The following is a 211,761-nucleotide window of genomic DNA, read 5'->3' on the forward strand; positions in this document are numbered from 1 at the left end:
GGAAGCACGGTAACGTGTGGAGGTGACCGGTACTAATAGGCCGAGGGCTTGTCCATAGAGGCTCGCGTCCACTGTGTTAGTTCTGAGGCAACGACCGTTTTTTCCGGTCTTGTTTCATAGTGTTTCGGTGGTCATAGCGTGAGGGAAACGCCCGGTTACATTCCGAACCCGGAAGCTAAGCCTTACAGCGCCGATGGTACTGCAGGGGGGACCCTGTGGGAGAGTAGGACACCGCCGAACAATTCTTGAGGAAGCCCCCGGCCGGGGATACCGGCACGGGGGCTTTCTGCATTTACCCCAGTAATAGTGTTCGGGGCTCCGAGGGGCGATTCCCCCAGAGCTCCTTCGGAAAAGCCCCTCGGCTTACAGGCGGCCTGCTGTCTTAAGGGCCAGATACGCGTCTGCCAATGCCGGAGCGAGTTCTTCCGGCGTTGCGTCGACGACCGTAACGCCGTGACGGCGGAGTTGTTCGGCTGTGCGATGCCGTTCGCTCTGGGCCTGGGCGGCGGCTGCTGCCTCGTACACGGACTCTGCATTGCCGCGTGCTGTTGCCATGCGTGTGACCTGAGGATCCGCCACCGATGCCAGCAGGACTGTGTGCCGCTGGGTGAGCTGGGGCAGGACGGGGAGCAGCCCCTCCTCGATCGGGGCGGTGTCGAGGGTCGTCAGCAGCACGATCAGGCTGTGGCGGGGGGCCGTACGGAGAGCCGTGGCCGTGAGGCTTCGGGCATCCGTTTCGATCAGCTCGGGTTCGAGTGTGGCCATCGCGTTGACCAGGGAGGGAAGGACGTCGCCTGCTGTGCGGCCCTGGACGAGGGCGCGTACTCGGCGGTCGTAGGCGAGGAGGTCCACGCGGTCGCCGGCTCGGGACGCGAGGGCGGCCAGGAGCAGTGCCGCGTCCATGGAGGCGTCGAGGCGTGGAGCGTCGCCGACGCGTCCTGCCGAGGTGCGTCCGGTGTCCAGGACTAGGAGGATGTGGCGATCACGTTCGGGGCGCCAAGTGCGTACGGCGACTGCGGACTGTCGGGCCGTAGCACGCCAGTCGATGGAGCGGGTGTCGTCGCCGGGGACGTACTCGCGCAGGCTGTCGAATTCTGTGCCCTCGCCGCGCGTGAGAACGCTGGTGCGGCCGTCGAGTTCGCGCAGCCGGGCCAGCTTGGCGGGCAGGTGCTTGCGGCTGGTGAAGGGTGGGAGGACGCGTACCGTCCAGGGGACCTTGTGGGTGCCCTGGCGGGAGACGAGGCCCAGGGGGCCGTACGAGCGGATCGTGACGCGGTCGGCCTGGCGGTCGCCTCGGCGGGTGGGGCGTAGACGGGTGGTGACGCGGCGGCGTTCGCCGGCGGGGACTGTCACGCGGTGGCGGGAGGCCGTCATCTCTGTGCCGGGCTGCCAGGTAGTGGGTGGCCAGGCGTCGCGGAGGTGGGCGCGGAGTGGGCGGCGGGACGGGTTGGTGATGGTCAGGGTGACATCGGCCGTTTCGCCCAGGCGTACCGAGGTGTCGCCGGAGCGGGTCAGGCCGAGGCGTCGTACGGGTGCTGCCAGGGCGAAGTCGCAGGCGCAGGCCGCGGCCAGAGGCGCGTTGACCGCGAGGATGCCCGTCCAGCTGGGATCCCAGATTCCTACGGGGAGGGAGCCTAGGGCCGCGAGGAGTGCGGCGCGTCCGGTGAGTGCCATCAGCGGGGGACGGGGACGTGGGCGAGGATCGCGTTGATGACGGAGTCGGCGGTGACGCCTTCCATCTCGGCCTCCGGGCGGAGCTGTACGCGGTGGCGGAGGGTGGGGAGGGCCAGTGCCTTGACGTCGTCGGGGATGACGTAGTCACGGCCGGTCAGCCAGGCCCAGGCGCGGGCGGTGGCGAGGAGGGCTGTGGCGCCACGCGGGGAGACGCCCAGCGTCAGTGAGGGCGATTCTCGCGTGGCTCGGCAGATGTCGACCACGTAGGCCGTGATCTCGGGGGAGATCGTGGTCTTGGCTACGGCCGTGCGTGCCGCTTCCAGGTCTGCCGGGCCCGCTACGGGGCGCACGCCCGCGGCGCGCAGGTCGCGCGGGTTGAAGCCCTCGGCGTGGCGGGTGAGGACGTCGATCTCGTCCTGGCGGGAGGGGAGGGGGATGGTGAGCTTGAGGAGGAAACGGTCCAGCTGGGCTTCGGGGAGGGGGTAGGTGCCCTCGTATTCCACCGGGTTTTGCGTCGCCGCGACCAGGAACGGGTCGGGGAGCGGGCGGGGGGTGCCGTCGACCGTGACCTGGCGTTCCTCCATGGCTTCCAGGAGGGACGACTGGGTCTTGGGCGGGGTGCGGTTGATCTCGTCGGCCAGGAGCAGGTTGGTGAAGACCGGGCCGGGCTGGAAGGAGAACTCGGCGGTGCGGGTGTCGTAGACGAGGGAGCCCGTCACGTCGCTGGGCATGAGGTCAGGGGTGAACTGGACGCGCTTGGTGTCGAGTTCCAGGGCGGACGCGAGGGCGCGGACGAGGAGTGTCTTGGCGACGCCGGGGACGCCTTCGAGGAGGACGTGTCCTCGGCAGAGGAGGGCGACGACGAGGCCGGTCACTGCGGGGTCCTGGCCGACCACGGCTTTGGCGATCTCGGCGCGCAGGGCTTCCAGGGAGGCGCGGGCGGTGCCCGGGTCCCCGGTGTTCCCGGCGTTGTCAGTGGTCGGGTCCATCATGGACGGCGTACCTCTCTTTCGAGGGCGTCGAGTTGGTCGGCGAGGGAGATGAGTGCTGCGTCGTCGCTGGGCGGCGGGCCGAAGAGAAGCGTGGGCAGGGTCTGTCCGTCTCCGTGGTTGTGGAGGTGGGCGGACAAGGCGGGGAGCAGGGCCTCGGGCGCGTGCGCCTGGGCGGCGGGGACACCTACGAGAGAGGCGAGGCGCGTGCGGGTGGTGGAGCGAAGAGCGGCGGCCGCGCGGTCGCGGGCGTTCGCCTTGCGGTAGAGGCGGGCGCGGCCTTCGACGGTTTCGGAGGCGCGGATCGCCACGGGGAGTTTTTCGGGCACCAGGGGGCCGAGTCGGCGTGCCCGCCATAGGGCGGCCAGGGCTGCTGCGATGAAGAGCTGCAGCGTGCCCCAGAGCCAGCCTGAGGGGAGCAGGTCGAAGAAGCTGCGTTCGTCGTCCGCGTCGGTGGCGGATGTGTCGGAGAGCGAGGGGAGGTACCAGACCAGATGGGGGCGGGAGCCGAGGAGCTGGAGGGCGAGCGAGGCGTTGCCCTGCTCGTCGAGGCGGTCGTTGTAGAGGATGTCGGGCGCGCCGAGGACGACGGTGTCGCCGTCCCCGTCGGCCTCCGGGACGCGCAGCAGGGTGGCCAGGCGCTCGCTGGGGTAGCACTCGTCGGCGTCGAGGTGGGTGGTGGTGTAGCGGATGCCGCCCAGGTCGGCGGTGCCGGCTCGTTGGGCGGCGGGCAGGGAGCAGCCGGGGGCGAGTTCCGAGTCGAGGCTGGTGGCGGGGTCCGCGGTGACGCCGGGGACGAGCCTTTCGACGGACCTGCTGCCGGGTGCGACGAGGACGGTACGGCCGTCGGTGCCGGTGGTCGCCGAGTGCAACCGGCTCTGCTGACGGTGCGTGAGCAGGTCGGGGTCCGTGACCAGGAGGGTGGTGTCCGCGGTGGCCGCGGCGCGTGCCTCGTCCAGGGTGGTGACGACGCGTGTGTCCACGCCGCGGTCGGCGAGGAGTTCGGCGATCGCCCGGCTGCCGTTGGGGTCGGCGGAGCGTGGGTCGAGGGTGCCGTGCCGGGCGTCGGAGCGGATCGTGGCGATCACGACGGCTGCCACCAGCAGGAGCACGACGGCGAGGGCGACGCCTCGCGCACGGGTCCAGACCTGGCGTGCGGTGGGCGAGGCCGAGGTGGAGGGGAGCGTGGCCTCGGTGGTCATCGGGCGGCTCCCTGGCGGGCGTTGGGGGCCGTGCTGGGTGCGGTGCTCGCGAGCTGCGGCTTGGTGCTCTCCAGGTCGCGGTCGAGTTCGGCGATGCGCTGGTACGCCTGCTGGGTCGCCGTCCGTCCGCCGTACGTCACGTCGTCGAAGTCCCGGGCGGCGGCGCGCAGTCGGTCCGTGTGGGAGGGCAGCGAGCGGCCCGCTTCGGCGGCGGCCTCGTCCGCGGTCCGGCCGGGGCGGACGTCCAGGAGCGCGCGTTCCTCGAGGGAGCGGACGATGGCGCGCATGCGTTCCTGGAGGGCCTGGTTCCAGTGGCCCTGGGCGGCGTGTGCTTCGGCCGTGGCTCGGTGTTCGGCGGCGCTGCGGGGGCGGTCGTCGAACAGGGCGGCGGAGGAGGTGGGTTGGCGGCGAGGGGTGCCGAGGCGCCACCACAGGGCGCCGAGGACCGCGAGGACGACCAGGATGACGACGACCAGGCCGAGCGGTCCTCCGGGCGTGACGGTCGAGGCGCTGCTGAACAGTTCCTCGACCCAGTTCCAGAAGGCGTCCAAGGCGCGCTGGAACCAGCTGGGTTCGTGCTCGTGGTACATGTTCTTGGACAGTTCGCGCCGTGCCGCTTCCCGCGCGGGATCACGCGGGATCGTCAGTGGTGGCTCGTCGTCCGAGCGCGCCGTCAACGACAGTACGGACGTGTCGCCGACGCGCGGCAGCGCGCGTACGGCCGCGTCCGGCAGCGCTGACGCCGCCGTGCGAACTCCCCCCGCCAGGAACACCGGTTCAGCTCCCCCGGGTGTCGACGCCGTAGCCCTGGACGCCGGCTGCGCGGGCCAGTTCGAGGTCGAGGGCCTCACGGCGGATGCGCTGGTCGATGTAGAGCAGGACGGTGACCCCGGCCGAGATCGGGAAGGTGATCATGGAGCCGATCACCGAGCCGACGCCGCTGATGATGAGGAACGTCCAGCCGAAGTCGGTGGTGCCGTCGAGGAAGCTGGTGGCGCCTTCGCCGCTGACGGCGCCGCCGAGGAAGGTGAAGGGGATGACGACGATCGCCGCGACGATGTTCGCGATGATCATGGCGAGCAACTGGATGCCGAACACCCGCCACCAGGAGCCGCGGACCAGCTTCGCGGAGCGGCTCAGCGACTTCATGATTCCCTGCTTCTCCAGCATCAGCGCGGGCGAGGCGAGGGAGAAGCGGAACCACAGCCACAGCGCGACGATGCCGGCGCCGAGGGTGCCCAGGACGGCGAGCGCCGCGCCTCCGTCGCCGGAGCCCGAAGCGGCCACGAGGATGCCGGGCAGGGCGCCCAGGAGCACCAGGCCGAAGGTCATGAGCAGCAACAGGAAGAGCAGGCCGAAAAGCCGCAGCACCTGAGGCCGGGCGTCGCGCCAGGCCTCGCCGGTCGTCACCGACTTGCCCAGCACCGCGCGGCTGGTGACCGTCGTCAGCAGGGCGGTCGCGGCGATGGCGCCGATCACCGAGATCAGGAAGATCGCGCTGGAGCCGAGCAAGGCGTCGCGGGTGGCCCGGGCCAGTTCGCTGACGGTGGCGCTCGGGTCGTTGAGGGCCTCGGTGCTGGTGCGGTCGTTGAGGACGAAGCCTTGGAGGAGGATGACGAGGATCTCCGTCACGACGGCGACGGTCAGGGAGATGCCCAGGACCGTGCGCCAGTAGGTGCGCATGGTGGAGACCGCGCCGTCGAGGATCTCGCCGACGCCGAGCGGGCGCAGCGGGATCACGCCCGGCTTGGCGGCGGGCGGAGGGCCGCCCCAGCCGCTTCCCCAGGCGCCGTGCCCGCCCGGGGGGCCGTAGCCCTGGTGGCCGCCGCCGTAGCCGCCGTATCCGCCAGGGCTCGCGGGAGGCGGAGCGCCCCAGCCCGGGCCGGGCGGTGGGGGCGGCGGTGCCTGGCCGGGGGCCTGCGGGCCCGTCGGAGCGGACCACTGGGCGGGTGGCGGCTGCTCCTTGGACCACTTCGTGCCGGGGTCCTGTGGGTCCGGTCCCGGCTGCTGTGCGGCATCGGGACGGTCTGCGGGCTCGGCAGGGCCGGACGGGCCGGGCTCCGGCCCGTCGGACGGGGCGGATCCGGGCGAGGCCCAGCCCGGAGTGTCTTTCATCGTCGCTCCTTCACGGTGCCCGTCCGCGGTCGCGGCGGCAGGTTGGCAGCCATCGTGCCATGGGGCGGTCGGCGAGGTACCTGCCGCGGTATGGGCTGCACACCTTCAATTGTCCGCCGGACACGGGGCAGACTGACCGCATGGCTGATCAGTACGCGCAATCCGGCGAGGACAGCAAGCCCACAGAGACTCCGGCGATCCGATGGGACGAGCCACCCGAGGGGCCCGTCGTGGTGCTTCTCGACCAGACGAGGTTGCCGGCCGAGGAGGTTGAGCTGGTCTGTACGGACGCGTCCGCGCTGGTGGAGGCGATCCGTTCGCTCGCCGTGCGCGGGGCGCCGCTGCTCGGGATCACCGGGGCGTACGGTGTCGCGCTCGCCGCCGCGCGCGGCTTCGACGTGGACGCGGCGGCCGAGTCGCTGGCGGGCGCCCGGCCCACGGCCGTGAATCTCGAGGTCGGTGTGCGCAGGGCGCAGTCCGCGTACCGGGCCGAGCTCGTACGGAGTGGGGACGTCGAGCAGGCCGCGGCGGCGGCGCTGGGTGCGGCGCGGGCGTTGCACGAGGAGGACGCCGAGGCGAGCGCCCGGATGGCCGAGCGTGGGCTGGCGTTGCTGGACGAGCTGCTCCCGGGCGGTGGGCACCGCATCCTCACGCACTGCAACACCGGGGCACTGGTGTCGGGTGGGGAGGGCACGGCGTTCGCGGTGGCGCTCGCGGCGCACCGGGCCGGGCGGTTGCGGCGGCTGTGGGTGGACGAGACGCGGCCGTTGCTGCAAGGGGCTCGTCTGACGGCGTACGAGGCGGCGCGCAGCGGCATGGCGTACACCTTGCTCACGGACAACGCGGCGGGCTCTCTGTTCGCGGCCGGAGAGGTGGACGCGGTCCTGATCGGGGCGGACCGCATCGCGGCCGACGGTTCGGTGGCGAACAAGGTGGGGAGTTATCCGCTCGCGGTGCTGGCGCGCTATCACCATGTGCCGTTCATCGTGGTGGCGCCGCTGACGACGGTGGATCCGCAGACGCCGGACGGGGCGTCCATCGAGGTCGAGCAGCGCCCGGGATTCGAGGTGACCGAGATCGTGGCGCCGCAGGTGCCGGTGGCGGGGACGGAAGCCGGAGGTGGGATTCCGGTGGCGCCACTGGGAACGCAGGCGTACAACCCGGCGTTCGATGTGACGCCGCCCGAGTTGGTGACGGCGATCGTCACCGAGGAGGGAACCGCGTCGCCTGTGACCGCTGAGGCGCTGGCGGAGTTGTGTGCCCGGTCGCGGCAGGTGTCGCGGAGCTTGTGAGGTAGGGGCGGACCGGTCGGGGCAAGGTGGGCGAACCCGTCCAAACGTCACGCACTGTGGCGCGGACGCGGGCAGACAGTGCCGACCGCGTACGACTAAGGTCACTGGCCGGTGACCTACCTCACCTGAGCCTTCGCCACTGTTATGAGAATGGGATGATGTCGTTTATGAAGGGACGAGTCCTTGTCGTCGACGACGACACCGCACTGGCCGAGATGCTCGGCATTGTGCTGCGTGGTGAAGGTTTTGAGCCGTCTTTCGTAGCCGACGGCGACAAGGCGTTGGCCGCATTCAGGGAGACCAAGCCTGATCTGGTGCTGCTCGACTTGATGCTGCCTGGGCGGGACGGTATCGAGGTGTGCCGTCTGATCAGGGCCGAGTCCGGGGTGCCGATCGTGATGCTCACGGCCAAGAGCGACACCGTCGATGTCGTCGTGGGCCTGGAGTCCGGCGCCGACGACTACATCGTGAAGCCGTTCAAGCCGAAGGAGCTCGTCGCCCGTATCCGGGCGCGGCTGCGCAGGTCGGAGGAGCCGGCGCCCGAGCAGCTCGCCATCGGTGACCTGGTCATCGATGTGGCCGGGCACTCGGTGAAGCGGGACGGGCAGTCGATCGCGCTGACGCCGCTGGAGTTCGACCTGCTGGTCGCGCTGGCCCGTAAGCCCTGGCAGGTGTTCACCCGTGAGGTGCTCCTAGAGCAGGTGTGGGGCTACCGGCACGCGGCCGACACCCGTCTGGTCAACGTGCATGTGCAGCGGCTGCGTTCCAAGGTCGAGAAGGACCCGGAGCGGCCGGAGATCGTGGTGACCGTCCGTGGTGTGGGCTACAAGGCAGGGCCGAGCTGACGTGTCCGGGGACAGCGCCGCTGCGGCCCCCGGTCGGACCGGGGCCCGTCCGGAGCGGCCTGTCGGCCGGAACGCGGCGGGCTCCCGCTGGGGACGGTTCCTCGAGGGCGGGCTGCTGCAAGGAGGAGTCCAGGGCAGCCCGGTCCTTCGTCTCGTGCTGCGGTGGGTGCGCCGGCCGCTGCTGCCCGTCATGCGGCTGTGGCGGCGCAACATCCAGCTCAAGGTCGTCGTCACGACCCTGCTGATGTCGCTCGGCGTCGTTCTGCTGCTGGGCTTCGTCGTCATCGGACAGGTGCGCAACGGCCTGCTGGACGCCAAGGTGAAGGCTTCGCAGAGCCAGGCCACCGGCGGGTTCGCGGTGGCCAAGCAGAGGTCCGACGAGGCGAAGGCCGGGACCGCCGACGACGGCGCGACGGCGGACGAGCGTGCGGACCAGAACGTCATCCAGTGGATGAGTGACCTCGTCTCCTCTCTTTCCAGCGGCGGTCAGGGTGCCTTCGACGTGGTGACGCTCCCGGCCTCCGCGGGCGCTGACACCGGCGGGCGCGGGCCGCGCGCTTCCGGCGGGGTGAACCCGACGAGCAGTGTGCCCGAGAGCCTGCGCGAACGGATCGACAGCAATACGAACGCGTTCCAGAGCTACACCCGCATCGTCTACTACCCGAACGTCGACAAGGAGTCCCAGCCGGCCCTGGTCATCGGCAAGCAGGTCAACGACCCCAACGGCGACCCGTACCAGCTCTACTACCTCTTCCCGCTCACCCAGGAGGAGAAGTCGCTGAGCCTGGTCAAGGGGACGCTCGCCACCGCCGGGCTGTTCGTCGTCGTCCTCCTCGGGGCCATCGCCTGGCTCGTGGTGCGTCAGGTCGTCACGCCGGTGCGGATGGCCGCCGGGATCGCCGAGCGGCTGTCCGCCGGGCGCCTGCAGGAGCGGATGAAGGTCACCGGCGAGGACGACATCGCGCGGCTCGGCGAGGCCTTCAACAAGATGGCGCAGAACCTTCAGCTGAAGATCCAGCAGCTGGAGGACCTGTCGCGGATGCAGCGGCGGTTCGTGTCGGACGTGTCGCACGAGTTGCGGACGCCGCTGACGACCGTGCGGATGGCCGCGGACGTCATCCACGAGGCACGGGAGGACTTCGACCCGGTGACCGCGCGGTCGGCGGAGCTGCTGGCCGACCAGCTGGACCGGTTCGAGTCGTTGCTCGCCGACCTGCTGGAGATCAGCCGCTTCGACGCGGGCGCGGCCGCCCTGGAGGCCGAGCCGATCGACCTCAGGGAGGTCGTACGGCGCGTCGTCAGCGGAGCCGAGCCGCTCGCCGAGCGCAAGGGGACACGGATACGTGTCGTCGGCGACCAGCAGCCCATCGTCGCCGAGGCCGACGCCCGGCGCGTCGAGCGCGTGCTGCGCAACCTCGTCGTCAACGCCGTCGAGCACGGCGAGGGCAGGGACGTCGTCGTCAAGCTCGCCGCGGCGGGCGGGGCCGTCGCGATCGCGGTGCGCGACTACGGCGTCGGGCTCAAGCCCGGCGAGGCCACCCGTGTCTTCAGCCGCTTCTGGCGGGCCGATCCGGCACGCGCGCGTACCACGGGCGGTACGGGACTGGGACTGTCCATCGCGTTGGAGGACGCGCGGCTGCACGGCGGCTGGCTGCAGGCGTGGGGCGAGCCGGGCGGCGGTTCGCAGTTCCGGCTGACGCTGCCGCGGACCGCGGACGAGCCGCTGCGGGGCTCGCCGATACCGCTGGAGCCCAAGGACTCGCGCCGCAATCGTGGACTTGATGACGCCGGTCTGCCGTCCGGCGGCGGTGAGAAGGCCGTGACGGTGCCGACGCAGCCCACGGGTGACCAGGTGTCCCCGATGCCGTCGAGGGACCCGATCGCGTCGCGTTTGGGCGCCGCCGCGACCCCCAAGGCCGATCCCACGGCGCTGCCCGGCAACGGCGCGCGCGTGGTCCCCCGGCCCGCGACGGGTGCGCGGCGGGAGGAGGACACGCCCGGGGCGGACGGTCCGCCGAGCGAGGAAACCGGGCCGGCCGAGAAGCCGAGCAAGCATGGGGAGGCATTTCGTGGGCGCTGACCGTGAGGGGGGCGCCCGGCGCCGACCGGGACGCGCGGTGGCGTATGCCGCCTGTGGCGCCGTACTGCTGACGGGGTGCGCCTCGATGCCGGACAGCGGTGACCTGCGTGGCGTCGAGTCCACGCCGCGGCAGGACACCCAGGTGCGGGTCTTCGCCATGCCGCCCCGCGAGGACGCTTCGTCCTCGGAGATCGTGTCGGGCTTCCTGGAGGCACTGACCAGCGACGATCCGGACTACGAGACGGCCAGCAAGTACCTGACCGAGGAAGCCTCCCGCAGGTGGCAGCCCAAACTGTCCACGACGGTTCTCGCCAACGGGCCGGGTGCCGAGGCCGAGCATGTGGGAGGCCGGGAGGAGTCCGACAGCCTCACGTACACGCTGACCGGCACCAGGGTCGCCACGGTCGACGCGCAGCAGTCGTACGCGCCCGCCAGTGGCGACTACAGCGAGTCGATGCACCTCGTCCGGGACAAACGGTCCAGGCAATGGCGCATCGACGTGCCGCCGCGCGGAGTCGTCATGGGCGAGTCGGACTTCCAGCGCAACTACATGTCGGTCGACAAGTACTACTTCGCCTCGAACATCACGCTCGGGACCTCTCCGCACACGGCGGCCGTCGCCGATCCCGTCTATGTGCGCAGGAACGTGGACCCCATGACGCAGATGGTGCGCTCTCTGCTCAAGGGGCCCACCAGGTGGCTCAACCCGGTGGTCCGGTCGAGCTTCCCGACCGGTACGGCACTGGACAAGACCGTCGACTCGCTGACGCCGGACGACCGGAACATACTGACCGTGCCGTTGAACGACAAGGCGGCCCGGGTCGGGCCGGCCAAGTGCGACGAGATGGCGGCGCAGCTCCTGTTCACCCTGCAGAACCTCACCCCCACGGTGGACGAGATCGTGCTGGAGGCGGGCGGCAGGCAACTGTGCGCGCTCGACGAGTTCCAGGCGAAGGCCGTCGCCGTGCGCGGGTCGGTGGAGCGAGCCGGGTACCTGTACTTCCTCGACGACGAGCACCGGCTCGTACGGCTGGCGGCCGCCGCCAACGACGCCGAGCCCGATCCGGTGCCGGGGGCCCTCGGCGAGGGCGAGAGGGAACTGCGGTCGGTGGCGGTGTCGCGCGACGAGGACATGGCGGCCGGGATCGGCCTCGACGGCAAGAACCTGTACGTCGGTGCGCTGGTGTCGGGTGGCCCGCTCGGTGAGCCCGAGTTGACCAGCGGCGGCAAGACAGCGGAGGAGAGGCTGTCGGCGCCCAGCTGGGACGCCCAGGGCGATCTGTGGGTGGCCGACCGCGATCCTCGCGATCCCCGGCTGCTGCTGCTCAAGGAGGGCGTCGGTGACCCGCTGGTGGTGAAGACGCCGCCGGGGCTGGAGGGGCGTATCGAGTCCGTGAAGGTGGCCGCGGACGGCGTGCGGATCGCGCTCGTGGTGAAGAAGGGCGACAAATCGTCGCTGCTCATCGGGCGTATCGAACGCAGCGAGGACCAGAAGGCGGGAGAGCGCTCGGCCGTCTCGGTGCACGAACTGCGGTCCGCGACGCCGGAGTGGGAGGAGGTCACCGCGATGTCGTGGGCCGGTGACAGCCGGCTCGTGGTGGTCGGGCGTGAGAAGGGCGGGGTCCAGACGATGCGGTACGTCCAGGTCGACGGCTCCACACCGGAAGGGTCGGCGCCCGCCGCCCTCAGCGGGGTGAAGGAGATCACCGCGTCCGAGGACGCGCGGCTGCCGCTGGTCGGGTACTCGGAGGACGGCATCGTCCGGCTGCCGTCGGGGACGCAGTGGCAGAAGGTGGTGACGGACGGGACGGCGCCGGTCTATCCGGGGTGAGGTTCCGCCCGGGCCGAGCCGCTGAGGTTCGGGGACGGTGAGTGCGGCGGCTGCTTCCGGCGGGGTGGGACCCCGGCTGGAGGCGGCCGCTTCTTTCTGGGCTGGGCGTCTCTTTTCCACAGGGGGTTATCCACAGGGGTGGTCGCTCGGTGCGGGCATTGGCACAGTGGTGGACATGCGGGGGTGGTGGCAGGACCTCACCGACCTGGTGCTGCCGGCCGAGTGCGGAGGCTGTGGAAGGCCTCGCACGGTGCTCTGCCCGGAGTGCCGTGCCGTCCTGAGCGGGACCGCACCGAGCCGGGTGCGACCGGTGCCGGAACCCACCGGGCTGCCGGTCGTCCACGCGGCGGCCCGGTACACGGACGAGGTGCGGGCGGCGCTGCTGGCCCACAAGGAACGCGGTGCGCTGGCGCTCGCGGCGCCCCTCGGGACGGCTCTGGCGGGAGCCGTGCGGGCGGGGCTGCGGGAGGTGTGCGCGGACGGGAACGGGCGGGCCGGGCGGCATGGGAGCGCCGGCGGGCCTGTGCTGCTCGTACCGGTTCCGTCCGCGCGTGGGGCGGTACGGGCGCGGGGGCACGACCCCGCGCGGCGGATCGCGCTCGCGGCCGCTGGTGAGCTGCGGCGGGCCGGGACGCCGGCGCGTGTGCTCGCCGTGCTGCGGCAGCGGCGGGCGGTGGCCGATCAGTCGGGGCTCAACTCCCGGCAACGGCTGGACAATCTCGCGGGCGCGCTGACGGTGGCTCCGGGCGGAGTCCGGCTGCTCCCCGAAGGTCCGGTCGTGCTCGTCGACGACCTGATGACGACGGGCGCGTCCCTGGCGGAAGCGGCACGTGCCGTGCGGGCGGCCTTGGCGGAAAGGGCGGGCTCCTGCGGCCGGGGGCGGGTGGACTCGCGCGGCCGAACGGCGGAGGCGGCCCACGGCAGGGCGACGCCGTCGGTGGCGTACGGCAGGACGGCGGGGTCCGCAGCGGAGGGGCCCGTGGCGGAGCAGACGAACGTATACGGCGGAACAGCCGAGGAGGTGGACGCGTATGGACGGGTGACCGCGGAGTCCGGTGGGTGGGTCGGCGGGACAAACGCTGTGTACCTGGCGGGAACTCGGGAAAGCACAGGGGAACAGAAGGCTGGATCGACGGAGGGCGCGGTGCGGCGGACGCGTGAGATGCCGGGAATCATGGGTGACGGGCAGGCCGGTGACTTGATCTGCGCGGCAGTGGTCGCTGCGTCGCCGGATTCCTTCGAAATAAACCGGAACTGACTGCGAACCTGCATCGTTGCAGGTTACGAGAGTGCCAATTCACCTGAACGGAGGTACGCCGCAGTAGAGGGTGACGACATCCGTCCGGGCGAGATATGTTCGGTTGTGAGGGAAAGGCGCAGGCCATCCCCGTCATATCCGAATGCCGTGCCGTGGTTTTGTGCAAACACTCGCGGCGATGGGGTGGAGATCTTGCCCATGGGGGAGGAGGAGGTGGAAGTCACCGAGTCCGAGGTTCCGGGGTTCGCCGGAGCCTGGTGCAAAAGGGAGATGCTCCGCCGATGGAGCGGAGCGATCCGGGAACGGAGTTCTGCGTGGACATCGTCGTCAAGGGCCGCAAGACCGAGGTGCCCGAGCGGTTCCGCAAGCACGTGGCCGAGAAGCTGAAGCTGGAGAAGATCCAGAGGCTCGATGCCAAGGTGATCAGCCTCGACGTCGAGGTGTCCAAGGAGCCCAACCCCCGACAGGCCGACCGCAGTGATCGAGTGGAGATCACGCTCCGCTCCCGCGGTCCGGTGATCCGGGCGGAGGCAGCGGCCAGCGATCCGTACGCGGCGCTCGACCTCGCGGCGGAGAAGCTGGATGCCCGGCTGCGCAAGCAGCACGACAAGCGTTTCTCGCGCCGAGGTGCACGCCGGATCACGGCGGCCGAGGTCCCCGACCACGTTCCGGGCGCGGCGACGCTCAACGGCAACGGCCACACCGTGCGGGAGGAAGAGCCGGAGGGGATTCCCACCAAGAAGATCGGCTCGCTGGAAGTCAAGGGTGAAGGCCCCCTCGTCGTACGCGAGAAGACGCACGTCGCCTCCCCGATGACCCTCGACCAGGCCCTCTACGAGATGGAGCTGGTCGGGCACGACTTCTACCTGTTCGTCGACTCCGAGACCAAGGAACCCAGTGTCGTCTACCGGCGGCACGCCTACGACTACGGGGTCATCCACCTCAGCACGGACCCGATGGTCACCCAGGCGCAGGCCTCCGCGGCAGGGGGCACGTTGGGCGGCTGACCCACCCGGCTGACAGCTGAGCCGGTGCCCCTGGAGCGCGTGTGCGCCCCCAGGGGCACCGGTGTGCGACCACTTCGCGCCCCGCTGGTCACCGTAGTGTCGGCCGGGCATGAAATCATGGCCGCACCGGCCCAACCGTTGGGCCGTTGCCTTGGGTTGGCGATGGCACAGGACCAGCCACAGCCTTCAGGGGGAGGAACGATGGCGGACAGCTTCGGACCGATGCGGGACGAGGATGCCGATGGAGATGTCGTCGGCATGGGCCCGGACGCGGGCTCTCCACGCAACGAACCGATCAGAGTCCTCGTCGTGGACGATCACGCCCTCTTCCGTCGTGGACTGGAGATCGTGCTGGCGGCCGAGGAGGACATCCAGGTGGTGGGGGAGGCGGGCGACGGCGCGGAAGCCGTGGACAAGGCCGCTGACCTGCTGCCGGACATCGTCCTGATGGACGTCCGCATGCCGAAGCGGGGCGGGATCGAGGCCTGCACCTCCATCAAGGAGGTGGCCCCCAGCGCGAAGATCATCATGTTGACGATCAGCGACGAGGAGGCCGATCTCTACGACGCGATCAAGGCGGGCGCGACCGGCTATCTCCTCAAGGAGATCTCCACGGACGAGGTGGCCACGGCCATTCGGGCGGTGGCCGACGGGCAGTCGCAGATCAGTCCGTCCATGGCGTCGAAGCTGCTCACCGAGTTCAAGTCGATGATCCAGCGGACGGACGAACGTCGGCTCGTGCCGGCGCCGCGGCTGACGGACCGTGAGCTGGAGGTTCTCAAGCTCGTCGCCACGGGGATGAACAACCGCGATATCGCCAAGGAGTTGTTCATCTCCGAGAACACCGTGAAGAACCATGTCCGCAACATCCTGGAGAAGCTGCAGCTGCACTCCAGGATGGAGGCCGTGGTGTATGCGATGCGGGAGAAGATCCTCGAGATCCGCTGAGGGCCCTGACGGCCTTCAGGGTCGGGCCTTCAGAGGCGGGCCACTATGCGGGTGAGTTCCTTGACGAGCGGTTCGCGCAGGTCGGATGCGTCGACTCGTTCCACGCGTACGTCCGTGCAGTCCACCCAGCTCGCCGCTTCGACCAGGGCCTGGGCCACCGCTGGGACCGCCTTCGGGCCGTCCAGCGTGACCTGTTTGGCCACCAGCGCGCTGCCCTCGCGGGCCGGGTCCACGCGGCCGACGAGGCGGCCGCCGGCCAGGACCGGCATCGCGAAATAGCCGTATACCCGCTTCTGCTTGGGGACGTATGCCTCCAGGCGGTGAGTGAAGCCGAAGATCCGCTCCGTGCGTGCCCGTTCCCAGATCAGTGAGTCGAACGGGGACAGGAGTGTGGTGCGGTGGCGGCCGCGCGGGGGCGTCCGAAGGGCCGCGGGGTCGGCCCAGGCGGGCTTGCCCCAGCCCTCCACCGTGACCGGGACCAGGCCGGAGTCGGCGATCACCGCGTCCACCTGTTCGGCCTTGAGGCGGTGGTAGTCGGCGATGTCCGCGCGGGTGCCGACGCCGAGGGACTGGCCGGCCAGGCGGACCAGGCGGCGCAGGCACTCGGTGTCGTCCAGCTCGTCATGCAGCAGCGCTTGCGGGATGGCGCGTTCGGCGAGGTCGTAGACGCGCTTCCAGCCGCGGCGTTCGACGCAGACCACCTCGCCGTACATCAGGGCGCGTTCGACGGCGACCTTCGAGCCCGACCAGTCCCACCACTCGCTGGTCCTCTTCGCGCCGCCCAGTTCGGTTGCGGTGAGGGGGCCTTCGGCGCGGAGCTGCTTGATGACCTGGTCGTAGGCGCCGTCAGGGAGTTCGTGGTTCCAGTGCGGGCGGTCGCGGTAGGCGCGGCGGCGGAAGGCGAAATGGGGCCACTCCTCCACGGGGAGGATGCAGGCGGCGTGGGACCAGTACTCGAAGGCATGCGGCCCCGCCGACGGCGTGCCCGTGGACGAGGGTGTCCAGTAGGCGTTCTCGACCGTCCTGCGGCCTACCGCGCCCAGGCGGGCGTACGGGATGAGCTCGTGGGAGCGGGCGAGGACCGAGATGGTGTCGAGCTGGACCGCGCCGAGGTGACGGAGTATGCCGCGGACGCCGGCCTTGCGGTCGGGAGTGCCGAGGAGGCCTTGGGCCCGTAGGGCGATGCGGCGGGCTTCGTCTGCTGAGAGGTCGGTCGCGGGGCGCGGGGTCGTCATGGTTCGGACGATAGGGGGTGGCACTGACAACGGGGGATGGGTCTGCGGGTTCGCCTGAGACAGCCGGCCCGGCGTGAGGGTGGGCTCAACCTTCGGCGCCGGGCGGGGTGGACGGTGTCCGGGCGGGCAGGTAGGGCGCCGTGGACGAGAGGCCCAGGTCCGACGGGAGCAAGGAACCCACCCAGCAGTCACGGCGTACGCCCTGGTTGACGATGCCGGAGCGGAGGGTGCCCTCAAGGGTGAAGCCCGCGCGGGTGGCCACCGCGCGGGAGGGGACGTTGCCGACCTCCGCGCGCCATTCCACGCGGTCGATCGCGAGGTGGACGAAGGCCCAGCGGGACGCGGTGAGGACGGCCTCGGTGACGTAGCCGTTGCCGCGGTGCTCCTTCGTGCCCCAGAAGCCGATCTCCGCGCCGCTCATGGAACGCATCGTGAGGCCGAGCATCCCCGCCAAGTCCTCCCCTTCGCGGAGGAAGAGACCCCAGGTGAACATCGAACCGTCGCCCCAGCCCTCGGGGACCAGCTGGTGGGTGAAGCTGTGGGCGTGCTCGTACAGGTAGGGCGAGGGGATCGTGGTCCAGCGCTGGATGTCGGGGTCCTGGACGGCCTCGTACACGGCGTCGGTGTCCTGCGGGCCGACCGTGCGCATCAGGAGGCGGTCGGTGGTGAACGAGACGGGTTCCATCGGCCGATTCTGCTGGGGTCCGCACGGCGAGCGCCATCCTTTATGCGGGGGGAGAGCTGTGCGGTGGGTGATCACCTGATCGCGGTTCGCACAATTCGCCCGCCTGACGCGGCACCATCCGCGACCCCCGGCCGTTGTCCCCTTTGACGGAGATTTGAAGCAGCGGACGGTCGGCGTCCCCGGCAGGCTCCCGGCGTGGCAGGGTCCTCGCATACGATGGCCGTTGCTCAGTCAAGTCAAATGGAAACCGACCGTCCCAGGCCCGACCGGCAAGGAGACCAACCCCCGTGTCCGTCCTCTCGAAGATCATGCGTGCAGGCGAAGGCAAGATCCTGCGCAAGCTGCACCGCATCGCGGACCAGGTCAACTCCATCGAAGAGGACTTCGTCGACCTCTCCGACGCCGAGCTGCGAGCCCTGACCGATGAGTACAAGCAGCGCTACGCCGACGGCGAGAGTCTGGACGACCTGCTTCCCGAGGCCTTCGCCACCGTCCGTGAGGCCGCCAAGCGCGTTCTGGGACAGCGGCACTACGACGTCCAGATGATGGGCGGCGCCGCCCTCCACCTCGGTTACGTCGCCGAGATGAAGACCGGTGAGGGCAAGACCCTGGTCGGCACGCTGCCCGCTTATCTGAACGCCCTCTCCGGCGACGGCGTCCACCTCATCACGGTCAACGACTACCTGGCCGAACGCGACTCCGAGATGATGGGCCGCGTCCACAAGTTCCTGGGCCTGTCCGTCGGCTGCATCCTGGCCAACATGACGCCGGCACAGCGCCGTGAGCAGTACAACTGCGACATCACCTACGGCACGAACAACGAGTTCGGCTTCGACTACCTCCGCGACAACATGGCGTGGTCCAAGGACGAGCTCGTCCAGCGCGGCCACAACTTCGCCATCGTCGACGAGGTGGACTCCATCCTCGTCGACGAGGCCCGTACGCCGCTGATCATCTCCGGCCCGGCCGACCAGGCCACCAAGTGGTACGGCGACTTCGCCAAGCTGGTCACGCGCCTCAAGCGCGGCGAGGCCGGCAACCCCCTCAAGGGCGTCGAGGAGACCGGCGACTACGACGTCGACGAGAAGAAGCGCACGGTCGCCATCCACGAGTCCGGCGTCAGCAAGGTCGAGGACTGGCTGGGCATCGACAACCTCTACGAGTCGGTGAACACGCCGCTGGTCGGCTACCTGAACAACGCCATCAAGGCCAAGGAACTGTTCAAGAAGGACAAGGACTACGTCGTCATCGACGGCGAGGTCATGATCGTCGACGAGCACACCGGCCGTATCCTCGCCGGCCGCCGCTACAACGAGGGCATGCACCAGGCGATCGAGGCGAAGGAAGGGGTGGACATCAAGGACGAGAACCAGACGCTCGCCACGATCACCCTGCAGAACTTCTTCCGCCTCTACGACAAGCTCTCCGGCATGACCGGTACGGCGATGACCGAGGCCGCCGAGTTCCACCAGATCTACAAGCTCGGCGTCGTCCCGATCCCGACCAACAAGCCGATGATCCGCAAGGACCAGTCGGACCTGATCTACCGCACCGAGGTCGCCAAGTTCGACGCGGTCGTCGACGACATCGCCGAGAAGCACGAGAAGGGCCAGCCGATCCTCGTCGGCACCACGTCGGTCGAGAAGTCCGAGTACCTGTCGCAGCAGCTCAGCAAGCGCGGCATCCAGCACGAGGTGCTGAACGCCAAGCAGCACGACCGGGAGGCGACCATCGTCGCCCAGGCCGGGCGCAAGGGCGCCGTGACCGTGGCCACCAACATGGCCGGCCGTGGTACGGACATCAAGCTCGGCGGCAACCCCGAGGACCTCGCCGAGGCCGAGCTGCGCCAGCGCGGTCTCGACCCCGAGGAGCACATCGAGGAGTGGGCCGCGGCGCTGCCGGCCGCCCTGGAGCGGGCCGAGGCGGCCGTCAAGGCCGAGAAGGAAGAGGTCGAGTCCCTCGGCGGCCTGTACGTCCTCGGTACCGAGCGGCACGAGTCGCGGCGTATCGACAACCAGCTGCGCGGTCGTTCCGGCCGTCAGGGCGACCCCGGCGAGTCCCGCTTCTACCTCTCCCTCGGCGACGACCTGATGCGTCTGTTCAAGGCCCAGATGGTCGAGCGCGTGATGTCGATGGCGAACGTCCCGGACGACGTGCCGATCGAGAACAAGATGGTCACGCGCGCGATCGCGTCCGCCCAGTCGCAGGTCGAGCAGCAGAACTTCGAGACCCGTAAGAACGTTCTGAAGTACGACGAGGTCCTCAACCGCCAGCGTGAGGTCATCTACGGCGAGCGCCGCCGCGTCCTGGAGGGCGAGGACCTGCACGAGCAGGTGCAGCACTTCATGGACGACACGATCGACGCGTACGTCGGCGCGGAGACCGCCGAGGGCTTCGCCGAGGAGTGGGACCTGGACCGGCTGTGGGGCGCCTTCAAGCAGCTCTACCCGGTGAAGGTCACTGTCGAGGAGCTGGAGGAGGCGGCCGGTGACCGGGCCGGGCTGACCGCCGAGTTCATCGCCGAGTCCATCAAGGACGACATCCGCGAGCAGTACGGGCAGCGCGAGGCGCAGCTCGGCTCCGAGATCATGCGTGAGCTGGAGCGCCGGGTCGTCCTGTCGGTCCTGGACCGCAAGTGGCGCGAGCACCTCTACGAGATGGACTACCTCCAGGAGGGCATCGGCCTGCGCGCGATGGCGCAGAAGGACCCGCTGGTCGAGTACCAGCGCGAGGGCTTCGACATGTTCACCGCGATGATGGAGGGCATCAAGGAGGAGTCCGTCGGCTACCTGTTCAACCTGGAGGTCCAGGTCGAGCAGCAGGTCGAGGAGGTCCCGGTCGAGGACGCCAAGCCGGTGGCCGACCTCGAGAAGAAGGACGCGGTGCCGGCGCAGACGGGCGGGCGTCCCGAGATCCGCGCCAAGGGGCTCGAGGCTCCGCGCCGCCCGGACCGGCTGCACTTCACCGCCCCCAAGGTGGACGGCGAGGGCGACATCGTCGAGGGTGACTTCACCAACGGCGACGAGCCGGTGCGCTCCGAGGCCGACGGCCTCACGCGGGCGGAGCGGCGCAAGCAGTCGCGTGGCGGGCGGCGCCGCAAGAAGTAACGCCGGGCGCGAACGCCGCGCGGTGTAGCGCCGTCGAAGCGGACTGCGCCGGTACCGGGGGTGCCGTACTGGCTGGAAGGGCCGGGTCTCCACTGGGGAGCCCGGCCCTTCGGCCTGCGGCGGTGTCAGGCGTCGTTCGTGGACGGGCTGCGCCGGCCGCCCAGTTCCACCGCCGTGCAGCGCCAGCGCAGGTCCAGGCCCTGTTCCAGGCGGAATGCCATGGCGCGCAGCTGGTTCCCGGCGCCGATGCGGGCGAAGGCCTCGATGGCGCCCGGGCGGGGCTCGAAGTAGCCGATGTCCCGGACGACGGGGCGGGTGCCACGGGTGCGCAGGGGGCCGCGCTCCGCGAGCCAGGTGAGTTCGTCGTAGGCGCGGCCGGCGGTGTGGCGGAGCATCGAGTGGACGGGGCGCTGGCCGCTCAGGACCAGGAGCAGGCGGTCGGCGAAGACATCGGTGGGGCGGGGTGGGGGAAGGGGCCTGAGCGTCGTCCTGGCGGGCAGGACGTGGGCTTCGCGTGCGGGATGCGGCGGTACGGCTGCTCGCGGGCCGGCGGGCCGTGCCGCACGGGATGCCTTGCCGCTCGGCGTGCGGGGTGGGGTGCCGCCGGGGCGGCGGGTGTCGCGGCGGCTCGGCGGGCGGGTGCCGGGGCGGTGCTGGGCAGACCTGGTCATGACCTTGTTCATGGAGTCCCCGTTCGTGAACCCGGTTGATACCGGGCAGTAACTTCGTGGTCGGTGATCTTGTACGGGGTTCTGCGGGCCGGCGGCAAGGAAGCCGGGAGCCGGGCCGGGCGGCCGGAAACTTCACTTATCTGGGTGATCCAGGGGCTCGGAAGGCCGTGACGGCAGGGGTGCACCGGGTGAGTTCGTGGACCGCGGTGGACGCCGGAAGCGGTGGCGGTAGGGACTCGAAAGGGGACACCCGCACGTATCCTGAAGGCTCTCCGGGAGGTGCGTGAGCGCCCTCTCCGGGTCCTTGCGGAGCCTTACGATCACGAAAGCGGTCAGCCATGCGCGTCTACGTCCCCCTGACCCTCCCCGGCCTCGCCGAGGCGTACAAGACGGGCGAGTTGGGGACCGGACCGCTCGTCGCGTACGCCGTCACGCCCGGGTTGCGCGAGTGGTATCTCTCCGACGACATCGAGGAGTTGGAGTACGCGGCACTGAGCCGGGCCGCGCTGGCCTCGCTGCGGCTGTTGGCGGCGGACGCGGGGGCGGTGCGACGCCGGGTCGTGGTCGCGGTCGACGTGCCCGACGGGGCGGCGGTCGCCGATCCGGACCGGGGGCTGGATCCGTCCGCGTTGGGCGAGGTACGGATCCCCGGGGGCGTGGCGCTGGCCAAGGTGGCCTCCGTGCACGTCGACTCGGGCGACGCGCAGGCGGATGTGGCGGCGGCCGCCGAGGCGCTGCGGGCGGCGGACGATGGGGACGACGACGCGCAGTTCGTCGTGGACGGGGCCGAGGACCACGAGCTGCTGTGGTACGCGACCCAGGAGATCCCGAACCTGGTGGGGCTGGGGGGCTGAGACGGCCTCGGAGCGACGCCGTTCCCGGGATGTCGGTGTGTCGGCCCGATGCCGCGTCGACCTGCCGTTCTCTTGATTGTCAGTGGGGGCGGGTACGGTTTTTGGCATGGGGAAGCAGGTAGGGGCGCACATCGTCTGGGACTGGAACGGCACGCTGTTCCACGACAATGACGCGATCATCGGGGCGACGAACGCGGCGTTCGCCGAGTTGGGGCTCGAGCCGATCACGATGGATCAGTACCGGGCGATGTACTGCGTGCCGGTGCCGAAGTTCTACGAGCGGTTGCTGGGGCGGCTGCCGACCGACGCCGAGTGGGAGGTCATGGACGAGACCTTCCACCGGTACTACACCGAACACCGGGTGAGGTGCGGGCTCACCGAGGGCGTCGCGGAGCTGCTCGTGGCGTGGCGGTCGGCGGGGCGCAGCCAGTCGATCCTCAGCATGTACGGGCATGACGAACTCGTTCCGCTGGTACGGGGGTTCGGGATCGAGGAGCACTTCATACGGGTCGACGGGCGGACCGGGCCGTCCGGGGGCAGCAAGGCCGAGCACATGGTGCGGCACATCGAGGCGCTCGTGAGCGTGGATCCCGCGCGCACGGTCGTGATCGGCGACGCCGCCGACGATGCGGTGGCGGCGCTGCACGTGGGTGCGCGGGCCGTGCTCTACACCGGGGGGTCGCACAGCCGGGCGAGCCTGGAGGGGGTGGGCGTGCCGGTGGTGGACACGTTGGGGGAGGCGGTCGCGGAGGCGGAGCGGCTGGCGGCGTAGCGGGCGGTCACGTCACCGGTGCCTTCGCTCGCAGCACCGTGAGGAACTCGCGCATCCAGCGGGAGTGGTCCGGCCAGGCGCGGGAGGAGACCAGGGTGCCGTCGACCACGGCCTCGGCGTCCTGGAAGGTGGCGCCTGCCGCCTGCATGTCCAGTTCCAGCGCGGGGTACGCCGTGACGCGGCGGCCGCGGAGGCCGTCGATCGCGGCGGTGAGCAGGGGGCCGTGGCAGATCTGGGCGACAGGCTTGTCGGCGTCGAAGAAGGACTTGAGGATCTTGCGGAGCTCGGGGTCGTTGCGGAGGTACTCGGGGGCGCGGCCGCCGGGGATGACGACGGCGGCGTAGTCGCCGGGGTCGACCTCGGAGAAGGCGAGGTCGGCGGGCCAGGTGTAGCCGGGTTTCTCGGTGTAGGTGTCGAAGCCCGGTTCGAAGTCGTGGACGACGAACTGGAGCGTCTTGCGGGTGGGGGCCGCGATGTGGACGTCGTAGCCCTCTTCGCGGAGGCGCTGGTAGGGGTAGAGGACCTCCAGTGACTCTGCGGCGTCGCCGGTGACGATGAGGATTTTTTTCGCTGTCATGTTGGTGCGCTCCTCATTTCGGCCGTGGTCTGCGCCCCACCGGGCCTCTCACGTCAGTTTTCGGACACGACGCGGCTCCCGATGGCGCCGCTTTCGCATCCGTCCCGTGCCCGGAGCATGGCTACGGGCCCAGACTCAGGCTCCCTCTCGCCGCCCGGACCCGCCAGTTACGCCCTCCACGCACCCTTTGCCCCTGTGCAGAACGTCAAAGTTCCGCCCCTGGTTTTGTACACATACGGCTCATGACGGGCCCCCTGTAAGGAGCGATAGCCTTAGTGGCGTGATCAGCGCGATAGCTCGCGGGGGCACCGGTGCCCCCGCCCTGCGCCCGGAGAGCACGGACCACATCCGTGACCGGGCGGCGGTCGCTGGTCTTCGCGGGCGGGAGGGGAGCGAAAGGGCTCCCGGGACGTCATGCGCACCTTGGGCCCGAGCGCCGCAGAGAGCGGCGTCACACCCCGTGGGCAGCTCAAGATTGGCTCATATATCCCCGCTCGTCTCACCTCGCGGCATAGCGTCGAAGCAGACCGGACACCCCGCGTCACGACGTTACGTCGGAGGGGAAGAGACCGTACTTCCTTCAACGTCACGCAACGGCGCGCGACAGGAGCCAGAGGACAATGCAGACCAAGCTGGACGAAGCCAAGGCCGAGCTGCTCGAGAGGGCCGCCCGGGTAGCTGAGAACAGCCCGGTCGGGGGGTACCTACCGACTGGGACGACGGACGAGAGCACACCCGGCACCCCGGACCACGACACCGTGCTCGCGTTCCTCCAGCGCTACTACCTGCACACCGCACCGGAGGACCTCACCGACCGGGACCCGGTCGACATCTTCGGAGCCGCTTTCTCGCACTACCGTCTGGCCGAGAACCGCCCCCAGGGCACGGCCAACGTGCGGGTGCACACGCCCACCGTGGAAGAGAACGGGTGGACCTGCAGCCACTCGGTCGTCGAAGTCGTCACCGACGACATGCCGTTCCTCGTCGACTCCGTCACCAACGAGCTGACGCGACAGGGGCGGGGGATCCACGTCGTCATCCACCCGCAGGTCTCCGTCCGCCGCGACCTCACCGGCAAGCTGATCGAGGTGCTCCCCGCATCGCCCGCCGGCGAGCTGCCGCACGACTCGTACACCGAGTCCTGGATCCACGTCGAGATCGACCGTGAGACCGACCGCGCCGACCTGAAGCAGATCACCGCCGACCTGCTGCGCGTCCTGTCCGATGTCCGTGAGGCCGTCGAGGACTGGGCCAAGATGCGGGACGCGGCCCTGCGCATGGCCGACGAACTGCCCAAGGAGCCCACGTCCGACCTGCGCGAGCAGGAGATCGAGGAGGCCCGCGAGCTGCTGCGCTGGCTGGCCGACGACCACTTCACCTTCCTCGGCTACCGCGAGTACCAGCTCCGAGAGGACGACTCGCTGGCCGCCGTGCCCGGCACCGGGCTCGGCATCCTGCGTTCCGACCCGCACCACGCCGAGGACGAGGACCACCCCGTCAGCCCGTCCTTCGAGCGGCTGCCCGCCGACGCCCGCGCCAAGGCCCGCGAGCACAAGCTCCTCATCCTCACCAAGGCGAACAGCCGGGCGACCGTGCACCGGCCGTCGTACCTCGACTACGTCGGCGTGAAGAAGTTCGACGAGAACGGCGAGGTCATCGGCGAGCGGCGCTTCCTGGGTCTGTTCTCCTCGGCCGCCTACACCGAGTCCGTCCGCCGCGTCCCGGTCATCCGGCGCAAGGTGGACGAGGTGCTCCAGGTCGCCGGGTTCTCGCCCAACAGCCACGACGGGCGCGACCTGCTCCAGATCCTGGAGACGTACCCGCGCGACGAGCTATTCCAGACCCCGGTTCCCGAGCTCCAGCGCATCGCCACCTCCGTCCTCTACCTCCAGGAACGCCGCCGCCTGCGGCTCTACCTGCGGCAGGACGAGTACGGCCGCTACTACTCCGCCCTCGTCTACCTCCCCCGCGACCGCTACACCACCGGCGTACGGCTGCGCATCATCGACATCCTGAAGGAGGAGCTCGGCGGCACCAGCGTCGACTTCACCGCCTGGAACACCGAGTCGATCCTCTCCCGGCTGCACTTCGTCGTCCGCGTCCCGCAGGGCACCGAGCTGCCGCAGCTGTCCGACTCCGACACGGAGCGCATCGAGGCCCGCCTGGTCGAGGCAGCGCGCTCCTGGGCCGACGGCTTCGCCGACGCGCTGAACGCCGAACTCGGCGAGGAGCGCGCCGCCGAGCTGCTGCGCCGCTACTCGGGCGCCTTCCCCGAGGGCTACAAGGCCGACCACGGGCCGCGCTCCGCCGTCTCCGACCTGGTCCACCTCGAACAGCTCACCGAGGACAACGACTTCTCGCTCAGCCTGTACGAGCCGGTGGGCGCCGCCCCCGAGGAACGCCGCTTCAAGATCTACCGCAAGGGCGCGGCGGTCTCCCTGTCCGCCGTCCTGCCGGTGCTCAGCCGGCTCGGCGTCGAGGTCGTCGACGAGCGGCCGTACGAACTGCGCCGCTCCGACCGCAGCGTCGCCTGGATCTACGACTTCGGCCTGCGCATGCCCAAGTCGGCGGGCGGCACCGGTGACTACCTCGGCGACGACGCGCGCGAGCGGTTCTCGGAGGCCTTCGCCGCCACCTGGACCGGCAAGGCGGAGAACGACGGCTTCAACGCCCTCGTGCTCAGCGCCGGGCTGACCTGGCGGCAGGCGATGGTGCTGCGGGCGTACGCGAAGTACCTGCGCCAGGCCGGTTCCACCTTCAGCCAGGACTACATGGAGGACACCCTCCGCAACAACGTCCACACCACCCGCCTGCTCGTCTCCCTGTTCGAGGCGCGGATGTCTCCGGACCGCCAGCGCGCGGGCCGCGAGATCGTGGACGCGCTCCTCGAAGAGGTCGACGCGGCGCTCGACCAGGTGGCGAGCCTCGACGAGGACCGGATCCTCAGGTCCTTCCTCACCGTCATCAAGGCGACCCTGCGGACGAACTTCTTCCAGGAGGGTGCGGGCGGCCGCCCGCACGACTACGTCTCCATGAAGTTCGACCCGCAGGCCATCCCCGACCTGCCCGCGCCGCGACCGGCGTACGAGATCTGGGTGTACTCGCCGCGTGTCGAGGGCGTGCACCTGCGCTTCGGCAAGGTCGCGCGCGGTGGCCTGCGCTGGTCCGACCGGCGTGAGGACTTCCGCACCGAGATCCTCGGCCTGGTCAAGGCGCAGATGGTGAAGAACACCGTCATCGTGCCGGTCGGCGCCAAGGGCGGCTTCGTCGCCAAGCAGCTGCCGGACCCGAGCGTGGACCGGGACGCCTGGATGGCGGAGGGCGTCGCCAGCTACAAGACGTTCATCTCGGCGCTGCTCGACATCACCGACAACATGGTCGCGGGCGAGGTCGTCCCGCCGCCGGACGTCGTCCGGCACGACGAGGACGACACCTACCTCGTCGTCGCCGCCGACAAGGGCACCGCGACCTTCTCCGACATCGCCAACGGGGTCGCGGAGCAGTACAACTTCTGGCTCGGCGACGCCTTCGCCTCCGGCGGCTCGGCCGGCTACGACCACAAGGGCATGGGCATCACCGCCCGCGGCGCCTGGGAGTCCGTCAAGCGGCACTTCCGCGAGCTGGGTGTGGACACGCAGACCGAGGACTTCACGGTCGTCGGCATCGGCGACATGTCCGGTGACGTGTTCGGCAACGGCATGCTGCTCAGCGAGCACATCCGCCTGGTCGCCGCCTTCGACCACCGGCACATCTTCATCGACCCGAAGCCGGACGCGGCCACCTCCTACGCCGAGCGCCGCCGCCTGTTCGAGCTGCCGCGCTCCAGCTGGGAGGACTACGACACCGGGCTGCTGTCGGCCGGCGGCGGCATCTTCCCGCGCAGCGCCAAGGCGATCCCGGTCAACGCGCACATCCGCGAGGCCCTGGGCATCCAGGGCAAGGTCTCCAAGATGACGCCGGCCGAGCTGATGAAGGCCATCCTCCAGGCGCCGGTGGACCTGCTGTGGAACGGCGGCATCGGTACGTACGTCAAGGCCTCCACGGAGTCCAACGCGGACGTCGGCGACAAGGCCAACGACCCGATCCGCGTCGACGGCGCCGACCTGCGCGTCAAGGTCGTCGGCGAGGGCGGCAACCTGGGCCTGACCCAGCTCGGCCGGATCGAGTTCGCGCTGCACGGCGGCCGGATCAACACCGACGCCATCGACAACAGCGCGGGCGTGGACACCTCCGACCACGAGGTGAACATCAAGATCCTGCTCAACGGCCTGGTCGCCGACGGCGACATGACCGTCAAGCAGCGCAACAAGCTGCTCGCCGAGATGACCGACGAGGTCGGCCGGCTGGTCCTGCGCAACAACTACGCGCAGAACACGGCGATCGCCAACGCCCTCGCGCAGTCCGGCGCCATGCTCCACGCCCAGCAGCGCTTCATGAAGCACCTGGTCAGGGAGGGGCACCTGGACCGGGCGCTGGAGTTCCTGCCCGCCGACCGCCAGATCCGCGAACGCCTCGCCGCCGGCCACGGCCTCACCGGCCCGGAGACGGCCGTCCTGCTGGCGTACACGAAGATCACGGTCGCCGAGGAACTGCTGCACACCTCGCTGCCCGACGACCCGTACCTGAGCACCCTGCTGCGCGCGTACTTCCCGACCCCGCTGCGCGAGCGGTTCCCGGAGCACCTCGTCAACCACCCGCTGCGCCGTGAGATCACCACGACCGTGCTGGTCAACGACACGGTCAACACGGGCGGTACGACCTATCTGCACCGGCTGCGCGAGGAGACCGGCGCGTCGCTGGAGGAGATCGTCCGGGCGCAGACCGTGGCCCGCGCGATCTTCCGCTCGGCGGCCGTGTGGGACGGCGTCGAGACGCTCGACAACAAGGTCGAGGCCGCCGTCCAGACCCGGATCCGGCTGCACTCGCGCCGCCTCGTCGAGCGCGGCACGCGCTGGCTGCTCAACAACCGGCCGCAGCCGCTGGAGCTCGCCGAGACCGTCGACTTCTTCGCCGACCGCGTCGAGCAGGTCTGGTCGCAGCTGCCGAAGCTGCTCAAGGGCGCGGACCTGGAGTGGTACCAGCAGATCTACGACGAGCTGACCGGCGCCGGCGTCACCACCGAGCTGGCCACCCGGGTGGCCGGTTTCTCCTCGGCCTTCCCGACGCTGGACATCGTCTCGGTGGCCGACCGCATGGGCAAGGACGCGATGGACGTCGCCGAGGTCTACTACGACCTCGCCGACCGGCTGCGCATCACGCAGCTCATGGACCGCATCAGCGAACTGCCCCGCGCGGACCGCTGGCAGTCCATGGCCCGCGCCTCCATCCGCGAGGACCTCTACGCCGCCCACTCGGCGCTGACCTCCGACGTCCTGGCGGCCGGCAACGGCAGCGCGACGCCCGAGCAGCGCTTCAAGGCGTGGGAGCAGAAGAACGCGGCGATCCTGGGGCGGGCGCGCACGACTCTGGAGGAGATCCAGGGCTCCGAGGCGTTCGACCTGGCCAATCTGTCGGTCGCGATGCGGACGATGCGGACGTTGCTGCGGCAGCACTCGTAGGCCGTACGCGCATCAGGGCGCCCCGGGCTGGTGACAGTCCGGGGCGCTCGCGCGTTCGGGACAAAACGGGAATTACAGTGCTCGGGTGAGCACGACGCGGGCCGCGCTGCGGACAGCGACGGGCGCTGCGCAGATCGCCGCCGCGCTGGTCGTCCTGCTGCTGCTCCTGGTGATCGTCCGGCTGCCGTGGGCCGGTGACCTCGGTATGCACGCGGCGACCGTCGAGCGTCTGCGGCACGACCTGGTCGACCCCGGCAATCCACTGGTCGACGCGGACACGCCGAGTCCGTACTACTCGCCGTGGATGCTGGTGCTCGGGTGCGTCGCCCGGGTGACGGGGGCGTCGGTCTTCGTCGTACTGCGCGTGGGTGCGGTGGTCGGGCTCGCGCTGCTCGTCAGCGGTGTGTGGCGGTACGTGCGGACGCTGAGCGCGCATCGGGCCGCGCCCGCGGTCGCCGTGCTGTGCCTGGTGTTTCTGTGGGGGACCTCGCTGTTCGAGTGGAGCGGGTTTCTCGGGCTGAAGTCGCTGGCGCTCACGGTGTCGTACCCGAGTGTGTTCGCGTTGGGGCTGGCGTTCCACTTCTGGGCTTGGCTGGCGACGGCGGTGCGTTCGCGGTCTTGGGGCGGGTGGGGCCGGTGGGGCCGGTGGGGCGTGTGGGTCGGGCTGGGTGCGCTGTGGGCGGCGATTCTGCTCTGCCATCAGTTCTCGGGGGTCGTGGCCTCACTGGGAGCCATGGCCACGGTGGTCGCCGGGCGGCCCGGGCGAGCGGTATGGGTCCGGCTGGGGGGTGGGCTGGCGGTCGGGCTGGCGGTGCTGTGGGTGTGGCCGTACTACGACTTCTTCGCGTTGTTCGGGGCGGGGGCCGATCTGGAGTCGGTGCACAGGGGGCTGTACCGGGACCTGGTGGGGAGGTACTGGCTGGTGCTGCTGGGGGTGGCGGCACTGGGGCTGCGGTGGTGGCGGGACCGGCTGGATCCGCTGGTGCTGTTCTTCGCGCTGGGGGTGGTGGTCGTGGTGGCGGGTGGGGTGAGCGGGCACCACTCGTGGGGGAGGGCGCTGCCGGCGGTGGTGATTCCGGCGCAGGTCGCTGCGGCCTTGGCGGTGGTCGAGGGGCGGCGTGCCTGGCGTGGCGTGGGGGCGGGGGTGCTTGCCGGGGCGCTGGTGGTGGGGGCGTGGACGCAGGTCGGGACGGTTGGGTACGTCGTGCCGCGCGGGGCGTTGCCGGAGGCGGTCGCGGAGAAGTACCGGGCGCCGTGGGTGGGGTACCACTGGGTGACGCCCTGGGTGAAGTACGGGGACGTGGTCATGGCGCGGACGTTTCCGGCGCGGCAGCTTCCGGCGTACGGGGCGTACACCGTGGCGCCGGGGTATCCCGACTTCTTCCTGCCGGACGAGGGGGCGCGGGAGGCCGCGGTGCGGCGGTACTTCGCGGTGGGGACGTCGGGGGGTGTGCGGCGGGGGATCGTGGCGGCGTATCGGGTGCGGTGGGTGGTGGACCGGGGTGGGGCGGGGGATCGCGGGGTGCGGGACTCGGGGTTGCGGGTGGTGGCTCGCGGGCCGGGTGGCCAGGTGCTGTACGAGGTGGTGCGGTGAGGGGAGACGCCCTCGCCGCCGCAACAGGCCCTAGCGCAGTGCGCTTCTCAGCAGGCGGGCCGCTTTCTTGACGGTGGGGCGGGACAGGCGGCGTACCGCCGGGCGAACCAGGCTCGCCGTCACGCCCAGCGGCTGCCAGCGGATCTGGAGGCGGCCTGGGCCGCGGCCCTCCGGTTCGACCGTGACACGGTGGGGGGCCGTGCCGGCGTGGTAGGTGATGCGGGCGGTCAGGGGCGGGAAGGACAGGGGGGCCAGAAGGACGGCCGTGTGGCGCAGGCCCTGGTGTTCGAGGCGGAGCAGGGGGTGGCGTACGCCGGCGAAGCCGTGGAGGGGAACCGGGGCCGACGTCAGGTCGAGATGGACCTGGCCCTCGAAGATGCCGGGGCGGACGGGGGACAGGCGGAAGGGGGCCGTCAGGCGGCGTCGGCCGGGGGCGAGGAGGAGGCTCGCGCGGTGGGGGCCGACCGGGAGACGCAGGCCGGGGTCGTAGGTGCGGATGGTGAGGTCGATCGAGGCGCCGGGGCCGCGGCTGAGTTCCGTGATCTCGTGGCGGAACTGGGCGCTGCGGAACGGACGGGTGTCCAACTCCAGGTCGGACAGTTCCAGTTCGCGACGGGCCCAGTCCGTGGCCGGGATGCCGTCGCCCCAGTAGGTGTGGCCGTCCGTGTCCGGCGTGACCTGTCGCGGCGCCACCGCGCGGCCGAGACCCCGTGCCGCCACCCGGGCCTCGGGGAAGCGGCGTTCGCGGACCAGTTGCAGGACCACCCGTTCCGTACGGGGCAGTCGGGCGTAGGCGGCGGGGGAGAGGGTCTCCAGGTAGGGGATCATGATGTCCGCGAAGGACGCCAGCCAGTCGTCCTCCCGGTACGGCAGGTCCCCGGCGTACATCCGGAAGTCGTGCTTGAGGAACTTGTAGTCCTTGTCCTCGCGCAGCGCTCCGTGACCGCTCTCCACGAGGAAGTCGTCGATGAGGCGCTGGACGTGGACGCGGTCGCGGACGTTGTCCAGTTTGTGGCGCTGGTTGGAGATCGATGCCGCTTCCGTGTCCGCGTAGGGCGCGATGTGCCAGCGGTACACCGGCTCCGGGATGATCGTGAACTCCTTGGCCAGACAGTACGCCTGCGCCGTGAACAGCTGGTCCTCGTAGTGGATGCCCTCCGGGAACCGCAGGTCGTGGCGGTCCAGGAAGGCGCGGGCGTACATCTTGCTCGTCGACAGGTGCTCGAACAGCAGCCGTGGCTCGGACTCGATGCCCAGCACCGTGCGGCGCTCGGCGACCAGGTGCGGCATCCACTTCGTACGGCGGCCGCTGTCCTCCCGGACCCGCACCACCGCGCCCATCGCGAAGTCGATCTCCCGCTCCCGGTGGGCCGCCAGGAGCAGTTCCACGGCGTCCTTGGTGAGCTCGTCGTCGCTGTCCAGGAACATGACGTACGGCGCCCTGGCGATCTCCAGGGCACGGTTGCGCGGGGCGCTGCAACCGCCGCTGTTCTCGGGCAGCCGGAGGTGCTGGACGCGGGGGTCCTGGGACGCCAACTCGCTTGCCACACGCGGCGTTTCGTCCGTCGAGTGGTCGTCGCTGATGATGATCTCGATGTTGGCGTGGGTCTGCCGGCGCACCGACTCCACGGCGCGGGGGAGGCGTTCGGCGTCGTTGTAGACGATGACCGTCACCGTGACGTCCGCAGTCATACGGCCTCCCTCGGGCTCGGCGCGGGTGTGCGTAGCTCCAGCGGGATCACCGGCGGCAGGGCATCCTCGCTCTCGCCCAGGAACACGCGGCGTACGACCCGCTCGGCGGCGTGTCCGTCGTCGTACTCGCAGAAGCGGCGACGGAAGGCCGCCCGGGCCTTCGCGGCGCCCTCGTCGTGCCATGCCTCGGTGGTGAGGATCTCGGTCAGTTCCCGCTGGGTGCGGGCCACCTGGCCCGGTGGCTCGGCCAGCAGGTCGAAGTAGACGCCGCGGGTGGAGCGGTAGGTCTCCCAGTCGTCGGCGTAGACGACGATCGGGCGGTCGAGGTTGGCGTAGTCGAACATGATGGACGAGTAGTCCGTGACCAGCGCGTCCGCGGCCAGGGACAGGTCCTCGACCGGGTCGTAGGCCGAGACGTCGATGATCCGGCCGGTGCGGCGCAGGGCGGTCAGGGGGGACGGCGTGCCGTCGTAGAAGTAGTGGCCGCGGATCAGCAGGACCGTGTCCTCGCCGAGCTGGTCGGCGAGGGTGGCGAGGTCGAGGCGGGGGGTCCAGCCGGCCTCGTAGTCGCGGTGGGTGGGGGCGTAGAGGATCGCGCGGTGGGTCGGGGGGATGCCGAGGCGGTCGCGGACGGCGCGGATGTCGGCGGCGGTGGCCGAGTAGAAGACGTCGTTGCGCGGGTAGCCGTAGTCGAGGGACGTGAACCGGGAGGGGTACGCGCGCTCCCACATGCGGGTGGAGTGGCTGTTCGCGGAGACGCTGTAGTCCCACTTGTCGATCCGGGCGAGCAGGGCCTGGAAGTCGAGACCCTTGGCGGCGGCCGGGAACTCCCTCTGGTCCACGCCCATGCGTTTGAGCGGGGTGCCGTGGTGGGTCTGGAGGTGGACCGCGTCCGGGCGTTTCACGACCGCGTTGGGGTAGTTGACGTTGTTGACCAGGTACTTCGCCGTGGCCAGCACCTCGCGGTAGCGGCGGGTGCCGGGGAGGACGTGGTCCGTGTGGGGCGGCAGGAGGGGCGCGTTCTCCGGCGTCACCACCCACACCGGGTGGATCTGCGGGGCGAGTTCGGTGAGCTTGGCTGCGATCGCCGCCGGGTTGCAGGCGACTCCGCGGTTCCAGTACGCCGCGAAGACGGCCAGGCCGGGGTCGACCGGGCGGGACAGGGCCTTGCGGTAGTGGCGGTCGCCGACGGCGGCGGCGACCTGGCGTCCCCGGCCGCGTACGGCCGACTTCGCGGCGCGGCGGGCGCGGTTGGCGGCCTGGAAGGCGCGGTACCTGGTGTACGCGTTCTCCTCCAGGAGGGCACGGCGGATGCCCTCGGGGCCGGCGGGGCGGCGGTACTCGGGCGGGCGGTGCCGTACGGCCGCTTCGGCGGCGCGGCGGAAGAACTCCCTGGCCGCGGCGTCCGGCATGTGCGTGCGGGCGAAGGTGCGCAGGCAGTCGCGGACCATGACGTCGTACAGGACGGTGTGGGGGGCCGGGCCGGTGGTGGGGGTGGCGGGGGTGCGGTTCCGGGCGCGGGTGAGGAGCGTTTCGTAGCGGTCGACCAGGGCGAAGTGCTCCTCTGGGGTGACCGGGGGGAGGCTCTCGGGGCGCAGTTCGTGGCTGTCGTATGCCACTTGGTTCAGGGCGGCGATGTGGTCGGCGAGGAGCAGCGAGGCGTAGGCCGCGAACGGCTCGTCCGGGGTGGTGAGTTCGGCTTCGTGCGCCCGCCAGAAGGTGGTGCGCAGCGCGCGGTTGCCGAGGAGCGGGGTGACGCGGAGCGCGGCGCGGGCGAGGGCGTCCAGGGGGTGGGCGGCGCGGCCCGCGCGGGCCAGGAGAGGACCGTCGTCGGAGGGGAGGCCCGAGGTCTCCCAGGTGGAGCGGACGTGGTCGAAGAGGAGGACGTCCACCTCCGCGGGCAGGTCCGCGGCGCGTTCGGCGACCATGCGCGGGGCGCCGACGGGCAGGCCGTCCTTGGCGTGCACGAAGTGCAGCCAGCGGCCGGCGGCCCGGGCCGCCCCCGCCGACCGCGCCGCGGCGTTGTCCGTCCCGTCCGGCAGGGGCAGCACCAGCATCTCGGGCGCGTACGCCCGGGCCGTCTCCTGGGCCCAGGCGCCGACCGCCGCCACGATCACCTCGACGCCGGGGTGCGGGTGCGCGGCCAGGGAGGCGAGGAGTCCGGTCAGGCGGTCCTGGGTGTTGGGCCCGTGGACGATGACGCTGAGCTCGGGCATCGCGGGGACGGGCATGGCAGGGACTCCTTCACCTTCTCATCGTGCCGGGCGCACCCTGTCCGGCCTGGAACCCGACCTAGAACATAGTGACACCAATGGGATGAAAGGGTGACCCGCAGTTGCGCCTCACGAGGGAACCGGGGCCGCGGCGGGAGCGGGCTTCGGCTTGGGTTTCGGGGCCGGCTTGGCCGGCTTGGCCGCCTTGTCGCCCGTGAACGCCTCGTACTCCTTCAGCACCTCGTCCGTCGGTCCGTCCATGCGCAGCTCGCCGCGCTCCAGCCACAGGACGCGGTCACAGGTGTCGCGGATGGACTTGTTGTTGTGGCTGACCAGGAACACCGTGCCCGCATGCTTGCGCAGCTCGCGGATCCGGGCCTCGGAGCGCTTCTGGAAGGAACGGTCCCCCGTCGCCAGCGCCTCGTCGATCAGCAGGACGTCGTGGTCCTTGGCGGCGGCTATGGAGAAACGCAGGCGGGCCGCCATGCCGGACGAGTACGTGCGCATGGGCAGGGTGATGAAGTCGCCCTTCTCGTTGATCCCGGAGAAGTCGACGATCTCCTGGTAGCGCTCCCTGATCTGCTCACGGGACATGCCCATGGCGAGGCCGCCGAGATGGACGTTGCGCTCGCCGGTGAGGTCGTTCATGAGGGCCGCGTTCACGCCGAGGAGCGAGGGCTGGCCGTCCGTGTGGATGCGGCCGTTCTCGACCGGGAGGAGTCCGGCGACGGCCTTGAGCAGGGTCGACTTGCCGGAGCCGTTGGTGCCGATGAGGCCGATGGCCTCGCCCCGGTACGCGACGAAGGAGACGTTCTTGACGGCGTGCACCCTGCGCACGCCGGCCGCCTTCTCGGTCTGCCTGCGGCGCAGGATGCGGTTCAGGGCGGCGGTGGCGGAGCCGCGGCCGGCGCCCGTGCCGTTGACGCGGTAGACGATGTCGACACCGTCGGCGATGACGGTGGGGATCTTCTCGCTGGTGTGGTCAGCCACGGCCGTACGTCTCCTCAGCCTTCCAGAAGTAGATGAAGCCGCCGACGCCGGCGAGCAGGGCCCAGCCCGTCGCGATCAGCCAGACGTGCGTCGGCAGCTGGCCCGAGTGGAAGCTGTCGATGAGTGCGAAGCGCATCAGGTCGATGTAGACGGCCGCGGGGTTGGCCATGAGGGCCGACGTCACCCAGGACGGCCAGTCCGTGTGCTTGCTCATCATGTGGCTGATGCTGAACATCACGCCCGACGTGTACATCCAGGTGCGCAGCACGAACGGCATCAGCTGGGCGATGTCCGGCGTCTTCGCGCCCAGCCGGGCCATGATCATCGCGACGCCGGCGTTGAAGGTGAACTGCAGCACGAGCGCCGGGACCGCCAGCACCCAGGAGGCGGCGACCGGGATGCCGAAGCAGAGCAGGATCACGACCAGGGCCGCCATCGAGAACAGCAGCTGCTGGAGCTGCTGGAGCGCGAAGGAGATCGGCAACGCGGCCCGCGGGAAGTGCAGGGCCCGTACGAGGCCCAGGTTCCCGGAGATCGCGCGGGTGCCCGCCATGATCGAGCTCTGCGTGAACGTCCAGACGAACACCCCCGTCACCAGGAACGGGATGTAGTCCGGCACGCCGCGGCTGGTGCCCATCAGTTCGCCGAAGATGAAGTAGTACACGGCCGCGTTCAGCAACGGCGTCAGCACCTGCCAGACCTGGCCGAGCTTCGCCTGGCTGTACTGGGCCGTGAGCTTCGCCGTGGAGAACGCGCCGATGAAGTGGCGGCGCGCCCACAGTTGGCGGACGTACTCCGGCAGCGAGGGGCGGGCGCCGCTGACCGAGAGGCCGTGCCGGGCGGCGAGGGCCGCGAGGTCGGTCTCGGGTGGGGTGGGAGCCGTCGGAGCCGTCGGGCCCGTCGGGGCCGTGGTGGTCGGCGGGGGCGGTGTGGGGAGGGCTTGGGTCACATCCGCTGCTTTCGTTCGGGGGGCGGCGTGCCGCGACGTTTCTCTTACGCGACTCTTCATGTTCTCTTACGTCGGGACGGGACCGTATCGTCGCAACGCGAGCGTAGGCGGTGTGCGCGTCGGAACGCAACCGTTTCGTCGCTACGCCCCTATGCTGGTTCGCATGACGACCAACGCCGACCAGCCCCAGACGCGTCCGCGCCGCCGGCCCCCCGCCGGGGCGGCCGTACTCCGGGAGGACGTGACGGAGGCCATCCGGGCGGCCGTCTTCGAGGAACTGGCGGCGGTCGGCTACGCCCGGATGTCGATCGAGGGCATCGCGCGTCGCGCGGGCGTCGGCAAGACCGCGGTGTACCGGCGCTGGCGTTCCAAGCTGCACCTGGTGCTCGACGTGGTGTCGGCGGTCGCGGTCATGGGGCTGCCCACCCCGAACACCGGCTCCCTGGAGGGTGACCTGCGGATGCTGTACGAGGTGACCTCGCGCGCCCTGCGGCACCCCTTGGCCTCGCAGATCCTCCCTGACCTCCAGGCCGAGGCGGCCCGCAGCCCTGAGATCGCCGAGGCTCTGCAGAAGGCGTTGCGGGAGGGGCAGGCGAGTGTTGCCAGCGGGATCGTGACGGCTGCGGAGAAGCGCGGCGAGGTACGTCCGGGCATCGACGAGGAGTTGGCCCTCGACCTCGTTTCGGGCCCTCTGTACTGGCGCTCCGTGGTGATCCGCGCCCCCAAGCCGCCCAAGGGCTATCTGGACGCCCTGGCCCGTGCCACGGCGCATGCCCTCAAGGCGCTGTGAGAGACGCTGCGAGTGGCCCGGTGGCCCATGCCGCGCGCCGGAGAGCCTGAGGAGAGCCGCCGTGCTCGACGTACGGGTGCCGCCGAACTCCTCGCCGGCGGCGCGAGCGGCCTCGGCTACCTGCTCAAGGGTCGCGTCGGCCGGGTGGACGAGGTCCTCGACGCGCTGGAGCGGGTGGCGGCCGTCGGCACCGCCCTGGACCCGAGGTCGTCACCGAACTCCGCACCCGACGCCCGACTCTCCGCCCGACTCGCTCACAAGCTGAACAGGGACGGTATGGGAGCTGGGTGTGGCGTCAGGGCGATCGTCGTGTCGCCACCGGACTGGCACCGAAAGGCAATCTCATGCCTGTGCTACAGCCAAGGTCTTGAGGAAAGGCAACTGCTCGGTGGCACACTCTGTTTTGGAGAGCGTGCCGAGCCATGGATATCGAAATCCAAGCGACATAGCCTTTCTGACGGTGCGTCGGAACAGTCGCAGGAAGAGTATCCGGCCCTTCCCGGATGGGAGACAGGGAACCGGTAGTCCGTAGGGGTGGGGTCGGTTGATGCTGTTCTCCCTGCGGAAGATAGGATCGCGCTGCGCGTTGACCTGCGCGGCCATATGACGGGGGAAGCAAGGTAGGAATGGCAGACGAATCCATAGCCATCGGACTGGTTGTCGCCGCCACGCCACTTCGGCGAAGGCTCACGAGACTGTTTTCCCGTAAAGGGTGGAATTCGGTCGCAATTGAGGGAAGTCGCGTCGATCCACCCTGCGACGTGCTGGTTGTGGACATCGACCGGATAGCAGAGGTGCCTGACGCGGCCCCCATCGCAGCGGTGAGCTACGGCTCCGAGGTGCGCCACTTCGGTGACCTGCGGGCGGACGTCCGTGCCATCGTGGACCGGGACGATCTGGACGAGGCATTCCTGGAGGCGGTCCACGAAGTTGCCGCCGGTCACGGGTGGATCTCGCCCACCCTCGTACGGCCACTGCTGCACGTGCAGTTGCCCGCTCATCGGCCAGTACAGTCAGCGGTTCAGCTGCCTGCGCTGACCGCACGCGAACACGAGGTCGCGGCTCTGGTGACACAGGGCATGAACAACAGCGAGATCGCGGATGCTCTCTACATAGCGGAGAGCACCGTGAAGTTCCATATGTCGAACATCTTGCACAAGACCGGTTCCCGAGACCGGAGTCAGCTTGCAGCCCGCATGCCGGCCTCCCGTATGCCCGCCGTTCGATAACCGACAACGAAGGAGACCGTGATGAGGAAGAAGAAGGATGTCCTCCGCTGGACCCCGGTGGCGATTCTGCTGGTTCTCGCGCTGATCGCGCCGCTGTTCGGGGACAATCCCACCGCCGTGGTGGTTCCGCTGCTGCTTGCTGTGATTTTCGCGAGCGTCAATGTCACGATGCAGAAGAAGGAACGTGCCCGCAGCACCGGTTGATGCGGTGACCGCTGCATGCGCGGGGGCGATGGCCTGGTGCCGTCGCCCCCGCGCGCGTCATGACGCCTCGTAGCGGGCGAAGCGCAGACCGCCGAGAGCGCCGATCACCACCGCGTACAGGGCCAGGACCAGGAAGCCGAACGTCTGGGTCCCGCCATCGGCTCCTGCTGCCGCCGTCATGATCGTGCCGCCGCCGGCGAGGTCCCCCGCACCGCCTGGGAGCAGGTTGCCCAGTTCGGGGGCGTCCAAGGAGGACGAGAGAATCCGCAGGGTCGGCTCCACGAACTGAGTGAGCAGCAGAATGCCGACGATCGCGACCACCTGGTTGCGGACGAGCGCGCCCACCCCGACTCCGATCGCGCCCCACAGTGTCATCACCATGACACTGCCGAAGAGGGCGCCGAGCACGTGGCCGTCGCCAAGGAACGCGCGCTCCCCGTGCCCGGCCAGTAGCGCGGCCGCCACCAGTGCGCTCGCCGCGACCGACATGGCTCCGTACGCGAACGCCGTGCACAGCCCGACCAGGATCTTCGCGCCGTACACACGCATTCTGCGGGGCTCGGACAACAGGGTGGCGGTGATCGTGCGGGCGTGGAACTCCCGGGTCACCAGCACGACTCCGACGGCCAGCGGGAAGACGTAGGCGAGCGCGACCGACAGGTTGTACGCGGGGACGACCTCGTCGGCTGTACCAAAACTCAGCGGGCTCTTGGGGGCGTTGAGGCCGCCGAAGACGACGAGGGCGGTAAGTCCCGCGCTGCACAGCACCATGGCGAGCAACAGGATCCACCACAGCTTGGTGGTGGTGAGCTTGCGCAGTTCCGACCGCACTTGGACCGCCGTCCTCGTGACCGCGACAGTGCCCGTACTCATACTCGTGCTCCGTTCTCAGCCTGTGTCAGGCGCATGAAGGCAGATTCCAGGCTCTCGCCCGTTTCCAGCAGACTCCCGAGGGGTTCGGCACACAACAGCCGTCCGTGATGCATGAGGAGGACGTCGTCTACGGTCTGCTCCATCTCGCCGAGCAGGTGGCTGGAGACCAGGACCGTCCTGCCCGAAGCGGCGAACGCTCGCAGGAACTGCCGTAGCCACAACATCCCCTCGGGATCGAGACCGTTGCTCGGCTCGTCCAGAATCAGCAGTTCCGGATCCCCCAGGAGCGCTGTGGCCAGCGACAGCCGCTGCTTCATCCCAGTCGAGTAGCCGAAGACCGGCCGGTCCCCAGCTCCTTCGAGCCCCGCCTCCGCGAGCAGTCGCTCGACGCGCTCGGGGCCGCACCCGGCGGCCGGCGCGTAGCAGAGGAGATGTCCGCGGCCGGTCCGGCCACCGACAAACGCCTCGCCGTCCAGGCCGACTCCGACCCTGCGGGTCGGTTCGGGCAGTTCGGCGTAGGCGTGGCCCCACAGCCGCGCGGTCCCCGCAGTGGGCCGGATCAGCCCGAGCAGCATGCGCAGGGTTGTCGTCTTCCCAGCGCCGTTGGGGCCCAGGAATCCGGTGATCCTGCCGGCGGCCACATCGAACGAGACCCTGTCGACGGCTTTCGTCCCCCGAAACTCCTTGCGGAGATCGCGGACAGAGATCACGTTCTTCCCATCTTGCTGCATCTGCTCCCTCACTCTCCTCGCTGCTGTTGTCAGACGCTCTTGAGGTCCGCCTGCGAGCGGATCAGTTCCCGGTACGGGCCGGGCTCCGCGATCAGGTCGTCGTGACGGCCGGTCTGGACGACCCGGCCGTGTTCGAGGACCACCACGAGGTCGGCGTCGACGATCGTCGACAGTCGGTGGGCGATGATGATTCGCGTGCACTCCAGCCGGTCGAGAGCGGCCGCGATCCTGGCCTCGGTGATGGTGTCCAGGGCGCTCGTCGCCTCGTCGAGGACGAGGATGCGGGGCTGCCGGGCGAGTGCCCGGGCCAGGGCGATCCGCTGGCGCTGGCCGCCGGACAGGCTGCCGCCCATCTCCCGCACTGGCGTGTGATAGCCCAGCGGCATCGCCGCGATGTCCTCGTGGATCTGTGCCTGGTGCGCAGCGGCGACCACCGCGTCCATGGTGGCGTCGGGGACGCCGAAGCGGATGTTGTCCGCGATGCTGCGGTTGCTGAGCACGACGTCCTGCGGGACGTACGCGGCACCCTGGTAGAAGGCATCCGCGCTGATCTCCCTGATCGAGACGCCGTCGTAGGAGATATCCCCGGACTGGAGCGGATACAGGCCCATGAGGAGCTTGCCCAGGGTGGACTTGCCCGAGCCCGAGCCGCCCACGATGGCGACCCTCTCCCCGGGCCTGATGTCGAACGACACGTCGGCAAGGGCCGGTGTCTTCGCGCCCGGGTAGAAGAAGGCCACCTCACGCAGCCGGACCGCACCCTGCACGACGGACGGTCGGTCACCGAAGGCCCCCCGGAACTCGGGCTGGTGGAGGATGTCGCCGACCCGGGCCACCTGAGCGTTCGCGGTGATCAGCTGGGTGAAGGCGCCCGAGAGGGACATCACCGTACCCAGACTGGTCGCGGTCAGCGTCTGTGCCGCCACGGCTGAACCGAGGTCCAGCGAGCCCTTCAGCACCAGCCATAGGCCCACGGCGAGGACGAGCAGCGGACCGAACACCTGGAACACGGAGTAGCCGCTGGTTGCCACGCCTTGGAGGACGATCCTCCGCCGGGTCTGCTCCAAGCCCGCCGCGTATACCTTCTGCCAGTCCTGGAAGAAGGCGCCCGTCATCCCGGAGACCTTCAGGGTCTCGATCGACGACAGGGCCTCCATCTGGAGGGAGGAGGACTTCGCGGTCTCACTGATCTCGCGCTCGGTGATGCGCCGGATCGGCCGGTAGGTGGCCACCGCGACGGCGATCATGGTCAGGAAGACCCCGAAGGCCGTCATTCCCAGCGTGAACGAGCGGTAGAACATGTAGCCGAAGATGGCGATGATGCTGCCGAGGTCGAGCAGCACGACCGATATCTGGCTGGAGATCATGTCCCGTACGGACGTGATGCTGGACAACCGGTAGAACAACTCGCCCTGCGAGCGGTTGGCGAAGTACTTGTACGGCAGGTCGAGCAGTTTCCTGAACGTCTTGCCCATCATCGCCTCGCCCAGGCTCCGGATCACGGTGGCCAGGCACACCGAACGCAGCACGGAGAGCAGGAAGAAGACCGCCATCGGGACCGTGAAGGCCACGAGCACCAGCGCGATCGGCGTCGTCTCCAGATACCTGGCGTAGTCGTTGACCGCGTACTGGGTGGCGATCGGCATGAAGATGGTGAGGGAGTACAGCACCAGCGACATGACGAATGCCTGGAGCAGGGGTCTGCAGGCGCCTGTCAGGGATCGCAGGTACTCCCGCCACACGCTCGGCTCACGGTGGCGCACCGGCTGATGACCGGCGGCCGGCACGGCCTCCAGGGCGAGGCCCGAGTAGTGCGCCTCGAACTCCTCGACCGGGTACTTGCGCCGCCCGCTGCCGGGGTCGACGACGGTGACGTGGTGTTCGTCGATCTTCTCTACGATCACGACATGGCTGTCGTCCCAGTAGGCGATGAGCGGAAGGGCCAGCTGGCCGAGGCGGTTCGCACCTGCCCGGAACGCCCGGACCTGGAAGCCGCGGCCGCGCAGGATGTCGGCGATCTCCTTGATCGTTAGGCCGTCGCGCCCGACCTCGTGCTCGCGGCGCAGCGTGGTGACGGAGTCGTGGGAGCCGTACGCGGACAGCACCATCGCGATGCAGCACAGACCGCACTCGGCCTGGGCGAACTGCTGGACCTCCCGGACCCGTCGGACCCTGCGGAAACGTCCTGCCATCAGTGGCCTCCCAGGCAGCGAGGAAGGCCGGTTCCGGGGTGGTCCAGCATCGACTGAGCCTGGTACCAGCCGGAGAGGCCGAGGAAGAAGGACGGGAGGTGCGGCTCGGTGCCGATGCCGCACGTCCAGCCGCCGTCCGCGTACCGGTCGAGGAAAGTGGTGCGCAAGGCTGCGGCCTGGGTGCGCAGTTGGGGCCAGTCGAGCCGGTCCGCCAGCTGGCACAGGACCGCGATGCGGCCGGCCACGCCATGGCAGAAGCTGATGTCGGGACCGAGGTCGCCGGTCACGAGCCGCTCGATCTCCGGGGCGATCTCCGCCCGGACGCGCCCGGCCGACTCACCGAGGGCGAGGAGGAGCCCGGCGGTCGCGGAGGCGATGCCTGCGTACCCCTTGCACCAGCCGCTACCGCTCGTCCGGTCGCGGAGGCTTTCGTCCTGCCAGCGCTCGCGCGCGTAGCCGTAGGCAAAGCGCTCCAGGTGTTCACGGGCGCCGCTATCTCCGTCCAGGTCGGCCGCGACCATGGCGCTCATGGCGGCGATACGGCCGAACCTGCCGTGCGCCAGGCCGAGTTCGACTCCGACAAGGTGTGTCCGCGGGTCGCCGTCCACGGCGACGAGACGCCGCAGCAACTGCTCCGGGGGTATCCCGGTCGGCTCAGGGGCGCCGTGTTCCAGGTAGGAGGCGAGGTAGACGAGGTAGCCGCCGTAGCCGTTGAGGTGGTCGAAGTCGGCGACGGTCAGGGTGTCGATGTCGAGGGGCACTGCTGCTGGAAGGGCAGCGAAACGGGCGTCGGGTCGGCGGAGCCGACGGATCTCCCAGTCGGTGACGAGGTCTGACAGCGCTCCCGTGAACGGTGACATCGACAGGGGAGAGCCGTCCACCGCAGTCTGAGGGGACAATGCGGACGCGCATACCCGCTCGATGTCCGCGCCGACCGGGGAGACGCCGGTGCGCGTTGCGGTCTGAGCAAGGTGCAACAAGAGGCCGCCGCCGTCGTACAGGGTGGCGTTGACGGGGCCGAGCCGCAGCCCGTCGCCCTGCAGCCGGGTCATCAGCCATGTCGGCGCGTCATCTGCTCCGACCACCAGGTCACGGATGGTGGTGTGCCAGGCCCGAGGGTCGGACAGATCCGGGAACTCTGTGCGGCGGGAGGCGTCGCGCACTTCCCAGACGTCGTCGACCGAGCCGGCGAGCGCGTAGCGGAGGTAGGTGAGGTCCCGGGCGGGCGGGCGGATGAAGAAGGAGCGCACGGCGGCGAGGGCGGACTCCCGTGGTGTGGCCCCCGCGGCACTGCGGATCTCCTCGCCGAGGCCGCCGCGCAGCAGGTCGGAGTCGCAGTCGACGGTGAAGAAGGGCACGTCGAGATCGAGGAGCGCGGCCACCTCCTCGCGATGCAGCACTTCGGCGGACTCTGGGGCGACACCCCGGTAGTGGCGCGGCAGCTTGCCGAGGAGTTCGGCCCGCTCCTCGGTGCTGCCCAGGTATGCGGGATGGGTGGACGCCTCAAGGAACCGGGCGTACACGTAGGTGGGGCGGACAACCTGGCGTACCGCCCAGTCGCGGGAGTCCTGTACGGCCGCTTCGATCGCGTCCTCGTGGGCGCTGAGCAGCGCGCGGGCCTCGCGGTAGCCGGCGGCGATGTCGTCGGACCAGTCTCGCGGGTCCAGCGGTTGGCCCGCCACTGTGGCCATGTTGGCACCGTGGGTGACGACGACCTGGCTGCGCTCGAAACGGATGTCGTTCGTGCCCGCGTCCACGACCACGTACGCCTGAAGGTGCTCGGAGGCACCGGGCCGCACGCAGCCGATCCCCGATATGTCGACGTCCAGCTTGGCGCCCGTGTACCGAGTCGGGAGGAGAACCGTGTTGAGCAGTGAGCGCTCGACGTCCAGGTTCAGTGAGGCCACAGCCGAACGGGGGCCGTTGGGTGGGCAGTTGGGGAGGGAGACGAGTGTCTCAGTGTCGATGACGACGGGACCCTCGGGGACGGCGATGATGTTCTCATGGTGCAGATCGGTGGCGCCGATCATGCTGAGGAGGGCAGTTACCCGGCCGAAGCGCCGGAAGTACCGGGCGCCGTGCGCCTCGGTCTCCTCGATGTCGTCGACGCTCACGATGTCCGCGTGCTCGACGAACTCCTGCCATACGTGAGTCGGGCGGACGACGGACCGGGGGATCAGGGGGCCGAAGAACGTGCTGTCCGCGTCGAGCAGGGTGCGCAGAGTGGAGAGCAGTTGCCGGCAGTTGTCCTGTTGCGGCTTGAACACGGCCCGGGTGCCGTCGTCCCAGCCCACCAGACAGACGGTTCGACCGCCCCGGTGAGCGTCGCCGAGCCCCGGGACCACTGTGGTGATCCGTCGGTGTGAGCAGGCCGCGCCGAGCAGGCCGTCCAGTGCGGCGCGGTCCTCTACGGCAGCGCTCAGGACGTCCCGCACGGTCCGTGTGGTTCGGGCGGTGACCAAGCGCAGCAGTCGGTCGAGTTCGGGGAAGCGGCGGAGGATCGCGTCACGGCCTTCTGCGTCGGCGACCCGGGCGTGGAACGCGTCATATGTTCCGCTCTCCGCGCGGAAGGAGGCGATGAGGGTCCGTACCCCGGTGTCGACGCAGACACCCATCAGCGAGCGGAGCGCGGACTCGGCGACGGTGCTGAGATCGGCGGTGTCGGCGGTCATGCCGACGGACGAGGCGGGGAGTGCGGCGAGGTCGCGCGCGCAGTCTCGCAGGAACGGGCTGTAGAAGGCGCCGAAGACATCTGCCCTCTCCTCGGTGAGACGCTTCACCAGATCTTCGAGGAACGCGTCGCTCAGTTGCACTTTCTTGCCTTCGTCAGGGGTGGGAGGGTGGAGCCGGGCGCCCTGGAAGCAAGGTTCGGGGGCGCCCGGCCGCCGCGGGGTCAGCCGCTCGGCGGTTCAGCAGCGCGTGGTGCAGCCGCTGGTCGGGCAACCGCCCTGCATCGCGGCGCTGGCGCCGACGACGACGCTGGTGGCAAGGGCGGGAGTCCAACCCGCGGCGAGGGACTCCGGCGCGTCGGCGAGCTCGACGAGCTCGTCGGCGGAGACGTAGCCAGTGATGTCGTTCATGGCAATGTTCTCCATGATCGTTCCTTTCTCTCGGTGGTGCTTTCCGTGCCAGGGCCCGCGGGTATCGGATGCGGGCCCGGGTTCGTGGGGCGCCGGCGCCGTCAGGCGAGGCGCAGCAGGGAGGGATGGCTCTCCGGGTCCAGGTGGTGCAGGACGGACCAGGCGAGCCCGGCCTCACCGACCATGAGGCTGTTGGTGTACGCGTACTTGGTGTCCCATCGCTGCCCGTACCGTTCGACGACCTCGTCGAAGAGCCGCGGATACAGGTCTTCGACACCGGCGCCGAACAGCCCGGGAAACCGCGCCTCGCCGAGCGCCACGATCTCGGCGCTGGCCAGGTCGCCGTGGCAGTACGTCGGGTTGTTGCCGAAGCCTCGGCTGATGGTGAGCGCGGCGAGCCGAGAGAGTGCCTGCGGGGTGACGGCACCCGGCGCGTGCTCCACCGCGGTCAGCGCGCCGAGCAGCAGCCCGGGCGCCCCGTGGCACCAACCGTACGAGCGCTCCGGCTCGCCCCACACGCGCGGCCAGTCGCCGTCGCTCTCGTCGAAGGCGCCGAGCGCCGCGTCGACGATCCGCAGACCGAGGTCCCGTACCGCGGGTTCGGAGAACTCGGTCCCGTAGCGCAGCAGGACGGGCCCGATGCCCATCGCGCCATGCGCGTAGCCCGTGTACGAGGTGACCCTGGTGTTCTGGAGGCCGAGACCGCCCAGGGCCTGCACCTCCTCGTTGGCGATGGTGCGCACTGCCCGCGCGACGGTTTCCTTCCCCGCCGGGCCGGTCGCACGTTCGTGCAGAGCCAGGGAGACGGCCAGGGCGCCGCCCATCCCGCTCAGGAAGTCAGTGCCGGCCTCTGGCGCGGAGCAGCGGGCGAGCTCCCCGGCCAGATCGCCCATGCGCCCGGGGTCCGGCTCGTCCAGGAGGTCCCGGGCGACGGCGATCGCATAGGCGGTCCCGGCCATGCCGGTCATCCCGCCGACGGACACGCCTTGTTCGGCTAGGAGGCCGCTGCGCAGCTGCTCCTCGGCCGGGTCAAGGACGCGGCGCGCGGCGTCGGCGAAGTCGCGGCGTCCGGTCTCCCGGGCCAGGGCGGCGAGGACGAGGGCAGGGCCGGGGCTGCCGCCGTACAGGTCGTAGCCGAGGGTGCCCGGGCTCCACTGGCTCTGTGAGTCCGTGGTGACTTGCGGGGCGATCCAGGTCGCCGGATGGCGGGGGTCGGTGGACCTCACCATGGTCGCGAGCAGCCGGTCTCCGATGCGCTCCGCTTCCCGTACGAGCCTGCCGCGGTCCACCACAGTCGCGGACCGGTCGGCGGAGCGAACGGGAATGAATCCGGTCCTTTCCGGCTCTGTCGGCAGCTTATTGACGAACGAGAAGTCGATGAGGCGGAGCTCACGGGCGATGACGTCCTCGTTGAGGCCGTTGATCCGGTCGCGGACGGTCTCCAGCGCGGGCTCGGCCAGGGCGTCGGTCCGTACGACACCGTCCCGGGAACTGAGTGCGCAGGTCCGGGCCGTGTACGAGAAGTACGGGACATCTCCTTCGGCCATCTGCCGGACCTCGGCGTCCGCGATCTCCGGGTTGTCGCCGGTGCGCAGCACGACGCGGTTCAGGACGGCGGCACGGATCACCGGGTCGGCCATCGCGTGCGGGTGGGTTGCCATGCGTAGCAGCTGGGCGTAGAAGATCGTGGCCTGGTTGACGTGCCGGAACTGCGCCTCGCCCAGGAAGCTCTCGACGGCGCCCACGACATCGCTCGGGTGGGCAGCCGCGTACTCCAGAACCCGGCGGAACTCGGCCTTGACGATGTCTCGTTGGTCGGACACCGGTAGCTCGGTCGCGCGCTGCACCGCGAGGTTCGCGTTGGCGGCGGTCGTCTCGGTGGCCACCATCCTGACGAACATGTCGTCACGGCCGGCGTTCTGGATGCCGAGGGACTTGTACGGGGTGCGCTGACCGCTGTCGTATCCGATGGCGCCGATGTCCATGCCGTGCTCGTCGTCCCCAGCCTTGACGACGAGCGGCAACAAGCCCGACCCGATGATGGACTCCTGCAGGATGAGCGCCGCGATCTTGGAGGCCGCACCGTCGTTGTACGCATCGGGGGCGCGCAGCCGTGGTGAGAGCAGGGTCTCGGTGTCGACGACCACCGGCCCGGAGGCGCACGACACAACGTTCTCGAAGTGGATGTCGGTGGCCTTGAGTAGGAAAAGGATGCCCGCGAGGGTGCCGATACGGGCGAAGTACTCCTTCTGCTCGCCTGCGTACTCCTGGGTAGGGATGAACTCGACGAACCCGCCCTGCTCGGTGGGCAGGACGGCCACCGTCGGCAGGTCCGTGCCGAGGCGGTCGTTGATCCATGCGACGAAGGAGTTGTAGCCCGCCTCCGCGGCGATCGGATGCGGCTTGTAGAGGACCCGGCCGCCGTCGGCGAAGACGACTTGTGTGACGGATCGCCCGCCGTTGTGGGTGTCACCCTCTCCGAGGACCAGTCGTTCGACCTCGGGAGTCGCGCTGCCTTCGGGGAGGAGCATCCCCCACTGGTTCCTGCCGGCCTCGATCTCCTGGAGCAGCTCCACGACATACCGTGCGGACGCCTCGACGCGACAGTCCACTTGGTGGAAGAGGTGTGGGTAGGTGGCGAGCAGGTGGCCGTATCCGGCCGCGCTGTTGGTCCAGTGACGGAATGCTGCGTACCGCTCCTCCGGAGTGTCGCCGTGGAGGAGGCCCTGCGTGCGGTGCCGATGGAGCTCCTCGACCAAGGTCCGGATCATCAGCCGGGAGACAAGGCCCGTCTGGTTGACGATGAAGTCGTCGATGATGGCGTTCGAGGCGGCCACTACGGAGGAGGCACGTACCGCGTCGCGGACGAGTTCCGCCCAGGGCAGTACGAAGTGCTGGAAGAAGTCGTGGAAGACGCCGTCGGCGTCGAGGGACGGGTCGTAGGCCGCGGGCGGTCCCGGCCGGCGCCGCTCCTCCTCCTCGCCGTCCGTGGCCGCTACTGCCCGAAGTCGCTCCTCGACGTGCTCGATGAGCTCGGGGTGGGTCAGCTCCGGCAGATACGTCCGCAGGACGTCGGCCAGGTCGATGGACTCGTCGTGACTCTTCATGAAACCGGATCCAGGGCGGAGAGGTGGGTGACGCCGGGAAAGGGCGGTTCCCGGCGTCATTGGGTTACTTGCAGTTCTTCTGGCACTCGGCGGTGGCGGTGCAGAAGTTCCCGTTGTTGCCCAGGACGTAGCTGGCGCCGTAGCAGGTCAGGGAGGACAGGATGGTGCCCGTGCCCTGGCCGGCGGCGCTGACGGCGTCGAGCTTCTGGTCACTGATCTCTTCGAGAATTCCGACGTTCGGGTTCGCCATGAGGCTCACACCTTTCACGAGAGGGAACAGCACGCCCGAGGGCCGGTGCCGGTCCGTTCCTTAGCGATCTTGACCATCGGAACGTTAGGGAACAACCGCGTGCATTTCCCCCGTCCAGGGGCGGGGCCGAGTCGGGGCTTCAGACTGGGGAGGGAGGGGCTGCTTCGCCGGCGTCGGCGCCCCGATCAGGTGCGGGATCGTGTTACGGCCGGACGCCAGGCCCAGCGCGACATCGACCAGTGTGGGCACCGGCCGGCGATCACTCAGCGCTAGCCGCTCAACGTCCGGGCGAGCTCGGTCAACTCCCCCACCCGCAAGGTTCGTCCACTGAACCCTGGCAGTGGCACGTGCAGTGCCATCGTCCATCGCTCCGGCACGGCGGCGATGCCGTACACCGCCCCGGCCAGCCCGCCCGTCACCGCGGCCACCGTGTCCGTGTCGCCGCCGAGGTCGACGGCTGCGCGGACGGCGTCCTCGTACGACGACGTGGTGCGCAGGGCCCAGACCGCGGAGCCGAGGCAGGGCCATACCGCGCCGTTGAACTCCGTGGCGTCGTCGGGATGCCAGTCGGGGGCCAGGACGACGGCGTAGCGCTCCCGGTGGTCGGGGTGGACCGCGGCGAGGGTGTCGGGGAGGGCGGCCAGCGGGTCGCCGCCCGCCAGCGCGATCCGCACCACCGCATGGAAGACGGCGGTGCCCTCCCAGGCCGCCCGGTCCCCGTGGGTGAGGGCCGCGAGTCGCCGGGCGGCGTCCATGGTGGCGTCGCGGCCGTGGCTCGCGAAGTGGACGGCGGAGGTGGCGGCCCGCATCAACGCCCCGTTGCCGGCCGCCCGTTGGTTGGTCTGGAAGTGCAGCGCGGCGGCCATGTCCCAGGGATCGCCACTGCTCAGCACGGCTTCTGTCTGCAGCCCGATGTCCTTGGGGCCGGCGGCCGCCCAGCGCTGGAACCGCCGGAAGACGTCCGGGAGTTCGAGCCCGCCGCACTCCGACAGAGACTCGCCGACGAGTACGGCCATCTGCGTGTCGTCGGTCGCCTCGCCCGGCTCCCAGCCGCCGCCCCCGCACATCTCGCCGCCCTGCCCCGGCTCCGGAAAGCGGTCCGAGAAGGCGCCCTCGGGACCGAACTCGAAGGGCGCGCCCAGAGCGTCACCGACAGCGGAGCCGATGACGGCGCCGAGGGCGCGCTCGATGCGGAGGGACTCGGTCATTCCGCGAGGTTACGTCAGTCGCGCGCCGCCCCCGGATGCAGCCGCACCCACCCCTCCCAGGCCGACGCGATCATGTCCTGCACGTCGTGCTTGGCCTTCCAGCCCAGTTCGGTGGCGATGCGGTCGGCGGAGGCGACTACGCGGGCCGGGTCGCCGGGGCGGCGCGGGGTGACGGTCGGGGGGCGGTCGTACCCGGTGACGGCGTTGATGAGGTCGATCATCTCGCGGACCGAAACGCCCTCGCCGCGGCCGATGTTGAGGGTGAGGTCCAGGCCGGGGGAGGACTGGAGGGCGCGGGCCGCGGCCACATGGGCCTCCGCCAGGTCGACCACGTGGATGTAGTCGCGGATGCACGTGCCGTCGGGGGTCGGGTAGTCGTCGCCGAAGATGCGCGGGGGCGCGTTCTCGGTCAGTTTCTCGAAGACCATGGGGATGAGGTTGAAGACGCCGACGTCCGCGAGCTCGGGAACGGCAGCGCCCGCCACGTTGAAGTAGCGCAGCGACGCCGTGGACAGGCCCGTCGCGCGGCCCGTCGCCCTGACCAGCCACTCGCCGGCCAGCTTCGTCTCGCCGTACGGCGACATCGGCACGCACGGCGTCTCCTCCGTCACCAGGTCCACGTCCGGCATGCCGTACACCGCCGCCGAGGAGGAGAAGACGAAGGACAGCACGTCCGCCGCCGTCAGGGCTTCCAGGAGGACGCGCAGGCCCTCGACGTTCTCCCGGTAGTAGTGCAGGGGGAGGTCGACCGACTCGCCGACCTGCTTCTTCGCCGCGAGGTGCACGACACCGGTGACGTGGTGGTCGGCGAGGGCGCGGGCGACGCGCTCGCCGTCCAGGGTCGAGCCGACGACCAGCGGCACGCCGTCGGGCACGCGGTCGGCGATGCCGGTGGACAGGTCGTCGTACACCACGGCTTGCTCGCCCGCCTCGGTCATCGCGCGTACGACGTGCGCTCCGATGTAACCGGCGCCGCCGGTGATGAGCCAGGTCATGTGCGGCTGTCCCCTCGTCAGTGGCCCGGTGGCCCGGTGGCCCGGTGGCCCTGTGGTCGTCCGTGGTCGGTATCAGTGACAGTGAAGCAGGCGGCGGAGTCTGGCGCGGGCGACAGACGTCACTCCCCGTAGGCCCGGGGCCACGCGTAGGGCCAGGGCTCCGGAGTGGGTGGCATACGGCTGGACGAGTACCACGGCGTGACGGGCGCTGACCACGGCGCGACGGCGCAGCAGACCGGCGCCCGTGAGGGCGTGCGCCGTGACCTCACGGTGCGCGCCGCCTCGGAAGACCACCCGCAGGCGCAGATCCCATGTGCTCGTCCCGGAGGGCCTGGATGTGCCGGACATCGCGAGCATCCGGGATGTCCTGGACATCCTGAACATCCCGAACATCCCGGTCCCGAACGCCCCTGGCTCCCCGAACACGGCCCACTGAACCGTCGTCTCCGCCGACCACACCCCGTCCCCCGAGCTCGTGAGCCCCACCGTCGTACGCGGACCCGCCGTCCGCCCCGTCTCCCGGCACCGCCACTCGATCTCCAGCGCCTCCGGGCCCGCCTGCGCCACCCGCCCGTACAGCTCGTGCAGACGCAGCCGGAGGAGGGCGGCACGCGCGCGTGGGCGCAGTTCCGCGTCGACGGCGAGGGGGAGGAGACGGAGCGGGCGGGTCAGCAGCGGCTCCAGGGTGACCTGGGGGAGCCCGGCCGACCAGACGGGCGTGCCGTCGGCGGCCCGGGCATAGGGAGGGAGGAGGCGGGCGGGGCGGGCGGCGAGGTCCCTCAGGCGGGGCAGGTCGCGGGGCTCGGGGGAGGCCAGGACGACGCGGCCGATGAGGCGGCCGGGCGCGGTGGGGTTGTGCGCCCAGTCGGACGCGTCGTACTCGGCGAGGTACGCCCGCGTGTGCGCCCACCACGCGCGCTGGTAGTGCGAGGTGTGCAGCTCCAGCTCGCGCGCGTACATACGCAGTTCGTGGTCGAGGAACTTGGCGCGTGCCGCCCGCGCCAGCTCCTTGAGCCCGGCGCCCAGCAGGGTCTCGTACGCCTGCCGGCCGGCCTCCGTGCGCGCCCGCCAGTTGGAGACGTCGGCGCGGTCCAGGGAGATCGACAGCCGGTCGGCGGAGCGGCGTACGTGCCAGACGTACACCCGGTCCGGCACGAGGGCGATGCGTGGACCGGCGGCGAGGACGCGCGCGGTGAAGACGAAGTCCTCGTAGGGGAAACGGCCTTCGGGGAAGCGGATGCCGTGGTCGCGCAGGAAGTCCGTGCGGTAGAGCTTGTTGACGCAGAGCGTGTCGTGGACCAGGCGCGGGCACTGCGCAGGGCGCTCGAACACGGCGTGCGCGGCGTAAAGAGACCCCTGCCACGGGACCTCGCGGCCCTCGGGCAACTCCCGCCGCACGCACAGTCCGCTCGCCACCTCCGCGCCCGCCCGGGTCGCCGCCGCGAGCAGCGCGTCCACCGCGCCCGGCGGGAGGACGTCATCGCTGTCCAGGAACATCACGTACGGCGTCGTCACCCGGTCGAGCCCGGTGTTGCGCGGGGTGCCGCAGCCGCCGCTGTTGACCCGGCGCCTGACCACCTGCACGCGCGGTTCGGTCGCGGCGAGCCGGGCGAGCAGCTCCGCGCTGCCGTCCGTCGAGCAGTCGTCGACGGCGATCACCTCCCGCACGGCGGGGCCCTGCGCCAGCGCCGAGCGCACGGCGGTCGTCACATGCGCGGCATCGTCGTAGCCGATGACGACGACGCCGACCTGCGGGGTGTGCGCGGAGCGGGGGTGGTTCATCACAGCCGATCGTAAGCCGGATGAAAGCCGTGTTCGGGATGATACGCCGACGCTGACCGATAAAAATCTACTAATACGAGTAAATCGGGCTACGCCTCACGCCCGGGCACTTCCTCCAGTGCCACGTCCTCCAGTGCCCCTTCCTCCAGTGCAGCCTCCTCCAGAGCCGCCGCGTCCAGCGCCGCCGTGAGCTGGTCCAGCCGTGCCCGCAGCTCGCGGATCTCGTCCACGTCGAAGCCCGTAGCCGCGGCGATCCGGCGCGGCACCTGAAGCGCCCGCTCCCGCAAGGCGGCGCCCTCCTCCGTCAGCCGCACCTCCACGGAGCGCTCGTCGCGGACGCTGCGCTCCCGGCGCACCAGCCCCGCCGCCTCCAGCCGCTTGAGCAGCGGCGACAGCGTGCCGGAGTCGAGGCGCAGGTGTTCGCCGAGCTTCTTCACGGGGAGGTCGCCGTGCTCCCACAGCACCAGCATCGCCAGGTACTGCGGATAGGTGAGCCCGAGGTCCTTCAGCACCACGCGGTAGACGCCGCCGAAGGCGCGCGAGGCGGCGTTCAGGGAGAAGCAGATCTGCTGGTCGAGGCGGAGCCAGTCGGCCGCGGGCGTGGTCGTCATGCCTCCAGGGTAGCTCGCGCCCACCATTTAGTTGTGCCCAATTTAATTGTGTGCTCTACTTGTGGTCGTGCGGCGGCCGGCAGAGCCGCCGGAACGTGACACGAGAGGGATGGTTTTCCATGGACGCGCTCTACACCGCTGTCGCCACCGCCACCCACGGCCGCGAGGGCCGCGCCGTCTCCGACGACGGCAAGATCGACCTTGCCCTGGGCATGCCGGTCGAGCTGGGCGGCAACGGGCAGGGCACCAACCCGGAGCAGCTGTTCGCCGCCGGGTACGCCGCCTGCTTCGGCAGCGCCCTCGGTCTCGTCGGCCGCCAGGCCAAGGTCGACGTCTCCGACGCCGCCGTGACCGCCGAGGTCGGCATAGGCAAGCAGGGCGAGGGCTTCGGCCTCGCCGTCACCCTCCGCGTCGAGCTCCCCGACACCCTGGACGAGGCGACCGGCCGCAAGCTGGTCGAGCAGGCCCACCAGGTCTGCCCCTACTCCAACGCCACCCGCGGCAACATCCCGGTCGACCTCGTCATCGAGTAACCCCACCGCCAACCCCCTCCGCGCGGACGTCACCCGATCCGCGCGGACGTCACCCGATCCGCGCCAGCACCTCCCCCGTCTCCCGGCTCCACGCCACCACCACCGCCTCCTCCGGCACCCGCTTCCACCGCGTCAGCAGCAGCCAGCGCGCGTGGTACCGCCGGGCGATGGCGGTGCGCTCGGCGCGGGTCGACGTCGGGGCGAGGTAGGCGCGGACATCGGCCAGCCGCCGTGCCCGTTCCCGGTCGTCGAGGGCGGGGTCGGGCCAGGTCGGCGCGGCGAGGTTCGGCCCGTACCCGGGGATGGAACGGGGCGCGAAATGCCCGTCGGAGATCACCACCTCGCCCTTCCCGACATGCCGCGCCACCCACGCGTACGACGGCCAGATCGACGGCTGTTCGAGCCCCACCGGATCCAGCGCGTGCGGCACCACCGCCCCGCCCTGCACGGTGAGGAACCCCACGCAGGCCCCGGCGGCCGCCGCCCCACCCAGCACCTGGTGCGCCCTGCCCCACGGCCGGGGCGCCGCCAGCTCCACCGCGAGCGCGAACTGCAGCGGCACCAGGGTGAGCCCGAGGATCCTGCCGTAGGTGTAGTGGCCGCTGACCCAGCCGTACGCCACGAGCAGGCAGTCGAGGGCGAACAGCAGCACCAGCGGATCCCGCCAGGTGCACCGGCGCCACCGCGCCCACAGAGCCGGCAGCCCCAGCAGTGCGAGCCAGAACTGACCGAAGAGGTGCTCGTACAACCGCCGGTGAATGCCGTCCACGCTGCTGTCCCCGGCCAGCGCGAACACGTCGAAGTACGGCCAGCACCCGGCGAGCAGCGCCGCCGTGCCCGCCGCCACCGCCCACCGCACGGCCACGGCGCCCCGCCATCCGCGCTGCCACCCGGCGACGAACGCCACCGCCCCCAGCACCGCCGCCACCGCGGTGATCGGATGGATCAGCAGGATCAGCCCGTACAGCGCCCCGAGCCCCGCGTAGCCGGCGAGACCGGGCAGCCCGCTCGGCCCGACGTAGCGGACCGGCCCCCGACCCCGTGCGCGCGCCCCCGTCAGCGCCCAGGCCCAGAAGGTGAGCCCGATGGCGAACGCCGAGGGATAGCCGAGGTTGCCGGTCATCGACATCAGGCTCAGGTACCCGCTCCACCAGGCCCGCTCGGTCCCCCACAGCAGCGTCATCGCCCCCAGCGCCAGCACCGGCGCCCACGGCCTCGGCGTGAGCACCCGCACGAGGCGGCCGATGCCGGTCAGCAGCACGAGCAGGTTCAGCGGGCCCGCCAGCCGCACCACCTCCCAGCCGCCCAGCCCCGTCAGCCGGGCGAACGCGCCCTGCGCGACCGCGTACGGCGAGTAGTAGGGACTGCCCGCGCCCGGCAGGTCCGCCATCGGGTGCCGGGGGTGGAGCAGGGACGCCTTCAGGCGCTCGACCACCGCCGCGTGCTGGCCCGCGTCGCAGCACAGCGGCACGGCCCAGTACGCCAGCAGCATCACCAGGAAGAACAGCAGGCCGAAGACCTGGTACGGCGTCGGACGCCGACCGCGGCCGCCGCGCAGCGCACTCGCTCCGCGCACGGTCCTCCGGACGAGGACACCGACAGCGGCGCCCGCGGCTCTGGTCGTGGAGGTTGTGTGGGTTTGAGGCATTTGCCGTATGTTCCCGGTCGGGTCAACGGCCCTACCTCACGTCACCTCATCGAGTGAGTCCGCGCGGTCGCCGGAGCCGGCACCCGCCGCGCCCCGACCGGATGCTCCGGCATCCGCTCACCCAGCATCAGCGTCCGCACGACCCGCTCCGCGGCCAGCCCGTCGTCGAACTCGCAGAACCGCTCCCGGAACCCGGCCCGCAACCGCTCCGACTCCCCGTCCCGCCAGGTCCCGGACGCGAACAGCCACGCCAACTCCCGGTAGGAGCGCGACACATGACCCGGCGCGTCGGCCGTGATGTCGAAGTAGGCGCCCCGGCTGGCCGCGTACGCCCCCCAGTCGTCGGCGTGGATCACGATCGGCCGGTCCAGGTTGGCGTAGTCGAACATCAGGGCGGAGTAGTCGGTGACCAGGACGTCCGCGGCGAGCATCACGTCCTCGACGTGCGGCTCGTCCGTCGCGTCGATCAGCACGCCCCGCCGGTGCAGATCGGCCAGGCCCGCCCCGCGTGCCGTGCCCTGCGCCAGAGACGGATGCAGGCGTACGACGAGGGTGTGCCCCTCGCCCAGGTCCGCGGCGAACCGGGCCAGGTCGATCCGGTCGACATGACCGCCCCGGCGGTAGTCACGACGGGTCGGCGCGTACAGCACGACGGTGTGCCCGGCGGGGACGCCGAGCCGGGCGCGGGCGGCTTCAGCGGCCTCCGGACCGGCGCCGACCAGCACGTCGTTGCGCGGGCTCCCCGTCCGCAGCGACGTGAAGTGGCACGGGTACGCCCGCTCCCACACCAGCTCCGAGTGCCGGTTGGCCACCAGGCTGTAGTCCCAGCGGTCCGCGCGCCACAGCATCTTCGGCACGTCGAAGCCGTGCCGGGCGCCGGGCTTGGTCAGCAGGTCGGCCGCCATGTACTTCAGCGGGGTGCCCTGGTGGGTCTGGAGGTGGACGCTGCCGGGGCGCTTGGCCAGCGTGCCCGGCCAGTTGACGTTGTTCACCCAGTACGTGGCCCGCGCCATGACCTCGTGGTAGCGCCGTGAGCCCGGCGTGACGAAGTCGGTGCCGGGCGGCAGCTCGTCCACCGCGTCCTCGCGGACCACCCACACACCCTTGATGTGCGGGGCGATCTCGCGGGCCTTGGCGTGGATCGCCGCCGGATCACCCAGCACACCCCGGTGCGAGAACGCCGAGTAGACGGCCAGGTGCGGATCGAGCGGCAGCTTCGACCGGGCCGCGTACCAGGCGCGTCGGGCCCGCTGCGACGCCGCTCGCGTGACCCGCCGCTTGCCGCTCCCGGCCACCCTGCGCAGATCACGCAGGCCGCGCGCCACGGCGTACGAGGCGTAGGGAGCCGTCGCCAGCAGCCGCATCTCCTTGCCGCGCCAGCCGTCCGGCGGGGTGAAGCCGCCCTCGGGCAGGTGGCGGGCGTGGAAGGAGCGGATCTCGCGGTAGAAGTCCGGGCGGTCCGCGGGCCGCACCCGGTCCTCGCGGGCGAGCACGAACAGCATGTGGTCCAGGGCCCGTTCGAACAGCAGCGGACGCGCCCACGCCAGGTCCGGGCGCTCCTCGAGAAAGGCGAACAGGCCCTCGTACTGGGGAAAGATGTCGAAGTGCCGCCGCCCCGGCGTCTTGGTGATCGCGCCCTGCCGACGCTGCCGGTACTCGACGCCGATCCGCTCCATGCACGCGATGCGGTCGGCGAGGACCATCGAGCGGTAGGTGACCGGCGCGTCCTCGTACAGGCCGGGGGCGTAGCGCAGCTCGTGCTTGAGGAAGAAGTCGCGGCGGTACGCCTTGTTCCAGGCGACCAGGAACAGATGCAGGTACTCGGGGTTGTCGCGGACGTTGAACGTGTCCGTGCCGGCGGCGGCCAGCAGGTCCGCCGCCGTGCTGCGGCCGCCGCGGCCCCACCAGTGCGTGCGGACGTGGTCGAAGACCAGGATGTCCGGATCGTCGTTCCCCTCCAGACGTGCCGCCACGGCGGCCAGCAGGCCCGGTGTGTAGGAGTCGTCGCTGTCGAGGAACAGGACGTAGTCGCCGCCGGCCTGCTCCAGACCGGCGTTGCGGGCCCGGCCCAGGCCCACGTTCTCCGGCAGGTGCAGCACGCGCACGCGCGGGTCGCGGTCGGCGTAGTCGTCCAGGATGGCGGGGCAGCCGTCGGGGGAGCGGTCGTCGACGGCGATCACCTCGAAGTCGGCGTACGACTGCCCGAGCACCGAGTCGAGACACTCCCGCAGGAAGCCCTGCACCTTGAAGACGGGGACGATGATGCTGAAGCGGGGCACGTCAGTTCCTCACGAGGGTCGTCGCGGCGGGGGCGGGGATGCGCTCGGCGAGGGGGATCACCGCCGGAACCGCCTCCGGCGGCTCACCCAGCAGCACCCGGCGTACGACGCGCTCGGCGGCACGACCGTCGTCGAACTGGCAGAAACGCTCCCGGAACGCGGCGCGCAGGGCCCTGGCCTCCGCGTCCGCCCACGAACCGTCGCGGAACACGGCCGCCAGCTCCCCGGGCGTGCGCGCCACCCGGCCCGGCGGGGCCTTCATCAGGTCGAAGTAGACGCCCCGCAGCTCCCGGTAGACATCCCAGTCGTCCGCGTACACGACGATCGGCCGGTCCAGGTTGGCGTAGTCGAACATGATGGACGAGTAGTCGGTGATCAGCGCGTCGGCGGCCAGGCACACGTCCTCGGAGGAGAGATGGCCGGTGACGTCGATGATCCGGCCGGTGCCGCGTGCGGCGCCCCGGTCGTAGAAGTAGTGGGCGCGCAGCAGCACGACGTACTCGTCCCCGATCTCCTCGCACAGCGCCTGAAGATCGAGGCCGGTCTCGAAGCCGGTGGCGTAGTCGCGGTGCGTGGGCGCGTAGAGCAGGGCCTTCTTGCCCTCGGGGACGCCCAGTTCGCGGCGGACGCGGGCGACGTCGGCGGCGGTCGCCGTGTAGTAGACGTCGTTGCGCGGATAGCCGTACTCCAGGGGCTCGTGCGCCGACGGGTACGCGCTCTCCCACATCTCGGTGGAGTGCCGGTTGGAGGTGAGGTTGTAGTCCCAGCGGTCCACGCGGGCCAGCAGCTTGGCGAAGCTGCCGGTCGCCGCGGCCACCACGGGATACGTCGACTGGTCGGCGCCCATCTTCTTCAGCGGGGTGCCGTGCTGGGTCGACAGATGCACGCTGCCCGCGCGCTTGACGACGGCGTCCGCGAAGTTGGCGTTGTTGATCAGGTACTTGGCACGGGCCAGCACGTCCCAGTACGCACGGCTGCCGATGACCGCGTACTCCACGTCCTTCGGCACGCGGTCCACCGCGTCCGGCTCGACCAGGAACACCGAGCGGATGTGCGGGGCGAGCTCGCGCGCCTTGGCGTGGATCGCGGCCGGGTTGCAGAGATAGCCGCGGCCCCAGTACGCGCAGTACACGGCGAGGTTCTGGTCCAGCGGGCGCCGCAGCTGCCACCGGTACCGCAGCCGGGTACGCAGCCCGCGCGGGCGCGGCACCCCCGCCACCGCCCGTGCCGCGGCCCGGTTCGCCCCGCGCAGCGCCCGGAACGCCGTGTACGCGCCCCGCGCCAGCAGCCGGTGCTGCACGCCGAGACTGCCGCCCGGCCACCGGAACCCGGCCGGGCGGTGCCGCCGGTGCAGCCTGCTCGCCCGGCGGAAGAAGGCCCGCCGTTCGCGCGGCAGCCGCCGCGGATGGGCCGCCGTCTTCAGTACGGCGGCGAAAAGCTGCTCGAACAGCGGCCCCGACCGCTCCCCGGGCAGCCCTTGCTCGGCGGCGCGCGTGAGGAGCGCCTCGACCTGGTCGAGCAGCTCGACGTGGTGCTCTCCGGGAAGGTTGAGGCGGCTGCCCTGCCGCCGCAGCAGATGCCGTACGACGACCTGGCGCAGCGTCGCCATGCGTTCGGCGCTCAGCACGACCAGGCCGCCGAACCCGATGTCGGTGAAGTGGCCGTCGGGGAAGGCGAGTTGCCGTTCGGTGAGGAAGGCCCGCCGGTAGGCCGCGCTCCACGCCGGGATCTCGACGCCCGTCAGCTCGGGGGCCTCCTCGGGCGGGAAGACCCCGCGTGGCACGCGCGCCAGCACGAGGGCCGCCGGGTTGGTCGGCTCGCCCACCCACCACGGGGTCCGCTCGTGCTCGAAGTACAGGACGTCCACGTCACCGGTCTCGCCCAGCCGGGCGTCCAGCGCCGCCAGCGCGCCCGGTACCAGCTCGTCGTCGCCGTCCAGGAACAGCAGCCAGTCGCCGATCGCCGCCCGCAATCCGGCATTGCGCGCCCCGGCCAGCCCGTCCGTCGGTGGCGAGTTGACCGGCGCCACCCGGCAGTCCCGCTCGGCGTACCCGGCGGCGACGCCCGCCGCCGGGGAGTCGGCGGCGTCACAGACCGGGATCAGCTCGAAGTCGCCGAATGACTGGGCGAGGACCGAGTCCAGCGCCTGGGACAGCCGGCCCGCGACCCCATGGGACGGAACGATGATGCTGAAGCGGGGCATACTGCTCTTTCTGTCGTGGTCGTTCAGGGGCCGGAGCCGACCTCAGCCGGCGCGAGGGCGACCGGGCCGCCCGGTCGGACGCCAGGTGGGCGGCCGGGTCGGTGTCGGCCGTGACGGGCTGGACGGCATAGGGACTCCTCTTCCGTGAGAACGGCGCTCAGAGGCTCTCGGTGACGGTCAGGGCACCCGTCGGTTGCGGCACGGTCGCGAGCGGGGACTGCGGGAGCGACGCCGCCGGCGACGGCACCGGGTGACGCTTGTCCAGCGGCACGACGGACGGGACACCCCGCTCGCCCAGCACCACATGGCGTACGACCCGCTCGGCGGCGCGTCCGTCGTCGTGCGGGCAGAAGCGCTCGCGGAACGCCGACCGCAGCTCGGCGGAGCGTGAGCCGCGCCAGTGGCCGGTGGCGAAGATGTCGATCAGCTCGTCCTCGCTGCGCGCCACCGCGCCCGGCGGGAAGGAACGCAGGTCGAAGTAGGTGCCGCGGGCCGCCTCGTACGCCTCCCGGTCCTCGGCGTGCAGCACGATCGGCCGGTCCAGGTTGGCGTAGTCGAACATGAGGGACGAGTAGTCGGTGACCAGGGCGTCCGAGGCCAGGCACAGCGACTCGACGCTCGGGTGGTCGGTGACGTCGACGACCTGGCCGGCGGTGGGCGCGAGAGGGCCGCCCTGCCGGTGGTGGGCGCGGGCCAGGATCACGAAGCGGGGGCCCAGGCGGCGCAGGACGCGATGCAGGTCGAGGGTGGTGCGCTGGGTGCGGCGGTAGTCGCGGTGGGTGGGGGCGTACAGGATCACGACCGAGCCGTGGGGGATGCCGAGCGACTCGCGGATGCGGGTCACGTCCGCCGACGTCGCCTGCTGGAAGACGTCGTTGCGCGGCGAGCCGTACTCCAGGGTCGTGTACCGGCCGGGGTACACGCGCTCCCAGGTCAGGGTGGAGTGGCGGTTGCCCGACAGGACGTAGTCCCACTTGTCGACGTCGTCGAGGAGGTCGTCGAAGTCCACGTCCGCCGCCGCTGCCGGGCGTTCACGCAGATCGAGGCCCATGTGCTTGAGCGGGGAGCCCTGCCGGGTCTGCACCAGGACCTGGCCGCGGCGCTTGACCAGGCGGCGGTCGAACGCCGCGTTGTGCACGAGGTACTTGGAGCGGGCGAGGGCCGTCCAGTACGCGGCCGTCTCCGGGCGCAGACGGCGGGTGCCGGTGGGGACGGGGCCCTGCTGCCCGTCGTCGGCGATCCAGGCCGTGCGGATGCGCGGGGCGTGCGTGCGGAACGCCTGCTCCAGGGCGCCCGGGTTGCAGCCGTGGCCGCGCACGCCGTGGGCGGCGAAGACGGCGCGGTCGGCGCGCACCGGGAGGCAGCGCTGGATGCGGTAGTGCAGGCGCAGGGCGGTGGAACGGACGCCCTTCAGCAGGCGGTTGGTGACCTTGGCGGTGCGGCGGATCAGGGCCGTCGTCAGCCGCAGGGCGCGGTACGTGCGGTGCAGGCCCAGGCGGACCAGGGTGTGGTGGAGCCGGCAGCGCAGCGCGACGGGGACACCGGGGGCGCGGTGCCGGCGGTAGCGCGTGCGGGCCATGCGCAGGAAATCGGCGCGGCTGCGGCGCGGGAGGCGGTCCGGTCGGGCGAACACCACCACGAAGTGATCGACCATCCGCCGGAACAGCAGCGGGCGCCACCGGTCGAGTTCGGGGTTCTGGTCGACGTACGCGAAGACCCGGTCGTACTGCTCGAAGATGTCGAAGTGCCGCGGGCTGACCGTGCCGAGGATGCTGCCCTGGCGCCGCTGGCGGTAGTGCACGCACACCCGGTCCAGGGTCGCGATGGACTCCGCCGACATCAGGACCGGGTACGTCCAGGGCGTGTCCTCGTAGTAGCCGGACGGGAAGGTGAAGCCCTCCTCCTCGACGAAGTCCCGCCGGTACGCCTTGTTCCAGGCGACCATCAGCAGGCGCAGCAGACCCGGGCGGTCCGCCAGCCGGAAAGGTGCCGGGCCCTTTTCGGTGAGCTGGGGGGCGGCCTGGTTGCGGATCGTCTCGCCGGTCCAGAAGGTGCGCGCGTAGTCGTAGACCAGGACCTCGGGATCACCGGTCTCCTTCAGCCGGTCCGCGATCGCGCGCAGGGCGTCGGGGGTGAGCGTGTCGTCGCTGTCGAGGAAGATCAGGTAGTCGCCGGTGGCCTGGGCCATACCCGCGTTGCGGGCGGGCCCCAGGCCCTGGTTCTCCGTGAGGTGCAGGGGGCGGACGCGCGCGTCACGGGCCGCGAACTCGTCGATGATCGCGCCGCACGCGTCCGGCGAACAGTCGTCGACGGCGATCAGTTCGAGATCGGCGTACGACTGTGAGAGCACCGATTCCAGGCACTCGTGCAGGTACGCCTGAACCTTGTACGCGGGGACAATGACACTGAACCTGGGCAAGGGGACATCCACTGGGTCGACCTGGGCGGTGGGGGCTGTCGCCCTGCCGGGAACGGCCAATGGAGTGACTTGGTTACGGTCGCGTACGGCATACGGGGGACGGTGCGGGAACGGCAGAAGGGGCGGCACCGGCGCACCGGTCCGCCCCCTCAAACCCCTTGTCCGCCCCGTTACTTGACCGCGCCCGCCATCACGCCGGACACGAACTGCCGCTGGAACGCGAAGAACACGACCAGCGGGATCACCATGGAGATGAACGCGCCGGGCGCCAGGACGTCGATGTTGTTGCCGAACTGCCGTACCTGGGTCTGCAGGGCGACCGTGATCGGCTGACTTCCCGAGTCCGTGAAGATCAGCGCGACCAGCATGTCGTTCCACACCCACAGGAACTGGAAGATGCCGAGCGCCGCGATCGCCGGACCGCCGAGCGGCATCACGACGCGGAGGAACAGGCGCAGTTCACCGGCACCGTCCAGGCGGGCCGCCTCCAGCAGCTCCCTCGGGATCTCCGCGAAGAAGTTCCGCAGCAGGAACACCGCGAACGGCAGCCCGAAGCCGACGTGGAAGAGGATCACGCCGATCAGGGACCCGAAGATGCCGATGTTGCCGAACAGTTCGGCGATCGGGATCAGCGCCACCTGCACCGGCACGACCAACAGGCCGACCACGCCCAGGAACCACCAGTCGCGGCCCGGGAACTCCATCCACGCGAACGCGTATCCCGCGAGCGAGCCGATGACGACGACGAGGACCGTCGCCGGGACCGTGATCAGCACCGTGTTGAGGATCGAGTCGGTGATGTCGGGGTTGCTCAGGAGCTTGTCGTAGCTCTCGAAGGTGAGTTGGGAGGGCTTGCTGAAGACCTCCCACCAGCCGCTCGCGGTCATCTCCTCCGGCGGGCGGAGGGAGGACAGCAGCAGACCGATCGTCGGGACCAGCCAGAACAGGCCGACCACGATCAGGAACACCCGCAGCAGTCCGCCGCTCACCCCGGAGGCGAGCCTCGCGCCGAGGGACTCCTTGGGCCTGACGGCCGTCAGCGGCTCGGGCGCCGCCTTGCCGATACCGGCGTCCGCGCTCATCGCCTGACCTCCCGCCTGAGCCGACGGATGTTGAACCACATCACCGGGATCACCAGCAGCAGCAGGAACACCGCGATGGCGCTCGCGATGCCCGGCTGGTCCTCGGAGAAGCCCTTGCGGTACAGCTCCAACGCGAGGACGTTCGCGTCGTCCTGGGAGGAGCCCGGGGCGATGATGAAGACCAGGTCGAAGATCTTCAGGACGTTGATCATCAGGGTGACGGTGACGACCGCGAGGACGGGTGCCAGCAGGGGCACCGTGACCCGGCGGAACACCTGCCACTCGTTCGCGCCGTCGACCCGGGCCGCCTCCAGCAGGTCGCGCGGGATGCCCGCGAGCCCGGCCGCGATCAGCACCATCGCGAAACCGGCCCACATCCAGATGTACGACCCGATGATGGCCGGCGTGACGAGGGACGGGCCGAGCCAGTCCAGGCCGTTGTACGCTTCCTTGAAGTTGTCCGGTGGCAGCCGCAGCAGCGCCCCGTCGGCGGCGGCCGGCAGCGTGAACGTGCCGTCGTCGGCGGCCCTCGTGGAGGCGACCACCTTGCCGTCCTTGACCGCCTCGATCTTCATCCCGGCATAGCCCAGCTCGGACGCGTCGACCCCGCCGAGCGTGCCGACGCCCTTGCCGCGCGTGAAGTCCTGCCAGGTGGTGCCGGTGACCTCGTTCGGCTCCGCCTTCGCCGGTACGGCCCGCTCGGCGTCGTCCGGCATCTGGTCGGGGGCGACGCCGACCAGGGGCAGGACGACCGGGTCGCCGGCGCTGACGGTGGCCTTGGTGATGAAGCCGCCGCCGGGTGCCGCTTCGAGCGGCGACTCACGGCCCGGGTGGGCCTTCGGGAACGCCGACGCCTGCACGAAGGTGTCGTGGACGCCCACCCACACGGCGTTGGCGACGCCCTTGTCCGGGTCCTGGTCGTACACGAGGCGGAAGATGATGCCCGCCGCCAGCATCGAGATCGCCATCGGCATGAAGACGACCAGCTTGAACGCCGTACCCCAGCGCACCCGCTCGGTGAGCACCGCGAAGATCAGACCGAGCGCGGTGGCGACCGTGGGAGCGAACACCACCCAGATGATGTTGTTCTTCAGGGCGGTGCGGATGCCGTCGTCGGTGAAGAGGGCCTCGTAGTTGGCGAATCCGGCGAAGCCGTCGCCGGACTGGTCGTAGAAGCTGCGGATGACCGAGTACCCGATCGGGTAGACCACGAGCGCGCCGAGCAGCACGAGGGCGGGCAGCAGGAAGAGTGCCGCCATCGTCTTGCGCGTGCCGGTCACACTCTTGCGCGACTTGGGTGCGGCAGGGGTCGGAGAGACCCCTGCCGCTTCCGTCGACGCCATGGCGTCAGTTTCCGTACGCCGCGGCCGCGTCGGCTTCGAGCTTCGCCTGTGTGCCCGCGATGTTCGACGGGTTCTTCAGGAAGTCCTGGAGGGCCTTCCACTCGCCCTTGCCGGGCGTGCCGCCGAACGCCTGCGGCGCCTGGTCGGACATGTCGAAGCGGAAGTCGTCACCGGAGTCGATGAGCGCCTTGGCGATCTTGCGCTGCACCTCGTTCGGATACGCCGAGTTGTCCACGTTCTTGTTCGGCGAGAGGTAACCGCCGAGCTTCGCCTGGATCGTCGCCGCGTCCGGGGAGGCGAGGAAGGTGGCCAGCGCCTGCGCGGCCTTGGAGTCCTGGAGGATGACGGCCGCGTCGCCGCCGGAGACGACGGGCGCGGTGTCACCGACGGACGGGAACGGGAACACCTTCGCGCTCGTGCCGACCTCCGCCTTGGCCTGGGTGATGTTGACCTGCGCGAAGTCACCCTCGTAGACCATCGCGGCCTTCGGCTGGTCGCCGCCCGTGAAGACCTGTGTGACCGACGCCGGGAAGTCCGTCTGGAGCGCGCCGTCCGCGCCGCCCGCCACGTAGTCCTTCTTGCCCCACACCTGGGCGAGCGTGGTGAGCGCGTCCTTCACGGACGGGTCGGTCCACTTGATCTCGTGCTTCGCCAGTTGGTCGTACTTCTCGGGACCGGCCTGGGAGAGGTAGATGTTCTCGAACCAGTCCGTGAGGGTCCAGCCGTCCGCGCCGCCGACCGAGAACGGGGTGACGCCGGAGTCGTACACCGTCTGGGCGGTGGTGAGCAGCTCGTCCCACGTCTTGGGCTCGGTGGCCCCGGCGTTCTCGAAGACCTGGTTGTTGTACCAGATCAGGGACTTGTTGGCGGCCTTGTAGTAGACGCCGTACTGCTTGTCGTCGACCTTGCCGATGTCCTGCCAGCCCTGGGAGTAGTTCTCCTGGAGCTCCTTGATCGCGTCGGCGCCGAGAGGTTTGGCCCACTTCTTGTCGACGGCCTGCTTGATGGCGCCGGGCTGCGGAAGCATCGCGATGTCCGGCGGCTGACCGCCCGCGACCTTCGAGCCGAGGAAGTTGATGATCGGGTCCTGTGCGGGCACGAAGGTCACCTTGGCGCCCGTACGCTTCTCGAACTCCGCGAGGACCTTCTTGAAATTCGCCTGCTCGGCGCCGGTCCATACGGCGGCGACCTCAAGGGATTCGCCGTTCAGCTTGGGAAGGGTGACGGTGTTGCCGGTCTCCTGGCCGGTACCGCCCTGTTCGTTGCCGCTGTCGTTGTCATCGCCTCCGCATGCGGTGAGCGAGAGTGCGAGGGCGCCCGCGGCCACGGCTGCCGCGGTCCTGGCGGCCCTGCTTGTCCGGTTCCTGCTCGTGCTGCGCATCACTGCCCCGTTCTTCGTGCCTCGTCGAACGTTCGAGCGCTGTCCCGTGCGGTCTGGTCTACGCCTTGGTTCTGGGGGCGGCAAGACCGCGTCATGTGTCAACCCGGGGATCGTGACCCCCTCGTGACCAGGCACCCCGCAGGGACGACGCCGTCGGTGGGGGACGCGGTCCCCTGATGCGTGCTATCGGCCGGAACGGCGTGGTCCTCAAGTGCTCCGGAGCCCTCTCGCGGGATCGAGGCGGTGGGAGGGCCGGCCCTCGGCGACGTCCCAGCGACGTCGTTGCTGTGACATCACGGCAGCGACATCACGGCAGCGACGTCACAGCAACGACGGAACCCCCGTGGCGGAGACCTCCCGCGCCGCCCTCTCCAGCGCGCTGGCCAGCAACGCCAGGTCCGTCGGCCCGTTGCCCAGCTCGCGGACCTGGCGCTTGGCCGGCGGGTCGCCCATGCGGTGCCACTCCAGCGGTACGACCGTGGGCCGCAGCGTCGCCGTCCGTGGGATACGCCCCGTGACCCGCCCGCCCTGGAACGGCACCGTTCTCCCGTCCGCCCAGGTCAGCCGCCCGCGTCCCGGCGCCGGTTCGTCCGGCCCCGCGCTCACCGCGTCCAGGGTCACCCGCAGCGTCGCCCGTCGCGCCGGTTCGGACTCCGCCGTACGGCCCCCGATCCCCGCGGCGGCCACCAGGTGCACGCCGAGCCGCTCGCCCTCGCGTGCCACGGCCTCCAGCGCGCGTATCACCGAGCCCGCCGCGGGCCGGCCCAGCGACCCCAGCGCCGGGGAGACCAGCGCGTCCAGGTCGTCCACCACCACCACGAGCCGGGGCAGCGGCGGCACGGCCTCGGCCTCCGCCTGCCGACGGGCCGCACCCGGCCGCAGACGGATCGTGGAGCTCGGCGGCGAGTCGAGATCCCCCGTCGGGTCACCGGTGCCGCCCCCGGCCCCGGCCCCGACCCCGGCGCCACCGCCCGCACCCGCTCCTGCCGCACGCTGCGCGACCATCCGGCCCGACAGCTCACGACCCGTGTGCCACTCGGTGAAGTCGGACCGCCCGAGCAGCTCCGCGCGCCGCTTCAGCTCGGCGCTGAGCGACTGGGCGAACTCCCGCATGCGGACAGGGTCGTTGGCGGCGAGGTGAGTGGTGACATGCGGGACGTCCGTGCAGACCCGCAGCCCCTCGCCGTGACCGCCGCCCGAGCCCGTGCTGTCCCGGCCGTCGATCAGGACGACGCCCAGCCGGTCCGGCCGCTCGGCCGCGGCGAGCGAGGCGACGATCGCCCGCAGCAGTTCCGTACGGCCGCTGCCGGGCGGCCCCTCGATCAGCAGATGCGGGCCGTCGGCGCCGAGGTCCGCGCTGACCGGCCCGCGCGGCCCGGCGCCGAGCACGGCACACGCCCGGCCGCCGAGGGCCCGCGTGTCATCGGCCGCGTCGGCCCACCGCGCCATCAGCGACGCCGGGGTGGCCCGGGCCAGCCCCAACTCGTCCAGCAGCCGCGCCGCCTGGGGCAACGGCACGGACACGCGCGCGTGCCGCTCTCCGACGGCACTCTCCGTCCGCAACGGCGCCAGGGCCCGCGCGAACCGCTCCGCCCAGGCGAGCGAGACGGCATCCACGGCGGCGACGGTGCCGTGGCCCACGGGGCCGTGGCTGGGGGCGGCGCCGTTTCCGACCGTGCCTCGGCCACCGGTGCCGACTGGGCCGTCGTGGGTGACGGTGCCGTGGACGGCGGAGCTTTGCCCGGGAGCGCTGTGTCCGGTCATGCCGTGTCCGGAAGTGCCGTGTCCGGAAGTGCCATGTCCGGAGGCGCCGTGTCCGCCTGGGCGGTGCCCCATGGTGCTGTGTCCAGGAGTGTCGTTTCCGACCGCGCTGTGGGCGACGCTGCCGTGTCCGGCCGGCCCGTGGTCGACGGGCGCGCGCCCTGCGAGGCCGGGCTCGCCGACGGCGTACCCGGCCGGGCTGTCCCCGCCGTGATCCGCGAAGTCGCGGCCGCCGCCAGCCTGATCGACGGCACCGGGCCGAACTGCTCCAGCCCGACCCGGGGCTGCCCCTGCCCGACCCGGGGCTGCGCTCAGGCCACCCTGGGATGTGTCCGCCCCACCCGGGGCTGCCCCTGCCCGACCAGGGGCTGCGCTCAGGCCACCCTGGGATGTGTCCGCCCCACCCGGGGCTGCCCCCGCCCGACCCGGGGCTGCGCCTGCCCGACCCTGGGCTGCGCCGAGGCCACCCTGGGACGTGTCCGCGTTACCCGGGGCTGCCCCCGCCCGACCCGGGGCTGCCCCCGCCCGACCCGGGGCTGCGCCCAGGCCACGCCGGGATGTGTCCGCCCCGCCCGCGGAGGTGTCCACGCCACGCCGGGATCTGTCCGCCCCGCCCAGGCCCGCATCCCCGCCACGCCAGGCCGCGTCCGCCCCGCCCGCGGAGGTGTCCGCGGGGTGCGGGAAGCTCTCCGCAAGGGCACCGGCGCCGCCGCCCTCGCCTCCGCCGCGCTCCCGCGCAGCGCCCCCCGAACCGGCCGACGCAGCCGCCCCCACTGCCGCGGTCGTCCCGGCACCGCCCCGCGTGACCGTCCCGGCTCGCGCGACCCGCATCAGCCGCAGGGCCGTCGCCACATCGCCGCTCAGCAGGGCGACCGCCCCGCACTCCCGGAACGTCGGCGCCTTCGCGCACGCCGCCTCGTAGGTCTCCGTCACCGGCGACGCGGGCGACGCCGACGCCGTCTCGGCGAGGCACACGACATGGATCCCGGCCGCCGGCCCCTCCCACGCGAGCCGAGCCACCGCCTCGCGCACGTCGGCGCCCCCGGGATCGCCGTCCACGACGACCACGGTGCAGGGCCCGGCGAAGCCACCCGCCGAGTCGGCCGGGTCGTCGTCCCGCGCCCAGGAGGGCCGCCGAACGGCACCCTGGGCCGGCACCCGCCCGCCCACGCCACGCGTGGGGTCGCTCGCCGCGCCGGCGGACCCGCCGCGTGTCTCGGCCGCCATGTCCTCCAGGCGCCGCAACAGCTCCTCGGCGCGGGCCGTCGCCTGTTCACGGTCGTAGGCCAGCAGGAGCCGGCAGTCCTGGCCGTGTCCGGGGCGCACATGCGGGAGCCAGCCCAGCCAGGCCCACTCGGCGGTGCGCTCCTCCACGGTGCGGGAGCGGTCCGCGCTGATCAGGACCAGCTCCAGGACGTCCGGCGAGTGCAGCGCGGCGAGCTGGGCGATCACCGCGCGGGCCAGCCCGGCGAGCCGCTCACGCGGGCCGGCCAGCCCCAGCGCCCCGACCTCCCGCAGATCGGCGGTCACCGGCACCGCGGGCAGCAGGCCCGAGCCGTCGGGCGCAGCCCGGTCGGCCGTGCCGAGCCGTACCGTGAGCGCCTCGGGGTGACCCGGTGCGCGCTCCCACAGCCGGGGCCCGGGGCCCAGGGCCGTCAGCAGCAGGGACGCGAGGTCCGGCCACCGCTCCGGCAGCCGAGGGCCGTGCGTCGCCGAGGGCAGGACGGTCGCCTCGGCGGGCCCGTCATCGTCGTACGTCCCATGCCGCTCCGCCGCCTGCTCGCCGCGTCCGCCGGTCAGCCGCCGCGCCCACGCGGTGAGCCCACCGCGCCTGCGCACGCCGGGCGGTACGTCCGTACCCCGGAGCGGGGTTCCCTTACGGCCGGTGTCCCCGGCGCCCTGGTCGCCGTGCAGCCCGTCGGACCTGGCCGCCCCGAGGCCCGCGCCGTGCGTGTCACCGTCGCGCGGTCCCGGCAGCGGGCTGTCCGGCTCGCCGTGCCGTTCGATCCGGGGTGCCCCGCCCTGCACCGGAACGATGGGCGGCTCCACGGGAGCGTGCTCCTGAGCGGACGGCCGCCCACCCGAGGACGCGGACGCGTCGCCGCCGTCCGCCACGCGCGCGTGAGACACCGCCGAGCCTCCCGGGGCGGGCGCCACCGGACCGTCGCCGCGCGGGTCGGCGGCGGCATCCCCGCCCCGCTCGCCCGCGGCCGGCACGCGGATGTGCCCCTCCCCGTCCGGCTCGGTGCGCACCCGCGCCCCCGGCCCTCCGGCCGGAGCCAGCCGCAGCGCCGACTCGCCGATCCGCAGCAGCGCCCCCGGCGCGAACCGCACCGGGCGCGTGGTCACACCGGAGCCGTCCAGTGTCGTGCCGTTCGTGGAGCCGAGGTCGGCGACCGAGACCCGGCCGTCGGCGGCGACGGTGACCGCGCAGTGGAGGCGGGAGACGTCCGGGTCGTCGAGCGGGACGTCGGCGTCGGCGGAGCGGCCGATGCGGATCTCGCCGCCGTGCAGCAGATGGACGCCGCCCGCGTCCGGGCCGGCCACGACATGGAGCTGGGTCGGGGCGTCGTCCAGCTCGGGGTGGGGCTCGGGCGCCGGCGGGGCGCCCAGGGACAGCACCGCGCCGTCGGTCAGCGGGGGCTCGCCGAGCGTGCTGCGGCGGTCGTCCAGCCGCTCCGCCCCGGCGTACAGCACGACCGGGCCGTCGCCCCCGGACACCGCCGAGGCGAGCGCCGACGCCACCGCGGCCAGGGCCGTGCCCGCGGGCGCCGTGACCAGCACGTCGCAGCTCGCGGCGCGGCCCCGCGCCGGGGCAGGTGGGGCCAGCGGGTCTACGACGGTCAGCCGGATCTGCATCGGCGTCAGCGATCCCTTCTGCGCGGGCGCGGCGGACTTCCCCCCACCCCACACGAGCACATCGGCCAGTACTCCACGTACTTCACGCATCCTCGCACCTGCCACTGACAGCGCGCCCCCCGCCCGAAGGCAAGTGATCTTGATTGGTCGGCTCTGCCCGCAAAAGTGCCTGACAAGTGGCCCACCGGCGACCGCTTGAGATCGGTCACGTCCGCTCGCGGCAACCACGGGACGGAGCCGAGCGTCTTTCCTTCGAACATGTACGGGAAGCCGTACGTAAGACGCACAGAACGACGACAGCCGGTGCCTCGGGGGACGGCACTACAGTGGGTCGGAACGTAGGCAAGCAGCAGGGAGCGCGACGTGCGGCCGGTAGGCAGCAAGTACTTCCTCGAGGAGCCGCTCGGTCGCGGCGCCACGGGGACCGTCTGGCGAGCCCGCCAGCGGGAGACCGCGGGCGCCGAGGCGGCCGTGCCGGGCCAGCCCGGCGAGACCGTCGCGATCAAGGTCCTCAAAGAAGAGCTGGCCGGCGATCCCGACATCGTCATGCGGTTCCTGCGGGAGCGGTCCGTCCTGCTGCGCCTGACCCACCCGAACATCGTCCGGGTCCGTGACCTGGTCGTCGAGGGCGATCTGCTCGCCCTGGTCATGGACCTCGTCGAGGGCCCCGACCTGCACCGCTACCTGCGCGAGAACGGCTCCTTCAGCCCGGTCGCCGCCGCCCTGCTCACCGCGCAGATCGCCGACGCCCTCGCCGCCAGCCACGCCGACGGCGTCGTCCACCGCGACCTGAAGCCGGCCAACGTCCTGCTGAAGCAGAACGACGGCCAGATGCACCCGATGCTGACCGACTTCGGCATCGCCCGCCTCGCCGACTCCCCGGGTCTGACCCGCACCCACGAGTTCGTCGGCACGCCCGCGTACGTCGCGCCGGAGTCCGCCGAGGGCCGCCCGCAGACGTCGGCCGTCGACATCTACGGCGCCGGCATCCTCCTGTACGAGCTGGTCACCGGCCGCCCGCCGTTCGGCGGCGGCTCCGCCCTGGAGGTCCTGCACCAGCACCTGAGCGCCGAGCCGCGCCGCCCGTCCACGGTCCCCGACCCGCTCTGGACGGTCATAGAACGCTGTCTGCGCAAGAACCCCGACGAACGGCCCAGCGCCGAGAACCTCGCCCGCGCCCTGCGCGTCGTCGCCGAGGGCGTCGGCGTGCACGCCAACTCCGCGCAGATCGCCGCGGCCGAGGGCGTCGCCGCCCTGCTCGCCCCCGACCCCTCGCCGACGACCGTGCCCGGCTCGGCCGACCCCACGCAGGTACTCCCGCACGGCGCGGGCGGCGCGTTCGACCCGAACGCCGCGACCAGCGTCCTGCCGCACACCGGCGCCCCCGGCCCGGCGGGCGCCGCGGACCCCACGGCCGTCCTGCCGAACACGGGAGGCCCCGGCGCCGCCGATCCGACGGCCGTCATGCCCCCGATGCCGCCGGGCCGGCCCGGTCAGCAGCCGGGGCAGCCCGGCCCCGAGGACCCGCACCCCTGGCAGAACCAGCTGCGTGCCGCCCGGGACCGCAACGAGCAGACGCAGGTCCAGTACCTCGACCCGGGCCAGGACCCTCTGCGCCGCCGCCCCCAGCGGCAGGTCGCCCGCCCGCAGCAGCAGCCGCACCCCCAGCAGCCGCACCCCCAGCAGCAGCGGCCGCCGCAGGGCCGGCAGCAGGGGTACGGCCAGCCGCAGCAGCACCAGCCGCAGCCGTACGCCCCACCGCGGCAACCCCAGCAGCAGCCGCAGCGCTACGCCCCGCCGCCCGCGCCGGAGCCGCAGCGGCCGCAGCGCGAGCCCCGTCCGCCGCGGCAGCGCAGCGCCAACCCGATGCGGATCCCCGGGCTCGGCTGTCTGAAGGGGTGCCTGTTCACCATCCTCATCCTGTTTGTCGCGGGCTGGCTGATCTGGGAGCTGAGCCCGTTGCAGGAGTGGATCGGCACGGGCAAGGGCTACTGGGAGCAGCTCACCGACTGGTTCAGCACGGTGACGGGGTGGATCGGTGAACTGGGCGGGAGCTCGGGCGGAGGATCCGGCGGGGGCTCGGGCACCAACTGACCGGAGGCCGTACCGACTCCTGTCCGGAGGCGGGTCACGGCCTCCGTTTGTTTGGGGATTTGTCGACACCGGGCGGGTGATTTCCGCCTCCGCGGTGAAGGTTGGCTCTGTGGACGCGTAGTTTTGACGACAACACGCGTCGGTAGGAGCAGTCTTGGCACGGAAGATCGGTAGCCGGTACACCGCCAACCAGATTCTGGGGCGGGGCAGCGCCGGCACGGTGTGGCTGGGCGAGGGGCCCGAGGGGCCCGTCGCCATCAAGCTGCTGCGTGAGGATCTCGCGTCCGACCAGGAGCTCGTCGGGCGCTTCGTGCAGGAGCGGACGGCGCTGCTCGGCCTGGAGCACCCGAACGTCGTCTCCGTCCGCGACCTGGTGGTCGACGGCAACGACCTGGCACTGGTCATGGACCTCGTCCGCGGCACGGACCTGCGCACCCGCCTCGACCGCGACCGGCGGCTCGCGCCCGAGGCGGCGGTCGCGATCGTGGCGGACGTGGCGGACGGGCTGGCGGCGGCGCACGCGGCCGGGGTCGTGCACCGGGACGTGAAGCCGGAGAACGTGCTGCTGGACATGCAGGGCCCGCTGGGGCCCGGAGGCTCTCACCCGGCCCTGCTGACGGATTTCGGCGTGGCGAAGCTCATCGACTCACCGCGCCGCACCCGCGCCACGAAGATCATCGGGACGCCGGACTACCTGGCGCCGGAGATCGTCGAGGGCCTGCCGCCACGGGCGGCGGTCGACATCTACGCCCTCGCCACGGTGCTGTACGAGCTGCTGGCGGGCTTCACGCCGTTCGGCGGCGGCCACCCCGGCGCGGTCCTGCGCCGCCATGTCACGGAGACGGTGGCGCCGCTGCCCGGCATCCCCGACGAGCTGTGGCAGCTGGTCGTGCAGTGCCTGGCGAAGGCGCCGGCCTCGCGGCTGCGGGCGTCGGAGCTGGGGGCACGGCTGCGGGAGCTGCTGCCGTTGGTGGCCGGGATGCCACCGCTGGACGTGGACGAGCCGGACGCGGAGCAGGCGGAGGAAGAGGCTCCGGCCGCGGAGGAGGCGGCGGCGCCGGGCGATGGCGCGGAGCGGGTCCGGCGGCGGGGCGCGGTGCCGCTGGTGCCGGGTGCCAAGCCGGCCGACTCCAACCGTGACACGCATACGTCGATGAGGGTGCCGGCGCCCGACGAACTGGCCGGAGGCGCGCGGGGTACGGCGCGGGTGCCGAGGCCGGCGGGGGCGCCCCGGCCGGGTTCGGCACGTCACCGGGCGGTGGCTCGGCGGCGGCGGGTGGCGTTGGGGGCGGCGGCGGTGGTGCTGGTGGCGGCGGCGGGCGTGGGCACCTGGCTGGCGACCTCGGGTGACGACGCCGACGCGACGCCCCAGGACACGAACAACTCGGCCCCGGCGACCCCGTAGCGTTCCGCGGCCCCCAGCCCTGCCCGTGCCCGTCCCGAGCCCCCGGGGCCGGGGCCGAGGCGGCCCGGGCCTCGCCGCTTGGCGGAGCCGTTACGCTGGAGGCGTGGCAGTCGTCGATGTATCCGAAGAGCTCAAGTCCCTCTCCTCGACCATGGAGTCGATCGAGGCCGTTCTGGACCTCGACAGGCTGAGGGCAGACATCGCCGTGCTCGAGGAGCAGGCGGCCGCGCCGTCCCTGTGGGACAACCCGGACGAGGCGCAGAAGATCACCAGCAAGCTGTCCCACCTCCAGGCGGAGGTGAGGAAGGCCGAGGCCCTCCGCGGTCGTATCGACGACCTCGGTGTTCTCTTCGAGATGGCCGAGGAGGAGGACGACCCGGACACCCGTGCCGAGGCCGAGTCCGAGCTCGCCGCCGTCCGCAAGGCGCTGGACGAGATGGAGGTGCGCACGCTCCTCAGCGGGGAGTACGACGCCCGTGAGGCACTCGTCAACATCCGCGCCGAGGCCGGCGGCGTCGACGCCGCCGACTTCGCCGAGCGGCTCCAGCGCATGTACCTGCGCTGGGCCGAGCAGCGCGGCTACAAGACCGAGGTCTACGAGACGTCGTACGCCGAAGAGGCCGGCATCAAGTCGACCACCTTCGCCGTGCAGGCGCCGTACGCCTACGGGACCCTGTCCGTCGAGCAGGGCACCCACCGGCTCGTCCGTATCTCGCCCTTCGACAACCAGGGCCGGCGCCAGACCTCCTTCGCGGGGGTGGAAGTCCTCCCCGTCGTCGAGCAGTCCGACCACGTCGAGATCGACGAGAGCGACCTGCGGATCGACGTCTACCGGTCCTCCGGGCCCGGTGGCCAGGGCGTCAACACCACCGACTCCGCCGTCCGGATCACCCACCTCCCGACCGGCATCGTCGTCTCCTGCCAGAACGAGCGGTCGCAGATCCAGAACAAGGCCACCGCGATGAACGTCCTCCAGGCCAAGCTGCTCGAGCGGCGCCGGCAGGAGGAGCAGGCCAAGATGGACGCACTCAAGGGCGACGGCGGCAACTCCTGGGGCAACCAGATGCGGTCCTACGTGCTGCACCCGTACCAGATGGTCAAGGACCTGCGCACCGAGTTCGAAGTCGGCAACCCCGAGGCCGTGTTCAACGGTGAGATCGACGGGTTCCTCGAAGCCGGAATTCGCTGGCGCAAGCAGCAAGAGAAGTAACTTTGTCGACATGACAACTGCCGCCCTCGTGGCGGCAGTTGTCTTTTCTGTGCCCGCATGTCTGGGTTTTACATCACACTCACAGCCTTCAATCACCGGCATTGCTCTCGTATGGGACATGGCGGCCTCAAACGGCCTTGACGTGTCTTTGAAAAATGGGAAGGGTAAAGCGTGGCATGCGTATCTCTGGGGCGCATGTGAACCGGGGGGCTCACGTTCAGCTACCTCTGTCGATCACGGCCCCGAGCGCCGCCTCACTGACGATTCAGCTACTGGGGGTAGCAACCACATGACGAAGAAGACGCGGATCCGTATCGCGCGCCTCGCGGCCGGCGCCGTGATCGCGGCCGGTGCCTCGCTGACCGCTGCGGGTGCCGCATCTGCCGCCGAGGCGGACGACGACTGCCTGCTCGGCATCCTGTGCGCGCCCGAGGACCCGACCGAGCCGCCGACCGACCCGGTTCCGACGGACCCGGGCATCCCGACGGACATCCCGACGGACCCGGGCATCCCGACCGAGGAGCCCACGATCCCGACGGACCCGACGCTGGAGCCGACCGAGCCGGAGCAGCCCACCGAGGACCCGACCATCGACCCGACCGACCCGGGTGACGGGAACGGCAACGGGAACGGGAACGGGAACGGGAACGGCAACGGGAACGGGAACGGCAACAACGGCGGGGGCAACGACAACACCAACCCCGACGGTGGCACCTCCCCCCAGCAGGAGGGTTCCTCCGGCCTCGCCGACACCGGTGCGGACGACACCACGGGCACTGCCACGGGCACCAACACCTCCGCCCAGGGCAACGGCGACGAGCTCGCCGAGACGGGTGCCGCTCAGACCACGTTCCTGCTGGTCGGCGCCGCGACGATGATCGCCGGTGGCATCGGCTTCCGCATCCTGCCGCGCCTTGTGGGCGGCCGTGGCGGTGCGGCCGCCTGACGGTGGCCCATGCTTGACGCGGTGTGATCGACACCGTACGGCCGAGGGGCCCGGAGCGTGCTTCGCTCCGGGCCCCTCGTCATGTCCGTGTACGGTGCGGGCGGCGCCCTATGCGGTCTGGTGCGCCAGCAGTGCCACCGCGGCGATCAGCACCGCCAGCAGGGCGATCAGCGTCATCGGGTTCAGGCCCGCGAGCGGGTTCTCCTGTTGCAGCCGCTCGCGGTTGGCCCGGCAGACGGGGCAGCGACCCTCACTCACGGGCGCGGCACAGTTCGCGCACACCAGCCGGTCGTACGTCATGCGCCACCCTCCTAGCCACTGGTTCCACCTGGACAACGCTCGCGGGCAACCGAACGTTCCCCCTCCACTGTGCCAGGTTCCCGCGGAAGCTGCGCCGGGTCGCTTCCACAGGGGTGGTCGCAGGGTCCGGGGTGTGACACCCGTCCGGCACAAAAGGGCACAACCCTTACACAACCCCTACCGGTGCCTGCGCTCGACTCCCCGGTTCGCGTATGGTCACGCTCATCTACCCCCGGCGACCCGTGGTGCATCCGTGATCCGATTCGACAACGTCTCCAAGGTCTACCCCAAGCAGACCCGCCCCGCACTCAGGGATGTGTCCCTCGAAGTGGAGAAGGGCGAGTTCGTCTTCCTCGTGGGGTCCTCCGGCTCCGGAAAGTCCACCTTCCTGCGGCTGGTCCTCCGCGAGGAGCGGTGCAGTCACGGTCAGGTGCACGTCCTGGGCAAGGACCTCGCACGCCTCTCCAACTGGAAGGTGCCGCAGATGCGGCGCCAGCTCGGGACGGTGTTCCAGGACTTCCGGTTGCTGCCGAACAAGACCGTCGCGGAGAACGTGGCCTTCGCCCAGGAGGTCATCGGCAAGTCGCGCGGCGAGATCCGCAAGTCCGTACCGCAGGTGCTCGACCTCGTCGGGCTCGGCGGCAAGGAGGACCGGATGCCCGGCGAACTCTCCGGTGGTGAGCAGCAGCGCGTGGCGATCGCGCGGGCCTTCGTCAACCGGCCCAAGCTGCTGATCGCCGACGAGCCCACCGGCAACCTCGACCCGCAGACCTCCGTCGGCATCATGAAGCTGCTCGACCGGATCAACCGGACCGGTACGACCGTCGTGATGGCCACGCACGACCAGAACATCGTGGACCAGATGCGCAAGCGCGTCATCGAGCTGGAGAAGGGCCGCCTCGTCCGCGACCAGGCCCGCGGCGTCTACGGCTACCAGCACTGACCGCCCCGTCCACGGAAAGGCCCAACCCGTCGCCATGCGCGCCCAGTTCGTACTGTCCGAGATCGGTGTCGGTCTCCGCCGCAATCTGACGATGACGTTCGCCGTCGTCGTCTCCGTCGCCCTGTCGCTCGCCCTGTTCGGCGGGTCGCTCCTGATGAGCGACCAGGTCAACACCATGAAGGGCTACTGGTACGACAAGGTCAACGTCTCGGTCTTCCTCTGCAACAAGAGCGACGCCGAATCCGACCCCAACTGCGCCAAGGGCGCCGTCACCGAGGACCAGAAGAAGGAGATCCTCGCCGACCTCGACAAGATGTCGATCGTCGAGAAGGTGACGTACGAGTCCCAGGACCAGGCGTACAAGCACTACAAGGAGCAGTTCGGGGACTCCCCGCTGGCCGCCTCGCTCACGCCGGACCAGATGCAGGAGTCGTACCGGATCAAGCTGAAGGATCCGGAGAAGTACCAGGTCATCGCGACCGCCTTCAACGGGCGGGACGGTGTGCAGTCGGTGCAGGACCAGAAGGGCATCCTGGACAACCTCTTCAAGCTGCTCAACGGCATGAACTGGGCCGCCCGCGCGGTCATGGCGCTCATGCTCGTCGTCGCGCTGATGCTGATCGTCAACACCGTGCGTGTCTCGGCGTTCAGCCGTCGGCGGGAGACCGGCATCATGCGTCTGGTCGGCGCGTCGGGCTTCTACATCCAGGCGCCGTTCATCATGGAGGCAGCGGTCGCCGGACTGATCGGCGGCACCCTCGCCTGCGCCTTCCTGCTGATCGCGCGGTACTTCCTCATCGACCACGGACTGGCCCTGGCCGACCAGCTCACCCTGGTCAACTTCATCGGCTGGGACGCGGTGTTGACCAAGCTCCCGCTCATCCTCGCGACGAGCCTGCTGATGCCGGCGTTGGCGGCTTTCTTCGCGTTGCGCAAGTATCTGAAGGTGTGACCAACGCCAAGGGGGCCGTACGGGCAACGGACCGTACGGCCCCTTCGCGTTGTCCTAGACTCACCGGCATGTCAGGTCGTGACCTGTTCTGTCAGCCCCGCCGCTTCGGCCGCGGGGCCGCCCTGACATTGGTCTTCGCGAGCGTGCTCGTCGCCGGTGCCGCGACCGGCTCCCTGCCCGGCCCCGACCGGAAATCCCCGGCCGGCGCGGCCCGTTCGACCGCCCCCACGGACCGGCACGAGGAAGTGGCGCGGGCGGCCGCCGAGGCCATGGCCACGGGCGAGTCCCCCACGGAGGCCGCCGAGCGCGCGGTCAGCCGCAGCGGGGACCGCTGGGGCGCCGTCTACTCCCAGGGCGAGTACGAGGAGTTCGAGGAGGCCCTCGACGGCGAGTACACCGGCGTCGGCCTGTGGGCGCGGCGCGAGCGGGACGGCCAGGTCGAGGTGACCAAGGTGCGGGCGGGGTCGCCGGCGGCGGACGCCGGGATCCGCGCGGGCGACCGGCTGCGCAGCGTCGACGGTGAGAAGGTCGACGGCCGCCCGGTGACCGAGGTGGTCTCCTTACTGAGGGGGGACGCGAAGGACGCGACCGCCGGTACGGCGGTGACGGTGGGCCTGGAGCGCGGCACACGCGCGTGGGACCTCACGTTGCGCCGGGCCCGTCTGTCCACCGACTCGGTCACTGTTCGCAAGCTCGCCGGCGGCATCACCGTCATCCGGATCTCCTCCTTCACCAAGGGATCCGGCGACGAGGTCCGCACCGCGGCACAGCAGGCCCCCGCCGGCGCCGGCGTCGTCCTGGACCTGCGCGGCAACTCCGGCGGCCTGGTCACCGAGGCCGTCACCGCCGCCTCCGCCTTCCTGGACGGCGGCCTGGTCGCCACGTACGACGTCGACGGCGAACAGCGCGCGCTGCACGCCGAGCCGGGCGGTGAAACCACCAGGCCCCTGGTCGCGCTCGTCGACGGGGGCACGATGAGCGCGGCCGAGCTGCTCACCGGAGCCCTGCAGGACCGCGGCCGCGCGGTCGTCGTCGGCACCCGCACCTTCGGCAAGGGCTCGGTCCAGATGCCGAGCCGCCTTCCGGACGGCTCCGTCGCCGAGCTGACCGTCGGCCACTACCGCACCCCCTCGGGACGGGCCGTGGACGGCAGGGGCATCACGCCCGACCTGGAGGCCGACCAGGAGGTCCTGGAGCGGGCCGAGACGGTCCTCAGCGGCCTGGGCGAGTCGTAAAACGGCTTTCCGGGCACCCCGTCCGTAGTGCGAAAATGGACGGCACTATGAGCAAGGGAATGTACGTACCGAAGGAGTCCCAGCCCAAGCAGGGCGGGGCCGCCGCCAAGGCGAGGGACGGCGAGAAGGGCGGCAAGCGCAAGATCGTCGCCCAGAACAAGAAGGCCCGGCACGACTACGCGATCATCGACACCTACGAGGCCGGCCTGGTGCTCATGGGCACCGAGGTCAAGTCGCTGCGCGAGGGTCGGACATCGCTGGCCGACGGCTTCGTCCAGATCGACAGGGGCGAGGCGTGGCTGCACAACGCCCACATCCCCGAGTATCACCAGGGCAGCTGGACCAACCACTCCGCGCGCCGCAAGCGCAAGCTGCTCCTGCACCGCGAGGAGATCGACAAGCTGGAGGCGAAGTCCCAGGAGACGGGTCACACGATCGTGCCCCTCGCCATCTACTTCAAGGACGGTCGCGCGAAGGCCGAGATCGCCCTGGCGCGAGGCAAGAAGGAGTACGACAAGCGCCAGACGCTCCGCGAGAAGCAGGACCGGCGGGAGTCGGACCGGGCGATCGCGGCGGCACGCCGCAGGCAGCGGGGCGGGTGAGCGGCTGCCGGGAATACGCTGGCATCGTCGTGCGTTGGTCACGTACGATGGCACCGCACCTCACAGAGGGTGCGCGCCTCCTCCGGTCTCCGGAGGGCATTGAAAAAACAACATGGGGATGATCGGTTTCGACAGCGGCTGTTGAAGCAGGGGAAGCGTGTCGAGGAAGCGGCAATGATCTCGTAAACCATATGTCGCAAAAAATAATCGCCAACACCAAGCGCGATTCCTTCGCCCTCGCTGCCTAAGTAGCGACTTGCGAAGTGTCAGCCCGGGGCTGTTCCCGACCCGGATCCTGGCATCAGCTAGGGAACTAAACCTCGATCCCGGTCACGGGGTGAAGAGGGAAACCAAACAGTGACTGGGCCCGTCGGCGACTTGTTCGCGTGATCGCCGGGGCCGAGAAAATCACAGCGGACTGCACACGGAGAAGCCCTGATTCTGCACCGTTGGACGCGGGTTCGATTCCCGCCATCTCCACGATCGGGAGGTTCTCGCGAATCTCCTCTCCCATGTGGGCAAAGGCCCCGCTGCTTCCGGGCAGCGGGGCCTTTGCCATGCCGTATCCATGATCTGTGACACCCCTGTGACCGGACGTGTGGGTTCCGCCACAGCCCGTGCGGCCGCCGCCCTGGTGGGGTGGGCGGATGACCGCCACCCCCCGCACCGTCCCCGCCGTCCTGGCCGGCGTCCTGCTGCTCGCCGCGTGTGGTTCAGAGCGCCCCTCGCAGGAGGGCGACGCGGGGCAGACGCGCGGCGTCGACGCTCCGGTCAAGGCCGAGGCGCTGTGTCCGTCGGGGTTCCTGCAGTACGGCAGCCCACCGCCGACCGGTGAGCCGGCGGCCGGCGGCAGACCCTCCGGCACGCCGACGCCGCTTCCCGTGCCCTCGCTCGACGGTCCGGGCGAGAACGGCGCGAAAGTCACCGGCCTGTACTCGTGGGGGCCGGACAGCGGCTGCTCGGCCGAGTACTCCGCCGACTTGGAGGTCACCAACCGGCACAAGGAGGCGGCCACGTACACCGTCACCATCGGCTTCCTCACAGGCAGCGGAGGTGCGGTCGACAACGTCGAGGCGATCGTCGAGTCGGTCGCGCCGGGGCGGACGGTCAAGAGGTCCGTCGCCATGAGCCAGTTGCCCGCGCAGGCGCCCGATGTGTCGGGCGCCGAGGTGCTCAAGGTACGCAGCGTTCCCACCGACGAGGCGTCGTCCGCCTCGGGGCCGTGCCCGGCGTCCGGGGTCCACGTCTACGCCGACCAGGGGGACGCCGCCCTGGGCCTGCGGGTCCTCGGGCTGCACCTCGTCAACTGCGGCACCCAGCCGTACCGGCTCAACGGCTACCCGGAGCTCGAACTCCTCGACGAGGACCATGACTCCGTCGACAGTGTGCGGATCCTCCAGGGAACCGATCGGATCGGCATGGCCACCGGCGGCGAGGGCAGCCCGCGGCCCGTCGTCCTGCAGCCGGGCGAGGCCGCGCGGGCGGGGCTGGCGTGGCGGAACACCACCGGCGCCGGCGATGCCGTGAACGCGCCGTACGCGCGCGTGCGGGCGAAGCCGGGCGCCCGCCCCGTGATGGTGGTGCCGGAGTTCGACCTGGGGACGACGGGGCGGCTCGGCGTCGGGCCGTGGAAGAAGGACGAGACGAACCCGGGCGCCGGCACCGGCACCGCGCGCCCGCAGCCGTTGTCCCCGTCCGCCGTCCCTCCGACCCTGCCGTCTCCGTGAACCGCGGCCCTCGGTGACCGGTCTCCTCGGCGTCCTCGCGTGCGCTGTGGCGCTGTATGTGCTCGCGCACCCGCGGATCGCGCCCGGTGTCAAGGTCCTCGTGCTCACCGCGCCTCCGGTGGCCGGGGTGGTCTTGCTTCTGGACGTGGTGGGGGGAGAGACTTCCGCCGCTGTCGTCGTCGGCGCGGTGTACGTCGTCGTACTGATCGCGCTGAACGGGCTCCTCGGCCATCCCCGCCTGCCGGCGTGGACGAAGACGACCGTGTTCGTCACGGTTCCGGCGGCGGCGCTTGCCTGGCTGCTGGTCGTCACGGCCGACGACACGATCAAGGATCCCGGCGAGGACCCGTGCTCCATGTACTACGGCGGCGTCGGCGTCTCCAAGGCGTTCCCTCCACAGGCGTACTGCCTCTACGAGTCCGGCGGCACCCACGACCTCGCGGCGGGCGCCCAGTCCGTGTTCTGGGTGTGCTTCGTCAGCAGCCTGCTGCTGCTCGCCGTCGGTCTGTGGGAGGTCGTGCGGCACCCGAAGACGCTCGTGCGGCAGTTCCGTACGGACAGGTCGCTCACTCGGTGAACCTGCGCGCCACCCGACCCGGGCCACACCGTCAAGCCCGTCGACATGACCGACCTGATGCGCCAGTGGATCACCTCAACGGCGTGGCGCAACAAGGGCAGCAGGTGGCCCACGCCCACTCACGCCGGCGTCCGCCGTGCCGTGCTGGCCCGTTCCGTCATGCTGGGTGGCAGCAGCGTCGACTCCGGTACGGGCTTCCCCTCCAGCTTCCTCATCAGCGACTCGACCGCCCGCGCCCCCACTTCGGTGGACGGCAGCGCGATCGAGGTGACCGGTACGGGCAGGGACTCGGCGACCTCGTCGGGGCAGATGGCGGTGACCGAGAGGTCGGCCGGCACGCGCAGGCCGAGCTGTGCGAAGGCGTCGATCAGGGGCTCCAGGATCGCCTCGTTGTGGACGACCACGCCCGTCAACGCCGGTTGTTCGCGCAGCAGTTGCTCGGCGACCGCACGAGCCGCCGCCGGTGATGCCTCGCACGGGTGCACCGCGGACGACAGCCGGCCGCGGGCCGCGGCCGCCGTGAAGCCCCGCACCACCCGATGGGCGAACGCCGTCTGCCGTACGTACACCTCCGGCGGCGACCCCACCAGCGCCACCGCCCGGTGCCCGAGCCGCGCCAGATGCTCCACGCAGGCTTCGCCCGCCGCCGTGAAGTCCAGGTCGATGCAGGTCAGCCCGGCGGAATCGGCCGGGAAGCCGATCAGCACGGACGGGCGGTCCAGGTCCCGCAGCAACGGCACCCGCGGATCGTCCAACTGCACGTCCATCACGATCAGCGCGTCCACCAGGGCCGTGTCCACGACCCGGCGCAGCCCCTCCTCGCCCTCCTCCTGCGTCAGCAGCAGCACGTCATGGTCGTGGCGGCGTGCCGTCGTCACCACCGACGCCACGAACCGCATCACCACCGGCACGTCGATGCCCGCCCGCAACGGCATCACCAGCGCCAGCACGTTCGACTTGCTGCCGGCCAGCGCGCGGGCGCCGGCGTGCGGGCGGTAACCGAGCAGGCGGATGGACTCCTCGACGCGGCGCCGGGTCTCCTCGGAGATCGGGCGCTTGCCGCTGAGCGCGTACGAGACGGTGCTGGGGGAGACGCCCGCGTGCCGCGCCACGTCAGTGATCTTCACCATCAGCCCAGCTCCACAGAGAGAAACCCGGTCCCCGCCTGCGCCCGCACCTCGCGCTCGCCCGCCGCCAGCCCCCAGGGCGCGGACGGGTCACCGCACGAGGCCCGCACGGTGTCGCCCTCCCGTACGACCGTGAAGGTCACCTCCCCGACCCGCACCGTCCGCCGGTCGCCCCGCTCCATCCCGTACGCCCGCAGCGTGACCCCGTCGGCATGGTCGTAGTCGGGACGGTCGTCCACCGCGCCCACCGGGATCACCGCGCCCGGCCGCACCAGCAGCGGCACGCTCGAAAAGCCGTGCTTCTCGCGCACCCAGCGTGGACCGGTCACGGTCCGCCCGCTGAGCAGGTGGGTCCAGGTGCCCTCGGGGACGTAGTACGAGACGTCCCCCTCGTCGCTGAAGACGGGCGCCACCAGCAGGTCCGGGCCGAGCATGTACTGCCGCTCCAGATGCGCGCACCCGGGGTCGTCCGGGAACTCCAGCACCATCGCCCGCATCATCGGCACGCCCTCGGCGTGGGCGGTGCGGGCGGCCTCGTACAGGTACGGCATGAGGCTCAGCTTCAGCCGGATGAACTGCCGGGCCACGTCCACGGCTTCCTCGTCGAAGTGCCACGGGACCCGGTACGACGACGATCCGTGCAGCCGGCTGTGCGAGGACAGCAGCCCGAACGCCAGCCACCGCTTGAACAGCGCGGGCGACGGGGTGCCCTCGAAGCCGCCGATGTCATGGCTCCAGTACCCGAAGCCGGACAGACCGAGCGAGAGACCGCCGCGCAGCGACTCCGCCATCGACTCGTACGTGGCCTCGCAGTCGCCGCCCCAGTGCACCGGGAACTGCTGGCTCCCCGCCGTCGCCGACCGGGCGAAGACGACCGCCTCCTCCTCGCCCCGGTGCTTGCGCAGCACGTCGAAGACCGTGCGGTTGTACAGGTACGTGTAGTAGTTGTGCATCCGCTCCGGGTCGGCGCCGTCGGACCACGCCACGTCGAGCGGCACGCGCTCGCCGAAGTCGGTCTTGAAGCAGTCGACGCCCTGCGCGAGCAGTGCCTCCAGCTTGGCGGCGTACCAGTCGCGGGCGGCCGGTGAGGTGAAGTCGACCAGGGCCATGCCGGGTTGCCACAGGTCCCACTGCCAGACGCTGCCGTCCGGCCGCTTCAGCAGGTGCCCGAGCGCCTTGCCCTCCGCGAACAGGGGCGAGCGCTGGGCGATGTACGGGTTGATCCAGACGCAGACCCGCAGCCCCTTCGCCTTCAGCCGGGAGAGCATCCCCTCCGGGTCCGGGAAGACCCGCGGATCCCACTGGAAGTCGCACCAGTTGAACTCGCGCATCCAGAAGCAGTCGAAGTGGAAGACGGAGAGAGGCAGTTCGCGCTCTCTCATGCCGTCCACGAAGGACGTCACCGTCTCCTCGTCGTACGACGTCGTGAAGGACGTCGACAGCCACAGGCCGAAGGACCACGGGGGCGGGAGCGCCGGGCGGCCGGTGAGGGCCGTGTACTTGCGGAGGATGTCCTTCGGAGTCGGGCCGTAGACGACGTAGTACGTCAGCTCCTGTGTCTCCGCGCTGAACTGCACACGGGAGACGACCTCCGAGGCCACCTCGAAGGAGACCTTGCCGGGGTGGTCGACGAACACGCCGTAGCCCGCGTCCGTCAGATAGAACGGGACGTTCTTGTACGCCTGCTCGCTGCACGTGCCGCCGTCGGCCTGCCAGATGTCGACGACCTGGCCGTTCTTCACCAGCGGGCCGAAGCGCTCGCCGAGGCCGTAGACGGACGTGCCGACACCGAGGTTGAGCTGCTCGCGCAGGTAGTGCGCCCCGGTCGCGTCCCGCATGATGCCCATGCTCTTGGGGCCGCTGGAGGTGAGGGTGCGGCCGCCGGCCAGGAACTCGACGTGCCAGGAGCCGGTGCGGGAGACCCGGACCGACAGCGCGCCGGAGGTGAGGGTCGCGTGTTCGTCGTCGTACGAGATCTGCGGGGCGGTCTCGTCCGACTCGCTGATCTCGAACTCGGGCCCACGAGGCTGCTCGCCCGCGAAGTGGGTGAGGGTGAGCCCGATGACGTCGGGCATCGGGGTGTGGGCGTTGATGGTCATGACCGGTCCCGTCATCAGGTCGCCGCGTGAGCGGATGGGCCGGGTCGGCGCGTGGATCTCCAGGGCGCCGTCCGACTCCGTGACGTCGAGGACTTCGGCCGGGTGGGCGGCGGTGACGCCCTCGCGCAGCAGCCAGTAACCGTCGGTGAACTTCATGTGGGGGGTCCTTGTGTCACGGCACCCAGCGGGCGCGGTGGGCCGGAACGCTCAACACCGGACGACGGCCATGGCCGCACCAGGCCCTCGTCGTCGAATCCGTTCGTCGAATCGTTTCGATGCCTTTCGTCGAAGCGCTTCGACAGCCCGAAGGTATGTGCGGGCTTTGCCTCAGTCAATGCATCGGGCGGAATTACCCGGGTGAGGGGCGAGGGGTGAGGGGTGAGGGGGCGGCAAGCGGCAGCCGACTTGCGGCGGCCGGCGCGGACAAGGGTCACGCCGCGTCGCGGACGGGGCGTGCCACGAGGCAGATCAGCAGCGCCAGGGCCGCCGCCGTGACCGGTGGTGCTCCGTACCCCGCCGTCGGGGACAGGTGCTCCACCAGCCAGCCGCCGATCGCGCTGCCGCACGCGATGCCGCCGAGCAGCGCGGTCACCGCGAGCGTCATGCCCTCGTTCAGGCGTCCGTCCGGAGTGCGCCGCTGGACCAGGAACATGTTGGTGATCATGGTCGGCGCCGTGGCCATGCCGGAGACCAGCAGGGCGGCGGACAGCAGCGGGAGCGAGCCGGTGAGGGACGCGGCGAGCGGCGGCAGGGTCAGCAGCGCCGTCATCGCCGCTATGCACCACGGGTAGCGGTGCTCGGCGGGACCGGTGAGCCGGAGCCGGCCGTACCACAGGCCCGCCGCGCAGGACCCGGCCGCCTGGAGGGCGAGCATCGCACCCGCCGCCGTACGGTGGCCCCGCGCATCCGCGAACGCGAGGGTGACGACCTCCGTCGAGCCGAACACCGCCCCCATGGCGAGGCAGACCGCCAGCAGCGCGGGCATGCCGGGGGCGCGCACCGGCGATGGGGTGCCCGTGCCGGGGGTACGGCCCCGAGGCGGCGGCTCGGTCGACCGCTGCGCGGCGAAGACCAGCACGCCGGTCACGAGGAGCACCGCCCCCACCAGCGTCCCCGCCTCCGGGAAGAACGTCCCGCACAGGAAGGCCGCGAGCACCGGCCCCAGCATGAAGCACAGCTCGTCGGCGGCCTGTTCGAAGGAGTTCGCGGTGTGCAGCGACTCGGCGTCGCCCTGCAGCAGATGGGCCCAGCGGGCGCGGGACATGCCGCCGGTGTTGGGGGTGGTCGCGGTGGCGGCGTACGCGGCGAACAGCGTCCACGCGGGGGCGTCGTGGCGCACGCACAGCAGCAGCGCGAGGCTGCCCAGCGCCGCGAGGAGCGTGGCGGGTACGGCGACCCGGGCCTGGCCGTACCGGTCGACGAGCCGCGCGGTCCAGGGGGCGACCACGGCCGTCGCCGCGAGGCCGGTCGCGGTGACCGCGCCGGCGAGGGCGTACGAACCCCGCGAACCGGCGATCATGACGACCGCGCTCACGCTGAACATGCCCATCGGCAGGCGGGCGATCAGGTTCCCGACAGTGAAGGCGCGGGTGCCGGGGCGGCTGAGGAGCCGGCGGTACGGGCCGGGCGGGCGGTTCCTCGTGCGGGGACGGAAGTCGACGGCGACGAGGGTGTCGGCGGTGACGGTGACCAGCGGGGAGCTGCTGGCTTCCGGCGTGTTCCTGGCGGGCGGTCGCGGCATGGATCCACCGTCGCCCGGAGTGGATCAAGGGGTCCAACACCTGCTCGGAGGGGATTCACGCACCTGTGTTGTCAGACGCGCCGGGGGCTGTAGGTTCCCCGCATGCCCGCACCCGCTCACCTCGACCCCCGCCTCCTGCGCGCCTTCCTCGCCGTCGCGCAGGAACTGCACTTCACGCGCGCCGCCGCCCGCCTGTACGTCGCCCAGCAGGCGCTCAGCCGGGACGTACGGCGGCTGGAGCGGGAGTTGGGCGCCGAGCTGTTCGTGCGCACGACCCGGCAGGTGACGCTGACGGCCGACGGCGAGCGGCTGGTGCCGTACGCCCGCCGTGCCCTCCAGGCCCAGGACGATCTGCTCGCCGCCTTCGGGCAGGCCCGCCCCCTGCTGGTGGACCTGAACTCGCCGGGGCTGGACACCGGGCGCAGGGTTCTGCACCGGGCTCGCGAACTCGCCCCCGAGCACGAGTTCATGGCCCGCTACGAGAGCGGTCTGACGGGTGCGGCCGGAGAGCTGGCCGCCGGGCGGCTCGACGCGTCCTTCGGGCGGTTCGCGGGGCTGGACCCGGCCCTGCGCGCGGGCCTCGACCACCAGCCGGTCCGCTACGCGCCGATGGCCGTCCTGCTGCCCGAGGACCATCCGCTGGCCGAGCGGGAGCGGGTGCCGCTGGCCGCGTTGGCCGGCGAGACCGTGTACGCCGGTGCCGGAAACCCCCGTACACCGGAGTGGACCGACCTCGCCCGCCGGCTGTTCGACGGACGGGGCATAACGGTCGCCCCGCCCGCGCCGCTCGCCGTCGGTGACGAGGAGTTCCAGCGGGTCATGGCCAAGACGCGGACCCCCGTTCTCGCCGTCATCGACTTTCCGGCCATGCCCGGGGCGGTGCTGCGTCCCTTGACCGATCCCGTGCCCCTGTCACCCGTCTCACTGGTGTGGCGAAAGGGGCTGATCCATCCCGGGTTGGACGCCCTTCGACGGGCGGCGGCCCGGGTGGCGACCGAGGAGGGCTGGCTGCGGGAGCCCGCCGACGGGTGGATTCCGGCCATCGATTCGATCGTTATGGGCACGCACAATTGACACACGACAGCCATCAATAGGGCTGAATGGGCGGGTGGAACAATTCACCGACCGAGCTTCGCGCCGCCCTTGATTGCAGCCTATGCACCGTTATGCGCGTATTTGATATGTGGAGGGATTGTGAAGGGCGCTGGTAATTTGTAGGTGCGCCGCCGTGGGGTGACGGGCGCGCATGCGAAGGGGGTGCCGTGGCTCTGATGGGGCGCGAGGAGGGGGCTCAGGAGCCCGACGCCACTATGCGGTTGAAAGTGGCCAACGCGTTCAAGGCGGACGAGACCATGCAGTTGCGGGTGCCGCTGCCGGACATATCCAACACCGGAGAATACGCGGTATCCGAAATATCCGGTCATTCGGGTGAGACGTCATCCGGTCGAATACGCGCCGACAACGCGGCCGGCCGACCGCGGCGCCGGCCGCGACCGGCCGGCCGCGGAGACCGGAACCGTCGCAAAGCCCCTCGCCCCCGCCTCGCCGCTGTCCCCCGTCTGGCGCTCCTGCTGAGCGCCGGCGGCGCACTCGCCGCCCGCCTCGCGCCCTACGCCCGCCGCATGCGGCCGCGGTACCCCCGGCCCGGACGCACCGGTCTGCGCCGATGGCTGCCCTCCTGGCGGCAATGGCTCGGCGGCTCACTCGCCGGCGTGGGGCTCAGCGGCCTCTTCCTCGCCGTCGCCTACGCGGCCACCGACATTCCGGACAATCTCAACTCGTACGCCCTCCAGCAGGACAACGTGTACTTCTGGGCCGACGGGACGCCCATGGCCCGTACCGGCTGGGTGCAGCGGCAGGCGATGCCGCTGAAGGACATCCCCGCGGACGTCCGGTGGGCGGTCCTCGCCGCGGAGAACGAGAGCTTTTACAGCGACCCCGGAGTCTCCTTCACGGGCATCACCCGCGCCCTGCTGCGCACACTCGGCCAGGGAGACACCCAGGGCGGCTCGACCATCACCCAGCAGTACGTCAAGAACGTCTACCTGAACCAGGACCAAACGGTCCGCCGCAAGTTCACCGAGGCGATGATCGCCCTCAAGCTCGACAACCGGATGAGCAAGGACGAGATCCTCGAGAGCTACCTCAACACCAGCTGGTTCGGCCGCGGCACCTACGGCATCCAGCGCGCCGCCCAGGCCTACTACGGCAAGGACGTCGGCGAACTGAACGCGAGCGAGGCCGCGTTCCTGGCCGCCCTGCTCAAGGGCGCCGGCCTGTACGACCCGACCCTGAGCGGCGCCAACAGAGCGCGGGCGGTGGAGCGTTGGTCCTGGACCCTCGACCGGATGGTAGAGATCGGCAAACTCCCGAAGGCCGAGCGGGCCACGTACAGGGAGTTCCCCGAGCCGCTGGAGCGCAACCCGCTGTACGACACCGGCGAGCAGAGCGACTACCTGGTGGAACTCGCCTCCCAGTACGCCAAGAAGGCCGCGAGGATCTCCGACAAGGAATTCGACCTCGGCGGCTACCAGATCTACACGACCTTCGACAAGAAGAGGGAAACCCAGCTCACCGGCGTCGTCACCAAGGCGCGCAAGAAGGCCCTGGAGGACCAGCCGAAGACCGCGAGGACCGCGCGCTACGGGGCGGCCTCGGTGGCCGCCGACGGCCGGATCCTCGCCGTCTACGGCGGCCCCGACCACCGTGAGCAGGGCTACAACGAGTCGAACGCCACCACCGTCCCGGCCGGTTCGGCGTTCACGCCGTTCGTGTACGCGGCCGCTCTGGAGCACGGCGTCCGCAAGACCCGCGGCGGGGCGGCGACCCCGGTCACCGGGGACTCTCTCTACGACGGTGACGACGACGTGCCGGTGACCACACCGGAGGGGCCGTACTGGGACCGCAGCGGCCGCAAGGTGGCCGTCAGCAACGACGGGGACAGGTCCTACGGGCGGATCTCCCTGCACCGGGCGATGGCGTTGTCGGTGAACACGCCGTTCATGCAGCTCGGCATGGACACCGGCCTGGACAGGGTGCGGGCCACCGCCGAGGCCGCGGGTCTGCTGCGCTCCAGCATCGGTGCCCACGTGCCCGCGCTGTCGATGGGCAGCTCCACGCCCAGCGCCATCCGCATGGCCAGCGGTTACTCCACGTTCGCCGCGGCCGGCAGGCACACCGAGCCGTACTCGGTGCGCCGGATCACCCACAACGGCGCCCAGGTCCCCCTCGACCTGCCCCGCCCGCGGCGGGCGGTCGGCGCCGACGTGGCCGGTGAGGTCACCTCGGCACTCACGGAAGCCTTCCGCACCGCCCACCCCGACGACGCGCCCGCCACCACGAAGGTGGCCGGGAAGGCCGGGACCACGCAGAACGACACAGCCGCCTGGTACGTCGGCACGCACAAGTCCGTCTCCACGGCGGTCGTCGTCTATCGCATCGACCTCGCCAAGAGCCTGGAACCACTGCCGTTGAAGGGCATCGCCGGCACCGCCGACGACAGCGTCCCCTACGACATCTGGTCCGGTGCCGTGAGCCCGCTCGGCTGACCACCGACCAGGCACCACAGTCCTCCACCGTCTCGAGAATGAGCCGCACATGAAGCCACCGTCGGGGCGCCGTCGCAGGGCCCGGGCTCCGCGCCGCACCACCGCTCTCCGCCCGGGCTTCCTGGCCCTGGCGGCGCTCCTCGTCGTCGCCTCGCTGACGGCGGGGTATCTGGTCCTGAACCACACGGACGACACCCGGCCGACCGCGTCCTCGGGGGCACGGCGGACGGCGCCGGAGAGGGCCGCCGAGGAGCCGGAGTGGGACGGCAGGACAAAGGTCCTGGGGGACGGCTCCACCTCCTACACCGGCCCGCAGAAGGGCCAGTTGAAGCCGGAGCGGCTCAAGCCCGGGCAGAAGCCGCCCCAGTTCGTCGTCTTCTCCTGGGACGGCGCACTGGAGGGCGACGACCGGCTGTTCTCGCACTACCGGGAACTGGCCAAGAAATACGACGCCCACATGACGTTCTTCCTCACGGGGATCTACCTCCTGCCCAAGGACAAGAAAACGCTCTACGACCCGCCCCAGCACGACAAGGGAGCGGCGGCGATCAGCTACCCCACCGACGAGCACATCCGCACCACGCTGGAGCAGCTCGGCAAGGCATGGAAGGAGGGGAACGAGATCGGCACCCATTTCAACGGGCACTTCTGCGGGGAGAAGGGCGGCGGCGACTGGAGCGTCGCGGAGTGGAAGAGCGAGATCGACCAGTTCAACTCCTTCGTGGCGAAGTGGAAGACCCACACCGGCTACACCGATCTGCCCCCGCTGCCCTTCGACGTCACCAAGGAGGTCACCGGCGGCCGAGCCCCCTGCCTGGAGGGTCAGAAGAACCTGCTGACGGCTGTCAAGGACTACGGCTACCGCTACGACGCCAGCTCCGCCGGCGACTTCCAGATATGGCCGGTCAAGAAGAACGGCATCTGGGACTTCCCGTTGCAGATGCTGCCGTACGAGGGGGGCAAGTACCAGGGCCTCTCCATGGACTTCAACTTCCTCTACAACCAGTCCGAGGGCGAGACGGACGGTGATCCGGCCGAGTACCCCCGGTGGGAGGAGGAGACCGTCGAGACCTACATGGCCGGGTTCAACCGCGTGTACTACGGCAGCCGGGCGCCCCTGTTCGTCGGCAACCACTTCGAGGACTGGAACGGCGGCATCTACATGAGAGCCGTGGACCGGATCATCGAGAACGTGTGCACCAAGAAGGACGTCAAGTGCGTGTCCTTCAAGGAGCTCGCCGACTGGATGGACGTGCAGCGCCCCGAGACCCTGGAGCGGCTGCGCACCCTCGACCCGGCCCAGTCCCCCGACTGGTCGACCGTCGTGCAATGACGTGTCTGTAACATCCTTGACTCGCATGGTCATCTGTCTTCACAAGAACCACACATCTCATGCGAAGATGCGCTTCCCCCGGCATCCGTCCGCCGTGGGCAAGAGGGGAATCATCAGTGAAGTCAAGGAAATTGAGCCGCACGCGGCGCCGCGCCACCATAGTCGGGGCGGCCGCCGCCTCGGTCGTCGCCGGAGCGGCGCTGCTGCCCAACTGGAGCGCGGGCGCGGCGGCGGTCGACGATCCCACCGTGGACGCCAGGACCCGGGCCACCTTCCAGCGACTGGCGGACGCGGTCTTCACCGATCGTACGAACGCTCTGGTCGACGGCAGGCGGGCTGACCGGGAGAAGCCGCTGACCGACGGCTTCTCCGGGGACGTCCGACTGTCCTTCGGCCTGGCCCGCAGCGAGGACGCCGCGAAGTCCGCACTGAATCACCGCAGGGACGAACTCGCGGAACTGGGCGAGAGGTACAGCAAGGCAAGCACCACCGTCACTGTGGACGCCACGAGCGTGACGGGCCGCAAGGCCAGGGTCGCGGTCACCGAGACCACGACCCTCACCTACAAGAAGGTCCGCGGCGACGCGCCGCCGAGCACCTCGTTCCAGGCGCACCACGAGCTGACGTTCAGCGCCGACCGGCACGGGGACTGGCAGCTGACCACCATCCGCGCGACCGACGAGGGCGACCTCGCGGTGAACCAGACGGCCAGGCCGGCCGTCGAGCCGATGGCCGCGAGGAGCGCCGGCACCACGCCCTCGGCGCCCAGGGCGTCGACCTCGTACCCGGGCCCGGCCCACGCGAAGGACTTCACCGCCAGTGGGCTGGACTACAAGGCGATGGCCGTCTACGCGAAGCAGTACTGGTCCCGGTACAACCCGGCCTACCCGGACTTCAACGGCCAGGGCGCGGGCGGCGACTGCACCAACTTCGTCAGCCAGGCCCTGAAGGCGGGCGGCTGGAAGCACGTCCCCGGCTATGTGTACGACTACACCAGGTGGTTCGGCAACGCCGACATCCAGTCGCACTCGTTCGTCGGCGTCAACGAGTGGTCCTGGTTCGCCCAGAACTCGAAGCGGACGACCAGCCTGGCCAACGTCTACCAGATGGACGTCGGCGATGTGCTCCAGATCGACTTCGACAAGGACGGTTCGAAGGACCACACCATGATCGTCACCTCCCGCAGCCGGGGCGTGCCGTATCTGACGTACCACTCCACCAACACCTACAGCAGGTCGGTGGCGAGCATCATCGCGTCGTACCCGAACGCCCTGTACTACGCCTACCGCACCTGATCCGACCGTCCCCGACGCTCCGGCCCCCGGCATTCCCTTCCGTTCTGGTGGTCGTCGCAACACCCCAGCTCAGGGGATGCGTTGGACTTCGAGATTCGTCAGGACCGGACACCGCGGGGGCCCCGTAAGTTGGCCGCCGAGCGGGCCGCATACTTCCAGCTCATGGAGCAGGGTTACAGCACCCGGGAAGCGGCCCGCATCGTCGGCATCAACCTGCGGACCGGCAAGAAGTGGCGCAACGGCCACCACTCGCCGGGCAAGGGGCTGAAGCCGGTTCCCCCGGTCTGCCCGGTCCCCGGGCAGCAGCCAGAACGGCCGGGTGGCCAGGATAAAGCCGCTCCTCACCCGTCGAGGTATCTCCGCGAGGAAGATCGCATCCACATCGCCGACCGGCTGCGGGAGAGGGCGTCCGTCCGGCAGATCGCCGCCGAGCTGGGTCGCAGTCCGTCGACCGTCAGCCGGGAGATACGCCGCAACCGCCGGCCGATGCCCAAGGGCGGCTTCTCCTACCGGCCCTTCCACGCCGACAACCGGGCGCGACACAGACGAGCCCGCCCCAAGGTCGGCAAAATCGGCCAGTGCCCCGAGCTGCGGGACTTCATCCAGGAACACCTGACGATGCGGTGGAGCCCGGAACAGATCTGCCAGGCTCTGCGGACCCGCTTCCCCGACCGGCCGGAGATGCACGTGGTCCACGAGACGATCTACCAGGCCCTCTACGTCCAAGGCCGCGGTGAACTCCGCCGCGAACTGACCCGCTCGCTGCGGACCGGCAGGGCCGTGCGGCGGCCGCACCGCCTTGCCACCAAGCGCGTCAACCGGCCGATCAAGAACATGGTCATGATCAGCGAGCGCCCCGCCGAAGCGGCTGACCGAGCCGTCCCCGGCCACTGGGAAGGCGACCTGATCATCGGCAAGAACGGCCGGTCCGCCATCGGCACACTCGTCGAACGCTCCACCCGCTACCTGATGCTCGTCCACCTGCCGACCGGCCACAGCGGCCTGGCCACCCGCGACGCTCTCGCCACGACCGTCCAGACCCTCCCGCGTCACCTCTGGCGGTCCCTGACCTGGGACCAGGGCTCGGAGCTGTCCGCCCACCGGTCCTTCACCACCGCCACCGGCATCCAGGTCTACTTCTGCGACCCGGCCAGCCCCTGGCAGCGAGGCTCGAACGAGAACACCAACGGCCTGCTCCGGCAGTACTTCCCCAAGGGCACCGACCTTGCCGCCCACACCCCCGAGGACCTGACGGCCGTCGCCACCGAACTCAACAGCCGCCCACGCAAAACGCTCGGCTGGCAAACCCCAGCCGAGCGCCTCGCTAAGCTCCTGGCGACAGCCAGTTGATCACTGTGTTGCAACGACCCCTGGAATTCGCCTCCCGCCGGGGGCCGGAGTCGCCCAGAACGCCAGCCGCCGCACCCCCGGCAGAACCCCCACTGGCAGCCCCCGCGGCGCTGACCACCGAGCCGACCTCTCATCCGTCCTCCCCGCCGGGTGAGAGCAAAGTTCCCTTCCGGTCACTCGGTGCCACAGTCCGGAAACGAGCCCTCCCTACCTTCGGGACAAGCCACTCGTAGGACCCGAGCCCGAAGACCGTGGAGGCGTCATGACAGCCCCTAGCACAGCCCCCGCTGCGAGCAGGGGAGGCCGCTGGATCGATCACTGGGACCCCGAGGACGAGACCTTCTGGAACGAGACCGGGGAGAAGATCGCCAAGCGGAACCTGTTCTTCTCGGTCCTGTCCGAGCACATCGGGTTCTCGATCTGGACCCTGTGGTCGGTGATGGTGCTCTTCATGGGGCCGGAGTACGGGCTCACCCCGGCCGACAAGTTCACCATCGTCTCGATGGCCACGCTGGTCGGCGCCGTCGTCCGCGTGCCGTACACCTTCGCCGTCGCCGTCTTCGGCGGCCGCGCCTGGACGGTGATCTCGGCGAGCCTGCTGCTCCTGCCGACGGTCGCCGCGTTCACCGTGATGCAGCCGGGAACGTCGTTCACCACGTTCCTGCTCTGCGCGATGCTGGCCGGCGTCGGCGGCGGGAACTTCGCCTCCAGCATGACCAACATCAACGCCTTCTTCCCCCTGCGCAAGAAGGGATGGGCGCTCGGGCTCAACGCCGGCGGCGGCAACATCGGCGTGCCCGTCGTGCAGCTGATCGGTCTCGCGGTCATCGGCGCCAGCGGCGGCCCGCGCCTGCTGCTCGGGATCTACATCCCGCTCATCGTGGTCGCCGCCGTCCTCGCGTGGCTGAAGATGGACAGCATCTCGTCCGTGAAGAACGACACCGGCGCCGCCAAGGACGCCGCGAAGGACGCCCACACCTGGATCATGTCCTTCCTCTACATCGGTACCTTCGGCTCCTTCATCGGTTACAGCTTCGCCTTCGGTCTCGTGCTCCAGACCCAGTTCGGCCGTACGCCGCTCCAGGCCGCCTACGTCACCTTCATCGGCCCGCTGCTCGGCTCCCTGATCCGTCCCGTGGGCGGCTCGCTCGCCGACCGGTTCGGCGGCGCGAAGATCACGCTGTGGAACTACGTCGCCATGGCCGCCGCCACCTCGGTCATCATCGTGGCCTCGATGCAGAAGTCGCTGCCGCTGTTCACCACCGCGTTCATCGCCCTGTTCGTGCTGTCCGGCCTCGGCAACGGCTCGACGTTCAAGATGATCCCCGGCATCTTCCACAACAAGGCCCTCGCCAAGGGACTCACCGGTGAGGAGGCCGCGTCCTACGGCCGCCGGCTCTCCGGCGCCTCCATGGGCCTCATCGGCGCGGTGGGCGCGGTCGGCGGGCTCGGCATCAACCTCGCCTTCCGCCAGTCCTTCCTCACCGTGGGCTCCGGCACCGGCGCCTTCGTCGCCTTCCTCGCCTTCTACGGCGTCTGCTTCGTGGTCACCTGGGCCGTATACCTTCGCCGCCCGGCCGCCCCGGAGACCCACACCACACCGGCCGCCGACGCGAAACCGCAGCTCAGCTACGCCGAAGTGTGACGTAACACCGCCGACATCAAGCCGAACCGAGCCTGTCACGCACCGTTGACAGGCTCGATCGGCATGCAGGTGTAACCACCAAGGGTGCGATCAGGGACCCCTTCGGTGCGGCAACCTGGGGCAGGCACCACGACTCGAGTGCGGGACGAGTGTTATGTACGACGAACAGCAGCAAGCCGAACACGGGCCGCTCGCGGGGTTCACCGTGGGCGTGACCGCCGCGCGCCGGGCCGACGAGCTGGGGGCGCTGCTCCAGCGGCGCGGCGCGGCCGTCCTGCACGCCCCCGCCCTGCGCATCGTGCCGCTCGCCGACGACAGCGAACTGCTCGCCGCCACCAAGGAGATCATCCAGCGGACCCCGGACGTCGTGGTCGCCACCACCGCGATCGGCTTCCGGGGCTGGATCGAGGCCGCCGACGGGTGGGGACTGGGCGAGGACCTGCTGGCACGGCTGCGCGAGGTCGAGCTGCTCGCGCGCGGGCCCAAGGTCAAGGGCGCGGTACGGGCCGCCGGGCTGACCGAGCAGTGGTCGCCGTCCAGCGAGTCCATGGCCGAGGTGCTGGACCGGCTCCTGGAGGAAGGCGTCGACGGGCGCCGTGTGGCCGTACAGCTGCACGGTGAGCCGCTGCCCGGGTTCGTGGAGGCGCTGCGGGCCGGGGGAGCGGAGGTGCTCGGGGTGCCGGTGTACCGGTGGCTGCCGCCGGAGGACATCGGCCCGGTCGACCGCCTGCTGGACGCCACCGTCTCCCGTGGCCTGGACGCCCTCACCTTCACCAGCGCCCCGGCCGCGGCGTCCCTCCTGGACCGGGCCGAGGAGCGCGGGCTGCTGCCCGAACTGCTCGCCGCCCTCAGCCATGACGTCCTGTCGGCCTGCGTAGGGCCGGTCACCGCGCTGCCCCTCCAGGCGCGCGGCATCGACACGGTCCAGCCCGCGCGCTTCCGGCTCGGCCCACTGGTGCAGCTCCTGTGCCAGGAGCTTCCGGGCCGGGCGCGGTCGCTGCCGATCGCCGGCCACCGGGTGGAGATCCGCGGGCACGCGGTCCTGGTGGACGGGGAGCTGCGGCCCGTGCCGCCGGCGGGCATGTCCCTGCTGCGGGCGCTGTCCCGGCGGCCGGGGTGGGTGGTCTCCCGGGCGGAGCTGCTGCGGGCCCTGCCGGGCACGGGGCGGGACGAGCACGCGGTGGAGACGGCGATGGCTCGGCTGCGGACGGCTCTCGGGGCGCCGAAGTTGATCCAGACGGTGGTGAAGCGGGGGTACCGGCTGGCGCTGGACCCGGCGGCCGACGCGAAGTACGCGGACGCCTGAGGCGGCACCCGACGCCGTCGCGGCGCCGTTGCCGCCGTTACGGGGGGTCTTGCAGCCCCGGCCCCCGCTTCCGCCCTGAACCGGCCTCGTCCCCGATCCCCGACGGGCTGACCCCAGCCGACCGGCGCGCAAAGCCCGCCCCCGCCACGGCGGCTGCGCGCCCAGTTCTGCTCCGGTGACCTTGTTGCCCTGTGCCATGCCCTCCAGCCCACGCCCATGCGGCGGTGCCCGGGACGCGGGCGGTCACTCGGCTCGACCACCCGCGGCCGTCCGCGGCCGTCCGCCCGGCCGCGCGCGCTGTCGTCCGGTGCCGCCTCCGGTGCGAGGGGTTCCGGCCCCGCCGTCGGACGGGCACTGTTAGAGGGAACGGTTCCCCCAGCTCTCCTCACGGCATCTCACCGACCCCTCCTGACCGGGGTGACCCCTAGGCGGTGACAGGCACATGGCACTGGGTACGGCCACGGGCGCGTACGAGCCCCGGTTCGACGCGGGGCGGATCTGTCTGGACCTCCTCGCGACCACGCACCCCGACGAACGGTTCGACTCGGTGGAGGTGCTGCGCACCTGGATCGCGCGGTCCGGACTCGTCCCACCCGGCACCCCGCTCGTCCACGCCGACGCCTCCTGGCTCGTCGCGTTCCGTGAACTGCGCGGACGTATCGGACAGTTGGTGCGCGGAGGGCCCGCCCTCGAGCCCTGGCCGTCGTACGACATCGCGCTCGCCCATGTGAACGACATCGCCCGCGCGGCACCCCCGGCACCCCGTGCCAGGCGGGGTGAAGACGGCGCGCTCGTCCGGGAGTTGGACCACCCGCCCGAGTGCGCCGCGCTGCTCGGCGCCATCGCGCGGGACGCCGTGGACCTGCTCACCGATCCGGTCGCGCGGGCCGGCCTGAGGGAGTGCGAGGGCGACAACTGCCCGATCGTCTATCTGGACACGTCCCGTGGACGCAGAAGGCGTTGGTGCTCCAGCGAGGTCTGCGGAAACCGTGAAAGAGTCGCCCGGCACCGCCGCCGCGCGGCCCTCACTCGCGCCTGACAGCCCGTTATGCGGCTTCTGCGAAACGGCTGTCGAAGTGATTTCGATTACATGCCGTTTACCTACGCACCCGTAGGGAAAAGTCGAGTCGATCTTGCCGATGTGGTGGAAATGTAAAGATCGCACGGTGGGAATGTGCTGCCATGTCCTGCCTCGTCACGTCACTCCGCAGAAAACTGTCGCCCCACGTTGAACACTCAACGCGCCCGTTCCGTACGGGTAGTCGAGCGACCGACTGGGGGAACCCCCGGACATCGGAGGTGGGCGTGCGCAAGGATTCCGTCGTGGCCAATGAACGTGGATCGAGGGCCCGACATCGCATGTCCCAGCCCTCGGAACCTGATGAGGAGCTGATGCGTGCGCTGTACAGAGAGCACGCCGGACCCCTCCTCGCCTATGTCCTTCGGCTGGTCGCCGGTGATCGGCAACGAGCAGAGGACGTCGTGCAGGAGACGCTCATCCGTGCCTGGAAGAACGCCGGACAGCTCAATCGAGCGACCGGATCGGTACGCCCCTGGCTGGTGACGGTCGCCCGGCGCATCGTCATCGACGGCCACCGCAGCCGGCAGGCCCGGCCGCAGGAGGTCGACCCGTCGCCGCTGGAGGTCATCCCCGCGGAGGACGAGATCGACAAGGCGCTGTGGCTGATGACGCTGTCGGACGCGCTCGACGACCTGACCCCGGCTCACCGGGAGGTTCTGGTCGAGACGTACTTCAAGGGGCGTACCGTCAACGAGGCGGCCGAGACCCTGGGCATACCCAGCGGCACCGTCCGCTCCAGGGTGTTCTACGCCCTGCGGTCGATGAAGCTGGCTCTGGAGGAGCGGGGGGTGACGGCGTGATGAGTGTTTACGGGGGTAACCAGGGATTCGGGATGGGCGGTTCGGGTATGTCTGGACCCATGCAGGGACATCCGGTTCCGAGCGAGCACGAGACCGTCGGCGCCTACGCCCTCGGAATTCTCGACGACGCCGAGGCAACCGCTTTTGAAGCCCACCTCGCGACCTGCGAATGGTGCGCCCAGCAACTCGACGAGCTCGCCGGGATGGAACCGATGCTGGCCGCGCTCGCGGACCTGCCCGGTGCCGGCACCCCCGCCATCGGCGACTCCCTGTCGGCGAAGCCCAGCCCGCGCCTGGTGAACAAGCTCGTCGACGAGGTGGCCGAGCGGCGTGCCCAGCGGCGCCGGCGCAGCTTCTACATGGTCGCCGCGGCGGCCGCGCTCATCGTCGGCGGTCCGTTCGTGGCCGTGGCGACGAACGGCGGCGACGGCGGCGGTGGCAGTGAGGGGAACCGGACCGTGCAGGCGGCCAACCCCGCCAAGGACCTGTTCACCGGCATCGAGCACAAGGTCTCGGGGACCGACCCGTCGACCGGCGTCTCCGCGACCGTCGCCATGGAGGGCAAGCTCTGGGGTACCGAGACGGGCCTCGAACTCAAGGGGGTCAAGGGGCCGCTCAAGTGTTCCCTGATCTTCGTCAGCAAGGACGGCGAGCGCGAGACGGCCGCCTCCTGGTCCGTCCCGAAGTGGGGCTACGGCATCCCGGACGCCAAGACCGAGCAGGCCAGGAACCCGCTCTACGTCAGCGGCGGCGTGTCCATGTCCCCGGACGACGTCGATCACATCGAGATCATGGACTTCGACGGGAAGAAGCTCGTCGAGGTCGACGTGTAGTCGTGCCGTAGCTTTTCCGGGCCCCCTTCGCGTACGGTTGACGGCTGCCCAGCACGTCAGAAGGGGGCCCGGTGGCCGCTCAGGCGCAACAGGAAGCCGCGCTCGAAGACTCTCTGAGAGATCGAGAGATCGGCGTCGAACAAGAACACCTGGACCGGGTGTACCGGCGCCTTGAGGAGAAGATCCACGAAGCCGAGTTCCTGATGAACGACGCGGCCAAACGCGGCCAGGTAGGCACGCCCGGCGCGCTCGCCGAACGGGACGCGCAGGTGTTCAGGGCCGGCGTCCACCTCAACCGGCTGAACAACGAGTTCGAGGACTTCCTCTTCGGCCGTATCGACCTGCTCCTCGGCAAGGACGGCAAGAAGGGGCCGGACGGCGCCTACACCGCCGTCGAGCCCGCCGAGGGCGCGGTCCGCGAGGACAACACCGCCGACATCGCCGAGACCCTGCACATCGGCCGTATCGGGGTGCTCGACCAGGACTACGCCCCGCTGGTCATCGACTGGCGGGCCCCGGCCGCGGCCCCCTTCTACCGCTCCACGCCGGTCGATCCGGGACGGGTCGTACGGCGCCGGGTCATCCGCTCCAAGGGGCGCCGCGTGCTGGGCGTCGAGGACGACCTCATGCGCCCCGAGCTCAAGGCGTTCCTGCACGGCGACGAGCTGCCCGTCATCGGCGACGGCGCCCTCATGGCCGCCCTCGGCCAGGCGCGCGGCCACACCATGCGGGACATCGTCGCGTCCATCCAGGCCGAGCAGGACCTGGTCATCCGCGCCCCCGCCGCCTCGGTGACGTACGTCGAGGGCGGCCCGGGCACCGGCAAGACGGCCGTGGCGCTGCACCGCGCCGCCTACCTGCTCTACCAGGACCGGCGCCGCTACGCGGGCGGCATCCTGATCGTCTCGCCGACCCCGCTGCTGGTGGCGTACACCGAGGGCGTGCTCCCGTCGCTGGGCGAGGAGGGACAGGTCGCCATCCGGGCGATCGGCTCGCTCGCCGTGGACGCCGTCGGTGCCGAGGCCACCCTGTACGACTCCCCGGCGGTGGCCCGTGCCAAGGGCTCGTACCGCATGCTCAAGGTGTTGCGGAAGGCCGCCCGGGGAGCCCTGGAGCTGAACGATTCGCCGACCCGGCTCAGGGTCGTCGCCTTCGGCCGCCGGCTTGAACTGGAGGCCGCGGAGCTGGAGCGCATCCGCCGCAACGCCCTGGGCGGTACGGCACCCGTGAACCTGCTGCGCCCGCGCGCCCGCAAGCTGCTGCTCGACGCCCTGTGGGCGCGCTCCGGCGCGGCCGGCCGCCACACCGACCCCGAGCTGGCCGCCGAACTGCGTTCCTCCTTCGACGAGGACGTCAGCTCGGAGGACAGCTTCCTCGACTTCCTCGATGCCTGGTGGCCCGAGCTCACCCCGAAGGCCGTGCTGGCGGCGATGGCCGACGACCGGCGCCTCGGCCGCTTCTCGCGCCGGATCCTCAACCCCGGCGAGGTGCGCAAGGTGGCCCGCTCCCTCAAGCGGGACGGCTTCTCCGTGCACGACATCGCCATGCTCGACGAGCTCCAGGCGATCATCGGCACTCCGGCCCGCCCGAAGAAGAAGCGCGAACTGGACCCGCTCGACCAGCTCACCGGCCTGGAGGAGTTGATGCCGGTGCGCGAGGAGTCGCAGCGCGAGCGCGCCGAGCGGCTGGCGGCCGAGCGCACCGAGTACGCCCACGTCATCGTCGACGAGGCCCAGGACCTCACGCCGATGCAGTGGCGCATGGTGGGCCGCCGCGGCCGGCACGCCACCTGGACGATCGTCGGCGACCCGGCCCAGTCCTCCTGGTCCGACGTCGACGAGGCGGCCGAGGCCCGCGACGAGGCCCTCGGCAGCCGCCCGCGCCGCCGCTTCCAGCTCACCGTGAACTACCGCAACCCGGCCGAGATCGCCGAGCTGGCCTCGAAGGTGCTGGCCCTGGCCATGCCGGGCTCCACGGCCCCGTCGGCCGTCCGCTCCACCGGCGTCCAGCCCCGCTTCACCGTCGTCCGGGACTCCGTCGCGCAGACGGTCCGGGACGAGGCCGCCCGGCTGCTGGACCAGGTCGACGGGACGGTCGGCGTGGTGGTCGCCATGCAGCGGCGCGAGGAGGCGGCCAAGTGGATCGCCGGGCTCGGCGACCGGGTCGTGGCGCTCGGCAGCCTGGAGGCGAAGGGCCTGGAGTACGACGCCACGATCGTCGTCTCCCCGGCGGAGATCGCGGACGAGTCGCCGGCCGGGTTGCGCGTGCTGTACGTCGCGCTGACCCGGGCCACCCAGCGGCTGACGGTGGTGTCGGGGGAGCGCGACGAGCCGGACGCGTCCGGAGTGCCGGACCTGCTGCGGGACTGACGGGGACCGACGGGAAACGCCGGGCACCGACGACCTGACCGGGGCCGAACGGGGGCACTCTCGGCGGCCCGGAAAGCAACTCGCGGTACGGGAATGGCCTTACGGGATCTGTTTGTTAGCCTGGGTGTGGCACCGGCTCGATCCAAGCCCCCGGGCCCAACCTTCGTCGCTACGAGCGACCACTTGCCGCGAGGCGAGCATGGCGGGTCGGTGTCATGAACGTTGAGGAGACCCACGTCACCAAGTGACGTGGGTCTCTTTTCATGCGAAGGCGTGGCGAACAATACGTTCGCAATCCACGACCGGCTAACTGCTACTCGGCGGTAGGTGCGACGATCGGACGGCACAACTCAGCTAAACGGTGAAAGCAGAGGAAGTCGGCCATGGCAACGGCGCCCAGCGTCTCCTACTCGATGACGGTCCGGCTGGAGGTGCCCGCGAGCGGAACCGCGGTCTCCCAGCTCACCACGGCCGTCGAGTCCCACGGAGGCTCGGTGACCGGCCTCGACGTGACCGCGTCCGGTCACGAGAAGCTCCGGATCGACGTCACCATCGCCGCCACCTCCACCGCGCACGCCGAGGAGATCGTCGAGCAGCTGCGCGGCATCGAGGGCGTCACGCTGGGCAAGGTCTCCGACCGTACGTTCCTCATGCACCTCGGCGGCAAGATCGAGATGGCGTCGAAGCACCCCATCCGCAACCGTGACGACCTGTCCATGGTCTACACGCCGGGTGTGGCCCGGGTCTGCATGGCGATCGCCGAGAACCCCGAGGACGCCCGCCGCCTGACCATCAAGCGCAACTCCGTTGCGGTTGTGACGGACGGTTCGGCGGTGCTGGGCCTCGGCAACATCGGCCCGAAGGCCGCGCTGCCCGTCATGGAGGGCAAGGCGGCCCTCTTCAAGCGGTTCGCCGGCATCGACGCCTGGCCGATCTGCCTCGACACCCAGGACACCGACGCCATCGTCGAGATCGTCAAGGCGATCGCCCCCGGGTTCGCCGGCATCAACCTGGAGGACATCTCCGCCCCGCGCTGCTTCGAGATCGAGGCGCGGCTGCGCGAGGCCCTCGACATCCCCGTCTTCCACGACGACCAGCACGGCACCGCGATCGTCGTCCTGGCCGCCCTCACCAACGCACTTCGCGTGACGGGCAAGGCCATTGAAAACATCCGCGTCGTGATGTCCGGCGCCGGCGCGGCCGGTACGGCCATCCTCAAGCTGCTGCTCGCGGCGGGCGTGAAGAACGCCGTCGTCGCCGACATCCACGGCGTCGTGCACGCCGGTCGCGAGGACCTGCGGGAGGCGCCCGTCGACTCGCCGCTGCGCTGGATCGCCGACAACACCAACCCCGAGGGCCTGACCGGCACGCTGAAGGAGGCCGTGCGCGGCGCGGACGTCTTCATCGGCGTCTCGGCCCCGAACGTGCTCGACGGTGACGACGTGGCCGCCATGGCCGAGGGTGCCATCGTATTCGCGCTCGCGAACCCGGACCCGGAGGTGGAGCCCGCAATCGCCCGTCAGACGGCGGCAGTTGTGGCCACGGGTCGCTCCGACTTCCCGAACCAGATCAACAACGTGCTGGTCTTCCCGGGTGTCTTCCGCGGTCTGCTGGACGCCCAGTCCCGCACGGTCAACACGGAGATGATGCTCGCGGCCGCGAAGGCGCTGGCCGACGTGGTGACCGAGGACGAGCTGAACCCGAACTACATCATCCCGAGCGTGTTCAACGACAAGGTCGCCGGCGCCGTCGCCGGTGCCGTACGGGAAGCCGCCAAGGCGGCGGGGGCGGCGACGGCCGGCCCGACCGGAGTCTGAGGACAAGGCCCGTTCAGGGCTTCGGCCGCGGCCCGGGAGCGACAGCCGCCCCCGGGCGCCGGCTGTGAGGATCACCACGGCAAGCCCTTGTGACGGCGCGTCGTGGAACCAAGGGCCTGGGGCGGCCGTTTATGGTGACGGCCAAGCTCGGGCCCTCTCTTCGTGTGACTCCCAAGGGTGTTCTCACGACTCCTCCGGGTGCCGGATTGGCTTTCCCGCCGCAGGTAGGGGCAGGATGCGTCTCTGGGCGCGAGGGTCTGACGACGGACCCGGGTCCGGGGACTGTCCGAGGACCCTGGCAGCATCGACTTCGCTGTGCCCGATATGCGGCTCCGCCGCGTGGCACGCCTCAAAGGCAAAAAGAACACGGGAGTAACAACATGAACCGCAGTGAGCTGGTGGCCGCGCTGGCCGACCGCGCCGAGGTGACCCGCAAGGACGCCGACGCCGTGCTGGCCGCGTTCGCCGAGACCGTCGGCGAGGTCGTCGCCAAGGGCGACGAGAAGGTCACCATCCCTGGCTTCCTGACCTTCGAGCGCACCCACCGTGCCGCTCGCACCGCGCGCAACCCGCAGACCGGCGACCCGATCCAGATCCCGGCCGGCTACAGCGTGAAGGTCTCCGCGGGCTCCAAGCTCAAGGAAGCCGCGAAGGGCAAGTGACCTTGCCGTCTGTACGCCACGAGACGGCGTACGGCTCGTAGAGAACGCCGATGGGGCGGCACCCGGACTTCGGGTGCCGCCCCATCGTGGTTGCGCTCACACGTGGCTTCCAGCGGCGGCGGGGCTGATCTCCCCGGCGCCGAGAGCCGCGGTCAGCCCAGTGCCTTGCCCGGCAGCTCCACCTTCGCGCCCAGTTCCACGAGCTTCTCCATGAAGTTCTCGTAGCCGCGGTTGATGAGGTCGATGCCGTGGACCCGGGACGTGCCCTGGGCCGCCAGGGCCGCGATGAGGTAGGAGAAGCCGCCGCGCAGGTCGGGGATGACCAGGTCGGCGCCCTGGAGTTTGGTGGGGCCGGAGACGACCGCGGAGTGCAGGAAGTTGCGCTGGCCGAAGCGGCAGTCGGAGCCGCCGAGGCACTCGCGGTAGAGCTGGATGTGCGCGCCCATCTGGTTCAGCGCGGAGGTGAAGCCGAGGCGGGACTCGTAGACCGTCTCGTGGATGATGGACAGCCCCGTGGCCTGGGTGAGGGCCACGACCAACGGCTGCTGCCAGTCCGTCTGGAAGCCGGGGTGCACGTCCGTCTCCAGGGCGATGGACTTCAACTGGCCACCGGGGTGCCAGAAACGGATGCCCTCGTCGTCGATCTCGAAGGCACCGCCCACCTTCCGGTAGGTGTTGAGGAACGTCATCATCGAGCGCTGCTGGGCGCCACGGACGTAGATGTTGCCCTCGGTCGCGAGCGCCGCGGACGCCCAGGAGGCGGCCTCCAGACGGTCCGGAAGGGCACGGTGGGCGTAACCGCCGAGCTTGTCCACACCGGTGATGCGGATCGTCCGGTCGGTGTCCATCGCGATGATGGCGCCCATCTTCTGCAGGACGCAGATGAGGTCCTCGATCTCGGGCTCCACGGCCGCGTTGGAGAGTTCCGTGACACCCTCCGCCAGCACCGCCGTCAGCAGCACCTGCTCGGTCGCGCCCACGGACGGGTACGGCAGCCGGATCTTCGTGCCGCGCAGCCGCTGCGGAGCCTCCAGGTACTGCCCGTCCGCCCGCTTCTCGATCCGCGCGCCGAACTGCCGCAGCACCTCGAAGTGGAAGTCGATGGGCCGGCCGCCGATGTCGCAGCCGCCGAGGCCGGGGATGAACGCGTGCCCGAGGCGGTGCAGAAGCGGGCCGCAGAACAGGATCGGGATCCGGCTCGAACCCGCGTGGGCATCGATGTCAGCGACGTTCGCGCTCTCCACGTGGGACGGGTCCATCACCAACTCGCCCGGTTCCTCACCCGGGCGGACCGTCACCCCGTGCAGTTGCAGCAGACCACGTACGACACGAACGTCACGGATGTCCGGTACGTTGCGCAGTCGACTTGGCGCGCTGCCCAGCAGGGCGGCGACCATGGCCTTCGGTACGAGGTTCTTCGCACCGCGGACACGGATCTCGCCCTCCAGCGGGGTTCCGCCGTGGACAAGCAGGACATCGTCGTTGACGGTCATGTATCTCGCGTTCCGATGAGTTGGGCAGGGGCCGGAGAGAAAGGGTAATCGCCGCCGACCCCCCTTAAGTAAGCCCGAGTACGGCTCAGGAACGTCATAGCTGTGTCACAACACGAACCGTTCGCTGTCGGGCACGAGCGGTCACCATTGCGTTCGTGCGCCGGGCGGCGCTCCTTTCCGCCCTGAGCTGCATTCACTCCCGAACCGGGATTGCCTCCCCACGCGAAGGGAAGATGCGGGATCATGTCTGGCATGACCGAGGTGTCCTCGCTCACAGGGCGGCTGCTCGTGGCAACGCCCGCCCTGGCGGACCCGAACTTCGACCGCGCGGTGGTGCTCCTTCTCGACCACGACGAGGAGGGCTCCCTCGGTGTCGTCCTCAACCGTCCGACCCCCGTGGACGTGGGCGACATCCTGGAGGGCTGGGCGGATCTCGCCGGCGAACCCGGCGTCGTGTTCCAGGGCGGCCCGGTGTCCCTCGACTCGGCGCTCGGCGTCGCCGTCATCCCCGGTGACGCGACCCGCGAGAGCGCCCCGCTGGGCTGGCGCCGGGTGCACGGCGCGATCGGGCTCGTGGACCTGGAGGCACCGCCCGAGCTGCTCGCCTCGGCCGTCGGCAGCCTGCGGATCTTCGCCGGGTACGCCGGCTGGGGACCGGGCCAGCTCGAGGACGAACTGGTGGAGGGCGCCTGGTACGTCGTCGAGTCCGAGCCGGGAGACGTCTCCTCGCCGTCGCCGGAGAGACTCTGGCGTGAGGTGCTGCGCCGCCAGCGCAACGAGCTCGCGATGGTGGCGACGTACCCGGACGACCCTTCGCTCAACTGATACACGTCAGCTTCAGCGGGGTCCTTGCGAGCAACTCCGGGCGTTCACGCCCGGGAGGAATCGTCCATGAGGGACGGTGCGGAGCACCGCAGCAGCGTCGAGTGCGGAAGACGTCCGTGCAGGCGGCGGCACTTGAGGTGACCCTGCGCGCGTGCGACGAGGCGGCCACGTGGGCCAGCGGCGTGGCCTTCGAAAAGGATGTGAAGAAGAACTTCGCGCTGCGCGAGCGCACCTACGGCGAGATCAAGGCCCGGTGGCGGCTGGGTGCCCAGGCCGCCCAGCACGTGATCAAGAAGATGTGCGACGCGTACGCGACGCTGAAGGCCAACCTGAAGGCCGGAAACCTGGGAAAGCCCGGCTCGACGCGGTACCGGAAAGCCATCGGGAAGCCGATCACCTTCCGCCCGGAGGGTGCGCAGCCCTCGCCACCACCAGTGACGGCGAGATCATGGCCGGGCGGGAGATCAACCGCGTCCGGGCACGCGAGCGCGGGCTGCGGGCCAAGCTGCAGAAGAAGAACACTCCGTCCGCCAAGCGCCGGCTGAAGAAGCGGCGGGGCAAGGAGGCGCGGCGGGCGAAGGACATCAACCACAAGATCGCGAAACATGTGGTGGCCGAGGCGGAACGCACCGGTCGCGGGATCGCCCTGGAGGATTTGACGGGCATCCGTGAGCGGGTACGGCTTCGAAAGCCCCAACGGGCCACTCACTCCAGCTGGTCGTTCGCACAGCTGCGCCGAGTGCGGGCACATTGACAAGGCGAACCGGGTCAGTCAGGCCTGGTTCGCGTGCCGGTCCTGCGGATTCGTTGATCACGCGGACCGGAACGGCTCCCGCACCATCCGCGCGCGTGCGTGGGAGTTGTGGCGACGCGGGGCCCAGTCAACGGCCCCTGCCCCACCACCGCGTCAGCGGGGTGTGACTGGACGCAAACGCAGCATCACCGCCAGTGGTGCCCGTTGTGCGAGCCCGTCGCTTCAGCGACGGGCGGTTGACTACTCTTGGCGTCATGAGCACTCTTGAGCCCGAGCGCGGGACTGGTACCGGGACCCTCGTAGAGCCGACGCCACAGGTGTCCCACGGCGACGGTGACCACGAGCGCTTCGCCCACTACGTCCAGAAGGACAAGATCATGGCGAGCGCCCTCGACGGCACCCCCGTCGTGGCGCTCTGCGGCAAGGTTTGGGTGCCTGGTCGCGACCCGAAGAAGTACCCCGTGTGTCCCATGTGCAAGGAGATCTACGAGTCCATGGGCGCGGGCGGCGACGACAAGGGCGACGGCAAGAAGTGACCCGCTCACAGCCGGACCTCTGAAGGCATCCGGGGCGCTTTTGGCGTGCCCGACAGGGCAGCGCGAAGACCTCTGCCGAAATTCTCGGTGGAGGTCTTCTGGCGCTCAGAAACCCGTAGGGGTTGCGAGGTCTGGCAGGCGGGGCAGTGCTCCAGCAGGCGCCGGTACGCGGCCCCCTCGGGATTGTCGTTGTCGACGACGAGGGCCTTTTGCATGTGGCCGTAGCCGCTGCCCTCGTCTCTCCGCTGCCGCTCGATACGGGATGCCATGCTCAGCCCCCGCACAGGTTCGCGTAGTGGCCGCACAGGGCGTTGGTGGAACGGGCGAGCCGTCCGGAGCCCTCAGCTGTACTCCCGCTTGGCTTCCAGGAACGGTTTGTACTCGTGCAGCGTCGGCTGGTGTCGGGGCTGGGCGGGGCGGTAAAGGACTGACGTGACCGAACTGATTCCGACGCCCCGGTACGCCCACACCTATGGCGGCCACTTCGAACTGGGACCCGACACCCGCCTGGTGGCGGGCGAGGGCGGCGGGGCGAGCGAGCGCTGGCTGCGCGGTGTGCTCGGGGCGGCCACCGGCCTTCCACTGGCCCCGGGAGACTCCCCCGAGAACGGCATCCAGCTGTACCTCCACCCCGCGGTGACCAAGGACCTCGGTGAGGAGGGCTACCGCCTGATGGTCCTGCGCGACACCGTGCATGTGGCCGGTGGCGGTCCGGCAGGACTCTTCTGGGGCGCCCAGACGCTACGGCAGTTGCTCGGCCCGGACGCCTACCGTCGCGCCCCCCTGCCGGGACGGCGGTGGCGGCTGCCGGCGACACACCTCAAGGACGCGCCCCGATTCCGGTGGCGTGGCCTCATGCTCGACGTCGCCCGGCACTTCATGCCCAAGGAAGGCGTCCTTCGCCACCTCGACCTGATGGCGGTCCACAAACTCAACGTCTTCCACTTCCATCTGACGGACGACCAGGGCTGGCGCATCGAGATCAGGAAGTACCCCAGGCTCACGGAGGTCGGCTCCTGGCGGGCGCGCACCAAATTCGGCCATCGGGCCTCCCCGCTGTGGGAGGAGAAGCCGCACGGTGGCTTCTACACCCAGGACGACATCCGCGAGATCGTCGCCTACGCCGCCGAGCGGCATATCACCGTCGTCCCCGAAATCGACGTACCGGGCCACTCGCAGGCCGCGATCGCCGCGTACCCGGAACTCGGCAACACCGACGTCATCGACACCACCACCCTCTCCGTCTGGGACAACTGGGGGATCTCTCCGAACGTACTCGCCCCCACTGACAACACCCTGCGCTTCTACGAGGGAGTCTTCGAGGAGGTCCTGGACCTGTTCCCGTCGCCGTTCGTTCACGTCGGCGGTGACGAATGCCTCAAGGAGCAGTGGAAGCGGTCGCCGGCCGCGCAGGCCCGTATCAGGGAACTCGGGCTCACCGGCGAGGACGAGCTCCAGGCATGGTTCATCGGCCACTTCGACAAGTGGCTCGCCGCGCGCGGGCGCAGGCTCATCGGCTGGGACGAGATCCTGGAGGGCGGGCTCGCGAAAGGGGCGGCGGTGTCGTCCTGGCGCGGATACGCGGGCGGGATCGCCGCCGCGCGGGCCGGGCACGACGTCGTCATGTGCCCCGAGCAGCAGGTGTACCTGGACCACCGTCAGGACGCGGGCTCCGACGAGCCGGTGCCGATCGGATACGTGCGCACGCTGGAGGACGTCTATCGGTTCGAGCCCGTCCCCGCGGAGTTGACGCCGGACGAGGCCCGGCACGTGCTCGGCGCGCAGGCCAACGTGTGGACCGAGGTGATGGAGGACCAGGCGCGCGTGGACTACCAGACGTTCCCGCGCCTCGCGGCCTTCGCCGAGGTCGCCTGGAGCAGCCTGCCCGCCCCGGCGCAGCGGGACTTCGCCGGCTTCGAGCGGCGGATGACCGCCCATTACGGGCGACTTGACGCCCTGGGAGTGGCGTACCGCCCGCCGACGGGACCGCGGCCGTGGCAGCGGCGCCCCGGTGTGCCCGGCCGCCCGATCGACGGGCCGCCCCCGAACAGGTAATGGAAAAAACCCGGCAAGGGGTCACCGAAGAGTGTCAATCGGTACGCATCGGCGATGCCGTGCGAAAACGGACCATCTCCCCGGTGAGGTGGGCGAATGCCTCCTAGCGGACCCGTGTCCTCGGCTCCTGCGAAGATGTGCCAGAGTTGCCACGTCCGCCCTGTCAGCACGTACGGTACGGCAACACAGGTGGGACAAGGTGGGGCAGCGGGAAGGGGCAGTCGGTTTGACCACGAGCGCACCGCAGGCGGCGCAGGCCGTGACGCTGCCCACGACGCTGGACGAGGCCGTGGCGGCACTCGGCGCCATGCCCGCCGCCGTTCCCGTCGCGGGCGGCACCGACCTCATGGCCGCCGTCAACTCCGGGCAGCTCCGGCCCGCCGCCCTGGTGGGCCTCGGCCGGATCAGCGAGATCCGTGGCTGGCAGTACCAGGACGGTCACGCCCTGCTCGGCGCCGGCCTGACGCACGCCCGCATGGGCCGCCCCGACTTCGCCGCCCTGATCCCGGCGCTCGCGGCCGCCGCGCGCGCCGCGGGCCCGCCGCAGATCCGCAACGCCGGCACGCTCGGCGGCAACATCGCCTCGGCGTCCCCGACCGGTGACGCGCTGCCGGTCCTCGCCGCCCTCGAAGCGACCCTGATCGTCGCGGGCCCGGGCGGAGCCCGCCGGGAGGTCCCGGTGTCGCACCTGCTGGCCGGCATGGAGATGCTTCGCGCGGGCGAACTCATCGGCTACGTGCGCGTGCCGCTGCTGCACGCCCCGCAGGTCTTCCTCAAGGCCACCGGCCGCACCGGCCCGGGCCGCGCGATGGCGTCCGTCGCGGTCGTCCTCGACCCCGCCCGGCGCGGAGTCAGGTGCGCCGTGGGCGCCATAGCGCCGATGCCGCTCAGGCCCCTGGAGGCCGAGCACTGGGTCGCCCAGTTGATCGACTGGGACAACAACCGCGCGATCGTCCCCGAGGCGCTGCACGCCTTCGGGGAGTACGTCGCCGCGGCCTGCATCCCCGACCCGGCCCCGGCCGAGGACGGCTCCGTGACTCAGCATCCGCCCGCCGTACTGCACCTGCGGCGCACCGTCGCCGCGCTGGCCCGACGAGCACTGGGGAGGGCGCTGTCGTGACCGACGACCAGCACGGAGAGGACACGCCCCAGGGCGGGAGTCGCTGGGACCCGCTGCCCCAGGGTGACTACGACGACGGCGCCACCGCCTTCGTCAAGCTCCCCGAAGGGGGCGTCGACGCCCTCCTGGCCTCCTCCGACAGTCCGCTCGCCGCGCCCGGTCACGGGTATGTGCCGCCGCGGATAACGGTCGCGCCGGGATCGGCCGAGGGCACCGACCCCGCGGCCCCCGGTGGCTGGCCGGTCGCGGGCGCGCCCGCCGAGGGCGCCCGGTGGCCCGACCCGAACGCCGCCGGACAGGACACGGGCGGCGACCGGTTCGCGTACAACCCCGGGGCCACCCAGCAGTGGAACTTCTCGGAGACCGGGACGGGTCAGGAGGCCGCCGCGGCGCCCGGTCACGACGTCACCGGACAGTGGTCGATCCCCGTCGCCGACGGCGACCTTCCGGACGAATCGGGCGAGTTCACCACCTCGTCACTCGTCGAGCAGTGGGGCGGAACCCCTCCCGCCACGCTCCCGGGCGGCGCGCCCGCGCCGTGGGCGACGCAGGCGACCGGGGAGCCGTGGGGGCAGCAGGCGCAGGCCGCGCCGGCCCAGGAGCGGTCCGTGGCGCACGGCGGCGACCAGCCCGCCGTACGGCCCGACGCGCAGGCCCCGACGCACCCGCGGCACGCGCACGACCAGCACCTCCACGAGCAGCCCGCGGCGGCCGCGCAGGCGCCGGGGCACCCGGACCCGCAGGAGCACACGCCCGCCGCACCGGGCTCGGACCCGCACGCGCGCGTGACGGCCGCCGAACTCGCCCCGGACGCGCACCCGCACGAGCGGCCCGCCGAGACCGCCGGGCAGGTGTCCGTGGAAGCCTTCACGCGGCCGCGCGACGAACCCGGCGCCGAGCCCCCACAGCCCGCTCCTGAGGCCCCTCAGGCCGCGGACGACACCCAGGGCGCCCCGGGCGCCCCGGACCCCGCAGAGGCCGCTGACGCCCCCGCCGAGCCTCCCGCGGACACCGCTCCGGACAGCGCGGCGGACGCGGAGCCCGAGGCGGAAACCGCCGGGGAGCCCGCGCAGACGGCCCCCTCCGACGACGTACCGCCGCCTCCCGGCGAGGAACACCCCCTCGCCTCCTACGTCCTGCGCGTCAACGGCGTCGACCGGCCCGTCTCGGACGCCTGGATCGGTGAGTCGCTGCTCTACGTGCTGCGCGAGCGGCTCGGCCTCGCGGGCGCCAAGGACGGCTGCTCGCAGGGCGAGTGCGGGGCGTGCAACGTGCAGGTCGACGGACGGCTCGTCGCGTCCTGCCTGGTGCCCGCCGTGACCGCCGCCGGCAGCGAGGTCCGCACGGTCGAGGGCCTGGCCGCCGACGGACACCCCTCCGACGTGCAGCGGGCACTCGCGCGGTGCGGCGCGGTGCAGTGCGGCTTCTGCGTGCCCGGCATGGCGATGACCGTGCACGACCTGCTGGAGGGCAATCCGGCGCCGACCGAGCTGGAGACCCGCCAGGCGCTGTGCGGCAACCTGTGCCGCTGCTCCGGCTACCGGGGCGTGGTGGAGGCAGTCAAGGAAGTCGTCGCCGAGCGCGAGGCACAGACGGCGTCCGAGGGCGAACGGGACGGGGACGAGCCGCGTATCCCCCACCAGGCGGGTCCGGGCGCCGGTGGCGTCAACCCGTCGGCGTTCGAGGCACCCGGGGCCATGAACCCGCGGCCCACGGGACCGCATGACCAGGCGTACGGACAGGACGGAGGCCAGGCGTGAGCAACGAAGCCGCCACCGCGACCACAGCCGCGGAGGCAGCACCCGCCCCCGAGTCGATCCCGCACGGCATCGGCGCCTCCCTGCCGGCCGCCGACGCCGGCGCCAAGACCGAGGGCACCTTCCCGTACGCGGCCGACCTGTGGGCCGAGGGCCTGCTGTGGGCGGCCGTACTGCGCTCACCGCACCCGCACGCGCGCATCACGTCCATCGACACGTCCCACGCGCGCGAGATGCCCGGCGTCCGGGCCGTCGTCACGCACGAGGACGTCCCCGGCAACCCGGTGTACGGCCGCGGCCAGGCCGACCGCCCGGTCTTCGCCTCCGAGGTGGTACGCCACCACGGCGAGCCCATCGCCGCCGTCGCCGCCGACCACCCCGACACCGCACGCCTGGCCGCCGCGGCCGTCATCGTCGAGTACGAGGTACTCGACCCGGTGACCGACCCCGAGCAGGCCTTCGAGGCCGAGCCGCTGCACCCCGACGGCAACCTGATCCGCCACATCCCGCTGCGCCACGGCGACCCCGACGCGGCCGGCGAGATCGTCGTCGAGGGCCTGTACCGCATCGGCCGCCAGGACCCGGCCCCCATCGGCGCCGAGGCGGGCCTCGCCGTACCGCGCCCCGACGGCGGCGTGGAGCTCTACCTGGCCTCGACCGACCCGCACACCGACCGCGACCGGGCCGCCGCCTGCTACGGCCTGGAGCCCGAGCGCGTCAAGGTCGTCGTCACCGGCGTCCCCGGCGCCACCGCCGACCGCGAGGACCAGGGCTTCCAGCTCCCGCTCGGCCTGCTGGCGCTCAGGACCGGCTGCCCGGTGAAGCTGACGGCCACGCGCGAAGAGTCCTTCCTGGGCCACACGCACCGGCACCCCACCCTCCTCCGGTACCGCCACCACGCGGACGCCGAGGGCAGGCTGGTGAAGGTCGAGGCGCAGATCCTGCTGGACGCGGGCGCGTACGCCGACACGTCCTCCGACGCCCTGGCCGCCGCGGTCGCCTTCGCCTGCGGCCCGTACGTCGTCCCGAACGCCTTCATCGAGGGCTGGGCCGTCCGCACCAACAACCCGCCCTCCGGCCATGTGCGCGGCGAGGGCGCCATGCAGGTGTGCGCCGCGTACGAGGCGCAGATGGACAAGCTGGCCAAGAAGCTCGGCGTGGACCCGGCGGAGCTGCGCCTGCGCAACGTCATGGCGACGGGCGACGTGCTGCCGACGGGCCAGACGGTGACCTGCCCGGCCCCCGTGGCCGAACTGCTCCAGGCCGTACGGGACTACCCCCTCCCGCCGCTGCCCAAGGACACGCCGGAGGACGAGTGGCTGCTGCCCGGCGGCCCCGAGGGCGCGGGGGAACCGGGTGCCGTGCGGCGGGGCGTCGGCTACGGCCTGGGCATGGTGCACATGCTCGGCGCCGAGGGCGCGGACGAGGTCTCCACGGCGACGGTCAAGGTCCACGACGGCGTGGCGACGGTGCTGTGCGCCGCCGTCGAGACCGGCCAGGGCTTCACGACGCTGGCCCGGCAGATCGTCCAGGAGACCCTGGGCATCGACGAGGTGCACGTGGCACCCGTCGACACCGACCAGCCCCCGGCGGGAGCGGGCTGCCGCGGCCGCCACACCTGGGTGTCGGGCGGCGCGGTGGAGCGGGCGGCCAAGATGGTCCGTACGCAGCTGCTCCAGCCGCTGGCGCACAAGTTCGGCATGTCCACCGAACTGCTCCAGATCACCGACGGCAAGATCACCTCGTACGACGGCGTGCTGTCGACCACCGTCACCGAGGCGCTGGACGGCAAGGAACTGTGGGCGACGGCCCAGTGCCGCCCCCACCCCACCGAACCGCTGAACGAGACGGGCCAGGGCGACGCCTTCGTGGGCATGTCCTTCTGCGCGATCCGCGCGGTGGTGGACGTCGACATCGAACTGGGCTCGGTACGGGTGGTCGAGCTGGCGCTCGCCCAGGACGTCGGCCGCGTGCTGAACCCGGCCCAGCTGGAGGCCCGCCTGGAGGCGGGCGTGACGCAGGGCGTGGGCATAGCGCTCACGGAGAACCTGCGCTCGGCACGCGGCCTGATCCGCCACCCGGACCTGACGGGCTACGCACTGCCGACGGCCCTGGACGCCCCGGACATCCGGATCGTGAAGCTGGTGGAGGAACGGGACGTGGTGGCGCCGTTCGGCGCGAAGGCGGTGAGCGCGGTGCCGGTCGTGACCTCGCCGGCGGCCATCGCCTCCGCGGTACGGGCCGCGACCGGCCGCCCGGTGAACCGGCTGCCGATCCGGCCGCAGGCCGCGGTGGTGACGGGGCAGTGACCGAGCCGGATCCGCCGCGCTACGAACCCGCCCCCGGTGTGGGCAGGCTGGCGCTGTGGATCCTGCTGTTCCTGCTCGCCGCGATCGTCGTCGTCCTGGGCGGCGTGTACCTCACGTGATGCGCGCGGTGGTGCTCGTGACCGGGGACGGGGTACCTCCCGCGCCCTTTGGGCCGCGGGGGAGCCGGCCGGGAAGTCCGCGGTCGGGGACGTCTTCCGGCGCATGATCGTCTCCGGACGCGGGGAGTACGAACCGGGCACGGCGGACGCGAACGCGGAGGCAGGGCGGGCGAAGACGGGCTACGGGGACCGGACCGTCGAGCGGTTGGACGGGGAGCTGCGGGCGCGGACGCCGCGCGTCGGGCTGTGGGTGGACTCCTCGGAGCCGACCGTGGGGGAGACGGGCGACGCGATTCTGGCGGGGCGGGAACGGGCGGGGGTGCGCCGACGTCTTGTGGGGTGGACCGGCGGCGCGGTGTTCGGGCGTGGCCGGATCCGCGCTCGTCCGGCGCGTTGTCAGTGGTGGCGCGTAGTGTTCTGGGCAGTGGGACGGCCGCCGAGCCCGGTGGGCTGGTCGATCGGCTGTGTCCCGCCCGGGGCTGTGAGCGAGCACATGCGGGGGAGTCCATGAGCACGACCATTACGACCTGCGCCGGTGACACGGCGGTCATCCTGACCGAGACCGAGCTGGATCCGTACGTCACGCACGCGTCGACGCGGCGATGGCTGACGGGCCCCGGATTGCCGTGCGACAGCGGTGTGTTGAGCTTCGCCGAGCTGTGCCGTGAGGGTCTGCGGACGGTGGCGGACTCGACGGGCGACGCGGAGGACCGACTGGCCGCCCGGCTGCGGGACCAGTTGGTGATAGGCGGGCTGCTGGGCCCCGGCGCCCTGGAGACGGAGTCGGTCCTGCTGGACGGTGCGACGGGCGAGATCTCGACGACGTACGTCCTGCACGACCGCCCCGACCTGATGGACCGCCGCCCCCTGGCATCGTCCCTGCGGACGCTGGTCCGCTTCGCGGAGGCGACGGACGAACTGGCGGGCCTGCGCGGACAGTTCGCCTCCTACGTCGGCCGTTACGGCCCGCAGGCGGTCGCGGAGGCGTCGCGGCAGCTGCTCACCGTGTTCGAGGAGGGCGCGCAGGGCGAGCCGGCGCCGTTCTGGAAGATGGCGGCCCTGATCCGCCCGCTGGCGCTCGTGGCGGGCCGGGCCGGGCAGTCCGGTCTGGCCCTGGACCTGCCATCGCGTCTCCTGGACCAGGAGTTCGGCCGGCGCGAGGTGGTGCGCTTCGAGGAGGTCGACTTCCCCGCCACGCTCACGCACGAGCCGACCCGCCGCTTCCTGCGCGAGGTGGGGCTGCCGGAGGACGGCTTCCTGTTCTGCCTCGACACGGACGTACCCCTGGCGACGCTGGCCGAGCACTACGCCGACGCCGACGCCTCGGCCGAACTCCCCGCCTGGGCCGACCACTTGATACGCCTCGGTCACCTTGTCGAGGACCACAGCCTGGTCGTCGACGGCGAGACGGGCGCGGTCCTGAACTGGAGCGAGCCCGAGGCGAGGCTGTTCCCCCTGAACACGGACGTCTCGACTCTCGCCTTCACGCTCTGGCTGCTGCACCGCGAGCAGGCGATCGACGAGGAGTCGGGCCACGAGCTGACGACCGACACCTACGACCAACTGGCCATGACGATGCTCCAGGTCCTGTCGACGGTCGACCCGACCGGCACCGAGGCAGGGAGAAACGGCCGGCACTACTGGACGGAGGTGTTCCAGGACGAGGCGAGTGGGGTGCTGGAAGCGGTGGGCGCGGGGCGGTGAGGTGACCGGCGGGCGAGGCGTGGCGTGGTCCGATTCAGGTGCCGGGCGCCCCTGATGGGGCGATGCACGGGCGGCCTGTGAGGGGGAGATCGACAGTGCCCGCATGGACACCCTCACCGGTCCGCCCGGCCGAACCGGGCGAGTTGGCCGTCGTCGCCGGACTGCGCCGGCAGTGGATCCTGGAGACCGACGGCGCGGCGCCGGCGGCCGTCGACGAAGAGGAATTCCTGCGGCACTTCCTCCCCTGGGCGGGCCGCAACGCCTCCTCGCACCGCTGCATGGCGCTGGTCCGCGGCACGAGATCATCGGCATGGCCTGGCCGGCGGTCGTCCCCCGCGTGCCGACCCCGCACGCGCTGCACCGGGCGTCCGGTGACCTCCCGTGCGCGTACGTGGTCCGGAGACGCGCGACGCGGGGCTGGGCGGCCGTCTGATCACCGAGACCCTGGCCAGGGCGGGGGAACTCGGTCTGGAGCGGGTCACCGTCCACTCCTCACCCCGGGCGATCCCCGCGTACGCCCGCCTGGGCTTCGAGAACTCGCCGCGCCTCCTTCAGCCGCATGTCCCGCGGGGGACGCCGTACTCCTGAGGCCGGGTGTGCGTGGCTGCCGGCCTCAGGGACGGGTGGCGGTGCCGTCAGGAGGACTTGGCGGCCGCGCGGCGGCGTACGGCCAGGACCAGGGCACCGCCGAGGGCGGCCGCGGCGGCTGCGGCTCCGGCGAGGAGCGGGGTGCCGTCGGAGCCGGTGCTCGCGAGGTTGCCGTCGACGGATCCGGTGCCGCCGGTCGAGGCGCCCGCCGAGGTGCCGGCCGACGTGGAGCCCGTGCCGCCTGAACCGCCGGTGCCGCCCGTGCCGCCGGTGGACTGGCCCTCGGGGTCGTTGCCGTCGCCGCCCGTGGTGGAGCCGCCGCCCGAAGAACCGCCGGTGGAGGAGCCGCCGGAGGTGGCGGGGCCGGGCTCGTTGTCGGTGGGGACGTCGATGCGGAGCCAGTCCTTGTCGTTGGCGGGGTTCTTGTCGAACGCCGGGCGGATGTCGTACACGGAGGTCGCCTTCACCTCACCCTTGATGGTGCCCTTCACATCGGCGCCGATCTTCAGCATGAAGGTGTGGGCGAGCGACTCGCCGACCTCGATGGTGTGGTCGTCGGGCCAGCAGACGTAGGTGGACTTGCCCGGCGTCCCTGCGGGCCCGGAGGGACCGTCGATGCCGAACGGAGCGCAGTCCTCGGGCACTTCCACGGCGGAGGCGCCCGGCGGGATCCGCACCATGAGCGCCGTCTGGTCGTCGCTCTCCTGGTTCTGGATCCAGCCGGGGCCGTCGTTGCGGAGCTTCACCGTGACCGACTGCCGGTCGCCGGCGAGCGCCTCGGTCCACTCGCCGACCGCGACGAGGTCGGCCGAACTGTCCGCGGTGAGGGTCAGGCGCCGGTGACTGTCGTCGAACCCCTCGCCCGGGGCCTCACCGGTGGGCCCGGTGCCGTACTCGACGGCTTCCATCAGCGCCTTCGGCAGCGCCTTGAACCGCACGGGCGTCTCGATGGAGGCGCCGGGTGCGATGACGGTGTCGAGCTCGCAGAGCGCCTGCCTGACCTGGTCCCCGATGGTCGAGTAGGCGCAGCCCGCCACGGGCTCGGGGAAGTCGAGCCCCCGGGTCAGCCGGATCCGGAAGGTGACGCCGTCGGCGGCCGCGGCGCCCTTGTTGGTGATGACGACGGACTCGTCGTACACGTCGCCCGGCTTGGGAGACGTACGCGGCAGGTTCGAGACCACCAGGGAGGGCTCGGCCTCCTCGGCGGACGCCACGGGAGCGGTGGCCACGGGGACGGCCGCGACGATCGCGGCAGCGGCCACGAGGGCTGCCGAGGGGCGGATGTGCGGGCGCGTGTGGTGGCGCACGGTTGGTCTCCTCGTCGGGACAGGAAGCACGGCGACCGGAGCTTTGCCGTCCAGTCATGTCCTGGACATCTGGAGGGGGGCCAGGGTTGTGCTGCCGTACGTGGAGACGGTGGGGAGGGGGATCGAACCACTGCAACTCCCCGGCGCGCGGAGCTCGTTGATGGGGGAACCCCGGTGGTCGTACGGCCAAGGTCGCATGGAGGGACCGTCTCTCGACAGGGGTCAATGTCGGTTGTGGCCCTTACGCTGGCGTCCATGACCGCCCTCGAGCCGCGCGACGCCCGTGTCGCGAAGACGTCCGACGACCCGTCACCGCGCGCGACCGAGGAGACCGTGTTGAGCCGGTCCTATCGGGCGCTCAGTGTCGGGATCGTCTCCGTCGTGCTGCTCATCGCCTTCGAGGCGACCGCCGTGGGGACGGCCATGCCCGTGGCCGCGCGGGAGCTGGACGGGGTCCCGCTGTACGCGTTCGCGTTCTCGGGGTACTTCACCACCAGCCTGTTCGGGATGGTGCTCGCGGGGCAGTGGTCGGACCGGCGCGGGCCGTTGGGCCCGCTGACCACGGGCATCGCCTCCTTCGGGGCCGGGCTGCTGCTGTCCGGGACCGCCGGCGCCATGTGGGTGTTCATCCTCGGCCGGGCCGTGCAGGGGCTCGGCGGAGGGCTCGTGATCGTCGCGTTGTACGTCGTCGTCGGCCGGGTCTATCCCGAGCGGCTGCGGCCGGCGATCATGGCGGCGTTCTCGGCGAGCTGGGTCGTGCCGTCGATCGTGGGGCCGCTGGCCTCCGGGGCGGTGACCGAGCATCTGGGCTGGCGCTGGGTGTTCGTCGGGATCCCGGTGCTCGTCGTGTTCCCGCTCGCCCTCGCGCTGCCGCAGATACGCCGCCGGGCGGGCGGACCGCTCGACGACTCCGCCCGCGCCGCCTCCTTCGACCGGCGCCGCATCCGGCTCGCCCTCGGCATCTCCCTCGGCGCCGGCCTGCTGCAGTACGCCGCCCAGGACCTGCGGTGGCTCTCGCTCGTCCCCGGCGTCGTCGGCGCCGCGCTCCTCGTCCCGGCGGTGCTCGGTCTGCTCCCGCGCGGCACCTACCGGGCGGCGCGCGGGCTGCCGTCCGTGGTGCTGTTGCGCGGGGTCGCCGCGGGGTCCTTCATCGCCGCCGAGTCCTTCGTGCCGCTGATGCTGGTCACCCAGCGGGGACTGTCGCCGACGCTCGCCGGGTTCTCGCTCGCGGCGGGTGGGGCGACGTGGGCGCTGGCGTCGTGGGTGCAGTCGCGGCCGCGGGTGGAGCCGTACCGGGAGCGGTTGATGACGGTCGGGATGCTGCTGGTCGCCGCCGCGATCGCCGCCGCGCCGAGCGTGCTGATCGACTCCGTGCCCGCCTGGACCGTCGCCGTCGCCTGGGCGTTCGGCTGCTTCGGGATGGGGCTGGTGATCTCCTCCACCAGCGTGCTCCTGCTCCACCTCTCCGCCCCCGAGGAGGCCGGCACCAACTCCGCCGCCCTCCAGATCTCCGACGGACTGTCCAACGTCGTCCTCCTCTCGGCGGGCGGCGCCGCGTTCGCCGCGCTGGGCGGGGGTGCGGTGGGTCATACGGCGGTGGGGGCGGCCGGGGCCGGGGCGCATCCGGTGGCGTTCGCGGCGGTGTTCCTGCCGATGGCGGGGGTGGCGTTGGTGGGGGCTTGGGTGACTACGCGGTTGCGGGGCGAATCTCGGTGACACCAAGTGGTACCACGCAGTACCATCGAGCCATGGCTGGACTGAACCTGCGGTTTACGGACGAGGAGCTCGACGCGCTGCGCGAGCGTGCGGCTGCAGAGGGACGCAGCATGCAGGCCTTCGCGCACGACGCCGTGATCGCGGCCATAAACGAACACTCGCGGCTGTTCAACGAGGCGGCCGAACACGTGCTCAAGGCCAGCGCCGAGCTGAACCGGAGGCTCGCCTGATGCACTACCTCACTCTGCCCGAGCTGCTGAACCTCGCGAAGCGGCTCGGGGCGGACGAGGTGCGCGACTACGGGCTCCTGGACTCCGCCCTGGCACGTCCGCAGTCGAGCGTGTTCGGGCAGGACGCCTACCCGGACGTGTGGCAGAAGGCCGCGGCGCTGATGGAGTCCCTCGCCCGCAACCGCGCCCTCGTAGACGGAAACAAGCGCATCGCCTGGTACGCGACCTGGGTCTTCCTGCACATGAATGGGCATCCCCTCGACGCGGACTTTGACGTGGACGAGGCCGAGCGGTTCGTGCTGGACGTCTGCCAGGGCGCCCTGAACGTGCCCAAGATCGCGGCTCAGTTGCCCCGCTTCGCGCGCTGACTGTGACCTCGGTCCCACCGGCGCGTGACCCGGCCCCGTCCGCGCGTTGACGCGACCGGGCCGCCGGTAGGGTGGCCCGGTTGTCATACGTGGCCGAGTGCCCTACGTAGCCCAGCCGCCCGACCCCGACGGAGACCGTGACTACCACCGCCGCCTCCTCCCATCACCTTTCCCCCGCCTTCCCCGGCCGCGCCCCCTGGGGCACCGCCAGCAAGCTGCGTGCCTGGCAGCAGGGGGCGATGGAGAAGTACATCCAGGAGCAGCCGCGTGACTTCCTCGCGGTCGCCACGCCCGGCGCCGGAAAGACGACCTTCGCCCTCACCCTCGCCTCCTGGCTGCTGCACCACCACGTCGTGCAGCAGGTGACCGTGGTCGCGCCGACCGAGCACCTGAAGAAGCAGTGGGCGGAGGCGGCCGCGCGCATAGGCATCAAGCTCGACCCCGAGTACAGCGCCGGACCGCTCGGCAAGGAGTACCACGGCGTCGCCGTGACGTACGCGGGCGTCGGCGTGCGGCCCATGCTGCACCGCAACCGCGTCGAGCAGCGCAAGACCCTCGTCATCCTCGACGAGATCCACCACGCCGGTGACTCCAAGTCCTGGGGCGAGGCATGCCTGGAAGCCTTCGAGCCCGCCACGCGGCGACTCGCGCTCACCGGTACGCCGTTCCGCTCGGACACCAACCCCATCCCCTTCGTGACGTACGAGGAGGACAACGCCGGCATCCGGCGGTCGGCCGCCGACTACACCTACGGCTACGGCTCCGCGCTCTCCGACGGCGTCGTGCGGCCCGTCATCTTCCTCTCCTACAGCGGCAACATGCGCTGGCGGACCAAGGCGGGCGACGAGATCGCCGCCCGGCTCGGCGAGCCGATGACCAAGGACGCCGTCAGCCAGGCCTGGCGCACCGCCCTCGACCCGCGCGGCGAGTGGATGCCCAGCGTGCTGCGCGCCGCCGACCAGCGGCTCACCGAGGTCAGGAAGGCCATCCCGGACGCCGGCGCCCTCGTCATCGCCTCCGACCAGGACTCCGCGCGCGCCTACGCCAAGCTCATCCGCGAGATCACCGGCACCAGGGCGACCCTCGTCCTGTCCGACGACGCCGGGGCCTCCGGCCGCATCGACGAGTTCAGCAACAACGACGACCGCTGGATGGTCGCCGTGCGAATGGTGTCCGAGGGCGTCGACGTGCCCCGGCTCGCGGTCGGGGTGTACGCCACCACCATCTCCACCCCCCTCTTCTTCGCCCAGGCCGTCGGCCGCTTCGTACGGTCCCGGCGGCGCGGCGAGACCGCGTCCGTCTTCCTGCCGACCATCCCCGACCTGCTCACCTTCGCCAACGAGATGGAGGTCGAGCGCGACCACGCCCTCGACAAGCCGAAGAAGGAGGGCGAGGAGGACCCGTACGCCGAGTCCGAGAAGGAGATGGAGGAGGCGAACAAGGAGCAGGACGAGGACACCGGCGAGCAGGAGCAGTTCTCCTTCGAGGCGCTGGAGTCCGAGGCCGTCTTCGACCGGGTCCTCTACGACGGTGCCGAGTTCGGCATGCAGGCCCACCCCGGCAGCGAGGAGGAACAGGACTACCTCGGGATTCCGGGACTCCTCGAACCCGACCAGGTGCAGCTGCTGCTGCAGAAGCGGCAGGCCCGGCAGATCGCCCACAGCCGCAAGAAGCCGGCCGAGGAGGCCGACCTGCTGGAGCTGCCCGCGGAGCGGCGGCCCGTCGTCTCGCACAAGGAGATGATGGAGCTCCGCAAGAAGCTCAACACCATGGTCAGCGCGTACGTGCACCAGAGCGGCAAGCCGCACGGGGTCATCCACACCGAGCTGCGGCGCGTGTGCGGCGGACCGCCCAGCGCCGAGGCCACGGCCGGGCAACTCAAGCAGCGCATCGCCAAGGTGCAGGAGTGGGCCACGCGCATGCGCTGACGCCGGGCGCCGGGCCTTCGCGATACGGCCCCGCGCGCCTGGGTCGTCTCACGCGCCGTACGTATGTCCCGCGGCCAAGTGGGAGCTGGGCCGCTTCGGCAAGCTCCACGTGCGCCATGGCAGGGGCGCCCGCGGCTCGGGCCCGCGTGACCGGATGGTGCCGCTGATCAACGGCGGGCCGCACCGCGGTGGTGCGTCGAGGACGTCTTGGGCCAGTTCGACGACGGCCACACTCATCCCGGTGTCCCGCTGCCCCCCTCCGAGCGCAAGAACTCATACGGCTCCTCGCACCGTGTCGGCGACGACGCCTTGCGCAACGGTCTGGCCGTCGCGGCGAAGGCCCATCTGCCTGCCTGGGCCGACATGCTCACGCCGCACGTCCTGCGGGACCCTTCCCCGGGCAGGCGAATGCCGCGTGAGTAGACCAGCCCTGCCCGGCCCGAGACCGCGGCAGCTGCCCCGCACGGTCGAACCGCTCCACCGCGAGACCTCCGGCTCCTACCTGGGACGCCTCGCCGCCGCGAACCGCCTCTCCCATCAGGGGCTGTCCGCCCACATCCAGGACCCCGACCGCATCCATCCGGGCAAGCTCACCACCCTGCACGCGATCCACTGCCTGTCCGGGCACCCCGTCGACCGGCTCCTGCGGGCCTTGCCCGACCTGCGGACCGCGGAGTTGACCGCCCGCTTCACCGCGCAGCCCCTCAAGCCGTTGCCTGCAAAGGCCGGACGACCCAGCCGGTCTGCACCCGCTGCCCGGCCGGCCTGGGCATCACCGCCCACGCCTCACACCACGTCCCGGTCAGCACCAACATCTGCCCGCGGCACGGCCGCTGGATCGGCCGATACGGGCAGCAGCTCGAACTGCGCACCGTCCCGGAGGCGATCCGTGCACAGCGAAGATCGCCCAGACCTTCAAGATCGGGTGTTCCACCATCTATGGCTACATCACGCCAAACGGTCGTGGTCGCCGACGCGCGTCGTCGACGTCAGCGTCTATCGGCCTCTGACCAGGCAGAACGGATGCCCAGCCGGATCGGCGAGGACCCGCCATCTGTCCTCATTCGGCTGATGGTCAGGCTTGCTCGCCCCCAGCTCAAGCAGCCGGGTCTCGGCTTCGTCCAGGTCATCGACCGCGAAGTCGAGGTGGGACTGCTGAGGAACAGTTTGGTCAGGCCAGCGGGGAGCCCGGTAGTCGTCGACCCGTTGGAAGCCGATGAAGAGTCCGTCCTCACAGGTGAGACCGGCGAAGTCGACGTCGGATTCCGGGTGAGGTTGGAGGCCGGTGGCCTGACGATAGAACGCCGCCAGAGCCAGCGGATCAGAGCAGTCGAGTGTTATCGCGCACAGCTTCATGTGCAGGGGCACGGCACCTCCGGGTCGGTCGGTGGACGTTCGCGATGCACACCATAGAGGCGGTCACCCACTGCCTTCGCGATCACAGCGATCAGGGCTCCGAGGATGCTTGCTTTCCTCGCCTACCGGCCGGTTGGCCCTCCTGGCTCTGTCCACACCGCCTACCGTGCGGCAGCCGGGACTTCAGAGCGCGGGTCGATCGGTGTCAGCACGCCGAGTCGGTCCTCGACCTCCTGTGCGGCGGCCAGACACAGGTCCTCCCGGAACGCGCGCCCGATGATCTGCGCGCCAGACGGCAGCCCATCGGTCACTCCGGTCGGCACGGCGACTCCGGGCACGCCCACGAAGCTGGTCACCGTGCACAGGCGCATGCCCGCGCCGACCCGTTCCCGTCCCGCTCTGTCGCGTGACTCCACCCCCGGCTCGACAGGCGGCTCGGTGAACACCGGCCCGAGCAGCAGTGGGTACTCGTCGAGGAACTCCGCCCAGGAACGGCGAATGCCCAGCCAGGCTCCCATCAGCTTCATGAACTCCGCGGCGGTCGCGGGCGGAGTCTTCTCCATTGCCATCTCGATGTAGCGGTCTCCGCCCTCGCCGAGCAGTGTGCGCACCACCGGCCACGTCTCAGCGAACTCGGTCACGGTGATCCGGCCGTACGCCTCGAGTGCCTCGTCCAGCCGCGGAACGTCCGCCACCTCCCGCACGTCGTACCCGGCGTCCCGCAGCGCATCGGCCGCGGCTGCGACAGCCCTGCGGACCGTGGGGTGGACGCCGTGGCCGCCGGGGTCAGTAACGACCGCGACCTTCATCGGCACCTGCAGCGGCTCGCCGTGGACGGGCACCGGTACGGCCCGCGGATCCCGTGGGTCCGTCCCGGCCAGCGCCTCGTATGCCAGTCGCAGGTCGGTGACCCTGCGGGCCAGGGGCCCGTCGGTGACCAGCATCTGCGAGGCCGGTCCGGGGTCGTCCGGGCCGAAGACGCGGTGATCGGCCGGGAACCGCCCGGCCGTCGGCTTCAGCCCCGTCACGCCGCAGAACGAGGCCGGGATCCGTACTGACCCACCGGAGTCGTTGCCGAGTCCGAGCGCGGCCATGCCGGTGGCGACGGCCACCGCGTCGCCACCGCTGCTGCCCCCCGGTGTCCGGCTTGGCTCCCACGGGTTGACGGTGTCACCGAACAGCTCGCTGCGTGAGTGCATCCCCGCCAGGATCAGGGTGGGCATATTGCTGTGCCCGATCGGTATGGCTCCGGCCGCACGTAGGCGAGCCACCGGGAGCGCGTCTGCAGGCGCGACCAGATCGCGGAAGCGTGCCGTTCCGAAGGTGGTCGGCACGCCTTCGATGGCGGTGGACTCCTTCACCGTGAACGGCACACCGGCCAGCGGCCCGAGCTCTCCGCCCGAGGCCCGCCGCCGGTCCGTCTGCGCGGCGGCCTCACGGGCACGCTCGGCCAACAGTTGCGTGACCGCGTTGACCTGCGGATTCACCTCAGCGATGCGTTCCAGGTGACTGTCGACCAGTTCGACCGCCGATATCTCTCCGTCTCGGACCGCCGCGGCCTGGGCGGCGGCCGGAAGTTTCCACAGAGCGTCTTGCATGATCCTTGGGCTCCCCGTCCCCATGTCGACGTGCTTGTGGCGGAACCCTACCCCGGAACCGATACGATCGTATTGAAATAAAGGGAGGTCCGAGCATGCCCAAGCAGGTGGACTACGAAGGCCGCCGCCGTCAGATCGCCGAGGCCGTCTGCCTCCTCGCCGACGAACACGGACCGGAGGGAGTGACCATGCGCGACGTCGCCGCCCGTGCGCAGGTCTCCCTGGGTGCCGTTCAGCGCTGCTTCCGCAGCAAGGAGGAGATGCTCCTGTTTGCCGTCGACTACGTCGGCGAACGCATCACTGAACGCGCGCGGGCCCGACTGACCCGGAGCCCGGCCCAGTCGGCCGGCACCGCCCTGGGGCACACGGCCACCGAGATCGCCCTGCTTCGCAGGGAACACCGCGCCGAAGCACGGATCTGGCTCGCATTCGTCGCCAAGGCCGCCGTCAGCGAGTCGCTCGCCGGCCCGCTGAGAACGAGCTACGCGGCCCTCCAGCGCCTCCTCGCCCGCCTCATCACGGAGGCGACCGAGAGCGGCCCGACCGACGAAGGCACTGTGCCGCCCGACCCGCAGCGCGAGGCTCGTACCCTGCTCGCCCTCGCCGACGGCCTCACCAGCCACGTGCTCATAGGCCACCTGACCGCGGAGGAGGCCGAGGACGTCCTGCATGCGCATCTGGTCGACCTCGGGGAACGCCTCCACACCACCCGCCCCGGAAAGGCCGTCTGACACTCATGGTGCTGATCGCGTGGTCCTTGTCCGGGCCCATCCTCGTTCGTGTCTCGGAGGTCCGAGGGAGCAGGGAGTCCAAGCCGACCGCCCGGGTCGCGTTTGAGGGATGCCAGCAGGCCAGCACCGCCGTCATCGTCCTCGGCGACGGGCCTCACCAGCCGGGCCCGGCCCGCATCGCCCAGGCGTTCGGCGGTCGGGTGCAGAACGACTTCTCCGCCCGGGTCTGGGCTGCGGTCACGAAGCGGTCGATCCGGCCGGGCGGCTCGACGCGGTCCGCACGGCACCGCACGGCCTCCGTCAGTCGGCCTTCGACACCACAAGGGCCCGGTCACCGTCCGCCGGCGTCCAAGGAGTCCGGGCCGTATCAGGGCAAACAGGGAGCCGTCCGTATCGGCCATTGCCCGGATTCTGGACGGAGCCTTCCGCTCAGCGAACCGGCTTCGCTAATGTCCCGCTACGCACACGCCCCGTGGCAGCGCCGCCGCGGAGCGCAGCCGTGAAGCGACGCGGTCCGGACAACGCCGGGCCGCCGGCCGATCGGCGGCCTCTGACGCGCGTCACTGACGGGACTCGGTGACGCACCCGCCACGACGGGGGCCCGCCGACCTCACCACTTAAGGAGTGGGCGTCGTGACCGCGGAGACCTCTCAGACGCTCGACCGGGGACTGCGCGTCCTCAAGCTGCTGGCCGACACGGACCACGGGCTGACCGTCACCGAGCTTTCCAACAAACTGGGCGTGAACCGGACCGTCGTGTACCGGCTGCTCGCCACGCTCGAACAGCACGCACTCGTACGCCGTGACCTCGGCGGCCGCGCCCGGGTCGGGCTCGGTGTGCTGCGCCTGGGCCGGCAGGTGCACCCGCTGGTACGGGAGGCCGCGTTGCCCGCGTTGCGCTCGCTCGCCGAGGACATCGGGGCGACCGCCCATCTGACGCTGGTGGACGGCACGGAGGCGCTGGCCGTCGCCGTGGTCGAGCCGACCTGGACGGATTATCACGTGGCCTATCGGGCCGGTTTCCGGCACCCGTTGGACCGCGGCGCGGCGGGCCGGGCGATCCTCGCCGCCCGGCGGCAGCCGCTGGAGGAGCCCGGTTACACCCTGACCCACGGGGAGTTGGAGGCCGGCGCGAGCGGGGCCGCCGCGCCGTTGCTCGGGGTCACCGGGGTCGAGGGCAGCGTGGGAGTGGTGATGCTGGCCGACGCGGTGCCGGAGCGGGTGGGGCCGCGGGTCGTGGACGCGGCACGGGAGGTGGCGGAGGCGCTGCGCTGAGGGGCGTGTCCGGTCGTAGGTGGCGTGTGCGCGTGCGCCCTAGGCAGGGTCGTCGCCGCCTGGCGACACTCGACTCATGACCTCACTCAGCATCCGCACCATCCATGACGTCGCCGGGTTCGCGGCCGTCGCCGACTACTTCAGCGACGTATGGAACACGCCGCGGAGCGCGCCGCCGTTACTGCCCGAGACACTGAACAGCCTCGCCCACGCGGGCGGGGCGGTGCATGCGGCGTACGACGGGACACGGCTGGTGGGGGCGTCGGTCGCGGTGTTCGGGCCGCCCGAGTCGAGACAGACGTACTCGCTGCTCACCGCTGCCGAGCGGGGGCTCGGATACCAGGTGAAGCAGGCCCAGCGGGCGTGGGCGCTGGAGCACGGGGCCCGGACCATGCGCTGGACCTTCGATCCGCTGGTGGGCCGCAACGCCCGCTTCAACCTGGTCAAGCTGGGTGCCGAGGGCACGGACTACCTCGTCGACTTCTACGGACCCATGGCCGACGGCGTGAACGACGGCGACGAGAGCGACCGGCTGGCGGTGACCTGGGACCTCACGGCGTCGTCCTCACGGCCGTACGGACAACCGGGTGAACCGGATGAAAAGGATGCACCGGATGCACCGGACGCACTGGACGCACTGGATGCACTGGATGCACCGGATGCACCGGATGCACCGGGCGGCGCGGCCGACCGCCACGCCGCCCCCACCACGCACACCGCCCCCGACGGTGCCCCGCTCGCCCGCCGTGACCTCGGCGACCGGGCCCTGTGGTGCCGTGTACCGGACGACGTCGTGGCGCTGCGGGCGGCCGACCCCGAGCTGGCGCTGCGCTGGCGGCGGGCCGTGCGCGAGGTGTTCACCAAGGCCTTCGCCGACGGATTCACCGCGACCGGGATGTCCCGGGACGGCTGGTACACGCTCACCCGCCCGGAGGCCACCCCGTGAGACTCAAGCGCGTCGAGATCGTCCACGTGGCGATCCCGCTGGTCACCCCCTTCCGCACCTCCTTCGGCACGATGACCGCCAAGGACACCTTCCTGCTGCACGTCGTCACGGACACGGCCGAGGGCTGGTCGGAGTTCGCGGCCGACCCCGAGCCGCTGTACTGCTCGGAGTTCGTGGCCGGCGCCGAGATCGTGCTGCGCGACTTCCTGCTGCCGCGCGCGGCCGCCCTCCCCGCCCTCGACACCGCCCACCTGGCGCCTGCGACGGCGAGGATCAAGGGGCACGAACTGGCGAAGGCGGCGCTGGAGACGGCCGTCCTCGACGCGGAGCTGCGGTCGTACGGGATGCCGCTGGCGACGTATCTCGGGGCGGTGCGGGAGCGGGTGCCGGCCGGGGTGTCGGTCGGGATCAAGGAGAGCGTCGGTGACCTGCTGGACGCCGTCGAGGGGTATCTCGCCGAGGGCTACGTCCGCGTCAAGCTGAAGATCGAGCCCGGCTGGGACCTGGAACCCGTACGGGCCGTGCGCGAGCGCTTCGGGGCGGACCTGCCGCTCCAGGTCGACGCCAACACGGCCTACACGCTCGCGGACGCCGGGCATCTGCGGCGGCTGGACGAGTTCGGGCTGCTGCTGATCGAGGAGCCGCTGGCGGAGAACGACCTGTACGCCCACGCCCGCCTCCAGCAGCGCCTGGCGACCCCGGTCTGCCTGGACGAGTCCCTGCACAACGCCCGTGACACGGCGTCCGCGATCGCGATGGACGCGTGCCGGGCCGTGAACGTGAAGCCCGCGCGGGTCGGGGGATACCTGGAGGCGCGGCGGGTCCATGACGTGGCGCACGCGCACGGGGTGCCGGTGTGGTGCGGCGGCATGCTGGAGACGGGCATCGGACGCGCACCGAACCTGGCGCTGGCGGCGCTGCCCGGTTGCACGCTCCCCGGGGACACCTCGGCGTCCAGCCGGTACTTCGCCGAGGACATCACGGAGCCGTTCGTGCTGGTCGACGGGCACCTTCCGGTCCCACGGTCACCGGGTATCGGGGTGGAGCCGCTACCTCAGGCACTGCGGCGCTTCACCAAGGAGCGGCGGGACCTGTACGTGTCGTGACGGGATCCGCGGGTGATCTGACGAGACCTGGACGTGACCTGCGTGGGGCACCCTTGGCAGCTCCGACCTGGACCCGGGCGGAATTCGCCGTCACGTTAGATTGATCCCGTGCTCTCTCGCCTCACGCGCCCACGGGCCGCCGCCGTCTGTGCCCTGCCGGTCGTGGCCCTGCTCGCCACGGCCGCGTTCGCGCCGCTGCCGTTCTCACTGACGCAGCCCGGCCAGACGACGAACGTGCTCGGCGAGGACAGGGGCGACCCGGTGATCACGATCTCCGGTGCGCCGACCCGTGACACCAGCGGCCAGCTACGCATGACGACCATCACGGCCACGTCGCCCGACACGGACGTCACGCTCGGCGACGTGATCGACGCCTGGTTCCGTACGGACCGGGCGGTCATGCCGCGCGACGCGGTGTACCCGAGCGGCCGCAGCACCCGGGAGATCGAGCAGTACAACACCGAGCAGATGAAGGAGTCCCAGGACGCCGCGACCGAGGCCGCGCTGAACCACCTGGGCCTGAACGGCAAGGACATCAAGGTCACCCTGAAGCTCGCGGACGTGGGCGGCCCCAGCGCCGGCCTGCTGTTCTCCCTGGGCATCATCGACAAGCTGAAGGGCGACGGCGCCGGCGGCGACCTCACCGGCGGCCGCACGATCGCCGGTACGGGCACGATCGACGCCACCGGCAAGGTCGGGGCGGTCGGGGGCGTGTCCCTGAAGACCCAGGCGGCCAGGCGGGACGGGGCGACGGTCTTCCTGGTACCGAAGGCGGAGTGCTCCGACGCGGAGGCGGAACTGCCGAAGGGCCTGCGGCTGATCCCGGTGACGACGCTGAAGGGGGCGGTGAGCGCGTTGCGGGCGCTGGAGTCGGGGAAGGGCGCGGTGCCCGGCTGCTAGTGCGCCGCCCCGAGTCGCCCGCTCCGGCGTGGGACGGGTTCCTTGGAGCGGGTTCCTTGGAGCGGGTCCTCGTGGCCCGCTATCGCACGAACCCCTCCTCCTTCATCCACTCCAACGCCACCTGATGCGGATCCTCCCCCTCCACGTCCACCTTCGCGTTCAGGTCCCGCGCCACCGAGTTGTTCAGCTTCTTGCTGATCGGGTCGAGGATGTCCGCGATCGCCGGCCACTTCTCCAGCGTCCTGGTGTTGATCATCGGGGCCGCGTTGTAGTTGGGGAAGAACTTCCTGTCGTCGTCCATCACCACCAGGTTCATCGACTTGATGCGCCCGTCCGTCGTGAAGACCTCCCCGTAGGCGCAACTCCCCTTCGCGGCCTGCGTGTAGATGATCCCGGTGTCCATCTGCGTGATGTTCCCCGTCGGCACGCTCATCCCGTACTCCCGCTGCATCCCCCGCAGCCCGTCCGCCCGGTTGGCGAACTCGACCTCCACGCACAGCGTCACGGCGCCCGTATCCGACTTCGACAGCGCGGCCACGTCGGACAGCGTGTTCGTGCCGTACTTCTTGTGGTTCGCCTGGTTCATCGCCAGGGCATAGGTGTTGTTCAGCGTGGAGGGCGCCAGCCAGGTCACCCCGTTCACCGCGTCGGCCTTGCGCACCGCCTCCCACTGCGCGTGCGGGTCGGGGATGGGCTCGCTGTGGCCCAGGTACGTGATCCAGGCCGTGCCCGTGTACTCGTACCCGGCGTCCGCGTCGCCCTTGACCACCGCCTCGCGGCTGCCGATGGAGCCCTGGATGCCGGTGCGGTCGAGCACCTCCGCGCCCGCCGCCTGGAAGGCGATGCCCATGATCGCGCCGAGGACGAGCTGCTCGGTGAACGACTTCGACGTCACCGTCAGGTTCGCACCCGCCAGCGGCTCACCGCGTCCGATCACGCCGGGTCGCACATCGTCGGCCATGGGGGAGCCGCTGGTCAGACCACAACCCGGGGCCGACGCCAGCAACCCCACCGCGAGCAGACCCGTAAGCCGCCGCCTCACGTCAACCCCCGTGGCCGCAGCAGCAGTTCGGCCAGGGACGCCAGCCAGTCCACCAGTAGGGCGAGGGCGACGGTGAGGATCGAGCCGAGTACCAGCACCGGCATGCGCTGGTTGGTGATGCCGGCCGTGATCAGTACGCCCAGGCCGCCGCCCCCGCCGAACACCGCCAGGGTCGCCGTGCCGACGTTGAGGACCAGCGCCGTTCGCACGCCCGCCAGGATCAGTGGTACGGCCAGCGGCAGCTCCACCCGCGTCAGCACCCCCGCCGGTGACATGCCGATGCCGCGCGCCGCCTCCAGCAGGGTCGGGTCGTTCGCCTTGAGCCCGGCGATCGTGTTGGACAGCACGGGCAGCACGGCGTAGCCGATCATGCCGATGAGGGCGGCCCGGCGGCCGATGCCCAGCCAGATCACCAGCAGGGCGAGCAGCCCGATCGCGGGCGTCGCCTGGCCCATGTTGGCGACGGCCATGGCCACCGGGGTCGCTTTGCGGAACGTCCGCCGGGTGAGCAGGATGCCCAGCGGGATCGCGATGACCAGCACGAAGAAGGTGGAGATCGCCGTCAGTTCGATGTGCTCCCACAGGGCCTGGGAGACCTGGCCGTCGGACAGCGCGTTCTCGGAGACCGGGTCGAGGTCGGCCTGCTGGAACCACAGCCAGGTCGCGAGCAGCAGAGCGACGAGGAAGGCCGGCAGGAAGGTCAGCTTCTGCCGGCTCAGCCTGCCGGCGGGGGCTTGCGCCGCAGCGGGGGTTCCGGCGGTCTCCTCCGTCTCCTCCAGGTCGGGGGCCTCAGGAGCGCTCACGCCTTCTTCTCCCCTCCGTCGCCCTCCTGCTCGGCATGGGTGCGGTCGCTGCGGGCGACCTCCAGCTCGTGCTGGGCCTCCAGCGCCTCCAGCCGGTCGGCCTCCAGCAGCTCGTGCACGGAGTTGATCAGCGTCTCCATGTCGACGACGCCCGTGTACTCACCGCGCCGCCCGGTCACGGCCACCCGGCCCGCGCTGTCGGTCAGCACGGCCTCCAGGGCGTCGCGCAGGGTCGCGTCCCGGGTCACCGTGTCGTGCACGAGCGTGCCCGCCCGCGCCAGCGAACCCTTGGCCCGCATCATGTCGCCGCGCCGGAGCCACTTGTAGGGCCGTCCGCGCCTGTCGAGCAGCAGGACCTCGTTGGTGCCGCTCGCCCGCAGGCTGGTGAAGATCTGCTGGAGCGGCTCGTCGACGGTCGCCGTCGGATAGTCGGTGATCTCCACGTCCCGTACCCGGGTCAGATTCAGCCGCTTCAGCGCCGCGCCGGCCCCGACGAACCCCGACACGAAGTCGTCCGCCGGGTTGGTGAGGATCGCCTCCGGGGTGTCGAACTGAGCGATGTGCGACCGTTCGCGCAGCACGGCGATACGGTCACCGAGCTTGATCGCCTCGTCGAAGTCGTGCGTGACGAAGACGATCGTCTTGTGCAGCTCGTGCTGGAGCCTGATCAACTCGTCCTGGAGGTGATCACGGGTGATCGGGTCGACCGCCCCGAACGGCTCGTCCATCAGCAGCACCGGGGGATCGGCCGCCAACGCCCGCGCCACGCCCACGCGTTGCTGCTGGCCGCCGGAGAGCTGACGCGGGTAGCGGCCGTGGAACTCGCCGGGGTCGAGCCCGACGAGGTCGAGCAGCTCCTCGATCCGCGCGCTGATCCGTGCCTTCGGCCAGCCGATCATCTTCGGCACGAGGGCGATGTTCTGCGCGACCGTCATGTGCGGGAAGAGGCCGGCGGACTGGATGGCGTAGCCGACCTTCCGGCGCAGCTTCACCGGGTCGATGTCGGTGACGTCCTCGCCGCCGATGCGGATACGGCCGGCGGTCGGTTCGATCAGCCGGTTGATCATCTTGAGCGTGGTGGACTTCCCGCAGCCCGAGGGGCCGACGAAGACGACGACCTCGCCCGCCTTGATCTCCATGCTCACGTTGTCCACGGCCGGCTGCGGATTGCCCGGGTACCGCTTGGTCAGGTTCTCCAGCTCGATGGAGGCGCCGTGATGACCGTCCTGACGGTCGTCATCACGGCCGTCCTGACGGCCGTCGTGACGGGTGCCCTGAGCGGTGGTCTCAGACACGGATCCCCCTCGGTATCGTCAGCCGCCCGATCAGCACGTACGCGGCGTCGAACAGCAGCGCCAGGACGATGATGGCGAGGGTGCCCGCGAGGACCTGGTTGAGCGCGTTCGCGCTGCCCAGCGAGGCGAGACCGCGGAAGATCACATTGCCGAGGCCGGGTCCGGAGGCGTACGCCGCGATCGCCGCGATGCCCATCAGCATCTGCGTCGCGACCCGGATCCCGGTCAGGATCGGCGGCCAGGCCAGCGGCAGCTCGACCCGCAGCAGCCGGGCTGGGCGCGACATGCCGATGCCGCGGGCCGCGTCCACCAGCGACGGATCGACCCCGCGCAGGCCGACGATCGCGTTGCGCACGATCGGCAGCAGCCCGTACAGCGTCAACGTGATCACCGTGGGCGCCACCCCCAGCCCCACGATCGGGACGAGCAGACCGATCATCGCGAGCGACGGAACGGTCAGAACGGTCGAGGTGGACAACGCGGCGAGGTTGCCGGCCCAGGCGCTCTCATACGTGGCGACGCCGATCAGCACCCCGAGCACGGCCGCCACGACCATGCACTGGAAGACGGCACTGGCGTGCTGGTAGGCGTCGGTGAGCAGCTGCTGGTGACGGTTGTCCAGGTACTCCCAGAAGGTCACATCCGCTCACCCCGCTCACCACGTCGGCTAGCTCGTCCTCTCCCGGTCCTCGGCCGCCTGCTCCACCAACGGGATGATCCGCAGCGGCACGGGGTTCTCCATCACGATCGCGGTGGAGGCCCGGACGATCCCATCGAAACCGACGACCCGGTCGATCACACGCTGGAGATCGGCGTTGGAACGCGCCACGAGCCGGCACAGCATGTCCCCGGTCCCGGTGGTCGTGAGCAGCTCCAGCACCTCCGGCACGGTCGCCAAGTGGGCCCGTACGTCGGCTCCTTGCCCCTGCCTGATCTGGAGCGTGGCGAAGGCGGTGACCGGGTAGCCGAGCGCGGCCGGATCCACCTCGGGACCGAATCCGCGGATGACTCCGTTCGACTGAAGCCGGTCCAGCCGCGCCTGCACGGTCCCGCGGGCCACGCCCAGCCGCCGGGACATCTCCAGCACCCCGATCCGCGGCTCCCGCGCCAGCAGCACGATGATCCGCCCGTCCAGATGATCGATCGCCACGACAGCCCGCCCTCTCTCCCGCTTCCCGGTGGTCATCCTGCACAGAAAGCCCGCGCGCACCGGCCCGACACTGAACAGATTGCCCAGTGATCACGCAAACTATTGCGCACCTTGCCGCACCGGAGTGAGGCTGCGCCTATGACGCAGACCACACACCACACTCCCGACACCGCCCGGCAGGCCGACCCCTTCCCGGTCAAGGGAATGGACGCGGTCGTCTTCGCCGTGGGCAACGCCAAGCAGGCGGCGCACTACTACTCGACCGCCTTCGGCATGCGCCTCGTGGCCTACTCCGGACCGGAGAACGGCAGCCGCGAGACCGCGAGCTATGTGCTGGAGAACGGCTCCGCCCGTTTCGTCCTCACCTCCGTCATCAAGCCCGCCACCACCTGGGGCCACTTCCTCGCCCGGCACGTGGCCGAGCACGGCGACGGCGTCATCGACCTCGCCATCGAGGTGCCGGACGCGCGCGCCGCGTACGCCTACGCCCTCGAACACGGCGCCCGCTCGGTGGCCGAGCCGTACGAGCTGAAGGACGAGCACGGCACCGTCGTGCTGGCCGCCATCGCGACGTACGGCGAGACCCGCCACACCCTCGTCGAGCGCACCGGCTACGACGGCCCGTACCTGCCGGGCTACGTCGCCGCCGCGCCGATGGTCCAGCCGCCCGCCCAGCGCACCTTCCAGGCCATCGACCACTGCGTCGGCAATGTCGAGCTCGGCCGCATGAACGAATGGGTCGGCTTCTACAACAAGGTCATGGGCTTCACGAACATGAAGGAGTTCGTGGGCGACGACATCGCGACCGAGTACAGCGCGTTGATGTCGAAGGTCGTGGCCGACGGCACGCTCAAGGTCAAGTTCCCGATCAACGAGCCCGCCCTCGCCAAGAAGAAGTCCCAGATCGACGAGTACCTGGAGTTCTACGGCGGTGCCGGCGTCCAGCACATCGCGCTGAACACCAACGACATCGTGCAGACGGTCCGCACCATGCGCGCGGCCGGCGTGCAGTTCCTCGACACCCCCGACTCGTACTACGACACCCTCGGCGAGTGGGTCGGCGACACCCGCGTCCCCGTGGAGACCCTGCGCGAGCTGAAGATCCTCGCCGACCGCGACGAGGACGGCTATCTGCTGCAGATCTTCACCAAGCCGGTCCAGGACCGTCCGACCGTCTTCTTCGAACTCATCGAGCGGCACGGCTCGATGGGCTTCGGCAAGGGCAACTTCAAGGCGCTGTTCGAGGCGATCGAGCGGGAGCAGGCCAAGCGCGGCAACCTCTGAATCCGTAGAAAGCGCAACCATCGCGGGCCGGTCGGGTATCTCCGCTCGTGCGGGCGCCACGGGGGCGTCCGCACGAGCGGAGGAGGCAGGAGTGACCGACCGCTTCGACCTGACCACACCGGCCGAGCGGTGGCTGTGGAAGAAGGACACGCTCAAGGAGCCCACGCTCCTTCAGTCGTTCGCCTTCGACGAGGTCCACCAGCACCTGTACGTCCTCCAGCTCCGCCGGGGCGGCGGCGCGGCCGGCGACCTGTGCCTCAACCGGCTCGACTACCGGGGCAAGCGGCTGGGCCACATGTGGCTGCGGGGCTTCGGACACGGGGTCAGCATGGGCGTGCAGCACGCGTCCGACGGCACGGTGTGGATCTGGACCGAGGCCGACGCCAGGGACGGCTACGGCAGGGGCGTCACCCGCTTCCGCTTCTTCGACGGCGCCGTCCGCACCCGCGAGCACGTCAAGGTCCGCCACCCGATCCCGGGCTCCACCTCCAACCAGCCGTCGGTGTGCATGGCCTCGCACCGCATCGCCGTGCGCCACCGCGTCGACGGCGCGCCCCGCTACCGGGTCTGGGACCTCGACGCGTTCGTCGCCCGTGACTACTCCACTCCGATCGCCGACTTCCCGCAGACCGGCGCGCATCCCGACCCGAGGATCCCGTTCCAGGGGTACGCCCTGTACGGCGACCACGTCTACCAGCTGGCCGGGACCGCGTACGACGCCAAGACCAACCCGCCTGCCCGGCGCGGCAACGCCCACCTCTCCTGCCTCGACATCCGCACCGGCGAGCTGATCGACCGGCAGCGCACCGTGGCCGGCTACTCCCTCGACCACCGCGAACCGGAGGGCCTCGCCGTGCGCCACCGCTCCGGGGCACGGCTGTGTCTGGGGCTCGGCTCGGGGAGGGTGGGGGAGCGCAGGTTCTCGATCTACTTCAAGCCGCGCGCGTCCTGAGCGGTGGGCCATACGCTGACCCCATGGCCAGGATCAACGACGTCGGCGGCGTCGAGGGCTTCGGTCCCGTCGACACCACCGACGACACCGAGCCCTTCCGCGCGGACTGGGAGGCGCGGGTCGTCGGTCTCTCCAACGCCCTGCGCGCGCAGGGCGTCTTCAACACGAACGAGTTCCGGGACGCGATCGAGTCGATGCCGCCCGCGGAGTATCTGGCGGCGTCGTACTACGAGCGCTGGTTCACCGCCATCTGCGCGCTGCTGGAGCGCAAGGGCGTGCTGGCGCCGGGGGAGCTCGACGAGCCGGGTGAGCCGGATGACTGACCGCTTCCCGCCCGGCACCCGCGTGCGCACCTTCCGCCACGACCCGCCGCACCACACTCGGCTGCCCCGGTACGCGCGCGGCAAGCGGGGCGTGGTCGTCGAGCCGGAGGGGCCGGCCGAACTGGCCGACGTCAGCGCGCGGGGGCGAGCGGACGCGCCGGTGGAGCAGATCTACGCGGTCCGCTTCGAGGCCGGTGACCTGTGGGGCGTGGGTGACCATCACGTCGTACTGGACCTGTGGGAAAGCTATCTGGAAGAGGACCGTGACGATGAGCGGTGACCACCACACCGATGCGGCGATCGCCCGGCGAGTACGGCGGCTGGAGACCCTGCTGGAGGAGAAGGGCCTGATCTCGGGCGACAAGGTGGACGAGGCGATCGACGCGTTCCTCGCGGAGTCGTCCCCGGCGAACGGGGCGCGCGTGGTGGCACGGGCCTGGACCGACGGGGCGTTCAAGGACCGTCTGCTGCGGGACGCAACGGCGGCGGTCCGGGAACTCGGGTACATGGAGGGCTCGTATCAGCGCCTGCGCGTGGTCGAGAACACGGCCACCCTGCACAACGTCATCGTCTGCACCCTCTGCTCCTGCTACCCCCTGCGCCTCCTCGGCCCGTCCCCGAGCTGGTACAAGTCCGAGGCCTACCGCTCCCGGGTGGTCCGCGAACCCCGGGCGGTGCTGGCGGAGTTCGGCCTGGAGCTGCCGGCCGACGTGCGGATCACGGTGTGGGACTCCAGCGCCGAGACCCGCTACATGGTGCTGCCGTGCCGCCCGGAGGGCACGGAGGGGATGAGCGAGGAGCGACTGGCGAGCCTGGTACCGCGCAACGCACTGATCGGCACGGCGGTGGTGTGAGGGCGGGGCGCGCGGCCACCCCGGCAGGCCCGGCGGACCCGGCGGGGCCGCGCTCACCTCTTCCGCGGCTTCGCGTCCTTCGCGTGCATGTCCGGTACGTCCTCCACGGACGGCTCGCCCAGTTCCTCCAGCGCCGCCTCCGCCACCGGCGTCCGCGTCGGTGAGAAGTGCGGGTTGATCCGCAGCGCCTCCCGCAGATGCCGTCGCGCGGGCCCCGCCAGCTCCAGTTCCCGCTCGATCATCCCCCGGTGATACACGTACAGCGCGCTGCGCACCGCACCCCCACGCGCCCTGTCGGTCGCCACCCTGGCGAACTTCAGCGCCTCCTTGTGCTCCCCGGCCCGGTGCAGCGCCCAGCCCAGCGCGTCGGCCACCGCGATTCCCGGCTGGCGCCGCCACTCGGCCCGCAGCCGGCGTACGGCGGACCGCGCGTCCCCGTGGTCCGCCTCGAAGCGGCCCAGCACCAGCTCCTCGTCCACCCCGCCGGCCGCGGCCCGCGCCGCCCGCTCCCGCAGCAGGTCGTACTGCACCCGCGCCGCCTGCCCCAGCCCCAGCGACTCGTACAACTCGCCCAGTTCCAGGGCGTACTCGGGACACGGCTGCTTGGCGAGAGCCACCCGGTAGGCGTTCAGCGCCTCCGTCGTGCGGCCCATCGCCGCCAGCGTCCGCCCCTGCCCGGCGAGCGCGGCCCGCTGGTCGGGGTCGAGGCGCACCGCCTCCTGGAAGTGGCGCAGGGCCACGTCCAGGTCGCCGCGCTCCCAGGCGAGTTGCCCGGCCCGTTCGAGATACGCCGCCCGTTCCGCCGGGGCCTCGGCCGCCGCCGCCGCGTCGGACAGCGCCGCCGCCGCGTCCTCACGCCGGCCCCGGTCCCGGTAGACGGCCGCCGCCCGCGCCCGCACCGCCGGCCCGGAACGCAGCTCCAGCAGCCGGTCCAGGGTCCGCTCGGCCGCCTTGTACTTCCCCAGCCCCAGGTAGGCGTCGATCAGCTGCGGATACGTAGTCCACCGCCCGCGGTCCGCCCTGAGCGCCGCCTCGGCCCAGGTCCGCGCCGCCCGGAAGTCCCGCCGTGCGTTCGCCAGCGCCGCCATGCCGTCCAGCGCCTCGGCGTTCCCCGCCCGCACCTTCAGCGACGTACGCAGCGCCTTCTCGGCCTTCGGGTAGTACACCGGCTCCGCGGTCCGCCGCCCCTGCTCCACATACGCCGCCCCCAGCACCGCCCACGACGCCGCGTCCTTGGGATGCGTCCGCAGCCGGGCCTCCCGCTCGTCGATCAGCACCGCCAGATCGGGCAGCGCGGCCGGAACCCCCGTGGTGACCGCGGCGAGCGCCTGCGCGCCCGGCGCCGGCGCCACCTCCCGCGTCCCGGTCGACTCCCACGGCAGCAGCACCAGTACCCCGCCGAGCACGGCACACCCCGCCACGGAGGCGATCAGCACCCGCCGCCGGACGCGCGGGCGGCCGTCCGGTGTGCGCTGTCCGTCCTGCAAGGCGTCTTCCTCCATGGCGCTCACTGTGCGTCAAGCCAGGCGTCCCATACGACAACCACACCCGCCTTACGGCGGCTGCCGTACACGGGGTTCACACCGATGGCCCCGGATGTCACGCTGTGATCATGAGCCGTATCGAAGCCGCACCCCACCAGGCCCAGGGTGACCTCACCGAGCGGCTGCTCGCGGGCCTGCCCGACGAGGCCGTCCTCACCGACCCCGACGTCATGGCCTCCTACGCCAACGACATGGCGAGCTTCTGCCCGGCCGGCGCCCCCGCCGCCGTCGTGCTGCCGCGCACCGTCGAACAGGTCCAGCACGTCATGCGCACCGCCACCGAACTGCACGTCCCGGTCGTCCCGCAGGGCGCCCGCACGGGCCTGTCGGGCGCGGCCAACGCCTCCGACGGCTGCATCGTGCTGTCCCTGACCAAGATGGACCGCATCCTGGAGATCAACCCCGTCGACCGGATCGCGGTCGTCGAGCCCGGCGTCGTCAACGCCGCCCTCTCCCGCGCCGTCGGCGAACACGGCCTGTACTACCCGCCGGACCCCTCCAGCTGGGAGATGTGCACCATCGGCGGCAACATCGGCACCGCCTCCGGCGGCCTGTGCTGCGTGAAGTACGGGGTGACGGCCGAGTACGTCCTCGGCCTGGACGTCGTCCTCGCCGACGGACGCCTGATGTCCACCGGCCGCCGTACCGCCAAGGGCGTCGCGGGCTACGACCTGACCCGTCTCTTCGTCGGCTCCGAGGGCTCGCTCGGCATCGTCGTCCGGGCCGTCCTGGCCCTGAGGCCGCAGCCGCCCCAGCAGCTCGTCCTCGCCGCGGAGTTCGCCTCCGCGGCCGCCGCCTGCGACGCCGTGTGCCGGATCATGGCGGGCGGCCACGTGCCGTCGCTGCTCGAAATCATGGACCGTACGACGGTCAAGGCCGTCAACGACATCGCCGACATGGGACTGCCGGAGACGACCGAGGCCCTCCTGCTGGCCGCCTTCGACACCCCGGACCCCGCCCCCGACCTCGCCGCCGTCGGCGCGCTGTGCGAGGCGGCCGGCGCCACCCAGGTGGTCCCGGCGGACGACGCGGCCGAGTCCGAACTCCTCCTCCAGGCACGCCGGTTGTCCCTCACCGCGCTCGAAGCGGTGCGGGGCGTGACGATGATCGACGACGTGTGCGTGCCCCGGTCCAGGCTCGGCGACCTGATCGAGGGCGTCGAGCGGATCGCCGAGAAGCACCAGCTCACCATCGGGGTCGTCGCGCACGCGGGCGACGGCAACACCCACCCGACCGTCTGCTTCGACGCGGCCGACGCCGACGAGTCCCGGCGCGCGCGCGAGTCCTTCGACGAGATCATGGCCCTCGGCCTGGAACTCGGCGGCACGATCACCGGCGAGCACGGCGTGGGCGTCCTGAAGAAGGAGTGGCTGGCGCGCGAGATCGGCCCCGTCGGGATCGAGATGCAGCGGGCCGTCAAGCAGGTCTTCGACCCGCTGGGCATCCTCAACCCGGGCAAGCTGTTCTGACCCGCGTCCCGGCCCCGACTCCCACGGGTCACCGGGCGAGCAGATGGTCGAGCGCGTCGTCGATCCCCAGCTGCTCGCCCTCCGACCCCGGGGGCACCATCCGCAACGTCCGCTCCAGCCAGGCCGACACCTGGGCCGCCGGCGCCTCCAGCAGGGCGTCCCCGTCCGGCGAACTCAGCGCCATCAGCACGACGCCGCGGCCCTCGGCCCTCGTCGGCCACACCCGGACGTCCCCGTGCCCGCACGGCCGGAACACCCCCTCGATGAGCAGATCGCGGGAGAAGGTCCAGTGCACCGGCTGGTCGGAGTTGATGTGGAAGGTGACGTGGACGGCGTACGGATCGTCCCTGCGGTAGCTCAGCCGGGCCGGGACGGCGATGCTGCGTTCCGGCGACAGGATGAGCTTCAGCTCCAGTTCGCGCTCGATGACGGTGTGATGCATGGCGTGTGTGTCCTCTCCCGTGACGCGTGCGGGTCCTTCGGGCGGGCCCGTACGAGTGGAGAGGAAGAGGCGGGTGGATCATTACGCGGGTTCGCCGAAAAATTTTCCGGGCCTGTTCTCCGGGCTGTTCTCCGGCCTGTTCTCCGGGCGCTTCCACTGTTGTGAAGTACGTGTACGAGGTTGCCCGGAAAGGGGTGGGTCCGGCGGGACTGGCGGTGCGCGGTGCGTCGGTCTGATAGATGTGGAGGCCCCCAATCGACCCTCGAGCAGATACCGGACGACGGACATGAGCGCCCCAACCCCGGCCCCCGGTGACGACAGGCCCCGCGAAGGGTATTACCCGGACCCGTCCATTCCTGGATATGTCCGGTACTGGAACGGTGCCTCCTGGGTGCCGGGCACCAGCCGTCCGGCACCGACCGACGGCGAAACGCTCAGCCCACCGCCGGGCGCGGCCGCTCCGGCCGCCTCGGTCGAGGAGACGGGCCCGCACTTCTTCGACGAGGAACCGGCCGGGGAGCCCGCCGCGGACGCAGCGCACGGCAGCCGCCCCGAGCCGGCGTCCGCCTGGGGCGCCGACCCCTCCCGGCAGTCCGGTTTCGGCGGTGACCAGGACCACCGCGTCTCCTGGGGCGCCCAGGGCGGCGACCCAGGGGACCCGCGCGCGGCGGCCGGCCAGGCCCGGCCGGACGGCGCCTCGCCCGGCCGGCCGGACACGGACGCCGGCGACCTCGACTCCGGCAACACGTTCATGATCCGCCGGCCCACCGCGACGCCCGGGGAAGCGTCCGCGGCCGGCACCCCGGGCCAGGCCACACCGCACATCCCGAGCCCCGGCGGCCCCGCGCCCGCCGACGGCACCATGGCCATCCGCGCGCTGTCCCCGCGCACGGAGCGGCAGGGCGGGGCGGCCGGGTCGCAGGCCGGGAGCACGGGCGCGTCCGCCGGTTCGGGCGCCGCACGTCCGGACGCGAACCGCCCCTCGGCGGCCGGCGCCCCGCAGGGCCCCGGCTTCGGTGCCGGGAAGGCCGCCGCCGAGCGCGCCGCGGCGGCCCAGGGACAGGCTCAGGCGGGCGCCCAGGCCGCGGCCGCCGGCCAGGCCGCCACCGCCGCTCCCACGGCCCCCTCCGGCCCGCAGCAGGCTCCCCCGAGCGTCCCCCAGCAGGCCGGCCCGCAGTCCGCGGCCGCCGGGTCCGCCGCGCCCGTGACCTCCGGGGCCGGTGGCGGTCAGTCCTCCTGGGCGCAGCAGGTCCACCGGCTCGCGGGCCCGTCCGGCGACGACCAGCCGGTCGCGCCGTGGAAGCCCCCGCGGGAGGACCCTTTCGCGGCTGCCGTCCTGCGCCAGGCGTCGGCCCGCCCGGCCGGCCTCGGCAAGCGGCTGGCCGCGCGGCTGGTGGACACCGTGGTGCTGGCCGCCGTGACCGCGGTGGCCGCGGTGCCGCTCGGCACCAAGGCGATCGACCACGTCAACGACAAGATCGACGCGGCCAGGCTCTCCGGCGAGACGGTCACCGTCTGGCTGCTGGACGGCACGACGTCGGTGTACCTGGGCATCATCCTGGCCGTCCTGCTCGTGTTCGGCGTCGTCTACGAGGCGCTGCCCACCGCCAAGTGGGGCCGCACGCTGGGCAAGAAGCTGTTCGGCCTGGAGGTGCGGGACATCGAGGCCCACGAGCCCCCGGAGTTCGGGGCGGCCCTGCGCCGCTGGCTCGTCTACAGCATCCCCGGCCTGCTCGTGATCGGGGTCGTCGGTGTGCTGTGGTGCCTGTTCGACCGGCCGTGGCACCAGTGCCTGCACGACAAGGCGGCGCGTACGTTCGTCGCGGGCTGAGCGCCTACGGCGAACGGCCCGGATGATCCGGTACCCCGGACGGCCCCGCGCCGGATGCGAAGCCGCGGGGTTCGCGGTCGACTCGGGCCATGAGCAGCGAACCGCCTCCCGGCTCCGGTCAGCAGCCCCCGGAAGACGACCCGTTCAGGAAGCACCCCCCGCCGACGGGGGGTTCGGGTTCGCCGTACGGTGATCAGCCGCCGTACGGCAGCCAGCCCCCGCCGCCACCCGGTGGCGGTGGCCCGTACGGTGGCGGCCCGTACGGCGGCGGTGGTCCCTACGGGGGCGGTGGCCCGTACGGGGCCGGCCCCACCGACCCGCTCGCCGGGATGCCGCCCCTCGCCGACAGCGGCAAGCGCACGCTGGCGCGCATCATCGACATGATCCTCGTACTCGCCGTCGTCTGGCTGCTCACATGGGGCCTCGGCGTCTCCGAGTACGACGTCGACACCAACGAGGTGGAGTACGGCAAGTCCGTCGGGCAGTCGCTGATCGCCGCCGTGCTCTTCATCGGCTACGACACCGTCATGACCGTCCGGTCGGGGCAGACGTTCGGCAAGAGGCTGCTCAACATGCGGGTGGCCAACCTGGAGAACGGCGCCACGCCCTCCGTGCAGACCGCGCTGATCCGTGCGGCGGTGCTGTGGATCCCGTTCGCGTTCTGCTGCGCCTGCATCTGGACCGTCATCTCCGGCGGCTGGAGCTACTTCGACCGGCCCTACAAGCAGGGCCTGCACGACAAGGCGGCGAAGACGGTGGTGGTCAGCACCGGGAGCTGACGGATGGCGGTCAGGACTGCGTCAGCACGGGTTCCTCGGCCTGTTCCCGGTCCGCGGTGGCGGGCTTGCGCATCGCCACCACGCGGGACCTGGCCGGCATGGGCACCGTCATGGCGACGAGCAGCCCGAGCAGGAGCGCCGCGACGGCGATGACCGCGATCCCCGCGCCCGAACTGGTCTGGGACAGCAGCAGCATGGCGAGCGTCGAGAAGATCACGGTGCACGAGCCGTAGGCGAGCTGTGCGGCAGTCGGACGAGGCATGATCATCGTGTCCTCGGAATCAGGGGTGCACGGGGGTCTCGGCCTGGCTTTCCGCCGACGTCCGGGCGTTCCGCCATCCGACTCTAACCGCGTGCATGCCCGAGGGGAACAAACCGTAAGCGTGACCTGACCAACAGTGCCGGTGCACGGGGGGCGCACGGAGTCATGCCGTCCACCAAGTGGACGGTGCCACGCGCCCGTTGGCAAAAGATCGTTGTTCGTTAAATGAACATCGACTCCGCATAGTGCAATTGACCTGTTCAAGTCAAGGTCTGTTTTTTCTGGTTAACCTCTAGTCAAATGTCGTCACTTGACTACACGCGTTGATCGGCGCGCGCGGACCCTCCGAGACCTGGATCCCTCATTCCGCGCGCCCGCACGCGGGGGAGGAAGCAAGTGACCAGCAGACCCTGGACGTTCAGAGCGGCGGCTACCACCGTCGCGCTCGCGACGGCCGCGGCGACTTTCTCGACCTACGCGGTGGCGCAGGCCGACGAGGGGACGTCGAAGGCTTCCGTGGAGCGGCACGACCCGGCGGAGCACACTCACGTCGACCACGACCTGGAAGGGCCCCTGAGCAAGACTCAGGAGGCGCAGCGCGAAGAAGCCCTGAACCAGGTCATATCCGGCAAGGCCAAGGTGACGAAGCGCGACGGCTCGCAGGTCGTCCAGCTCAAGAGCAAGAAGGGCGACAGCAAGTACGTCGAGCTGGGCCGTGAGAAGACCGACAAGATCTTCACGATCCTGGTCGAGTTCGGCGACAAGATCAGCGAGTTCGGCGGCACCCCCGGCCCCCTGCACAACCAGATAGCCAAGCCGGACCGCACGAAGGACAACTCCACGGCCTGGAAGGCCGACTACAACCAGAAGCACTTCGAGGACCTGTACTTCGGCACCGGCAAGAAGACCGAGTCGGTCAAGAAGTACTACGAGAAGCAGTCCTCCGGCCGCTACTCGGTCGAGGGCGAGGTCTCCGACTGGGTCAAGGTCCCCTACAACGAGGCCCGTTACGGCAACAACGCCTGCGGCCAGACCAACTGCTCCAGCGTCTGGAACGTCGTCAGCGACGGCCTGGACGCGTGGGTCTCCCAGCAGAAGGCAGCTGGGAAGACCGACGCCGAGATCAAGGCGGACGTCAAGCAGTTCGACCAGTGGGACCGCTACGACTTCGACGGCGACGGCGACTTCAACGAGTCCGACGGCTACATCGACCACTTCCAGATCGTGCACGCCGGTGAGGACGAGTCCGCGGGCGGCGGCGCCCAGGGCGAGGACGCGATCTGGGCCCACCGCTGGTACGCGTTCGGCACCGACGCCGGCGCCACGGGCCCGGAGAACAACAAGCTGGGCGGCGCGAAGATCGGCGACACCGGCATCTGGGTCGGCGACTACACCATCCAGCCGGAGAACGGCGGACTCGGCGTCTACGCCCACGAGTACGGCCACGACCTCGGTCTGCCGGACCACTACGACACCGCGGGCGGCGAGAACTCCACCGGGTTCTGGACCCTGATGTCCTCGGGCTCCTGGCTCGGCACCGGCAAGAACGAGATCGGTGACCTGCCCGGCGACATGACCGCCTGGGACAAGCTCCAGCTCGGCTGGCTGAAGTACGACACGGCCAAGGCCGGCACGAACTCGTGGCACAAGCTGGGCGTCGCCGAGTACAACACGAAGCACAAGCAGGCCCTCGTGGTCGAGCTGCCCAAGAAGAAGGTCACCACTCAGATCGTGGAGCCGGCCCAGGGCGCCAACCAGTGGTGGAGCGGCAGCGGCGACAACCTCTCCCACACGCTGACCCGGTCCGTGGACCTCACGGGCAAGTCCGCGGCCTCGCTGACGCTCGACGGCTGGTGGGACATCGAGGCGGGCTACGACTACCTCTACACCGAGGTGTCCACCGACGGCGGCGCCAACTGGACGGCCGTCGACGGCACCGCCGACGGCGCGGCCCTCGGCCGGGACGCCAGCGGCAAGCCGGCGCTGGACGGCTCCTCCCAGACGTACAAGAAGCTGGTCTTCCCGCTCGACGCCTACGCCGGCAAGAAGATCGACCTGCGCTTCCGCTACCAGACGGACGGCGGCGTGGCCCAGAAGGGCTTCGCGGCCGACGAGATCACGGTGACCGCCGACGGCACGGCCGTGTTCTCCGACAACGCCGAGACCGCGGACGCCGCTTGGACGAAGAAGGGCTTCTCCCGTATCGGCGCGTCCATCACGGACGACTACGCGCAGTACTACATCGCCGAGAACCGTCAGTACGTGTCGTACGACAAGACCCTGAAGACGGGCCCGTACAACTTCGGCTTCTCGCAGTCCCTTCCGGACTGGGTGGAGCACTACGCGTACCAGAACGGCCTGTTGATCTGGAAGTGGGACACCTCCCAGCAGGACAACAACACCAGCCAGCACCAGGGTGTCGGCCTGATCCTCCCGATCGACTCCCACCCGGCCCCGCTGAAGTGGTCCGACGGCACGCTGATGCGCAACCGCATCCAGTCCTACGACTCGCCGTTCAGCCGCTACCGCACGGACGGCATGTGGCTGCACAACGCGGACGTCGCGACCAGGATCCCGTCGAGCGCCGGGGTGCCGGTCTTCAACGACCACACCAGCACGTACTACGACGCGTCGAACCCGACCGCGGGCGTCAAGGTCACTGACACCAACACCAAGATCAAGATCGTCAAGGAGGCCAAGGACGGCTCCACGATCGAGCTCGAGGTCGGCCCTGCGGTGAAGTAGTCAGCATTTTCGCAGGTCAGAGCATGATCGGCGGTGACCCCCTGGCGGGTTGCCGCCGATCGTGTTTAGGTGCACCGTGTGCTTCCCTTATTGACACCGGCCCTGGCGCCGGCCCTGACCCTGACCTCGACACCGACTCGCACGGGGGTGTGACCGCATGGCCGCAGGAGGTTTCTGCAAGCTGCCGACCGGCAGCGTGGTGGTGGCGCTGAACCTGCCCAGACCCACCGCCGACGGCACGGGATGTGTCCGTGTCCTCGTCCACGCCCAGAACCGCGCCCGAGCCCTGACCAGGCTCCGCAACCTGGGCATGCGCGCCGTCTACCTGCGGGGCAACGCCGCCCCGCCGACCCCGGACGAGATCACCGCGGTCCTGCACCACCCCGACGGCCTGATATGGCGCACGGCACCTGACAACGGTGTCGCCGTGAGCCCGGAACTCACCCAGGAGCTCTGGCGCCCGATCAGGGCGTTGCTGAGGAGGCCGGCGGCGCCCGCGTGAGTGAGGCGGCCCTGACGTCTGCGGCCGCGGTTCGGCGGCATCCTCAGGGGCGCGGGGAACTGCGCGACCAACCACCATGCGCCCGCGGCCGCCCGACGACCCATCGTGGCACCCCGCTACGCGACCACCGGCTTCCCGGTCAGCTCGACGCCGGCCTCCCGCATCTCTTCCAGCGCCCGCTCGGTGGTCTCCGCGGCCACCCCGGCGGTCAGATCCAGCAGCACCTGTGTACGGAAGCCCTCGCGCACCGCGTCCAGCGCGGTGGCGCGCACGCAGTGGTCCGTGGCGATGCCCACCACGTCCACCTCCCTGACCTCCCTGGCCCGCAGCCAGTCGGCCAGCTTCACGCCGTTCTCGTCGGCCCCCTCGAACCCGCTGTACGCCGCCGCGTACGCCCCCTTGTCGAACACGGCGTCGATCGCGCCGGAGGCGACGGCGGGGGCGAAGTTCGGGTGGAAGCCGACGCCCTCCGTGCCCGCGACGCAGTGGGCCGGCCAGGAGTGGGCGAAGTCGGGGTTGGTGGAGAAGTGCCCGCCGGGCGCGATGTGGTGGTCGCGGGTGGCGACGACGTGCTGGTAGCCGGACCCGGCGGCCTGCCCGATCAGCTCGGTGACGGCGGCGGCCACATCGGTGCCGCCGGCCACCGCGAGGCTGCCCCCCTCGCAGAAGTCGTTCTGCACGTCTACGACGATCAAGGCGCGGCGCATGGTCGGTGTCCTTCGGTTATGGACGCGGTGGTCGGGACGGTGAAACGGTGCGGGCCCGGCCGTGAACTTCCGAGCCTAGAGACTTCCCGTTCGGTGCGGGAGGGGGCACGGGGTGAGCACGCCGGGCGCGCTCACTTCACGCCCCCGTCTGGCTACCCGAGCGCCCGTTGACATACTCCGTCGGAATGACGGGTTCCCCTCGCGAGAGCTGGGTCGCGGACAGCGGCAGGTTCGCGCGGGCGGCCGTGTGCCGGTCCCGTACGACGTCGAGCGGCTCGCGGGCCACCACGTCACCGCCCTTGATCAGCTCGACCAGGAGCTGCCGTTCGGCGAGCTCCGGCGGAACCGGTCCCGTGCCGATGACCTCGGCCTCCGCGACGCCGTACGCGTCCAGGCGCCGCGCTGCCCACTTGCGGCCGCCGATGGAGGTCTTGCCGCCGCTGGACTTCTTCGCCACCGCCACCAGCGGCGCCCCGGGGTCGGCGGACTCGGCGCGGGCGACCAGCTTGTAGACCATCGAGCTGGTCGGGTGCCCGGACCCGGTCACCAGCTGGGTGCCGACGCCGTACGCGTCCACCGGCGCCGCCGCCAGCGAGGCGATGGCGTACTCGTCCAGGTCGGAGGTCACGATGATCTTCGTGTGCGCCGCGCCCAGCTCGTCGAGCTGCTGCCGCACCCGGTGGGCGACCAGCAGCAGGTCGCCCGAGTCGATGCGGACGGCGCCCAGCTCGGGCCCGGCGACCTCCACGGCCGTACGGACCGCCTCGGCGACGTCGTAGGTGTCCACGAGCAGGGTGGTGCCGCGGCCCAGGGAGTCCACCTGGGCCTGGAAGGCGTCCCGCTCGCGGTCGTGCAGGAGGGTGAAGGCGTGGGCGCTGGTGCCGACGGTGGGGATGCCGTAGCGGAAGCCGGCGGCAAGGTCGGAGGTGGAGGTGAAGCCGCCGAGGTACGCGGCGCGCGACGCGGCGACCGCGGCCAGCTCGTGGGTGCGCCGGGCGCCCATCTCGATGATCGGGCGCTCCCCGGCGGCCGACGCCATGCGGGAGGCGGCCGCGGCTATCGCGGAGTCGTGGTTGAGGATGGACAGGATCACCGTCTCCAGCAGTACGCACTCGGCGAAGGTGCCCTCGACGCGCATGATCGGCGAGCCGGGGAAGTAGACCTCGCCCTCGGGATAGCCCCAGACGTCGCCGGAGAAGCGATAGCCCGCGAGCCACTGGAGGGTCTCCTCGTCGACGATCCCCCGCTCGCGCAGGAAGCCGAGGACGCCCGCGTCGAAGCGGAAGTTCTCGACGGCGTCCAGCACGCGGCCGGTGCCCGCCACGACGCCGTAGCGCCGCCCGTTCGGCAGCCGCCGGGTGAAGACCTCGAACACCGACCGTCGCTCGGCGGTGCCCGCCTTCAGGGCGGCCTGCAGCATTGTGAACTCGTACTGATCCGTGAAGAGCGCCGTCGAGGGGACGTCCACCGGCAGCCCAAGGTCCGCTGTGTTCATGGCAGGGATAGTACCCCCATCTCGTCAGTCTGACGATTTAAGGGGTGGTCGACCGTCCCGCCTCAACGCGCGCGATTGCGCAGCCCGTTTGCGCGACCGCCCCCCTCGGGTGGCAGCATGGGCTGTGTGACGTCACCCGCTCCCCTAGAGATCGAACGCACCGAGTCGGCGGAGGAGGTCTTCGCCGTCCCCGAGCCGGACGTCCCCTGGGTCACGATCGTCCACAACGACCCGGTCAACCTCATGAGCTATGTGACGTATGTCTTCCAGACGTACTTCGGGTACTCCAAGGACAAGGCCACCAAGCTCATGCTCGACGTCCACCACAAGGGCCGGGCGGTCGTCTCCAGCGGCAGTCGCGAGGAGATGGAACGCGACGTGCAGGCCATGCACGGCTACGGTCTGTGGGCCACCCTCCAGCAGGACCGGAAGTAGCGATCGCCGCCATGCCAGGAACCTTCGAACCGCTCCCCGGCGGCGGCGCGGCCGTCGCCCTCGACGACGTCGAGATCTCCATCATCCGGTCGCTGGCCGTCCAGCTCCTGGAACTCATCGGTCCCGGCCCCGCCGAGGACGCCTCCGGCGACCCCCTCGCCGAGCTGTTCGCCGAAGGGCCGAGCGAACCACCGGCCGACCCGGTCCTCAGGCGCCTGTTCCCGGACGCCTACAGCGACCCGGAGGCGACCCCCGGCCGCGAGCGGGCCGAGGAGCAGAAGGCGTACTCCGCGGAGTTCCGCCGCTACACCGAGAACGACCTGCGCGCCGGCAAGCGCGACAAGGCGCTCGCGGTGATCCGCTCCCTGGACGCGCTGAGCGCCGCCTCCGCCGGTGAGGGTGGTGCGGTGCTCAAGCTCTCCCCCGAGGAGTCCCAGCAGTGGCTCGGCGCCCTGAACGACCTGCGCCTGGCCATCGGCTCCCGCCTGGAGATCACCGACGAGGACGACACCGACCTGCTCTACCGGCTCCCGGACGAGGACCCGCGCAAGCCGATGGTGATGGCGTATCTGTGGCTGGGCGGCCTCCAGGAGACGCTGGTCGCGACACTCATGCCGTGATCCGCGACGGTCTTGTGGGCCTATGTGACGATTCTGTGTTCGCTCAGAGGACGCTCAAATCCGAATAACGATCGCGTCAACGCCGCCGCCCGACATGGGTGGCGACGGTGCGTTTGTCCGGTTCTCCTTGTGGGATGCGCCACAAACCGCTGAGTCGATCACTGTGACCGCCGTGATAAATCTTCACGACGCCCGGGCGAACACCACCCGAATGTTCGGCCGGGTGCGCCATGCGGCCGGCGGATCGTCGGCCAGGCACAGCTCCAGCAGTCCGGGGGGATCGAGACCCGATCCGCGGCCGACGAAAGGCCCGGGTCGGCATGGAGAAAGGCGCACTACCCATGACCTCTTCGAAGGTCACTGACGCGAAGGCCGCGGACGTCCCCGAGGAGGGATACGAACGCGGCCTCGGCAGCCGTCAGGTCCAGATGATCGCGATCGGCGGCGCCATCGGCGTCGGTCTGTTCATGGGCGCCGGAGCGAACATCGCGAAGGCCGGCCCCAGCATCATCCTCATGTACGCCCTCGCGGGCGTCGTCATCTTCTTCATCATGCGGGCCCTGGGCGAACTGCTCCTCTACCGGCCCGTCTCCGGCTCCTTCGCCGAGTACGCCCGCGAGTTCCTCGGTCCGTTCTTCGGTTTCGTCACGGGCTGGACGTACTGGCTCATGTGGGTGGTCACCGGCATGGCCGAGCTCACGGCCGCCGCGATCTACATCCACTTCTGGTTCCCGGAGATCCCGCAGTGGGTCAGCGCCCTGGTGTTCCTGGTGGTGCTTTTCGGCGTCAACCTGATCTCCGTCAAGATCTTCGGCGAGGTCGAGTTCTGGTTCTCGATGATCAAGGTCACGGCCATCATCGGCATGATCGTCATCGGCCTCGGCGTGCTCACCCTCGGCTTCTCCGACGCCGGTGACACCGCCACCGTCTCCAACCTCTGGGCGCACGACGGCTTCTTCCCCAACGGCATCGGCTCCAGCCTGATGACGCTCCAGGGCGTCATGTTCGCCTACCTCGCCGTCGAGCTCGTCGGCGTCACCGCGGGCGAGTCCGAGAACCCCGAGAAGACCCTGCCCAAGGCGATCAACACCCTGCCCTGGCGCATCATCGTCTTCTACGTCGGTTCCCTGCTGGTGATCCTCTCCGTCGTCAAGTGGACCGAGTTCTCCGCCGGTGAGAGCCCGTTCGTCCACGCGTTCGGCAAGATCGGCATCCCGCTCGCCGCGGGCATCGTCAACTTCGTGGTGCTCACCGCCGCCCTGTCGTCCTGCAACTCGGGCATGTACTCGACCGGCCGGATGCTGCGCGACCTCGCCGCCAACAGCGAGGCCCCGCAGGCGTTCGGCAAACTCAACGCCCGCAGGACGCCGGCCGTCGGCATCGCGGTCTCCGTGGCGCTCATGGGCATCGGCGTCGTCCTGAACTACGTCGTTCCGGAGAAGGCGTTCCTCTACGTCACCTCCGTCGCCACCGCGGCCGGCATCTGGACCTGGATGATGATCCTCGTCAGCCACATCCGCTACCGCGCCGCGGTCGACGCCGGCCGGCTGCGCGCCTCGTCCTTCCCCGCCCCCGGCGGAGCGCTGTTCAGCTGGGTCGCACTCCTCTTCCTCGTCGGCGTGACCTGCATGATCGCGTACGACAAGGACGCGCGGATCTGCCTGTACGTCGCGGCCGGCTGGGCCGTCGCCCTGGGCATCGGCTGGGCGATCCTCAAGAGCCGCAACCCGCAGATCGCGGAGCGCCCCGGCGAGCCGGAGTTCGAGAAGGTCGGCTGACGTTTCGGCGACGGTACTCCGGGCGGCGGACGCCCAGCCGGGAGGGAGCACTCGTGGCGCCCCCTCCCGGCTGCCGCTCAGGGCGTCCGGTGTCCGGCATATGGGCCGTCCCGTACCACTCCTCGGTACGGGATGGCCCTTCTGCTTATCCTGACCGACATGCTGACCATCACCCAGGCCCTCGTCGACCAGATCGTCGCCCACGCCCGCAAGGACCACCCCGACGAGGCGTGCGGCGTCGTGGCGGGCCCGGCGGGCACGGACCGCCCCGAGCGCTTCATCCCGATGCTGAACGCGGCCATGTCGCCCACCTTCTACGAGTTCGACTCGGGCGATCTGCTCAAGCTCTACCGCGAGATGGACGACCGCGACGAGGAGCCCGTGGTCATCTACCACTCCCACACCGCGACCGAGGCCTACCCCTCCCGCACCGACATCTCCTACGCCAACGAGCCCGGCGCCCACTACGTCCTGGTCTCCACCGCCGACACCGACGGCCTCGGCGAGTTCCAGTTCCGCTCGTTCCGGATCGTGGAGGGCGAGGTGACGGAGGAGGAGGTCAAGATCGTCGAGGCGTACTGAGCCGGGCCTGAGCAGCGCGGTCTCACTCCCCGGCCCTGATGCGTCCGCGATGTGGGATCACATTCCAGGACCCGGACCGGGAATCGATACGATGACCCCATGGTTTTCCTCGACGTGAGCGAAAAGACGCCGGGCACGCTGCTCGTGGCGCGGCTGCACGTCGACCTGTGCAGGCTCGCCAGCGCCATCTGTTGACGCGAACACCTGCCGCCGTACGGCCGTGAGCCGCGGCGCCGCACCCCACGCACCACCCTGCTGAACTTGCGCTGCCGCGCGCCCGACTGACTACTCCCGACAGGAGCCCTGAGCCATGGCCATCGAGGTCCGCATCCCGACCATCCTCCGCCAGTACACCGACGGTCAGAAGGCGGTGGAGGGCAGCGGCGACACCCTCGCCGACCTGTTCGCCGACCTCGAGACCCGGCACGCGGGCATCCAGGCCCGCATCGTCGACGGCGACCAGCTGCGCCGCTTCGTCAACGTCTACCTGAACGACGAGGACGTCCGCTTCCTCGACGGCATCACCACCAAGCTGTCGGACGGCGACAACGTCACGATCCTGCCGGCCGTCGCCGGCGGCATGGCCTAAAGGGCCCTGACCACCGATGCGTTACGACTCCCCGTTGGCCGCGGTCGGCAACACCCCCCTGGTGCGCCTGCCGCGGCTGTCGCCGTCCGCCGACGTCCGCATCTGGGCCAAGCTGGAGGACCGCAACCCCACCGGCTCGGTCAAGGACCGCCCCGCCCTGCACATGATCGAGCAGGCGGAGAAGGACGGCCGTCTCACGCCGGGCTGCACCATCCTGGAGCCGACCAGCGGCAACACCGGCATCTCGCTGGCCATGGCCGCGAAGCTCAAGGGCTACCGCATGGTGTGCGTGATGCCCGAGAACACCTCGCAGGAGCGCCGGGACCTGCTCGGCATGTGGGGCGCGGAGATCATCTCGTCCCCCGCCGCGGGCGGTTCCAACACCGCCGTACGGGTCGCCAAGGAACTGGCGGCCGAGCACCCCGACTGGGTGATGCTCTACCAGTACGGCAACCCGGACAACGCGGGCGCCCACTACGCCACCACCGGCCCGGAGATCCTCGCCGACCTCCCTTCCGTCACCCACTTCGTGGCCGGACTCGGCACCACCGGCACGCTGATGGGCGTCGGCCGCTACCTGCGCGAGAACAAGCCGGACGTCAAGATCGTCGCGGCGGAACCGCGCTACGACGACCTCGTCTACGGTCTGCGCAACCTCGACGAGGGCTTCGTACCGGAGCTGTACGACGCCTCTGTCCTGACCACCCGCTTCTCGGTCGGCTCGGCCGACGCGGTCACCCGCACCCGTGAACTCCTCCAGCAGGAGGGCATCTTCGCGGGCATCTCCACCGGAGCCGCGCTGCACGCCGCCATCGGCGTCGGAAAGAAGGCGCTGAAGGCGGGGGAGAGCGCGGACATCGTGTTCGTCGTCGCGGACGGCGGCTGGAAGTACCTCTCGACCGGCGTCTACACCGCGGCGACGACCGAAGAGGCCATCGAGACGCTCCAGGGGCAGCTCTGGGCATGAGCCGGCCTGCCGGCTCCGGGGCCGCGAGGCCCTGACGGGGCGAGTGACGGCGCCCTATGTCGCGAGGTGACGGACCTGGTCCCACACGACCGGGTCCATCACCCCGACCCGCCGCCGGAAGTCCCACACCGGTACGTGCCGCAGCTCGCCCGTCTCCAGGAAGCTCGCCCGCCCACGGGTGTCCCCGACCGAGCCCGGCGGCAACGGAATCACCCCACCGCGCTCGTCCCGGTACTTGCTGGTGATCTTCGCGACGGTGACCTGCTGCCCCCGCACCGCCAGCACCAGACACGGCCGGTCCTTGGCACCCGGCCCGTCCTCGAAGGGCACGTTCGCCCACCAGATCTCCGCGGGCTCCGGCCGCCGCGCCGGAGCACGCGCCCCGGCACGCCCCTGAGGCCGCCCGGGCGGCCGAGTCCGCCGCCCCTCGGGCCGCCGCCCGCGCCCCCACCCGTCGACGAGCGCGGCAACCAGCGCGAGCAGTACCACCGCCGCGAGCGCGAGCCACCAGGACGTGTCCATAGGGACGAAGGTACCGGCGCGCACTCACCCGCGCGCGCCTTCGTATGTGCCCTCGCGTACCGCGGGCGACACTGGACCTATAGCCCGCGAAGAAGATGATCACAGTGAAGATTCGTACCGTCGCCCACCACCTCGGTCTGCCCGTCCGGCGCGACCCGCAGGAGATAGCAAAGATCATCGAGGGACTTCGCCCCACTCTGGACGAGCTTCCCGACGACAGGCGGGAGCGGCTCGCCGCCGAGTGGACCAAGGTCCTCAGCGAACGCCACTGGCACCGGCCCTACCTTCGGGACTGAGCGCTCTGTGGCGGTGCCTGGGGGCAACCCGCGATCTGCCGAAGGACACTCGGCCGCACGATCTCAGGAACACGATGATGCGCCCCCGATGCGCCCCTGGGGCTCGGTCGAACGGCTGAGCGCCAGGTAACCCGGATGGCAGCGCCGCACAGGTGAGTTCGCCCACAACAGCCCTTGGCGGAGGAGCGACCGGAGGTTTTGCGCCTTACGCTCGACAAACCGCACGACCCCCGAAGCCACAGTCCTCGATCTTCTCATTTTCCGCCAGCGGAGGTTTCTGTTTCATGAAGCTCACCGTCGTCGGCTGCTCGGGGTCGTTCCCGTCCGCGGAATCGGCCTGCTCGAGCTACCTCGTCGAGGCCGACGGCTTCCGGCTGCTTCTCGACATGGGCAACGGCGCCCTCGGCGAGCTGCAGCGCCACTGCGGTCTCTACGACCTCGACGCGATCTTCCTCAGCCATCTGCACGCCGACCACTGCATCGACATGTGCGCCTACTTCGTGGCGCGCTACTACCGGCACGACGGCGGCCGCTGCGCCCCGATCCCGGTCTACGGACCCGAGGGCACGGAACAGCGCCTGACCACCGCCTACGCCGACACCCCCACCGCCTCGTCCATGAGCGAGGTCTTCGACTTCCACACGGTCAAGCCGTGCACCTTCGAGATCGGCCCGTTCACGGTGCACACGGAACGCGTGGCCCATCCGGTGGAGGCGTACGGCATCCGTATCGAGCACGGTGGCAGGATCCTGACCTACTCCGGCGACACGGGCGTCAGCACCGCCCTGGACGAACTCGCCCGCGACGCCGACCTGTTCCTGTGCGAGGCCGCCTTCACGCACGGCAAGGAGAACATCCCCGACCTGCATCTCAACGGCCGTGAGGCGGGCCAGACAGCCGCCCGCGCGGGCGCTCGCCGTCTGGTCCTCACCCACATCCCGCCGTGGACCGACCCGCAGGTCAACCTGGCCGACGCGCGCGCGGTGTACGACGGGCCGGTGGGGCTGGCGGCGCCGAGGCAGACGTACGAGATCTAGCGCTGGTACGGGGTTCAGGCCCGTACGTGCGCGAGGGCCCCGGAACCTTCCCGGTTCCGGGGCCCTCGTACGTCCGTCCGCGGGCCGTCGGCGTACTTCGCCTACTTCGCCTCCGCCTTCTGGAGCTCGGCGAGTTCCTCGTCGGACTCGCGGCCCGGCGTCGGCAGGTTGAACCTGGTGATCGCGAAGCGGAAGATCACGTAGTAGACCGCGGCGAAGCACAGGCCCACCAGGGCCAGGCCCCACGGGTTGGTCGCGATGCCCAGGTTCAGGCCGAAGTCGACCACGCCGGCCGAGAAGCCGAAGCCGTTCTTCATGCCGAGCGCCCAGGTCAGGGCCATCGACACACCGGTCAGCACCGCGTGGATCGCGTACAGCACCGGGGCGATGAACATGAAGGTGAACTCGATCGGCTCGGTGACGCCCGTGACGAACGAGGTCAGCGCGAGGGAGAACATCATGCCGCCGACGACCTTGCGGCGCTCGGGGCGGGCGCAGTGCACGATCGCCAGGCAGGCGGCGGGCAGCGCGAACATCATGATCGGGAAGAAGCCGGTCATGAACTGGCCGGCGCTCGGGTCGCCGGCCAGGAAGCGGGCGATGTCGCCGCTCTTGCCCTCGTACTCGCCGGCCTGGAACCACGGGAACGAGTTCAGCAGGTGGTGCATGCCGATCGGGATCAGCGCACGGTTGGCGACGCCGAAGATGCCGGCACCGACGGCCCCCGAACCGACCAGCCACTCACCGACGTTGTGCAGGCCCGTGCCGAGGACCGGCCAGATGTAGCCGAAGACGATGCCTATGAGCAGGCCGGCGAAGGCCGACAGGATCGGGACCAGGCGGCGGCCGCCGAAGAAGCCCGCCCAGTCCGGCAGCTTGGTGCGGTAGAAGCGCTGGTAGAGGAGGGCGACGACGATGCCCATCACCACGCCGCCGAGGACCTTGGCGTCCACCGGCGCGTCGACCATCACGACCTTGCCGTCGACGGCCGTCGCCACCTGCGGCACGTTCGGGTCGGTGAACGTGGCGAGCACGTTCTTGAAGACCAGGTAGCCGACCACGGCCGCGAGCGCCGTCGAGCCGTCCGACTTCTTCGCGAAGCCGATCGCGATGCCGACGGCGAACAGCAGCGCCATGTTGTCGAGGATCGCGTTGCCGCCGGCCGCCATGAAGCTCGCGATCTTCGTGAGGAACGCGGGGAACTCCGGGTCGCCCAGCATGTCCTCGTTGCCGAAGCGGACCAGGAGGGCGGCTGCGGGCAGCACCGCCACCGGCAGCATCAGGCTGCGGCCGATGCGCTGCAGTACAGCCATCACAGCGGCGCCCTTTTTCTTGTCGGCCGCGGGAGCGGCGCTGGCCGTCGTCACAACTTCCTCCAGGGGGTCCCCCAGGCCATAGGCTGGGGAGGGCATGGCGCCGCCCGGGACAGAAGGAAGACGGCGGCGTCTGGTCTACACCACTCAGTGGTGTAGACCTGTTGTAGCACGGTGCGGGCGATATAAGGAACCCGTGAATTCCGCGACCGGAGCGCTACACGCGGTGCCGCGTTTCGTCAGACCTTGGTGACGTCCTCGACCTCGTCCTCCGGCTCCCTGCCCGGAGTCCTGAGATCGAACTTGGTGATCGCGAAACGGAAGATCACGTAATAGAGGACCGCGAAGCACAGCCCGATCGGAATGATCGCCCAGGGTCTCGTCGCCAGGTTCCAGTTGATGACGTAGTCGATCAGCCCGGCCGAGAAACTGAAGCCGTCGTGCACGCCGAGGCCCCACGTCACCGCCATCGAGACACCCGTCAGCAGCGCGTGCACCGCGTACAGCAGCGGGGCGACGAAGAGGAACGAGTACTCGATCGGTTCCGTGATACCGGTGACGAACGACGTCAGCGCCACCGACAGCATCAGGCCGCCCACCTCTTTGCGGCGGCTCGGCTTCGCGCAGTGCGTGATGGCGAGGGCCGCCGCCGGCAGGGCGAACATCATGATCGGGAAGAAGCCCGAGGTGAACTGACCGGCGTCCGGGTCGCCCGCGAGGAACATGTTGATGTCGCCGTGCACCACCTCGCCGTCCGGCGCGGTGTAGCTGCCGAACTGGAACCAGATGGGCACGTTCAGGAACTGGTGCAGACCCACGACCAGCAGCGCGCGGTTGGCGACGCCGAACACACCCGCGCCCCAGGCGCCCAGGTCGCTCATCCAGTCGCTGAAACTCTCCAGCGCGTCACCGATCGGCGGCCAGATCCACAGACACAGCGCCGCGAACACGATCGCCACGAACGCCATGATGATCGGGACGAGCCGCCGCCCGTTGAAGAAACCGAGCCAGTCCACCAGCCTCGTGCGGTGGTAGCGCTGCCAGAAGAAGGCCGCCAGCAGACCGATGACGATGCCACCGAAGACGCCCGGGTTCTGGTACTCGTACGCGCTCACCGTCCCGTCCGCCGCGGCGCAGCCGATGCCGGCGACCTCCCTCGCCCCGTCCGGGCAGTCCTCCGGGAACTCGCGCAGCACGCTGTAGTAGACGAGGAACCCCGCCACCGCCGCCAGTGCCGTCGAACCGTCCGACTTCTTCGCCATGCCGATGGCCACGCCGACGCAGAACAGCAGCGGCAGCCCGAGCGAGCCGTCCAGCAGCGCGCCGCCCCCACCGCCCATCACCTTCGAGACGTTGTCCCACCCGAGACCGTCCGCCCCGAACACATCGGGCTGGCCCAGCCGGTTGAGGATGCCGGCGGCCGGCAGTACGGCGATCGGGAGCTGAAGGCTGCGGCCCATCTTCTGCAGGCCCTGGAACGCGGTGTTCCAGCGGGCGCGCGCGGGGCTGACCGCCCTGTCGGCGCTGTCGCCGCTGTCGGCGCTCATGGCGTCCCTCCCGGCTCCCCCGCAGGGCTGGGTTTGTCGGCCGTCCCGGTGGTGGTGTAGACCAGTCGACGGACGGTTCCGCTGTCGTGAACGCCATCCTTCGGCACGTACGACATGACCGCTCGCGAAGATCGGCCAACTGTGGGTTACTGCGACAAAGCGGTTCGGATCAGGGAGAAGGAACATGGCCAGCAAGGCTGAGAAGATCGTCGCCGGGCTCGGCGGCATCGACAACATCGAGGAGATCGAGGGCTGCATCACCCGGCTCCGCACCGAGGTCAGCGACCCCTCGCTGGTCGACGAGACCGCCCTGAAGGCCGCCGGCGCCCACGGCGTCGTGAAGATGGGCACCGCCATCCAGGTCGTCATCGGCACCGACGCCGACCCGATCGCGGCGGAGATCGAAGACATGATGTGAAGCTCCGGCATCATCCCGGGCTTCACACCCTGAGAGACCACGGCCTCACGCCTTGAGAGACCACGGCCTCACGCCTTGAGAGACCACGGCCTCACGCCCTGAGGGGCCCCGCCCACCACGGGCGGGGCCCCGTCCCCGTCTGCGGCTAGGCTCGACGCCATGTCAGCCACGTCAGCCACGTCGTCAACCCCTCGAATCGACGGCCGCACCCCCGAACAGCTCCGCCCGATCACCATCGAACGCGCCTGGAGCAAGCACGCCGAGGGCTCCGTCCTCGTCTCCTTCGGCGACACGAAGGTCCTGTGCACCGCCTCCTTCACCGAAGGCGTCCCGCGCTGGCGCAAGGGCAGCGGTGAGGGCTGGGTCACCGCGGAGTACGCCATGCTGCCCCGCGCCACCAACACCCGCGGCGACCGCGAGTCCGTCAGGGGCAGGATCGGCGGCCGCACGCACGAGATCAGCCGCCTCATCGGCCGCTCCCTGCGCGCCGTCATCGACTACAAGGCGCTCGGCGAGAACACGATCGTCCTCGACTGCGACGTCCTCCAGGCCGACGGCGGCACGCGCACGGCGGCCATCACCGGCGCCTACGTCGCCCTCGCCGACGCCGTCTCCTGGGCCCAAGGCAAGAAGCTGATCAAGCCCGGCCGCAAGCCGCTCACCGGCACCGTCAGCGCCGTCTCGGTCGGCATCGTCGGCGGCGTCCCGCTCCTCGACCTCTGCTACGAGGAGGACGTGAAGGCCGAGACCGACATGAACGTCGTCTGCACCGGCGACGGCCGCTTCGTCGAGGTCCAGGGCACCGCCGAGGCCGAACCCTTCGCCCGCGAGGAGCTCAACGCCCTGCTCGACCTCGCGGTCGCCGGCTGCGGGGAGCTGGCCAAGGCGCAGCGCAAGGCACTTGATACCGTCCTCGAAAAGTAAAGAACACACCAAGAACAACCGCAGCTTCAGGGCAACCGCGCGGCCTTCCCTGGCGTCACTAGAAGTACGGGCGTACGGCACACCGCTGTACGCCCGGCCAGTGCACAACGGGGGCCCGCAAGGCCTGAGCAGGGAAGGGACGTCAACCATGGCCACGAGCCGACGCCGCCGGAGCCGTATCGCCACAGCCGCCGCAGCCATCGCGGCTGTCGGACTGACGGCCGGGCTGACCACCGGCTGCGACGCCGTCAGCAAGGCGATGGACTGCGTCCAGACCGCCGACGCCATCGCCGACAGCGTGACCGAGCTCCAGCAGGCCGTGGACAGCGCCGCGAACGACCCGACGCAGCTCGAGGAGTCCCTGAACTCCATCGACAAGAACCTCGACAAGATCGGCGACAAGACGGACAACGCCGACGTCAACAAGGCCGTGGACGACCTCCAGCAGGCCGTGACCAACGTCCGCGACTCCGTCAAGAACGGCGACGCGACCCCCGACGTCAGCCCGATCACCGACGCGGCCGGCGAACTGACCCAGGTCTGCACGCCGTAACACCCGGCGCGGACAGGCGGCGCGGGCAGGCGGCGAGGACAGGCGGGGCGGGCGAGGCCGGGATACTGGACGCCATGACCCGCTTGATCCTCGCCACCCGCAACGCCGGAAAGATCACCGAACTCAGGGCGATCCTCGCCGACGCAGGCCTCGACCACGACCTCGTCGGCGCGGACGCCTACCCCGACGTCCCCGACGTCAAGGAAACCGGCGTCACCTTCGCCGAGAACGCCCTGCTCAAGGCCCACGCCCTGGCCCAGGCGACGGGACTGCCCGCGGTCGCCGACGACTCCGGCCTCTGCGTCGACGTCCTCAACGGCGCCCCCGGCATCTTCTCCGCCCGCTGGGCCGGCCGACACGGCGACGACCAGGCCAACCTGAGCCTGCTCCTGGCCCAGCTCTCCGACATCGACGACGCGCATCGAGGGGCGCACTTCGCGTGCGCGGCGGCCCTGGCGCTCCCGGACGGCACGGAACGGGTGGTCGAGGGACAACTGCGGGGCACCCTGCGCCACACCCCCGTCGGCACCAACGGCTTCGGCTACGACCCGATCCTCCAGCCGGAGGGCGAGACCCGCACCTGCGCCGAGCTGACCCCCGAGGAGAAGAACGCGATCAGCCATCGGGGGAAGGCGTTCCGGGCGCTGGTGCCGGTCGTGCGGGATTTGTTGGGCTGAGAACGACGAAGGCCCACCCGGTTGCTGATTTCGGGTGGACCTTCGATTCAAAGGCGTGCGGCCGGAGGGACTCGAACCCTCAAGGGATTTCTCCCACAACATCCTAAGTGTTGCGCGTAGGCCAATTCCGCCACGGCCGCGTGCACGGCCATGGTACCGGTCAAGCGGGGTGCGTTTGACGGGAACGTCGGCGGCCGCCTCGGCACCAGGTGCTGGTGGCTGCGTGGCAGTTGGGGCACAGCAGCCGCAGGTTCTCGCGCCGGTCGTCGCTCCAGTCCCCGCTGATGTGGTCGATCTCCAGCGTCATGGGCTTGCCGAGCCACTCGGGGCCGATGCCACACTCGGCACACTGCTCGGGCACGCCCAGCTCGTGAAGGGCGCGGCGTAGCAGGTGGGTTCTCGTCCGGCGCTTGCCGTCGTGCCGCACGAGAATGTCCTCGGCGTGCCTTGTGGGGCCCACGCCTGGCTTTCCGCGCTGATGAGCCTGTCCCAGGAAGTGAGAGGTGTCGAGACCGTCCTCGGCAACCCACTGGCCGAACAGGGTGCGCAGTCGGCCGTTGTAGGGCTCCATCCCCAGAGCGCGAAGGGCGGCGGCGACGGAGGTCGCTCGTGCGACGGCATGGCGGAGTTCGTCGGCGGCTGGTTTGGAGGGGGCCGCATTGGCTCGCTTCCTGCGTGGCATATGGGAGACGTTGATCCCGAAGTGATCGAAACGCCCAAAGAGGTGGCGCCGGAGGTTGCCGTAGGGTCGTGTGCCGAAGAAGGCGATCACTTCGTCGATGTCGGAACACTGCGCAGCGGCTTCAGTCAACCGCTCGCGGGTGTACTGCACGCCATTGCTCATACGGCGCCAGCCCTGGTGCGCCCCTTGCCGCGCCCACGGTAATTGTCCGTCGTCGAGTGACAGTTGGGGCAGAGGAACCGCAGGTTCTCACGCCGGTTGTTGCGCCAGTCGCCGTCGATGTGGTCGACCTCAAGGGGGAGTGGGTGCCCCCGCCAGGTCGCCTCCGTGCCGCAAAGGGCGCACCGCTCCGGCATGCCCAAAGCTGTCATCGCCCACTTGAGACGATCGCTCGGGATGCGCCGGGCGTGATCGGCCGACTGCTCGACGAGTAACCCTTCCGGTGTCCGGGGGCGCCGGGGTTTGCCTCGTCGGGTGGGTGCCTGGAAGTGCGAGGTGTCGATGCCGTACGCCTGGATCCTGCGGCTGATGTGCGTGTGATGCCCGCCGACCACCTCAAGCCCGAGGTGGCGCAGCACCTCGCACATGTTGGTCGAGGCCGATACCGCCGCCTGGAGGATGTCCCTCGTCCACTTGACCCCCTCCCGCTCGAAGTGTGAGACATCCACCCCGAGCTTCTTCATACGCTCACACACATACCGGCGCTTCGAACTCCCGGGATCCACCCCCAACCTCACCAACGCCTCGGACAACGTCCGCGCCCCCCGAGCGGCCTCCTCCAGCCGCTCCCTGCTGTACGCGCCGGCCCCCATCGAGCCCCTCCGTTCTCGACCGCCCGTTCGCGATCTCGTACGAAGTAACGAACCGCTTATCGGACAGTCACGCCCGACACGCGAAGCGGCCCGGACCAGGTCACCCCGGTCCGGGCCGTACGCGGTCGACAAGAGGTCCTCAGATCCCCAGGTCCTTGATGATCTTCGCGACATGGCCGGTCGCGCGCACGTTGTACAGGGCGCGTTCGACCTTGCCCTCCTCGTCCACGACCACCGTGGAGCGGATGACGCCCAGGTACGTCTTGCCGTAGTTCTTCTTCTCGCCGAAGGCGCCGTAGGACTCGGTGACGGTCTTGTCCGGGTCGGCGAGCAGCGTGACCTTCAGGGACTCCTTGTCGCGGAACTTGGCGAGCTTCTCCGGCTGGTCGGGGGAGATGCCGATCACGTCGTAGCCGGCGCCGGCCAAAAGGTCCAGGTTGTCCGTGAAGTCGCAGGCCTGCTTGGTGCAGCCGGGGGTGAGGGCCGCCGGGTAGAAGTAGACGATGACCTTGCGGCCCTTGTGGTCCGAGAGGGACACCTCGTTGCCGTCGGCGTCGGGCAGGGTGAAGGCGGGGGCCACGTCCCCCGGCTGGAGTCGCTCGCTCATCGGACCAGCGTAACCGGGGAGCCTGACCGTGCGGTCCGGCGTGGAACTGACAGACTGTCCGCAAACAGCATCAGCTTCACTTCGGAGGCCGTACGGTGGCGGACACGTCGGACACCAGAACACCGGCGCAGATCGAGGCGGACATCAAAGCCCGCCGCGCAGTGCTGGCCGAGACGCTCGACGAGATCGGGGTGCGGGTGCACCCGAAGACGATCGTCGGCGACGCCAAGGCCAAGGTCGTCTCGAACATCGACCACACGCTCGGGCGGGCCTACGTCGGGGTCAACCGGGCCGTGAGCGATGTCAAGGCCAAGTTCACCGACGAGGAGGGCGCGCCCCGCATGGAGCGGATCGTGCCCGTGGCGCTCGTCGCCGTCGGGCTCGTGGGCCTGCTGGCGCTCGGCACCCGGCGCCGCAAGGGCTGAGTGACGGTGAGCGACGGCGGACCCACCGGCGTACGGCCGCGGCGAAGGCAGGTAGGTTCAAAGGCGTGAGCGCCAACAGAAACGAGCACAGCACCCATCACGACAAGCTGCCCATCCGGATGCTGCACGACCGTGTACTCGTGCGGCAGGACACGAGCGAGGGTGAGCGGCGTTCCGGTGGCGGCATCCTGATCCCGGCCACGGCGGCCGTGGGCCGTCGGCTGGCCTGGGCGGAGGTCGTCGCGGTGGGGCAGAACGTACGGACCGTGGAGCCCGGTGACCGGGTGCTGTACGACCCGGAGGACCGGGCCGAGGTCGAGGTGCGCGGGGTCGCGTACATGCTCATGCGCGAGCGCGATCTGCATGCCGTGGCGGCCGACCGGTTCGAGGGGTCGGAGGACTCGACGGGGCTCTACCTGTAGTTCAACGGTTCGAGGGGCCGGTGACCATCGTCACCGGCCCCTTCTGTCGTTCGCTTGCTAGGTTTGAAGGAGCCCGACGAGACGCGCCGTACCGGGATGCAGGAAAAGACGACGCACCCCCGTTCAGTGTCGCTACGTCTCGGAGGTGCCCGTCATGGCCTGGGTTCTGCTCGTCGTCGCCGGTCTGCTGGAGGTCGGCTGGTCGGTCGGCATGAAGTACACCGACGGCTTCACCCGGCTCGTGCCCAGTCTGCTCACCGGCGCCGGCATCGTCGCGAGCATGCTGCTGCTGTCGTACGCCGCGAAGTCCCTGCCCATCGGTACCGCCTACGGCGTGTGGGTGGGGATCGGGGCGGCCGGCGCGGCGGTGTTCGGCATGGTGGTGCTGGGGGAGCCGGTCACCGCCGCGCGGATCTTCTTCGTCTGTCTGCTGCTGGTCGCCGTGGTGGGGCTCAAGGCGACCAGCGGTCACTGAACCGGCCCGCCGGTGTTCCCCGAGGTCTCGCCGCCGCCGGTGTCCGTTCCTCCGGTACTGGTGTCGCCCGTACCGCCTCCGGGGTCCGTTGTGCCGCCGCCGGTGTCGCCCGTGGTGCCTCCGTCGGTGGTCGTGCCTCCGTCGGAGGTGCCGCCGGTGGTGGTGTCGCCGCCGGTCGTGCCGCCGTCGGCCGTGCCTCCGTCGGTGGTGCCGCCGCCGGTCGTCGTGTCGCCCGTGGTGCCGCCGTCCGTCTGGCCCGGCGTCTCACCGCCGGTCTGGCCCTCGGTGTCCTGGCCGCCGGTGGTGGTGTCCCCGGTGGTGCCGCCGTTGTCCTGGCCGCCGCTGCCCTCGTCGCCCTGGGTCGGGTCGGTCGTCGGGTACTGGGGCACGTCGGCGCCCTCCTGGAGTTGCAGGTCGAAGTCGGTGACCGGCTTGCCCTTCAGGGCCTCCTTGGTGAACTGGGCCCAGATCGCGGTGGGCGGGCCGCTGCCGTTCACGCGGTTCAGGCCCAGCGCGCCGTACAGGGGCTTCTGGGCGGCCGTGACCGGGTCCTGGCCCATGACGGCGACGACGGTGGCGAGTTCGGGGGTGTAGCCGGCGAACCAGGCGGCCTTGTCCTCCTCCGCGGTGCCGGTCTTGCCCGCCGCCGGGCGCCCGGCGGCCTGGGCGGGGGTGCCGGTGCCGTTCTCGACGACGCTCTGCAGGACCGAGGTGGTGGTGTCGGCGGCCTCGCGGCTGATGACCTGGGAGGTCTCGCGTTTCGGCAGGTCGATGACGTCGGTGCCGTCCTTGGTGATCTTCTCGATCATGGTGTACGTGCCGTGCCTGCCGTGGTTGGCGAGGGTCGCGTAGGCCTCCGCCATGTCCAGGACGCTGGCGGTGGCGGTGCCGAGCGCGATGGACGGGTATGGATTGAGGTCGGGCGTGGCGGAGGGGAGGCCGAGTTCGACGGCGGTGTCCTTGACCTTCTCCGGGCCCACGTCGACGGCCATCTGCGCGTACACCGAGTTGACGGACTTGTCGGTGGCCTCGCGCACCGTGATGTCGCCGTAGGAGACGTCGTCCTCGTTCGCGGGGTCGTAGGCCTTGCCGGGCCAGCCCTGCACCGGGCGCTTGTTGGTGCCGTCGTAGATGGTGTTCGGGGTGATCGGGCGGCCGTCCTGGGTGGTCGAGCCGTTCTCGACCGCCGAGGTGAACACGAACGGCTTGAAGGTGGAGCCGACCTGGTAGTCCCGGCGGGTGGCGTTGGGGGTGTACTGCTTGACGTAGTCGATGCCGTTGTACATCGCGACGACCTTGCCGGTCCTCGGGTCGACGGAGGCGCCGCCCGCGCGGACGTAGGTGTCGACCTTGTTGTTCTTCTTGTCCAGCTTGGACATCAGCTGGTCGTTGACCGCGTCGACGAAGGCGTCCTGCTTGTCCTTGTGCAGGGTGGTGGTGATGCGGTAGCCGCCGGACTCGAGATCGTCCTCGGTGGCGATCCTGTTCTGGATCAGGTAGTCCTTCACGATCCGCACGATGTAGCCGCGCTGCCCGGACAGGTTGGTGGAGGTCGTGGCCTCCTTGGGCATCGGGAACTTCATGCCCGCCCGCTTGCTCTCGGACAGCCAGCCCTTCGTCACCATGCCGTCCAGGACGTAGTTCCAGCGGGCGACGGCCGCGGACTTGTTCTCCGGGTGGGCGACGACGTCGTACTCGCTGGGCGCGTTGACCAGCGCGGCCAGATAGGCGGCGCGGGCCGGGTCGAGGTCCTTGGCGTCCATGCCGTAGTAGGCCTGGGCGGCGGCCTGGATGCCGTAGGCGTTGCGGCCGAAGAAGCTGGTGTTGAGGTAGCCCTCGAGGATCTGGTCCTTGCTCTTCTCGCGGTCCAGCTTGATCGAGATGAAGAACTCCTTCACCTTGCGGGTGACGGTCTGCTCCTGGCGCAGGTAGTAGTTCTTCACGTACTGCTGGGTGATCGTGGAGCCGGACTGCTTGCCCTTGCCGGTGGCCGTGTTCCAGGCGGCGCGCAGCATCGCCTTGGGGTCGACGGCGGACTCGGTGTAGAAGTCGCGGTCCTCGGCGGCCAGGATCGCGTGCTGGGCGCCCTTGGAGATCTGCGCGAGGGTGACGTTCTCCCGGTTGACCTGGCCGTCGCGGGCGATCACGGAGCCGTCCGCGTACAGGTAGACGTTGGCCTGCTTGGTGGCGAGCGCGTTGGCCGGCGGGATCTTGACCATGGAGTAGCCGAGGAAGAACAGCCCGAACAGCAGCAGCGCGCCGATGACGAGGGTGCCGAGCACCGTGCGCCAGGTCGGGATGATCCGTCGCCAGCCCGTGCGTCTGGGCCGCCCGGCCTTCGGGGTCGGCTGCTGTGGCGGCTGCTGCTCGTCGCTCATGTCGTGCCCGAACTCCTGTTTCGCGTCGTACGTTCCCGTACGCCTCGTACGCCTACTGCGCCCCCATTGAAGACTCTCGCACCCGGCGTTCCGTTCCCGGAAAACGACGCGTGCCCGCGAAAGTGAGCAGGCTCTCGCGCCCGGGTGGTTCCCGCCGAAATCGGCTGGCCGTGCCCGTCGCCCGGGCACTAGGCTCCTGCGCTTCGGTGCCGGTGGGGCGAGGAGGGCTGTGGATGTGGGCTCGGGGCGGTTGTACCTGGCCGTCGCGGCAAGGGGGTTCAGACGGTACGCGACCTATCGGGCGGCGACGGCGGCCGGGGTGTTCACCAACACCGTCTTCGGCGTGATCCTCGTCCACACCTACATGGCGCTGTGGGACGAAAGGCCGCATCTGGGCGGGTACGACCAGGCCCAGGCCGTCACCTATGTGTGGCTGGGGCAGTGCCTGTACGCCACCCTCGCCATCCAGGGCGGCGGTGCCGAGAAGGACCTGATGGAGCGCATCCGCACCGGGGAGATCGCCGTCGACCTGTACCGGCCGGCCGATCTCCAGCTGTGGTGGCTGGCGGGCGACGTGGGCCGGGCGCTGTTCCAGATGCTGGGGCGGGGTGTGATCCCGTTCGTGTTCGGCGCCGTCTTCTTCCCGATGGCGCTGCCGACGGACGTCACGCCCTGGGCGGCGTTCGTGGTGACGCTCCTGCTGGCGACGGTCGTCAGCTTCGCGATCCGCTACCTGGTGGCGTTGAGCGTGTTCTGGCTCATGGACGGCACGGGCGTGAACCAGGCCCTGATGATCACCGGGATCTTCTTCTCCGGCATGGTGCTGCCCCTGAACGCCTTCCCGGGCGTGCTCGGCGACATCGTGCGGGTGCTGCCCTGGGCGGCGCAGATCCAGATGCCGGCGGACGTGCTGATGGGGGAGACCGACCCGCTGCGGGCGTACGCCTTCCAGGCGGTCTGGGCGGTGGTGCTGCTGGTGGCGGGGCGGCTGCTCCAGTCGGCCGCGACCCGGCGGGTGGTGGTCCAGGGTGGCTGAGCGGGCAGTGCTCCGCGAGGGGCTGCGGGCCTACGGGCTGATCGCCGGGATGTGGGTGCGGTCGAGCATGACCTACCGCACGTCCTTCGTCGTCACGGTGCTGGGCAACCTGCTGGTGACCGGCCTGGACTTCGTGACGATCCTGCTGATGTTCTCGCAGGTCGACTCGCTGGGCGGCTGGTCGATGCCCGAGGTCGCCCTGCTGTACGGGCTGTCGGCGACGGCGTTCGGGATCGCCGATCTGGTGCTGGGCTCGATGGACGTCATGGGCGGCCGGATCCGGGACGGCTCGTTCGACACGCTGCTCGTGCGGCCCGCGCCGGTGCTGGCCCAGATCGGCGCGGACCACTTCGCGCTGCGCCGCCTGGGCCGGATCACGCAGGGCGCGGTGGTGCTGGGCTGGGCGCTGGTGGCGGTCGACGTCGACTGGAGTGCGGCGAAGGTGCTGCTGGTGCCGGTGGTGGTGGTCAGCGGTGCGGTGATCTTCTCGGCGTTCTTCGTGGCGGGCGCGGCCTTCCAGATCCTGGCGCAGGACGCCGCCGAGGTGCAGAACGCGTTCACGTACGGCGGTAACACCCTGCTGCAGTATCCGCCGACCGTGTTCGGCAACGACCTGGTGCGCGGCGTGACCTTCATGCTGCCGCTCGCCTTCGTCAACTGGGTGCCCGCCGCCCACCTGTTGGGGCGGCCGTACCCGATCGGCCTGCCCGGGTGGACGGCCTTCGCGTCGCCGCTGGTGGCGGCCGGGTGCTGTGCGCTGGCCGGTCTGGCGTGGCGGTCGGGGCTGAGGTCATATCGGAGTACGGGGAGTTAGCGAGCAGTCGATGGACGCTGTCACGGAGCCTTGCATGGACCCTGTCATGGACCCTTTCATTGAACTCGACCGTGTGGAGAAGGTCTTCGACGTACGCCGCAAGACCGGCTTCCTCAAGCGGGAGCGGCGGCAGGTACGGGCCGTCGACTCGATCTCCTTCACCGTGGGGCGCGGTGAGATGGTGGGCTACATCGGCCCGAACGGCGCCGGCAAGTCGACGACGATCAAGATGCTGACCGGCATCCTCACGCCGAGCGGCGGCCGGCTCCGCGTCGCCGGGATCGACCCGTCCCGTGAGCGGACCCGGCTGGCGCACCGTATCGGCGTGGTGTTCGGGCAGCGTACGACGCTGTGGTGGGACCTGCCGCTGATCGACTCGTACAAGCTGATGCACCGCATGTACCGCATCCCGGACGCCCGTTACCGCGAGAACCTCGACCGTCTCGTCGAACTCCTCGACCTCGGCGCGCTGTTGGACGTCCCGGTGCGTCAGCTCTCCCTCGGTCAGCGGATGCGCGGCGACATCGCGGCGGCGCTGCTGCACGATCCGGACGTGCTCTACCTGGACGAGCCGACGATCGGGCTCGACGTGATCTCCAAGGCGAAGGTGCGGGAGTTCCTGCGGGAGGTGAACGCCGAGCGTGGCACGACGGTGCTGCTGACCACGCACGACCTCCAGGACATCGAGCAGTTGTGCAAGCGGGTGATGGTCATCGACCACGGGCGGTTGATGTACGACGGTCCGCTCGCCGGACTGCACGAGGTGGGGGAGAGCGAGCGGATCCTGGTGGTCGACCTGGAGCGCGAGCTCCCGCCGATCGAGGCGGCGCCCGCGCGGGTGGTGAAGGTGGAGGGGCCGCGGCAGTGGCTGGCGTTTCCGGCGGACGAGTCGGCGGCGGCGCTGGTGGCGCGGGTCGCGGCGGAGTATCCGCTGGTGGACCTGTCGGTGCGGGAGCCGGACATCGAGGCGGTGATCGCGAAGATGCTGCATTCATTGGGGGACACCCCCAAACCCCCGCCCGAGCAGGCGGAGCGAGCGATCTCGTAGCCGCCGTGCGGGGTTGCTCGTAGGCTGCTGTACATGACCGACGATGCCGCGGAGCTTCGTGCCTCCGACGCAGATCGTGAACGAGTCGCCGAGGTCCTGCGGGACGCCCTCGCGGAGGGGCGTCTCGACATGGAGGAGTTCGAGGAGCGCCTGGACGCCACGTACCAGGCGCGTACGTACGGGGAGCTGGCGCCGATCACCCGGGATCTGCCGGTCGGTGCGGTGGCCGTTCCGAAGGCCGACATGGTCAAGCGAGCCGGGGCCGAGGACGGGACTTGGGCGGAGCGGATCGTCGGCGGCGAGGGGTCGTCGACGTGGGGCGTCGCCGTGATGTCCGGGTTCCAGCGCAAGGGGCGGTGGACGGCGCCGAAGCGGTTCACCTGCTTCAGCTTCTGGGGTGGCGGTGAGATCGATCTGCGGGAGGCGGACTTCGCGGACCGGGAGATCCAGATCAACTGTGTCGTGATCATGGGTGGGGCGCAGGTGATCGTGCCGCCCGGCGTCGAGGTCGTGGTGCGCGGGGTCGGGATCATGGGCGGTTTCGAGCACCGTGAGGAGGGGGTGCCGGGGGATCCCGGGGCGCCTCGGGTGATCGTGACCGGGTTCGCCTTCTGGGGCGGCGTCGGGGTGGAACGGAAGCTGACGCGGGCGCAGCGGCTGGAGCTTCGGGAGGAGCGGCGGCGGGAGAAGCTGGAGCGGAAGGCGCAGCGGCGGGAGCTGGACTGAGCCGGCGTTGGCTGCGGGGTGCCCGGCGTTGCTGCTGAGGCGGGGGGCGTCGCGCAGCCCGGCGCTACGGGGTGCCGCCTGCGCGCCTACAGCTCCGCCGGGGCCGCGCCCTTCAGGTCGTTCAGGTCGAAGGTCTCCGCCATGCGTTCGTAGCCCTTGTCGCTCGGGTGGAGGTGGTCGCCGGAGTCGTAGTCGGGGCGGAACCTGCGGGGGTTGTACGGGTCTCGGACCGCCGCGTCGAAGTCGACGACCGCGTCAAAGACCTTGCCGGCGCGGATCTCGGCGTTGATCCGCTGGCGTACGTTCTCGCGGGCGTCGGTGTAGCCGCGGTGGCCCTGGAAGGGCATCAGGGTCGCGCCGATGACCTTCAGGCCGCGGGCGTGGGCCTGGCGGACCAGGGTGCGCAGGCCGTCGAGGATGCGGTTCGGGTCGGCGAGGTTCGGGTTGCGCAGGATGTCGTTAACGCCGAGGTCGATGACGACGACCTTGACGTTCGTACGGGAGAGGACGTCGCGGTGGAAGCGGTCGACGCCGGCCTGGTTGTCCGCGGGGCGCCCGGAGCCGCTGGCGAGGATCTGGTTGCCGCTGATGCCCTCGTTGACCACGCTGTAGCGCGGCACGTCCTGGCCCGCCGCGACCGCCGCGCGCAGTCGGCGCGAGAGGAAGTCCGTCCAGCGGCGGTTGGCGTTCGGGGTGGACGTGATGCCGTCGGTCAGCGAGTCGCCGAAGACCACGACGGTGCCGTCGGACTCGTTGCTGAGGACGTCCAGCGCGGTCAGGTACCGCCAGGATCCGACCTGCCCGGTGTACGCCAGGCCGGTCGCGTCCTCGGTGAGGTCGCCCTCGGCGACGTAGCTGGTCTGGCGGGCGTGCGGGTGGAAGGTCACCGGGCCGGACGGGGTGGGGGAGTAGGTGGTGACCAGGACGTCGGCCCCCGCCGGGATGGCGAGGCGCACGGCGTCGCTCAGCACCTGCTGGCCGGGCGGGATGACGACCGTGGTGTTGCCGCCGAAGGTCAGCCTGCGCATGGTGTCCTCGATCGCCGCCGCGGTCTGGGGACCGGCGGCGAGGGCGATCGACGCGTGCGTGATCGTCAGCGCCGACTGGCCGTACAGGTTGGACAGCGTGATCCGGGCACTCGTACCGCCGACGCTGGTGTGCACGACGTTGCGTACCGAGCGGCCGGCCAGGCCCTCGACCTCGGTGCCGGGCTCGGCGCCGACCGGGGAGGCGGACCAGGCGCCGACCCAGATGCCGGTGGAGGCGGGGGCGACGCGGTTGCGCGGGCCGCTGTCGTTGGTGGGGATGTTCTTGCCGGTGGTGCTGCCGTCGCCGGAGGCGACTCCGACATAGATGGCGGCCGAAACCGCCACGATCAACGCGATGATCGCGGAAAGCAGGGCATAACCGTGACGCTTGGTCATGCGGTGCATGTCTCCTCGGGCGGATGGGAGCCCGAGGCTCCGATGTGATCACCTCATGATGCGTCATAAGGCGGAGGGGAGTTGCACGGACCCCCCATTGGGCCGCCGGACTTCATCTGGAGTTCGCCATCGACCTCCCCCCACCGAACAGACGCCGGGAACTCTTGGTTCGTTCCGGGAGTACGTCAGGAAGGGACAATGTGTGCGGGGGATCACTGGACGGGTGGAGCGGATGGAACGTACGAATCCGGATGAAACGGGAACGCGTGACGTAGAGCAGCATGCCCGGCTGGACGCGGCCGGTAACCGGCGCGTCCCCGCCTCGGCCGTACGTGCGATGACGACGTTCACCGCGGCTGACGAGGAGAAGCGGCGCGGGGTGCGCCGGATGAAGATCACCGCGACCGGCATGCTGGTGTTCGTGGCGCTGGTGTACGTCCTCGCCAAGTGGGCGTCGCACGAGGGCGCCGGCGCCTGGGCGGGCTATGTCGCCGCGGCCGCCGAGGCAGGCATGGTCGGCGCGCTGGCCGACTGGTTCGCGGTCACGGCCCTGTTCCGCCACCCGCTCGGCATCCCGATCCCGCACACCGCGATCATCCCCAACAAGAAGGACCAGCTGGGAGTCTCGCTGGGGGAGTTCGTCGGGGAGAACTTCCTCTCCGAGGACGTCGTACGACAGCGCCTGCGCGCCGTCGGCATCGGCAGCAGGCTCGGTGCCTGGCTCGCCGAACCGGAGCACGCGGACCGGGTGACGGCCGAGCTGGCGACCGCGCTCAGGGGCGCCCTGCGGGTCCTGCGCGACTCCGACGTCCAGGCGGTGGTCGGCGAGGCGATCACCCGCCGTGCCGACGCCCGCGAGATCGCGCCCGGCGTCGGCAAGATGCTGGAGGGGATCGTCGCCGACGGCGCCCACAAACGGGCCGTCGACCTGGTCGTGACGAGGGCGCACGACTGGCTGGTGCTGCACGGCGACGACGTCATGGACGCCGTGCAGGGCGGCGCGCCCGGCTGGACGCCGAAGTTCGTCGACAGGAAGGTCGGCGAGCGCGTCTACAAGGAACTGCTCCGCTTCTGCGCCGAGATGCGCGACATGCCCTCCCACCCGGCGCGCGGCGCCCTCGACCGGTTCCTCATCGACTTCGCCTCCGACCTCCAGTCCGACACCGACACCCGCGCGCGTGTGGAGCGCTGGAAGGGCGAGGTGCTGGCCCGCGGCGAGGTCCAGGACCTGATCGCGTCCGCCTGGACGGCCGTCCGCGCCATGATCGTGTCGGCCGCCGAGGACGAGCGCAGTGAGCTGCGCCTGCGGGTGCGGTCCTCCCTGCTCTCCCTGGGCGCCCGGATGGCCGCCGAGCCCTCGATGCAGAACAAGGTGGACCGCTGGGTCGAGGACGCGGCGGTGCACGTCGTGACGACGTACCGTCAGGAGATCACCTCCCTGATCACGGACACCGTGGCGAGCTGGGACGCCGAGCACACGACGAAGAAGATCGAGGCGCACATCGGGCGCGACCTTCAGTTCATCCGGATCAACGGCACGGTGGTGGGCTCGCTGGCCGGGCTGCTGATCTACACGGTGTCGCGCGCGCTGGGGGCGTAGGACCGCCCTCCTCAGGGCACCCGAACCGGGTTTCCGCTCGACGAGGAGCCCGATGACGAGCGATGACGAGCTCGACGAGGAGCTCGATGAGGAGGGAGCCCATGGCCACCGCGCAGGCCGAGACCGGCCGCACCGTGACCACCGACATCCCCGCCCGGCTCGACCGCCTGCCGTGGTCGCGCTGGCACTGGACGATCGTGATCGGTCTCGGCACCGTGTGGATCCTCGACGGCCTGGAGGTCACGGTCGTCGGCAACATCGCCCCGCGGCTCTCCGAGCCCGGCAGCGGACTGCCGATCACCTCCGGCCAGGTCACCGGTCTGGCCGCCGCGCTGTACGTGGCCGGTGCCTGTCTGGGCGCGCTGTTCTGGGGCCGTCTGACCGACAGATGGGGCCGCAAGAAGCTGTTCATGATCACGCTGGCGGTCTATCTGGGAGCGACGGCCCTGACCGCCGTCTCCTTCGACACCTGGTGGTTCTTCCTGTTCCGGTTCCTGACCGGATTCGGCATCGGCGGCGAGTACGCGGCGATCAACTCCGCGATCGACGAGCTGATCCCGGCGGAGTACCGCGGCCGCGTCGACCTGATGATCAACGGCAGCTTCTGGCTGGGCGCGGTCGGCGGCTCGCTGCTGTCGATCGTCGCGCTGAACACCGCGATCCTGCCCGCGGACGTCGGCTGGCGGCTGACGTTCGCGCTCGGCGCCGTCCTCGCCCTGGTGATCCTGCTGGTGCGGCGGCACGTCCCGGAGAGCCCGCGCTGGCTGATGATCCACGGACGCGACGGCGAGGCGGAACGGATCGTGTCCGCCATCGAGCGGCGGGTGGCGGCGGAGCGGGGCGAGCCGCTGCCGCGCCCCGAGGGCGAGATCACCATCCACCAGCGCCGGAGCGTGACGTTCCTGGAGATCGGCCGCACGGTCTTCTCGAAGTACCGCCAGCGGGCCACCCTCGGCTTCGCCCTCTTCATCGGCCAGGCGTTCCTCTACAACGCCATCACCTTCGGGTTCGGCGCGATCCTGACCCAGTTCTTCGACGTCCCCAGCGGCAACACCGGTTACTACTTCGCGGTCATCGCGGTCGGCAACTTCCTGGGCCCGCTGCTGCTAGGCAAGTTGTTCGACACCGTCGGGCGCCGGGCCATGATCTCGTCGACGTACCTGCTCTCGGGCCTGCTGCTGTTCGGCACGGCCTGGCTGTTCGACCGGGGCGCACTCGGCGCGGCCACGCTGACGGCCTGCTGGTGCGCGGTCCTGTTCTTCGCGTCGGCCGGCGCGTCGAGCGCCTACCTCACGGTGTCCGAGGTCTTCCCGATGGAGACCCGCGCGATGTCCATCGCCTTCTTCTACGCCCTCGGCACCGCCGCCGGCGGTATCAGCGGTCCGCTGCTGTTCGCCGACCTCACCGAGACGGGCAAGGTCGGCGACACGGTCCTCGCCTTCCAGATCGGCGCGGCCCTGATGTGCCTGGCGGGCCTGGTGGCGGCCTTCCTGGCGGTCCGCGCGGAACGCCGGTCACTGGAGGACATCGCCCGCCCGCTCACGGCGGTCGCGAAGCCGGCTCGGGCGGGGGCGCGGGCGGCGGGGGCTTCCGGGGCGGCTGGAGCCAATGGAGCCGCTGGAGCCGCTGGAGCTGCCGGGCCCACTGGAGCGAATGGAGCCGCTGGGGCCACCGGGGCCACCGGGGCGTAGGGACCGGACCGGTCCCGGCTCTCCCCCGGTAAAGAGCCGGGACCGGAGTTTGTGGCGCCCCGTGGGTGCCCTCCAGGACTCGACCGGCGCTACTCGGACTCGCGCCGCACCCGGTCCCGGCGGCGCAGCAGGAGCAGCCCGCCGGCCAGGGCGGTGATGCCGGTGGCGGCGGTCCAGCCGATGATGTCGTTCGAGCCGGTGGCGGCGAGGTCGCCGTCGGCGGCGGAGGAGGCGGACCCGGAGGGCGAGCCCGTGGCCCCGGTCTGAGGCCGCGTGTCCGACCCCGACCCGGACCCCGATGCCGACCCCGCCCCCGCACCGGCACCGGCACCGGCCGACGCGGCCGCCCCCGCCGAAGCCGACGGACTCGCCGCACCGCCCGCACCACCCGTGCCGCCCGCCCCCTGCGCCTTGTCGCGCGTGAACGCCAGCGTGCCGAAGCCCAGTTGGTCGTAGCCGCCGCTGTTGGGCCCGTAGTCCCCGCCGCCGCCCTCCGGGGCGGACTTCGCGGCGATCCGCGTGACGTACGACGCCGGCAGGCCCCGGCGCTTGGTGTAGTGGTTGGCGATCATCGCCCAGATCGGGCGGGTCATCGCCGGGTCCACGGGCGCGGCCTCCGTCACGGACTCCGACCCCGACCAGCCGTTCACCGCGCCCTTCCTGCGGGTGTTCGCGGTGAACGGCACCTCACCGCCCAGAGCCCACTTGGCCACGTACTGGGCGCCCTTGAGGAAGCGGCTGTCGTCGTAGCCGTACAGGTCGACGCCCTGGTTCCAGGCCATCTCGCAGAAGGTGCCCATCAGGCCGACGCCGAGCAGGGCGTGCCCCTGGTCGCGGCCGGCCTCCAGCCACTCGGCGAGTCCGTCGTCGTGCACCCGGGGGATGGCGTTCTTGATGGAGCCGAGGCCCTCACCGTGCTTGAAGTACTCGACGGCGCGGGCGACCTGGGCCCTGTCGTCGCAGAAGATGCCGGTGGCCAGGACGCAGCACATGGCGGTGAGGTCCCAGTTGGTCCAGTAGTTGCTGACGACGGCGCCGTTGTGTCTGACCAGGAAGTCGTCGCTGAGCGGGGCGAAGACGGTGGTCAGCATCTCCTGGAACCGGTCGAGCTCGAAGTCGGGGTGGTCGCGGACGAGTTCGGCGGCGTTGGCGATCTGGTAGCCGTACAGCCCGGCGGCCAGGAAGCGGTCGGCGCTGCCCTCCAGCCTGGTCAGCTTGCCCGACCAGGCGTTGAGGATCGCCACGGCGGTGTCGGCGTGGGCGCTGTCGCTGCTGACGTGGTGACGCAGGGCGTTCTGGTAGGCGGCGTGGACGTCGTTGTAGAGGATCTGGTAGTTCTGCGGCGAGCCCGCTCCCCGGTACACGACCGCCTGCGGGTTGGGTGCCCAGCCGCTCTGCGCGTGCCGGTTGGCGGTCAGCTTGGCGAACCCGGCCGTGTAGGGGGCGGCGCCGGCCTTCACCTTGGCGGCCATCCGGTCCAGGTCGGCGCGGGTGTGCAGGAGGCCGGGGTGCGCGTAGGTGCCGGCCGCCATGGCGGGGGCGGGCGTCACGGCCGTACCGATACCGACGGCTCCGGCTGCCGCGCCCGCGGCCTTGAGCATGCTCCGGCGGCTGATCTGTCGTGTCACGTCGTCAATTCCTCGCGTGCCTGCGGCTGGGGACGGTGAGGAGACGTGGGAAGACTGGGGGCGATAACAGAAAACCGACGCCGACCCAGGCGATCGAGATGCCGATGCGGCCGAACAAGGCCGATGACGCCGTGGCGCCGTGAGGCCGTGACGCCGTGAGGCCGTGGCACCGTGGCGCCGTGAGGCCGAATGACGCCGATGCGCCGATGCGCCGATGAGGCCGAGACAGGCGGTCGAGACGTCGAAGACACCGATGAGGAGCAGTGTCCGATCCGATGACCATCCGCAGAATCGTCCCCAACATCCAGGTCGCGTCCGAGGAACAGATGGAGACGAGCCGGGACTTCTACGGCCTGCTCGGCTTCGAGGAGGTGATGCACATGGGCTGGATGGCGACCCTGGCGTCCCCGGCCAACCCGACGGCCCAGATCAGCTTCTTCACCGAGGAACGCACCGGCCCCGTCGTCCCCGACCTCAGCGTGGAGGTCGAGGACGTGGACGCCGTGTACGCGCAGGTGGTGGCGTCCGGAGCCGAGGTCGTACGGGAGCTCCGGGACGAGGAGTGGGGCGTGCGGCGGTTCTTCGTACGGGATCCGAGTGGGCGGGTGGTGAATGTGCTGAGCCACCAGCGGTCGTAGCCGGTGCCGGACCCGGCCGGCCAGGCGCCCACCTTTCCGGCCGACGGGGAGTGCGACCCGGCGAACCTGAGTCGGGGCTTGTCAGGTTTTCGGCTCCGAGTTATATAAGAAGTCGTCAAGGGCATCGCACGACAGCGGCTCAGGAAAGGAGTGACCTGTGATGCTCATGCGTACCGACCCCTTCCGCGAGTTCGACCGACTCGCGCAGCAGGTCTTCGGCGCCACCCGCCCGGCAGCCATGCCGATGGACGCCTACCGTTCCGGGGACGACTTCGTCATCCACTTCGACCTGCCCGGCATCGACCCCGAGACGATCGAACTCGACGTGGAACGCAACGTGCTGAACGTTCGCGCCGAGCGCCGCACCCCCGCTCCGGAGGACGCGGAGCTGATCGTCGCCGAGCGCCCCGCGGGCTCCTTCACCCGCCAGCTTTTCCTCGGCGACACGCTCGACACGAACCGCGTCGACGCCTCGTACGAAGCCGGCGTACTGACCCTGCGCATCCCCGTGGCCGAGGAGGCCAAGCCGCGCCGCATCCAGATCACGGGCGGCGACCGCAAGCAGCTCGCCACCTGATCCGACCCACCGCACGAAAAGCGTCCCGCAGGCGGGTGCCACGGCCTGCGGGACGCGGCACACCCCAGCGCGCAACCGGAGGAGGACCCCGCACGATGACCATGACGACGGTGCCGGCCCCGACGACCCCGCCGACCCCGACGCTCCCGACCGCCCCGACGCGGGCCCGGATCGGGGACCGGCCCCGATGGTCCGAGCTGATCGAGGAGGTACGGCAGTCCGGGCAGTACCCGACGACGGCGGAGGCCGAGCGCGTCACCCGCATCGTCCTGTCCGCCCTCGGCGGCCATGTGATCGGCGACGAACGCGTCGAGCTGGCCAACGCCCTGCCGGAGGAGGCGGCCAGAGTGATCGCGTCCCAGATCCCCGCCACGCGCCCCCTCACCGCGGCGGAGTTCGTCGACTCGATCGCCGCCCGTATCGAGGGCGCCACACCGGCCACCGCCCGCTGGGACGTCAGCTCGGTCCTGAGCGTCCTGCCGAACCTCGTCGGCGACGACCTCTCCGACCGCATCCTGCGCGAACTCCCGCCCGGATACGCCCTGTTGTTCGGCCGAGCGGAGCTGGCACCGGCGCAGTGACGGCGGGTGCGGAGTCCTTGGCCGACCGAGGGGGAGCCCGCGGCCGGCGAAGGGGGAGTCCGCGGGCGGCGGAGGAGCCTGTGGCGGGAGGAGGGGGAGTGCGCGGCCGATTGAGGAGGCCCGCGGCCGGCGGAGCGTGAGTCCGCGCCGGTCAGGAACCCCCTCAACCCCCTTGCCGGTCCTCCCTCTTCCGCACCTCCGCCCGCGCACGCAGCTCCGAGACGTACCCCGCGCCGATGGCGCACCCCGCGGCCGCGAGGGCGAGGCCCAGCACGCCCGGATTGACGTACCCGGGCACGTCACCGGTGTGGTAACTGCCGCCGTCGCTCGTCTCGCACACGAACCCGAGCGGGATGTACGAGACCGCGTGGTCGACGATCTCGATGCCCTGCTGGTGCCGCTCCCCCCAGCCCGGCGTACGGCAGGACCGGGCCGGGGCCGAGTCGGTGCCGCCGTCCTCCGCCGTCATGACCGCGCCGGCGACGCCGAGCAGTCCCCACGCGTACAGGGCGCACGCGCCGGCGCCCGCGAGCGCCGCGAGCCCGCGCAGAACGCCGGGGGTGCCGGTGCGCTGTACGCCCCGTTCGGACAGGGTACGGGCGCCGTGGCCGCAGAGAGCGACCGCGATGATCACCGCGACCATGACGAACAGCAGGATCAGCAGGAACACGTGGCCTCCAGGTGGCACGGACGGGTGTGCCAAGTCCCCCAGGACGCGGCGTCGGTCAGAGGCAGCGGCGTCACAGCACGTCGGCCAGGCGGTCCACCTGGTCCGGGTCGAGTCCGTAGCAGTAGAGCATCACCTCGTCGGCGCCCAGGTCGGCGAAGGCGGTGACCGCGGCGCGGATCTCGGCGGGTGTGGTGAGCAGGCCGGCGACCATACGGTCGGCCATGCCGGTGAAGGCGTAGTACGCGTGCATCCGGGCGCGCGCGTCGTCGAGCACGTCCGGCGGGCCCAGCGCCACGTTCACCTGGGCCACGAGGCGGGGCTCGCCCTCGCGGCCGTACTCCTTCCAGAACCCCCGGACGGTGTCGAACAGTCCACCCGCCCAGGAGGGCGCCGCGGCCGCGAGGAAGCCGTCGCCCCAGCGCGCGACGCGTTCGAGCGCGGCGGGCTTGAAGCCGCCGAACAGCACCTGCGGGCCGCCGGGCCGGGCGGGCGCCGGACCGATCGGGCCGACGCCGTCGCCGTACGGATCGCCCCACCACAGACGGCACATGGTCGCCATCTGCTCATCGAGGCGGCGGCCCCGGGTGCGAAGGTCGACACCCGTCACCTGATGGTCGTCGTCCCGGCCGCCGATGCCCAGGCCGAGAACGAGGCGGCCCCCGGTCATCCGGTCCAGGGTGGCGGCCTGCTTGGCCAGCAGGGCGGTGTCGCGCAACGGGGCGAGCAGCACCTCGGTCTGGACGCGGACGCGTGCGGTGGCGCCCGCGAGGACGGCCAGGGCGACCAGCGGCTCGGGGTTGTCGTAGACGAGCCGGTCGAGCAGACCGAGCGTGCTGAAGGGACCGGCGTCGGCGCGCCGGGCCCAGGTGAGCAGGGTGGTGGGGTCGCCGATGGGCAGGCCGATGCCCACGTTCGTACCGACGTTCATGGAGGAGCCTCCGACATGAGGGGTCGACAAAGACAGTTGCCGCCCCTCCCGCACCTCGGTGAGCCTCTCGGCGAGGTGGACGCTCCTACTCTGCGGCGTGTTTCCGGGGAACGTCTCTTCGAGTCAACTCACCCTAGGGCGAGCCGGTTTCGCGGAACAAGCCGTTTGTGTGCGCGGAGTGTCGAATGTGTGACTCACGTCATAGAGGTGGCGAGGGAAGAAAGCGGATGCCGTGCCCGCGCTGCTGGCATGCTCATGCATGACTACTGGGGGGTAACCACCGTCTGGGCCGTCGGGCCGTCGGGCCGTCGGGCCGTCGGGCCTTCTGGGCCTTCTGGACCGTCGGGGCCGTCGGGCCGTCTGCGCACAGCGCCGGAACAGTCATGCCCTCCCACCGGTCACCTCCCGAAGCGCACCCCCATACACCGCTCCCGAGGAACACGCGTGCACAGACCCAGGCTCAAGAGACATGCCTTACTGACGGCGGTCACCATCGCGGCCCTGCTCACCGCCGGCTGCTCCACCACCTCCCCGAGCACCACCGAAACGGCGCCCACGACGGCGGACGAGAGCCCCGGGGCCGCCGCCGTCCAGGAGCAACTCGCCGTCGTGCCGGCCCCGTCAGGTACGGCCACCCCCACCGCCGTGGCCGACGCAGGCGAGGCAGGCGAGGCAGGCATGGCGAGGAGGTCCTCCCTCAAGGTCGCCTCGTACGACAGGGCGAGCGGACGGGCGGTGATCGCGGCGAGGTCCGCAGCGAAACCGACCACCGGACCGTCGTCCGGTTCAACTCCCGGTTCAACTCCCGGTTCAACTCCCGGTTCCCCGCCTGGTTCGGCAGACGCGCAGGCCAGTTCCCCCGCCACCCCCTCCGCTGCCTCCACCCCCTCCACCCAACCCCCGGTCTCCGTCGGCGACATCATCGCCAGTGCCCCCGCCCCGGGCGCCCCCGACGGAGTGCTGGCCGAGGTCACGGAGGTCGTGGGCACCTCGGAGGACGGCGCCACGACAGTCGAGACGGAACCGGCGAAGCTCAACTCCGTCCTCGGCGAGGGCAAGGCCGACGGCACCGTCCCGGTCGACCCGTCGGCCATCGAGGTCGACCCGCTCCTCCAGGGCGTCAAGGTCTCCTGGGCGAAGACCGGCGACCTCCACTTCGGCCCCGAGGGCGCGAAACTCCCGCTGGGCAGCCTGCGTATCGACGTGGGCGCGGCGGTCGCCACGGCCGAGGGCGCCCCGGCGTCGGCGGCGGCATCCGTCAAGGGCTTCGTCCAGCTCGCCCCCGAGGTGGCGTTCGCGTACGACGGCTCCGGCACGGGCACGGGCACGGGCGCGGGCGCGGGCACGGGCCGGGGCGCGGGCGCGGGTGCCTCGCCCGGCGGAGCCTTCCTGGGCCTGACCGGGGACTGGGCGTCCCAGTGGTCCCTGAAGGGCCGCGCGGCGGGGTCGACGGAGGGGCGGCCCCTGCGCATCCCCTTCGCGGAACTGCACGCCGACCCGGTGATCCAGGTCGGCCCGATCCCTGTCGTCGTCAATCTCGACCTGACCTGCTACATCCAGGTGACCGCGGACGGCCGGGTCACCGTCGACGTGGAGCAGGACCTCAAGGGTGACTTCCGCGTCGGCGGCACCTTCTCCTGGACCAAGGGCTGGACCCCGGTCAGCGAGTCCGACATGACGGGCGAGCCCCTGAAGGCCCGCGTCACGGCCGCCGGCGACGTCAAGGCCGCGCTGGGCGCCGAGGCCACCGTGGGCCTCTACGGCACCGTAGGCGTCACCGCCGACCTGGCCCCGTACATCCGCGCCCACGCCGACGCGTCGGCCGAGGGTTCCTCCACCGGCACCGGCACCGGCACCGGCACGGCGACAGGCACCTACGCCCTCTACGGCGGCGTGGACCTGACCGGCTCCCTCCAGCTCCAACTGACCATATTCGGCACGCCCATCCTCCAGAAGAGGATCCCGCTGGGCGCCCTGCACCACGAGTGGCTGCTGGCAAAGGGGGAGGGAACGGTGACAGCGCCACCCGCGACGAAGACGACCGGCTGACCGCCCCCCACGACCGCCCGTACGGGTGGACGTGCCACGGGCCGCGCCGCCACCGACGGCACCAGCGGCGCGGCCCGCGTCAGCCCTGCGACTTCAGTCGTCGGAGCCAGAGTTCGAGCCGGAACCGGAACCGGACCCCCACCCCTTGCGCCGTGAACTCCCCACCATCTCACTCACCGCCAGCGTCACGGCCGCCACGCCCCGCACCCACCGGGGCCCACCCCGCGACGCCCACACCACACAGACGCACCCTCCGACGACGAGCAGCAGGACGCCGACCAAGACGAGCACGATCACGCTCATCCCCCTTATTCGCTTCCGGTCCGCGCCATCCTCTCAGCCGCCACAAGCCGTCAGGCATTCGGCGTACATCTCGCCGATCAAGGAGTCCGAGGCATACGCCAGTACTGCCGCTGCTTCTCATCACGTACGACGACGCCGAGCCGCAGCAGCTCCCCGCGCAGCTCCCGGGCGTCCTCGGCGCCGTCGCCCTTCTTCCGTGCCACCGCACGAGCCTTCAGCAGCGCGTCCGCCCCCTCGGGCAAGCCGGGCATACCGGGAACCCAGCGCCTGAACTCCGCCCGGTGCGGATCCTCGTCCGCCCAGCGGTAACCGTGCTCGGCGAAGGCGTCGGCAAGCCGCCGCCAGGTCAGATGACAGTCCTCGCGCGCGATTTCCATGCCGTCCGGGCCGAGCAGCACGAGCTGCTTGCCGTCCCGCGCGGCCAGCGCGATCTCATGGCGCTCGAACTCCTGCGAGGCGTCCCTGACGGTGAGCACGACCCGGTCGCCGCCGAGCCTGACCCCCAGCGACTCGTGCACGGCCAAGAACCCCACGAACAGCCCCAGCAGCACCCCCACGGCAACGGCACCCATGGTCCGCCCGGGCTCCGAGACGGAGCTCAGCAACTCGGCCGGCCCCTTCAAGGGCGCCCAGCGCAGCGTGACGAGCCAGTCCGCGAGAAGGGGCGCCAACCAGCCGACCAAGACCCCGCACCCGACCCAGAAGAGCACTAGCACCCAGGCCGACTCCGCGACCAAGGTGGAGTCACGCTCACGCCCACGCTCACTCCGACCGACGCCCCGACGGCCCTTCTCCAATTGATCCCCCGTACTCCTCACGTCCCCCATGTGTCCCCCATACCTACGCTTCTGATCTCCGGCGCACGCGACCAGCGCCATTCTGAAGGGAAGCCGGACACGTTGTCGTCGGCCGATGGTCTATGCCGCCGCGACTTTGGTCGTGGGGCGGCGCACACAGCGGCGGGGCCCCGGTGCCGGGCATGTGCCCAGGCGCCGAGGCCCCATTTCAATGAGCTACGTGAAGAGATCTCCGTTGCTCAGTGGTGGCCGTGATGGCCGTGGTGGTTACAGTCGGAGCCGAAGTCGGTGACTTGCCCGCCCGCATTGCCCTCGCCGTTGAGCGCATTGCCCAGCAGACCGTTGAGCAGCCCAACCTGGCCGAGCACATCGACGTTCAAGTCGTGGGACTTACACCCACCATGCATCGCGACTGCACCCTGCGCGGTGGCGGGGCCGGCGGCTATGAGGGTGAGGCTACCCATCACTGCGGCCGCAACAGCGGCCTTCTGAAGCTTGCGCATTTCTCCTCCTTGGGTCGAGTCAGAGCGCACGATAAGTGATCCACTAAGCGCTCATTTGGGAGACTAATCCGACATCTCCCCCACCGCTCATCGGGACCGCCATCCGGGGAACTGACACCCAATCGGCTACGCCGACCATCGCCGGGGCCATGCGCCGGGCAGCGCGATCCACGGGCCCGAGCGCACCCGCGCCGACCGATACACCCAGGACCGCCTCCGCCCTGACACACCGTCGCGATGTGACGGGTCGAGACATTCCTTGGGGGAGCAGCAGGGAGGACGTCGACGCAGAACGGGCCGTAGTCCGGTCACCTCGGCCCGCCTGGAGGTCACTCCTTGCTCCAGAAGGCCGTCGCCCTGCCCATCATTCGCCTGGCGGCGCGTTAGCAACGCACGGCGAAACCAAGGGTGTTGAACGCATTGTCTTGGGGCGGTCTTGACGGTCGGTAATGTCCGTTTCGGTGGATACGAGTTCGGTATCCAGCGAGCCGTGGAAGTGCCGGAGAACTAGCAGAGGACCGACTGTCCTCTAGCGCTGAGGAAATTCCGGGTCGGCAGGCAGCGAGGGCGCCCACCAGCTCACCCCGACCGCCGCCCGCAGCGCGCGGAGATGGGCGGTCGTACGGGCGCGGAACGTGGTTCTGGAGTGGGGCGGCGATCAGCCGACCGCCGCCCTACTCCACTGGATGGCTGCTTACGGTCATGATCCGGACGAGTTCATCGATCGTGCTCAGTCGCGCTACGAGAATGAGGCGGCTGCCTGACGAGAACTCGTCCGCCTCCGCACCGTCGAGTGGCGATGGGGCGGACGGGTTCCGTCACTGCGGCTTCCGGGCGGGCGGCCTGATGGGGTAGAGGCGAATCAGTCCTCCTCGATCAGCGCTCCCGCAAGCTTCAACATGACATCGACTCGGTCCTCGCGTGCCAGCCGCAGCCATTCGGCGAAAATCAGGTCAACCTCGTCTCGCTCTGGCCGGCCTGCCTGCATGAGCCGGTACAGCCGTCGCCTCTCCTCGCGGCCGCTGAGGCTCAGCGTCCGCGCCAGGACGTCATCCGGGTTAGGTGACGAAGCTGATCCACCAGCCTTGATCCCGGCCATGCATTGCTGGCACTCCACGCTGAGGTTCGCGAGCTCGGTATTTATGGGCGGGGCCGGATCGATGAGGCGAACAGTGAGTACTGCCGTCTGATCGCTATCGGGATAGGGCTCGCCGGCCCGTGTGCCGCACGTCTGGCAGAGGCGGCCGGCTCGCTCGATAGCTTCTCGGCGTCGGACGGCAGGGATGCGCTGCCGGGGAGATTCCTTTGGCTGTTCACCCAGGTCGATACGGGTTCCGATCGCAGTAAGGCGGTACTGGTCCGGCTGGAGTCGGGGGTCGGTCTTGTAGTTGTCGATCTGCCAGCCCAGCTCGCGCAGATCACGCATTCGACGGTCTACCTGAGCGACGCCAGGCACGCCTTCGAACAGCTGGAACTTGGTGAAGACCGTGTCCTCGCCGAGCCCTGCCAGGAACTCGGCGACCTTTACCTTCGATGACCGCCTCACGGGGCGCTCCTCTGTCATTACTTCCTCCTGTCCGGCGTGCCTCGCTGGACTGCCGACTGTAACCCATAGCGGTGACGGCCCGAACTAATGTACCGTCGGCGCAGCAAAAATGCGCGGTCGGCCTTGTCCGGCGGCGTCCGGCAAAGACTCGACGTAGGAGGTCTGGCGGTACCGATGATGGACGTGGTGGTTGTCGTGGGAATGCTGGCGGCCGGCGTGATGGCCGTGCTCCGTGGTGCCGTCGCTCTCCTGAACTACGTTCTCGACCAGATTCCGGCGCTGTCGGCGAAGGCGGAGAGGGTCATCACCGTGCTGCGCCGCCTCCGGAATGTCTGGCGTGATGACGAGAGGGCGCCTCGGTAGGGGGTGCCCCTATGGCTTTGGGCAAGGCAAACAGGACTGCGTTGAGCCTGAGGGCCAGGCAGCATGGCGGCGTGGCTGATCTGCTGTGGGATGACGTGGAGTGCTTCTTCGCCCCGGACCTGATGGGCTCGCTGCCGGATGTGCGTGTGCCTGGCGTATCGTGGGAGGACTGGCAGGAGGTCCTCGATCTCGTCGCGGAACAGGGCTGGCAGTGCCAGTACTCCGAAGGTGAGACGGTGCTTCCGGTACCTCGGGCGGAGGCTGTGCTGTCCCGTCCGGCCGGTGCCGAGTGCCCGAACCTGCGGGTCTGGCCAGCTGCCGATGTTCTGGCGATCTCCCGTTTCCATGCCGACGATGAAGTCGACTTCGATGTCGACCTGCGGGAGTTGCAGGGGCAGGACCGACTTGATGTGTTTTGCGGCTTCTTGCGGGAGATCGGGCGACGGTTGGGCAAGCGGGTGCTGATGTATCCCGAGGGCCGCTATGGCCATCCGGTGCTCGGCTACGATCCCGAGGCTGATCGAGTCGTCCTCCTCGCGGAGCCGCTCGTCAGGTGACTGCGGCCGGCGGCTGGGGTTCGTGGAACGTGCCGGCGCGGAGGATCGCGAAGAGGATGTCGGCCCATCGTCCTCGAGGCAGAGGACTTGGGCGTAATGCCTCCCTTGGGCGGTCTTCTTGTCGTAGTAGGCCCGCGAGGCGGGATCACTCAGGGCGGCGAACTCGGCGAGGAACACCGCCCGTTCGAGCTGCGTTCTCCCCTCTGGATGGCTGTTCGCCTCGGATCGACGAGCCCAAACTGCAGGCCGCAGGGAAGACGCACGTGGGCGGCGAGGTGGGCGGCGGTTGGGAGGGTGCTGCCGTCGCCCACCTCGATCAAGATCAGTGGTCCGGCGGGACTCCCGGACCTGGTGACACCACCCCCGGATCATCAACAACGGTCGCGATCCCGGCGAGACCCTGTTGATGCAGTCCGGAAGCCAAGCCGACGGCGACGATTCGCCAGGCTGAGTGGAAGCGGGGACGCAGCAGGGCTACGGAACGTAGATGGGCGAGTCGCGTAAGGTCGCCGGACTCCGCGTCGATGCGCTTTCGTTGGCAGACCGGTGTAGCTACTCGCTAACTGATCTTGATGCTCTCGTCAGTCCTTTGATGCAACTACAGAGACGACGTCACCCCACGGCAGCACGCAGTATCGCGCCGGCGTCATCGGGCAGCCCCAACTCATGCAGAGCCAAGGCGACGTTCATCACGCTCTGGTCAGGCTGGTCCCGGGCGTATACGTGAATCAGATTGTCGGCGAGATGGTGCTGATCGAGCTCACGCAGGACTCCCAGCGTGATGGCCGTTTCTGCCGGGCTAAGCACCTCCATAGCGGTCTGCCTCAGCAAGATGAGGACCGCCTCGCTGTCGTGACTTCCTTGGCGTTGCAGGTCTTGTGCTTGCTCCGCTACCTGCCGAGCAGCCGTCTTGTCTCTCGACATCAGCTGCCGGTCCCCCCGTCGGCGGGGGACCGGCAGCTGAGTTGCGCGGGTGAGCGTCGCGAGACGCGCTTGCAAGCCGGCCCTGTCGTTCTCCAACACCTTGAGTTGCCGCCGGAGCGACTCGGCCTCAGTGCTCAGTGACGCGGCTTCGTCGGCTAGGTTGGCGCACCGGTGACAGCGTCGCTCTGCTTCAGCTGTCTCGCGCATCACCTCCAACTCTCCGAAGCTGATGCCGACAAGGCCGTCAGTGTCATCAACCGCAGCCGCGTGAAGATTCCGCACAACACTGACATCAGGGACGTAATGGCCACTGAGAAACCTGGAAAGCGAAGTGCTGGACGTTTTGATGCGCCCTGCGGCTTCTTCTTGTGTTGGCCGCGTATATACCCCTTTGTCCTGGCTACGCTCCTCGCTGCGCAGGAGACGGGCGAGACTCTGCAGAGCCTCGGCGAGCGCTCGTCTACCTGGGGAGATATCGCTCTTGATGGTCTTGTCCGGCCACGGCCTTCTGCCGCTGCCGCCCCCGCGCCGGGCCATACCGTCAGCCTCCCCAGCCAAGTTGATTGCCGCAATTGTCTCCGAGTGTGTGGCAGTGAGTCTTGCTACCTGCGCGCAAGTCGGTGATTGGGTCGACTTTCGCTCAGGTCGCGGTGTCATATGGATGAGCCGCCGAACCGCATTCGGGGGCCGCGGACCCGAGTGTGTGTTGTGCGCAACGCGTCTGGGTCAGCGCGCTGTTGCTGTGTGAGCCGACCGGAGGCGCTCAATGGTGCTGCCCTCGTGGCACGATGAAAATCTGGGAAGCATGGTGCGGGGAGCATTGTGGCTGGAGTCCGAGGTAGGTGAAGGGAACACCTTCACTAAGGCGCGGCTCCGCGCGGCCTTCCCCAACCTGTCCCAGATCGACAGGCGTCTCCGTGATCTCCGCGACTATGGCTGGCAGATCGCGACGAGCCGAGACGACCCCACGCTCAAGCAGCAGGAGCAGCGCTACGTCAAGAAGGGGGTCGAAGTCTGGATCCCTGGCCAGGCCAAGGCTCCCAAGCACAAGAGCAGCATCACCGCGGCTCAGCGCGCAAAGGTCATGCGGGGCGACAACTTCCTCTGTAGGTCCTGCGGTATCGCGGCGGGTGAGGAGTACGGCGACGGCGTCGAGCAGTCTCAGCTGAACGTGGCCCGACGCAAGGTGCTGCTGCCTGGCGGTGAGGCTGACTACCAGCTGGTCACGGAGTGCAGGCGGTGCGGTGCTGGTGGTGGCGCGGACCGGGAAGTCGACCTGGAAGCGCTGCTTGAGCTCGTGGAGGCGCTTGCTCCCATGGAACGCCGGATTTTCGCCGGCTGGATCGCCGCGGACCAGCGTTCGCTGAGCCCTCTCGACAAGGTATGGGGGATCTACCGGGCACTCCCGGCGCAGTCGCGTGCGGCTGTGGCCGAGGCACTCAATGACATGGACGACTAGAGCAGAACGGGGATCGTGATGCTGCGGGAGTTCCCGCCGCCGCCGCGAGCGGCCGAGTTCAGTGAACTGATCAAGAAGAAGGTCGAGGAGGTCAAGAGCGCCGGCGGCACGCGGGAGACCGTCACGGTCGATTGGAATGAGCAGCAGGCTCACGTCGAAGTCATCGATCTTCCGCTCGTTGGGCTGTACCTCAATCCGAGTACCCACCGGATCCGCGCTCAGCGCAGCCATGACGCGGCCCGCGACGACGCGCTTGAGGAAGACCCGTGGAGCGCTGAGAGTCAGGACTACCTGAAGTTCCTTATCCCGGGTTCGCCCACCGACCCGAACCTTCGCGACCCGGAGTTTGACAAGCTCAAGGAGAGTCTGAAGCAGTTCGGCCAGAACGACCCGGGCCTCGTGACCCACCACGGCATCCTCGTGAACGGCAACACGCGAGCCGTCGCCTTGCGGGAACTCGGCGCTCAGTCGATGCGGGTGGGGGTTCTCCCAGAGTCGTTTACCTGGGCGGACATCAATGCTGTCGAGTTGTCGCTTCAGTTGCGGAAGGACCATCGCCGCGACTACTCGTACATCAACCGTCTGCTGGCGATGGAGGAGCAGTCGTCCCTTGGGCGTACTCCAGATCAGATCGCCAAGAACTTCCGGATCCAGGTGAAGACGTACCACCAGGAACGGTGGATCCTCAGCACGATCCGGCAGTTGATCGATCGCAGCAAGAGCGGTGGGGGTGTAGCTCTGCGGCTGGTTGACTTCGAGGGGGCGCAGGAGCGTCTCAAGGAGTTGCACCGCCTGTATGTGAAGCTGGAGTCGGTTGACCGGGACCAGGCGGAGGTCCTCAAGGAGTGGCGGCTGGCTGCGATCCTTCTCGACTTCTCCAAAACGGACGTACGGCACATCGACGAGGCCTTCCTGAAAGAAGGGCTGGGGCGGAACCTGCCGACCTCGTCGACCGACGGGGACAACACTCCGGAGTCGGCCGACGCGGTGGCGATTCCAGGTCTCGATCTCACGGTTCCCGCGGCTTCCTCGGCCGTCTCCGAAGCCCGAGCATTGAACGACCGGATTCTCCGCGCCAGTGCCGCTGTGCGGAGCGGTAAGCCGGATCTGCTCGACAGGGACAAGGCGCAGGGGCAGGCCGTGCTGGACGAGGCCAAGAAGGCTTTCGATGATGCGATCGAGGCAGCCGGCCGCAGTGCCCGTCTGCGCAAGCGCAAGCAGCTGGCGCCGGCCCGCATTGCCGAGGCATGCGCGAGCATCGACCAGTGCGTGCTGGATCTGGTCCAAGCCCGTTCCTCGCACAGCCTGGACGAAGAGGCCTTCGACGAGGCAGTCCTCAAGCTCAGGGGCAGTCTCCGAAAGCTCGCGCAGCAGGCTGGACGTGGCCTCCCTAATCCCGGTGATGGAGTGGCGTGGCTGCTGGAAGCCGCGGCCGCGGAGGGCTCCCAGTGACTGACGGCGCGACCGGAACATCCCTGTATTTGGGGTTCGATGAGACGCGCACCCGCGTCATCTTGAGGACGACCGACAAGTACCAGCAGGACCTCGTCCAGATGGCCGCCCGTTTCCGTACGGGCGGTCAGCAAGGCCCGCTTGCCGCGTCCGTCGCCCTTGATGAACTCCTCGCCGACCTGACCGTCCTCCGTGGCTGGCCGCACCGGGAAGGCGTCGAGTGGGCCCCTGAGCTGGGCAACCTCGTGGCGGGAGTGGTCAGGGACGCCAACACCGTCAAGGAGCGGCTCGCCGGCGGGCAGCTTCAGGAGGAGGTAGTCGCCGATGACATCACTGACCTGCTCGGGAAGACCTGGGACGCAGAACTGAGCGAGTTCCAGCTTCGGGACATCGCGAAGCTGCTATCCCTCCAGCACGGTGCCAACTTCAGCGTCCCCGGTGCTGGCAAAACACGTGTTGCCGTCGCCGTATACGCGGCGCAGAAGACTCAGGGCAAGGTGAGCCGCCTTCTCGTGGTGTGCCCCAAGTCGGCGTATGAGTCATGGCGTTATGAGACGGCGGTGTGCTTCAGGTATCCGCTGCGCACGCATGTCCTCGACGGCTCAATGGACCAGTGGGCGGAGGTGCTGATCGTTAACTACGAGCGGTTGGACCGTTCGCTCCCTACGCTTGCCAGCTGGCTGAAGGCGGCGCCTTCCATGATCATCCTCGATGAGGCGCACCGGATGAAGCTGGGAGCGCGCGGCACGTACGGTGCGGCATGCATGGCCCTGGGACCCCTAGCTGAACGGCGCATGATTCTCACCGGGACGCCGGCGCCGAACGGCTCTAAGGACTTGGAGAACCTGCTCGGTTTTGTATGGCCGGGCCATGGCCAGCGCACGGTGGTGCAGGCGGTCGCCGGCGGAGATCTCGCCTATGCAAGCTCAGTCCTCCGTCCGCTGTTCACCAGGACGACGAAGCAGGAGTTGGGCCTTCCCCCGGTGTGGTTGGCGATGCGGTACGTCGACATGCCTCCCGTCCACCATGAGATCTACCGCTCGCTCGTGGGAGGTATGAACAACGGGAGTGCTCGGGATGACCTAAGTGCCCTCGGCAAGACAGCCCTGCGCCTCCTCATGGCGGCGACGAGTCCAGCTCTGTTGCTCGAAGGCGGGAGTCGGTACGAGCCGCTGGCTTATCAGCTACCGCCGCTCGATGTGCCGGAAGACAGCTCGCTGTACTCGCTCATGCAGAACCTGCCGGACTACGAGCTGTCACCCAAGTACAAGGAAGCGGTGGCGATCGTCGCGGAGAACGCGGCGAAGGGTCGAAAGACGCTGATCTGGACGACCTTCGTCAGAAGCTTGACCACACTGGAGCAGATGCTGAAGAAGTTCAGTCCTGCTGTCGTCTACGGAGGCACACCCGACCGGGACGAACAGCTGCGACGGTTCCGCGAGGACCCCAGCTGCCTGGTGCTGATCTCCAACCCGGCCACGCTGGGGGAAGGCATCAGCTTGCATCACGTATGCCATGACGCTGTGTATGTGGACCGTGACTTTATGGCAGGCCGGTATCTGCAGAGCGTCGACCGGATTCACCGCCTCGGTCTCGCGCCGGGCACGGAAACCAGGATTACGGTACTGGCTGCTCGGAACACGATCGACGAGGTCGTCAAGGTCCGCCTCGACCAGAAGATCGAGTTCATGGGGAGGATCCTCGACGATCCCACCGTGCGGCAGCTTGCCGATCTCCAGGAGGAGCCGTCGGTGGCTGCGGGGCTGGCGCCGAACGACATCGAGGCTCTGCTGCAGCATATGGACGGCCAGCGTTGACGCTCTAGTCAACGGCGCACCCTCGTACGCCTGGGAAGCTGGGTCAGTGAAACACTGTTGGTCTGACAGAGGCGCCACACGGGGGTGCGCGCTTCTGACAAACTTGCACCAGTTTTCAGCCACCCAGGAAGGAGCGCCATGCGCCGCAGCGGCCGACCGCGCCCGCAGTTCACCCCACCGCTGACCTCAATCGAGATCTGTGCGGGGGCGGGCGGGCAAGCCGTCGGTTTGCACGAAGCCGGATTCAACCATCTGGCGCTCGTTGAGTGGGACGGACATGCGGTGGCGACTCTCAAAGCCAACATCAGCGGTTGGCCAGGATGGAACAAGAAGCGCGCGGACGCTCTTGAGCCGATGGATGTGAAGAGATTCCTGGATTCTAAGGTTTTCGCGGACCTAGGACTCAACGAAGGCGATCTTGATCTGTTGGCTGGCGGCGTTCCCTGCCCCCCTTTCTCCCTGGCTGGAAAAAGGCTCGGTGAGGATGATGAACGAGATCTCTTTCCGGCCGCTCTCGAAATCATTGAAGCCCTGAAGCCTAAGGCTGTAATGATTGAGAACGTCCGGGGTATCCTTGAGCCGCCTGAGGTGTTCATTGATTATCGCAGGCGGATCCTAGACGACCTGCGTAATTATGGGTACGCGGTTCCGGATATCGAAGATCACTGGCTCCCCGAGAAGCAGGATATCGAGATGCGGAGTGTCTGGCGCAGGCTCGACGCGAGTGACTTCGGTGTGCCGCAACTGCGCCCGCGTGCCATCCTTGTAGCAATTCGAAGAGATATCCTCGAAAAGAATGGTGTCGATTTTGTGTGGCCGTCCTACCTGAAGGGAGGAGGGGCAACCGTCATGCAGCTCGATGAAAGTATGAAGCTCCGCTGCATGCCGTTCTGGGACAAGAATAAAGAGGGGAAGCCGGCGGCGCCTGGGGAGCGGACGGGGGAGCAGATTTACAATACCTGGCGCGGCAAGGTTCGGGAGGCTATGCAGGCGGGAAAGGGTGTTGCGCCGACGCTCGTTGGGGGGTCGAAGAAGCATGGTGGCGCAGACCTGGGACCGACTAGGGCCAAGCGCGCTTGGGAGGATCTCGGTGTCAACGCGATGGGTGTCGCGAACGATCCTGAGAAATGTGATCCCAAGAGGGATCTCTTTCGTGATCTTGGGCCTATGCTGACAGTTGACCAAGCCGCCATTATTCAAGGGTTCCCTGCGAAATGGAAATTCCAGGGTCAGAAGACTGCTCAGTATCGTCAGGTGGGTAACGCCTTCCCGCCCCCCGTCGCTGAGGCTGTTGGCCGGGCTATTGCAGCAGTTCTCCGCCCAGAGCAGAGTGAAGATCTCCTCCAAAATTACGGCATGGATCGCGACAATAATTCGGAAAAGCCTTCTTCTGGGCAATTGGCGCTTCCGGTTTCAGGTGTTTCGAAGGTTCGCGCGGCGCGCAATGACCATCGCGGCGATTTTATCCGCGCAGGTGTCTGAAGGCTCGTGCTCCCAGAAGCGGAGCACGAGCCATCCGGCTTCCTTGAGTTGCTTGTCTGTATCGCGATCCCGTTCTACGTTGCGGAGAACTTTCTCTGACCAGTAACCCGAATTTGTTCTCGGCGGTACGTAATGCTCAGGGCAACCGTGCCAATAGCACCCGTCGATGAATACGGCGACCTTTACCGGACGGAATACGAGGTCGGCCGTGCGGCGGAGTCCTGGTAGCGGTCGTGCGGCTACGCGGTAGCGCAGACCTTGGGCATGCACCAGGCGGCGGATCATCCTTTCGGGCTTCGTGTCGCGGCTGCGGATTGCTTGCATGTTGCGGCGACGGGCAGCGGACGAAGCCCAAGAACCCTCTGGCGCTTCCCACTCGGCATCTTCGGACACGCTTCAGAGGGTAGTCCGGGGTGGGGAGTGAGGGCAGGGGCCCTGTCGCTCCTTCGAGGGGGGCCTTAGACCGCGATGCTGAGCGCTTGAGGCATGGGGTGCAGGCGCTCCAACGGCGCGAGCGCATGGCGGGGGCACGCCGGGCTGGCTCAGCGGCGGCCAGCCGGTGGGCGGGAGCGTGACAGTATGGCGCGCGTTGGGGCCGCATGGTTGGGCGTTGAACTCCGTTGTCAGTGACTGCTGTTACGGTCCCCGGTCATGGCAGTCAACGACGGAATCGCATGGCTCGGCCGCCGCTGGTCGAGCTGGTCCGGGGACCCCGTCCTGGGGGACCAGGCGGGGCTCGTGTTCGCGGAAGGGGTCGCTCCGCAGGACCTGGCAGTGGTTTTCGGCGCCGTTCCCTGGGAGATCCCCGAGCCGGTGGGCGCTGAGGCCAAGGCCGTCTACGAGCGGACCCACCCCAGTACGCGCGTACCCGACGAACCTCACCTGACCGTCTACGGCGAGGAAGGCGGCTGGTCCTTCCTCGCCGGGCGCTTCGACTTTCTGGTCCACTTCCACGAAGGCTTCGCGTTACCGCAGGGAGCCGGTCGAGTCGTCCTCCTCTATCGCGTCCCCGCAAGAGGCATGTACCGCATGGTCTACTTCGAAGAGGGGCGGCCGGTCTGGAGCGGTGAGATCTACGGCTCCTTCGACATGAAGACGAAGCTGCACGGCGGACACTACTTCGACCACGCGCCGGAGATGTCCTTCCTCAACTGGGCCATGCACGAAGCGCGGTGCCGGCCCGAGGTCCGCTACGTCGACGGGCGTCCGGTCTTCGAGAACGAAGGCCTGATAACCGACTGGCAGGAGCGCTTCCTCAAGGGCTTGGAAATCGCGTTCGGGATCTCCGTGTGCCAGGAAACCTTCGACACAGGCGGTTACCCGCTGGCCGGCGTCCACTGAACCTGATCAGGGGATCACTGATCACCTGACAACCGGCGTCCTCATCACGTCAGCGGCTCCGCCCCGTGGCAGTCGCCGTACGGCTGCCCCGACCCGCACCAGCACCCCGCCCCCCGCTGAGGCGGCCAAACCACAGCCCGCCCCCTCGCCGCCAGCGTCGTCGCGTACTGCGGCAGCAGGGTCGCGTCCTCCGGGGACGTGCCCTCCGAAGCCGCGAACGCCTCGTACGACGGGACCGTCCCCGTCACGACCCCCAGGTTCGGCGTGCCCGAGGACGCCAGCTCCCGTAGCGACGCCTCTATCGTCGCCAGGTGCTGCTCATGGGAGGGGTACTCCATGGCGAGCGACGGGTACGCGGTCACCAGCTCCGTCAGCTCGTCCGCCGTCCAGTGCAGGACCGCCACCGGGAACGGCCGGGACAGGGCCTCCCGGTACGCGCCCAGTTCCGCGCGGAGGCGGGAGATCTCCGCCTCCAGTTCCGCCGGGTTGTCCGAGCCCAGGGACCAGACGCGCTTGGGGTCGTGGAGTTCGTCCAGGGAGACCGGCATCGAGTGGAGGGTGTCCGCCAGGGCGTCCCACTCGTCGTGGGCCACGCCCAGCATGCGGCGGACCCGGTGGCGGCCGAAGAGGAGCGGGTGGGTGGCGTACGGGGGCTCCGGGACGTCCGTGAGGAGGCGGAGGGTCCCCTCCGTGAAGGTCTCGTGGGCCGCCTCCAGCTCGTCGTGCGACTCCAGGGCCTCCGCGACGATCACCCATGGTGCGGGGTCCCTCGGGGAGGCGGCCCGGACGCCGTCGATGATCGCCCTCGCCTCCGCCTCGTGGCCGTACTCCCACAGGTTCGATGCCTTCAGGGCTCGGACCAGGTGCGGCTTTTCCAGGGGCGTCGACGACGACAGCAGGCGGTCGTAGAGCGCTGTCGCGGCGGGGCGGTCGCCGGACAGCTCCAGGTGGGCCGCGGCCCGGAGGAGCAGGGCCTCGGCGTCCTCGGGGTAGAGGCCGGCGGTTCGCTCCAGGCGTGCCGCCTCGGCGGTGTGGTCGACGTTTTCGGCAGGCGTGTCGGGGCGCATGGGGGACACCGTACTGCCCGTTGCTTGCGAAGGAGAGAACAGTGGGGAGAAGAAGGGGCGGATATTGCCTGGTCGAGGTGGGTGGGGGGAGGGTGGATCACGGAGTGTGGGGGGCGGGATATGGGGGGGGCGGGATGTGGGCGGCCGAGCGTGGGGCGGTGGAGCGTGGGTGGGGAGTGTGGGCGGGGAGCGTGTGCCGGTGTTCTCAGGATTTCGCCAGGCACAGCAGCACCAGGAACGGGACCGGGATCAGCACCGCCGTCGCGAGCCATCTGCCCGGGCCGTCGTCGTCGCGGGAGCGTGGGCGCAGGACGTCCACCGCCAGGACCAGTGCCAGCAGCAACGCGCCCGTCAGCGCCAGCAGGAACATCATCGGGCCCGCGTGGTCGAGGGTGTGGAAGTTGCAGTTCCGCACGTCCGGTCCGGCCATGTCGCGGATGTCCCGGCAGTCCATGGGCAGGTACTTCGTCAGGAGCCAGTACGTCGCGTAGAGCGGCATGATCGCGGGCACCCCGAGGGCGAGGTTCACCAGACCGGGAACCAGCAGGCCGCGGCGGCGCGCAGCCCGGAGCCCGGACCGGTGCCCATGCCCATGCCCATGCCCATGCCCATGTTCATGTCCATGCCCAGGCACAAGCCCATGGCCATGCTCATGCTCACGCTCATGCCCGTGTTCGTCCTCGTCCGGTTCTACGGCTGCTCCCGTCATGGGGCATAGGACGTTGCGGTGACGCCCGGGGGTTGCGTCACGTCACCCGTGTCCCGCCTCAGATCACCACCCCGTCGATCTGCAGCGTCTGCACCGCCTTCGCCGCGAACGGCACCGCCACCGACTTCCCGCTCAGGAACGTGTTCGAGTACGCCCGGTACCGGTCCCCGCCCGTCGTCACCGTGTTCCAGCGCGGGACCAGACCGCCCGAGCCGCCGGAGACCGTCGAGAAACGGGACAGGTCGAAGGTGAGGGTCTGGGCCGACGTGGACGTGTTCACCGCGACGATCACCAAGCGGCGCGCCGACGCGTCGTAGGCCGCCGCCGCATAGCTCACGCCCGTGTCGAGGATCCTCATCCCTGGGCGGATGTGGCGGCTGAACTGCGCCATCACGTAGTACTTGGTCTGGATCGTCGTCGGCTGGAGCGTGTTCGCGTCGTACGCGATCATCGCCCAGCCCGCCGACGGGTCCATGACCTGCCAGTAGCACCAGGCGGTCGGGTGCAGCCAGCGGAAGTCGTAGCAGAGGTTGGAGGCCATGGTCAGGCCGGTGCCGTCGCTGTCGCCCGTCTCCGAGTTCCACAGCTTCTTGCGGGACGTGGTCACCACGTCCGTGTAGAGCAGGTCGCGGCGGCCGCCCGAGCCCTGGTAGCCGTGCACGTTGACCTGGCTGACCAGCGCCTTGGTGGAGGAGTTGAAGGACGCCCAGGTCGAGCGGGCCGTGTCGTAGTTCGTCTCGTCGGAGGCCGCGATGCGGATGCCGGTCAGGCCCCGCTTGTCCAACTCGCCGCGCATGTACGGGAGTACGGCCGCCTGGACCGCCGGGTCCATGTGGCAGCCCTCCTGGGTGCCGGTGGCGGTCCACCAGGTCGACGCCGGCTCGTTGAAGGGGTCGACCGTCGCGAAGTTCACGCCCCAGTTGTTCCTCGCGTACAGGGCCGTCGCCGCCAGGTGGGAGGCGTGCTGGCGGTAGTTCCAGGTCTGGAGGTTGTTGCCGCCGTTCGCCGCGCCCGAGGGGTTGTGGTTGCTGCACATCCACCACATGGGGGAGTTGGCGAAGAGTTCCGTCGTCGCCCCTCGTTGTGTCGCCTTCACGAGCATCGCGCGCTGGTTGGCGTCCGCCGTCCAGTCCCAGGCCGAGGACGTGGGGTCCTCGTTGTTCCAGTTCTGCCAGAAGCCCTCGATCTGCTTGAAGGCGGGGATGTTGGGCGACTCGACCATCGACTCGCCGTCCACGCTGTTCCAACTGCACGCGCCGAGGTTGTAGCGGGCGATGTTGAGGCCGAGACCGGGCAGGGTCGTGCCGTTGTAGGTCACCGAGTTGGTGGTGAAGAAGAGGTCGGCGAAGTCGTTCCGGTTGCCGAAGACGTTGGCCCACCAGGCCAGGGACGTGCCCCAGCCCTCCCAGGTGCCGTACGACGTGCCGGGGTTGACGGCGATCGTCGCGTCCGCGTGCGCGGTGCCCGTCGCAAGGGCGCCGCCGATGAGGGCGCCGCCTGTCGCCGCCAGCAGAGTTCTGCGTCGGATCATGACTTCTCCGCTTCGCTCAACGGCCGGTCGTCGTCGAACCGGCGTCGTGGCCTGACCCGTTCATGTCGACAGGAAGCATCGGGCGTGGCCCATGAGGTTGTCGAGGGTTCCGACATCCCTTTCTCCAACCTGTGGAGGAAGTGTTCGGGGAGCCGGACGCCCCGCTGTGGAATGTCGTATTCCGTGTCGGAACCGTGCGGCTCGGCGGCAGTTGTCACGTGCCGGCCGGGTCCTCCCTCCGCCACCTCCACCGCCAGAGCTCGTCGGCCCGATGGTCGTGCTCGAAGCCGTCACCGAGCGGGCCCACCCGCTCGATCGCCTCGGCGGTGCGCGGGTCGTGGCGCCGGGCGAGACCGTAGGCGGCCTCCAGACGTACGAGTTGGTCGTCGTCGCCGAGCAACGCCGCGAGGGCGTCGGCGACGGCGGGCGCGGGGTCCGGGGAGCCGGCCAGTGCCGCCGCGGCCGCACCCCGCAGGTCGGCGTCCGGGCCCTCGGCGAGCAGCAGCAGCGCCCGGGTGATCTCCGGGAGGAGGTCATCGTCCCGGATGCTCGCCGTGCACGCCCTGAGCCGCACGCCGGGGTCCGGGTCCCGCATGAGGGCGAGCAGGGCGGCCCTGGCGGCGGGTGTGCGGGGAACGTGGTCCACGGAGAGGGCGTAGGGCACCTCGCGGCGTACGCGCGGGTCGGGATGGCCGGCGTGGCGAAGGCCGATGGCCTCCTGGTCCGGATGGTCGTGCTCGGTGAAGGCGTCGAGCACCTTCGCGAGTATCTCGCCGTCCGTTTCCTCGGCCGCCCAGGCGGCCAGGAGTGCGCTCGCCTTCTTCTCGTAGTAGGGGCTGGTGTCGAAGAACCCCCGCGTCCGCAGGTAGTCCAGCACGAACCGGCGAGGCGCCCGATCGGGGTCGTGACGATGGGCCACCACGGCGGACCAGGTCTCGAAGCTGCGGCGCTGGGTGAGGATCCAGCAGGCCGTGGACCAGTCCACATGATCCTGGTGCGGCTGCCTGACAGCGCGGGCGACCAGTTCGTCCACGGGGGTCAGCACGCGGAAGGCCCACTCCAGTGAGGTCAGGATGGCGCCGTGCCCAGCCCGCGCGACGAGGCCGCCCAGCGAGACCTGGTCCACCCAGTCGTACGCGCCGTCTTGAACCCGGACCGTCACGGCCGGACCCGTAGCGTCCGTCCTGCGCCGCAGCTCCTCGGCCGCGCCCGTCTCGTACCAGCTCCGCGCCGAGGCGAGCAGCCGCTCACGGGTGGCCTCCGGAAGCCGCAGCCTGGGTTCCTTGCCCAGCACCGCCGAGAAGACCGCCGGGGAGCCCCCGTCGAGGGCGTGCCACAGCGGCGTGGTCCCGTCCGGCAGTACCCGGTCGGGGTCCGCGCCGCCCTCCACCAGCGCCTCGGCGACCGGATCGTCGTACGCCGCCACCGCCACGCACAGCACCGGCAGCCCGTTCGCGTCCACCGCGTCCGGATCCGCGCCCGTGTCCAGCAGATCCCGTACCGCCTCGGCGTCCCCCGCCCGAACCGCCGACCTGAGCCGGCCGTCGAGTCCGCCCTCGCCCATGTTCCCGTCCCCCGTTCCGCCGCCGGACGCGCGAACGCTTCCGCGAAGGCCGACTCATCTGAGAACCCCACCGGCAGCATCCTCACACCATCCGGCCGTCTCGCAGCTCGGGGACCGGGCCGCGCACGGCTCTGGAGACCTCGCGCCGCGCCCCTTATCGTGCGGGCGGCCCCGGCCGAAGGAGGCTCACGGATGGTGCGGGTTCGCGTCGTGCGGCACAGCGGTCTTCGGCGGCGCGCATGGAGACGGCGGGTGCTGTGGGGTGGCGGGGAGGTGCTCGTCACCGTCGGAGTGGTGCTTGTGCTGCTGGTCGTCCATCAGATGTGGTGGACCAACCGGGAGGCCAGAGAGGGAGCCGAGCGGGAGGTCCGGGCGCTGGAGCGGGCGTGGGACGACGGCGACGGCCACTCCCGTACGGCCGTACCGGCGACGACGGGCGCGCCCGCGCCCGTGCCCACCTCCACCGACCCGCCCGACCCACCCGGGCGGCCCGCCGGCACCGGAGGCCGGTCCGCCGCCGACCCCGCACCGGCCGCCGACTGGTCCCGGGCCTATGCCGTCCTCTCCATCCCCCGCCTCGACCTCCGCGTCCCCGTCGCCGAGGGCGTCGGCAGGAGCGGTGTCCTCAACAAGGGCTACGTCGGCCACTACCCCGGCACCCAACAGCCGGGCCAGGCCGGGAACTTCGCCCTCGCCGGGCACCGCAACACCCACGGCGAGCCCTTCCGGTACATCAACCGGCTGGTGCCCGAGGACACCGTCCTGGTCGAGACGCGGAACGCGACGTACACGTACGCCGTCGACCAGACGCTGCCGCGGACCGCCGCCCACGACACGAGCGTCATCCGGCCGATCCCGCGCTCCACCGTCAAGCCGGCCCACGGCTACACCGAACCCGGCCACTACCTCACCCTCACCACCTGCACCCCGGAGTACAGCTCGAAGTACCGTCTGGTGGTGTGGGCCAAGCTCGTGTCCATGCGGCCCCGCTAGCGGCCGAGGCCGAGGCCGAGCCGGCGCGGCGGATCCTGTATAACGAACATGAGGACGAGCGTCGTAAGAGACGATGGACGTCAGCCGTACGAGGGGAGGGGCCGCCGGTGAGCCGTAGCCGGGCCGATCTGCGCCCCGTCGCCACGCTGCTGCTTCTCTTCCTCCAGGTCGCGCTGCTCGACACCGGCAGCCTTTCCGCGACCGTCGCGCTCGCCGCGACCGCCGCCGCCGGTTCCGCGTTCGCCGTCTGCTCCCTGCTCGCCTCGCGCGCGGCGCCCGCGGTGGCGCCCACCCGGGTGCGTACGGCCATCCGCGACCGGGCCCGCCGTACGGCCTTCCTGCCGCAGCGCGACCCCGACGCCTCGGGCCGGCCATGGCCCAGGGCGCCCGGTGACGCCCTCCCGGCGACCGTCGCGTAGGGCACGCACCGACCTCCGGGTCCCACCTCGGAGACCGACCGGCTGAGACCGAACCGGCTGAGACCGACCGGCTGAGACCGACCGGCTGAGACGCGTGACCTCGCGCGGGCCGTCATGCCGCCATGCCGCTTCCCCGGCATTTCCTGACTCCGGCACGACGAGACCCTCGGAGGGCTCAACCATGTCCGTTTTCGCCGACCTTGTTCAGCGACTGGCCGACCTGCTCCACCCGTTGTTCGGCGCCTCCGCGGCCGCCGCCGCGATCGTCCTGTTCACCGCGTTCGTACGCCTGCTCGTGCATCCGCTGTCCCGGGCCGCCGCGCGCGGGCAGAAGGCGCGGGCCGAGTTGCAGCCGAAGATCGCCGAGCTGCGCAAGAAGCACGCGAAGAACCCCGAGAAACTGCAGAAGGCCGTACTGGAGCTGCACGCCGAGGAAAAGGTGTCGCCGCTGTCCGGCTGTCTGCCCAGCCTGTTCCAACTGCCCGCGTTCTTCCTGCTCTACCACCTGTTCTCGAACACGACGATCGGCGGGGAGGCGAACGAACTGCTCACGCACCAGTTGTTCGCCGCCCCGCTCGGCGACCACTGGGCGGACGCACTGGGCGCCGGCGGGGTGTTCGGGGGCGCGGGGCTGGTGTACGTCGGGTTGTTCGTGGTCGTCGCCGGCGTCGCCGCGTTCAACTACAGCCGTACGAAGCGGATGATGGCCGCGAATCCGGTGCTGCCGGTGGGGGACGGTGACGGTCAGGCGGTGCCGGGGATGGGGGCCATGACCAAGGTCATGCCGTTCATGTCCTTCTTCACCCTCTTCACCGTGGCGGTGGTGCCGCTGGCGGCGGCGCTGTACGTGGTGACCAGCACGACGTGGAGCGCGGTGGAGCGGGCCGCGCTGTACCGGTGAGTCCTTACGGTCCAGTACGTGAACCGGGTATTGCGGAGCGGCCGCCGACCTTGGAGGATCGACCAGTCCTCCGATGGCTGCACCCGTCGGCGGGCGCCCGCGATCGAGGGAGATTGTGATCATGAAGCTGCTGCGAGTCGGTACGGCGGGTGCGGAGCGGCCCGCGCTGCTCGACGCCGAGGGGACCCTGCGGGACCTGACGGGCGTCGTGCCGGACATCGACGGACCGCTGCTCGCCGACGACGCGGCGCTCGGCCGGATCCGCGCCGCCGCGGACGCCGGTGAGCTGCTGGTGCTGGACGCGACCGGGCTGCGCGTCGGACCGCCGCTGGCCCGGATCGGCAAGATCGTGTGCATCGGGCTGAACTACCACGACCACGCCCGCGAGACCGGCGCCGAGCCGCCCGCCGAGCCGGTCATCTTCTTCAAGGCCGCGGACACGGTCGTCGGCCCGTACGACACCGTGCTGGTCCCGCGCGGCTCGACGAAGACCGACTGGGAGGTCGAGCTCGCGGTCGTCATCGGACGGACCGCCCGCTACCTGGACTCGGCCGAGGAGGCCCTCGCGCATGTCGCCGGGTACGCGGTGGCGCACGACGTGTCCGAGCGGGAGTTCCAGATCGAGCGGGGCGGGACCTGGGACAAGGGGAAGAACTGCGAGACGTTCAATCCGCTCGGGCCCTGGCTCGTGACGGCGGACGAGGTGCCGGATCCGCAGAACCTCTCGCTGAAGCTGTGGGTCAACGGCGAGCTGAAGCAGGACGGGACGACGGCCGAGCAGATCTTCCCTGTGGGGGAGGTCGTGCGGTACGTCAGCCAGTTCATGACGCTCTATCCCGGTGATGTCATCAATACGGGGACGCCGGCGGGGGTGGCTCTGGGGGAGCCCGAGCCGAAGCCTTTCCTGCGGGCTGGCGATGTCGTAGAACTGGAGATCGAAGGGTTGGGTAGGCAGCGTCAGGACCTGAAAGGTGCGTAGGCTGATGTGAGTAAGGAGGACCCTATGACCATCTCGCAGACCGAAGTGACGCTTGCGGAGTTCGAGGCGTTCGATGCTGCGGCACCGGAAGGCCTCCACGTCGAGCTGATCAACGGGAGGGTCCTCGTCACTCCGGCTCCGGACGGTGACCACGACGAGAACATGGTCTTCCTCAGGAAGCAGTTCGAGGCTCACGATCCAGAGCTGGTCCTGTACCACGAACGAGGGCTGGCCGTACCTGCGTACCGGGCGGGCCGCGCCCGCGTCGACGGTGCGGTCGCCCCGCTCGGCTACTTCAGGGGCCAACCCTCCTGGGCAGACCCTGCGGGAGTTCTCCTCGTCGTCGAGGTGACGTCGGGATGCGAGAAGGACGCCGACGTCGACCGCATCGACAAGCGTGACGCCTACGCCCAGGCCGCGCTGCCGGTCTATCTACTCGTCGACCGGCACCGCGGCGAGGTGGTCGTCCACTGGGATCCCGAGGGCGGCCACTACCAGCACGCGGGGAAGGCGGTCTTCGGAGCGAAGCTCCGGCTGCCCGAGCCCTTCGGGTTCGACTTGGACACGTCCGACCTGGCGTGACGGCTACAGGCCCAGGAACCGCTCCAGCGCCTCCACCACGAACCGGTGGTCCTGCAGCTGCGGCAACCCGCTCACCGTCACCGACCCGACCACGCCCACATCCGCCACGGTGATCGGGAACGAGCCGCCGTGCGCCGCGTACCTGTCCGGGTCCAGGCGGGAGGCGTCCTCGAACGTCGTGCCCTTGGCCCGGAAGCGGGCGCCGACGACGTACGAGGAGGTGCCGTAGCGCTCCACCACCCGGCGTTTGCGCTCGATCCAGGCGTCGTTGTCGGGGGTGGAGCCGGGCAGGGCCGCGTGAAAGAGCTGCTGGCCGGACCGGTGGATGTCGATGGCGACCGGGGCCTGGCGTTCGCGGGCCATCTCGACCAGCAGGGAGCCCAGCGCCCAGGCGTCGTCGTAGGTGAACCGGCGGAAGACCAGACGGCGTTCCTGGGCCTCCAGCTCCTCCAGGGGCGGGGTGATCTCCGGGTGGAACTTCGGGGTGATCTCCGGGTTGTGCGTCTTGTGCGCCTTGTTCGTCGTCACAGGGTCACCGCCACTCCGTCACGGGCCGAACGGCGGGCCGCCTCCAGGACGTCCAGGGCGGATGCCGCCTCCAGGGCCGTCACCGGGTTGGGGCCGCCGGTCGGCAGAGCCTTCGCCACGGCCGCATAGTAGGCGGGGTAGTCGCCGGGCAGGGTGGGTTCGACGCGGCCGCCGCCCGTCAGCGGGGACTCCCCGGCGCCCACCCGGCCCCACATCGACTCGGGCTCCGTGCCCCAGTCGCCGCCCGCGCCCGGGCGACGCCCCTCCCGCAGCGCCGCCTCCTGCGGGTCCAGGCCGTACTTCACGTAGCCCGCCTTCGAGCCCAGCACCCGGAAGCGGGGGCCGAGTTGGGCGGTCGTCGCGGAGACGTAGAGGTGGGAGCGGACGCCGTTCGCGTGCGTGAGGGCGATGAAGGTGTCGTCGTCCGTCTCGGCGCCGGCGCGGCGGACGACCGCCTCGGCGTACACCTGTGTGACCGGGCCGAACAGGACCAGTGCCTGGTCGACGACATGGCTGCCGAGGTCGTACAGCAGACCTCCGATCTCTGCCGGGTCGCCGGACTCCCGCCAGCCGCCCTTGGGTTGCGGCCGCCAGCGTTCGAAGCGGGACTCGAAGCGCCATACGTCGCCCAGCTCGCCCTCGGCCAGGAGCTTACGGAGGGTCAGGAAGTCGTTGTCCCAGCGGCGGTTCTGGAAGACGGACAGGAGCAGACCGCGCTCCTCGGCCAGCGCCGCCAGGTCGCGCGCCTCGGCCGCCGTGCCGGCGATCGGCTTGTCGACGACGACCGGGAGGCCGGCCTTCAGGGCGGCGGTCGCGAGCGGGACGTGCGTCTTGTTGGGGGAGGCGATGACGACCAGGTCGAGGTCGGCGGCCCGGGCGAGCAACGCGTCGGGCGTGGCGGCGACGCGTACGCCCGGGTGCTCGGCGCGGGCCTGCTCCTGCCGCTCCGGGTTCGACGTGACCACCGTGTCCAGGGCGAGCCCCTCGGTGGTGGCGATCAGCGGGGCGTGGAAGACGGAGCCGGCGAGGCCGTAGCCGATAAGGCCCACGCGGAGGGGAGCAGCAGTCATGGCGTCCACTTTCGCAACGCTGTTGCCAAAGTGCAAGCGCTGGGGAGAATGGGGGCGTGAACAGGACGGAAGGCGGTGTCGGCGGCGCCGCGCGACGGAGCCGCACATCAATGGAGCTGGGCGCCCTGCGCAGTCACAACACCGCGCTCGTGCTGGACCTGCTGCGCACGGCCGGCCCCGAGGGGATCAGTCGGCTCGAACTCGCCGAGCGCACCGGGCTCACCCCCCAGGCCGTCAGCAAGATCACGGCCCGGCTGCGGGAGGACGGTCTCGCGGCGGAGGCCGGACGCCGGGCCTCGACGGGCGGCAAACCGCGTACGGTGCTGCGGCTGGTGCCGGAGGCCGGGCACGCGGTGGGCGTGCATCTGGAGCGGGACGAGCTGACGGCCGTGCGCTGTGATCTGACGGGGACTGTGGTCGCGCAGCGCAGGACGCCGCTGGACCTGGGGGCCGGTGCGGAGACGGTCGTCGAGCGGACGGTGCGTGAGGTGGGGGAGCTGGTGGCCGGGGCCGGGCGGCCGGGTGCCGTGCTCGGTGTCGGGGTCGCGCTTCCCGGGCCGCTCGACCATCGCCGCGGGGTGCTGCACCGGGTCACCGGGTTCCCGGAGTGGAACGGCTTCCCGCTGCGGGACGTGCTCGCGCGGCGGCTGGCGTTGCCGGTCGTGGTCGACAAGGACACCAACGCCGCCGCCCTCGGGCTCGCGGTCGGGGGCGAGGCCGCGTCCGTCGCCTCCTTCGCCTACCTGCACTTCGGGGCGGGGCTCGGCGGCGGGCTGGTGATCGGGGGAGCGGTGCACCGGGGCGCCCGTACGGGAGCCGGGGAGTTCGGGCACCAGGTGGTCGAGCTGGACGGCCCGGCCTGCGGGTGCGGCAACCGGGGCTGCGTCGAGGCACTGTGCCTGGCCGCCGTGGCACGGGGCGACCTGGCGGAGGCGGCCCGCGTGCTCGGCACCGCCGCCGGCAACCTGGTCGCGCTGCTCGACGTCGACCTCGTGCTGCTGGGCGGCCGCACGGTCGCCGCCGCACCGCGGACCTTCGTCCGCGGAGTCGCCGCCGTCCTCGACGCACGCGCCCGGCGCGCGGGCGGGGACGCGGTACCGGTACGGGTCGCCTCCGGCGGGGAGTGCGGGGTCGCCGAGGGCGCGGCCCAACTGCTGCTGGCGCCGCTGTTCGGGCGGGCGGAGGGCTGAACGGGGCGTTGCGGGCGGGCGGAGGGGTGAGTGGGGCGTTGCGGGCGGGGACCGTACGCGTGCCTGCCGGGGTCACGGTGCGCGGGTGCGCCGCCTCGCATCGCGGCGGGCGTGGGCTGATCGAGGGGAACTGAGCGGCCGTGCGGGATGGCGCCGTCCGCAAGCCGCTCCCGTCCGGCATGGTCATGTGTTCATGCGACTGCACACACCCGCCTCCCTCTGCCTCGCAGCAGCCGCCCTCCTCGCCGCAGCGCCCCCTGTGCACGCGGAAGCCCCGGCCGACCTGCCCGGCTGTGCCACCGACGGCCGGGTCTTCCCGCTCACCACCCGGCTCCGCGGCGGCCCCGACTCCTACGCGGCCGGCGGCGGATTCGGCACCTGGTACCTGGACCTCACCAACAAGACCGGCCGGACCTGCACCGGCATCCACCCCGTCGTCGTCCTCGTCGACGGCAAACGCGCCCTTGAGCCGTCCCAGCCCCGCCTGGAGTTCTACGGCAGCCGAGGCGACGGCTCGCGCCCCCGTCCGGTCCGCTTCGAGGCCACCGACCAGGACGAACTCGTCGGCGCCTTCGACGGCTTCCCCGGCTTCACCGTCGGCCCCCGCAGCACCCTCACCGTGAAGGTCCGGCTCGCCCTCACCTCGGACGCCGTGCCGAACGAGGTCACCGCCAACGCGGCCGTCGTCCAGCGCCACGACGGAGACGGCGACTGGGTCGGCCAGTCCAACGACTACCGCTTCACCATCGAGGCCGACCGCACGGACCCGGCCACCCCGACCGACCCCGCCGACCGGGACGCCTCGGCCCACCCGGCGAGCCCCGACCCCTCGGCGACCTCCGACCCCGCCCGCAGCCGGCTCACCCTCGCCGACGAACTCGCCCGCACCGGCCTCACCTCACCCCCCGGCGTCACCTTCGCCGCCACCGCGGCCTTCCTCCTGGCCGGCGCCGCGCTGCTCGTCGCCCGCAGACGCCGCTGAGGGCGTCCGGCAAACGGGTGGCAGCCGGCCGTTCCCCGAAGATCGGACCTGTGCTTAGGCTGGGGCCCACGCAGCACATACGGCGGCAGGAGATCGCGCACATGGCAGACCGCAAGCCCATCGAGTCATGGCTCACCGATATGGACGGTGTGCTCATCCACGAGGGCGTACCGATCCCCGGAGCCGACGCCTTCATCAAGAAGCTGCGTGAGTCCGGCAGGCCGTTCCTCGTCCTCACCAACAACTCGATGTACACCCCGCGCGATCTGCACGCCCGGTTGAACCGCATGGGCCTGGAAGTGCCGATCGAGAACATCTGGACCTCGGCGCTGGCCACCGCCCAGTTCCTCGACGACCAGCGCCCCAGCGGCTCGGCGTACGTCATCGGCGAGGCCGGCCTGACCACCGCGCTGCACGACATCGGCTACATCCTCACCGACCACGACCCGGACTACGTGGTCCTCGGCGAGACCCGCACCTACTCGTTCGAGGCCATGACCAAGGCGGTCCGGCTCATCAACGCGGGCGCCCGTTTCATCTGCACCAACCCCGACGAGACCGGCCCCTCCACCGAGGGCCCGCTCCCGGCGACCGGTGCGGTGGCCGCGCTGATCACCAAGGCGACCGGCAAGCAGCCGTACTTCGCGGGCAAGCCGAACCCGCTGATGATGCGCACCGGTCTGAACGCCATCGGCGCCCACTCCGAGACCAGCGCCATGATCGGCGACCGCATGGACACCGACGTCCTGGCCGGCATGGAGGCCGGGATGCAGACGTACCTGGTGCTGACCGGCCTGACCCGGCCCGAGCAGGTGGAGAACTTCCCGTACCGGCCGTCCAAGGTCGTGGACTCGATCGCGGACCTCGTCGACCGGATCTGAAACCCCGATCGGATCCGAAACCCCCTACCCCCGCGACACGACCCGTACGGAGCAGTCCGGCCCCGCTGAGGATGCGGGGCGGGTGCCCGGGAGGGAGTCTCCAGATATCTGGAGGTTCACGATGGGATCACTGCGCGTCACTCTCTGCGCGATCGCCGCCCTCGGGGCGGTCGCCGTCAGCCCGGCGGCACACGCGACGGACGGGGGCGTCTCGGTCAGCCCCTCGTCCCCGCGCGCCGGCGGCGACATCGCGCTGCGGGTGAGCGGATGCCCGCGGCAGACGGCCATGGCCGTCTCCGCGGCGTTCGTCGCCGACGCACGCCTCACCACCGGCGGCGACGGCAGCGCTCTCGTCGGCGAGAGCCGCATCCGCTCCACGCTCAGGGCGGGCACCTACGACGTGAAGGTCGCCTGCGGAGACGCGTCCCGCACGGGCGCCCTCACCGTCGCACGGCAG

At 70.5% G+C, this 211,761-nt stretch carries 188 protein-coding genes, 1 tRNA gene, 1 rRNA gene, 1 other RNA gene, 4 pseudogenes and 1 riboswitch; of the genes and pseudogenes, 117 read left to right on the forward strand and 78 right to left on the reverse strand.

All coding sequences use genetic code 11. From position 1 onward, the window contains the following. The first annotated feature begins 123 nt into the window (after nucleotides 1–123). Nucleotides 124–240, forward strand: a 5S ribosomal RNA gene (gene rrf, locus ABZ078_RS10230). A 123-nt stretch (nucleotides 241–363) separates the two neighbouring features. Here rrf and ABZ078_RS10235 read toward each other — a convergent pair. The 5 genes from ABZ078_RS10235 to ABZ078_RS10255 are packed head-to-tail and all read right to left on the reverse strand — an operon-like array spanning nucleotide 364 to nucleotide 5,980. After that, a complete protein-coding gene (locus ABZ078_RS10235; protein ID WP_356573600.1) occupies nucleotides 364–1,674 on the reverse strand; it encodes a DUF58 domain-containing protein in 1,311 nt (436 codons plus the stop codon). Then, nucleotides 1,674–2,663, reverse strand: a complete 990-nt coding sequence (locus ABZ078_RS10240; RefSeq protein WP_356573912.1) for a MoxR family ATPase — start codon at nucleotides 2,661–2,663, stop codon at nucleotides 1,674–1,676. Before ABZ078_RS10240 ends, ABZ078_RS10235 begins: the two co-directional genes overlap by 1 nt. Next, nucleotides 2,663–3,865, reverse strand: coding sequence for a DUF4350 domain-containing protein (locus tag ABZ078_RS10245; RefSeq protein WP_356573602.1), 1,203 nt, complete (start codon nucleotides 3,863–3,865; stop codon nucleotides 2,663–2,665). Before ABZ078_RS10245 ends, ABZ078_RS10240 begins: the two co-directional genes overlap by 1 nt. Next, on the reverse strand, nucleotides 3,862–4,638 hold the full coding sequence (locus ABZ078_RS10250) for a DUF4129 domain-containing protein (RefSeq protein WP_356573603.1): 777 nt from the start codon (nucleotides 4,636–4,638) through the stop codon (nucleotides 3,862–3,864). The genes ABZ078_RS10245 and ABZ078_RS10250 overlap by 4 nt, the downstream gene beginning before the upstream one ends. A 4-nt stretch (nucleotides 4,639–4,642) precedes the next feature. Beyond that, on the reverse strand, nucleotides 4,643–5,980 hold the full coding sequence (locus ABZ078_RS10255; protein WP_356573605.1) for a hypothetical protein: 1,338 nt from the start codon (nucleotides 5,978–5,980) through the stop codon (nucleotides 4,643–4,645). A gap of 140 nt (nucleotides 5,981–6,120) precedes the next feature. Between ABZ078_RS10255 and mtnA the strand changes: the two genes are divergently transcribed. The 7 genes and pseudogenes from mtnA (at nucleotide 6,121) to ABZ078_RS10290 (ending at nucleotide 15,241) form a co-directional block, all read left to right on the forward strand. Continuing rightward, nucleotides 6,121–7,272: an S-methyl-5-thioribose-1-phosphate isomerase gene (mtnA, locus tag ABZ078_RS10260; RefSeq protein WP_356573607.1), complete on the forward strand. Its 1,152-nt coding sequence runs from the start codon at nucleotides 6,121–6,123 to the stop codon at nucleotides 7,270–7,272. A gap of 155 nt (nucleotides 7,273–7,427) precedes the next feature. After that, nucleotides 7,428–8,117, forward strand: coding sequence for a two-component system response regulator MtrA (gene mtrA / locus ABZ078_RS10265; RefSeq protein ID WP_015659998.1), 690 nt, complete (start codon nucleotides 7,428–7,430; stop codon nucleotides 8,115–8,117). Between the two features lies 1 nt (nucleotide 8,118). Further along, nucleotides 8,119–10,197: an MtrAB system histidine kinase MtrB gene (mtrB, locus tag ABZ078_RS10270; protein WP_356573609.1), complete on the forward strand. Its 2,079-nt coding sequence runs from the start codon at nucleotides 8,119–8,121 to the stop codon at nucleotides 10,195–10,197. Then, nucleotides 10,187–12,028 (forward strand): LpqB family beta-propeller domain-containing protein, encoded by a 1,842-nt coding sequence (locus tag ABZ078_RS10275; protein ID WP_356573611.1) that lies wholly within the window; start codon nucleotides 10,187–10,189, stop codon nucleotides 12,026–12,028. The genes mtrB and ABZ078_RS10275 overlap by 11 nt, the downstream gene beginning before the upstream one ends. A 175-nt stretch (nucleotides 12,029–12,203) precedes the next feature. Continuing rightward, a pseudogene (locus ABZ078_RS10280) lies at nucleotides 12,204–12,878 on the forward strand (ComF family protein); the annotation flags it as partial. A gap of 689 nt (nucleotides 12,879–13,567) precedes the next feature. After that, on the forward strand, nucleotides 13,568–14,293 hold the full coding sequence (gene raiA / locus ABZ078_RS10285) for a ribosome-associated translation inhibitor RaiA (protein ID WP_356573613.1): 726 nt from the start codon (nucleotides 13,568–13,570) through the stop codon (nucleotides 14,291–14,293). Between the two features lie 201 nt (nucleotides 14,294–14,494). After that, entirely contained in the window at nucleotides 14,495–15,241 is a 747-nt protein-coding gene (locus tag ABZ078_RS10290; RefSeq protein WP_356573615.1) for a response regulator transcription factor, read from the forward strand. A 29-nt stretch (nucleotides 15,242–15,270) separates the two neighbouring features. Here the strand turns inward: ABZ078_RS10290 and ABZ078_RS10295 are convergent, their stop codons facing one another. After that, the gene (locus ABZ078_RS10295; protein WP_356573616.1) at nucleotides 15,271–16,476 is read right to left on the reverse strand and encodes a crosslink repair DNA glycosylase YcaQ family protein; all 1,206 of its coding nucleotides are present in this window, start codon (nucleotides 16,474–16,476) and stop codon (nucleotides 15,271–15,273) included. Nucleotides 16,477–16,561: 85 nt separating this feature from the next. Then, nucleotides 16,562–17,161: a GNAT family N-acetyltransferase gene (locus tag ABZ078_RS10300; protein ID WP_356573618.1), complete on the reverse strand. Its 600-nt coding sequence runs from the start codon at nucleotides 17,159–17,161 to the stop codon at nucleotides 16,562–16,564. Nucleotides 17,162–17,448: 287 nt separating this feature from the next. Here ABZ078_RS10300 and secA point away from each other — a divergent pair, with 287 nt between their 5' ends. Next, on the forward strand, nucleotides 17,449–20,268 hold the full coding sequence (secA, locus tag ABZ078_RS10305) for a preprotein translocase subunit SecA (protein ID WP_356573620.1): 2,820 nt from the start codon (nucleotides 17,449–17,451) through the stop codon (nucleotides 20,266–20,268). Between the two features lie 125 nt (nucleotides 20,269–20,393). On the opposite strand, the gene ABZ078_RS10310 is transcribed toward secA, so the two are convergent. Further along, a complete protein-coding gene (locus ABZ078_RS10310) occupies nucleotides 20,394–20,951 on the reverse strand; it encodes an Rv3235 family protein (protein WP_356573622.1) in 558 nt (185 codons plus the stop codon). Between the two features lie 326 nt (nucleotides 20,952–21,277). Here ABZ078_RS10310 and ABZ078_RS10315 point away from each other — a divergent pair, with 326 nt between their 5' ends. Further along, nucleotides 21,278–21,793: a hypothetical protein gene (locus ABZ078_RS10315; protein ID WP_356573624.1), complete on the forward strand. Its 516-nt coding sequence runs from the start codon at nucleotides 21,278–21,280 to the stop codon at nucleotides 21,791–21,793. Between the two features lie 106 nt (nucleotides 21,794–21,899). Beyond that, a complete protein-coding gene (locus ABZ078_RS10320) occupies nucleotides 21,900–22,565 on the forward strand; it encodes an HAD hydrolase-like protein (protein ID WP_356573626.1) in 666 nt (221 codons plus the stop codon). A 7-nt stretch (nucleotides 22,566–22,572) separates the two neighbouring features. Here ABZ078_RS10320 and ABZ078_RS10325 read toward each other — a convergent pair whose 3' ends face one another. Further along, nucleotides 22,573–23,142 (reverse strand): DJ-1/PfpI family protein, encoded by a 570-nt coding sequence (locus tag ABZ078_RS10325; protein WP_356573628.1) that lies wholly within the window; start codon nucleotides 23,140–23,142, stop codon nucleotides 22,573–22,575. A gap of 620 nt (nucleotides 23,143–23,762) precedes the next feature. On the opposite strand from ABZ078_RS10325, the gene ABZ078_RS10330 reads away from it, so the two are divergent. After that, on the forward strand, nucleotides 23,763–28,700 hold the full coding sequence (locus ABZ078_RS10330) for an NAD-glutamate dehydrogenase (protein WP_356573630.1): 4,938 nt from the start codon (nucleotides 23,763–23,765) through the stop codon (nucleotides 28,698–28,700). A gap of 85 nt (nucleotides 28,701–28,785) precedes the next feature. Next, the gene (locus tag ABZ078_RS10335; protein ID WP_356573631.1) at nucleotides 28,786–30,294 is read left to right on the forward strand and encodes a hypothetical protein; all 1,509 of its coding nucleotides are present in this window, start codon (nucleotides 28,786–28,788) and stop codon (nucleotides 30,292–30,294) included. Nucleotides 30,295–30,324: 30 nt separating this feature from the next. Here the strand turns inward: ABZ078_RS10335 and ABZ078_RS10340 are convergent, their stop codons facing one another. The 4 genes from ABZ078_RS10340 to ABZ078_RS10355 all read right to left on the reverse strand — a co-directional run bounded on the left by ABZ078_RS10340 (nucleotide 30,325) and on the right by ABZ078_RS10355 (nucleotide 36,138). After that, on the reverse strand, nucleotides 30,325–31,986 hold the full coding sequence (locus tag ABZ078_RS10340; protein WP_356573633.1) for a glycosyltransferase family 2 protein: 1,662 nt from the start codon (nucleotides 31,984–31,986) through the stop codon (nucleotides 30,325–30,327). Continuing rightward, nucleotides 31,983–34,202, reverse strand: coding sequence for a CDP-glycerol glycerophosphotransferase family protein (locus tag ABZ078_RS10345; RefSeq protein ID WP_356573914.1), 2,220 nt, complete (start codon nucleotides 34,200–34,202; stop codon nucleotides 31,983–31,985). Before ABZ078_RS10345 ends, ABZ078_RS10340 begins: the two co-directional genes overlap by 4 nt. Nucleotides 34,203–34,328: 126 nt before the next feature. Next, complete coding sequence (locus ABZ078_RS10350; RefSeq protein WP_356573635.1) at nucleotides 34,329–35,189, reverse strand: ABC transporter ATP-binding protein; 861 nt, start codon at nucleotides 35,187–35,189, stop codon at nucleotides 34,329–34,331. Further along, entirely contained in the window at nucleotides 35,182–36,138 is a 957-nt protein-coding gene (locus ABZ078_RS10355) for an ABC transporter permease (RefSeq protein WP_356573637.1), read from the reverse strand. Before ABZ078_RS10355 ends, ABZ078_RS10350 begins: the two co-directional genes overlap by 8 nt. Nucleotides 36,139–36,289: 151 nt before the next feature. On the opposite strand from ABZ078_RS10355, the gene ABZ078_RS10360 reads away from it, so the two are divergent. The 4 genes and pseudogenes from ABZ078_RS10360 (at nucleotide 36,290) to ABZ078_RS10375 (ending at nucleotide 38,361) form a co-directional block, all read left to right on the forward strand. Continuing rightward, entirely contained in the window at nucleotides 36,290–36,928 is a 639-nt protein-coding gene (locus ABZ078_RS10360) for a TetR/AcrR family transcriptional regulator (RefSeq protein WP_356573639.1), read from the forward strand. A 72-nt stretch (nucleotides 36,929–37,000) separates the two neighbouring features. After that, nucleotides 37,001–37,187: pseudogene (locus ABZ078_RS10365) on the forward strand (DNA-binding response regulator); the annotation flags it as partial. A 367-nt stretch (nucleotides 37,188–37,554) separates the two neighbouring features. Then, a complete protein-coding gene (locus tag ABZ078_RS10370; protein ID WP_356573641.1) occupies nucleotides 37,555–38,157 on the forward strand; it encodes a response regulator transcription factor in 603 nt (200 codons plus the stop codon). 21 nt (nucleotides 38,158–38,178) lie between these two features. Beyond that, a complete protein-coding gene (locus ABZ078_RS10375; protein WP_356573643.1) occupies nucleotides 38,179–38,361 on the forward strand; it encodes a hypothetical protein in 183 nt (60 codons plus the stop codon). A gap of 57 nt (nucleotides 38,362–38,418) precedes the next feature. On the opposite strand, the gene ABZ078_RS10380 is transcribed toward ABZ078_RS10375, so the two are convergent. The 11 genes from ABZ078_RS10380 to ABZ078_RS10430 form a co-directional block, all read right to left on the reverse strand. Then, nucleotides 38,419–39,234 (reverse strand): ABC transporter permease, encoded by an 816-nt coding sequence (locus ABZ078_RS10380; RefSeq protein WP_356573645.1) that lies wholly within the window; start codon nucleotides 39,232–39,234, stop codon nucleotides 38,419–38,421. Then, on the reverse strand, nucleotides 39,231–39,944 hold the full coding sequence (locus tag ABZ078_RS10385; RefSeq protein WP_356573647.1) for an ATP-binding cassette domain-containing protein: 714 nt from the start codon (nucleotides 39,942–39,944) through the stop codon (nucleotides 39,231–39,233). Before ABZ078_RS10385 ends, ABZ078_RS10380 begins: the two co-directional genes overlap by 4 nt. Before the next feature lie 50 nt (nucleotides 39,945–39,994). Then, nucleotides 39,995–42,157, reverse strand: a complete 2,163-nt coding sequence (locus tag ABZ078_RS10390; RefSeq protein WP_356573649.1) for a peptidase domain-containing ABC transporter — start codon at nucleotides 42,155–42,157, stop codon at nucleotides 39,995–39,997. Beyond that, nucleotides 42,157–44,970 (reverse strand): type 2 lanthipeptide synthetase LanM, encoded by a 2,814-nt coding sequence (gene lanM, locus ABZ078_RS10395; RefSeq protein ID WP_356573651.1) that lies wholly within the window; start codon nucleotides 44,968–44,970, stop codon nucleotides 42,157–42,159. Before lanM (ABZ078_RS10395) ends, ABZ078_RS10390 begins: the two co-directional genes overlap by 1 nt. Before the next feature lie 96 nt (nucleotides 44,971–45,066). Beyond that, nucleotides 45,067–45,237: a class II lanthipeptide, LchA2/BrtA2 family gene (locus tag ABZ078_RS10400; RefSeq protein WP_356573653.1), complete on the reverse strand. Its 171-nt coding sequence runs from the start codon at nucleotides 45,235–45,237 to the stop codon at nucleotides 45,067–45,069. A gap of 101 nt (nucleotides 45,238–45,338) precedes the next feature. Then, nucleotides 45,339–48,344, reverse strand: a complete 3,006-nt coding sequence (gene lanM, locus ABZ078_RS10405) for a type 2 lanthipeptide synthetase LanM (RefSeq protein WP_356573654.1) — start codon at nucleotides 48,342–48,344, stop codon at nucleotides 45,339–45,341. Between the two features lie 64 nt (nucleotides 48,345–48,408). After that, nucleotides 48,409–48,594, reverse strand: coding sequence for a plantaricin C family lantibiotic (locus ABZ078_RS10410; protein WP_356573656.1), 186 nt, complete (start codon nucleotides 48,592–48,594; stop codon nucleotides 48,409–48,411). 269 nt (nucleotides 48,595–48,863) lie between these two features. After that, entirely contained in the window at nucleotides 48,864–49,802 is a 939-nt protein-coding gene (locus ABZ078_RS10415) for an ADP-ribosylglycohydrolase family protein (protein ID WP_356573657.1), read from the reverse strand. Between the two features lie 14 nt (nucleotides 49,803–49,816). Continuing rightward, nucleotides 49,817–50,797, reverse strand: coding sequence for a UDP-glucose 4-epimerase GalE (gene galE, locus ABZ078_RS10420; RefSeq protein WP_356573659.1), 981 nt, complete (start codon nucleotides 50,795–50,797; stop codon nucleotides 49,817–49,819). A 72-nt stretch (nucleotides 50,798–50,869) separates the two neighbouring features. Further along, entirely contained in the window at nucleotides 50,870–52,579 is a 1,710-nt protein-coding gene (locus ABZ078_RS10425; protein ID WP_356573661.1) for a glycosyltransferase family A protein, read from the reverse strand. A gap of 89 nt (nucleotides 52,580–52,668) precedes the next feature. Then, the gene (locus ABZ078_RS10430; protein WP_356573663.1) at nucleotides 52,669–53,190 is read right to left on the reverse strand and encodes a MarR family transcriptional regulator; all 522 of its coding nucleotides are present in this window, start codon (nucleotides 53,188–53,190) and stop codon (nucleotides 52,669–52,671) included. A gap of 119 nt (nucleotides 53,191–53,309) precedes the next feature. On the opposite strand from ABZ078_RS10430, the gene ABZ078_RS10435 reads away from it, so the two are divergent. Then, a complete protein-coding gene (locus ABZ078_RS10435) occupies nucleotides 53,310–53,723 on the forward strand; it encodes an organic hydroperoxide resistance protein (protein ID WP_356573665.1) in 414 nt (137 codons plus the stop codon). Nucleotides 53,724–53,772: 49 nt separating this feature from the next. On the opposite strand, the gene ABZ078_RS10440 is transcribed toward ABZ078_RS10435, so the two are convergent. From ABZ078_RS10440 to ABZ078_RS10475, 8 genes are all read right to left on the reverse strand, one after another. After that, entirely contained in the window at nucleotides 53,773–55,371 is a 1,599-nt protein-coding gene (locus ABZ078_RS10440; protein WP_356573667.1) for a hypothetical protein, read from the reverse strand. Nucleotides 55,372–55,412: 41 nt separating this feature from the next. Then, a complete protein-coding gene (locus tag ABZ078_RS10445; RefSeq protein WP_356573669.1) occupies nucleotides 55,413–57,650 on the reverse strand; it encodes a bifunctional glycosyltransferase family 2 protein/CDP-glycerol:glycerophosphate glycerophosphotransferase in 2,238 nt (745 codons plus the stop codon). Between the two features lies 1 nt (nucleotide 57,651). After that, complete coding sequence (locus ABZ078_RS10450) at nucleotides 57,652–59,853, reverse strand: CDP-glycerol glycerophosphotransferase family protein (protein WP_356573671.1); 2,202 nt, start codon at nucleotides 59,851–59,853, stop codon at nucleotides 57,652–57,654. Nucleotides 59,854–60,010: 157 nt separating this feature from the next. Then, entirely contained in the window at nucleotides 60,011–62,272 is a 2,262-nt protein-coding gene (locus ABZ078_RS10455; protein ID WP_356573673.1) for a bifunctional glycosyltransferase family 2 protein/CDP-glycerol:glycerophosphate glycerophosphotransferase, read from the reverse strand. A gap of 170 nt (nucleotides 62,273–62,442) precedes the next feature. Continuing rightward, on the reverse strand, nucleotides 62,443–63,354 hold the full coding sequence (locus tag ABZ078_RS10460) for a carbohydrate ABC transporter permease (RefSeq protein ID WP_356573675.1): 912 nt from the start codon (nucleotides 63,352–63,354) through the stop codon (nucleotides 62,443–62,445). Beyond that, entirely contained in the window at nucleotides 63,351–64,634 is a 1,284-nt protein-coding gene (locus ABZ078_RS10465) for a sugar ABC transporter permease (protein ID WP_356573916.1), read from the reverse strand. The genes ABZ078_RS10460 and ABZ078_RS10465 overlap by 4 nt, the downstream gene beginning before the upstream one ends. A 67-nt stretch (nucleotides 64,635–64,701) precedes the next feature. Further along, on the reverse strand, nucleotides 64,702–66,078 hold the full coding sequence (locus tag ABZ078_RS10470; RefSeq protein ID WP_356573677.1) for an ABC transporter substrate-binding protein: 1,377 nt from the start codon (nucleotides 66,076–66,078) through the stop codon (nucleotides 64,702–64,704). Between the two features lie 321 nt (nucleotides 66,079–66,399). After that, complete coding sequence (locus ABZ078_RS10475; protein ID WP_356573918.1) at nucleotides 66,400–70,698, reverse strand: FHA domain-containing protein; 4,299 nt, start codon at nucleotides 70,696–70,698, stop codon at nucleotides 66,400–66,402. A 363-nt stretch (nucleotides 70,699–71,061) separates the two neighbouring features. Between ABZ078_RS10475 and ABZ078_RS10480 the strand changes: the two genes are divergently transcribed. The 4 genes from ABZ078_RS10480 to ABZ078_RS10495 all read left to right on the forward strand — a co-directional run bounded on the left by ABZ078_RS10480 (nucleotide 71,062) and on the right by ABZ078_RS10495 (nucleotide 76,353). After that, nucleotides 71,062–72,792: a protein kinase gene (locus tag ABZ078_RS10480; RefSeq protein ID WP_356573679.1), complete on the forward strand. Its 1,731-nt coding sequence runs from the start codon at nucleotides 71,062–71,064 to the stop codon at nucleotides 72,790–72,792. 154 nt (nucleotides 72,793–72,946) lie between these two features. Next, a complete protein-coding gene (locus ABZ078_RS10485) occupies nucleotides 72,947–74,197 on the forward strand; it encodes a serine/threonine-protein kinase (protein ID WP_356573681.1) in 1,251 nt (416 codons plus the stop codon). A gap of 103 nt (nucleotides 74,198–74,300) precedes the next feature. Further along, on the forward strand, nucleotides 74,301–75,407 hold the full coding sequence (gene prfB / locus ABZ078_RS10490; RefSeq protein WP_356573683.1) for a peptide chain release factor 2: 1,107 nt from the start codon (nucleotides 74,301–74,303) through the stop codon (nucleotides 75,405–75,407). A gap of 289 nt (nucleotides 75,408–75,696) precedes the next feature. Next, nucleotides 75,697–76,353, forward strand: coding sequence for an LPXTG cell wall anchor domain-containing protein (locus ABZ078_RS10495; RefSeq protein WP_356573685.1), 657 nt, complete (start codon nucleotides 75,697–75,699; stop codon nucleotides 76,351–76,353). A 108-nt stretch (nucleotides 76,354–76,461) separates the two neighbouring features. On the opposite strand, the gene ABZ078_RS10500 is transcribed toward ABZ078_RS10495, so the two are convergent. Further along, nucleotides 76,462–76,653, reverse strand: a complete 192-nt coding sequence (locus ABZ078_RS10500) for a hypothetical protein (protein WP_031478234.1) — start codon at nucleotides 76,651–76,653, stop codon at nucleotides 76,462–76,464. 253 nt (nucleotides 76,654–76,906) lie between these two features. On the opposite strand from ABZ078_RS10500, the gene ftsE reads away from it, so the two are divergent. The 7 genes from ftsE to ABZ078_RS10535 all read left to right on the forward strand — a co-directional run bounded on the left by ftsE (nucleotide 76,907) and on the right by ABZ078_RS10535 (nucleotide 82,689). Further along, nucleotides 76,907–77,596, forward strand: a complete 690-nt coding sequence (gene ftsE, locus ABZ078_RS10505; protein WP_067235911.1) for a cell division ATP-binding protein FtsE — start codon at nucleotides 76,907–76,909, stop codon at nucleotides 77,594–77,596. A gap of 34 nt (nucleotides 77,597–77,630) precedes the next feature. Then, on the forward strand, nucleotides 77,631–78,548 hold the full coding sequence (gene ftsX, locus ABZ078_RS10510; protein WP_356573687.1) for a permease-like cell division protein FtsX: 918 nt from the start codon (nucleotides 77,631–77,633) through the stop codon (nucleotides 78,546–78,548). 68 nt (nucleotides 78,549–78,616) lie between these two features. Continuing rightward, the gene (locus tag ABZ078_RS10515) at nucleotides 78,617–79,783 is read left to right on the forward strand and encodes a S41 family peptidase (RefSeq protein ID WP_356573689.1); all 1,167 of its coding nucleotides are present in this window, start codon (nucleotides 78,617–78,619) and stop codon (nucleotides 79,781–79,783) included. A 59-nt stretch (nucleotides 79,784–79,842) separates the two neighbouring features. Beyond that, nucleotides 79,843–80,385, forward strand: a complete 543-nt coding sequence (gene smpB, locus ABZ078_RS10520) for an SsrA-binding protein SmpB (protein WP_356573920.1) — start codon at nucleotides 79,843–79,845, stop codon at nucleotides 80,383–80,385. A gap of 114 nt (nucleotides 80,386–80,499) precedes the next feature. Then, nucleotides 80,500–80,868, forward strand: a transfer-messenger RNA (tmRNA) gene (ssrA, locus tag ABZ078_RS10525). A 164-nt stretch (nucleotides 80,869–81,032) separates the two neighbouring features. After that, on the forward strand, nucleotides 81,033–82,112 hold the full coding sequence (locus ABZ078_RS10530; RefSeq protein ID WP_356573691.1) for a DUF4232 domain-containing protein: 1,080 nt from the start codon (nucleotides 81,033–81,035) through the stop codon (nucleotides 82,110–82,112). A gap of 13 nt (nucleotides 82,113–82,125) precedes the next feature. After that, nucleotides 82,126–82,689, forward strand: coding sequence for a hypothetical protein (locus tag ABZ078_RS10535; protein WP_356573693.1), 564 nt, complete (start codon nucleotides 82,126–82,128; stop codon nucleotides 82,687–82,689). A gap of 119 nt (nucleotides 82,690–82,808) precedes the next feature. On the opposite strand, the gene ABZ078_RS10540 is transcribed toward ABZ078_RS10535, so the two are convergent. The 3 genes from ABZ078_RS10540 to ABZ078_RS10550 form a co-directional block, all read right to left on the reverse strand. Further along, complete coding sequence (locus ABZ078_RS10540; RefSeq protein WP_356573695.1) at nucleotides 82,809–83,819, reverse strand: LacI family DNA-binding transcriptional regulator; 1,011 nt, start codon at nucleotides 83,817–83,819, stop codon at nucleotides 82,809–82,811. Then, nucleotides 83,819–86,071: an alpha-xylosidase gene (gene yicI, locus ABZ078_RS10545; protein ID WP_356573697.1), complete on the reverse strand. Its 2,253-nt coding sequence runs from the start codon at nucleotides 86,069–86,071 to the stop codon at nucleotides 83,819–83,821. Before yicI ends, ABZ078_RS10540 begins: the two co-directional genes overlap by 1 nt. Before the next feature lie 274 nt (nucleotides 86,072–86,345). Further along, the gene (locus ABZ078_RS10550) at nucleotides 86,346–87,656 is read right to left on the reverse strand and encodes an MFS transporter (RefSeq protein ID WP_356573699.1); all 1,311 of its coding nucleotides are present in this window, start codon (nucleotides 87,654–87,656) and stop codon (nucleotides 86,346–86,348) included. A 102-nt stretch (nucleotides 87,657–87,758) separates the two neighbouring features. Between ABZ078_RS10550 and ABZ078_RS10555 the strand changes: the two genes are divergently transcribed. The 13 genes from ABZ078_RS10555 (at nucleotide 87,759) to ABZ078_RS10615 (ending at nucleotide 105,695) form a co-directional block, all read left to right on the forward strand. Continuing rightward, nucleotides 87,759–88,730: a LysR family transcriptional regulator gene (locus ABZ078_RS10555; RefSeq protein WP_356573701.1), complete on the forward strand. Its 972-nt coding sequence runs from the start codon at nucleotides 87,759–87,761 to the stop codon at nucleotides 88,728–88,730. A gap of 236 nt (nucleotides 88,731–88,966) precedes the next feature. Further along, nucleotides 88,967–91,204 (forward strand): transglycosylase domain-containing protein, encoded by a 2,238-nt coding sequence (locus ABZ078_RS10560; protein ID WP_356573922.1) that lies wholly within the window; start codon nucleotides 88,967–88,969, stop codon nucleotides 91,202–91,204. A 49-nt stretch (nucleotides 91,205–91,253) separates the two neighbouring features. Continuing rightward, nucleotides 91,254–92,537 (forward strand): hypothetical protein, encoded by a 1,284-nt coding sequence (locus ABZ078_RS10565; protein ID WP_356573703.1) that lies wholly within the window; start codon nucleotides 91,254–91,256, stop codon nucleotides 92,535–92,537. Between the two features lie 116 nt (nucleotides 92,538–92,653). Then, nucleotides 92,654–93,832 (forward strand): amidase domain-containing protein, encoded by a 1,179-nt coding sequence (locus tag ABZ078_RS10570; RefSeq protein WP_356573705.1) that lies wholly within the window; start codon nucleotides 92,654–92,656, stop codon nucleotides 93,830–93,832. 162 nt (nucleotides 93,833–93,994) lie between these two features. Then, the gene (locus ABZ078_RS10575; RefSeq protein WP_356573924.1) at nucleotides 93,995–95,182 is read left to right on the forward strand and encodes an IS30 family transposase; all 1,188 of its coding nucleotides are present in this window, start codon (nucleotides 93,995–93,997) and stop codon (nucleotides 95,180–95,182) included. 262 nt (nucleotides 95,183–95,444) lie between these two features. After that, the gene (locus ABZ078_RS10580) at nucleotides 95,445–96,827 is read left to right on the forward strand and encodes a nitrate/nitrite transporter (protein WP_356573707.1); all 1,383 of its coding nucleotides are present in this window, start codon (nucleotides 95,445–95,447) and stop codon (nucleotides 96,825–96,827) included. A 154-nt stretch (nucleotides 96,828–96,981) separates the two neighbouring features. Further along, nucleotides 96,982–98,133: a uroporphyrinogen-III synthase gene (locus tag ABZ078_RS10585; protein WP_356573708.1), complete on the forward strand. Its 1,152-nt coding sequence runs from the start codon at nucleotides 96,982–96,984 to the stop codon at nucleotides 98,131–98,133. Nucleotides 98,134–98,575: 442 nt separating this feature from the next. After that, nucleotides 98,576–99,172 carry a CGNR zinc finger domain-containing protein gene (locus tag ABZ078_RS10590; protein ID WP_356573710.1) on the forward strand — a complete coding sequence of 199 codons (597 nt, stop codon included), beginning with the start codon at nucleotides 98,576–98,578 and terminating at the stop codon, nucleotides 99,170–99,172. A gap of 320 nt (nucleotides 99,173–99,492) precedes the next feature. Next, the gene (locus ABZ078_RS10595; protein ID WP_010039908.1) at nucleotides 99,493–100,014 is read left to right on the forward strand and encodes a sigma-70 family RNA polymerase sigma factor; all 522 of its coding nucleotides are present in this window, start codon (nucleotides 99,493–99,495) and stop codon (nucleotides 100,012–100,014) included. Further along, nucleotides 100,014–100,847, forward strand: coding sequence for a zf-HC2 domain-containing protein (locus ABZ078_RS10600; RefSeq protein WP_356573712.1), 834 nt, complete (start codon nucleotides 100,014–100,016; stop codon nucleotides 100,845–100,847). The genes ABZ078_RS10595 and ABZ078_RS10600 overlap by 1 nt, the downstream gene beginning before the upstream one ends. A 71-nt stretch (nucleotides 100,848–100,918) precedes the next feature. Next, the gene (locus tag ABZ078_RS10605) at nucleotides 100,919–103,216 is read left to right on the forward strand and encodes a UvrD-helicase domain-containing protein (RefSeq protein WP_356573713.1); all 2,298 of its coding nucleotides are present in this window, start codon (nucleotides 100,919–100,921) and stop codon (nucleotides 103,214–103,216) included. Between the two features lie 383 nt (nucleotides 103,217–103,599). Next, complete coding sequence (locus tag ABZ078_RS10610) at nucleotides 103,600–105,033, forward strand: NAD-dependent malic enzyme (RefSeq protein ID WP_356573715.1); 1,434 nt, start codon at nucleotides 103,600–103,602, stop codon at nucleotides 105,031–105,033. Between the two features lie 380 nt (nucleotides 105,034–105,413). Next, on the forward strand, nucleotides 105,414–105,695 hold the full coding sequence (locus ABZ078_RS10615) for an HU family DNA-binding protein (RefSeq protein WP_007498188.1): 282 nt from the start codon (nucleotides 105,414–105,416) through the stop codon (nucleotides 105,693–105,695). Between the two features lie 152 nt (nucleotides 105,696–105,847). On the opposite strand, the gene murA is transcribed toward ABZ078_RS10615, so the two are convergent. Further along, a complete protein-coding gene (gene murA / locus ABZ078_RS10620) occupies nucleotides 105,848–107,188 on the reverse strand; it encodes a UDP-N-acetylglucosamine 1-carboxyvinyltransferase (RefSeq protein WP_356573717.1) in 1,341 nt (446 codons plus the stop codon). 252 nt (nucleotides 107,189–107,440) lie between these two features. Between murA and ABZ078_RS10625 the strand changes: the two genes are divergently transcribed. The 5 genes from ABZ078_RS10625 to ABZ078_RS10645 all read left to right on the forward strand — a co-directional run bounded on the left by ABZ078_RS10625 (nucleotide 107,441) and on the right by ABZ078_RS10645 (nucleotide 109,303). Next, entirely contained in the window at nucleotides 107,441–108,013 is a 573-nt protein-coding gene (locus ABZ078_RS10625) for a YqgE/AlgH family protein (protein ID WP_356573719.1), read from the forward strand. Between the two features lie 116 nt (nucleotides 108,014–108,129). Next, the gene (locus tag ABZ078_RS10630) at nucleotides 108,130–108,558 is read left to right on the forward strand and encodes a hypothetical protein (RefSeq protein ID WP_356573935.1); all 429 of its coding nucleotides are present in this window, start codon (nucleotides 108,130–108,132) and stop codon (nucleotides 108,556–108,558) included. Next, on the forward strand, nucleotides 108,462–108,767 hold the full coding sequence (locus ABZ078_RS10635; RefSeq protein WP_356573721.1) for an IS200/IS605 family accessory protein TnpB-related protein: 306 nt from the start codon (nucleotides 108,462–108,464) through the stop codon (nucleotides 108,765–108,767). The genes ABZ078_RS10630 and ABZ078_RS10635 overlap by 97 nt, the downstream gene beginning before the upstream one ends. After that, nucleotides 108,682–109,035, forward strand: coding sequence for a zinc ribbon domain-containing protein (locus ABZ078_RS10640; RefSeq protein ID WP_356573723.1), 354 nt, complete (start codon nucleotides 108,682–108,684; stop codon nucleotides 109,033–109,035). The genes ABZ078_RS10635 and ABZ078_RS10640 overlap by 86 nt, the downstream gene beginning before the upstream one ends. Then, nucleotides 109,022–109,303 carry a DUF3039 domain-containing protein gene (locus ABZ078_RS10645; RefSeq protein WP_004000877.1) on the forward strand — a complete coding sequence of 94 codons (282 nt, stop codon included), beginning with the start codon at nucleotides 109,022–109,024 and terminating at the stop codon, nucleotides 109,301–109,303. Before ABZ078_RS10640 ends, ABZ078_RS10645 begins: the two co-directional genes overlap by 14 nt. A 5-nt stretch (nucleotides 109,304–109,308) precedes the next feature. Here the strand turns inward: ABZ078_RS10645 and ABZ078_RS10650 are convergent, their stop codons facing one another. Next, nucleotides 109,309–109,572, reverse strand: a complete 264-nt coding sequence (locus tag ABZ078_RS10650) for a hypothetical protein (RefSeq protein ID WP_356573725.1) — start codon at nucleotides 109,570–109,572, stop codon at nucleotides 109,309–109,311. 172 nt (nucleotides 109,573–109,744) lie between these two features. Between ABZ078_RS10650 and ABZ078_RS10655 the strand changes: the two genes are divergently transcribed. The 7 genes and pseudogenes from ABZ078_RS10655 to ABZ078_RS10685 all read left to right on the forward strand — a co-directional run bounded on the left by ABZ078_RS10655 (nucleotide 109,745) and on the right by ABZ078_RS10685 (nucleotide 118,367). Further along, the gene (locus ABZ078_RS10655; RefSeq protein ID WP_356573926.1) at nucleotides 109,745–111,358 is read left to right on the forward strand and encodes a beta-N-acetylhexosaminidase; all 1,614 of its coding nucleotides are present in this window, start codon (nucleotides 109,745–109,747) and stop codon (nucleotides 111,356–111,358) included. A gap of 226 nt (nucleotides 111,359–111,584) precedes the next feature. After that, nucleotides 111,585–112,478 carry an FAD binding domain-containing protein gene (locus ABZ078_RS10660; RefSeq protein WP_356573726.1) on the forward strand — a complete coding sequence of 298 codons (894 nt, stop codon included), beginning with the start codon at nucleotides 111,585–111,587 and terminating at the stop codon, nucleotides 112,476–112,478. Continuing rightward, nucleotides 112,475–114,238, forward strand: coding sequence for a 2Fe-2S iron-sulfur cluster-binding protein (locus tag ABZ078_RS10665; RefSeq protein ID WP_356573728.1), 1,764 nt, complete (start codon nucleotides 112,475–112,477; stop codon nucleotides 114,236–114,238). Before ABZ078_RS10660 ends, ABZ078_RS10665 begins: the two co-directional genes overlap by 4 nt. After that, nucleotides 114,235–116,544, forward strand: a complete 2,310-nt coding sequence (locus ABZ078_RS10670) for a molybdopterin cofactor-binding domain-containing protein (RefSeq protein ID WP_356573730.1) — start codon at nucleotides 114,235–114,237, stop codon at nucleotides 116,542–116,544. Before ABZ078_RS10665 ends, ABZ078_RS10670 begins: the two co-directional genes overlap by 4 nt. Continuing rightward, the gene (locus ABZ078_RS10675; protein ID WP_356573732.1) at nucleotides 116,541–116,663 is read left to right on the forward strand and encodes a hypothetical protein; all 123 of its coding nucleotides are present in this window, start codon (nucleotides 116,541–116,543) and stop codon (nucleotides 116,661–116,663) included. The genes ABZ078_RS10670 and ABZ078_RS10675 overlap by 4 nt, the downstream gene beginning before the upstream one ends. Before the next feature lie 85 nt (nucleotides 116,664–116,748). Further along, nucleotides 116,749–116,985 (forward strand): annotated as a pseudogene (locus ABZ078_RS10680) (phosphotransferase); the annotation flags it as partial. A gap of 185 nt (nucleotides 116,986–117,170) precedes the next feature. After that, nucleotides 117,171–118,367 (forward strand): SUKH-4 family immunity protein, encoded by a 1,197-nt coding sequence (locus ABZ078_RS10685; RefSeq protein ID WP_356573734.1) that lies wholly within the window; start codon nucleotides 117,171–117,173, stop codon nucleotides 118,365–118,367. A 113-nt stretch (nucleotides 118,368–118,480) separates the two neighbouring features. Here ABZ078_RS10685 and ABZ078_RS10690 read toward each other — a convergent pair whose 3' ends face one another. Beyond that, nucleotides 118,481–118,603 carry a hypothetical protein gene (locus ABZ078_RS10690; protein WP_356573736.1) on the reverse strand — a complete coding sequence of 41 codons (123 nt, stop codon included), beginning with the start codon at nucleotides 118,601–118,603 and terminating at the stop codon, nucleotides 118,481–118,483. 145 nt (nucleotides 118,604–118,748) lie between these two features. On the opposite strand from ABZ078_RS10690, the gene ABZ078_RS10695 reads away from it, so the two are divergent. Next, a complete protein-coding gene (locus tag ABZ078_RS10695) occupies nucleotides 118,749–118,955 on the forward strand; it encodes a GNAT family N-acetyltransferase (protein ID WP_356573737.1) in 207 nt (68 codons plus the stop codon). Between the two features lie 47 nt (nucleotides 118,956–119,002). Here the strand turns inward: ABZ078_RS10695 and ABZ078_RS10700 are convergent, their stop codons facing one another. Beyond that, a complete protein-coding gene (locus ABZ078_RS10700) occupies nucleotides 119,003–120,262 on the reverse strand; it encodes an LPXTG cell wall anchor domain-containing protein (protein ID WP_356573739.1) in 1,260 nt (419 codons plus the stop codon). 255 nt (nucleotides 120,263–120,517) lie between these two features. On the opposite strand from ABZ078_RS10700, the gene ABZ078_RS10705 reads away from it, so the two are divergent. The 5 genes from ABZ078_RS10705 (at nucleotide 120,518) to ABZ078_RS10725 (ending at nucleotide 124,927) form a co-directional block, all read left to right on the forward strand. Then, nucleotides 120,518–121,978: an MFS transporter gene (locus tag ABZ078_RS10705; protein WP_356573741.1), complete on the forward strand. Its 1,461-nt coding sequence runs from the start codon at nucleotides 120,518–120,520 to the stop codon at nucleotides 121,976–121,978. Between the two features lie 32 nt (nucleotides 121,979–122,010). Next, nucleotides 122,011–122,208, forward strand: a complete 198-nt coding sequence (locus ABZ078_RS10710; RefSeq protein WP_124441851.1) for a hypothetical protein — start codon at nucleotides 122,011–122,013, stop codon at nucleotides 122,206–122,208. Beyond that, the gene (locus ABZ078_RS10715; protein ID WP_356573743.1) at nucleotides 122,208–122,576 is read left to right on the forward strand and encodes a Fic family protein; all 369 of its coding nucleotides are present in this window, start codon (nucleotides 122,208–122,210) and stop codon (nucleotides 122,574–122,576) included. Before ABZ078_RS10710 ends, ABZ078_RS10715 begins: the two co-directional genes overlap by 1 nt. A 137-nt stretch (nucleotides 122,577–122,713) precedes the next feature. Continuing rightward, nucleotides 122,714–124,504, forward strand: coding sequence for a DEAD/DEAH box helicase (locus ABZ078_RS10720; RefSeq protein ID WP_356573745.1), 1,791 nt, complete (start codon nucleotides 122,714–122,716; stop codon nucleotides 124,502–124,504). A 207-nt stretch (nucleotides 124,505–124,711) separates the two neighbouring features. Further along, the gene (locus ABZ078_RS10725; RefSeq protein WP_356573747.1) at nucleotides 124,712–124,927 is read left to right on the forward strand and encodes a hypothetical protein; all 216 of its coding nucleotides are present in this window, start codon (nucleotides 124,712–124,714) and stop codon (nucleotides 124,925–124,927) included. Nucleotides 124,928–125,500: 573 nt separating this feature from the next. On the opposite strand, the gene ABZ078_RS10730 is transcribed toward ABZ078_RS10725, so the two are convergent. Together ABZ078_RS10730 and ABZ078_RS10735 are read right to left on the reverse strand one after the other, a co-directional pair. Further along, entirely contained in the window at nucleotides 125,501–125,860 is a 360-nt protein-coding gene (locus tag ABZ078_RS10730; protein ID WP_356573749.1) for a VOC family protein, read from the reverse strand. A 161-nt stretch (nucleotides 125,861–126,021) separates the two neighbouring features. Continuing rightward, nucleotides 126,022–127,458 carry an amidase gene (locus tag ABZ078_RS10735; RefSeq protein ID WP_356573751.1) on the reverse strand — a complete coding sequence of 479 codons (1,437 nt, stop codon included), beginning with the start codon at nucleotides 127,456–127,458 and terminating at the stop codon, nucleotides 126,022–126,024. A 95-nt stretch (nucleotides 127,459–127,553) separates the two neighbouring features. Between ABZ078_RS10735 and ABZ078_RS10740 the strand changes: the two genes are divergently transcribed. Further along, complete coding sequence (locus tag ABZ078_RS10740; protein WP_356573753.1) at nucleotides 127,554–128,189, forward strand: TetR family transcriptional regulator C-terminal domain-containing protein; 636 nt, start codon at nucleotides 127,554–127,556, stop codon at nucleotides 128,187–128,189. Nucleotides 128,190–128,343: 154 nt separating this feature from the next. Here ABZ078_RS10740 and ABZ078_RS10745 read toward each other — a convergent pair whose 3' ends face one another. Beyond that, nucleotides 128,344–128,481: a hypothetical protein gene (locus ABZ078_RS10745; RefSeq protein WP_356573755.1), complete on the reverse strand. Its 138-nt coding sequence runs from the start codon at nucleotides 128,479–128,481 to the stop codon at nucleotides 128,344–128,346. Between the two features lie 341 nt (nucleotides 128,482–128,822). On the opposite strand from ABZ078_RS10745, the gene ABZ078_RS10750 reads away from it, so the two are divergent. The 4 genes from ABZ078_RS10750 to ABZ078_RS10765 all read left to right on the forward strand — a co-directional run bounded on the left by ABZ078_RS10750 (nucleotide 128,823) and on the right by ABZ078_RS10765 (nucleotide 132,416). Beyond that, nucleotides 128,823–129,464, forward strand: coding sequence for a helix-turn-helix domain-containing protein (locus ABZ078_RS10750; RefSeq protein WP_356573757.1), 642 nt, complete (start codon nucleotides 128,823–128,825; stop codon nucleotides 129,462–129,464). A gap of 76 nt (nucleotides 129,465–129,540) precedes the next feature. Then, entirely contained in the window at nucleotides 129,541–130,410 is an 870-nt protein-coding gene (locus tag ABZ078_RS10755; protein ID WP_356573759.1) for a chorismate synthase, read from the forward strand. Beyond that, nucleotides 130,407–131,516, forward strand: coding sequence for an o-succinylbenzoate synthase (gene menC, locus ABZ078_RS10760; RefSeq protein WP_356573761.1), 1,110 nt, complete (start codon nucleotides 130,407–130,409; stop codon nucleotides 131,514–131,516). The genes ABZ078_RS10755 and menC overlap by 4 nt, the downstream gene beginning before the upstream one ends. 108 nt (nucleotides 131,517–131,624) lie before the next feature. After that, nucleotides 131,625–132,416, forward strand: a complete 792-nt coding sequence (locus ABZ078_RS10765; protein WP_356573763.1) for a S16 family serine protease — start codon at nucleotides 131,625–131,627, stop codon at nucleotides 132,414–132,416. A gap of 79 nt (nucleotides 132,417–132,495) precedes the next feature. On the opposite strand, the gene ABZ078_RS10770 is transcribed toward ABZ078_RS10765, so the two are convergent. The 5 genes from ABZ078_RS10770 to ABZ078_RS10790 form a co-directional block, all read right to left on the reverse strand. After that, nucleotides 132,496–133,458, reverse strand: a complete 963-nt coding sequence (locus ABZ078_RS10770; protein WP_356573765.1) for a glycine betaine ABC transporter substrate-binding protein — start codon at nucleotides 133,456–133,458, stop codon at nucleotides 132,496–132,498. Further along, nucleotides 133,455–134,261, reverse strand: a complete 807-nt coding sequence (locus ABZ078_RS10775) for an ABC transporter permease (protein ID WP_356573767.1) — start codon at nucleotides 134,259–134,261, stop codon at nucleotides 133,455–133,457. Before ABZ078_RS10775 ends, ABZ078_RS10770 begins: the two co-directional genes overlap by 4 nt. After that, on the reverse strand, nucleotides 134,258–135,466 hold the full coding sequence (locus ABZ078_RS10780; protein WP_356573928.1) for a betaine/proline/choline family ABC transporter ATP-binding protein: 1,209 nt from the start codon (nucleotides 135,464–135,466) through the stop codon (nucleotides 134,258–134,260). Before ABZ078_RS10780 ends, ABZ078_RS10775 begins: the two co-directional genes overlap by 4 nt. A gap of 82 nt (nucleotides 135,467–135,548) precedes the next feature. Then, complete coding sequence (locus ABZ078_RS10785; RefSeq protein WP_356573768.1) at nucleotides 135,549–136,196, reverse strand: ABC transporter permease; 648 nt, start codon at nucleotides 136,194–136,196, stop codon at nucleotides 135,549–135,551. Between the two features lie 27 nt (nucleotides 136,197–136,223). Next, complete coding sequence (locus ABZ078_RS10790; protein WP_356573770.1) at nucleotides 136,224–136,706, reverse strand: Lrp/AsnC family transcriptional regulator; 483 nt, start codon at nucleotides 136,704–136,706, stop codon at nucleotides 136,224–136,226. 138 nt (nucleotides 136,707–136,844) lie between these two features. Between ABZ078_RS10790 and hppD the strand changes: the two genes are divergently transcribed. The 5 genes from hppD (at nucleotide 136,845) to nthA (ending at nucleotide 140,119) form a co-directional block, all read left to right on the forward strand. Next, entirely contained in the window at nucleotides 136,845–137,990 is a 1,146-nt protein-coding gene (hppD, locus tag ABZ078_RS10795; RefSeq protein ID WP_356573772.1) for a 4-hydroxyphenylpyruvate dioxygenase, read from the forward strand. Nucleotides 137,991–138,081: 91 nt separating this feature from the next. Further along, nucleotides 138,082–138,942, forward strand: a complete 861-nt coding sequence (locus tag ABZ078_RS10800) for a Teichoic acid biosynthesis protein C (Precursor) (RefSeq protein WP_356573774.1) — start codon at nucleotides 138,082–138,084, stop codon at nucleotides 138,940–138,942. Nucleotides 138,943–138,965: 23 nt separating this feature from the next. After that, on the forward strand, nucleotides 138,966–139,265 hold the full coding sequence (locus ABZ078_RS10805) for a hypothetical protein (protein WP_356573776.1): 300 nt from the start codon (nucleotides 138,966–138,968) through the stop codon (nucleotides 139,263–139,265). Then, nucleotides 139,258–139,545: an SH3-like domain-containing protein gene (locus ABZ078_RS10810; protein WP_356573778.1), complete on the forward strand. Its 288-nt coding sequence runs from the start codon at nucleotides 139,258–139,260 to the stop codon at nucleotides 139,543–139,545. Before ABZ078_RS10805 ends, ABZ078_RS10810 begins: the two co-directional genes overlap by 8 nt. Beyond that, on the forward strand, nucleotides 139,535–140,119 hold the full coding sequence (gene nthA / locus ABZ078_RS10815) for a nitrile hydratase subunit alpha (protein ID WP_356573780.1): 585 nt from the start codon (nucleotides 139,535–139,537) through the stop codon (nucleotides 140,117–140,119). The genes ABZ078_RS10810 and nthA overlap by 11 nt, the downstream gene beginning before the upstream one ends. 53 nt (nucleotides 140,120–140,172) lie before the next feature. Here nthA and ABZ078_RS10820 read toward each other — a convergent pair whose 3' ends face one another. Next, the gene (locus ABZ078_RS10820; RefSeq protein WP_356573782.1) at nucleotides 140,173–141,621 is read right to left on the reverse strand and encodes a tetratricopeptide repeat protein; all 1,449 of its coding nucleotides are present in this window, start codon (nucleotides 141,619–141,621) and stop codon (nucleotides 140,173–140,175) included. Nucleotides 141,622–141,725: 104 nt separating this feature from the next. On the opposite strand from ABZ078_RS10820, the gene ABZ078_RS10825 reads away from it, so the two are divergent. Then, nucleotides 141,726–143,132 carry an FAD-linked oxidase C-terminal domain-containing protein gene (locus tag ABZ078_RS10825; protein WP_356573784.1) on the forward strand — a complete coding sequence of 469 codons (1,407 nt, stop codon included), beginning with the start codon at nucleotides 141,726–141,728 and terminating at the stop codon, nucleotides 143,130–143,132. Nucleotides 143,133–143,160: 28 nt separating this feature from the next. Here ABZ078_RS10825 and ABZ078_RS10830 read toward each other — a convergent pair whose 3' ends face one another. Then, a complete protein-coding gene (locus ABZ078_RS10830) occupies nucleotides 143,161–143,574 on the reverse strand; it encodes an SsgA family sporulation/cell division regulator (RefSeq protein WP_356573786.1) in 414 nt (137 codons plus the stop codon). Between the two features lie 286 nt (nucleotides 143,575–143,860). Here ABZ078_RS10830 and ABZ078_RS10835 point away from each other — a divergent pair, with 286 nt between their 5' ends. Next, nucleotides 143,861–145,405: an RDD family protein gene (locus ABZ078_RS10835; RefSeq protein ID WP_356573788.1), complete on the forward strand. Its 1,545-nt coding sequence runs from the start codon at nucleotides 143,861–143,863 to the stop codon at nucleotides 145,403–145,405. An 89-nt stretch (nucleotides 145,406–145,494) separates the two neighbouring features. After that, a complete protein-coding gene (locus tag ABZ078_RS10840) occupies nucleotides 145,495–146,184 on the forward strand; it encodes an RDD family protein (protein ID WP_356573789.1) in 690 nt (229 codons plus the stop codon). A 10-nt stretch (nucleotides 146,185–146,194) separates the two neighbouring features. Here the strand turns inward: ABZ078_RS10840 and ABZ078_RS10845 are convergent, their stop codons facing one another. Continuing rightward, the gene (locus tag ABZ078_RS10845; protein ID WP_356573791.1) at nucleotides 146,195–146,452 is read right to left on the reverse strand and encodes a hypothetical protein; all 258 of its coding nucleotides are present in this window, start codon (nucleotides 146,450–146,452) and stop codon (nucleotides 146,195–146,197) included. A gap of 390 nt (nucleotides 146,453–146,842) precedes the next feature. Here ABZ078_RS10845 and ABZ078_RS10850 point away from each other — a divergent pair, with 390 nt between their 5' ends. Together ABZ078_RS10850 and ABZ078_RS10855 are read left to right on the forward strand one after the other, a co-directional pair. Continuing rightward, on the forward strand, nucleotides 146,843–149,191 hold the full coding sequence (locus ABZ078_RS10850) for an immune inhibitor A domain-containing protein (RefSeq protein ID WP_356573793.1): 2,349 nt from the start codon (nucleotides 146,843–146,845) through the stop codon (nucleotides 149,189–149,191). A 157-nt stretch (nucleotides 149,192–149,348) separates the two neighbouring features. After that, nucleotides 149,349–149,693 carry a hypothetical protein gene (locus ABZ078_RS10855; protein WP_356573794.1) on the forward strand — a complete coding sequence of 115 codons (345 nt, stop codon included), beginning with the start codon at nucleotides 149,349–149,351 and terminating at the stop codon, nucleotides 149,691–149,693. A gap of 116 nt (nucleotides 149,694–149,809) precedes the next feature. Here the strand turns inward: ABZ078_RS10855 and ABZ078_RS10860 are convergent, their stop codons facing one another. After that, nucleotides 149,810–150,400, reverse strand: a complete 591-nt coding sequence (locus ABZ078_RS10860; RefSeq protein WP_356573796.1) for a nicotinamidase — start codon at nucleotides 150,398–150,400, stop codon at nucleotides 149,810–149,812. A 136-nt stretch (nucleotides 150,401–150,536) separates the two neighbouring features. Beyond that, entirely contained in the window at nucleotides 150,537–151,895 is a 1,359-nt protein-coding gene (locus ABZ078_RS10865) for a nicotinate phosphoribosyltransferase (RefSeq protein ID WP_356573798.1), read from the reverse strand. Between the two features lie 117 nt (nucleotides 151,896–152,012). Here ABZ078_RS10865 and clpS point away from each other — a divergent pair, with 117 nt between their 5' ends. The 7 genes from clpS to ABZ078_RS10900 all read left to right on the forward strand — a co-directional run bounded on the left by clpS (nucleotide 152,013) and on the right by ABZ078_RS10900 (nucleotide 156,866). Then, nucleotides 152,013–152,330 (forward strand): ATP-dependent Clp protease adapter ClpS, encoded by a 318-nt coding sequence (gene clpS, locus ABZ078_RS10870; RefSeq protein ID WP_003990557.1) that lies wholly within the window; start codon nucleotides 152,013–152,015, stop codon nucleotides 152,328–152,330. Between the two features lie 11 nt (nucleotides 152,331–152,341). Further along, nucleotides 152,342–152,950 carry a DUF2017 domain-containing protein gene (locus ABZ078_RS10875; RefSeq protein ID WP_356573800.1) on the forward strand — a complete coding sequence of 203 codons (609 nt, stop codon included), beginning with the start codon at nucleotides 152,342–152,344 and terminating at the stop codon, nucleotides 152,948–152,950. A gap of 341 nt (nucleotides 152,951–153,291) precedes the next feature. Further along, nucleotides 153,292–154,728 (forward strand): amino acid permease, encoded by a 1,437-nt coding sequence (locus ABZ078_RS10880; RefSeq protein WP_356573802.1) that lies wholly within the window; start codon nucleotides 153,292–153,294, stop codon nucleotides 154,726–154,728. Nucleotides 154,729–154,887: 159 nt separating this feature from the next. Then, on the forward strand, nucleotides 154,888–155,310 hold the full coding sequence (locus ABZ078_RS10885) for a M67 family metallopeptidase (RefSeq protein ID WP_356573804.1): 423 nt from the start codon (nucleotides 154,888–154,890) through the stop codon (nucleotides 155,308–155,310). Between the two features lie 99 nt (nucleotides 155,311–155,409). Then, a complete protein-coding gene (locus ABZ078_RS10890) occupies nucleotides 155,410–155,505 on the forward strand; it encodes a putative leader peptide (protein WP_356573805.1) in 96 nt (31 codons plus the stop codon). 115 nt (nucleotides 155,506–155,620) lie between these two features. Further along, nucleotides 155,621–155,899, forward strand: coding sequence for a MoaD/ThiS family protein (locus ABZ078_RS10895; protein WP_356573807.1), 279 nt, complete (start codon nucleotides 155,621–155,623; stop codon nucleotides 155,897–155,899). Between the two features lie 16 nt (nucleotides 155,900–155,915). Beyond that, a complete protein-coding gene (locus tag ABZ078_RS10900; RefSeq protein ID WP_356573809.1) occupies nucleotides 155,916–156,866 on the forward strand; it encodes a cysteine synthase in 951 nt (316 codons plus the stop codon). 54 nt (nucleotides 156,867–156,920) lie between these two features. Here the strand turns inward: ABZ078_RS10900 and ABZ078_RS10905 are convergent, their stop codons facing one another. Beyond that, nucleotides 156,921–157,388, reverse strand: coding sequence for a type II toxin-antitoxin system PemK/MazF family toxin (locus ABZ078_RS10905; RefSeq protein WP_356573811.1), 468 nt, complete (start codon nucleotides 157,386–157,388; stop codon nucleotides 156,921–156,923). 95 nt (nucleotides 157,389–157,483) lie between these two features. Here ABZ078_RS10905 and ABZ078_RS10910 point away from each other — a divergent pair, with 95 nt between their 5' ends. Further along, nucleotides 157,484–157,684, forward strand: a complete 201-nt coding sequence (locus ABZ078_RS10910; RefSeq protein WP_356573813.1) for a hypothetical protein — start codon at nucleotides 157,484–157,486, stop codon at nucleotides 157,682–157,684. A gap of 284 nt (nucleotides 157,685–157,968) precedes the next feature. Then, the gene (locus ABZ078_RS10915; protein ID WP_356573815.1) at nucleotides 157,969–158,721 is read left to right on the forward strand and encodes an MBL fold metallo-hydrolase; all 753 of its coding nucleotides are present in this window, start codon (nucleotides 157,969–157,971) and stop codon (nucleotides 158,719–158,721) included. A gap of 101 nt (nucleotides 158,722–158,822) precedes the next feature. Here the strand turns inward: ABZ078_RS10915 and ABZ078_RS10920 are convergent, their stop codons facing one another. Beyond that, nucleotides 158,823–160,088, reverse strand: coding sequence for a PTS transporter subunit EIIC (locus tag ABZ078_RS10920; protein WP_356573817.1), 1,266 nt, complete (start codon nucleotides 160,086–160,088; stop codon nucleotides 158,823–158,825). 185 nt (nucleotides 160,089–160,273) lie between these two features. Beyond that, entirely contained in the window at nucleotides 160,274–161,581 is a 1,308-nt protein-coding gene (locus tag ABZ078_RS10925) for a PTS transporter subunit EIIC (RefSeq protein ID WP_356573819.1), read from the reverse strand. 184 nt (nucleotides 161,582–161,765) lie between these two features. Between ABZ078_RS10925 and ABZ078_RS10930 the strand changes: the two genes are divergently transcribed. The 4 genes from ABZ078_RS10930 to rdgB all read left to right on the forward strand — a co-directional run bounded on the left by ABZ078_RS10930 (nucleotide 161,766) and on the right by rdgB (nucleotide 164,153). Further along, nucleotides 161,766–161,999 carry a PTS glucose/sucrose transporter subunit IIB gene (locus ABZ078_RS10930; protein ID WP_069780600.1) on the forward strand — a complete coding sequence of 78 codons (234 nt, stop codon included), beginning with the start codon at nucleotides 161,766–161,768 and terminating at the stop codon, nucleotides 161,997–161,999. A 159-nt stretch (nucleotides 162,000–162,158) separates the two neighbouring features. Continuing rightward, entirely contained in the window at nucleotides 162,159–162,923 is a 765-nt protein-coding gene (gene rph / locus ABZ078_RS10935) for a ribonuclease PH (protein ID WP_356573821.1), read from the forward strand. Between the two features lie 148 nt (nucleotides 162,924–163,071). Further along, on the forward strand, nucleotides 163,072–163,476 hold the full coding sequence (locus tag ABZ078_RS10940; RefSeq protein WP_356573823.1) for a hypothetical protein: 405 nt from the start codon (nucleotides 163,072–163,074) through the stop codon (nucleotides 163,474–163,476). 74 nt (nucleotides 163,477–163,550) lie between these two features. After that, nucleotides 163,551–164,153, forward strand: a complete 603-nt coding sequence (gene rdgB / locus ABZ078_RS10945) for an RdgB/HAM1 family non-canonical purine NTP pyrophosphatase (RefSeq protein ID WP_356573824.1) — start codon at nucleotides 163,551–163,553, stop codon at nucleotides 164,151–164,153. Nucleotides 164,154–164,209: 56 nt separating this feature from the next. Here the strand turns inward: rdgB and ABZ078_RS10950 are convergent. The 4 genes from ABZ078_RS10950 to bcp form a co-directional block, all read right to left on the reverse strand. Further along, nucleotides 164,210–164,293: transfer RNA gene (locus ABZ078_RS10950), tRNA-Leu, on the reverse strand. A 20-nt stretch (nucleotides 164,294–164,313) separates the two neighbouring features. Continuing rightward, nucleotides 164,314–164,997, reverse strand: a complete 684-nt coding sequence (locus tag ABZ078_RS10955) for an HNH endonuclease (protein WP_356573826.1) — start codon at nucleotides 164,995–164,997, stop codon at nucleotides 164,314–164,316. Further along, nucleotides 164,994–165,647 (reverse strand): HNH endonuclease signature motif containing protein, encoded by a 654-nt coding sequence (locus ABZ078_RS10960; protein WP_356573828.1) that lies wholly within the window; start codon nucleotides 165,645–165,647, stop codon nucleotides 164,994–164,996. Before ABZ078_RS10960 ends, ABZ078_RS10955 begins: the two co-directional genes overlap by 4 nt. A 139-nt stretch (nucleotides 165,648–165,786) precedes the next feature. Beyond that, nucleotides 165,787–166,254 (reverse strand): thioredoxin-dependent thiol peroxidase, encoded by a 468-nt coding sequence (bcp, locus tag ABZ078_RS10965; protein WP_356573829.1) that lies wholly within the window; start codon nucleotides 166,252–166,254, stop codon nucleotides 165,787–165,789. Between the two features lie 95 nt (nucleotides 166,255–166,349). Between bcp and ABZ078_RS10970 the strand changes: the two genes are divergently transcribed. From ABZ078_RS10970 to ABZ078_RS10980, 3 genes are all read left to right on the forward strand, one after another. Beyond that, complete coding sequence (locus ABZ078_RS10970; RefSeq protein WP_356573831.1) at nucleotides 166,350–166,679, forward strand: DUF3618 domain-containing protein; 330 nt, start codon at nucleotides 166,350–166,352, stop codon at nucleotides 166,677–166,679. Nucleotides 166,680–166,744: 65 nt separating this feature from the next. Beyond that, on the forward strand, nucleotides 166,745–167,101 hold the full coding sequence (locus ABZ078_RS10975; protein WP_356573833.1) for a co-chaperone GroES: 357 nt from the start codon (nucleotides 166,745–166,747) through the stop codon (nucleotides 167,099–167,101). A gap of 48 nt (nucleotides 167,102–167,149) precedes the next feature. After that, nucleotides 167,150–167,219, forward strand: a riboswitch (guanidine-III (ykkC-III) riboswitch). 36 nt (nucleotides 167,220–167,255) lie between these two features. After that, nucleotides 167,256–167,576, forward strand: coding sequence for an SMR family transporter (locus ABZ078_RS10980; protein ID WP_356573835.1), 321 nt, complete (start codon nucleotides 167,256–167,258; stop codon nucleotides 167,574–167,576). On the opposite strand, the gene ABZ078_RS10985 is transcribed toward ABZ078_RS10980, so the two are convergent. After that, a complete protein-coding gene (locus ABZ078_RS10985; RefSeq protein ID WP_356573837.1) occupies nucleotides 167,570–169,954 on the reverse strand; it encodes a transglycosylase domain-containing protein in 2,385 nt (794 codons plus the stop codon). The genes ABZ078_RS10980 and ABZ078_RS10985 overlap by 7 nt on opposite strands. 235 nt (nucleotides 169,955–170,189) lie before the next feature. Here ABZ078_RS10985 and ABZ078_RS10990 point away from each other — a divergent pair, with 235 nt between their 5' ends. From ABZ078_RS10990 to ABZ078_RS11005, 4 genes are read left to right on the forward strand one after another with little or no spacing between them, the layout of a single operon-like run. After that, nucleotides 170,190–170,990: an ABC-2 family transporter protein gene (locus ABZ078_RS10990; protein WP_356573930.1), complete on the forward strand. Its 801-nt coding sequence runs from the start codon at nucleotides 170,190–170,192 to the stop codon at nucleotides 170,988–170,990. Then, complete coding sequence (locus tag ABZ078_RS10995; RefSeq protein WP_356573839.1) at nucleotides 170,983–171,804, forward strand: ABC transporter permease; 822 nt, start codon at nucleotides 170,983–170,985, stop codon at nucleotides 171,802–171,804. Before ABZ078_RS10990 ends, ABZ078_RS10995 begins: the two co-directional genes overlap by 8 nt. A 46-nt stretch (nucleotides 171,805–171,850) precedes the next feature. Then, nucleotides 171,851–172,852 (forward strand): ABC transporter ATP-binding protein, encoded by a 1,002-nt coding sequence (locus ABZ078_RS11000; protein WP_356573841.1) that lies wholly within the window; start codon nucleotides 171,851–171,853, stop codon nucleotides 172,850–172,852. Nucleotides 172,853–172,885: 33 nt separating this feature from the next. Next, entirely contained in the window at nucleotides 172,886–173,578 is a 693-nt protein-coding gene (locus ABZ078_RS11005; protein WP_356573843.1) for a DUF1707 domain-containing protein, read from the forward strand. Nucleotides 173,579–173,664: 86 nt separating this feature from the next. Here ABZ078_RS11005 and ABZ078_RS11010 read toward each other — a convergent pair whose 3' ends face one another. Next, nucleotides 173,665–175,002, reverse strand: coding sequence for an SGNH/GDSL hydrolase family protein (locus tag ABZ078_RS11010; protein WP_356573845.1), 1,338 nt, complete (start codon nucleotides 175,000–175,002; stop codon nucleotides 173,665–173,667). Between the two features lie 232 nt (nucleotides 175,003–175,234). Between ABZ078_RS11010 and ABZ078_RS11015 the strand changes: the two genes are divergently transcribed. Next, complete coding sequence (locus ABZ078_RS11015) at nucleotides 175,235–176,602, forward strand: DUF445 domain-containing protein (RefSeq protein ID WP_356573846.1); 1,368 nt, start codon at nucleotides 175,235–175,237, stop codon at nucleotides 176,600–176,602. Nucleotides 176,603–176,703: 101 nt separating this feature from the next. After that, nucleotides 176,704–178,293, forward strand: a complete 1,590-nt coding sequence (locus tag ABZ078_RS11020; protein WP_356573848.1) for an MFS transporter — start codon at nucleotides 176,704–176,706, stop codon at nucleotides 178,291–178,293. A gap of 89 nt (nucleotides 178,294–178,382) precedes the next feature. On the opposite strand, the gene ABZ078_RS11025 is transcribed toward ABZ078_RS11020, so the two are convergent. Then, nucleotides 178,383–179,921: an alginate lyase family protein gene (locus ABZ078_RS11025; RefSeq protein ID WP_356573850.1), complete on the reverse strand. Its 1,539-nt coding sequence runs from the start codon at nucleotides 179,919–179,921 to the stop codon at nucleotides 178,383–178,385. 275 nt (nucleotides 179,922–180,196) lie between these two features. Here ABZ078_RS11025 and ABZ078_RS11030 point away from each other — a divergent pair, with 275 nt between their 5' ends. The 3 genes from ABZ078_RS11030 to ABZ078_RS11040 all read left to right on the forward strand — a co-directional run bounded on the left by ABZ078_RS11030 (nucleotide 180,197) and on the right by ABZ078_RS11040 (nucleotide 181,717). Beyond that, nucleotides 180,197–180,559 (forward strand): VOC family protein, encoded by a 363-nt coding sequence (locus tag ABZ078_RS11030; protein WP_356573852.1) that lies wholly within the window; start codon nucleotides 180,197–180,199, stop codon nucleotides 180,557–180,559. A gap of 160 nt (nucleotides 180,560–180,719) precedes the next feature. Further along, a complete protein-coding gene (locus ABZ078_RS11035; RefSeq protein WP_356573854.1) occupies nucleotides 180,720–181,136 on the forward strand; it encodes an Hsp20/alpha crystallin family protein in 417 nt (138 codons plus the stop codon). Between the two features lie 95 nt (nucleotides 181,137–181,231). Beyond that, nucleotides 181,232–181,717: a DUF2267 domain-containing protein gene (locus ABZ078_RS11040; RefSeq protein WP_356573856.1), complete on the forward strand. Its 486-nt coding sequence runs from the start codon at nucleotides 181,232–181,234 to the stop codon at nucleotides 181,715–181,717. A gap of 163 nt (nucleotides 181,718–181,880) precedes the next feature. Here the strand turns inward: ABZ078_RS11040 and ABZ078_RS11045 are convergent, their stop codons facing one another. Continuing rightward, nucleotides 181,881–182,387: a hypothetical protein gene (locus ABZ078_RS11045; RefSeq protein ID WP_356573858.1), complete on the reverse strand. Its 507-nt coding sequence runs from the start codon at nucleotides 182,385–182,387 to the stop codon at nucleotides 181,881–181,883. Between the two features lie 70 nt (nucleotides 182,388–182,457). Further along, entirely contained in the window at nucleotides 182,458–183,315 is an 858-nt protein-coding gene (locus ABZ078_RS11050; protein ID WP_356573860.1) for an LLM class flavin-dependent oxidoreductase, read from the reverse strand. A 444-nt stretch (nucleotides 183,316–183,759) separates the two neighbouring features. On the opposite strand from ABZ078_RS11050, the gene ABZ078_RS11055 reads away from it, so the two are divergent. After that, nucleotides 183,760–185,364, forward strand: coding sequence for a hypothetical protein (locus tag ABZ078_RS11055; RefSeq protein ID WP_356573862.1), 1,605 nt, complete (start codon nucleotides 183,760–183,762; stop codon nucleotides 185,362–185,364). A 93-nt stretch (nucleotides 185,365–185,457) separates the two neighbouring features. Here ABZ078_RS11055 and ABZ078_RS11060 read toward each other — a convergent pair whose 3' ends face one another. The 4 genes from ABZ078_RS11060 to ABZ078_RS11075 form a co-directional block, all read right to left on the reverse strand. Next, complete coding sequence (locus tag ABZ078_RS11060; protein WP_356573863.1) at nucleotides 185,458–185,667, reverse strand: hypothetical protein; 210 nt, start codon at nucleotides 185,665–185,667, stop codon at nucleotides 185,458–185,460. 77 nt (nucleotides 185,668–185,744) lie between these two features. Next, nucleotides 185,745–186,350, reverse strand: coding sequence for a hypothetical protein (locus ABZ078_RS11065; protein WP_356573865.1), 606 nt, complete (start codon nucleotides 186,348–186,350; stop codon nucleotides 185,745–185,747). 353 nt (nucleotides 186,351–186,703) lie between these two features. Next, on the reverse strand, nucleotides 186,704–186,967 hold the full coding sequence (locus ABZ078_RS11070; RefSeq protein WP_356573867.1) for a hypothetical protein: 264 nt from the start codon (nucleotides 186,965–186,967) through the stop codon (nucleotides 186,704–186,706). Nucleotides 186,968–187,829: 862 nt separating this feature from the next. Further along, nucleotides 187,830–188,531, reverse strand: coding sequence for a hypothetical protein (locus ABZ078_RS11075; RefSeq protein ID WP_356573869.1), 702 nt, complete (start codon nucleotides 188,529–188,531; stop codon nucleotides 187,830–187,832). 156 nt (nucleotides 188,532–188,687) lie between these two features. On the opposite strand from ABZ078_RS11075, the gene ABZ078_RS11080 reads away from it, so the two are divergent. Both ABZ078_RS11080 and ABZ078_RS11085 read left to right on the forward strand, forming a co-directional pair. Beyond that, a complete protein-coding gene (locus ABZ078_RS11080; protein ID WP_356573871.1) occupies nucleotides 188,688–188,876 on the forward strand; it encodes a hypothetical protein in 189 nt (62 codons plus the stop codon). Nucleotides 188,877–188,947: 71 nt separating this feature from the next. After that, nucleotides 188,948–189,433, forward strand: coding sequence for a hypothetical protein (locus tag ABZ078_RS11085; RefSeq protein WP_356573873.1), 486 nt, complete (start codon nucleotides 188,948–188,950; stop codon nucleotides 189,431–189,433). Nucleotides 189,434–190,045: 612 nt separating this feature from the next. Here ABZ078_RS11085 and ABZ078_RS11090 read toward each other — a convergent pair. Next, complete coding sequence (locus ABZ078_RS11090; RefSeq protein WP_356573875.1) at nucleotides 190,046–190,894, reverse strand: hypothetical protein; 849 nt, start codon at nucleotides 190,892–190,894, stop codon at nucleotides 190,046–190,048. A gap of 229 nt (nucleotides 190,895–191,123) precedes the next feature. Between ABZ078_RS11090 and ABZ078_RS11095 the strand changes: the two genes are divergently transcribed. From ABZ078_RS11095 to dcm, 4 genes are all read left to right on the forward strand, one after another. Then, nucleotides 191,124–191,816, forward strand: a complete 693-nt coding sequence (locus tag ABZ078_RS11095) for a hypothetical protein (RefSeq protein WP_356573877.1) — start codon at nucleotides 191,124–191,126, stop codon at nucleotides 191,814–191,816. Nucleotides 191,817–191,834: 18 nt separating this feature from the next. Beyond that, entirely contained in the window at nucleotides 191,835–193,268 is a 1,434-nt protein-coding gene (locus ABZ078_RS11100; RefSeq protein ID WP_356573932.1) for a hypothetical protein, read from the forward strand. Beyond that, nucleotides 193,265–195,085, forward strand: coding sequence for a DEAD/DEAH box helicase (locus ABZ078_RS11105; protein WP_356573879.1), 1,821 nt, complete (start codon nucleotides 193,265–193,267; stop codon nucleotides 195,083–195,085). Before ABZ078_RS11100 ends, ABZ078_RS11105 begins: the two co-directional genes overlap by 4 nt. Nucleotides 195,086–195,223: 138 nt before the next feature. After that, a complete protein-coding gene (gene dcm / locus ABZ078_RS11110) occupies nucleotides 195,224–196,567 on the forward strand; it encodes a DNA (cytosine-5-)-methyltransferase (RefSeq protein ID WP_356573881.1) in 1,344 nt (447 codons plus the stop codon). Here the strand turns inward: dcm and ABZ078_RS11115 are convergent. Beyond that, nucleotides 196,499–196,960 carry a very short patch repair endonuclease gene (locus ABZ078_RS11115; protein ID WP_356573883.1) on the reverse strand — a complete coding sequence of 154 codons (462 nt, stop codon included), beginning with the start codon at nucleotides 196,958–196,960 and terminating at the stop codon, nucleotides 196,499–196,501. The two genes, dcm and ABZ078_RS11115, sit on opposite strands and share 69 nt — an antisense overlap. A 258-nt stretch (nucleotides 196,961–197,218) precedes the next feature. Between ABZ078_RS11115 and ABZ078_RS11120 the strand changes: the two genes are divergently transcribed. Further along, on the forward strand, nucleotides 197,219–197,908 hold the full coding sequence (locus ABZ078_RS11120; RefSeq protein ID WP_356573885.1) for a hypothetical protein: 690 nt from the start codon (nucleotides 197,219–197,221) through the stop codon (nucleotides 197,906–197,908). A 44-nt stretch (nucleotides 197,909–197,952) separates the two neighbouring features. On the opposite strand, the gene ABZ078_RS11125 is transcribed toward ABZ078_RS11120, so the two are convergent. The 5 genes from ABZ078_RS11125 to ABZ078_RS11145 form a co-directional block, all read right to left on the reverse strand. Continuing rightward, the gene (locus ABZ078_RS11125; protein ID WP_356573886.1) at nucleotides 197,953–198,975 is read right to left on the reverse strand and encodes an SEC-C domain-containing protein; all 1,023 of its coding nucleotides are present in this window, start codon (nucleotides 198,973–198,975) and stop codon (nucleotides 197,953–197,955) included. 205 nt (nucleotides 198,976–199,180) lie between these two features. Next, nucleotides 199,181–199,504 (reverse strand): hypothetical protein, encoded by a 324-nt coding sequence (locus ABZ078_RS11130; protein WP_356573888.1) that lies wholly within the window; start codon nucleotides 199,502–199,504, stop codon nucleotides 199,181–199,183. Next, nucleotides 199,501–199,641, reverse strand: coding sequence for a hypothetical protein (locus ABZ078_RS11135; protein WP_356573890.1), 141 nt, complete (start codon nucleotides 199,639–199,641; stop codon nucleotides 199,501–199,503). Before ABZ078_RS11135 ends, ABZ078_RS11130 begins: the two co-directional genes overlap by 4 nt. A gap of 101 nt (nucleotides 199,642–199,742) precedes the next feature. Then, on the reverse strand, nucleotides 199,743–201,215 hold the full coding sequence (locus ABZ078_RS11140; RefSeq protein ID WP_356573892.1) for a glycoside hydrolase: 1,473 nt from the start codon (nucleotides 201,213–201,215) through the stop codon (nucleotides 199,743–199,745). Between the two features lie 214 nt (nucleotides 201,216–201,429). Beyond that, on the reverse strand, nucleotides 201,430–202,779 hold the full coding sequence (locus ABZ078_RS11145; protein ID WP_356573893.1) for an ankyrin repeat domain-containing protein: 1,350 nt from the start codon (nucleotides 202,777–202,779) through the stop codon (nucleotides 201,430–201,432). Between the two features lie 192 nt (nucleotides 202,780–202,971). On the opposite strand from ABZ078_RS11145, the gene ABZ078_RS11150 reads away from it, so the two are divergent. The 5 genes from ABZ078_RS11150 (at nucleotide 202,972) to ABZ078_RS11170 (ending at nucleotide 206,653) form a co-directional block, all read left to right on the forward strand. Then, the gene (locus tag ABZ078_RS11150) at nucleotides 202,972–203,772 is read left to right on the forward strand and encodes a class E sortase (RefSeq protein ID WP_356573895.1); all 801 of its coding nucleotides are present in this window, start codon (nucleotides 202,972–202,974) and stop codon (nucleotides 203,770–203,772) included. Nucleotides 203,773–203,879: 107 nt separating this feature from the next. Next, nucleotides 203,880–204,191, forward strand: coding sequence for a DUF6412 domain-containing protein (locus ABZ078_RS11155; RefSeq protein ID WP_356573897.1), 312 nt, complete (start codon nucleotides 203,880–203,882; stop codon nucleotides 204,189–204,191). A 181-nt stretch (nucleotides 204,192–204,372) separates the two neighbouring features. Beyond that, a complete protein-coding gene (locus ABZ078_RS11160) occupies nucleotides 204,373–205,092 on the forward strand; it encodes a YidC/Oxa1 family membrane protein insertase (RefSeq protein WP_356573899.1) in 720 nt (239 codons plus the stop codon). Nucleotides 205,093–205,213: 121 nt separating this feature from the next. After that, entirely contained in the window at nucleotides 205,214–206,071 is an 858-nt protein-coding gene (locus ABZ078_RS11165) for a fumarylacetoacetate hydrolase family protein (protein ID WP_356573901.1), read from the forward strand. Nucleotides 206,072–206,095: 24 nt separating this feature from the next. Next, nucleotides 206,096–206,653, forward strand: coding sequence for a Uma2 family endonuclease (locus ABZ078_RS11170; protein WP_356573903.1), 558 nt, complete (start codon nucleotides 206,096–206,098; stop codon nucleotides 206,651–206,653). Between the two features lie 3 nt (nucleotides 206,654–206,656). Here ABZ078_RS11170 and ABZ078_RS11175 read toward each other — a convergent pair whose 3' ends face one another. Further along, a complete protein-coding gene (locus tag ABZ078_RS11175; protein WP_356573905.1) occupies nucleotides 206,657–207,181 on the reverse strand; it encodes a heme-degrading domain-containing protein in 525 nt (174 codons plus the stop codon). Further along, entirely contained in the window at nucleotides 207,178–208,251 is a 1,074-nt protein-coding gene (locus tag ABZ078_RS11180) for a Gfo/Idh/MocA family oxidoreductase (protein ID WP_356573907.1), read from the reverse strand. The genes ABZ078_RS11175 and ABZ078_RS11180 overlap by 4 nt, the downstream gene beginning before the upstream one ends. Before the next feature lie 110 nt (nucleotides 208,252–208,361). Between ABZ078_RS11180 and ABZ078_RS11185 the strand changes: the two genes are divergently transcribed. From ABZ078_RS11185 to ABZ078_RS11200, 4 genes and pseudogenes are all read left to right on the forward strand, one after another. Continuing rightward, nucleotides 208,362–209,441: an ROK family transcriptional regulator gene (locus ABZ078_RS11185; protein WP_356573933.1), complete on the forward strand. Its 1,080-nt coding sequence runs from the start codon at nucleotides 208,362–208,364 to the stop codon at nucleotides 209,439–209,441. 187 nt (nucleotides 209,442–209,628) lie between these two features. Then, on the forward strand, nucleotides 209,629–210,423 hold the full coding sequence (locus ABZ078_RS11190; protein WP_356573909.1) for a hypothetical protein: 795 nt from the start codon (nucleotides 209,629–209,631) through the stop codon (nucleotides 210,421–210,423). 101 nt (nucleotides 210,424–210,524) lie between these two features. Then, nucleotides 210,525–211,304, forward strand: coding sequence for an HAD-IIA family hydrolase (locus ABZ078_RS11195; protein WP_356573910.1), 780 nt, complete (start codon nucleotides 210,525–210,527; stop codon nucleotides 211,302–211,304). A gap of 121 nt (nucleotides 211,305–211,425) precedes the next feature. Then, nucleotides 211,426–211,761, forward strand: a pseudogene (locus tag ABZ078_RS11200) (hypothetical protein); the annotation flags it as partial.

The organism is Streptomyces sp. NPDC006385 (assembly GCF_040612485.1).
In the GTDB taxonomy this organism is placed as follows: Bacteria; Actinomycetota; Actinomycetes; order Streptomycetales; family Streptomycetaceae; genus Streptomyces.

Excerpts from the sequence above, each read along its gene's own strand:
- ABZ078_RS10235 (WP_356573600.1), bottom strand. The coding sequence starts at position 1,674 with ATGGCACTCACCGGACGCGCCGCACTCCTCGCGGCCCTAGGCTCCCTC.
- ABZ078_RS10240 (WP_356573912.1), bottom strand. The coding sequence starts at position 2,663 with ATGGACCCGACCACTGACAACGCCGGGAACACCGGGGACCCGGGCACC.
- ABZ078_RS10245 (WP_356573602.1), bottom strand. The coding sequence starts at position 3,865 with ATGACCACCGAGGCCACGCTCCCCTCCACCTCGGCCTCGCCCACCGCA.
- ABZ078_RS10255 (WP_356573605.1), bottom strand. The coding sequence starts at position 5,980 with ATGAAAGACACTCCGGGCTGGGCCTCGCCCGGATCCGCCCCGTCCGAC.
- mtnA (WP_356573607.1), top strand. The coding sequence starts at position 6,121 with ATGGCTGATCAGTACGCGCAATCCGGCGAGGACAGCAAGCCCACAGAG.
- mtrA (WP_015659998.1), top strand. The coding sequence starts at position 7,428 with ATGATGTCGTTTATGAAGGGACGAGTCCTTGTCGTCGACGACGACACC.
- raiA (WP_356573613.1), top strand. The coding sequence starts at position 13,568 with ATGGAGCGGAGCGATCCGGGAACGGAGTTCTGCGTGGACATCGTCGTC.
- ABZ078_RS10290 (WP_356573615.1), top strand. The coding sequence starts at position 14,495 with ATGGCGGACAGCTTCGGACCGATGCGGGACGAGGATGCCGATGGAGAT.
- ABZ078_RS10295 (WP_356573616.1), bottom strand. The coding sequence starts at position 16,476 with ATGACGACCCCGCGCCCCGCGACCGACCTCTCAGCAGACGAAGCCCGC.
- ABZ078_RS10300 (WP_356573618.1), bottom strand. The coding sequence starts at position 17,161 with ATGGAACCCGTCTCGTTCACCACCGACCGCCTCCTGATGCGCACGGTC.
- ABZ078_RS10310 (WP_356573622.1), bottom strand. The coding sequence starts at position 20,951 with ATGAACAAGGTCATGACCAGGTCTGCCCAGCACCGCCCCGGCACCCGC.
- ABZ078_RS10315 (WP_356573624.1), top strand. The coding sequence starts at position 21,278 with ATGCGCGTCTACGTCCCCCTGACCCTCCCCGGCCTCGCCGAGGCGTAC.
- ABZ078_RS10320 (WP_356573626.1), top strand. The coding sequence starts at position 21,900 with ATGGGGAAGCAGGTAGGGGCGCACATCGTCTGGGACTGGAACGGCACG.
- ABZ078_RS10325 (WP_356573628.1), bottom strand. The coding sequence starts at position 23,142 with ATGACAGCGAAAAAAATCCTCATCGTCACCGGCGACGCCGCAGAGTCA.
- ABZ078_RS10330 (WP_356573630.1), top strand. The coding sequence starts at position 23,763 with ATGCAGACCAAGCTGGACGAAGCCAAGGCCGAGCTGCTCGAGAGGGCC.
- ABZ078_RS10340 (WP_356573633.1), bottom strand. The coding sequence starts at position 31,986 with ATGACTGCGGACGTCACGGTGACGGTCATCGTCTACAACGACGCCGAA.
- ABZ078_RS10345 (WP_356573914.1), bottom strand. The coding sequence starts at position 34,202 with ATGCCCGAGCTCAGCGTCATCGTCCACGGGCCCAACACCCAGGACCGC.
- ABZ078_RS10360 (WP_356573639.1), top strand. The coding sequence starts at position 36,290 with ATGCTGGTTCGCATGACGACCAACGCCGACCAGCCCCAGACGCGTCCG.
- ABZ078_RS10370 (WP_356573641.1), top strand. The coding sequence starts at position 37,555 with ATGGCAGACGAATCCATAGCCATCGGACTGGTTGTCGCCGCCACGCCA.
- ABZ078_RS10375 (WP_356573643.1), top strand. The coding sequence starts at position 38,179 with ATGAGGAAGAAGAAGGATGTCCTCCGCTGGACCCCGGTGGCGATTCTG.
- ABZ078_RS10380 (WP_356573645.1), bottom strand. The coding sequence starts at position 39,234 with ATGAGTACGGGCACTGTCGCGGTCACGAGGACGGCGGTCCAAGTGCGG.
- ABZ078_RS10390 (WP_356573649.1), bottom strand. The coding sequence starts at position 42,157 with ATGGCAGGACGTTTCCGCAGGGTCCGACGGGTCCGGGAGGTCCAGCAG.
- ABZ078_RS10400 (WP_356573653.1), bottom strand. The coding sequence starts at position 45,237 with ATGAACGACATCACTGGCTACGTCTCCGCCGACGAGCTCGTCGAGCTC.
- lanM (WP_356573654.1), bottom strand. The coding sequence starts at position 48,344 with ATGAAGAGTCACGACGAGTCCATCGACCTGGCCGACGTCCTGCGGACG.
- ABZ078_RS10410 (WP_356573656.1), bottom strand. The coding sequence starts at position 48,594 with ATGGCGAACCCGAACGTCGGAATTCTCGAAGAGATCAGTGACCAGAAG.
- ABZ078_RS10415 (WP_356573657.1), bottom strand. The coding sequence starts at position 49,802 with ATGACCGAGTCCCTCCGCATCGAGCGCGCCCTCGGCGCCGTCATCGGC.
- galE (WP_356573659.1), bottom strand. The coding sequence starts at position 50,797 with ATGACCTGGCTCATCACCGGCGGCGCCGGTTACATCGGAGCGCACGTC.
- ABZ078_RS10425 (WP_356573661.1), bottom strand. The coding sequence starts at position 52,579 with ATGAACCACCCCCGCTCCGCGCACACCCCGCAGGTCGGCGTCGTCGTC.
- ABZ078_RS10430 (WP_356573663.1), bottom strand. The coding sequence starts at position 53,190 with ATGACGACCACGCCCGCGGCCGACTGGCTCCGCCTCGACCAGCAGATC.
- ABZ078_RS10435 (WP_356573665.1), top strand. The coding sequence starts at position 53,310 with ATGGACGCGCTCTACACCGCTGTCGCCACCGCCACCCACGGCCGCGAG.
- ABZ078_RS10440 (WP_356573667.1), bottom strand. The coding sequence starts at position 55,371 with ATGCCTCAAACCCACACAACCTCCACGACCAGAGCCGCGGGCGCCGCT.
- ABZ078_RS10450 (WP_356573671.1), bottom strand. The coding sequence starts at position 59,853 with ATGCCCCGCTTCAGCATCATCGTTCCGTCCCATGGGGTCGCGGGCCGG.
- ABZ078_RS10460 (WP_356573675.1), bottom strand. The coding sequence starts at position 63,354 with ATGAGCGCGGACGCCGGTATCGGCAAGGCGGCGCCCGAGCCGCTGACG.
- ABZ078_RS10470 (WP_356573677.1), bottom strand. The coding sequence starts at position 66,078 with ATGCGCAGCACGAGCAGGAACCGGACAAGCAGGGCCGCCAGGACCGCG.
- ABZ078_RS10475 (WP_356573918.1), bottom strand. The coding sequence starts at position 70,698 with ATGCAGATCCGGCTGACCGTCGTAGACCCGCTGGCCCCACCTGCCCCG.
- ABZ078_RS10495 (WP_356573685.1), top strand. The coding sequence starts at position 75,697 with ATGACGAAGAAGACGCGGATCCGTATCGCGCGCCTCGCGGCCGGCGCC.
- ABZ078_RS10500 (WP_031478234.1), bottom strand. The coding sequence starts at position 76,653 with ATGACGTACGACCGGCTGGTGTGCGCGAACTGTGCCGCGCCCGTGAGT.
- ftsX (WP_356573687.1), top strand. The coding sequence starts at position 77,631 with ATGCGCGCCCAGTTCGTACTGTCCGAGATCGGTGTCGGTCTCCGCCGC.
- ABZ078_RS10515 (WP_356573689.1), top strand. The coding sequence starts at position 78,617 with ATGTCAGGTCGTGACCTGTTCTGTCAGCCCCGCCGCTTCGGCCGCGGG.
- smpB (WP_356573920.1), top strand. The coding sequence starts at position 79,843 with ATGTACGTACCGAAGGAGTCCCAGCCCAAGCAGGGCGGGGCCGCCGCC.
- ABZ078_RS10530 (WP_356573691.1), top strand. The coding sequence starts at position 81,033 with ATGACCGCCACCCCCCGCACCGTCCCCGCCGTCCTGGCCGGCGTCCTG.
- ABZ078_RS10540 (WP_356573695.1), bottom strand. The coding sequence starts at position 83,819 with ATGGTGAAGATCACTGACGTGGCGCGGCACGCGGGCGTCTCCCCCAGC.
- yicI (WP_356573697.1), bottom strand. The coding sequence starts at position 86,071 with ATGAAGTTCACCGACGGTTACTGGCTGCTGCGCGAGGGCGTCACCGCC.
- ABZ078_RS10550 (WP_356573699.1), bottom strand. The coding sequence starts at position 87,656 with ATGCCGCGACCGCCCGCCAGGAACACGCCGGAAGCCAGCAGCTCCCCG.
- ABZ078_RS10555 (WP_356573701.1), top strand. The coding sequence starts at position 87,759 with ATGCCCGCACCCGCTCACCTCGACCCCCGCCTCCTGCGCGCCTTCCTC.
- ABZ078_RS10560 (WP_356573922.1), top strand. The coding sequence starts at position 88,967 with ATGCGGTTGAAAGTGGCCAACGCGTTCAAGGCGGACGAGACCATGCAG.
- ABZ078_RS10565 (WP_356573703.1), top strand. The coding sequence starts at position 91,254 with ATGAAGCCACCGTCGGGGCGCCGTCGCAGGGCCCGGGCTCCGCGCCGC.
- ABZ078_RS10575 (WP_356573924.1), top strand. The coding sequence starts at position 93,995 with ATGGAGCAGGGTTACAGCACCCGGGAAGCGGCCCGCATCGTCGGCATC.
- ABZ078_RS10580 (WP_356573707.1), top strand. The coding sequence starts at position 95,445 with ATGACAGCCCCTAGCACAGCCCCCGCTGCGAGCAGGGGAGGCCGCTGG.
- ABZ078_RS10585 (WP_356573708.1), top strand. The coding sequence starts at position 96,982 with ATGTACGACGAACAGCAGCAAGCCGAACACGGGCCGCTCGCGGGGTTC.
- ABZ078_RS10590 (WP_356573710.1), top strand. The coding sequence starts at position 98,576 with ATGGCACTGGGTACGGCCACGGGCGCGTACGAGCCCCGGTTCGACGCG.
- ABZ078_RS10595 (WP_010039908.1), top strand. The coding sequence starts at position 99,493 with ATGTCCCAGCCCTCGGAACCTGATGAGGAGCTGATGCGTGCGCTGTAC.
- ABZ078_RS10600 (WP_356573712.1), top strand. The coding sequence starts at position 100,014 with ATGAGTGTTTACGGGGGTAACCAGGGATTCGGGATGGGCGGTTCGGGT.
- ABZ078_RS10610 (WP_356573715.1), top strand. The coding sequence starts at position 103,600 with ATGGCAACGGCGCCCAGCGTCTCCTACTCGATGACGGTCCGGCTGGAG.
- ABZ078_RS10615 (WP_007498188.1), top strand. The coding sequence starts at position 105,414 with ATGAACCGCAGTGAGCTGGTGGCCGCGCTGGCCGACCGCGCCGAGGTG.
- murA (WP_356573717.1), bottom strand. The coding sequence starts at position 107,188 with ATGACCGTCAACGACGATGTCCTGCTTGTCCACGGCGGAACCCCGCTG.
- ABZ078_RS10625 (WP_356573719.1), top strand. The coding sequence starts at position 107,441 with ATGACCGAGGTGTCCTCGCTCACAGGGCGGCTGCTCGTGGCAACGCCC.
- ABZ078_RS10635 (WP_356573721.1), top strand. The coding sequence starts at position 108,462 with ATGGCCGGGCGGGAGATCAACCGCGTCCGGGCACGCGAGCGCGGGCTG.
- ABZ078_RS10645 (WP_004000877.1), top strand. The coding sequence starts at position 109,022 with ATGAGCACTCTTGAGCCCGAGCGCGGGACTGGTACCGGGACCCTCGTA.
- ABZ078_RS10650 (WP_356573725.1), bottom strand. The coding sequence starts at position 109,572 with ATGGCATCCCGTATCGAGCGGCAGCGGAGAGACGAGGGCAGCGGCTAC.
- ABZ078_RS10685 (WP_356573734.1), top strand. The coding sequence starts at position 117,171 with ATGAGCACGACCATTACGACCTGCGCCGGTGACACGGCGGTCATCCTG.
- ABZ078_RS10705 (WP_356573741.1), top strand. The coding sequence starts at position 120,518 with ATGACCGCCCTCGAGCCGCGCGACGCCCGTGTCGCGAAGACGTCCGAC.
- ABZ078_RS10710 (WP_124441851.1), top strand. The coding sequence starts at position 122,011 with ATGGCTGGACTGAACCTGCGGTTTACGGACGAGGAGCTCGACGCGCTG.
- ABZ078_RS10715 (WP_356573743.1), top strand. The coding sequence starts at position 122,208 with ATGCACTACCTCACTCTGCCCGAGCTGCTGAACCTCGCGAAGCGGCTC.
- ABZ078_RS10730 (WP_356573749.1), bottom strand. The coding sequence starts at position 125,860 with ATGAAGCTGTGCGCGATAACACTCGACTGCTCTGATCCGCTGGCTCTG.
- ABZ078_RS10735 (WP_356573751.1), bottom strand. The coding sequence starts at position 127,458 with ATGCAAGACGCTCTGTGGAAACTTCCGGCCGCCGCCCAGGCCGCGGCG.
- ABZ078_RS10740 (WP_356573753.1), top strand. The coding sequence starts at position 127,554 with ATGCCCAAGCAGGTGGACTACGAAGGCCGCCGCCGTCAGATCGCCGAG.
- ABZ078_RS10755 (WP_356573759.1), top strand. The coding sequence starts at position 129,541 with ATGACCTCACTCAGCATCCGCACCATCCATGACGTCGCCGGGTTCGCG.
- hppD (WP_356573772.1), top strand. The coding sequence starts at position 136,845 with ATGACGCAGACCACACACCACACTCCCGACACCGCCCGGCAGGCCGAC.
- ABZ078_RS10805 (WP_356573776.1), top strand. The coding sequence starts at position 138,966 with ATGGCCAGGATCAACGACGTCGGCGGCGTCGAGGGCTTCGGTCCCGTC.
- ABZ078_RS10810 (WP_356573778.1), top strand. The coding sequence starts at position 139,258 with ATGACTGACCGCTTCCCGCCCGGCACCCGCGTGCGCACCTTCCGCCAC.
- nthA (WP_356573780.1), top strand. The coding sequence starts at position 139,535 with ATGAGCGGTGACCACCACACCGATGCGGCGATCGCCCGGCGAGTACGG.
- ABZ078_RS10820 (WP_356573782.1), bottom strand. The coding sequence starts at position 141,621 with ATGGAGGAAGACGCCTTGCAGGACGGACAGCGCACACCGGACGGCCGC.
- ABZ078_RS10830 (WP_356573786.1), bottom strand. The coding sequence starts at position 143,574 with ATGCATCACACCGTCATCGAGCGCGAACTGGAGCTGAAGCTCATCCTG.
- ABZ078_RS10835 (WP_356573788.1), top strand. The coding sequence starts at position 143,861 with ATGAGCGCCCCAACCCCGGCCCCCGGTGACGACAGGCCCCGCGAAGGG.
- ABZ078_RS10840 (WP_356573789.1), top strand. The coding sequence starts at position 145,495 with ATGAGCAGCGAACCGCCTCCCGGCTCCGGTCAGCAGCCCCCGGAAGAC.
- ABZ078_RS10845 (WP_356573791.1), bottom strand. The coding sequence starts at position 146,452 with ATGATCATGCCTCGTCCGACTGCCGCACAGCTCGCCTACGGCTCGTGC.
- ABZ078_RS10855 (WP_356573794.1), top strand. The coding sequence starts at position 149,349 with ATGGCCGCAGGAGGTTTCTGCAAGCTGCCGACCGGCAGCGTGGTGGTG.
- ABZ078_RS10860 (WP_356573796.1), bottom strand. The coding sequence starts at position 150,400 with ATGCGCCGCGCCTTGATCGTCGTAGACGTGCAGAACGACTTCTGCGAG.
- ABZ078_RS10865 (WP_356573798.1), bottom strand. The coding sequence starts at position 151,895 with ATGAACACAGCGGACCTTGGGCTGCCGGTGGACGTCCCCTCGACGGCG.
- clpS (WP_003990557.1), top strand. The coding sequence starts at position 152,013 with ATGGGCTGTGTGACGTCACCCGCTCCCCTAGAGATCGAACGCACCGAG.
- ABZ078_RS10875 (WP_356573800.1), top strand. The coding sequence starts at position 152,342 with ATGCCAGGAACCTTCGAACCGCTCCCCGGCGGCGGCGCGGCCGTCGCC.
- ABZ078_RS10880 (WP_356573802.1), top strand. The coding sequence starts at position 153,292 with ATGACCTCTTCGAAGGTCACTGACGCGAAGGCCGCGGACGTCCCCGAG.
- ABZ078_RS10885 (WP_356573804.1), top strand. The coding sequence starts at position 154,888 with ATGCTGACCATCACCCAGGCCCTCGTCGACCAGATCGTCGCCCACGCC.
- ABZ078_RS10890 (WP_356573805.1), top strand. The coding sequence starts at position 155,410 with ATGGTTTTCCTCGACGTGAGCGAAAAGACGCCGGGCACGCTGCTCGTG.
- ABZ078_RS10895 (WP_356573807.1), top strand. The coding sequence starts at position 155,621 with ATGGCCATCGAGGTCCGCATCCCGACCATCCTCCGCCAGTACACCGAC.
- ABZ078_RS10900 (WP_356573809.1), top strand. The coding sequence starts at position 155,916 with ATGCGTTACGACTCCCCGTTGGCCGCGGTCGGCAACACCCCCCTGGTG.
- ABZ078_RS10905 (WP_356573811.1), bottom strand. The coding sequence starts at position 157,388 with ATGGACACGTCCTGGTGGCTCGCGCTCGCGGCGGTGGTACTGCTCGCG.
- ABZ078_RS10910 (WP_356573813.1), top strand. The coding sequence starts at position 157,484 with ATGATCACAGTGAAGATTCGTACCGTCGCCCACCACCTCGGTCTGCCC.
- ABZ078_RS10915 (WP_356573815.1), top strand. The coding sequence starts at position 157,969 with ATGAAGCTCACCGTCGTCGGCTGCTCGGGGTCGTTCCCGTCCGCGGAA.
- ABZ078_RS10925 (WP_356573819.1), bottom strand. The coding sequence starts at position 161,581 with ATGAGCGCCGACAGCGGCGACAGCGCCGACAGGGCGGTCAGCCCCGCG.
- ABZ078_RS10930 (WP_069780600.1), top strand. The coding sequence starts at position 161,766 with ATGGCCAGCAAGGCTGAGAAGATCGTCGCCGGGCTCGGCGGCATCGAC.
- rph (WP_356573821.1), top strand. The coding sequence starts at position 162,159 with ATGTCAGCCACGTCAGCCACGTCGTCAACCCCTCGAATCGACGGCCGC.
- ABZ078_RS10940 (WP_356573823.1), top strand. The coding sequence starts at position 163,072 with ATGGCCACGAGCCGACGCCGCCGGAGCCGTATCGCCACAGCCGCCGCA.
- rdgB (WP_356573824.1), top strand. The coding sequence starts at position 163,551 with ATGACCCGCTTGATCCTCGCCACCCGCAACGCCGGAAAGATCACCGAA.
- ABZ078_RS10955 (WP_356573826.1), bottom strand. The coding sequence starts at position 164,997 with ATGAGCAATGGCGTGCAGTACACCCGCGAGCGGTTGACTGAAGCCGCT.
- ABZ078_RS10960 (WP_356573828.1), bottom strand. The coding sequence starts at position 165,647 with ATGGGGGCCGGCGCGTACAGCAGGGAGCGGCTGGAGGAGGCCGCTCGG.
- bcp (WP_356573829.1), bottom strand. The coding sequence starts at position 166,254 with ATGAGCGAGCGACTCCAGCCGGGGGACGTGGCCCCCGCCTTCACCCTG.
- ABZ078_RS10980 (WP_356573835.1), top strand. The coding sequence starts at position 167,256 with ATGGCCTGGGTTCTGCTCGTCGTCGCCGGTCTGCTGGAGGTCGGCTGG.
- ABZ078_RS10985 (WP_356573837.1), bottom strand. The coding sequence starts at position 169,954 with ATGAGCGACGAGCAGCAGCCGCCACAGCAGCCGACCCCGAAGGCCGGG.
- ABZ078_RS11000 (WP_356573841.1), top strand. The coding sequence starts at position 171,851 with ATGGACCCTTTCATTGAACTCGACCGTGTGGAGAAGGTCTTCGACGTA.
- ABZ078_RS11005 (WP_356573843.1), top strand. The coding sequence starts at position 172,886 with ATGACCGACGATGCCGCGGAGCTTCGTGCCTCCGACGCAGATCGTGAA.
- ABZ078_RS11010 (WP_356573845.1), bottom strand. The coding sequence starts at position 175,002 with ATGACCAAGCGTCACGGTTATGCCCTGCTTTCCGCGATCATCGCGTTG.
- ABZ078_RS11015 (WP_356573846.1), top strand. The coding sequence starts at position 175,235 with ATGGAACGTACGAATCCGGATGAAACGGGAACGCGTGACGTAGAGCAG.
- ABZ078_RS11020 (WP_356573848.1), top strand. The coding sequence starts at position 176,704 with ATGGCCACCGCGCAGGCCGAGACCGGCCGCACCGTGACCACCGACATC.
- ABZ078_RS11030 (WP_356573852.1), top strand. The coding sequence starts at position 180,197 with ATGACCATCCGCAGAATCGTCCCCAACATCCAGGTCGCGTCCGAGGAA.
- ABZ078_RS11035 (WP_356573854.1), top strand. The coding sequence starts at position 180,720 with ATGCTCATGCGTACCGACCCCTTCCGCGAGTTCGACCGACTCGCGCAG.
- ABZ078_RS11040 (WP_356573856.1), top strand. The coding sequence starts at position 181,232 with ATGACCATGACGACGGTGCCGGCCCCGACGACCCCGCCGACCCCGACG.
- ABZ078_RS11050 (WP_356573860.1), bottom strand. The coding sequence starts at position 183,315 with ATGAACGTCGGTACGAACGTGGGCATCGGCCTGCCCATCGGCGACCCC.
- ABZ078_RS11060 (WP_356573863.1), bottom strand. The coding sequence starts at position 185,667 with ATGAGCGTGATCGTGCTCGTCTTGGTCGGCGTCCTGCTGCTCGTCGTC.
- ABZ078_RS11070 (WP_356573867.1), bottom strand. The coding sequence starts at position 186,967 with ATGCGCAAGCTTCAGAAGGCCGCTGTTGCGGCCGCAGTGATGGGTAGC.
- ABZ078_RS11075 (WP_356573869.1), bottom strand. The coding sequence starts at position 188,531 with ATGACAGAGGAGCGCCCCGTGAGGCGGTCATCGAAGGTAAAGGTCGCC.
- ABZ078_RS11080 (WP_356573871.1), top strand. The coding sequence starts at position 188,688 with ATGATGGACGTGGTGGTTGTCGTGGGAATGCTGGCGGCCGGCGTGATG.
- ABZ078_RS11090 (WP_356573875.1), bottom strand. The coding sequence starts at position 190,894 with ATGGCCCGGCGCGGGGGCGGCAGCGGCAGAAGGCCGTGGCCGGACAAG.
- ABZ078_RS11095 (WP_356573877.1), top strand. The coding sequence starts at position 191,124 with ATGGTGCTGCCCTCGTGGCACGATGAAAATCTGGGAAGCATGGTGCGG.
- ABZ078_RS11100 (WP_356573932.1), top strand. The coding sequence starts at position 191,835 with ATGCTGCGGGAGTTCCCGCCGCCGCCGCGAGCGGCCGAGTTCAGTGAA.
- dcm (WP_356573881.1), top strand. The coding sequence starts at position 195,224 with ATGCGCCGCAGCGGCCGACCGCGCCCGCAGTTCACCCCACCGCTGACC.
- ABZ078_RS11120 (WP_356573885.1), top strand. The coding sequence starts at position 197,219 with ATGGCAGTCAACGACGGAATCGCATGGCTCGGCCGCCGCTGGTCGAGC.
- ABZ078_RS11125 (WP_356573886.1), bottom strand. The coding sequence starts at position 198,975 with ATGCGCCCCGACACGCCTGCCGAAAACGTCGACCACACCGCCGAGGCG.
- ABZ078_RS11135 (WP_356573890.1), bottom strand. The coding sequence starts at position 199,641 with ATGAGCGTGAGCATGAGCATGGCCATGGGCTTGTGCCTGGGCATGGAC.
- ABZ078_RS11140 (WP_356573892.1), bottom strand. The coding sequence starts at position 201,215 with ATGATCCGACGCAGAACTCTGCTGGCGGCGACAGGCGGCGCCCTCATC.
- ABZ078_RS11145 (WP_356573893.1), bottom strand. The coding sequence starts at position 202,779 with ATGGGCGAGGGCGGACTCGACGGCCGGCTCAGGTCGGCGGTTCGGGCG.
- ABZ078_RS11150 (WP_356573895.1), top strand. The coding sequence starts at position 202,972 with ATGGTGCGGGTTCGCGTCGTGCGGCACAGCGGTCTTCGGCGGCGCGCA.
- ABZ078_RS11160 (WP_356573899.1), top strand. The coding sequence starts at position 204,373 with ATGTCCGTTTTCGCCGACCTTGTTCAGCGACTGGCCGACCTGCTCCAC.
- ABZ078_RS11165 (WP_356573901.1), top strand. The coding sequence starts at position 205,214 with ATGAAGCTGCTGCGAGTCGGTACGGCGGGTGCGGAGCGGCCCGCGCTG.
- ABZ078_RS11170 (WP_356573903.1), top strand. The coding sequence starts at position 206,096 with ATGACCATCTCGCAGACCGAAGTGACGCTTGCGGAGTTCGAGGCGTTC.
- ABZ078_RS11180 (WP_356573907.1), bottom strand. The coding sequence starts at position 208,251 with ATGACTGCTGCTCCCCTCCGCGTGGGCCTTATCGGCTACGGCCTCGCC.
- ABZ078_RS11185 (WP_356573933.1), top strand. The coding sequence starts at position 208,362 with ATGGAGCTGGGCGCCCTGCGCAGTCACAACACCGCGCTCGTGCTGGAC.
- ABZ078_RS11195 (WP_356573910.1), top strand. The coding sequence starts at position 210,525 with ATGGCAGACCGCAAGCCCATCGAGTCATGGCTCACCGATATGGACGGT.